General features: G+C 60.4%; 200 protein-coding genes, 1 tRNA gene and 3 pseudogenes (1 of these 204 cut by a window edge). 88 read left to right on the top strand and 116 right to left on the bottom strand.

All coding sequences use genetic code 11. From position 1 onward, the window contains the following. Positions 1–1,213 precede the first annotated feature (1,213 nt). Positions 1,214–2,299 (bottom strand): type I restriction endonuclease, encoded by a 1,086-nt coding sequence (locus HU806_RS01955; RefSeq protein WP_186609580.1) that lies wholly within the window; start codon positions 2,297–2,299, stop codon positions 1,214–1,216. A 433-nt stretch (positions 2,300–2,732) separates the two neighbouring features. Between HU806_RS01955 and HU806_RS01950 the strand changes: the two genes are divergently transcribed. Together HU806_RS01950 and HU806_RS01945 are read left to right on the top strand one after the other, a co-directional pair. After that, positions 2,733–3,089 carry a DUF3077 domain-containing protein gene (locus HU806_RS01950; RefSeq protein ID WP_186609577.1) on the top strand — a complete coding sequence of 119 codons (357 nt, stop codon included), beginning with the start codon at positions 2,733–2,735 and terminating at the stop codon, positions 3,087–3,089. 106 nt (positions 3,090–3,195) lie between these two features. Continuing rightward, complete coding sequence (locus HU806_RS01945; protein ID WP_186609575.1) at positions 3,196–3,672, top strand: bacteriocin immunity protein; 477 nt, start codon at positions 3,196–3,198, stop codon at positions 3,670–3,672. Positions 3,673–4,039: 367 nt separating this feature from the next. Here the strand turns inward: HU806_RS01945 and HU806_RS01940 are convergent, their stop codons facing one another. After that, the gene (locus HU806_RS01940) at positions 4,040–4,564 is read right to left on the bottom strand and encodes a DUF2867 domain-containing protein (RefSeq protein WP_186609573.1); all 525 of its coding nucleotides are present in this window, start codon (positions 4,562–4,564) and stop codon (positions 4,040–4,042) included. 246 nt (positions 4,565–4,810) lie between these two features. Between HU806_RS01940 and HU806_RS01935 the strand changes: the two genes are divergently transcribed. Beyond that, a complete protein-coding gene (locus HU806_RS01935) occupies positions 4,811–5,014 on the top strand; it encodes a hypothetical protein (RefSeq protein ID WP_186609571.1) in 204 nt (67 codons plus the stop codon). A 195-nt stretch (positions 5,015–5,209) separates the two neighbouring features. Here the strand turns inward: HU806_RS01935 and HU806_RS01930 are convergent, their stop codons facing one another. The 3 genes from HU806_RS01930 to HU806_RS01920 form a co-directional block, all read right to left on the bottom strand. After that, a complete protein-coding gene (locus tag HU806_RS01930; protein WP_186609569.1) occupies positions 5,210–5,386 on the bottom strand; it encodes a DUF3606 domain-containing protein in 177 nt (58 codons plus the stop codon). Between the two features lie 90 nt (positions 5,387–5,476). Continuing rightward, entirely contained in the window at positions 5,477–5,905 is a 429-nt protein-coding gene (locus tag HU806_RS01925; RefSeq protein ID WP_186609567.1) for a DUF2628 domain-containing protein, read from the bottom strand. Between the two features lie 286 nt (positions 5,906–6,191). After that, positions 6,192–6,389 (bottom strand): hypothetical protein, encoded by a 198-nt coding sequence (locus HU806_RS01920; protein WP_186609565.1) that lies wholly within the window; start codon positions 6,387–6,389, stop codon positions 6,192–6,194. A 340-nt stretch (positions 6,390–6,729) separates the two neighbouring features. Here HU806_RS01920 and HU806_RS01915 point away from each other — a divergent pair, with 340 nt between their 5' ends. Beyond that, entirely contained in the window at positions 6,730–7,233 is a 504-nt protein-coding gene (locus HU806_RS01915; protein WP_186609564.1) for an anti-virulence regulator CigR family protein, read from the top strand. A 47-nt stretch (positions 7,234–7,280) separates the two neighbouring features. Here the strand turns inward: HU806_RS01915 and HU806_RS01910 are convergent, their stop codons facing one another. Continuing rightward, positions 7,281–9,131 (bottom strand): sigma-54-dependent Fis family transcriptional regulator, encoded by a 1,851-nt coding sequence (locus HU806_RS01910; protein ID WP_186609561.1) that lies wholly within the window; start codon positions 9,129–9,131, stop codon positions 7,281–7,283. Positions 9,132–9,448: 317 nt separating this feature from the next. Here HU806_RS01910 and HU806_RS01905 point away from each other — a divergent pair, with 317 nt between their 5' ends. From HU806_RS01905 to HU806_RS01880, 6 genes are read left to right on the top strand one after another with little or no spacing between them, the layout of a single operon-like run. Beyond that, entirely contained in the window at positions 9,449–10,543 is a 1,095-nt protein-coding gene (locus tag HU806_RS01905; protein WP_186609559.1) for an ABC transporter ATP-binding protein, read from the top strand. Then, the gene (locus HU806_RS01900; protein WP_186609557.1) at positions 10,543–11,652 is read left to right on the top strand and encodes an ABC transporter ATP-binding protein; all 1,110 of its coding nucleotides are present in this window, start codon (positions 10,543–10,545) and stop codon (positions 11,650–11,652) included. Before HU806_RS01905 ends, HU806_RS01900 begins: the two co-directional genes overlap by 1 nt. Next, positions 11,649–12,515, top strand: a complete 867-nt coding sequence (locus HU806_RS01895; RefSeq protein WP_186609555.1) for a carbohydrate ABC transporter permease — start codon at positions 11,649–11,651, stop codon at positions 12,513–12,515. The genes HU806_RS01900 and HU806_RS01895 overlap by 4 nt, the downstream gene beginning before the upstream one ends. Before the next feature lie 10 nt (positions 12,516–12,525). Continuing rightward, on the top strand, positions 12,526–13,326 hold the full coding sequence (locus tag HU806_RS01890; RefSeq protein WP_186609553.1) for a carbohydrate ABC transporter permease: 801 nt from the start codon (positions 12,526–12,528) through the stop codon (positions 13,324–13,326). 10 nt (positions 13,327–13,336) lie between these two features. After that, the gene (locus tag HU806_RS01885; protein WP_025212861.1) at positions 13,337–13,609 is read left to right on the top strand and encodes a DUF2160 domain-containing protein; all 273 of its coding nucleotides are present in this window, start codon (positions 13,337–13,339) and stop codon (positions 13,607–13,609) included. Between the two features lie 50 nt (positions 13,610–13,659). Beyond that, positions 13,660–15,402 carry an ABC transporter substrate-binding protein gene (locus tag HU806_RS01880; RefSeq protein WP_186609551.1) on the top strand — a complete coding sequence of 581 codons (1,743 nt, stop codon included), beginning with the start codon at positions 13,660–13,662 and terminating at the stop codon, positions 15,400–15,402. A 66-nt stretch (positions 15,403–15,468) separates the two neighbouring features. Here the strand turns inward: HU806_RS01880 and HU806_RS01875 are convergent, their stop codons facing one another. The 4 genes from HU806_RS01875 to HU806_RS01860 all read right to left on the bottom strand — a co-directional run bounded on the left by HU806_RS01875 (position 15,469) and on the right by HU806_RS01860 (position 19,174). Beyond that, entirely contained in the window at positions 15,469–16,422 is a 954-nt protein-coding gene (locus HU806_RS01875) for a class I SAM-dependent methyltransferase (RefSeq protein WP_186609549.1), read from the bottom strand. Further along, positions 16,415–17,644 carry a YcaO-like family protein gene (locus HU806_RS01870; RefSeq protein ID WP_186609547.1) on the bottom strand — a complete coding sequence of 410 codons (1,230 nt, stop codon included), beginning with the start codon at positions 17,642–17,644 and terminating at the stop codon, positions 16,415–16,417. The genes HU806_RS01875 and HU806_RS01870 overlap by 8 nt, the downstream gene beginning before the upstream one ends. A gap of 66 nt (positions 17,645–17,710) precedes the next feature. Next, positions 17,711–17,854: a hypothetical protein gene (locus HU806_RS01865; protein ID WP_186609545.1), complete on the bottom strand. Its 144-nt coding sequence runs from the start codon at positions 17,852–17,854 to the stop codon at positions 17,711–17,713. 378 nt (positions 17,855–18,232) lie between these two features. After that, positions 18,233–19,174 carry an alpha/beta hydrolase gene (locus HU806_RS01860; protein ID WP_186609543.1) on the bottom strand — a complete coding sequence of 314 codons (942 nt, stop codon included), beginning with the start codon at positions 19,172–19,174 and terminating at the stop codon, positions 18,233–18,235. A gap of 187 nt (positions 19,175–19,361) precedes the next feature. Between HU806_RS01860 and HU806_RS01855 the strand changes: the two genes are divergently transcribed. Next, a complete protein-coding gene (locus HU806_RS01855) occupies positions 19,362–19,589 on the top strand; it encodes a hypothetical protein (protein ID WP_186609541.1) in 228 nt (75 codons plus the stop codon). Between the two features lie 114 nt (positions 19,590–19,703). Here HU806_RS01855 and HU806_RS01850 read toward each other — a convergent pair whose 3' ends face one another. The 17 genes from HU806_RS01850 to HU806_RS01770 all read right to left on the bottom strand — a co-directional run bounded on the left by HU806_RS01850 (position 19,704) and on the right by HU806_RS01770 (position 38,446). Further along, positions 19,704–20,495: a carbohydrate deacetylase gene (locus HU806_RS01850; RefSeq protein WP_186609539.1), complete on the bottom strand. Its 792-nt coding sequence runs from the start codon at positions 20,493–20,495 to the stop codon at positions 19,704–19,706. Further along, on the bottom strand, positions 20,467–21,645 hold the full coding sequence (locus HU806_RS01845; RefSeq protein ID WP_186609537.1) for a GNAT family N-acetyltransferase: 1,179 nt from the start codon (positions 21,643–21,645) through the stop codon (positions 20,467–20,469). Before HU806_RS01845 ends, HU806_RS01850 begins: the two co-directional genes overlap by 29 nt. After that, entirely contained in the window at positions 21,642–22,340 is a 699-nt protein-coding gene (locus tag HU806_RS01840; protein ID WP_186609535.1) for a GNAT family N-acetyltransferase, read from the bottom strand. The genes HU806_RS01845 and HU806_RS01840 overlap by 4 nt, the downstream gene beginning before the upstream one ends. Before the next feature lie 76 nt (positions 22,341–22,416). After that, entirely contained in the window at positions 22,417–23,106 is a 690-nt protein-coding gene (locus HU806_RS01835; RefSeq protein ID WP_186609533.1) for a GNAT family N-acetyltransferase, read from the bottom strand. Next, the gene (locus HU806_RS01830; RefSeq protein ID WP_238350092.1) at positions 23,103–25,121 is read right to left on the bottom strand and encodes a hypothetical protein; all 2,019 of its coding nucleotides are present in this window, start codon (positions 25,119–25,121) and stop codon (positions 23,103–23,105) included. Before HU806_RS01830 ends, HU806_RS01835 begins: the two co-directional genes overlap by 4 nt. After that, positions 25,118–26,422, bottom strand: a complete 1,305-nt coding sequence (locus tag HU806_RS01825; RefSeq protein ID WP_186609531.1) for an oligosaccharide flippase family protein — start codon at positions 26,420–26,422, stop codon at positions 25,118–25,120. The genes HU806_RS01830 and HU806_RS01825 overlap by 4 nt, the downstream gene beginning before the upstream one ends. Then, positions 26,419–27,423, bottom strand: a complete 1,005-nt coding sequence (locus HU806_RS01820; protein WP_186609529.1) for a polysaccharide deacetylase family protein — start codon at positions 27,421–27,423, stop codon at positions 26,419–26,421. The genes HU806_RS01825 and HU806_RS01820 overlap by 4 nt, the downstream gene beginning before the upstream one ends. A 12-nt stretch (positions 27,424–27,435) precedes the next feature. Beyond that, positions 27,436–28,572 (bottom strand): glycosyltransferase, encoded by a 1,137-nt coding sequence (locus HU806_RS01815; RefSeq protein ID WP_186609524.1) that lies wholly within the window; start codon positions 28,570–28,572, stop codon positions 27,436–27,438. Beyond that, complete coding sequence (locus HU806_RS01810) at positions 28,565–29,524, bottom strand: glycosyltransferase (RefSeq protein WP_186609523.1); 960 nt, start codon at positions 29,522–29,524, stop codon at positions 28,565–28,567. Before HU806_RS01810 ends, HU806_RS01815 begins: the two co-directional genes overlap by 8 nt. Continuing rightward, a complete protein-coding gene (locus HU806_RS01805) occupies positions 29,521–30,891 on the bottom strand; it encodes an O-antigen ligase family protein (RefSeq protein WP_186609522.1) in 1,371 nt (456 codons plus the stop codon). The genes HU806_RS01810 and HU806_RS01805 overlap by 4 nt, the downstream gene beginning before the upstream one ends. Further along, a complete protein-coding gene (locus HU806_RS01800; RefSeq protein ID WP_186609521.1) occupies positions 30,888–31,991 on the bottom strand; it encodes a glycosyltransferase family 4 protein in 1,104 nt (367 codons plus the stop codon). The genes HU806_RS01805 and HU806_RS01800 overlap by 4 nt, the downstream gene beginning before the upstream one ends. Then, positions 31,988–33,580 (bottom strand): GumC family protein, encoded by a 1,593-nt coding sequence (locus HU806_RS01795; RefSeq protein ID WP_186609519.1) that lies wholly within the window; start codon positions 33,578–33,580, stop codon positions 31,988–31,990. The genes HU806_RS01800 and HU806_RS01795 overlap by 4 nt, the downstream gene beginning before the upstream one ends. A 15-nt stretch (positions 33,581–33,595) precedes the next feature. Then, the gene (locus HU806_RS01790) at positions 33,596–34,621 is read right to left on the bottom strand and encodes a polysaccharide biosynthesis/export family protein (protein ID WP_186609518.1); all 1,026 of its coding nucleotides are present in this window, start codon (positions 34,619–34,621) and stop codon (positions 33,596–33,598) included. Between the two features lie 20 nt (positions 34,622–34,641). After that, positions 34,642–35,286, bottom strand: a complete 645-nt coding sequence (locus tag HU806_RS01785; protein WP_186609517.1) for a CpsD/CapB family tyrosine-protein kinase — start codon at positions 35,284–35,286, stop codon at positions 34,642–34,644. Next, positions 35,287–36,033, bottom strand: coding sequence for a sugar transferase (locus tag HU806_RS01780; RefSeq protein ID WP_186609516.1), 747 nt, complete (start codon positions 36,031–36,033; stop codon positions 35,287–35,289). Beyond that, complete coding sequence (locus HU806_RS01775; RefSeq protein WP_186609515.1) at positions 36,030–37,085, bottom strand: NAD-dependent epimerase; 1,056 nt, start codon at positions 37,083–37,085, stop codon at positions 36,030–36,032. The genes HU806_RS01780 and HU806_RS01775 overlap by 4 nt, the downstream gene beginning before the upstream one ends. Beyond that, positions 37,082–38,446, bottom strand: a complete 1,365-nt coding sequence (locus tag HU806_RS01770; protein WP_186609514.1) for a UDP-glucose dehydrogenase family protein — start codon at positions 38,444–38,446, stop codon at positions 37,082–37,084. Before HU806_RS01770 ends, HU806_RS01775 begins: the two co-directional genes overlap by 4 nt. Before the next feature lie 377 nt (positions 38,447–38,823). Here HU806_RS01770 and HU806_RS01765 point away from each other — a divergent pair, with 377 nt between their 5' ends. From HU806_RS01765 to HU806_RS01740, 6 genes are all read left to right on the top strand, one after another. Further along, the gene (locus HU806_RS01765; protein WP_186609513.1) at positions 38,824–40,518 is read left to right on the top strand and encodes a sulfatase-like hydrolase/transferase; all 1,695 of its coding nucleotides are present in this window, start codon (positions 38,824–38,826) and stop codon (positions 40,516–40,518) included. Between the two features lie 117 nt (positions 40,519–40,635). Beyond that, positions 40,636–41,304, top strand: a complete 669-nt coding sequence (locus tag HU806_RS01760) for an ABC transporter ATP-binding protein (protein WP_186609512.1) — start codon at positions 40,636–40,638, stop codon at positions 41,302–41,304. Continuing rightward, on the top strand, positions 41,301–43,772 hold the full coding sequence (locus HU806_RS01755) for an FtsX-like permease family protein (RefSeq protein ID WP_186609510.1): 2,472 nt from the start codon (positions 41,301–41,303) through the stop codon (positions 43,770–43,772). Before HU806_RS01760 ends, HU806_RS01755 begins: the two co-directional genes overlap by 4 nt. Next, positions 43,762–44,832, top strand: coding sequence for a lipocalin-like domain-containing protein (locus HU806_RS01750; protein ID WP_186609508.1), 1,071 nt, complete (start codon positions 43,762–43,764; stop codon positions 44,830–44,832). The genes HU806_RS01755 and HU806_RS01750 overlap by 11 nt, the downstream gene beginning before the upstream one ends. Before the next feature lie 65 nt (positions 44,833–44,897). After that, complete coding sequence (locus HU806_RS01745) at positions 44,898–45,140, top strand: hypothetical protein (protein WP_186609506.1); 243 nt, start codon at positions 44,898–44,900, stop codon at positions 45,138–45,140. Positions 45,141–45,170: 30 nt separating this feature from the next. Then, a complete protein-coding gene (locus tag HU806_RS01740; RefSeq protein ID WP_186609504.1) occupies positions 45,171–45,344 on the top strand; it encodes a hypothetical protein in 174 nt (57 codons plus the stop codon). A 176-nt stretch (positions 45,345–45,520) separates the two neighbouring features. Here HU806_RS01740 and HU806_RS01735 read toward each other — a convergent pair whose 3' ends face one another. From HU806_RS01735 to HU806_RS01710, 6 genes are all read right to left on the bottom strand, one after another. Next, positions 45,521–46,039, bottom strand: coding sequence for an Hcp family type VI secretion system effector (locus HU806_RS01735; RefSeq protein ID WP_186609502.1), 519 nt, complete (start codon positions 46,037–46,039; stop codon positions 45,521–45,523). 296 nt (positions 46,040–46,335) lie between these two features. Continuing rightward, a complete protein-coding gene (gene hglS / locus HU806_RS01730) occupies positions 46,336–47,712 on the bottom strand; it encodes a 2-oxoadipate dioxygenase/decarboxylase HglS (protein WP_186609500.1) in 1,377 nt (458 codons plus the stop codon). A gap of 88 nt (positions 47,713–47,800) precedes the next feature. Beyond that, positions 47,801–49,021, bottom strand: coding sequence for a glycolate oxidase subunit GlcF (glcF, locus tag HU806_RS01725; RefSeq protein WP_186609498.1), 1,221 nt, complete (start codon positions 49,019–49,021; stop codon positions 47,801–47,803). Beyond that, entirely contained in the window at positions 49,022–50,080 is a 1,059-nt protein-coding gene (gene glcE, locus HU806_RS01720; protein WP_186609496.1) for a glycolate oxidase subunit GlcE, read from the bottom strand. It lies immediately after the preceding gene. After that, positions 50,080–51,579 carry a glycolate oxidase subunit GlcD gene (gene glcD / locus HU806_RS01715; RefSeq protein ID WP_186609494.1) on the bottom strand — a complete coding sequence of 500 codons (1,500 nt, stop codon included), beginning with the start codon at positions 51,577–51,579 and terminating at the stop codon, positions 50,080–50,082. Before glcD ends, glcE begins: the two co-directional genes overlap by 1 nt. A gap of 31 nt (positions 51,580–51,610) precedes the next feature. Beyond that, positions 51,611–52,540: an alpha/beta fold hydrolase gene (locus HU806_RS01710; RefSeq protein ID WP_186609492.1), complete on the bottom strand. Its 930-nt coding sequence runs from the start codon at positions 52,538–52,540 to the stop codon at positions 51,611–51,613. Positions 52,541–52,835: 295 nt separating this feature from the next. On the opposite strand from HU806_RS01710, the gene HU806_RS01705 reads away from it, so the two are divergent. After that, positions 52,836–53,912 carry a diguanylate cyclase gene (locus HU806_RS01705; RefSeq protein WP_186609490.1) on the top strand — a complete coding sequence of 359 codons (1,077 nt, stop codon included), beginning with the start codon at positions 52,836–52,838 and terminating at the stop codon, positions 53,910–53,912. A 62-nt stretch (positions 53,913–53,974) separates the two neighbouring features. Next, positions 53,975–55,213, top strand: coding sequence for a M20/M25/M40 family metallo-hydrolase (locus HU806_RS01700; RefSeq protein ID WP_186609481.1), 1,239 nt, complete (start codon positions 53,975–53,977; stop codon positions 55,211–55,213). Positions 55,214–55,359: 146 nt separating this feature from the next. On the opposite strand, the pseudogene HU806_RS01695 reads toward HU806_RS01700, so the two are convergent. From HU806_RS01695 to xthA, 3 genes and pseudogenes are all read right to left on the bottom strand, one after another. Beyond that, positions 55,360–55,664, bottom strand: a pseudogene (locus tag HU806_RS01695) (DUF6124 family protein). Between the two features lie 423 nt (positions 55,665–56,087). Further along, a complete protein-coding gene (locus HU806_RS01690) occupies positions 56,088–57,422 on the bottom strand; it encodes a substrate-binding domain-containing protein (protein WP_186609479.1) in 1,335 nt (444 codons plus the stop codon). 85 nt (positions 57,423–57,507) lie between these two features. Beyond that, on the bottom strand, positions 57,508–58,320 hold the full coding sequence (gene xthA / locus HU806_RS01685; protein ID WP_186609477.1) for an exodeoxyribonuclease III: 813 nt from the start codon (positions 58,318–58,320) through the stop codon (positions 57,508–57,510). A 176-nt stretch (positions 58,321–58,496) separates the two neighbouring features. Between xthA and HU806_RS01680 the strand changes: the two genes are divergently transcribed. From HU806_RS01680 to HU806_RS01650, 7 genes are all read left to right on the top strand, one after another. Beyond that, positions 58,497–59,141, top strand: a complete 645-nt coding sequence (locus tag HU806_RS01680; protein WP_186609475.1) for a GNAT family N-acetyltransferase — start codon at positions 58,497–58,499, stop codon at positions 59,139–59,141. 65 nt (positions 59,142–59,206) lie between these two features. Continuing rightward, complete coding sequence (locus HU806_RS01675; RefSeq protein ID WP_186609473.1) at positions 59,207–60,934, top strand: autotransporter assembly complex protein TamA; 1,728 nt, start codon at positions 59,207–59,209, stop codon at positions 60,932–60,934. Beyond that, a complete protein-coding gene (locus HU806_RS01670) occupies positions 60,931–64,605 on the top strand; it encodes a translocation/assembly module TamB domain-containing protein (RefSeq protein ID WP_186609471.1) in 3,675 nt (1,224 codons plus the stop codon). The genes HU806_RS01675 and HU806_RS01670 overlap by 4 nt, the downstream gene beginning before the upstream one ends. A 170-nt stretch (positions 64,606–64,775) precedes the next feature. Next, on the top strand, positions 64,776–65,249 hold the full coding sequence (locus HU806_RS01665) for a MarR family winged helix-turn-helix transcriptional regulator (RefSeq protein ID WP_186609469.1): 474 nt from the start codon (positions 64,776–64,778) through the stop codon (positions 65,247–65,249). After that, positions 65,246–66,715 (top strand): efflux transporter outer membrane subunit, encoded by a 1,470-nt coding sequence (locus HU806_RS01660; RefSeq protein WP_186609467.1) that lies wholly within the window; start codon positions 65,246–65,248, stop codon positions 66,713–66,715. Before HU806_RS01665 ends, HU806_RS01660 begins: the two co-directional genes overlap by 4 nt. Before the next feature lie 15 nt (positions 66,716–66,730). Next, entirely contained in the window at positions 66,731–67,927 is a 1,197-nt protein-coding gene (locus HU806_RS01655; RefSeq protein ID WP_186609466.1) for a TolC family protein, read from the top strand. 236 nt (positions 67,928–68,163) lie between these two features. Next, the gene (locus HU806_RS01650; RefSeq protein ID WP_186609465.1) at positions 68,164–69,693 is read left to right on the top strand and encodes a DHA2 family efflux MFS transporter permease subunit; all 1,530 of its coding nucleotides are present in this window, start codon (positions 68,164–68,166) and stop codon (positions 69,691–69,693) included. A gap of 26 nt (positions 69,694–69,719) precedes the next feature. On the opposite strand, the gene HU806_RS01645 is transcribed toward HU806_RS01650, so the two are convergent. Then, positions 69,720–70,499, bottom strand: a complete 780-nt coding sequence (locus HU806_RS01645) for a UDP-2,3-diacylglucosamine diphosphatase (protein WP_186609464.1) — start codon at positions 70,497–70,499, stop codon at positions 69,720–69,722. After that, positions 70,496–70,999: a peptidylprolyl isomerase gene (locus HU806_RS01640; RefSeq protein ID WP_186609462.1), complete on the bottom strand. Its 504-nt coding sequence runs from the start codon at positions 70,997–70,999 to the stop codon at positions 70,496–70,498. Before HU806_RS01640 ends, HU806_RS01645 begins: the two co-directional genes overlap by 4 nt. A 248-nt stretch (positions 71,000–71,247) precedes the next feature. Between HU806_RS01640 and HU806_RS01635 the strand changes: the two genes are divergently transcribed. The 3 genes from HU806_RS01635 (at position 71,248) to HU806_RS01625 (ending at position 74,936) form a co-directional block, all read left to right on the top strand. Beyond that, positions 71,248–72,945 carry a glutamine--tRNA ligase/YqeY domain fusion protein gene (locus HU806_RS01635; protein ID WP_186609460.1) on the top strand — a complete coding sequence of 566 codons (1,698 nt, stop codon included), beginning with the start codon at positions 71,248–71,250 and terminating at the stop codon, positions 72,943–72,945. A 21-nt stretch (positions 72,946–72,966) separates the two neighbouring features. After that, positions 72,967–74,349 (top strand): cysteine--tRNA ligase, encoded by a 1,383-nt coding sequence (gene cysS, locus HU806_RS01630; protein WP_186609458.1) that lies wholly within the window; start codon positions 72,967–72,969, stop codon positions 74,347–74,349. 131 nt (positions 74,350–74,480) lie between these two features. After that, complete coding sequence (locus HU806_RS01625) at positions 74,481–74,936, top strand: DUF2214 family protein (protein ID WP_186609456.1); 456 nt, start codon at positions 74,481–74,483, stop codon at positions 74,934–74,936. Positions 74,937–75,131: 195 nt separating this feature from the next. Here HU806_RS01625 and csrA read toward each other — a convergent pair whose 3' ends face one another. Continuing rightward, the gene (csrA, locus tag HU806_RS01620; RefSeq protein ID WP_007938114.1) at positions 75,132–75,326 is read right to left on the bottom strand and encodes a carbon storage regulator CsrA; all 195 of its coding nucleotides are present in this window, start codon (positions 75,324–75,326) and stop codon (positions 75,132–75,134) included. Positions 75,327–75,573: 247 nt separating this feature from the next. On the opposite strand from csrA, the gene HU806_RS01615 reads away from it, so the two are divergent. Then, the gene (locus HU806_RS01615) at positions 75,574–75,939 is read left to right on the top strand and encodes an SPOR domain-containing protein (RefSeq protein WP_186609450.1); all 366 of its coding nucleotides are present in this window, start codon (positions 75,574–75,576) and stop codon (positions 75,937–75,939) included. A gap of 63 nt (positions 75,940–76,002) precedes the next feature. On the opposite strand, the gene HU806_RS01610 is transcribed toward HU806_RS01615, so the two are convergent. The 3 genes from HU806_RS01610 to HU806_RS01600 form a co-directional block, all read right to left on the bottom strand. Continuing rightward, positions 76,003–76,692: an endonuclease gene (locus tag HU806_RS01610; protein ID WP_186609449.1), complete on the bottom strand. Its 690-nt coding sequence runs from the start codon at positions 76,690–76,692 to the stop codon at positions 76,003–76,005. A gap of 5 nt (positions 76,693–76,697) precedes the next feature. Further along, positions 76,698–76,997: a DUF1654 domain-containing protein gene (locus HU806_RS01605; protein ID WP_186609445.1), complete on the bottom strand. Its 300-nt coding sequence runs from the start codon at positions 76,995–76,997 to the stop codon at positions 76,698–76,700. 166 nt (positions 76,998–77,163) lie between these two features. After that, positions 77,164–78,252 carry an asparaginase gene (locus HU806_RS01600; protein ID WP_186609444.1) on the bottom strand — a complete coding sequence of 363 codons (1,089 nt, stop codon included), beginning with the start codon at positions 78,250–78,252 and terminating at the stop codon, positions 77,164–77,166. A gap of 317 nt (positions 78,253–78,569) precedes the next feature. On the opposite strand from HU806_RS01600, the gene HU806_RS01595 reads away from it, so the two are divergent. From HU806_RS01595 to HU806_RS01560, 8 genes are all read left to right on the top strand, one after another. Then, positions 78,570–79,016, top strand: a complete 447-nt coding sequence (locus HU806_RS01595) for a hypothetical protein (RefSeq protein WP_186609627.1) — start codon at positions 78,570–78,572, stop codon at positions 79,014–79,016. 133 nt (positions 79,017–79,149) lie between these two features. Then, positions 79,150–80,109, top strand: a complete 960-nt coding sequence (locus HU806_RS01590; RefSeq protein ID WP_186609443.1) for a sugar ABC transporter substrate-binding protein — start codon at positions 79,150–79,152, stop codon at positions 80,107–80,109. A 55-nt stretch (positions 80,110–80,164) separates the two neighbouring features. Then, positions 80,165–81,718, top strand: a complete 1,554-nt coding sequence (locus HU806_RS01585; protein ID WP_186609442.1) for a sugar ABC transporter ATP-binding protein — start codon at positions 80,165–80,167, stop codon at positions 81,716–81,718. Then, on the top strand, positions 81,715–82,692 hold the full coding sequence (locus tag HU806_RS01580) for an ABC transporter permease (RefSeq protein WP_186609441.1): 978 nt from the start codon (positions 81,715–81,717) through the stop codon (positions 82,690–82,692). The genes HU806_RS01585 and HU806_RS01580 overlap by 4 nt, the downstream gene beginning before the upstream one ends. 3 nt (positions 82,693–82,695) lie before the next feature. After that, on the top strand, positions 82,696–83,715 hold the full coding sequence (locus HU806_RS01575; protein ID WP_186609440.1) for a LacI family DNA-binding transcriptional regulator: 1,020 nt from the start codon (positions 82,696–82,698) through the stop codon (positions 83,713–83,715). 23 nt (positions 83,716–83,738) lie between these two features. Next, positions 83,739–84,653: a ribokinase gene (rbsK, locus tag HU806_RS01570; protein ID WP_186609439.1), complete on the top strand. Its 915-nt coding sequence runs from the start codon at positions 83,739–83,741 to the stop codon at positions 84,651–84,653. Beyond that, the gene (gene rbsD, locus HU806_RS01565; protein ID WP_186609437.1) at positions 84,650–85,054 is read left to right on the top strand and encodes a D-ribose pyranase; all 405 of its coding nucleotides are present in this window, start codon (positions 84,650–84,652) and stop codon (positions 85,052–85,054) included. Before rbsK ends, rbsD begins: the two co-directional genes overlap by 4 nt. 30 nt (positions 85,055–85,084) lie before the next feature. Beyond that, on the top strand, positions 85,085–86,113 hold the full coding sequence (locus tag HU806_RS01560; protein WP_186609430.1) for a nucleoside hydrolase: 1,029 nt from the start codon (positions 85,085–85,087) through the stop codon (positions 86,111–86,113). A 28-nt stretch (positions 86,114–86,141) separates the two neighbouring features. Here HU806_RS01560 and HU806_RS01555 read toward each other — a convergent pair whose 3' ends face one another. Then, on the bottom strand, positions 86,142–86,339 hold the full coding sequence (locus tag HU806_RS01555; protein WP_186609428.1) for a hypothetical protein: 198 nt from the start codon (positions 86,337–86,339) through the stop codon (positions 86,142–86,144). 129 nt (positions 86,340–86,468) lie between these two features. Between HU806_RS01555 and HU806_RS01550 the strand changes: the two genes are divergently transcribed. Both HU806_RS01550 and HU806_RS01545 read left to right on the top strand, forming a co-directional pair. Continuing rightward, entirely contained in the window at positions 86,469–86,774 is a 306-nt protein-coding gene (locus tag HU806_RS01550) for a hypothetical protein (RefSeq protein WP_186609426.1), read from the top strand. A gap of 162 nt (positions 86,775–86,936) precedes the next feature. After that, entirely contained in the window at positions 86,937–87,251 is a 315-nt protein-coding gene (locus HU806_RS01545) for an I78 family peptidase inhibitor (RefSeq protein WP_186609424.1), read from the top strand. 64 nt (positions 87,252–87,315) lie between these two features. Here HU806_RS01545 and HU806_RS01540 read toward each other — a convergent pair whose 3' ends face one another. After that, positions 87,316–87,528 carry a cold-shock protein gene (locus HU806_RS01540; RefSeq protein WP_047229330.1) on the bottom strand — a complete coding sequence of 71 codons (213 nt, stop codon included), beginning with the start codon at positions 87,526–87,528 and terminating at the stop codon, positions 87,316–87,318. Between the two features lie 289 nt (positions 87,529–87,817). Continuing rightward, the gene (locus HU806_RS01535; protein ID WP_186609422.1) at positions 87,818–88,120 is read right to left on the bottom strand and encodes a hypothetical protein; all 303 of its coding nucleotides are present in this window, start codon (positions 88,118–88,120) and stop codon (positions 87,818–87,820) included. Positions 88,121–88,494: 374 nt separating this feature from the next. Here HU806_RS01535 and thrS point away from each other — a divergent pair, with 374 nt between their 5' ends. The 9 genes from thrS to HU806_RS01490 all read left to right on the top strand — a co-directional run bounded on the left by thrS (position 88,495) and on the right by HU806_RS01490 (position 95,960). Next, positions 88,495–90,417: a threonine--tRNA ligase gene (gene thrS / locus HU806_RS01530; RefSeq protein ID WP_186609420.1), complete on the top strand. Its 1,923-nt coding sequence runs from the start codon at positions 88,495–88,497 to the stop codon at positions 90,415–90,417. Then, positions 90,417–90,968: a translation initiation factor IF-3 gene (gene infC, locus HU806_RS01525; RefSeq protein ID WP_169432615.1), complete on the top strand. Its 552-nt coding sequence runs from the start codon at positions 90,417–90,419 to the stop codon at positions 90,966–90,968. Before thrS ends, infC begins: the two co-directional genes overlap by 1 nt. 60 nt (positions 90,969–91,028) lie before the next feature. Next, positions 91,029–91,223 carry a 50S ribosomal protein L35 gene (gene rpmI / locus HU806_RS01520; protein WP_002553160.1) on the top strand — a complete coding sequence of 65 codons (195 nt, stop codon included), beginning with the start codon at positions 91,029–91,031 and terminating at the stop codon, positions 91,221–91,223. Positions 91,224–91,253: 30 nt separating this feature from the next. Beyond that, complete coding sequence (gene rplT, locus HU806_RS01515; protein WP_002553161.1) at positions 91,254–91,610, top strand: 50S ribosomal protein L20; 357 nt, start codon at positions 91,254–91,256, stop codon at positions 91,608–91,610. Between the two features lie 109 nt (positions 91,611–91,719). Next, a complete protein-coding gene (gene pheS, locus HU806_RS01510) occupies positions 91,720–92,736 on the top strand; it encodes a phenylalanine--tRNA ligase subunit alpha (RefSeq protein ID WP_030142134.1) in 1,017 nt (338 codons plus the stop codon). A 35-nt stretch (positions 92,737–92,771) separates the two neighbouring features. Beyond that, positions 92,772–95,150 (top strand): phenylalanine--tRNA ligase subunit beta, encoded by a 2,379-nt coding sequence (gene pheT / locus HU806_RS01505; protein WP_186609418.1) that lies wholly within the window; start codon positions 92,772–92,774, stop codon positions 95,148–95,150. Between the two features lie 3 nt (positions 95,151–95,153). Next, complete coding sequence (gene ihfA / locus HU806_RS01500) at positions 95,154–95,456, top strand: integration host factor subunit alpha (protein ID WP_002553164.1); 303 nt, start codon at positions 95,154–95,156, stop codon at positions 95,454–95,456. Next, positions 95,437–95,793 carry a MerR family transcriptional regulator gene (locus HU806_RS01495; RefSeq protein WP_003179985.1) on the top strand — a complete coding sequence of 119 codons (357 nt, stop codon included), beginning with the start codon at positions 95,437–95,439 and terminating at the stop codon, positions 95,791–95,793. Before ihfA ends, HU806_RS01495 begins: the two co-directional genes overlap by 20 nt. Positions 95,794–95,883: 90 nt before the next feature. Then, a tRNA-Pro gene (locus tag HU806_RS01490) sits at positions 95,884–95,960 on the top strand. Between the two features lie 100 nt (positions 95,961–96,060). On the opposite strand, the gene HU806_RS01485 is transcribed toward HU806_RS01490, so the two are convergent. The 5 genes and pseudogenes from HU806_RS01485 to HU806_RS01470 form a co-directional block, all read right to left on the bottom strand. Next, positions 96,061–98,064: a DKNYY domain-containing protein gene (locus tag HU806_RS01485; RefSeq protein ID WP_186609416.1), complete on the bottom strand. Its 2,004-nt coding sequence runs from the start codon at positions 98,062–98,064 to the stop codon at positions 96,061–96,063. 95 nt (positions 98,065–98,159) lie between these two features. Next, positions 98,160–98,297 (bottom strand): annotated as a pseudogene (locus HU806_RS26415) (NAD(P)-dependent oxidoreductase); the annotation flags it as partial. Between the two features lie 15 nt (positions 98,298–98,312). After that, positions 98,313–99,140 carry an EamA family transporter gene (locus HU806_RS01480; protein ID WP_186609414.1) on the bottom strand — a complete coding sequence of 276 codons (828 nt, stop codon included), beginning with the start codon at positions 99,138–99,140 and terminating at the stop codon, positions 98,313–98,315. A gap of 75 nt (positions 99,141–99,215) precedes the next feature. Continuing rightward, a complete protein-coding gene (gene gcvA, locus HU806_RS01475) occupies positions 99,216–100,121 on the bottom strand; it encodes a transcriptional regulator GcvA (RefSeq protein WP_186609412.1) in 906 nt (301 codons plus the stop codon). Between the two features lie 139 nt (positions 100,122–100,260). Then, positions 100,261–101,052 carry an SDR family NAD(P)-dependent oxidoreductase gene (locus HU806_RS01470; protein WP_186609410.1) on the bottom strand — a complete coding sequence of 264 codons (792 nt, stop codon included), beginning with the start codon at positions 101,050–101,052 and terminating at the stop codon, positions 100,261–100,263. Between the two features lie 145 nt (positions 101,053–101,197). Here HU806_RS01470 and HU806_RS01465 point away from each other — a divergent pair, with 145 nt between their 5' ends. Then, positions 101,198–101,782 carry a TetR family transcriptional regulator gene (locus HU806_RS01465; protein WP_186609408.1) on the top strand — a complete coding sequence of 195 codons (585 nt, stop codon included), beginning with the start codon at positions 101,198–101,200 and terminating at the stop codon, positions 101,780–101,782. Positions 101,783–101,805: 23 nt separating this feature from the next. On the opposite strand, the gene HU806_RS26780 is transcribed toward HU806_RS01465, so the two are convergent. From HU806_RS26780 to choW, 7 genes are all read right to left on the bottom strand, one after another. Then, the gene (locus HU806_RS26780; RefSeq protein ID WP_442087941.1) at positions 101,806–101,892 is read right to left on the bottom strand and encodes a small membrane protein YohP; all 87 of its coding nucleotides are present in this window, start codon (positions 101,890–101,892) and stop codon (positions 101,806–101,808) included. 111 nt (positions 101,893–102,003) lie between these two features. Beyond that, entirely contained in the window at positions 102,004–102,267 is a 264-nt protein-coding gene (locus tag HU806_RS01460; RefSeq protein ID WP_186609406.1) for a hypothetical protein, read from the bottom strand. A 102-nt stretch (positions 102,268–102,369) separates the two neighbouring features. Next, positions 102,370–103,284, bottom strand: coding sequence for a LysR substrate-binding domain-containing protein (locus HU806_RS01455; protein WP_186609405.1), 915 nt, complete (start codon positions 103,282–103,284; stop codon positions 102,370–102,372). A gap of 85 nt (positions 103,285–103,369) precedes the next feature. Continuing rightward, a complete protein-coding gene (locus tag HU806_RS01450) occupies positions 103,370–104,506 on the bottom strand; it encodes an FAD-binding oxidoreductase (RefSeq protein WP_186609403.1) in 1,137 nt (378 codons plus the stop codon). 9 nt (positions 104,507–104,515) lie between these two features. Beyond that, positions 104,516–105,769, bottom strand: a complete 1,254-nt coding sequence (locus HU806_RS01445; protein ID WP_186609401.1) for an aromatic ring-hydroxylating oxygenase subunit alpha — start codon at positions 105,767–105,769, stop codon at positions 104,516–104,518. 76 nt (positions 105,770–105,845) lie between these two features. Beyond that, entirely contained in the window at positions 105,846–107,069 is a 1,224-nt protein-coding gene (choV, locus tag HU806_RS01440) for a choline ABC transporter ATP-binding protein (RefSeq protein ID WP_186609399.1), read from the bottom strand. Continuing rightward, on the bottom strand, positions 107,066–107,914 hold the full coding sequence (gene choW, locus HU806_RS01435; RefSeq protein WP_186609397.1) for a choline ABC transporter permease subunit: 849 nt from the start codon (positions 107,912–107,914) through the stop codon (positions 107,066–107,068). Before choW ends, choV begins: the two co-directional genes overlap by 4 nt. Before the next feature lie 220 nt (positions 107,915–108,134). Here choW and HU806_RS01430 point away from each other — a divergent pair, with 220 nt between their 5' ends. Both HU806_RS01430 and HU806_RS01425 read left to right on the top strand, forming a co-directional pair. After that, positions 108,135–108,839, top strand: a complete 705-nt coding sequence (locus HU806_RS01430) for a TetR/AcrR family transcriptional regulator (RefSeq protein ID WP_186609393.1) — start codon at positions 108,135–108,137, stop codon at positions 108,837–108,839. After that, positions 108,829–109,614, top strand: coding sequence for a pyrroline-5-carboxylate reductase family protein (locus tag HU806_RS01425; protein ID WP_186609392.1), 786 nt, complete (start codon positions 108,829–108,831; stop codon positions 109,612–109,614). The genes HU806_RS01430 and HU806_RS01425 overlap by 11 nt, the downstream gene beginning before the upstream one ends. Positions 109,615–109,679: 65 nt before the next feature. Here HU806_RS01425 and HU806_RS01420 read toward each other — a convergent pair whose 3' ends face one another. Further along, positions 109,680–111,716, bottom strand: coding sequence for an NADH:flavin oxidoreductase (locus tag HU806_RS01420; RefSeq protein ID WP_186609391.1), 2,037 nt, complete (start codon positions 111,714–111,716; stop codon positions 109,680–109,682). A gap of 200 nt (positions 111,717–111,916) precedes the next feature. On the opposite strand from HU806_RS01420, the gene HU806_RS01415 reads away from it, so the two are divergent. The 3 genes from HU806_RS01415 (at position 111,917) to HU806_RS01405 (ending at position 114,731) form a co-directional block, all read left to right on the top strand. After that, complete coding sequence (locus HU806_RS01415) at positions 111,917–112,666, top strand: electron transfer flavoprotein subunit beta/FixA family protein (RefSeq protein WP_186609390.1); 750 nt, start codon at positions 111,917–111,919, stop codon at positions 112,664–112,666. After that, the gene (locus tag HU806_RS01410) at positions 112,666–113,601 is read left to right on the top strand and encodes an electron transfer flavoprotein subunit alpha/FixB family protein (RefSeq protein ID WP_186609388.1); all 936 of its coding nucleotides are present in this window, start codon (positions 112,666–112,668) and stop codon (positions 113,599–113,601) included. The genes HU806_RS01415 and HU806_RS01410 overlap by 1 nt, the downstream gene beginning before the upstream one ends. A gap of 230 nt (positions 113,602–113,831) precedes the next feature. Beyond that, positions 113,832–114,731 (top strand): glycine betaine ABC transporter substrate-binding protein, encoded by a 900-nt coding sequence (locus tag HU806_RS01405; protein ID WP_186609386.1) that lies wholly within the window; start codon positions 113,832–113,834, stop codon positions 114,729–114,731. Positions 114,732–114,891: 160 nt separating this feature from the next. Here the strand turns inward: HU806_RS01405 and HU806_RS01400 are convergent, their stop codons facing one another. The 8 genes from HU806_RS01400 to proV form a co-directional block, all read right to left on the bottom strand. Further along, positions 114,892–115,845, bottom strand: coding sequence for a GlxA family transcriptional regulator (locus HU806_RS01400; protein WP_186609384.1), 954 nt, complete (start codon positions 115,843–115,845; stop codon positions 114,892–114,894). Further along, positions 115,842–117,203, bottom strand: a complete 1,362-nt coding sequence (gene dddP, locus HU806_RS01395) for a dimethylsulfonioproprionate lyase DddP (RefSeq protein ID WP_186609382.1) — start codon at positions 117,201–117,203, stop codon at positions 115,842–115,844. Before dddP ends, HU806_RS01400 begins: the two co-directional genes overlap by 4 nt. 99 nt (positions 117,204–117,302) lie before the next feature. Continuing rightward, positions 117,303–118,793: an aldehyde dehydrogenase gene (locus HU806_RS01390; RefSeq protein ID WP_186609380.1), complete on the bottom strand. Its 1,491-nt coding sequence runs from the start codon at positions 118,791–118,793 to the stop codon at positions 117,303–117,305. A gap of 1 nt (position 118,794) precedes the next feature. Next, complete coding sequence (locus tag HU806_RS01385; protein ID WP_186609378.1) at positions 118,795–119,697, bottom strand: dihydrodipicolinate synthase family protein; 903 nt, start codon at positions 119,695–119,697, stop codon at positions 118,795–118,797. Between the two features lie 141 nt (positions 119,698–119,838). After that, entirely contained in the window at positions 119,839–121,158 is a 1,320-nt protein-coding gene (locus HU806_RS01380) for an NAD(P)/FAD-dependent oxidoreductase (protein WP_186609376.1), read from the bottom strand. Positions 121,159–121,363: 205 nt separating this feature from the next. Then, the gene (gene proX / locus HU806_RS01375) at positions 121,364–122,392 is read right to left on the bottom strand and encodes a glycine betaine/L-proline ABC transporter substrate-binding protein ProX (RefSeq protein WP_186609374.1); all 1,029 of its coding nucleotides are present in this window, start codon (positions 122,390–122,392) and stop codon (positions 121,364–121,366) included. Between the two features lie 59 nt (positions 122,393–122,451). Beyond that, the gene (gene proW, locus HU806_RS01370; protein ID WP_186609372.1) at positions 122,452–123,405 is read right to left on the bottom strand and encodes a glycine betaine/L-proline ABC transporter permease ProW; all 954 of its coding nucleotides are present in this window, start codon (positions 123,403–123,405) and stop codon (positions 122,452–122,454) included. Between the two features lie 94 nt (positions 123,406–123,499). Then, positions 123,500–124,660 carry a glycine betaine/L-proline ABC transporter ATP-binding protein ProV gene (gene proV / locus HU806_RS01365; RefSeq protein WP_186609370.1) on the bottom strand — a complete coding sequence of 387 codons (1,161 nt, stop codon included), beginning with the start codon at positions 124,658–124,660 and terminating at the stop codon, positions 123,500–123,502. 333 nt (positions 124,661–124,993) lie between these two features. Between proV and HU806_RS01360 the strand changes: the two genes are divergently transcribed. From HU806_RS01360 to HU806_RS01350, 3 genes are all read left to right on the top strand, one after another. Further along, on the top strand, positions 124,994–125,962 hold the full coding sequence (locus HU806_RS01360; RefSeq protein ID WP_186609368.1) for a LysR family transcriptional regulator: 969 nt from the start codon (positions 124,994–124,996) through the stop codon (positions 125,960–125,962). Between the two features lie 263 nt (positions 125,963–126,225). Then, the gene (locus HU806_RS01355; protein WP_186609366.1) at positions 126,226–127,461 is read left to right on the top strand and encodes an aromatic ring-hydroxylating oxygenase subunit alpha; all 1,236 of its coding nucleotides are present in this window, start codon (positions 126,226–126,228) and stop codon (positions 127,459–127,461) included. A 145-nt stretch (positions 127,462–127,606) separates the two neighbouring features. After that, complete coding sequence (locus HU806_RS01350) at positions 127,607–128,494, top strand: DMT family transporter (RefSeq protein ID WP_186609364.1); 888 nt, start codon at positions 127,607–127,609, stop codon at positions 128,492–128,494. 49 nt (positions 128,495–128,543) lie between these two features. Here HU806_RS01350 and HU806_RS26775 read toward each other — a convergent pair whose 3' ends face one another. After that, the gene (locus HU806_RS26775; protein ID WP_527251131.1) at positions 128,544–129,311 is read right to left on the bottom strand and encodes a methyl-accepting chemotaxis protein; all 768 of its coding nucleotides are present in this window, start codon (positions 129,309–129,311) and stop codon (positions 128,544–128,546) included. A 93-nt stretch (positions 129,312–129,404) separates the two neighbouring features. Then, positions 129,405–130,487, bottom strand: a pseudogene (locus HU806_RS26770) (cache domain-containing protein); the annotation flags it as partial. Positions 130,488–130,752: 265 nt separating this feature from the next. Between HU806_RS26770 and HU806_RS01340 the strand changes: the two are divergent. Further along, positions 130,753–131,796 carry a GlxA family transcriptional regulator gene (locus HU806_RS01340; protein WP_186609361.1) on the top strand — a complete coding sequence of 348 codons (1,044 nt, stop codon included), beginning with the start codon at positions 130,753–130,755 and terminating at the stop codon, positions 131,794–131,796. 7 nt (positions 131,797–131,803) lie between these two features. Here HU806_RS01340 and HU806_RS01335 read toward each other — a convergent pair whose 3' ends face one another. From HU806_RS01335 to HU806_RS01325, 3 genes are all read right to left on the bottom strand, one after another. Then, entirely contained in the window at positions 131,804–132,010 is a 207-nt protein-coding gene (locus HU806_RS01335; RefSeq protein WP_186609360.1) for a hypothetical protein, read from the bottom strand. Between the two features lie 232 nt (positions 132,011–132,242). Then, positions 132,243–132,644 (bottom strand): hypothetical protein, encoded by a 402-nt coding sequence (locus HU806_RS01330; RefSeq protein WP_186609358.1) that lies wholly within the window; start codon positions 132,642–132,644, stop codon positions 132,243–132,245. Between the two features lie 143 nt (positions 132,645–132,787). Then, positions 132,788–133,993: a YbfB/YjiJ family MFS transporter gene (locus tag HU806_RS01325; RefSeq protein WP_186609356.1), complete on the bottom strand. Its 1,206-nt coding sequence runs from the start codon at positions 133,991–133,993 to the stop codon at positions 132,788–132,790. A gap of 112 nt (positions 133,994–134,105) precedes the next feature. Between HU806_RS01325 and HU806_RS01320 the strand changes: the two genes are divergently transcribed. Continuing rightward, on the top strand, positions 134,106–134,981 hold the full coding sequence (locus tag HU806_RS01320) for a LysR family transcriptional regulator (protein WP_186609354.1): 876 nt from the start codon (positions 134,106–134,108) through the stop codon (positions 134,979–134,981). A 64-nt stretch (positions 134,982–135,045) separates the two neighbouring features. On the opposite strand, the gene HU806_RS01315 is transcribed toward HU806_RS01320, so the two are convergent. Further along, entirely contained in the window at positions 135,046–135,768 is a 723-nt protein-coding gene (locus HU806_RS01315; RefSeq protein ID WP_186609352.1) for a pirin family protein, read from the bottom strand. Between the two features lie 235 nt (positions 135,769–136,003). Here HU806_RS01315 and HU806_RS01310 point away from each other — a divergent pair, with 235 nt between their 5' ends. After that, positions 136,004–136,954: a GlxA family transcriptional regulator gene (locus tag HU806_RS01310; RefSeq protein ID WP_186609350.1), complete on the top strand. Its 951-nt coding sequence runs from the start codon at positions 136,004–136,006 to the stop codon at positions 136,952–136,954. 183 nt (positions 136,955–137,137) lie between these two features. Continuing rightward, positions 137,138–138,628, top strand: coding sequence for an ATP-binding protein (locus HU806_RS01305; protein ID WP_186609348.1), 1,491 nt, complete (start codon positions 137,138–137,140; stop codon positions 138,626–138,628). Here HU806_RS01305 and HU806_RS01300 read toward each other — a convergent pair. Beyond that, positions 138,575–141,385, bottom strand: a complete 2,811-nt coding sequence (locus HU806_RS01300; RefSeq protein ID WP_186609346.1) for an ATP-binding protein — start codon at positions 141,383–141,385, stop codon at positions 138,575–138,577. The two genes, HU806_RS01305 and HU806_RS01300, sit on opposite strands and share 54 nt — an antisense overlap. A 350-nt stretch (positions 141,386–141,735) precedes the next feature. Between HU806_RS01300 and HU806_RS01295 the strand changes: the two genes are divergently transcribed. The 7 genes from HU806_RS01295 (at position 141,736) to HU806_RS01265 (ending at position 148,242) form a co-directional block, all read left to right on the top strand. After that, a complete protein-coding gene (locus HU806_RS01295) occupies positions 141,736–142,557 on the top strand; it encodes an alpha/beta fold hydrolase (protein WP_186609344.1) in 822 nt (273 codons plus the stop codon). A 60-nt stretch (positions 142,558–142,617) separates the two neighbouring features. Next, entirely contained in the window at positions 142,618–143,565 is a 948-nt protein-coding gene (locus HU806_RS01290) for a LysR substrate-binding domain-containing protein (RefSeq protein WP_186609342.1), read from the top strand. Beyond that, positions 143,562–143,975 (top strand): DoxX family protein, encoded by a 414-nt coding sequence (locus HU806_RS01285; protein ID WP_186609341.1) that lies wholly within the window; start codon positions 143,562–143,564, stop codon positions 143,973–143,975. The genes HU806_RS01290 and HU806_RS01285 overlap by 4 nt, the downstream gene beginning before the upstream one ends. After that, positions 143,968–144,606 (top strand): antibiotic biosynthesis monooxygenase, encoded by a 639-nt coding sequence (locus tag HU806_RS01280; RefSeq protein WP_186609340.1) that lies wholly within the window; start codon positions 143,968–143,970, stop codon positions 144,604–144,606. The genes HU806_RS01285 and HU806_RS01280 overlap by 8 nt, the downstream gene beginning before the upstream one ends. Before the next feature lie 118 nt (positions 144,607–144,724). After that, on the top strand, positions 144,725–146,563 hold the full coding sequence (locus HU806_RS01275) for an amidohydrolase (RefSeq protein ID WP_186609626.1): 1,839 nt from the start codon (positions 144,725–144,727) through the stop codon (positions 146,561–146,563). Between the two features lie 43 nt (positions 146,564–146,606). Then, complete coding sequence (gene ycaC, locus HU806_RS01270; protein ID WP_030141308.1) at positions 146,607–147,236, top strand: isochorismate family cysteine hydrolase YcaC; 630 nt, start codon at positions 146,607–146,609, stop codon at positions 147,234–147,236. A 127-nt stretch (positions 147,237–147,363) separates the two neighbouring features. Next, entirely contained in the window at positions 147,364–148,242 is an 879-nt protein-coding gene (locus HU806_RS01265) for a LysR family transcriptional regulator (protein ID WP_186609339.1), read from the top strand. 53 nt (positions 148,243–148,295) lie between these two features. Here HU806_RS01265 and HU806_RS01260 read toward each other — a convergent pair whose 3' ends face one another. The 14 genes from HU806_RS01260 to HU806_RS01195 all read right to left on the bottom strand — a co-directional run bounded on the left by HU806_RS01260 (position 148,296) and on the right by HU806_RS01195 (position 164,164). Further along, entirely contained in the window at positions 148,296–148,769 is a 474-nt protein-coding gene (locus HU806_RS01260) for a PA2171 family ribosome-binding persister protein (protein ID WP_186609338.1), read from the bottom strand. Between the two features lie 448 nt (positions 148,770–149,217). Further along, a complete protein-coding gene (gene nuoN / locus HU806_RS01255; RefSeq protein WP_186609337.1) occupies positions 149,218–150,681 on the bottom strand; it encodes an NADH-quinone oxidoreductase subunit NuoN in 1,464 nt (487 codons plus the stop codon). A 7-nt stretch (positions 150,682–150,688) separates the two neighbouring features. Beyond that, positions 150,689–152,221 (bottom strand): NADH-quinone oxidoreductase subunit M, encoded by a 1,533-nt coding sequence (gene nuoM / locus HU806_RS01250; RefSeq protein ID WP_186609335.1) that lies wholly within the window; start codon positions 152,219–152,221, stop codon positions 150,689–150,691. Positions 152,222–152,260: 39 nt separating this feature from the next. After that, the gene (gene nuoL / locus HU806_RS01245) at positions 152,261–154,114 is read right to left on the bottom strand and encodes an NADH-quinone oxidoreductase subunit L (protein WP_186609333.1); all 1,854 of its coding nucleotides are present in this window, start codon (positions 154,112–154,114) and stop codon (positions 152,261–152,263) included. Continuing rightward, on the bottom strand, positions 154,111–154,419 hold the full coding sequence (gene nuoK / locus HU806_RS01240; protein WP_003180046.1) for an NADH-quinone oxidoreductase subunit NuoK: 309 nt from the start codon (positions 154,417–154,419) through the stop codon (positions 154,111–154,113). The genes nuoL and nuoK overlap by 4 nt, the downstream gene beginning before the upstream one ends. Before the next feature lie 4 nt (positions 154,420–154,423). Beyond that, positions 154,424–154,924, bottom strand: a complete 501-nt coding sequence (gene nuoJ / locus HU806_RS01235; RefSeq protein ID WP_186609331.1) for an NADH-quinone oxidoreductase subunit J — start codon at positions 154,922–154,924, stop codon at positions 154,424–154,426. Between the two features lie 9 nt (positions 154,925–154,933). Next, entirely contained in the window at positions 154,934–155,482 is a 549-nt protein-coding gene (gene nuoI, locus HU806_RS01230; RefSeq protein WP_072392816.1) for an NADH-quinone oxidoreductase subunit NuoI, read from the bottom strand. Positions 155,483–155,493: 11 nt separating this feature from the next. Then, positions 155,494–156,501 (bottom strand): NADH-quinone oxidoreductase subunit NuoH, encoded by a 1,008-nt coding sequence (nuoH, locus tag HU806_RS01225; protein ID WP_186609329.1) that lies wholly within the window; start codon positions 156,499–156,501, stop codon positions 155,494–155,496. Beyond that, positions 156,498–159,212, bottom strand: a complete 2,715-nt coding sequence (gene nuoG / locus HU806_RS01220) for an NADH-quinone oxidoreductase subunit NuoG (RefSeq protein ID WP_186609327.1) — start codon at positions 159,210–159,212, stop codon at positions 156,498–156,500. The genes nuoH and nuoG overlap by 4 nt, the downstream gene beginning before the upstream one ends. Before the next feature lie 141 nt (positions 159,213–159,353). Next, complete coding sequence (gene nuoF / locus HU806_RS01215; RefSeq protein ID WP_186609325.1) at positions 159,354–160,712, bottom strand: NADH-quinone oxidoreductase subunit NuoF; 1,359 nt, start codon at positions 160,710–160,712, stop codon at positions 159,354–159,356. Continuing rightward, a complete protein-coding gene (nuoE, locus tag HU806_RS01210; RefSeq protein ID WP_018609201.1) occupies positions 160,709–161,206 on the bottom strand; it encodes an NADH-quinone oxidoreductase subunit NuoE in 498 nt (165 codons plus the stop codon). Before nuoE ends, nuoF begins: the two co-directional genes overlap by 4 nt. A gap of 2 nt (positions 161,207–161,208) precedes the next feature. Beyond that, complete coding sequence (gene nuoC / locus HU806_RS01205; RefSeq protein ID WP_186609324.1) at positions 161,209–162,993, bottom strand: NADH-quinone oxidoreductase subunit C/D; 1,785 nt, start codon at positions 162,991–162,993, stop codon at positions 161,209–161,211. 72 nt (positions 162,994–163,065) lie between these two features. Continuing rightward, positions 163,066–163,740: a NuoB/complex I 20 kDa subunit family protein gene (locus tag HU806_RS01200; protein WP_186609323.1), complete on the bottom strand. Its 675-nt coding sequence runs from the start codon at positions 163,738–163,740 to the stop codon at positions 163,066–163,068. Positions 163,741–163,750: 10 nt separating this feature from the next. Beyond that, on the bottom strand, positions 163,751–164,164 hold the full coding sequence (locus tag HU806_RS01195; protein WP_030141323.1) for an NADH-quinone oxidoreductase subunit A: 414 nt from the start codon (positions 164,162–164,164) through the stop codon (positions 163,751–163,753). A 1,388-nt stretch (positions 164,165–165,552) separates the two neighbouring features. Here HU806_RS01195 and HU806_RS01190 point away from each other — a divergent pair. Together HU806_RS01190 and leuS are read left to right on the top strand one after the other, a co-directional pair. Then, entirely contained in the window at positions 165,553–166,752 is a 1,200-nt protein-coding gene (locus HU806_RS01190) for an MFS transporter (RefSeq protein WP_186609322.1), read from the top strand. Between the two features lie 70 nt (positions 166,753–166,822). Further along, positions 166,823–169,402 carry a leucine--tRNA ligase gene (leuS, locus tag HU806_RS01185; protein ID WP_186609321.1) on the top strand — a complete coding sequence of 860 codons (2,580 nt, stop codon included), beginning with the start codon at positions 166,823–166,825 and terminating at the stop codon, positions 169,400–169,402. Positions 169,403–169,563: 161 nt separating this feature from the next. Here the strand turns inward: leuS and aceA are convergent, their stop codons facing one another. The 9 genes from aceA to HU806_RS01140 all read right to left on the bottom strand — a co-directional run bounded on the left by aceA (position 169,564) and on the right by HU806_RS01140 (position 180,435). Further along, positions 169,564–170,889 (bottom strand): isocitrate lyase, encoded by a 1,326-nt coding sequence (gene aceA / locus HU806_RS01180; RefSeq protein ID WP_186609315.1) that lies wholly within the window; start codon positions 170,887–170,889, stop codon positions 169,564–169,566. A gap of 457 nt (positions 170,890–171,346) precedes the next feature. Further along, positions 171,347–172,108 (bottom strand): secretin N-terminal domain-containing protein, encoded by a 762-nt coding sequence (locus HU806_RS01175; protein ID WP_186609313.1) that lies wholly within the window; start codon positions 172,106–172,108, stop codon positions 171,347–171,349. A 192-nt stretch (positions 172,109–172,300) separates the two neighbouring features. After that, complete coding sequence (locus HU806_RS01170; RefSeq protein ID WP_186609311.1) at positions 172,301–172,726, bottom strand: GNAT family N-acetyltransferase; 426 nt, start codon at positions 172,724–172,726, stop codon at positions 172,301–172,303. Further along, on the bottom strand, positions 172,719–173,885 hold the full coding sequence (locus HU806_RS01165) for a ribosomal protein uL16 3-hydroxylase (protein ID WP_186609309.1): 1,167 nt from the start codon (positions 173,883–173,885) through the stop codon (positions 172,719–172,721). Before HU806_RS01165 ends, HU806_RS01170 begins: the two co-directional genes overlap by 8 nt. An 84-nt stretch (positions 173,886–173,969) precedes the next feature. After that, positions 173,970–175,340, bottom strand: a complete 1,371-nt coding sequence (gene purB / locus HU806_RS01160) for an adenylosuccinate lyase (protein WP_186609306.1) — start codon at positions 175,338–175,340, stop codon at positions 173,970–173,972. Between the two features lie 124 nt (positions 175,341–175,464). Next, complete coding sequence (gene hflD, locus HU806_RS01155) at positions 175,465–176,088, bottom strand: high frequency lysogenization protein HflD (RefSeq protein ID WP_186609304.1); 624 nt, start codon at positions 176,086–176,088, stop codon at positions 175,465–175,467. Beyond that, positions 176,085–177,209 (bottom strand): tRNA 2-thiouridine(34) synthase MnmA, encoded by a 1,125-nt coding sequence (gene mnmA / locus HU806_RS01150; protein ID WP_186609302.1) that lies wholly within the window; start codon positions 177,207–177,209, stop codon positions 176,085–176,087. Before mnmA ends, hflD begins: the two co-directional genes overlap by 4 nt. A gap of 59 nt (positions 177,210–177,268) precedes the next feature. After that, entirely contained in the window at positions 177,269–177,715 is a 447-nt protein-coding gene (locus tag HU806_RS01145) for an NUDIX hydrolase (protein ID WP_186609300.1), read from the bottom strand. 494 nt (positions 177,716–178,209) lie between these two features. Next, positions 178,210–180,435 (bottom strand): NADP-dependent isocitrate dehydrogenase, encoded by a 2,226-nt coding sequence (locus HU806_RS01140; RefSeq protein WP_186609298.1) that lies wholly within the window; start codon positions 180,433–180,435, stop codon positions 178,210–178,212. A 481-nt stretch (positions 180,436–180,916) separates the two neighbouring features. Here HU806_RS01140 and icd point away from each other — a divergent pair, with 481 nt between their 5' ends. Then, on the top strand, positions 180,917–182,173 hold the full coding sequence (gene icd / locus HU806_RS01135; protein ID WP_186609296.1) for an NADP-dependent isocitrate dehydrogenase: 1,257 nt from the start codon (positions 180,917–180,919) through the stop codon (positions 182,171–182,173). Positions 182,174–182,248: 75 nt separating this feature from the next. Here icd and HU806_RS01130 read toward each other — a convergent pair whose 3' ends face one another. After that, on the bottom strand, positions 182,249–182,530 hold the full coding sequence (locus HU806_RS01130) for a cold shock domain-containing protein (RefSeq protein WP_186609625.1): 282 nt from the start codon (positions 182,528–182,530) through the stop codon (positions 182,249–182,251). Between the two features lie 240 nt (positions 182,531–182,770). Here HU806_RS01130 and clpS point away from each other — a divergent pair, with 240 nt between their 5' ends. Further along, positions 182,771–183,133: an ATP-dependent Clp protease adapter ClpS gene (clpS, locus tag HU806_RS01125; RefSeq protein ID WP_053157775.1), complete on the top strand. Its 363-nt coding sequence runs from the start codon at positions 182,771–182,773 to the stop codon at positions 183,131–183,133. Positions 183,134–183,162: 29 nt separating this feature from the next. Beyond that, positions 183,163–185,433 (top strand): ATP-dependent Clp protease ATP-binding subunit ClpA, encoded by a 2,271-nt coding sequence (gene clpA / locus HU806_RS01120; RefSeq protein ID WP_186609294.1) that lies wholly within the window; start codon positions 183,163–183,165, stop codon positions 185,431–185,433. A 211-nt stretch (positions 185,434–185,644) separates the two neighbouring features. On the opposite strand, the gene infA is transcribed toward clpA, so the two are convergent. From infA to trxB, 4 genes are all read right to left on the bottom strand, one after another. Beyond that, positions 185,645–185,863: a translation initiation factor IF-1 gene (gene infA / locus HU806_RS01115; RefSeq protein ID WP_002553999.1), complete on the bottom strand. Its 219-nt coding sequence runs from the start codon at positions 185,861–185,863 to the stop codon at positions 185,645–185,647. A 158-nt stretch (positions 185,864–186,021) separates the two neighbouring features. After that, positions 186,022–186,729 (bottom strand): arginyltransferase, encoded by a 708-nt coding sequence (locus HU806_RS01110; RefSeq protein ID WP_186609286.1) that lies wholly within the window; start codon positions 186,727–186,729, stop codon positions 186,022–186,024. Between the two features lie 57 nt (positions 186,730–186,786). Continuing rightward, positions 186,787–187,467, bottom strand: a complete 681-nt coding sequence (gene aat / locus HU806_RS01105) for a leucyl/phenylalanyl-tRNA--protein transferase (protein ID WP_186609284.1) — start codon at positions 187,465–187,467, stop codon at positions 186,787–186,789. A 72-nt stretch (positions 187,468–187,539) separates the two neighbouring features. Further along, a complete protein-coding gene (trxB, locus tag HU806_RS01100) occupies positions 187,540–188,499 on the bottom strand; it encodes a thioredoxin-disulfide reductase (protein WP_186609283.1) in 960 nt (319 codons plus the stop codon). Positions 188,500–188,817: 318 nt separating this feature from the next. Here trxB and HU806_RS01095 point away from each other — a divergent pair, with 318 nt between their 5' ends. From HU806_RS01095 to cysG, 6 genes are read left to right on the top strand one after another with little or no spacing between them, the layout of a single operon-like run. After that, entirely contained in the window at positions 188,818–191,223 is a 2,406-nt protein-coding gene (locus HU806_RS01095; protein WP_186609282.1) for a DNA translocase FtsK, read from the top strand. Positions 191,224–191,280: 57 nt separating this feature from the next. Further along, complete coding sequence (gene lolA, locus HU806_RS01090; protein WP_186609279.1) at positions 191,281–191,904, top strand: outer membrane lipoprotein periplasmic chaperone LolA; 624 nt, start codon at positions 191,281–191,283, stop codon at positions 191,902–191,904. Positions 191,905–191,933: 29 nt separating this feature from the next. Continuing rightward, positions 191,934–193,259: a replication-associated recombination protein A gene (locus HU806_RS01085; RefSeq protein ID WP_186609277.1), complete on the top strand. Its 1,326-nt coding sequence runs from the start codon at positions 191,934–191,936 to the stop codon at positions 193,257–193,259. Beyond that, complete coding sequence (crcB, locus tag HU806_RS01080) at positions 193,256–193,630, top strand: fluoride efflux transporter CrcB (RefSeq protein WP_018608522.1); 375 nt, start codon at positions 193,256–193,258, stop codon at positions 193,628–193,630. The genes HU806_RS01085 and crcB overlap by 4 nt, the downstream gene beginning before the upstream one ends. Before the next feature lie 15 nt (positions 193,631–193,645). Further along, positions 193,646–194,926: a serine--tRNA ligase gene (serS, locus tag HU806_RS01075; RefSeq protein WP_186609275.1), complete on the top strand. Its 1,281-nt coding sequence runs from the start codon at positions 193,646–193,648 to the stop codon at positions 194,924–194,926. After that, the gene (gene cysG, locus HU806_RS01070) at positions 194,927–196,321 is read left to right on the top strand and encodes a siroheme synthase CysG (RefSeq protein ID WP_186609273.1); all 1,395 of its coding nucleotides are present in this window, start codon (positions 194,927–194,929) and stop codon (positions 196,319–196,321) included. It begins immediately after the preceding gene. Between the two features lie 78 nt (positions 196,322–196,399). Here cysG and HU806_RS01065 read toward each other — a convergent pair whose 3' ends face one another. From HU806_RS01065 to HU806_RS01030, 8 genes are all read right to left on the bottom strand, one after another. Then, the gene (locus HU806_RS01065) at positions 196,400–197,386 is read right to left on the bottom strand and encodes a glutathione S-transferase family protein (protein WP_186609271.1); all 987 of its coding nucleotides are present in this window, start codon (positions 197,384–197,386) and stop codon (positions 196,400–196,402) included. 88 nt (positions 197,387–197,474) lie between these two features. Then, on the bottom strand, positions 197,475–198,476 hold the full coding sequence (locus tag HU806_RS01060) for a glycosyl transferase family protein (protein ID WP_186609269.1): 1,002 nt from the start codon (positions 198,474–198,476) through the stop codon (positions 197,475–197,477). After that, positions 198,473–198,808: a TusE/DsrC/DsvC family sulfur relay protein gene (locus HU806_RS01055; RefSeq protein WP_186609267.1), complete on the bottom strand. Its 336-nt coding sequence runs from the start codon at positions 198,806–198,808 to the stop codon at positions 198,473–198,475. The genes HU806_RS01060 and HU806_RS01055 overlap by 4 nt, the downstream gene beginning before the upstream one ends. After that, positions 198,805–199,098 (bottom strand): sulfurtransferase complex subunit TusB, encoded by a 294-nt coding sequence (tusB, locus tag HU806_RS01050; RefSeq protein ID WP_186609265.1) that lies wholly within the window; start codon positions 199,096–199,098, stop codon positions 198,805–198,807. Before tusB ends, HU806_RS01055 begins: the two co-directional genes overlap by 4 nt. Beyond that, entirely contained in the window at positions 199,098–199,460 is a 363-nt protein-coding gene (tusC, locus tag HU806_RS01045; protein ID WP_186609261.1) for a sulfurtransferase complex subunit TusC, read from the bottom strand. The genes tusB and tusC overlap by 1 nt, the downstream gene beginning before the upstream one ends. Beyond that, the gene (gene tusD / locus HU806_RS01040) at positions 199,460–199,852 is read right to left on the bottom strand and encodes a sulfurtransferase complex subunit TusD (protein WP_186609260.1); all 393 of its coding nucleotides are present in this window, start codon (positions 199,850–199,852) and stop codon (positions 199,460–199,462) included. Before tusD ends, tusC begins: the two co-directional genes overlap by 1 nt. A gap of 92 nt (positions 199,853–199,944) precedes the next feature. Then, entirely contained in the window at positions 199,945–200,280 is a 336-nt protein-coding gene (locus HU806_RS01035; RefSeq protein WP_186609259.1) for a DUF6388 family protein, read from the bottom strand. 2 nt (positions 200,281–200,282) lie between these two features. Next, positions 200,283–200,543, bottom strand: a complete 261-nt coding sequence (locus HU806_RS01030; protein WP_109755533.1) for a hypothetical protein — start codon at positions 200,541–200,543, stop codon at positions 200,283–200,285. A gap of 140 nt (positions 200,544–200,683) precedes the next feature. Between HU806_RS01030 and HU806_RS01025 the strand changes: the two genes are divergently transcribed. Continuing rightward, positions 200,684–201,034 (top strand): hypothetical protein, encoded by a 351-nt coding sequence (locus HU806_RS01025; protein WP_186609258.1) that lies wholly within the window; start codon positions 200,684–200,686, stop codon positions 201,032–201,034. Here HU806_RS01025 and HU806_RS01020 read toward each other — a convergent pair. Beyond that, positions 201,031–201,459: a GNAT family N-acetyltransferase gene (locus HU806_RS01020; RefSeq protein ID WP_186609256.1), complete on the bottom strand. Its 429-nt coding sequence runs from the start codon at positions 201,457–201,459 to the stop codon at positions 201,031–201,033. The two genes, HU806_RS01025 and HU806_RS01020, sit on opposite strands and share 4 nt — an antisense overlap. A gap of 161 nt (positions 201,460–201,620) precedes the next feature. On the opposite strand from HU806_RS01020, the gene ggt reads away from it, so the two are divergent. The 4 genes from ggt to HU806_RS01000 all read left to right on the top strand — a co-directional run bounded on the left by ggt (position 201,621) and on the right by HU806_RS01000 (position 205,964). Continuing rightward, positions 201,621–203,348 carry a gamma-glutamyltransferase gene (gene ggt, locus HU806_RS01015; RefSeq protein ID WP_186609254.1) on the top strand — a complete coding sequence of 576 codons (1,728 nt, stop codon included), beginning with the start codon at positions 201,621–201,623 and terminating at the stop codon, positions 203,346–203,348. Between the two features lie 18 nt (positions 203,349–203,366). After that, on the top strand, positions 203,367–203,900 hold the full coding sequence (locus HU806_RS01010) for a cysteine hydrolase family protein (RefSeq protein ID WP_186609252.1): 534 nt from the start codon (positions 203,367–203,369) through the stop codon (positions 203,898–203,900). Positions 203,901–204,077: 177 nt separating this feature from the next. Beyond that, positions 204,078–205,298 carry a helix-turn-helix domain-containing protein gene (locus HU806_RS01005; protein ID WP_186609250.1) on the top strand — a complete coding sequence of 407 codons (1,221 nt, stop codon included), beginning with the start codon at positions 204,078–204,080 and terminating at the stop codon, positions 205,296–205,298. A 33-nt stretch (positions 205,299–205,331) separates the two neighbouring features. Then, the gene (locus tag HU806_RS01000; protein WP_186609248.1) at positions 205,332–205,964 is read left to right on the top strand and encodes a Vgb family protein; all 633 of its coding nucleotides are present in this window, start codon (positions 205,332–205,334) and stop codon (positions 205,962–205,964) included. Positions 205,965–206,061: 97 nt separating this feature from the next. Here HU806_RS01000 and HU806_RS00995 read toward each other — a convergent pair whose 3' ends face one another. Together HU806_RS00995 and HU806_RS00990 are read right to left on the bottom strand one after the other, a co-directional pair. Next, positions 206,062–206,922: a CAP domain-containing protein gene (locus HU806_RS00995; RefSeq protein WP_186609246.1), complete on the bottom strand. Its 861-nt coding sequence runs from the start codon at positions 206,920–206,922 to the stop codon at positions 206,062–206,064. A 189-nt stretch (positions 206,923–207,111) separates the two neighbouring features. Further along, positions 207,112–208,074: an EamA family transporter gene (locus tag HU806_RS00990; RefSeq protein ID WP_186609244.1), complete on the bottom strand. Its 963-nt coding sequence runs from the start codon at positions 208,072–208,074 to the stop codon at positions 207,112–207,114. Positions 208,075–208,374: 300 nt separating this feature from the next. Here HU806_RS00990 and HU806_RS00985 point away from each other — a divergent pair, with 300 nt between their 5' ends. Beyond that, positions 208,375–209,505, top strand: a complete 1,131-nt coding sequence (locus HU806_RS00985; RefSeq protein WP_186609242.1) for a sensor histidine kinase — start codon at positions 208,375–208,377, stop codon at positions 209,503–209,505. 95 nt (positions 209,506–209,600) lie between these two features. Next, positions 209,601–210,689: an SMP-30/gluconolactonase/LRE family protein gene (locus HU806_RS00980; RefSeq protein WP_186609240.1), complete on the top strand. Its 1,089-nt coding sequence runs from the start codon at positions 209,601–209,603 to the stop codon at positions 210,687–210,689. A gap of 99 nt (positions 210,690–210,788) precedes the next feature. On the opposite strand, the gene HU806_RS00975 is transcribed toward HU806_RS00980, so the two are convergent. Further along, the gene (locus HU806_RS00975; protein ID WP_186609238.1) at positions 210,789–211,229 is read right to left on the bottom strand and encodes a hotdog fold domain-containing protein; all 441 of its coding nucleotides are present in this window, start codon (positions 211,227–211,229) and stop codon (positions 210,789–210,791) included. Positions 211,230–211,392: 163 nt separating this feature from the next. On the opposite strand from HU806_RS00975, the gene HU806_RS00970 reads away from it, so the two are divergent. Beyond that, positions 211,393–212,010, top strand: a complete 618-nt coding sequence (locus HU806_RS00970; RefSeq protein ID WP_186609236.1) for a TetR/AcrR family transcriptional regulator — start codon at positions 211,393–211,395, stop codon at positions 212,008–212,010. A 3-nt stretch (positions 212,011–212,013) separates the two neighbouring features. Here HU806_RS00970 and HU806_RS00965 read toward each other — a convergent pair whose 3' ends face one another. The 3 genes from HU806_RS00965 to HU806_RS00955 form a co-directional block, all read right to left on the bottom strand. Then, positions 212,014–212,397, bottom strand: a complete 384-nt coding sequence (locus HU806_RS00965) for a DUF1850 domain-containing protein (RefSeq protein WP_186609234.1) — start codon at positions 212,395–212,397, stop codon at positions 212,014–212,016. Further along, on the bottom strand, positions 212,394–214,421 hold the full coding sequence (locus HU806_RS00960; RefSeq protein ID WP_186609231.1) for a TRAP transporter permease: 2,028 nt from the start codon (positions 214,419–214,421) through the stop codon (positions 212,394–212,396). Before HU806_RS00960 ends, HU806_RS00965 begins: the two co-directional genes overlap by 4 nt. 79 nt (positions 214,422–214,500) lie before the next feature. Further along, positions 214,501–214,642: the 3' end of a TAXI family TRAP transporter solute-binding subunit gene (locus HU806_RS00955; protein ID WP_186609229.1), read on the bottom strand. Its footprint extends 809 nt past the window's final position; the window shows 142 of its 951 coding nt (coding positions 810–951); the start codon falls outside the window, past its right edge; the stop codon is at positions 214,501–214,503.

Here is a 214,642-nt window from a genome sequence, read left to right as displayed (position 1 = left end):
CAAACCCTGTTACTGAGGAGCCGGATGCGTGAATTGCGCACGTCCGGATCTGTGGGAGGCCGGCCCAGGTAACTGGCCGGTCGACCCGACTTTTTCTCCGCTGCGCTGACAGCTTCCATCGAATGGATTCGCTTGGATCAATTATCTGCCGGCCAAAAAATTAATCCGTCCCCTTTTTCTTTTCGCTGTTGCGGGCCAGGTCCCATAAGTTAGCGCTCTTTGGGTGATAACCTAAACATTCTGCTATCAAAGGTATTGGATCACGTTATGAAAAGCGGTGAGAGGACGCTCGGAGCTAGCCTCGCTAACAGAGTAGTGGTCCCCGCCGTTTGGTTATCGGGGCTTGTGACGATAGGACTCTTGTGGGGCATGATACGGTTTTCGCCCGATAAGCTTACAGTTGAAGGACGTCAGCTCTTTGTGGCTTCTGTTTCTATTTTTTGCATCGCCATAGGGTACTTGATACGGCGCAATAGACGAGCAAAAGCACTTGTAGCCTCCATCAACCTAAAAGAAGGCTTGAGCCTTGATGGTACTCAGCGGCTCGGCTATCCAAACCCCACATTTTTTGTTTTTGACCTTTCCAACAAGAAACTCGCTCAATGCCAAAGCGCCACCGGCGACTATCAAATTCGGGACTTCACGTGGGTAACAGGCTGGCAGTTTGAGTGGCAACGGATTGACAGCAGGGTATCGGGCGGCGTTCTTCAAATAGTCGAAGGGGCAGGCATGAGCGTTCCAGCCGACGAGCTTCGGCGTAGGTTCATAAGATTCTCACTGGTTTTAACGGTTGCCGATACAAGTCATCCTCCTTTCCGTTTTCCAATGAATCGGAGCGCAGCTGAAGGGTGGTGTAGCCGGTGCAATGTATTTTTCAAGTGCTAAACCCGACCCATCACACCAGAGGAAAATTACCTTTAGAAATCGCGGCAGCGCTGATGCTAACGAAATGAATATAGGCGCTTTCTGGTGCGAAAGTAGCTACTTAATCTCATTCATCCGCTGCGTCGGCAACTCATTTTCCCTAGCGTATCGCTCGACTTCGTACCGCTCGCCAATCGAGTGAAGCGCCCGCCTCGCAGATATCCAACGCTACCCAAGGATGAACTATCGGAAATGAGGACTGCCACGGTGTCCGATCCTAAATTAATCGTCGATGAAACTCGTATATTTCAGTCTTTGGGGTTTAGGCAAAAGGCCGGAATTTATTATTTCAGGCCTGCCCATGGTAATAGGTGATTGTCTCTTTTAAAGAGTCCGAAAACTCATAGATTTCATCGAGTGAATTAATGGGGTGTCGAGTTTCGTTTTTGTCTTTATCGAAAACACCTAAATATTTTTGGGTTCTATTGAAGTGGAGCCTGGCGATTGGCTTACGATTGTTGTCGTCCAATAAAATTCCAAAATAGCTCTGGGTGTCTCTGTGTGCGATTCGTTTCGAGTCGATCACTGTGCGCACTATCGCCTTTATGATATGGAAACCTTCCAGTTCTTCCATTGTAGTAAGGACTCTATCCTCAGGTGTATCATTTGTTTCAGGCTGGCTCTCGGATACAACCCGTTCGGCTGGCGTCAGTAGCGGAACGCCGCTGATTGCTGACTTCAAGCGATCGTTAATTTGATCGTTTAGGAACTGAGAGGCGGCTTTTTTAGTTAGAAGCGCGAACTGCTCTCTTACTTTTTGCGTGATCACACCTTCATAGATTCGAGAGGCGAAGAAACGCACAAAATCATCGTCAGGCTGGGTGAACTGGGAAGCCATTTCTTTTTTTATCTGCCCTACGTACTTCAATTCACCTGCTGCGTTAATAATTGACTCAACGTCAAATGCTGATTTAGTAAGCTTTTGCAGCTCTGGTACCACGTGTTCGTCGATGTCTAAAAGATCTATCTCCAAGAACGGTTTTTCGTCCATTTTATTGGGGGCGTCTAAATCAGTGAAAAATCTGTAAAATCTGCCGTTCGTTAAGATTGAGATTCTGGCGGTGGTGACATGGAAATATCTGAACAACTGGCTCGCATGGTTTATATTCAGTGATTCGCCAATTTTCTTGGTCTCAATAAGAATTTGAATTTGGCCATTTTTTAAGATTGCGTAATCAATTTTTTCGCCTTTTTTTGTACCAATGTCACATATGTATTCGGGCACGACTTCGGACGGATCGAAAACGTCATAGCCAAGCACTGTGTGAATGAATGGCATTACAAAAGCGTTTTTAGTTGCTTCCTCGGTTTGAATTGTTGACGCTAACTGGTTTACCTTCGCCGACATTGCGTTCAAGCGGTCTATAAATTCCATTTTTCAGCTCCGTGGCCATTTTCCCGAATGGGTCAATAGAGGCTTAACGCTATTACTTGTTAGGTTTACTCGATACTGGATTTTTGTCCATGCTGGATGTTCAAACAGTTCAAGTAATAGAAACAGCCAAGCACGGGAGAGAGCCAGGGCAACGCTGAGCGCTTCGATGCCATTCTCATCCGCCTTGCGTAGGAAACTTCTGAAAATTCCACCAAAAGCATTATTCTGACCCTTAGGCTCTCGCCGGAGGTTTTCTGTCGCGTTACGCTCTGAATGTCGTTGTACATTCAGCGGCCGGGCTTGGTAACGGATGCGGCAGCTCTTCGAATCAAGGGAGTTGAAAAATGCATATCGATAGATCGAGAAAACGGCGTCATCTGCTCCGCAGCTCTGCATCGCGGTCCCGCTGCATCTTACTCAGTGGAGATCGCAAATGATCGTACAGCCAGAAGCAAAAACTATCGGCTACACTCCATTCCATTATTGCTCCGATCGTCCGCTGTTCCGCATTAATGGCGGTGTCCCGTTAAATGAAGCGTTGCAACAAGCGCCAAACCTCTTGCATCTCGCTTACCGGCTCGCAGAAGACGCAACCTTTGAAAGAAAAACGGACCGTCATGGATGGGCCGCTCATTATTTAATGGAGATGAGTAAAGCTGTGGTCGATGTTGTAGTAAAGGACATGACGGCTAGAGCCGAGGAGTCAAAAAACCCAATAGCTAACAACACATCGAGACTACAATCGTTCCGATTCGTCGCGCGGAGGAAATGGGGTAGATCACGATTATGAGGCGGTTTGATAATAAATGAACTTAATCGTGATTTGTCCCCAGTTTCGCGAGTGATATTTGCAGTTATTCCGATTCAATGATCAACCCAAAGTAAGTTGAAGGTATATGGAACTACGTGCTGATTTAATGCCTCCAGTGTTGGATGAGTTGCTGGTGGCTCGATTGACAACACTCGCAGAAGAAATCGATTGTGGACATCCCGAGAAGTCTCTATGTCAGTTGGCTGCTTTTAATAAAGAGGCAATGACGGAATTTGAGTTTATAGACTTTCAAGGGATTTATGGCGGCCAGAGTCATGACGCGTGGGTTCGCAAGGTCTTAGTTAAACCGTATGGACGGCGTTTGGAAGATCTCGCGAAACAAGAGCTTATCGAACTTGCTCGAAGGGTGATGAACGGAGATGGACCTGACCATGCAATTGAGTTTTGGCTCAGTATGCTGGAGATAAACATTCCGAATGACCGGGTATCTGATTTGATTTTTTGGCCAGGTGAGTATTTTAACGATGTAAGTTACTCCGACGAACTATCCCCGGAGCAAGTGATAGAAATTGCGTTGGAAGATGGGCGGGCCTCTGAGTAGCCGCGGTTCACAGGCCCACTTCCAAGGCGGATGAAACCCCGCGCAGGGAGGGTTGCTGGGAATGGCGGTAAGCTCGGAACCAATGAATACTCCACAACAACTCGGTGGAGAAAAACAGGAACAGGACCACGATTGTGAAAAGGAGGACGGAGACAGACTACGATGATGAAACTGTCCGTGGTCTGTCCCCGGTGTTTCAACAAGTGCGGGTGGCCTTATCGCCGGATGAGAGCTTGCTCCGGTTCGGTGGCAGAGCCGTCGTAAACCGGTTGCTGTGGTTTGTATGTAAACCGCGCCAGACCTTTTTTGAGCGGCTCCGTCACCCAGCGGGACCAAGCCCCCTCGCACGGGTTTGTGGTGTCGCGGCTCAGGCCGCCAGAGGCCAACCGACGCGCGCTGCACGGAGGAGACTGGCCTTTACTACCAAGCGATGAAAGGGGGCAATAACGAAGATATAAGCCCGGCCTAGACGATTGTGGCAATGGACCACGGTTGAAAACACCAGTTGGCGACTGCCTTCTGGCTCTTCCTCTCCCGAACACAGGATCGATATCCGGAAGTCGAGGTGCTTGTCGTCCTCTCCCAACACGATTTCAGTCTGGTTCGTGCTGTAGACCTTGAAGACGCCAACCCGATTAGCAAGCGTTGCCAAATATCTGGCTGTCTTGAGACCAAGACATGCAGCGATAGTGTCCCGGACTTTCATGAGCCATCCGACCCAGGATGGCTGGTGGGAAAGGATGAATCGAGCTAGCAAATCCGGATTGTTAGAGGTACCCGCAGGAAGCCGAATCGCAAAGGCGTCCGCCAGGTTCACCGACTTGTAAAGGTGGGTGACGCCGGACCTCGAGGGGACTGGCACGGACATAATGAGTTCGAATTGTCGGGGCATCGGGGATCTCTCCTGAGTTCTAACTACTGATTAGACGACCTGCCATGTCACGTTTCTTGTTGCGATGGTTTGTCGTATAACGCTCCTTGTTGCCCTACAGGCGGGCCTGAAAACGCAACGGCCACCTTTGCTGGTGTTCGCAGCATATCAATCGGCTGCGGACCATGCACAGTCTGTATGAATTCAGTTCAGCCGCCGGTTTGCGTTGTCCGAGCGATGAAGCAATGCCCCAGGAAGGATCATTAAATGCCAAAGAAACAGCCCGACGAAAAACCGGCAGCGACGGCCGCCGAAATCGAGCGATCTATCCTGGCGCTCAACAAAATGGCTGAGCGCTTATGGGGGGATGGCCGGGAAGCCGAAGCGCAGGCACTTTTAAAGGCGCTGGATGCGTTGAACCGCGCCCTTGATCGCATAAGGATCGGGGAGAGCCGTAGAGTGCTTCACTGAAGCCCGCCTGCAGGCACAAACGCAAAGGCGCCGAGTCGAACAAGAAGACTTTGGATTCGGTTTGAACCTCGATCGGCTCGTTCACTTTCAAATCGGAACATGCGGCGACGTTCGCTGGAAGCGCTTTAAGCTGCGCGACCGAAAGATGTTTTACCGGACCACACAAAAGCCCCACGGGGACGTGGGGCTTATCGATTACTTTTTCAGTTGCCGGCGGACATCATCGGCTAACGGCCCAACGGCTTTCACCGCTGCCTTGAGCTCGTTTTCGGTTACGCCGAACTCTTTTGTCCAGTATTTCAGTTCCCAGTCTTCGGAGGTGCTGATGCGGCTCCGGTCTTGGGGCCCGCGATTGCTCAAGTCGTCAGCCATTGTCGAGTTCCTTTGAGAAGGCCTGGTAGTGCCAGGCGACTCTCAATGGACAATCAGGCTGGGCTGTTTGCGCAATTTTTATGGCCTATGTCAGAGGCGCATGCCTTTAAGCGGATTCCAGCCTTGCTCGCCTTTCACTTCTTTCAAGTAATAGGCGTAGTTGGTCATGAGCGCATACATCATCGACATGGCGATGTTCAGGCCCATGCTCAAAGGTCGAGGGAAATCCATGCCGACGATGGCGAAAATCACGCTCAATACGATGTTGATTGCCAGGAAAATACCCAACAGGGCCAGGTTTTTCTTCCACAGGCCCAGAACGAACAGGTAGATAGGCCCGAAGAAAAATGCAATGACGTTGGCATTGATCAGTATCTTCTTCTTGAAGCCTGGCAGCGTCTTGACGGCTTCCTTGTAGCGCGGGTCGTTTGGTGCGCCATAGGTGTCAAAGAAGGCAAAGCGTTCCTGCCATTTGGCGCTGTATTTGTCAGTGCCTTGTACTTGTTCAGTGCTGCTCATTTTTCCGTTCCTTGTGTTCCATGAAAAGTGGATTTCTTCCGAGAGTCCCACGCTTCTGTCTTTAGCCTTGAACCCGAAGCGTTGTGCTGCCCGCTTTATAAGCGTTCACGCACAGAAATACCGCACCGGTCGTTTAAATGGCTAGCTGATCTGTGATGGACATCACGATAGTCCGGCGCACGCAGGCAAGGAGTACAGAGGAAGGGGGCGGAAATGGAAAAGGGCAGGTTATCCTGTCGCCCGTTCAACAACGGGCGACAGGATCATCCAACACTCAGGTCAACACTCAGAGCATGGCCTCCGCAAAAACATGGTCTTGGGTCATCGTCAGAAAGTGCAGCGGCATGTCCTGCTTTGCTTGTGGACACAGGATTTCAAGACTGCCAACTACCTGGCTTTCTAGTGCGCTCAGCCGCATCGACTCCTCTTCCTTTAGTTTTGCCATTCTCGCGTGGTTCGCTGCGATTTCATTGAGAGTTGACACGGTACATCTCCAGTGGCTGACCAAGCATGAGAATTTGCTGCCGCGCCAGAAAGACGTCGTCCTGGAGCTGCTACGACGTTCCGGTGCAAACCTTGCGCCAGAGGCAGCGGCGTTATGCGGGCCTCTTTCCCCAAGCGACCAGCGGCATGAATCGATGGCTGTCGAGGCCGGCAACGTTTCAACTTTGCCTCAGAAATAAGTCACTGATAATACAAACCCATCCTTGGGCATGAAGTGCGTGGACGGTGCAGGCAAGCGACGCGCAGCGTGATATGGAACTAATATCACCGTGAGTCTCTATATCTTTACAGGGGACATCCCCTTTTTCGAGAGAACTGCCATGTTCAAATCGCGCTCGTTGATTGCTGCAATGACCTGTTTTGCCTTGGTCACAGGTCCTGGAATCGTTGTTGCGGACCCGGGTAACGGAAAGGGAAACGCTCAGTTCGATCAAGGTCAGGGGCAAGGAGGCAAGGGCGGGCAGGGCAACAAGGGGGGCCAAGGTAATGCCGGCAACAAGGGCAACCAGGGAGGCAAGGGCAACCAGGGTGGTGGCGGCGATTGGCATAACGGCCCGAGCGTCGACCGTGGTGGCATTCTTGGCGTGATTGGTGGCTATCGTGATTACTGGAGCCCTGGTCCGGCGCTGCCACCGGGCATCCAGAAGAACCTCGCTCGCGGCAAGCCGCTGCCACCGGGCATCGCCAAGAAGCTCGACGGACGTTTATTGGGACGTCTGCCGCACTATGACGGTTATGAGTGGCAACAGGTCGGCACGGACTTGATCCTGGTGGCGATTGCCAGCGGCATCATCTATGAAGTGCTCAACGGTGCGTTCGATTAACCCGGTGTTCCAACGAAATCGCAGCCTCTCCAGAGGCTGCTTTCGTATCAGCTCTCAAGCTGTCGCAGGCGTTTGTACAGCGTATTGCGGCTGACCCCCAGCCGTCGCGCCAGATGTGAGATGTTTCCGCCCACTGCTTGCAACTGACGGTTCAGGTCTTCGGCATCATTCAGGTCCACTGTCAGCGGCTCAGGCGTTTCTATCGGCTCCATTTCCAAATCGACAAAGAAATCGTCGGGCAGATGCTCCGGCCGGATCGGCTGTTCCTCGGCCATCGCCAGGGCCACTTGCAGCACGCTGCTGACTTGCCGCAGATTGCCCGGCCAGGGATGGCGTTCGAACAGGTCGAGGACTTCGCGGCTCAGGCCCGCCCATTGGGTCGGTTCGCGGTGATGTTCCCAGAGGCGTTTGAACAGTGCTTGCTTGTCGCTGCGCTCGCGCAGCGGTGGCAGTTCCAGGGTCAGGCCGCCGATGCGGTAGTACAAATCTTCGCGGAATCGTCCCAGTTGCACCTGTTCACGGAGCGAGCGGTTGGTGGCGGAAATGATGCGGATATCCACCGGGAACAGCTCGGCGCTGCCCACCGGTTGCACGCAACGCTCCTGCAATACCCGTAACAGGCGGGCTTGGGTCGGCAGCGGCATGTCGCCGATTTCATCGAGGAACAGCGTGCCGCGGTCGGCCTTGCGGATCAGGCCGATGCTGCCCTTCTGGTTGGCGCCGGTGAAGGCGCCTTTTTCATAACCGAACAATTCCGATTCCACCAGCTCGGCGGGTATGGCTGCGCAGTTCACCGCGATAAATGGCTGCTTGTTGCGCGAACTGGCCTGGTGCAAGGCTTTGACGAACACCTCCTTGCCGACTCCGGTTTCCCCGTGGATCAACAGCGGAATATCTTTTTCCAGCAAGCGCTCGGCTTGGCGCACGGCTTTTTCCACCCGGTTGTCGCCGAAGTGCAAGGTGTTCAGGCTGATGGTGGCATTGGCGGGCGCTGACCTGGGCGGGGGCGTCGGTTCGGCAAAGATGCGCGGTTTGACCGACACCTGTTTCGGACGCTTGAGAAGGCACTGGAATCGATTGCGTCCAGACGCCTGCAAGGCGAACGGCAGGCCGTCGGGCTGATTCAACAACTCCATCAGCGAGACCTTGAACAGGCTCTCGATGCTCACCCGCGACAAGCTGAGGCCCAGCAGATTATCCGCGCGACGATTGGCCGAGAGCACTTGACCGCTTTCATCGAAAATCAACAGCCCGGCCCACTGGCTGTCGAGGTTGTTCAGTCCAGTGTTGAAAGTCAGTTGGAAGTGTTCACCGCGAAACAGGTTGAGGATCAGCCGGTTCTCCACGGTCTGGCTCATCATCTTGACCATGCCCAGGGTGTGGGACGGCGGCAAGTAACTGTCGCTGGAGACGTCCAGCACCGCGATGACCTTGCGTTCGGCGTCGAAGATCGGCGCCGCGGAGCCGGTCATGAAGCGGTTGGCCTTGAGGAAGTGTTCATCGTGTTCGATGTGCACCGCCTGTTCGCAGGCCAATGCGGTGCCGATGGCGTTGGTGCCCGTGCAGCGTTCCATCCAGCTCGCCCCGGCGCTGAAGCCATGGGCCAGTTTCGGTTCGATGAACCGCTGGGTGCCCCAGGACGTCAGCACCTGGCCCTGATTGTCGGCCAGCATGATCAGGCAATTGGAATTGCTCAGGATGTTCTCGTAATACGGCAGGACTTCCTGGTGCGTGGTCTGCACCAGTGAATGCTGGCTTTCGAGTAATTGGGCAATGCCCTCGGCGGGCAATTGGTCGAACGCGGGCACGCTCTGGTGATTCAGGCCAAAGGCGCGGCAGCGGGACCAGGAGGCCTGGATGATGGCCTCGTGGGACAAGGCAGGAGCAGGTGCGGCCATGGGGCACTCTCGTAGGTGCGGTTTTTTATTGTTGTGGCAAGTCTCGCACAGACTCCTTGTGCTGGGGCAATCGCGCCTCCATCGACTGGAGGCCAGGCTAACCGAAAGCGTTCATTCAGTGTTGTTCAAAATTGTTCATTGTCAACCTGCTCATTGTTCAGTTGTTCATTCCTCATTGTTCACTTGTGTTCATCAGCGAATTGCATTTTCCGCTTAATAGAAACCTATCCTAATAAAATCATTAGCTTGCGATTTCTGGCACGGCTTTCGCTTTTGCACCTGGGTCGCTTGACTCCAAATAATAAAAAGGCCGAGCCATGTCATTAAAGCTTGAGCACATCTGTCGCACCGTCGAAGGCCAGACCTGGATCGACGATGCCAATCTGAGTTTCGAACCAGGATCCTTCAACGTCCTGCTGGGCCGCACGCTGTCCGGCAAGACCAGCCTCATGCGCCTGATGGCCGGGCTGGACAAACCCGACAGCGGCCGCATCCTGATGAACGGCGTCGACGTCACCAACCGCCCGGTGCGGTTGCGCAACGTGTCGATGGTCTACCAGCAGTTCATCAACTACCCGACCATGACCGTTTTCGAAAACATCGCCTCGCCGTTGCGCCAGGCTGGCGTGTCCGACGAGGTCATCCAGGGCAAGGTCCTGGAAACCGCAAAAATGCTGCGGATCGAAAAATTCCTCAAGCGTCATCCGCTGGAGCTGTCCGGCGGCCAGCAGCAACGCACGGCCATGGCCCGGGCGTTGGTGAAGGACGCTGAGCTGATCCTGTTCGACGAGCCGCTGGTGAACCTGGACTACAAGCTGCGCGAAGAGCTGCGCCAGGAAATGCGCGAGCTGTTCCAGGCCCGCCACACTATCGCCGTCTACGCCACCACCGAGCCTAACGAAGCGCTGGCCCTGGGCGGCACGACGACGATCCTGCATGAAGGTCGGGTGATCCAGAGTGGCAAGTCGTCCTCGGTGTATCACCAGCCGCAAACCGTGCTGGCCGCCGAGTTGTTTTCCGAACCGCCGATCAACCTCATGCCGGGACGTATCGCCGGCAATGAAGTCAGCTTCGCCAATTTCGTCCACTTCCCGTTGAACGTCGACTTGCGTCCGGTGGGCGAGGGTGAGTTCCGTTTCGGCGTGCGCCCCAGCCATATCTCCCTGGTGCCGAGTAACGACGACGACCTCGAACTGGCAGTGACCGTCGAAGTGGCCGAGATCAGCGGCTCGGAGACGTTCCTGCACGTGCGCAACGAACATTTCCTGCTCGTCCTGCATTTACCCGGCGTGCACGAATACGATGTCGACGCGCCGATCCGCATCTACATCCCGACCCACAAATTGTTTGTCTTCGACGCCCAGGGCAAGCTCGTCCAAGCCCCCGGGCAGCGCATTGCGAGGGTTGCCTGATGGCCGAAATTCGTTTGCAAAACCTCGCCCACAGCTACACCAGCACCCCGGCGGGCCCCGAAGACTACGCGATCCGCGAGATGAATCACATCTGGGAGCAGGGCGGCGCCTACGCGCTGCTCGGGCCTTCGGGCTGCGGCAAGTCGACCTTGCTCAACATCATCTCCGGTTTGCTCAGCCCTTCCGAAGGGCAGGTGATGTTCGACAGTAAAGTCGTCAACGACCTGACCCCGGAGCGCCGCAACATCGCCCAGGTGTTCCAGTTCCCAGTGGTGTACGACACCATGACAGTGTTCGATAACCTGGCGTTTCCGCTGCGCAACCAAGGCATGGCCGAAGCGCGGATCCACACCAAGGTGCAGGAGATCGCCGAGGTCCTCGACCTGCAGAACCTGCTGGACAAAAAGGCCCGCAACCTCACCGCCGATGAGAAACAGAAAGTCTCCATGGGCCGTGGGCTGGTGCGCGACGATGTGTCGGCGATCCTGTTCGACGAGCCGCTGACGGTGATCGACCCGCACCTGAAATGGAAACTGCGGCGCAAGCTCAAGCAGATCCACGAGCAGTTCAACATCACCATGGTCTACGTCACCCACGACCAGTTGGAAGCTTCGACGTTCGCCGACAAGATCGCGGTGATGTACGGCGGCCAGATCGTCCAGTTCGGCACGCCGCGGGATTTGTTCGAACGCCCGAGCCACACCTTTGTCGGCTATTTCATCGGCAGCCCTGGCATGAACCTGATCGAGGTCACGGCGCAGCCCGGCGGCGTCGGTTTTGCCTCGACCCACTTGCCCTTGTCGGAAACCTTGCAACGTCGGGTCGCCGAGGCTGAAGGCAAAAGCCTGAAAGTCGGCATTCGTCCGGAATTCATCCACGTCTGGGACGGCCCTTACGACGACGCGATGCGGGCTGACGTGGTGCATGTCGAAGACCTCGGCACCTACAAGATCCTGACCCTGAACCTCGACGGTGCGCCGCTGAAAGTGCGCCTGGCCGAAGACAAGCCGGTGCCGGAAGGTACGGCGTACATCAGTTTCCCGGCGCAATGGCTGATGGTCTATGCCGATGAATATCTGCTCGAACCCACTGGCGAGGTGCAGCCATGAACAAGGTGCAGAACAACAAGGCCTGGTGGCTGGTGCTGCCGGTATTCCTGCTGGTGGCCTTCAGTGCCGTGATCCCGATGATGACCGTGGTCAACTATTCGGTGCAGGACATCTTTGACCAGTCCAGCCGCTACTTCGTCGGCGCCGACTGGTACAGGCAGGTGCTGCTCGATCCACGCCTGCACGACTCGCTGCTGCGCCAGTTCATCTACTCGGCGTGCGTGTTGTTGATTGAAATCCCCCTGGGCATCGCTATCGCCCTGACCATGCCGACCAAGGGCAAATGGTCATCCCTGGTGTTGATCATCCTGGCGATTCCGCTGCTGATCCCGTGGAACGTGGTGGGCACCATCTGGCAGATTTTCGGCCGTGCCGACATCGGCCTGCTGGGCTCGACGCTCAACGCCATGGGCATCAAATACAACTATGCGGCCAACACCATGGACGCTTGGGTCACGGTGCTGGTGATGGACGTCTGGCACTGGACTTCACTGGTGGCGCTGTTGTGCTATTCGGGGTTGCGGGCGATTCCAGACGTCTACTATCAAGCGGCGCGGATCGATCGTGCATCCAGCTGGGCGGTGTTCCGCCACATTCAGTTGCCGAAGATGAAAAGCGTGCTGCTGATCGCCGTGATGCTGCGCTTCATGGACAGTTTCATGATCTACACCGAGCCGTTCGTACTCACCGGCGGCGGGCCGGGCAACGCCACGACGTTCCTCAGCCAGACCCTGACGCAAATGGCCATCGGCCAATTCGACCTGGGCCCGGCGGCGGCGTTTTCCCTGGTGTACTTCCTGATCATTCTGTTGGTGTCCTGGCTGTTCTACACCGCCATGACGCACTCCGACGCCAACCGTTGAGGCCCGCACCATGAGCAAAAGAAAGCTGATTCCGCTGTTGATCTACATCCTGTTCCTGCTGGTGCCCATCTACTGGCTGCTGAACATGTCGTTCAAGAGCAACACTGAGATCCTTGGCAGCCTGACCCTGTGGCCGCAGGATTTCACCTTCCACAACTACAAGGTGATTTTCACCGATCCGAGCTGGTACACCGGTTACCTCAACTCGCTGTACTACGTGAGTTTGAACACGGTGATTTCCCTGGCGGTCGCGCTGCCGGCAGCCTATGCGTTCTCGCGCTACCGCTTTCTCGGCGACAAGCATCTGTTCTTCTGGCTGCTGACCAACCGCATGGCGCCACCGGCGGTATTCCTGCTGCCGTTCTTCCAGCTGTACTCATCGATCGGGCTGTTCGACACCCACATCGCGGTGGCTTTGGCCCACTGCCTGTTCAACGTCCCGCTGGCGGTGTGGATCCTCGAAGGCTTCATGTCCGGAGTGCCAAAAGAAATTGACGAGACCGCCTACATTGACGGCTACAGTTTCCCCAAGTTCTTCACCAAGATCTTCATTCCGTTGATTGGCTCCGGCATCGGTGTCACGGCGTTTTTCTGCTTCATGTTTTCCTGGGTCGAGCTGTTGCTGGCCCGGACATTGACCTCGGTGAATGCCAAGCCGATCGCGGCGGTCATGACCCGCACGGTGTCGGCGTCCGGTATCGACTGGGGGGTGCTGGCGGCGGCGGGGGTGTTGACCATCCTGCCGGGCATGCTGGTGATCTGGTTCGTTCGCAACCACGTGGCCAAGGGCTTTGCCCTGGGCCGGGTCTGAGGAGTCGATGATGGAATGGATGAACTGGACCGCCCCGACGGCGGCATTCTTTGGGGTCATTGCCTTGCTGCTGGCGGGCATGACGACATGGGAATTGCGTTCGCCGAGTATCCCTCGGCGTGGTTTCCTGCCGATTGCCACGACCCGTGGCGATCGGTTGTTTATCGGTCTTCTCGGTAGCGCCTACCTGCACCTGCTGGTAATCGGCGTTACCGACTGGAGCATCTGGATAGCGTTCGCGTTGTCTTTGGTGTGGCTGTTGGCAGTGATGCGGTGGGGCTAATCGCGACAACGCGACGATCAGGCTCTTAAACCCAAACAGGAGAGGTCTCTATGTTCGATAAAAACAATAAGCTGCGACATAGCGTTTCATTGGCAGCCATGCTGGCACTCAGCGGGCTGAGCGCTTCGGCCTGGGCCGACGCCTATGAAGACGCCGCTAAAAAATGGATCGGCAGTGAATTCAAGCCGTCGACCCTGACAGCCGAGCAGCAGCTCGAAGAGCTGAAGTGGTTCATCAAGGCCGCCGAGCCGTTTCGCGGGATGAAAATCAACGTGGTGTCGGAAACCATCGCCACTCACGAATATGAATCCAAGGTGTTGGCCAAGGCCTTCAACGAAATCACCGGGATCCAGCTGACCCACGACCTGCTCCAGGAAGGCGATGTGGTGGAGAAGCTGCAGACCCAGATGCAGTCCGACAAGAATATCTATGACGGCTGGGTCAACGACTCGGACCTGATCGGCACGCACTTTCGCTATGGCAAGACCGAGTCGATCACTGACCTGATGGCCAACGAAGGCAAGAATTTCACCTCGCCGACCCTGGACCTCAAGGACTTCATCGGTATTTCCTTCACCACCGCGCCGGACGGCAAGGTCTATCAGCTGCCCGACCAGCAGTTCGCCAACCTGTACTGGTTCCGCGCCGACTGGTTCGAACGTGCGGACCTGAAGGCCAAGTTCAAGGAGAAATACGGCTACGAGTTGGGCGTACCGGTGAACTGGTCGGCCTATGAAGACATCGCCAAGTTCTTCTCCGAAGACGTCAAGGAGATCGACGGCAAGCGTGTCTATGGCCACATGGACTACGGCAAGAAAGACCCGTCCCTGGGCTGGCGCTTTACCGATGCCTGGTTCTCCATGGCCGGTGGCGGCGACAAGGGCTTGCCCAACGGTTTGCCGGTGGACGAGTGGGGCATTCGCGTCGAAGACTGCCACCCGGTCGGTTCCAGCGTGACCCGTGGCGGCGACACCAACGGCCCCGCGGCCGTGTTCGCCACCACCAAATACGTGGACTGGATGAAGAAGTACGCGCCACCGGAAGCGGCGGGCATGACTTTCTCCGAATCCGGACCGGTGCCGGCCCAGGGCAACATCGCCCAGCAGATTTTCTGGTACACCGCATTCACTGCCGACATGACCAAGCCGGGCCTGCCGGTGGTGAACGCCGATGGCACGCCGAAATGGCGCATGGCGCCTTCGCCGCGCGGTCCGTATTGGGAAGAGGGCATGAAGCTGGGTTATCAGGACGTGGGTTCGTGGACGTTCATGAAGTCCACGCCTGAGAAACAGAAACTCGCGGCCTGGCTCTATGCGCAGTTCGTGACCTCCAAGACTGTCTCGTTGAAGAAGACTATCGTCGGCCTGACGCCGATTCGTGAGTCGGACATCAACTCCCAGGCCCTGACCGACCTGGCGCCGAAACTCGGTGGCCTGGTGGAGTTCTACCGCAGCCCGGCCCGCGTGCAATGGACCCCGACCGGGACCAACGTGCCGGACTACCCACGCCTGGCGCAACTGTGGTGGAGCCACATCGCCGAAGCGGCCAGCGGCGAGAAGACTCCGCAACAGGCCCTCGATGGCCTGGCCAAGGATCAGGACGCGATCATGACCCGTCTGGAACGCTCCAAGGCCCAGGCCACTTGTGCGCCTAAGATGAACCCTGAGCGCGACGCGCAATACTGGTTCGACCAACCGGGCGCACCGAAGCCGAAACTGGCGAACGAGAAGCCTAAAGGTGAAACAGTGAGCTACACCGAGCTGTTGAAATCATGGGAGGCGGCCCGCAAGTAATGCTTCAAGCGTGACAAACGAACGGCATCGAAAGGTGCCGTTTTTTTTCGGGCGGCAAAGCCTGCATCATCTCGGGTCCTTCGTCAGGACGTAGAACTGGAAGAGCTGTCCAGTGACGCTACACGAGGCGAGACGGGAAACGAGCGTCAATGCGCATCGGCTGGCCAGGTAGTCCATCGCCGGCAGCACGGGTGTATGTCCGAACACGATAAGCCTGCCGCCGGGGACCAGTGTCTCCACCAATCGCGGCAGCAACTGTTCGGCTTCGGAACGGGTCATGACTTCTGCGTTGAGAAACCGAAGCACGAGTACATCGCAATAGACGCTGACGGGGTCGACGGCATCGGCTAGCCGAAAGTCAACCGAACATCCATAACGATTGCGGGCCGCTTCTATCATCGAGGGCGAACGATCCGAGCCGATGCAACGGCTGTCTGGCAGGGCAAGGGCCAGTTGGTGAATGAACGTGCCGGTGGAGCAGGCCGGGTCATGGATCACCGCGCCAGGTTTCAGCCAGGACCGCAGCAGCGTGCAGCAGTGGTGTCGAAAGTGTGCTTCACCCTCGTCGAGCTTACTGGCGAGACCTTCAGTGAACGCCCAATAGCCGGGAGGGCAGACGAACTCTCTCCCGTTGCGCCGAAGGGCGGGGAAAGGAAAGTAGATCTCACTGTCGGGGGCGCCCAGCGCATCAGCGAACGCGGCCACTTTGTCCGCCTGCCGAGTGGGCCGGTAATCGAGCACCAAGCCCTCATCACCCCAGTGCAGTTGGCCGAGCGGCCCGAGCAGCATCCAGGGTGCGAGCCGACTGTCCAAGCGCAGGCGCGTGTGTTCATCCCGTTGCAATGTCTTGCGGCCGACCCAGTCGCGTCCCCGGCAACGCAGGATGAAGATGTGGTTGAGCCCGACGCCCCTGGGTTCGACGAAGCGCGCCCATGATTCTGGCGCCACGGGTTCGGCCTGCAACACGTTTTCCAGCTCCAGTTCGCGCCGCAGACGCTGCCGCGTCATCGGTTCAGGCATCGGCCGTCGCTCCCGCCAGGGCGCGTTGTCGTCCGCGCGCCATGGGCACGACCACGTTGCCGCTGGAGACGATGTAGAAGCGCTCCAGCCCGGGCACCACGACATTGACCAGTGTCGTGCCTGCCTCGGAACGGTAAAGCGTCGAGCTGCCGACCATGTACCCATGTTGGTGAAGGTTATCGGCCAGTTGCCGGATCTGCTGATCCAATGGGCAGGCTCCGTCGACTGTCGGCAGCCGAATGATTTTTTGCGGCCGGGTGTCGAGTAGATGGCGTGGATCAAAGCGCATGCAGCGTCGCAAGCGGGCAAATCTGGCCAAGTGGCGCTCGGCCTTGGACAGTTGGTCGCGCAGCGGGGATTCGCTGGCGTTCAGGTGCAGTTGAACCAATTCGGTCAAGGCGCGCGACGCGGCGTGACGCGGGTCGAGCGAAGTGCCTGCGCCGAAAACGCCGACCAGCCCGTGGTCGGTGTCGGCAAAGGCCAGGCACGTGGTGGCCGAAAACTCTGTGCTGATGTCCAATAACACGATTGGCGCGTCGATCTCCGCCTGGGCATCGGCCCACAGTCTGCCTACAGCCTCTTCGGTGGGCAGGCGCTGGACGATGCGCAGGGGTGTGGCGTTCTGGTAATAAAAATGATCCAGCAGGAATATCGAGACCGCATCACGCTCCACGCACTCGTTGAGGCCGTGAAGTAGCGCTTCGTCACGGGTCGCGCCGATGGCGGTGCCGCTGTTGCTGGAATAGCGCCGTAGCGAACGGTAGTCGGTCGTATCGGTTGGCAGGGGGTCATTTGCATAAAGCGGCATCGTCAATGCGATGGGGTAGTGGAACGAGGTGCCGTCGGTGATGGCCGTGTAAGAGCGGCAGGCGATCCGACAGTCAGGCTGGTCCTGCAGGGTATTCAACAAGTCGTCTTTGCCGAATACGCCGCCGCTCAAGTCAGCGGTCGTCAACAGACTGAGGTCCGTGGCGAGGGCCGGGTCGCTCAAATAATGTTCCAGTGCTTCGTACAGCGCGCCGACGCGAGCCGATTCGGCGTATCCCTTGCCGCACCCCATGACTTTTGCCCGCGAGTTACCGACTTCAGCCTGGACCGAGACGACCCGGTTGCCCAGTGCGCGCAGGCTGCTTTGCAATCCCAGGGCCAGCAGCTCGGCTTCGATTTGTCGTGCTGCCTGAGCCAGGGACAGTTCGCGCTCTGGCGCGAGAGATGCGTCCATGTTTCGTCACTCCTGGTACGGGGTGGTACGGGGTGGTATGGGGGCACGGCGCGCCCCCACTTTTCATTACTCGGCGTCAAGCTCGGCTTGTTCTGTCGGGCTCAGTTGCAGGCCCTCCAGCAACTGCTCCGGGGCGAGAACATTCGGATTGTCTCGGTCGTTACACAGGTTAGACAGATCGCTAACAATCATGCTGGCGGAATAGCCCATGGGTTCAGTCCCTTTTTCTTAAGTTGATCGAAGGCAATTTGGAAGCGCCAATGCTGCGGCGCGGAGGAACGTTATGAAGCTCACGGAGCCAGGTCAAACATGACGATTTGTAAGCGGGGCCGGTGGCGATCATGACCAACGCATTCGCTTTCACTGTCGTGCTTGGAAGCCCTGATCCCATGAACTCGGGGCTGGGGCGAGGGCGATTCGGATAAGGATGTGAGACCTAGGCGCGTTCAAAGTGGGAAAAAGCGTAATGAGCGGCGAGGTATTTCCTAAAGCGCTGTGATCCATTATTTGAAGGATTGCGCTTGCCGGAATATCAGCGGGGGGGGGCTGATGCTTTTTCCTACAAGATTTTGAACGATCCAGCAGGTGTCAACCGGCCTTGGCCGGACTGGCGCCAGCGCGTCCTGCGACGGGCGACGCTGTGGTTTTCATCAATGTATCCAGTGCCTGCCGATAAGTCCGACCCGCCAGGCTCATGCTGTTGTTATGCGTGGCCCCCGGCACCAGCAACAAATGCTTGGGCTCGCGGGCGGCATTGAACAATTGCTCGCTGAAGCGAGGCGGTACATAGCGGTCGGCGGCGCCGTGGACCACCAGCAACGGCATGTTGATCTCGCTGATCTTGTCGATGGAGTCGAACTTCTGCGACAGCAACCAGCGCACCGGCAGGGAGGTGTCCGCCATCGCGGTGGCGACATCGCCCAAGGAGGTAAACGTGGACTCGATCACCAGGCCTCGGGCCGGCACGGCACTGCCATTTCTGGCCGCCGCCTGACCCAATTGCGCCGCGAGGTCGACCGCGACCGCGCCGCCCAGGGAGTGGCCGTAGATCAGCCGCAACGCCGGGTCCGGTTGCAGCACTTCGAGACGCTCCCAAGCGATTCGCGCATCCTCATAGACGCTGGCTTCCGACGGCAGGTTGCCCTGGCTCTTGCCGAAACCGCGGTAATCGATGGCCAGCACCGAATAGCCCAGCGCCCTCAGTTGCTGGATGCGAAACAACTGGCCTGTCAGGTTCCAGCGCACACCATGCAGATACAGGATGGCCGGGGCATTCTTGCGTTCGGCCGGCCACCACCAGCCATGGATGTTTTCCCCGGCCTTGAAGCTTTTCGGCTTGAGATCGAACTCCTGCACCCCGCTGGGGAGCCCGCTGAACCAGCTCGCCGTCCCCGGCTCGATGCGAAACACCAATTCACGCTCCTTGTGCTGCAACACGGCGCAGCCTACTGGCAGGCCGACGACCAGCGCAGCCATGAAAGACCAGGCCAGCCAACGTTGCTTGAGGCGAGAGAGAAAAGATGAAGACATCGACGCGATTCGCTACTTGGGGTAGAAGGTGCCTTATTAGCAGATTCTGCGTAACCGACGCAGTGATTTCGGACGGTTAGCCATCAGACTCTGGTTCCTTCGCCAGAAGGTGAATGCAATCCGATCGAACTCTCACCGTTTTGTCCCACTCGAAAATTCGACACTCATCCATATCGAGGACGATGCCATGACAACCGAGCATTCCAAAGAGCAGGCCCAACCCGGCAACAGTGCACCGGCCAAGGATGCCGCCGACGATCCGGTACCGGTGGTGGAGCGCGATGTCCACCATCCCGATGCGGCGACTGACAAAGTGGACAAGACCATTACGCCAAAATCGATCAAGAGCCATGAGCAGGACGCTGACAAATTGCAGGAAAAGGTCGGGGATGTGGAGAAAAAACTCGGCCGCTAAAGGGGGACGGTTATTCGTCACAAGTGCCCTTGGGCTTGTTTTGGAAACTGAGAGAAGTTGTGGGGAGCGAATAAATCCTCTCCCCACAAAGTAATGCCTTATGAGAGAGGAAAACTACGCATCCTCAAGCTGAACGAGCTCATACATCCGTTCAGCCTTGCCGTACCCCACCTTCGGTATCCCCGTCAGCCGCTGATGCAACACTTGGCTCAATGAGCAGCCGGGGGGCAGGTAGGTGTCGCCGAAATCCCCATCCAATTGAACCGGATGGACAATCACTTCGAGCAAACCATGCTCCGGTGGCGCGGCGTGAAACAAGTCCGCGGGGGTGCAGACAAAGTCCGCCGTCGCGCCGCATAAACGACGCAGGCGACGGTTGAGTAAGGTCTTGAAGATGCGCTTGGGGACATTCAGGTTTGCTCCGAGGTTGCGCGCCAGGCGAATGGGCACGCCTTGCCGCGCAGCGAAACGTGCCACCTGCTCTCCGATGGGCCAGATGTTGTGCACGTGCTGATGCGAGTCCAGGTGGCTTGGGCGCAATCCGTGATCCAGGCAGTGTTGCCATTGCGCCTGAAGTTCGTCCTCTATTGCCGCGAGGTCTTTGGCGCCCAGGCGCAGGCAATAGCGTGACAGGCTGAAGTTGAACTGGCCGTCCGCATCGCAGAACGCCGGACGCGACTTGATGGCCTGGCTCAGCGGCTGCCCGTGGCTGAGATTGAAATGCAGGCCGATGCGCCCTTTGAGCCAGGGCTTTTGGGACAGTACGCACGCCTGTTCGAAGCCCGGCGTATTGGCCATTATGGTGGCGGAACTGATTACGCCTGCTTCGAAGGCTCGAACGATTATCGTGTTCTCACTGACACAGAGTCCGAAGTCGTCAGCGTTGATGATTACTTGGCGGGGCATGGGGAATCTCCTTTTCCTTGGGGGTACAAGGTGAATTTGTTGCTGTGGTTTTTTGCGGAGGGTGTTTGCGAAGCCAGGGTTTAAGACTTTTCCAGAGTCGCAAGGCGAGCCCGAGGATCAGGCCATCGGGTTGCCAGGAATAAAAACTCCAGCGCCAATGCTCCAGTTGACCGGTCATGCGTTCGTGCAATTGATGACTGGAGTTATTGAGGCTGACCCGTGACGCATCGATCCACCGCCAGTTTTCGTCCAGCCCCCAACGAATCCACTCTTCGAGTAATACCCGGCCACTGCCCAGGTCGCCGTACTGCGGCAGGAAGGCGAGGTTGTAGTCATACAATCTGCCTTGATCCAACAGGCCGAGGCGATAACTGATGCACTCGCCGTTTAGCTCCAGCGTCACCACCCGCACCAGCCCTTGGGCGGCGAGAGCGGTGAAGGCGTGGTTCATCCACTGCCTGCGCCTGGGGTCGGCAAAGATCCCAACGCCTTCCTCGCCTTTCCAGCTGGCGGCCTCGACATCGGCAAAGGCTCGCAACAATTGCCCCATGCTGATGGCGTCTGGCGTTATCCGGCGGATCTCGGCGCCGCAAGCGGCGATCCGCTTGCGCGCCCGACGCAGCTTGTAGCGTGGATCGCCAGAGACTTCCTGATGGTCGCTGTCGCTGATCAAGTGCACCGGAACCCGGCAACTGAGGCGCCGCTCCCCGGTGGAACTCAGTGTCATCCAAGCGCTAAGGACGCTTTGCTCGCCGACCGGCTCCACCACTTCATTGAGTTGCAGCATCGCGTGGGGTATCTGCTGACGGATCTGCATCAGCGCCTTGCCCATGCCTTCGTCGTCCAGGCGCGCCAGCAGAGCGATGCGGTCGGCCAAGGGGTAACCCAAGTGGTGCAACACCCGGAATCGCAGCCCGCCAATACGCTCACGTCCCGAAACCAGGGGCAGGCATAGAGACAAGTCCTGGTCCTGCCAGCCCAGCAGCACATGCAATTGCTGATCGGGCAATAGGGCGAATTCAGCCGCTTGCAGCCAGGCCAGGGTGTTAAACGGTGTTGCGTCGGCCACCTGGGTTCGCAGCTGTTCATAAGCTGACACAGGAAAATCCGCCGCGCCCATGGAGCGACACCATTGGAACCGGATTGTCATGGACGCAAGGCCGCCGTAGCGGATGGAATGGGCTTGGCCGGTTTACGGAGGGAATCCAGTACGGAGCCGGTGTAGAAAGTGTCACGGAAAAACCGCCAACGACCGAACAAGCGATACATATGGGTGATCTTGCCGCTCTCCTGGTAGTCCATGCGTAGGTGTAGCTTGACGGATGCAATGTTGCTCAGCTCGAAGACGTCGACCACTTTGTTGAAACCCCGTGCGGCCATGATTTTCCAAAGTCCCAACTGCATGTCCACCGATAGCTGGGTTCCCCAGTAAGCACGGTACAGCTCACCGTTGAACTGGAAGTACTCACCCGTTTTGACCGGGAACCAGCAGCGAAAGAAGTGGCGGTCGAAATAGTCCCGTGTACTGCCCCAGATGAAAGCAACGACGTCGCCCTGGCCGTCCAGGCACATGAGCCCGGTGTGACCTTCGGCGGCCAGTTCGCGCATGGTCTCGACTTGATCGCCGAAGTACCTGGCAAAGGCACCGGCATTGCGCGTGGTAATAGGTTCCAAGCGCAACGGCGTATAGGGCCTGAGCTTGTGAGGCGGTATTGGGCTGACCAGATCACGTTCCGTCCATACCAGTTGCTCGTGGAAATACACGTAGTGTCTGCACAGCTGATTTATAACGGCGCGCAGACCTTTTTTCCGAATGCGATTACGCAGTTTTTGCAGAACGTTCATGGGGCCTCCTGGCGGGGCGGTTGGGGAAAGAACCCACCACGAGCTTGCTCGCGATGGGGGTAGTTCGCCATGGACATCAGGCCGTCGCAGTCGATGCAACCGGCTGGGTTGGTTTACGAAAGGCACCCAGTGCCGAGCCGCTGTAGAACGTGTCGCGGAAAATCCGCCAGCGACCGAACAGGCGAAACACGTGGGTGATCTTGCCGCGTTCCTGGAAGCCCATGCGCAGGTGCATCTTGATCGCCGGGGTGTTTTGCGAGTCGCAGACATCGACCATTGTGTCGCACCCTTTGTCCAACATGACTTTCCACATTTCCATTTGCATGTCCGCCGACATGCTGGAACCCCAATAGGCGCGGATCATCTCGCCACCGAACTGAAAGTATTCGCCAGGCTTGATTGGAAAGTTGCAGCGATAGAAATGGCGGTCGAAATAATCTCTTGTGCTGGCCCAGGCAAACCCCACGGTATCGCCCCGATCATCTAGGTACATCAAGCCTGTGTAGCCTTCGGTCGCCAACTCGCGCATGGTTTCGACGCGGTCGCCGAAGTGCCGGGCAAACGCATCGGCGTTGGCGATTGTGATGAACTCCAGGCGCATTGGTGGGTAGGGCTTGAGGTTATGTGGGGGGAGCGGAGTCCGTATGTCATGCTCCAGCCACACCAGTCTGGTGTGGGCAAATACGTAGCATCTGCATAGCTGCTTTAGAACGGCGCGCAGACCTTTTTTCTGGATGCGATCACGCAATGTTTGCAGAGCCTTCATGGTGCCTCCTGACGGGTGGCAGGGTTGGGGGAGAGGGGAGCTGTCCAACTGAGGGCGAAGACGGTTTCCCCTTGCAGGAGAAACCCGACCTGGCCGGCCTTGCAATCAAACGGGACGCTGTGGCTGCGGTTGTCCGGGCCGAAATACAGCAGGGTCATGCCAGGTTGAGGGCAGGCCGTGCCGTCGAGGCTGACCTGATGGGCTCGTGTGCTTTTGTTCACACCCAGCAGATTGCGTTGCTTGCCGGTGGCCATGGCCAGTACGTCGACTTCAAAAGCGTCGTTGTCCAGGCGCAGCACCTGGTCGAGCCAATGCTGTTGAATGAACTGCTGGGCCAGGCCCACGGGCTTGAGCTCGAAGCGCTGATTGTCCAGCACCCGCACCATGCCTTTGGGGTATTCAGGTTCGTCGGCGACCATGAACCAATTGAGCATGTCGAGCCAACCATCTGCGGAGGCGTTGATCACCACCGACGTCCACCACAGGGCGGCGTAATGGGTTTCCTGGTCGTAGGGGCTCAGGCTCGAGCCGCTGGACATGTTGGTCTGGTCCAACAGCAAAGCCTTGCGCGGCCGGCCCTGGCGATCCAATCCAACGAGGTTGGCAGCCTGACGGACGCTGTCGCGGTAGACCCGGGTCGCCAGCAGGTCGCGGATCATCCATTCATGCCAGGCCAGGGCGTCGATCTGGTCGTCGGACGTCGCGAGCAGGCGCCGTGCCCAGTCGATCCCGCGCTTGTCAGCCGCATTTTCGCTGAAGGGGCCGTTGGTGAAGCGGGAGCTGGCGGGTATGGCGATGCGGACACCGGCGCGTGCATTGGCGGGATCGGCGCGGACCTGGGCCGCCATGCTCTGGAACAGTTGCTGGAAACTGGCGAAGTCTGGGTAGTTCAGGTTTGGCTCATCGGCAAAACTCAGGTAGTGGATGCCGTTGTCGCCCGAAGCCCGGGTCGACATTAGCCAGGCTTGCAAACCCCTGAGACTGGTCCGGTCGGGCTGTAGATCCGCCCGGCGCTGTCTGCCGGCCAGCAGGGTGAGGTCTTGGCGGATACCGAAGCGGTCCCGGTACAAACGTCGGAAGGGATCTTCATGATTGCCCCTCGCCGCCATGACGTCGACGAGGCTGTAGAGGGTTGCCGCCTGGGGTTTTAGCGCATCGAGCACAGCGTAGCTGGAGGGCGGCAGTAACTCATAGGGCAGATAGATGCCCAGCTTGGGGGTCGTGCCGAGCGCCTCGTCGTACAACGTCAGATGGGTCTGCCCCGGATCCTGGCGCACCGGTTGCAGGTGCGCCGGGTCTTGGGCGAACAGGTTGGCCGTGCCGTCCAACCAGAACGCGGCCTTGCCGTTGCCTTGCACCTGCAGGCGCCAGGTTTGCTCGACGTTGGTAACGGGCAGCGCCACTTGATCGAATTGCCAATAGGCGCGGTACGGCTTGAGGTTCAACTGCACCTGTTTGCCATCGGCGACGCGCCGGGCTTGCAATGCGCGCACGCCGTTATGGAATTTGCCCGCCAGCACGGCCTGCTCGCCAGCGGCCACTTTGAAATACAACTCGTCGCCGTCGTGGACTTCGGCGCTGAAATGCACTTTGGCCGGCGCGAACAGGGCGTGGGTGCGCGCATCGTGTTCGACCGTATAGCGACGGAAACTGTAGCCGGGAATTTCCAGGCGATAACTGGCTGCACCCGGCAACAAGGGCCACTGCTGCTCGCCACGCACCTGAGCGGCCTCGATCAGGCGTTCACCGACGAGTTGCCCTTGGCCGTTGAGCAGGTACAAGTGTTCGGTGTTGGCCTCGGCCTGCCAGGCCGGCACCCAGCGCACGGTCACGCGATCCGCACGGTCGGTTTGCAGGTACAGGCTGCCGTCGCGGATACCGGTCCATTGCAGGGACGCGCCGTGGGCCAGGCAGGCCAGGCTGCATAAACCCACGCACAAGCCGGTTTTCCACCCGTGGACTGACCCCATCGCAAGCCTGCTCAGGATGGCGGTTTGACGGATAACCGCACTCATGCCGATTTCCCCAGGAGCATCTGACGCATCGGCAGCAGATCGCTTGGCAGGATGATCAACGTCTGCCACAGCGACACGCCGCTGAGACGGCAATACATCATCAGCATGGCAACGGTCACACCCAGATAGGCGATGGACGAAGCGGCGGCAGCGCCGACGATGCCATAGCGGGGAATGAGCACCAGATTGAGCGCCAGGTTCGCCAGCGCCCCGATGCCCATCAGCAGCGATACGCTGCCGGGACGATCCTTGCCTAGCAAGTCCAGGCGCAGGATGCTCGCATAGCACAGTCCAAACAGCCCCGGCAGCAAGGCCAGCAGGGCGGGATAAGCCGGTTGATAGACCGCGCCGAACAGCGTGACGATCAGCCATTCGCCCATCAACGCCATGCCCAGGCAGGCGCCGAGCATCACCGTCGCGGTCAGGCGCAAGGCCAGCGGGGTCAGGCGCTGCATGTCGCTGTCTTGTTGCAGCAGGCGTTTCATCAGCGGAGTGGTGACCGCTTCCGGCACGATCAGCAGCAGCTCGGCGGCGGCGCTGGCCATGGCGTAATGTCCCAACGCGGTGCTGCCCAACAGTGCACCGATGAAGAGGAAGTCCGAACGCAGCATCACTTGCTGGAACAGCAGATCCGGATGGCTGCGGGTGCCGTAGCGCAGCAGTTCGTTCTGGCTGGCGCGATCCCAGTGCAGGGCGAACGCGTGATCGCGGCGCAACCACATCCAACCGGCCAGCACCACCAGGCTCAGGCCTGCCAGCCAACTGATCAGCGCCGCTTCCAGCGCGGTGTCTTTCCACATCCAGAACAACGCCACGAACAGCAACAGCGGCGCCAGGGATTCCATCAGCCGCAAGGCATTGAACGCGCCCACGCCGCCCGAGGCATTGTGCAGGGTCAGCAGGCCGCTCTTGAGCACCGTCAACGGTACGGCCAACAACAGCAGCCATGCCAGCAGGCCCAACTGCGTGGTGATATCCAGTTCGCCGCCGAATTCGCGTACCAGCGCCACCACCAGCAACGTCAGCAACCCGGCCAGCAGGCAGCCGAAGACCAGCACCTGACTGAGCAGCAAACCCATCGACCGCTGCTGCGCGGCCTGGTAACCGACGGCACTGTTCAGCCCACCGCTGGTGGCGGCGCTGATCAGGTCCGGCAGGGTGCTGAGCAGCGCGAACAGCCCGCGTTCGCTGGGCCCGAGGATCCGCGCCAGCAGCACGTTGCGCAGCAGGCGCAGGCCGATCATCGCCAGGCGCGTGCCCATGCTCAGCGCCAAGTGCCTGAGGTAATGAGCGCGGCTCATGGACGGGCTCCTCGGCGAATGCGCCAGGCCAGCAATTCCGGGTGACAGGCATTGCGCTGGCTGACGCCGAAGCGCGGCAGGTTCAAAGGGTCGCCATCGTTGCGATACAGTCCGGCCTCGGTGCCCAGCGCGAACGGAAAACCGTGGGCCGCCACCTGCTCGCGCACGCGGGCGTCGTGATCGCCGTTGGGGTAGCAATACACCGGAAGGGGTTGGGCGCAGCCGTTTTCCAGGGCAGTCCAACTGCGGGTCAGTTCTTCGTGCAGGCGCTGGTCATCCAGCCCGGTCAGAATCGCATGACTGGCGCCATGGGGGCCGAAGCGCACCAGCCCGGAATCTTCGAGCATGCGCACTTGGGTCCAGTCCAGCGCCTGGGGTTGGGAGCCTTGTGGACAGGTGTCGGTCAGGTCGCTCAAAGTGCGAGGGTCGAGGCTCTTGAGGCTTTGCAGATAATGCAGCAACGCCAGGCTGCGGCGCTCGTCATCAATGTCATCGAGCAGCACCGGCAATGGCCGGCCGACGTGGTGCAAATGCTCGATCAAAGCGTGCCGCGCCACCTGCCCATGGCTGCCCCAGAGGGTTTCGCCGATGCTTTCCCACCAGAAGTGCTGGCGGCTGCCGACGAAATCGGTGGACAGGAAAATGCTCGCCGGGACCTGGTACTGGCGCAGCAGCGGAAAGGCGTTCATAGCGTTATCGCGCCAGCCGTCGTCAAACGTCAGCGCCACCCGTGGACGGTTCGGAACGCTTTCCGGGTCGGCCAGCAACAAGCTCATCAATGGCACGCATTCAAAATGCCGTTGCAGCCAGATCAACAAATGCTCGAACGCATCAGGTCCCACACACAGCTCGTTGCGATGGGGCAGCTCGGCGGCACGGTCGTTGTTCAGCACCCGATGCAACATCAGGATGACGCCGGCGCCACGCAACGGGTGGCGGCCCAGGGATGTGTTCAAGTACAGCCAGCCGCCGGTGCGCTTGAAGACGTGTTTGATCGACATCAGCCCTTCTCCTTAGCGATTCTGCTCGGGGTTCCATTGGCTGTACCGCTGGCCGCGCAGGAACTGCCACAGGCCGATGCACATGCCCGCCAGCGTGACCAGCACGAACGCAGCCAGGCGAAAGGGCCGGGGCAAGCGGTGCCCTGCGTCCATCAAGCCGATCAACGCCATCGCGTAGCCCAGCAGCTGCGCCACCAGGCTCAAGCGATAAAACCCATGCTGGCTCCACAGCCAGGCATTGCTCAGCAGCAGCGGCAGGAGCAACACCGGTGCCAGGCGGCGGATCAACTTGTGGCTAATCAGCCCAATGGCATACAACCCATGGCGCAGCGGGTTGAGCAGCTCCCGGCGCTGGGCCAGACTCTGCAACCCGCCGACGGTGACTCGCTGGCGGCGGCGAAACTGCTTGTCGGCTTCGTCCACGCCTTGATCGGTCACCCGGGCTCGTGGCGCATAAACGATGGACTTGCCGGCCATGGGCGCGCAGGTGCTGAGGAAAAAATCATCGTTGACTTGCGTCGGTATCGGTTGGAACAACGTCCGGCGCAGGGCCAACAGGGCGCCGTCGGCCGAGACCATGCAGCCGGTGCGACTTTCCACCTGGCGCAGCCAGCCTTCGTAATGGCGATACAGACTGTCCCCCAGACTCAGGCCTTTTCCGGGCACGGGAATCTCCATATGGCCGGCACAGGCGCCGACTTCCGGATCGCCCAGCGGCGCCAGCAGATGGCCGAGGGTGTCGGTAAACCATTGATTGTCGGCGTCGGTAAACACCAGGATTTCGCCGCGGCTATGGGCCACGCCCGTGTTGAGGGCGGCAGCCTTGCCCTGGCGCGGCAGGTCGAGCACGGTGATGCGCGGATCGATCACCTTGCGCGCGCAGGCCACCGTGTCGTCGGTGGAGCCGTCGCTGGCGAGGATGATTTGCAGCGAGCGCGCCGGAGAATCCTGGGCCAGCAACATGTGCAACTTTTCTTCGATGTGCCGCGCCTCGTTATGGGCGGCAATGATAATGCTGACGTCCATCGGCACTGACGTGGTGTAGCGTCGTATCGGAAACAACGGGGTCAGCAAGGTCAATAGCACGGGGTAGCCGAGGTAGGCGTACACCGGCAGCAACAGGCAAGACCAATAAATGAATTCAGCCACGGGCAGGTCTCCTGACATTCCATTGACATAGATTGAGCAGCAACGCGGCGCCGGTCAGGTGCAGGCGCATCCCATGCAGGATCCACAGTTGCAAGGCCAGGCGCGGGTCGCGTTGGCTCTGGCGCAGGCTGAGGGCCAAGGCCGGCAATGTGGCGATGAACAGCAACATCAGCCCCAGGCGCGCCTGGCCTTGGAGCAGGGCGACCAGCGCCAGGAAATCCAAACCCCAGGCGCCGAGGGACAGTGCGGGAAAGCGCAACAGGCGCAGGCTCGGTCCATGGCTGCGCAGCAACTGCCAGTGACTGCCCTGGCGCCACAGTTCCTTGCTCATCCATTCGCGCCAACTGCCTTCGTAGCCCCAGTGCAGGGCCACGCTTTCGTTGACCAACAGCAACTGCGCACCGACTTGGCGCAAGCGCAGGGAGAAATCCTTGTCTTCGCCGGTGCGCAGGGTTTCGTCGAAGCCTGCGACCTGATCGAACCAGGCGCGGCGCATCAGCAAGTTGGCGCTGGGCAGCCATTGCACCCGGTGCAAGGGGCGCGAACCGGGACGCTGGCTGCGGCGTTGCCAGGCTCGTGCGAACCACGGCGCGGGTGCGGGTGTGTCCAGATCCAGGCCCAGCACATCGCCCTGGCGGCCTTCCATTTCGACCAACAGCTTGAGCCAGTCGGCGGGCATTTCCATGTCGGCGTCGATGAACGCCAGCCAGTCACCGCTGGCGATCGCCGCGCCACGGTTGCGCAGGGCGCCGATGTGCACGCCGGGCACGATCAGCACCCGCGCGCCGAGTTCGTTGGCGATGCGCGGACCATGGTCGTCGGAGCCGTTGTCGACCACGATCAGCTCGCATTCCAGTTGCGCCTGGCATGCAGCTTCCCGCGCTGCCAGCAGCGTGCGGCCGATGTGCCGGGCCTCGTTGTACATCGGGATGACGATACTGACGCGGCTCATGAGCGAGCCTCCGCTGGCGCGGCCTGTTCGGCGTCGTAGCGCAACACGCTGGTCAAGGCGAGCATGATCCACAGCAACTTGTGATTCGGCGCGCTGAGGAACATCAGGAACAACGCCAGCGACAGGAAACTCATGCCCAGGTGCGTCAACAAGTCCGCTTGCGCCCAGTCCCGGCGCTGGAGCCAGAGTTGGCGCGCGCGCATCAGGTTGTAGAGGCCCAGGCCGATCATGCCGACAAACATCAACCCGCCTGGAACGCCGATCTCGCTGAAAATTTCCAGGTAAGTGTTATGCGCCCGGCGATACAGGTCGCCCAATTTGCGATTGGCCGAGAAGGCCTTGGCGTAGCCAGTGGGGGCGTAGTGCAGGGGAAACGTCCCGGGGCCCGAACCGAGTATCGGGTTCTCGCGGATCATCTGGCTGCCCACGAGAATGTACGAGGCGCGGCGGCCCAGGGATTCGTCCTTGTGAGCGCTGGCGCCGGCACTGAGGATGCTCAACGACTGGATGCGCGCCACGTAACCGGCGGGCATCACGGCGATGGTCGCCGGGACCAGGAGCGCCAGCCCGAGCATGGCGAACCCCAGGTGCCGAGGACGGATACGCGGCAATTGCGCCCGATAGTGATACAACCCGATCACCAGACTGAGCAACAGCACCACCAGTCCGGACCGCGACTCGGTCTTGGTCATACCACCGAGCAAGAGGATGAAACCACCTCCCCAGAACAACCGGTGCAACAGGTTCGGGCTGCGCAGTACCAGCCACAAGGCCAGCGGTACGGTGAACGCAATCAACAGCGCAAAGGCGTTGGGGTCTTCCAGCAGGCCGGAAGCGCGGCCCTTATCCTGGTATTTGGCCGAGAACATCGCGAGTACGCACGTGGTGGAGACGCTCACCGTCATCAGGCGGGCGAACAGGTCCAGGTTCAGTTCGCGACCGATCAGCAAGGTGATCACGAAAAGAATCAGCCCCACCGTCAGCTCTCGCAGATGGGTTAGGGACAAGTCCATGTTTTCTGAGATCAATAGGCTCAGGCCATACAGCATCATGAAGCCGATCAGGGGCTTCCAGATATTGCTGCGCAGGCGAGCCGCTGGAATCTGGTGCAAGGCCAGTTGCAACATCAGGATCAGGATCAGCGCCACGCCAAAAAACTTGCTGCCCGAAAACGCGTTGTCCTTGAACAGGCCTTCGAACGGTACCAACGCCGCTATGCCCAGCAAACCCCAGCCTGGCTTGCGGTACAACACGGCGACGCCGACCAGCCCCAGCACCGCACCCGGTGCGAGAAATGGATATGGACTGGCCAGTAATGCCAGGCACACCAGCCCCAGCAGACTGACGATCGAGAGCGGGACAATCATGGCTGCGCCTCCCGTGCCGTGCGGATGTAGAGCTGCGACCAGCGTTCGGCCAGCGTACGCAGGTCGTAGCGGTCGCTTTGGGTGTGGCGCGCGTTATCGGCCAGGATTCGCGCCAGGGGCGGTTCGCTGAACAGCGTTTCGATCTGCTGCGCCAGCTGCGCGCTGTCGGCCGGCGTGGCGAGCAGGCCGTTGTGGCGGTCCTGCAGGACGTCCGGAATGCCGCCGACGCCGAACGCCACCACCGGCACTCCGGCTTGCATGGCTTCGAGTAGGATCATCGGCGTGCCTTCGGTGCGTGAACTGATTACCAGCACATCGAGGCGGCTCCACCATTCATTCATGTCGGTCTGGTAACCGGGCAATTCGATGCGCGTGGGCAGCCCGGCCTCGGCGATGCGCTTGAGCAAGGGCTGGCGTTCCGGGCCGTCGCCGAGCATCACCGCGTGCAGCGAGGCATGGCGCTGGCACAGCGGGATCATGGCGTCGAGGAACAGGTCCGGACCTTTCTCGCTGCTCAAGCGACCGACATAGCCGACCCGCCAGCGCTGCCGGTCGTCGCGGTGGGGCAACGGCGTCGTGTTGGCTGGCAGGCCGTTGGGGATCACGTCGAGTTTTTCCGCCTTCACGCTGGCCTGGCGATGCAGTGCCGCGATGCTTTCGGCCACGCAAACCACGCGCTTGACCGGCGCGGTGCGGCACAGTTGCAGGCTCAGCCAGGTGTAAAAACGCTGCTTGGGACTGCGCGGCGTGAAGCCGTGCTGGGTAATCACCAGCGGCAGGCGCAGCAACGTGGCCGCGGCCCAGCCGAACAACAGGCCCTTGAAATTGTGCGTATTGATCAGCGGCCGCTCGGCGCGCCGTTGCCGCAGGTGCTGCAACAGCTCGCCCCAACTGGCGCAGTGGTGACAGTCGATCCCGGCCTGGCGAAACCGCGTGATCAAGGTCGGCGGCGCCGCCAGGAACAGCACCTGGTGCTGGCCCGGTGTCGCCACGCAATGATCGAGCAGCATTCGCTCGGCCCCATAGAAGCCACCGCTGCCGAGCAGATGAATGATCGACAGGGGAAGGCTGCGCTGGGACGGGCTGAGCGGCGCGTTCAATTTTTCACCCAATGGACAAGGCTGGGCAGGCTCCAGTTGCGATGCGGGTTGAGCTGCTCGGGCGATTGCTCGTTGATCACCAGCAACACCGGCAGGTCCAGTTGTTGGCCAATCTGCGCTGGATGCTTGAAGCGATGGTCGAAGAACTCACGCACATAGACCAGGGCGATCGCCAGCAGCAAGCCGCTGAACAGGCCGAATGCAATGATCAGCATCGGCTTGGGAAACGTTGCGGCGGTGGGTTCGAACGGCGGGCTCAATACCCGCGCGTTGGACAGGTCGTTGTCCAGCGAACGAGCGGTGCTGGCTTCGGCGAACCGTTGGGCATAGGTGGAGAAGGCCGCGTGCAGTGCGTTGATCTCGGTGTCCATCTGCCGCAGCTTGCTCTGGGTTTCCTGCAACTGGTGGATGCGCTCCTTGAAGTCGGCGATGCGCTCGACCTTTTGATTGATCACCGAACTGACCACCGCCAGGTCGGTAGTGCGTTCCTGGATACGGTTGCTCACCACTTTCAAAAATTGCTGGCGAGTGCGCATGATCTGCTCGCGAGCTAGCAGCATCGGTTCGCTACTGGGCTGGAAGATCGCCAGGTCGTTCATGTAGCGGCTGATCTGGAGGGTCAATTGCTCACCCATTTGCCTGATTTCCCGATCTTCGAAGGCAATGTTGTCCACGGTGGTGGTGAAGGTGAACGGGAAGGTGTAATCGTTGAATCGCGAACTGTTCGCCGCCGCCAGGCTGGTCTTGAGGTAATCCAGCCAGCGTTGGCCTTGCAACAGGCGGTCCTGGTACAGGTTCAGGGCCTGCTCTTCGGTGTTGATCGCATTCAAGCGAAAAGTGATTTCTTCCTTGGGATCGGAAGAGCCGACGCCTTCAAGCAGTGTCAGGCGGTTGCCCTCCAAGCCGTCAAGGCGGGTCTGGTACTGGACTTTTTTCTGCTCGTAGAACGTCTGGGGCAATTCGATCGATTGCAGGTCCTGCCGACCGGTGAGGTAGTTCTGCAGCAATTGCGCCACGAACCGGGTGCCCTGGGCCGGGTCGCCGAAGCTGTAGACGATCGAGATGACATTGGAGCCGGGCAGGGTCTCGATCTTCAGGTTTTCGATGGCCTCGTCGGTCAGCGTATCCAGCACGGTGTCGCGTACCGGATCGACCTCAAGCCCCAGGCCGTCGCGCAGCGGGTTGATCACGTATTCGCGCAATGGCTGGGTGACGTAGCGCTTGAGCGGTTCGCTCAGCCATTTGTTGAGGACGCCTGGGCTTGGGGTGTATTCGCCTTGGTCGCGCAGGGTCTTGATGGTTTCGCGAATCAACGCCGGCGAGCGCAGGATGTTGGTCTCGGTTTCCATGTCCGCCAAGGACGGTGGAACGAACGTCGCGCTTTCCTGGTTCAGCGAAGTCGTGGCGTCGCCTTGGGAGAGCTTTTTCGACTGGACGATCACTTGGGCGGTGATATCGAAGCTCTGCTTGAGCATCAACGGCAGCACCAGGGCGATCACGGCGAAAATCAGGAAGACGCGCTTCACCCACTGCTTGTTGGCGAAGAAGATCCTGAAGAACTCGTGCAGATAGTTTTCCTTGGGGTTCATGATCGGTCACCTGGGTCAGTTGCTATCGCTGCTTGAGTTGTCGAGGTCGTAGCCGAAGCTGACGCCAATGCCCTGGAAGAGCACCACGTCGGCCAGTTGCCGGGCCATTTCGCCGGCTTTGGCCAGGCCGGTCTTGGGCACGAACAGCATGTCTTCCGGTTGCAGGTAGGCGATCTGCGAAGCGTCTCCGCTCAGGGCCTTCTCCACGTCGTAGTGGCGGGCTTCAACCTGATTGCCGTTGCGGCGCATGATCACCACCGAGTCGAGCCTGGCCTTGACGTTCGTGCCACGGGCCAGGGTCAGTGCTTCAAGGACCGAGATCGGCCGGCGGATCGGGTAGGAACCAGGTTGCGCCACTTCGCCCAAGACGTAGATCTCGTTACCGGAGGTGGACTTGAGCAACACGTCCACAGTCATGTGGCCGGGCAGCTGGGCATAGCGCTCGTTGAGGAAGGTTTCCAATTGGGTGACGGTCATGCCTTGCAACGGCACGGCGCCGATTTCCGGGAAGCTGGCGTAGCCATCCCGGCCCACGATGATTTCCCGGCTCATGCCGGTGGCCGGGTGGGTCAAGGTGTTCCTGAGTGTCGTTTCGCCGGCCAGGGGGCTGGTCACCAATACGGTCAATTGGTTGCGATTGGGCTGGAACAGCATTTTCTGGTCATAGGCCCGCTGCACCGCCAGGCGCGCTTCGTCGGTGGTCAGGCCGGCGACCTTCACCGAGGTGTTGGCGCCCGGCAGTTCGATACTGCCGTCGGGCATCACCTGCTGCGTGCCGTTGAGCTGGCTGGCGGCGGTGAAGTTCAAGGCAATCTGGTCGCCTGGCTGCACGCGGTAAGCCTGGGAAGAGGTGGTGTCGATGTGAAAAATCACATCCAGCACGTCCTGGGGCCTCAGGGTCTGTTCGACCCTGGGCATGTCGGTGGCCTGGGCGTTCGCCGGCGCGGCCGTGAGAATCTGCACCGGCATCGAACGGGTATCGGTGGTGCTGGAGCAACCGGCAAGCGGCAGCAACAGCAGGACAAGCATTCTGGCGTTCATCTCGTCATCCTTTTGCAGGCTTACAGGTTGTTGTAGAGCCATTTGGGCATGAAGTACTTGCGGCGATTGAACACGCTGCCGACCACTTTCGCGCCGGCCTGGGCCAGTCGTTGTCGGGCGGCCTGGGCCACTTCCCAGCGGGTGTCCTCGCCGCGCACCACCAGCACCACGCCGTCCGCCTGGGTGCTGATGACCAGGGTGTCGGTGGCCGAATACACGGCGTCGGCGTCGATCACCACGAAGCGGTACTGCGTCGCCAGTTGCCTGAACAGCGGGCGCAGTCGCTCGGGTGTCAGGCGTTCGGCGTTGTGGCCCAGGCGGCCGTTGGGCAGCACGTCGAAGGGCAGGCTGGAAACCCGCACCACGCAGTCCTGCAACAGCGGCGGAGTAAGGCTGTTGAAGAGCAGGTCGCTGAAGCCGCGCTCTTTTTGCAGCGACAGTTGCTGGGTGAGGTTGCGCGGCGATTGGCTGGCGTCGACCAGCAGCACGCGCCCGCTGCTCATCTGCGCCAGCTGCGCGGCCAGTGCCATGGCGCTGGTGCTGGTGCCGGTGCCGGTATTGGCGGCTGTCAGAAGAAGGATCCGCAGATCCGGGTCGAGCACGGTCGAGGTCAGGTTGGTCTCGCTCGGGCTGGCTATGGTGAGGATATTCGTCGAACCGTCCATTTAACTCGCTCCGTGGCCGCTGAAGACTTTGAAGGGGGTGATCATCAGGATCTTCAAATCCAACAACAGGCTCTGCTCGGCGATATAGCTGAGGTCCAGTTCCACGCGCTGGTCGAAGTCGATATTGCTGCGCCCGGAGATCTGCCACAGGCCGGTGAGGCCGGGGTAGATGCTCAGGCGCACGAGATGGCTGTCCTTGTAACGGTAGGCGTTGAACGAGGTCGGCCGGGGACCCACCAGGCGCATGTCGCCGGTGACCACGTTGATCAGGTTCGGCAGTTCGTCGAGGCTGCTGCGTCGCAGGAACCGGCCAATAGGGGTAATGCGCGGGTCGTTATCGATCTTGAAGTCGATAGCATCGGCGCCGTGTTTGTTGAGGTGGCGCAGCGACTCTTTCAACGCCTCGGCGTCGGCGACCATGGTGCGGAACTTGTACATGCCGAAGACGCGACCGCGGTAACCGGTGCGTTTTTGCACGAACAGCACCGGCCCGGGGCTGGAAAACTTCACCAGCAATGCCAGGCCCAGCAACAGCGGGCACAGCAGCACCAGGATCGCCAATGCGCCCAGGCACGCCACCACGCGGTTGGTGCGCGAGACGGTCCAGGGCCGACCGCTGTCGCGACCGGTCAACCAGCCACGCCCTTGGCGATGGATGGCCGCGTCCAGGCGCCTGCGGTGCTCGGGGTCGACACGCTTGTCGCGTCCGGAGGCGCTGATAGGTATCTGTTGCTCATGTCGGGTCATAGACTCCTCCGCTGAAGTTCTGCCGCACCCAGCGTGCGGGCGGGTTGTGGGTAGTAATCGAGGAACCAGTCAACGAAGCGTCCGAGCCCGTCTTCGAGTTCGACGCAAGGCTGGAAACCGGTGGCTCGGGCCAGGTCGCTGGCATCGGCGCAGGTGTTGAGCACGTCCCCCGGCTGCAGGGGCAGCAGCTCGATCCGGGCGGCGCGACCCAGGTGCTTTTCCAACAGCGCCACGTAGCTGCGCAGCGCCACCGGGTGCTGCCCGCCGATGTTGTAGATGCGCCACGGCGCCAGGCTGCTGGCTGGGTCCGGTTGTTCGCGATCCCGGTGCACGGTCGGGTAGGGCGCGCGTTCGAGCAGCCGGGCGATGCTTTCGATGATGTCGTCGATGTAGGTGAAGTCGCGTTCGTGCTCGCCATGGTTGAACAGTTGCAGCACCTGTTCTTCGGCGATGGCTTTGGCGAACTGGATCGGCGACATGTCCGGCCGGCCCCAGGGACCGTACACGGTGAAAAAGCGCAGGCCGGTGCACGGGATGCCGAACAGGTGGCTGTAGCTGTGGGCCATCAGCTCATTGGCTTTTTTGGTCGCCGCGTACAGCGACAACGGATGATCCACGCCGTCCTGGACCGAATACGGCGTGCGCGGGTTGGCGCCGTACACCGAACTGGAGGAGGCGTAGATCAGGTGCTTGACCGGATGCCGGCGGCAACTTTCCAGAATGTTCAGGAACCCGGTGAGATTGCTGTCGATATAGGCGTGGGGGTTGTGCAGCGAATAGCGCACCCCAGCCTGGGCGGCGAGGTGAATCACCACGTCCGGGCGATGGGACTGGAACAACTCATCGATCACCGCCGCGTCGGTCAGGTCAATGCGCGCCAAGGGGAACTCGCCGGCCTGGGCTTTCACCCACGCCACGCGGTCGTGCTTGAGTTGCGGGTCGTAGTAGTCGTTGAAGTTGTCCAGGCCGCACACATCATGGCCGTCGCGCAGCAGTCGCAGCACGCAATGGGCGCCGATGAAACCGGCCGCGCCGGTCACCAGCACGTTCATGCCTGTGGCCCCTGGCCGAGCGTGCTGGGCACGGTGTGCCGCAAGCCGATGCCGCGATACAACAGCCCGGCGGCGGCCAGGTGTTCCGGGTTGTACAGGTTGCGGCCATCAATGATGACCCGCGCGCGTAGCTTGCTGGCCAGCAGGTCGAAATCCACCACGCGAAAATTCTTCCACTCGGTGCAGATCACCAGGGCATCGGCATCCTCCAGCGTGTCGTCGCGGGTGGCGCACAGGTTCAGGTCCTTGCGATAGCCATAGAGGCGCCGGCATTCGGACATGGCCTCCGGATCGTAGGCGTGGACGCGTGCGCCTTCGCGCCACAGCGCCTCCATCAGATAGCGGCTGGGAGCTTCGCGCATGTCATCGGTGTTGGGCTTGAAAGCCAGGCCCCAAATGGCAATGGATTTGCCGGCCAATCCGTCCGGGAACTGCTGGGTCAATTTTTCGAAAAGGATGTGTCGTTGACTGTCGTTCACATCGGTGACGCTGCGCAGCAGGCGCAGCGGCATACCGCTTTGCTCGGCGGTGTGCAGCAAGGCGCGCAGGTCCTTGGGAAAGCACGAGCCGCCGAAGCCGCAGCCCGGGTAGATGAAGTGATAACCGATGCGCGGATCGGAGCCGATGCCTTTGCGCACGGCCTCGATGTCGGCGCCCAGGTGTTCGGTGAGATTGGCCAGCTCGTTCATGAAACTGATGCGGGTGGCGAGCATGGCGTTGGCGGCGTACTTGGTCAGTTCCGCGCTGCGGTTGTCCATGAACATCAGTTTTTCGTGGTTGCGGCAGAACGGCGCGTAGAGCTCGCTCATCTGATCCCGTGCCAGCGGATCGGCGGTGCCGACGATGATCCGATCCGGACGCATGCAATCAGCGAGGGCGCTGCCTTCCTTGAGAAACTCGGGATTGGATACCACGCGCACGTTCAGCTGCTTCAGGCCTCGGCGAGCCAGCGCCTGGCGGGCGCATTCGGCGACTTTGTCGGCCGTCCCGACCGGCACGGTGGATTTGATGATCAAGGTGCGGTCGCTGTCCATGAAGTCGGCGATCTGCCGGGTCACTGCCAGCACATGGCTCAGGTCCGCCGAGCCGTCTTCATCGGCGGGGGTGCCGACGGCGATGAAAATCAGCTCGCCATGATTGACCGCATCGCTGGCTTGGCAACTGAACGACAATCGCCCGGCCTTGATGTTGTCTTCGAGCAGCCCGGACAGCCCCGGCTCGCTGATGGGCGGCACGGCTTGCTGCAGTTGCCGGATCTTGTTCGGGTCGATGTCGACGCACAGGACACGGTGTCCGACATCGGCTAGTGCCGCCGCCTGGATCAGCCCAACATACCCCGTACCAAATACGCTCACGTCCATTTTCGGCGCGCCTCGTAAACCGGTTTATGTAACTCGGATGAAACTGTTTAGAGGGGTATAGCGCAGCTTCAGAAAAGCGTGTCAGCAAAATGACAGTTGTCAGTGTTGGTAAACTCGACGGGTTAGGGCTTTTTGATATCAAGTTATTGACAAGCTTGGAAAAGCGCCGATTTTAAAGGGTTTTATCGGAGTATAAGTAAGCGATGAACGGTATTGATCCATAGATTTTCATATTTTAAGAGCGTCAAAGGTGTCACTTTTGGGCTAACTTTTTTTTGACGCTGCGACCGTTCATCCTCTTTCTTGCGCTTTGGAAACCCGCTGCTAGTGTGCAGAAAACAAACCACGTTCCACGCCGCGATTGCGCCGAGAAGGACATGACCCGATACCTCAAGGAACTGCTGCTGGTGCTGTACCTGTTCAGGGGGCATGACTATTACCTTGAGCGCCTGGCGGCCCTGGGTTTTGGCTTCGCGACGGTGCTTTTTGGGACAATGTTCGTTGCGCTGGTGCTCGCGCTATGGATGACCGCGTACATTCGCCAGGCATTGCTGCGGCATCTGTTTGCCTTGGTGATGTTTGCCTCGGCGGTGTTCTTTGAGGTGTACACCCGGGTCACCGACAGCTACCTGACCTATAGCCAGTTCGTGTCGTTGGTCTATTCGGGAGGGTTCATCGAGGAGGCGGCCTATCAATATCGCGACGTAATCATCAGCGCGGCGGCGGGCGGTTTGTTGCTGCTGTTGGGAATCGGCCTGAAGCCTCGGCATCGTTTGCCACTGCCCGGTTATGTACCGATCGCCGCACCCTTGCTTGGGGTGCTGTTGCTCAGCGGTGTGCTGTTCGCCAGGGCAGGCGAGGGCGCGCGCGGCCTGCCGGTGATGTACACGCCGTTGGCGTACCTGAACCTGTTTGTCTACGAAGCCTTGCACAACACCGTCGGGCCTCGGGAGCCGGTCAGCCTCGGCCGGCAACCCTCTTCGATCAACCACGATATCGTGCTGATCATCGACGAAAGCATCGGCGGCAATTACCTCGATATCAACACGCCGTCTGGTGTGCTCAGCGGGCTCAAGACGCCGCCGCCCGGCGTGGATATTTTCAATTATGGCTATGCGGCGTCCGTCGCCAATTGCAGCGCCGACACCAACGTTACCCTGCGTTATGGCGGCACGCGCGCCGACTATATGCGCATCAACAGCACCCAGCCGTCGATCTGGCAGTACGCCCGTCATGCCGGGTTGCGCACCGTCTATATCGATGCCCAGCGCACCGGTGGCAACTTGCAGAACCTGATGACCAAACTGGAAAAACAGGACATCGATGAGTTCGTCCAATTCGATGCGGCGCGAGTGCGTGATCGAGACATGGCGGCAGCCGCAAAACTGCTGGAGCTGCTGGGCAATGACCGGGCCGAACTGGTTATCGTGAACAAAGTCGGGGCGCATTTTCCGGTTCACGACAAATACCCAGATGACTTCATGAGCTATCGCCCGGCCTTGCCGCGCGGGCAATTTCAGGACGTGTCCGACACCGGCAGCCGGGAGGGTTTCAACGGTCAGCAGGATGACTGGTTGTTGTATCGCAATGCCTACCAGAACACTTTGCTGTGGAATGTCGGTGAGTTTTTTCGCCGGGTCCTCCAGGCAGATTTAAGCCATGCCGTGTTGATCTACACCTCCGACCACGGCCAGGACCTGCATGAGCGTGGCAACCCCGGGCTCAACACCCACTGCGGCGGTGACCCGGTGGACGAGGAAGGGCTGGTGCCGCTCGTAGTGATCCAGGGCAGCCAACTGCGCAGCCTGGATTGGCCCGGCGCCTTGGCGCAGAACAAGGATCACTCCAGTCACTACAATATTTTCCCGACGTTGCTGCGGCTGATGGGCTACGACTCGGCCGGCATCGTGGCACGTTACGGAAAACCGTTGGTCCAGCCGACCGAGGACGACTTCACTTTCAACTACCGCTTCAATGCGCGGTTGGGGGCCAAGCCTGCGTGGAAGCACATCGACCTGAGTAACATCGTTACACCGGGGCCAACGAAGGCTGAGGTGGCGGCGGGACGGTGATCGGCGGTTCCTGAGGCACGGCAGTCGCAACAGGTTTGCAGCTACATGTTTATGGAACTCTCGCCGTCGCTCAACCTCCGCTATCCTGACGCCTCTGTCGGTTTGCCGAGTATCTTCATGCTTGAGGTCCGTAACGTCTTCAAAAGCTACGCCACACCCCAAGGCTCCCTGCCGGTACTGCAAGGCGTCGACCTGACGCTGGCGCCCGGCAGCAGCCTGGCGCTGATGGGCGAATCAGGTAGCGGCAAAAGCACCTTGCTGCATTTGGTCGCCGGGCTGGACAAAGTGGATCGAGGCAGCATTCGCAGCGGCGAATATCGCCTCGATGGCATGAGCGAACATCAGTTGGCGAATTGGCGGCGTACGGAAATCGGCCTGGTGTTCCAGCAGTTCAACCTGATCAGCAGTTTGTCGGTGGAGGACAACCTCGCATTCCAGGCGCGTCTGTGCGGCCGTTTCGACGCCGACTGGCAAACGCATCTGGTGCAACGGCTCGGCCTTGCAGACCTGTTGCGGCGCTATCCCGAGCAGCTTTCCGGCGGGCAGCAGCAGCGGGTGGCCTTGGGGCGGGCGCTGGCCTCCCGACCGCCGTTGCTGCTGGCCGACGAACCCACCGGCAGCCTCGACGAAGCCACCAGCGACGAGGTGCTGCAACTGTTGCTGGAACTGCTGGACGGCACGCCCACCAGTCTATTGATGGTCACGCACAGCCAGCGGGTGGCGGCGCGCCTGGCCCATCGCGTGGTGTTGCAAGGCGGACGCCTGGCGCAGGTGGCCCAGGGGTGATGATTTTTCGCCAGACCCTCAAGGCCCTGCTCAGCCATTGGCGCCGGCATCCGGTGCAATTTTTCAGTGTGTTGACCGGGCTTTGGCTCGCCACCAGTCTGCTCACTGGCGTGCAGGCGCTGAACAGTCAGGCCCGCGACAGCTACGCCCGGGCCAGCCAGCTCATCGGCGGCGAACCCCAGGCCAGCCTCACCGCACCCGGCGGCGGTACGTTTACCCAACAATGGTTTATCGACCTGCGGCGACACGGCTGGCCGGTGTCGCCGGTGTTGCAGGCCCGAGTGACGCTCCAGGGCCATGAGGACCAGCGCTTGCAACTGATGGGCATCGACCCGGTGTCGCTGCCTCCCGGTACGGCAGTGGCGGGGCAGGCGCGCGAGATGAGCGAAGTGGTGGCGTTTTTCACCGACCCCGGTCGTACCTGGATCGCTGCGCAAACCTTGCAGGCGTTGGGGTTGAGCGAGGGCGAACGCCCGCGGACGGTCGAGGGGCAACTGCTGCCGCCGCTGCATGTGCAGGCGGACATGGCCCCGGGAATGCTGCTGATGGACATCGGTTATGCCCAACAAACCTTAGGGCTAACGGACCAATTATCCCGGTTGTTGCTGCCCGCCAAGTTCAACGCGGTCTTGCCTGAGGCGTTCAACGGGCGGTTGCAGTTCAAGCGCGCCGATGAAGAAAACAACCTGTCGCGCCTGACCGAAAGCTTTCACCTCAATCTCGACGCCCTCGGTTTCCTGTCGTTCGTGGTGGGGTTGTTCATCGTTCATGCCGCCATCGGCCTGGCCCTGGAGCAACGCCGCGGTCTGCTGCGAACCCTGCGCGCCTGTGGCGTCAGTGCCCGCATGCTGGTCACTGGACTGGCCTTCGAGCTGGGCATGCTGGCCTTGCTCGGCGGGATCGCCGGGGTGCTCAGTGGTTATTGGCTGGCGAGCCTGCTGTTGCCCGATGTCGCGGCCAGCCTGCGCGGTTTGTACGGCGCCGAAGTGGCCGGGCAATTGAGTCTCAGCCCAGGGTGGTGGCTCAGTGGCGTAGGCCTGGGCCTGTTCGGCGCGTTGCTGGCCGGCGCGGACAGTTTGTTGCGTGCGGCGCGCTTGCCCTTGTTGGCCCTGGCCAACCCCCAGGCCTGGCACCAGGCCCATGCCCGTTGGCTGCGGCGCCAGGGTTGGGTGGCAATGTTGGCGGTGCTGATTGCGCTTTCGGCGCTGACGTGGGGTAACAGCCTCGGCAGCGGTTTTGTCCTGATGACGGCTTTGTTGCTCGGCGCGGCGCTGGCGCTACCGGTGTTGCTCAATGGTGCGCTGAACCTTTTATTGCGCCGCAGCCGTTCGGTGCTGGGCCAATGGTTTCTTGCCGATTGCCGCCAACAGTTACCGACATTGAGCCTGGCGTTGATGGCGCTGCTGTTGGCGCTGGCGGCCAACATCGGCGCGGGCAGCATGACCTCGGGGTTCCGGCAGACCTTCAGCGACTGGCTCGAACAGCGCTTGAGCGCCGAGCTTTACATCAATCCGCAAACCCCGGCCCAGGCGGGCGAGCTGCACGCCTGGCTCAAGCAACAGTCCGTCGTTGGCGCGGTGCTGCCCAACTGGCAGGTCTCGATTCCTTTGCAGGGCTGGCCTACCGATGTGTATGGGGTGGTTGATCATCCGTCCTATCGCCAGCACTGGCCGTTGCTTGAATCGGCTGGCGACCAGCCTTGGTCGCAACTGGCCGGCGGCGACACGCTGATGCTCAGTGAACAGCTGGCCCGGCGCCTGAATGTGCGGGTCGGCGATGCGGTGACTTTGCCGACTCCGAAAGGGCCTTGGTCGCCGCGCGTCGTTGGGATCTACGCCGACTACGGCAACCCCAAGGGACATGTGCTGGTCAACGCCGAACACCTGTTGGCGCATTGGCCTGAACTGTCACCGAATCGTTTCAACCTGCGCGTCGAGCCCTCGGCGATCCCCTCGTTACTGGCGGCGTTGCAGGCCCGATTCCATCTGGACGGCAGTCACATTGTCGAACAGGCGCGGCTCAAGGGCTGGTCGACCCAGGTATTCGAACGCACCTTTGCCGCCACCGCCGCGCTGAACAGCCTGACCCTGGCGGTGGCCGGGGTGGCGCTGTTCATCAGCCTGCTGACCCAGAGCCAGAGCCGTCTCAGCCAGTTGGCGCCCCTCTGGGCGTTGGGCATAACGCGGCGGCAACTGATGCTGCTCAACCTCGGCCAGACCTGGCTGTTGGCATTGCTGACCTTGGTATTGGCCTTGCCTTTGGGCATCGCCCTGGCCTGGTGCCTGGACGCCGTCATCAACGTCCAGGCGTTTGGCTGGCGACTGCCCTTACGGATATTCCCGTTGCAACTGGTGCAACTGCTGGGCCTGGCCATGCTCGCCACGCTGCTGGCGTCGGCTTGGCCGTTGTATGCGCTGTACCGCACGCAACCGGCGGATTTGTTGAGGACCTTCGCTCATGAAAATTAGAGTCGGTCTGCTGTTGTTGGCGCTGCTCAGTGGCTGCGATGACTCTCAAACCACACAAAAAGGCTTCGCCGGGCTGGGGGACACGGCCATCGCCTACGCGCCGGTGGTGCCGGGGCGGGTCTTCAGTTTTCCGGCCGATCACGGCGTTCATGAGGGGTTTCGCATCGAGTGGTGGTACGTGACCGCCAACCTCAAGGACGCCCAGGGCCGGGACTTTGGCGTGCAATGGACACTGTTTCGCAGCGCCTTGGACGCCGCGCCCGCCGCCAGCGGCTGGCGCAACCAGACGATCTGGCTCGGTCATGCCGCGGTCACGTCCGCCACCGCGCATCACGTCGCCGAGCGCTACGCCCGGGGCGGAGTGGGGCAGGCCGGCGTGCAGGCGACGCCTTTCGATGCCTGGATCGACGACTGGCAGTTCAGCACGAAAGCCGCAGGGGGCGATCCGCTGGCGGACATGCAACTGAAGGCCGCTGATGCGCGCTTTCGCTACGACCTGCGGCTGACCTCAAGCCGCCCGCTGGTGTTACAGGGCGACCAGGGTTTCAGCCAGAAATCCGAGCAGGGCCAGGCTTCGTATTACTACAGCCAGCCGTTTTTCCAGGCCAGCGGCGAACTCGAAATCGACGGCCAGCGCTACACGGTCAGCGGCCCGGCCTGGCTTGACCGTGAGTGGAGCAGCCAGCCGCTGACGGCGAACCAGACCGGCTGGGACTGGTTTTCCCTGCACCTGGACACCGGCGAACACGTCATGCTCTACCGCATGCGGCACAAGGACGGTGCGCCATACCTCACGGGTACGTGGATTGACGCCCAAGGCCAGGCGACAACCCTCAACGCCGGTGAAATCAGCCTCACGCCACAAGACACCGTCGAGGTCGCGGGCCGTTCGATGCCGGTGCGCTGGTCCATCTGCATTTCCGGCAAACAGCTCGGCATCACCACTCGGGCCCTCAACCCCAACGCCTGGATGGACCTGCGCATTCCCTATTGGGAAGGACCGGTACGACTGAGCGGCAGCCATGGCGGTAGTGGCTATCTGGAAATGACTGGCTACTGACAATCGCCGGAACTCCCCGCGTAGCTCGCCCCTCATACCTTATGAATGCCTCGCGGGAGCCCGTCATGAGCGATGACCTCAAACCTCCGTCACTGGCCGACTGGCAGCGGCTGTTCGACGACAAGGCTTACTTTCAGCAGTCGCCGGATGCTCATTTCACCGAGCTGGTGCGCCTGGCCGATGATCTGTTCGGCCAAGGGGCGATTGATCTGGATCGCTGGCAAGACCTGAAGACCAAGGCCGAGGAACTCCACCAACGCTCGCCGGATGCCAACGTCGCGCAGGAAGTGGCAGACCCTGATGCCTGATTCCAAGGCTGACAACCCAAGGAGTTCACGATGAAGTCCAGCCCCGATCAAACGCAACACAACCCCGACGCCCCGGGCTTGCCCGGCGAAGTGGAACGTGACAACGACGCGCTGCGGCCCAACGACCCGGCCAAGCGCAAACAGCAGCAAAGTGACGCCGAAGCGCAGGAAACCGATGCGCAGAAAACGGCGCGGCGCGATTAAGTTTTTACAGTGAGCGAGTAAGCTGGCTCGCCACGTATTGTGAATAATTATTTAAGCGGAGCTCGGGGAAATACCGTGGAAGCTCCACTATCATTGTCCCCGTTCGCCCAGTGCCTGGCTCTTTACCAGCGCATGGAATGCCGAGGCCGTCGCACTGGGCGAACACCTTGCGCGACTTAGCCCGCGACTGGGGAACGCCAGTCATCGGAGCCTGAGGTGCCACTGACTTCGTGGGTCCAGGTGATCTTGCGGTAGGTGAAGTGGACGTCCTCCAAATGGGTGAAGTGGCTGTTGCCCGGATCCTGGCAATTGAGCATGTAGTCCTTCATGTCGACGATGATCGCGTCCTCCAGGGTGGTGGTGTAGTAGTGTTCCTGGGTGCCCGCCGCCGAGGTGCGGTACCACTGGATTTCAACCTTGGTCAGCCGCTCACCGCTGGTCAGGGCTGCGAGCAGCAGCGGCGAGGCTTTGTCGTAGACCTTGGTGATGACCAAAGGCTTGTGGATGCGCTGGCCGGTTGGCTGGCCGGACTGAGGGTCGCGGGGGATGGTGACCTGGTGCTGGAAACCCTGCACCATGACTTGGTCTTCATGGCCTTCCTGGTAGGTGTTACCCACCGAGTCGGCGGTAAATGCGCCGGCAGTGATCAGGCCTTGTTTGGTACCTTCGATGGACATGTAAGCGGGGGTAGCCAATGGATGCTCTCCTTCCTGGATAACTGAAGCCCGGGGCGCGAATCGCCTCTAGGTGGCTGAGCGTTATCAAGAGCTATGCCATTTATAAAAATATTAGAAAAATCAGTACCCTACGTGAATCTATGGATCAGGCATCAAGCCAGGACCAGGAAATACGCGTAACGGCCTGCGCCGTCCAGGACGATTCATTGCCCAGGCAGCACGGGGTGCCTTATTGCCTGGGCAAAACGGCAAAGTCCGAGGAGTTTTGATATCTCGGTGCGCAAGTTCCTACGCCTTCATCCTTCGGCCGTTTCCTACGCTTTCAAGGCAAGCAGGCATTCGTCGATGGAGCGCTGTTGCGTCTCGGCATACAACCCCAACTCGTCGATAGTTGCTTGTCCCAGCGCGGCTTCGAACGCGTGTCGATTGGATTGTCCGGCGTAGTGGCTCTGGGCTGTGTCACCCAGGTTCGACTGGAAGATGCCTGCGGCACTGACGGGCAGGAAGTCTTCGTAGACCAAGGGTTCGGCGCGCAGGTATCGCTGCTCCAGCAGGTGTTCCAGCGAGGCCGACTGTTCGATAGTGCCTTTGGCGGCGAGCCCCAGCGGCGTCACGAAATAGCGGAAGTAGGCCAGTGCCTGCCGGCGCAGGTCATCGTGGTTATCGGGGAACTGAATGAAATGCTCAGCCATCAGCGTGTTATAGCGTTCGGCATTGGCTTCGTTGGGAAACGCCCCGAGGGCATCGCGCGCAGCGTTCAGCAACTGGTCGTAGAGCGCGCGGCCCTTGGGGGTAAGGGCCGCGCCGCGTTGTTCGATCTCGCCAAAACGTGCGCTATGGCTGCCTTGGGACGCAGGCTGGTCGGTGAACGCGACGGGCTCCTCGAGCGCCTTGAAACTGGTCTGGCGCAGCAGGATCGGGCACTGGCGGCGGGGCGGTCCTTCGATCACGGCTTTGGGCGTGATGCCATGCACCGGCATCTGGTCCTGGACAATGTCGATGTCCAGGGTGCGTGGCGTCAGATGATTGATATGGGGCCCCTTGAACGCCACCACGTCGGCGATCAGGCGGTGCTGGGCGCTGAGCTGTCGATACTGTTCGGCGGTGACGGTGGCGCTGTGGTGCCAGCGAAAGGTTTCCAAGGCCTGTAGGACGAAGTCCTCAGTCTGGGGTTCGGTCAGGCCACCCTGGCGTTCGGCGAGGCCGATGAGCTCCAGGGCGCTTGGGGTGAAGATTTGCCGTTTAGCCAGCACCGACTCGGCAAAGGCTCGAAGTTCAGTGTTTTCGATCAGCTCCAGGCGCAACAGCGAGGTAAACACTCGGAAGGGGCTGATCTGCAGCGATGTTTCATGCACGGCGCGAAACGCTGTGGAATGCACCGGCACGCCGGCCGGCGTGAGGTCGTAGTAGCCCACCGGTTGCATGCCCATGACCGCGAATAGCCGGCCCAGCGTCGCCAGTTCGGCGGCGGTGCCGACGCGGATGGCGCCGTGGCGCTCCAGGTCCAGGCGCTGCAGTTCGCCGGTGTTGAGCAGATGTTCGGCCAGCGGCGGGTCGTTTGCCAGCACCTGGGCGTTGGTGTGTTCCACCAGGTTCATCAACGCGCCGTACAGCGGCACCTCGTCGCGGTACATGTCGGACATCGCCCTGGAGAAGCGTTGGCGGATCAAGTCGGGGCTGACGAAGCTCATCGTAAGAATTCCTGGCGAACGCTGTGGGAAAGTTGGACGAAAGATCGCAGCCTTCGTCAGCGCCGACAAACGAAGAATCTTCAGGACTTCATTCTGCCAGGGACTGATCCACCAGCTCGATCCAATGCCGCACGGGCGTGCGACCGGCGCTGTCGAGGTGACTCTGGCAGCCGACGTTGGCGGTGACGATCAGCTCCGGACGGCCGCTTTCCAGCGCGTTCAGGCGGTTGTCGCGCAGCTGTCGGGCCAGGGTCGGTTGGGTCAGCGAATAGGTGCCGGCCGAACCACAACACAAATGCCCGTCGGGCACCTCGGTAAGGTTGAACCCCAGCCGTGCGAGCAGGGTTTCAACGGTGCCGCCGAGTTTCTGCGCGTGCTGCAAGGTGCAGGGGCAATGGACGGCGATGCGCTGGCTCCTGGCGGCGCAGATTTCTTCCAGCGGTTCGCTGCCGAGCACTTGCACCAGGTCCAATGCCCGCTCGCTGACCTGTCGGGCTTTGGCAGCATAGGCGTGATCGTGTTCGAGCAAATGCCCGTAGTCCTTGATGAACGCCCCACAGCCGCTGGCGGTCTGGACGATCGCTTCGGCACCGTTTTGCAGGTGCGGCCACCAGGCGTCGATGTTGCGGCGGGCGCGGTCCAGTCCGGTTGATTGAGCGTCAAGGTGATAGTCCAGCGCGCCGCAGCAGCCGGCTTCTGCGCTGGGAATGACGCTGATGCCGAGGCGGTCCAGCACCCGTGCGGCGGCCGCGTTGGTATTGGGTGACAGGCCCGGTTGCACGCAGCCTTCGAGCATCAGCACGGCGCGAGCGTGTCGCACCGCCGGGCGTTCGCCATGCGCCGCTGTGCCCCGGGGCAACTTGGCAACCAGGTTTGCCGGCAACACCGGACGGAACACGGCGCCCAGGCGCAGCAGCGCCTTGAATCGCTCGGGGCTGCCGGCCAACCCCCGCAGGCCGAGGCGTAGTGCGCGTTGGCTGGGTGGACGAGGCACGGCCGCGTCGATCACGGCGCGGCCGATGTCCAGCAAGTTGTGGTAATCGACGCCGGACGGGCAGGTGGTTTCGCAGTTACGGCACGACAGGCAACGATCCAGGTGCAGTTGGGTGCTCGCGGTGGCAGGCTGGCCTTCGAGCACCTGCTTGATCAGGTAGATGCGTCCCCGCGGGCCGTCGAGTTCATCCCCGAGCAACTGATAGGTCGGGCAGGTGGCGTTGCAGAAACCGCAATGCACGCAACTGCGCAGGATCCGCTCGGCTTCTTCGGCGCGGGGCAGGCGCTTGCTTTCGTCACTGAACCGAGTCTGCATCTAGAACTCCGCGTACATCCGGCCAGGATTGAACAAACCCTGGGGATCGAGTTGTGCCTTGAGCTGACGGTGATAGCGCAACAGCGCCGGGGCCAGCGGCTGGAATGGCGTGTCGGTGGCACCTGGACAATAACAGGTGGCATGCCCGCCCAACTCTCGCGCCAATGTCTGTACCGTGTCGGCATCGGTTTTCAGCCAGCGCTGCGCACCCGCCCAATCGATCAGATGCGCGCCGGGCAGGGCGAGGGGGCCGATAGGGTTGGGCAACGACAGGCGCCACAGCGGCAAACCTTCATCGAAGAACGGCAGGCGATGTTCGTTCAGCGCTGTCCAGTATTGATCGTCAATGACTTCACCGCCCAGGCGCTGATGCGCCGCGCTGACCGAACCTTCGCCGCCCTCCAGGCGCACATTCAGACAACCATCCTCATGGCTGGCCGCGCTGAGGGGCAAAGGTTGTCGGCCCCACTCGGCGAGTTTTCCCAAGGCTTGGGCGCTGTCCATCTCCAGGCGAATGCTCAGGTGGTGGCGAGGTTTTGGCAGTACTTTCAGCGAGACTTCGGTGATCACGCCCAGGCAACCGAAACTGCCAGCCAGCAGGCGCGACAGGTCGTAGCCGGCGACGTTTTTCATCACCTCACCGCCAAAACGCAACAACGTGCCATGGCCGCTGATCAGGCGTGTGCCCAGCACATAGTCGCGCACCGAACCGGCCCAGGGGCGGCGCGGTCCCGACAGCCCGGCGGCGACCATGCCCCCCACCGTGGCTTCTTCGCCAAATGCCGGTGGTTCGCACGGCAGCCGTTGCCCGGCTGCGTCCAAGGCGGCGAGCAGTTCCCGCAACGGGGTCCCGGCCCGGGCGGTGACGACCAGTTCGGTGGGGTCATAGTCAACAATGCCGTGATGCACTCGGGTATCGAGCACTTCGCCAGCCACCTCGTGTCCCAGGAAAGCCTTGCTGTTCGAGCCCTGGATGCGCAGCGGCGTGGCATTGGAACGGGCGCGGTTGACCTGCTCCAAGAGCAGGTCGCTGGCGTCGCGGTCGGCTTCGCCGATCATCAGAAACGCTCCAGTTCAGGAAACGGCAACTGCCCGCCGTGGATGTGCATGGCGCCGAATTCAGCGCAGCGGTGCAGGGTGGGGATGTTCTTGCCAGGGTTGAGCAGGCCGAGGGGATCAAACGCCTCTTTCACCGCATGAAACAGGTTCAGTTCGTCGCTGTTGAACTGCGCGCACATCTGGTTGATTTTTTCCCGGCCGACGCCGTGCTCACCCGTGATGCTGCCGCCAACCTGGACGCACAGTTCGAGAATTTTTCCGCCGAGGGCTTCGGCGCGCTCCAGTTCGCCCGGCTGGTTGGCGTCGAAAAGAATCAACGGGTGCATATTGCCGTCGCCGGCATGGAAAACGTTGGCGACCCGCAAACCATACTCGACGCCAAGGCTGGCGATGCGCTGTAGCACTTCGGGCAGGGCGCGCCGGGGAATCGTACCGTCCATGCAGTAATAGTCCGGTGCCAGACGGCCCACCGCCGGAAATGCATTCTTGCGTCCGGCCCAGAACCGCAGGCGCTCGGCTTCGTCTCGAGCCTGGCGCACCTCGGTCGCCCCGGCCTGCTGCAGGACGTGGCGCACCCGTTCGCAATCGTCTTGGACATCGGCCTCGACCCCGTCCAGTTCGCACAGCAGGATCGCGTCGGCATCCACCGGGTAACCGGCATGGATGAAATCCTCGGCGGCGCGGATCGCCAGGTTGTCCATCATTTCGAGGCCGCCGGGAATAATGCCGGCGCCGATGATATCCGCCACCGCCCGCCCGGCCTTGTCCACCGAATCGAAACTGGCCATCAACACCTTGGCGACCTGGGGCCGGGGCAGCAACTTGACAGTCACCTCGGTGATGATTCCCAGCAGTCCTTCGGAACCGGTGAACAACGCCAGCAGGTCCAGGCCCGGCGAGTCCAGGGCTTCGCTGCCCAAGGTCAGGTGTTCGCCTTCGACGGTGAGGATTTCCAGCTTCAACAGGTTGTGCACCGTCAGGCCGTACTTCAGGCAATGCACGCCGCCGGCGTTTTCCGCGACATTGCCACCGATGGAACAGGCGATCTGCGACGAGGGATCCGGCGCGTAGTACAGGCCGAACGGTGCCGCCGCCTGGGAAATCGCCAGGTTGCGTACACCTGGCTGAAGTCGCGCGGTGCGGGCATCGGGGTCGATATGCAGGATCTGATTGAAGCGCGCCATCACCAGCAGCACACCGCTTTCCAGGGGCAGGGCGCCACCGGACAAACCGGTTCCGGCGCCTCGGGCGACCACCGGGACGTTTTGTCCGTGGCACACCTTGAGCAGGGCTTGTACTTGCTCGACTCGCCGTGGCAATACCACCAGCATCGGCGTGGCGCGATAGGCCGACAGTCCGTCGCATTCGTAGGGCCTGAGGTCTTCGTCGCGATGAAGGATTTCCAGGTCCGGGACCTGTGACTGCAAGGTGTGCAGCAGGGCCTGTTTGTCCACTTTGGGCAATGGGCCGTCGAGGTGTTCGTCGTAGAGGATGTTCATCAGGGTCGATTCCTCAGATCTTGCGTTGTGCTCACTGCCCAAATCCCTTCAGGAAATCCCGGTACAACGCCGCGGTTTTGCCCGGTCGTTCAACCATCGGCATGTGGCCGATCCCGTCCCAGATCTCCACGCGAAGGTCGGCAATGCCCTTGCTCCAGACCGGTACGCTGCTGACGTCGATCAGTCGGTCCTTGCGTCCCCAGAGCAACAACGACGGCGCGCGGATGTCGGCCAGGTGTGGCTCCATCGGCGGGCTGGCGCGAAGGTCGACGAAGATTTCCGCCAATTCCTCCCGGCGCTGTTCGTAACGCTGGGCGATCGCTGCCAACACCACGCTGGGTAACCAGGGGGGTGAGGCCATGGTCATGGCGTAGAACGGCGCGAAATCATCCCGCGAATAGACCAGGAACGGGTTGTGCCCCGCAGCCAGGTGACGCTCCATGTCGCTGGGCTCGGGAGCGGTGACGCCGGACGGATCGATCAACGCCAGGGTCAGCACCCGTTCCGGTGAAGTCGCCGCCAGCCATGCCGCGAGGTAGCCCCCCATGGAATTGCCGATCACGTGGACCTTGTCCAGGCCACAAGCGTCGAGCAGTTCGATCACCCGTCGGGCCTGGGTCGGGATGTCGTAGCCGCCGCCGGCCTTGAAGCCGGTTTCGCCATGGCCGGCCAGGTCGGGAATCACCACCCGGTATTGGCTGACAAAATGCCGGGCAAAGCGTAGCCAGAGATTCTTGTCGGCGCTGTAGCCGTGCAGCATCAAGATGCTGCCGGACGCTTCATAGGGACCACCCTGCCAGGTCGATACCGTCATTTCACTGATGGGCACGGTGATCTTGTGCAATCGATAGAGGCGTGCTTCCAGGGCCATGCCCAAGTCATACAGCACATGACCGATGCCTGGATACGTCAGCCAGCTCCAGGCGATAAACACGGCGAGGACTACCCACAACACCAGCATCTCTTGCCCTCCATGGGTCACGTTAGCGTTTGACCAGCCAGCCTCAGCGACCGATCGGCCTATATAAGTGAAGCTCAAACCTGGGATATAGCGACGACAGGGACGCGTCTGCTTTGATACCCGCTGTGTCGGCCAGTGAATTCCCTTTCTCATGTATAGCCAAAATCCGCGGCGAGCCACGTTCGCCCGTAAGAATAAATACCCCTTCATCCAGTGATGGCTATTTGACGTCGCCCTGATAGACTCCAGTCATCCCATCCCGGCGCCCCGGGAGTCCTGCTGTGCAGAGGCCTCTATGCAAAAAACGGGAAGAAAGGGACTCTCGCTGGCCAGGAGGCTTTATACGTCGCGCATCCTCGGCCTGGCGCTCGGGTTGTTGGTAGTGAGCGCCGCCATTTATCCCCTCGATCCGGCGCCTTGGGTTTGGGGCTTCATGCTGTTCAATGGCTTGCTCTGGCCACACGTGTCCTATCAATGGGCCCGCCGCTCGGCGGTTCCGTACCACGCCGAACACCGCAATCTGTTGATCGACGCCTTCCTTGGCGGCTTCTGGGTCGCCGCAATGCAATTCAATCCGCTGCCCACGGCTGTCACGCTGGCGATGATGGCGATGAACAATGTCGCCATCGGTGGCCTGCGTTTCCTGCTGGTCGGCGCCGCAGCCCAAGTGAGCGGCATCGCGCTGGGCGTCTTGATATTCCCGTTGGCCAGCGTGCCCATGACCAGCCCGGCGCAGCTCTACGCCTGTCTGCCGCTGCTGTGCCTTTATCCGCTGGCGCTGGGCTGGATCTGCTTTCGCCAGGCCCACACCCTGGGCCGGAAAAAGCGCGAACTACTGGCCCTGAGCCGTACCGACAGCCTGACCGGCTTGCTCAACCATGGCGCCTGGAAGGACCGCCTCAACGAAGAGTTCCAGCGGCACCTGCGTCATCCATCGGACGCGATCCACGGCGCGATTGCGCTGATCGACATCGATCATTTCAAAGCCATCAACGACACCTACGGCCACGGCGCCGGCGACGTGGTGCTGCGCCAGCTTGGCAAGTTGCTCAGGCAAAACCTGCGGGCCGATGACGTGATCGGGCGTTACGGGGGCGACGAGTTTTGCGTGATCCTGCCAGACCTGACCCTGCACAACGCCGTTCAGGCCATGGACGGTTTGCGCGAACGTTTTGCAACGCACGGCTACGATCAGGATCCGACGTTGAAAGTAAGCCTGAGTATTGGCCTGGCGGCGTTCAACCCGGCGTATGGCGACGCGACCGCGTGGCTCAATGACGCTGACCAGATGCTTTATGAGGCGAAGACGGGGGGGCGCAACCGGGTTGTCTGTCAGCGACATCGGCTGGTGTTGGAGGCGTCGGCGGTCTAGAGCCTTTGGATATTGTCGGGTAGGGTGCCAAATGACTTCCCCGATGAAACAAGGATGAACTCATGACCGTTACCGCTCTTCGCTCCCGTCTGGCCATCAATCTCGGCCTGAGCCTGGCCCTTGGCGCCTTGGCCCCCGCTGCCTTCGCCCAGCCCCATCAGCAAGTGCTGGCCGATGCCGAGCAGTACAAGGGCGAGGCCCTGAAACTGTTGGAACGGCTGGTCAATATCGACTCCGGTTCCGGCTATGTGCCGGGCCTGACCCAAGTCGGCGACATTGCGATCGATGAGTTGCAGAAGCTCGGCGCGACCATCGAAAAGGTGCCGAACTCGGATGGCACCCAGCATCTCCTGGCTACCTTCAAGGGCACCGGCAAGGCCAGGATCCTGCTGATGGCCCACATGGACACGGTGTTCAAGGAGGGCTCGGCCGCCGAACGCCCGTTCCATATCAAGGATGGCCGGGCCTACGGGCCGGGGGTGATGGACGACAAGGGCGGTATCGTCGCCGGGATTTATGCGTTGAAGGTGCTGAAGAACCTCGACTTCAAGAACTACGCGCAGATTACCTTTCTGCTCGACGCCAGCGAAGAGACCGGCTCGGACGTCGCCACCGACCTGATCAAGAAAACCGCCAAGGCCCATGATGTGACCCTCAATCTTGAGCCGGGTCGTCCGGCTGACGGCCTCGTGGTGTGGCGCAAGGGCAGCGCGACGGCGCTGGTGGAGGTCAAGGGCAAGGCGGCGCACGCCGGTGTCGCGCCGGAACTGGGGCGCAATGCGGCGATGGAAGCGGCACACCAGATTCTGCAACTGGGCAAGCTGGGCGATGCGGAAAAGAAGACCACCATCAACTTCACCGTGCTCAAGGCTGGCGACCGGACCAACGTGATTCCTGACCAGGCCACCGCCAAGGCCGACGTACGCGCAGCGGTACCGGAAGAATTCGACCGTATCGAAAAAGACCTGGCACGGGTTTCCAAGGACAAGCTGATCGCCGACACCGAAGTGACCACCAGCCTGCAACGCGGCTTGCCACCGATGCCGCAGACGGCCGAGTCGGACCGGTTGATGGCGATGGCGCAGGGTATTTATGGCGAACTGGGGCGCAAACTTACCGAGGAAGGCAGTGGCGGGGCGGCGGACGCCAGCCTTTCCGCCGGTGTGGGCACGCCGACGCTGGATGGCTTTGGCATCGTTGGCGGCAACATCCACACGCCGGAGGAATACGCCGAGGTCGAGAGCGTGGTGCCGCGGATCTATCTGTTGTCGCGGATGATCATGGAGTTGGCGGGGCGGTAGTACGCCATGACGCAGTTGCTTTCGTGGCGAGGAAGCTTGCTCCCGCTGGACTGCGCAGCAGGCCCAAGTTTCTGGTGTTGATCCAACATTCTTGGGGCGGCTGCGCCACCCAGCGGGAGCAAGCTCCCTCGCCACGAGGTAAGCGTTTATGCCGACGGGCGTGCTTCGACATTATCCAGCGCTCGATTCGCCAGCATTGCGCTCAGTTCGATCAGTTGCAGAATGCCCAGGGCGATGTGGCGCCTTGAACCATCCAGGTCGAACGCCAGTCGCTGACCATGGCGTTGGCCGAAGCGAGGGTTTCGCTGAGGTTGGCGAGCAGGGCTTCGGTGTCGACACCGTTGATGATGGTGAAGAGTGCGCTTGGATTGGCGCCCGGTGGGTTTGGGGTCGCTTTGAACATAGATGAACTCCTTGGTAATTGGAGCTGCAACCCTTTGCTACCAAACATTGGGTGGCGGCTATACGCAGGTTGGTAGACCGGGTACCAAGGCAAACCCAGCGCGCCATAAGGCGCCCCGCGCACAGCCGCCATAAAAAACATGCGGAGCTGTGCGCCTTAGTTTTACCCGGGCTACCAAACCCGATCGCTGATTCCTCAGCGACCGAGCAACAGTAAAGCCCGCCCTCAAGGCGCACAAGCCGGCGGATTCTGGCGTAGTTGTAGGCAATGGCGCAAGACACGGTAGTTCGGTCTTACGCGGTGGTTGGTGCGATAAACATCCAGGCTTTCGTGGCGAGGGAGCTTGCTCCCGCTGGACTGCGCAGCAGGCCCAAGTTTCTGGCCTTGACCCAAATTCTTGGGGCGGCTGCGCCACCCAGCGGGAGCAAGCTCCCTCGCCACAGGATTTGCGTTGCGCGCCTTGGACGGCGTTCAGTAAACCCAAACCTCCACCCGCCGATTGCGAACCCGTCCTTCGTCTTCATTGTTGGCCGCCACCGGCATCAACGCGCCGAACCCGCGGACCTCGCGCAACGCCACGCCATATTTGACCAGTTCCCGGCGCACTGCCATGGCGCGCAGTTTCGACAGCAGGTCCGCTCGCGCCGGATCGTCCTTGGCGTCGCCAAAACCGACCAGGGTCACGCGCCGGTCGGCTTTGCCGTGCTGCTTTATATAGTCGAGCACGCGCCCCAGGTCTTGATGGGCCTTGTTGTCCAGGCTGGCGCTGCCTTCTTCGAAGCGAAAATTCACGGTCAAACGTTGGGCATGTCGGCTCAAGGCCTGGTAGCCCTCCGGCATCAGCGCATTCGGGGTGACGGACATGGCGTGGACGGTCTGGGCAATGAAACCGTTGGCCGCGACGATGGCCTGGCCTTGTTCACTTTGGGTGAAATCGACCAGGGCCTCGGCCCATGGATTGGCTTGCAGCGGCGGCAGGAAAAAGAACAAACGCCGGGACAAGGGATAGTCCTCGGTGGCGATCAGGTTGTTCAGCGGCAACATGGGCTGGGAGTCGCCGTCGACAATCGCCAGAGGCTTGGCTTGGCGCACGTAGGGCAAACCGATGAAGCCGATGCCTTGCGGGTCTTGGCTGACAGCGTCCGACAACTGCTCACTGGATTCGAAGCGCTGGGCCGTAGGATCCAGCCTCTTTCCCTGTCGGCTAAGCACCAGCTCCTTGAAGGTGTCATAGGTGCCGGACTGCTCGTCCCGCGCATACAGATGAATCGGCCCGCCAACGGCGCCTACGGCTTCCCAGGTCTTCGCCTCGCCGCTGAAAATGCGCGCCAGTTGAAAGGTATCGAGCTGACGCAGCGGGTTCTGTGGATGCAGGATAATCGCCAGCCCGTCGATGGCGATGACCTGCTCGGCCGCCGGACTTTTCAGATCACCGAGGGCCACCAGGTCTTTCAGCTCGCTGTCCTTGATCGGCCTGGAAGAGGCCGCCAGGTCGGCGCTGGCCTGCTTGAGCGCAGCAAACCCGGTACTTGAGCCGTGGGCCGCAATGTCGATTTCCACGCGCCGGCCATCGGTGGTTTGCCCAACGATACGCTGCTCGTTGTCGCGGCCGGTTATTTCGGTACTGACCTTGAGCAGCCCTTGGGTTTCCATCAGCCCCTTGACCAGGGCCGGCCCCAGCGCCGCGCCGATGGTGTTGGAGCCCTGGAGGCGCAGGGCAGGGCCGCGTTCGGGAATGGGCAACTGATCGGCCCATGCCAGCAACGGCAGCCAGAGTCCCATGAAAAACACAACGTGCAGCCGCATGCCGGCACCTTCTGAGGCGAGGGAAGTGCCGGAAGATTAAGTCAGTCAGATGACTGAAACATGACAGGGTTGCGACGCACCCGGCTCAGCTCAACTGCAACCAGATCGGCGCATGGTCCGAGGGTTTTTCCATGCCCCGCAGTTCGTAGTCCACGCCAGCATCCTGGACCCGTGGCAGCAAGCCCTGGGAGGCCAGGATCAAGTCGATGCGCAGGCCGCGCTTAGGCTCGTCCTCGAAGCCGCGGCTGCGATAGTCGAACCAGCTGAAGCGGTCGGTGACGTCCGGGTTCAGGTGACGAAAACTGTCCACCAGGCCCCAGTTCTTCAGGCGGGCCATCCATTCGCGCTCTTCAGGCAGGAAGCTGCATTTGCCGGTCTTCAGCCAGCGCTTCATGTTGTCCGGGCCGATGCCGATGTCGCAGTCTTCCGGTGAAATGTTCACATCGCCCATCACCACCAGCGGCTGGTCGTTACTGAAGCGCGTTTCCAGCAGTTGCTGCAGATCGTTGTAGAAGCGCTCCTTGGCCGGGAATTTGGTGGGATGGTCGCGGCTTTCGCCTTGTGGGAAGTAACCGTTCATGATGGTCACCGGCACGCCGTTGGCATCGGCGAACGAGCCCCAGATGAACCGCCGCTGGGCGTCTTCGTCGTCGCCTTCGAAGCCTTTGTGCATGGCCAGCGGCGCCTGGCGCGAGAGCAGGGCGACGCCGTAGTGACCTTTTTGCCCGTGGTAATGCACGTGGTATCCCAGCGCCTGCACCTCGGCCAGGGGAAACTGTTCGTCGTGGACTTTGGTTTCCTGCAACCCGATCACGTCCGGCTGGTGTTTGTCGATCAGTGCCGCCAGCTGATGTGGGCGGGCGCGCAGGCCGTTGATGTTGAAGGAGACGATCTTCATGGTCGGCTGTCCTGGCAAAACTGCGATGCTAGCTGACATGTGGGAGCGGAGCCAGCGTGGCGGTAGGACAAATGCGCTGCTAATGTCCTTGGCTTGTAGGAACGATCGCAACCCTATCGGGTTCGTACTCAATAAGAGCTGGGCCTCACCGAGCCCCGCCCCGGAGATCCAACGCCATGCCTGACACCGCCACCGCTGATATTCACATGCTCGACAGCGGCTATTCCCGCGAAGCGCGTTCCTTGCTGTACCAGGCCTATCGCCATGAGCCGACCTTCAGCTACCTGTTCGAGTCCGAACGTCCCGGTTACGAACAGCGGGTAAGGGCGACCGTGCGTGAGCTGGTCAAACAGCATTTCCTCCAGGATCTGCCGGCGATCGGCCTGTTGGTGAACGACCGCCTGATCGGCATCGCGTTGATTGCCCCGCCGCAGCGGCGCCTGGGCATTACCGAAAGTTGGGCCTGGCGCCTGCGCATGGTCTTGAGCACGGGGTTTCGCTGCACTCGGCGTTACCTGGAATATCACGCGGCGGTGCTGGCTTGCCTGCCGTCGGACTCGGTTCATGTCTTGCCGCTGCTGGGGGTTCATCCGCAGTTCCAAGGCAAACACTACGGCGAACAGTTGCTCGAGGCGGTTCATAACTGGTGCGCGGTGGACGAGCATTCCCAAGGCGTGGTGCTGGACACCGGCAACCCCCGTTACCTGGAATTTTATAAACGCCAGGGTTATGAAGAAATCGGCGAAGTGGCGGTAGGACCGATCCGCGAGCATGTGTTCTTTCATGCCAACCCGCAGATTCTGCAGAGCGCGACGGCTTAATCGGACGAACTTTTGGGAATCGTCCGGCTCTATCAGGCTCCCCACCTCGTGTTAGCATCCGCGCCATGAATTTCCCAGGACGAATGACCAGTGGCGCGCTCTTGCTGTCACTCAGCTGCGCGACGCTGGCCCAAAGTGAATTGGACGTACGGGTCAAACCGTCCAATGACGCACTCAAGGCCAACATAGAAGGTTATATCGGTGGCCTGGGCGATCGTGACGAAGATGCATTGCTGCGTTTCAGTCGCGGCGCCGAGGAGCAGGCGCGCAAAGCGGCCCAGGCGCTGGGCTACTACCAACCGCAAATCGACAGCGAAGTGCAGGCTGGCAAGGCCCCGCGCCTGATCCTCACCATCGACCCCGGCGAACCGGTGCATCTGCGCAACGTCACGATCCGCATCGACGGCCCGGCGGCGTCCCTCAAGGCTTTTCGCGTGCCCGACAACGCAGGCCTCAAGTCGGGCGCGGTGCTCAATCACGGACGCTATGAAGACGCCAAGCGGACGATCCAGAACCAGGCTTCGCGGTATGGTTTTTTCAGTGGGCGATTCGTCAGCCAGGCATTGCGCGTGGACCCACAAGCCGGCGTCGCCGATATCGAACTGATCTATGACAGCGGCCCGCGTTATGCCCTCGGCCCGGTCAGCTTCGAGGGCGACACGCCGTTCGATGAAGACCTGCTGCGGCGCATGGTACCGTTCAAGGCCGGCGCGCCGTACGATTCCGAACTCATTGCCGAACTCAACCAGGCGCTGCAATCGAGCGGTTATTTCGAGGGCGTGCGCGTGGACGCGGCGCCCACCGCCGCCACCGACAATGTGATCCCGGTGGCGGTCAAGCTCGAGACTCGCAAGCCGCGGACCATGGGGCTCGGCCTGGGCTTTTCCACCGACGTCGGCCCTCGGGCCAAGGCCAACTGGACGCGGCACTGGGTCAATCCCCAGGGCCACAGCTACGGCTGGGAAGCGGAAGTGTCGGCGCCCCGGCAGAATGTCGGGCTGTGGTATGACGTGCCGCTGGACCCGCCGCTGACCGACAAGCTGCGCTACGCCGGTGGCTATCAGTATGAAGAATTGTCCGGCACCGACACCCTCAGCAAATTACTGACCGTGGGGCCGGAATGGCACAGCAAGTTGCCCAGCGGTTGGCAGCGGGTGGTGTCGCTCAAGTGGCAGCGCGAGGAATATCGCCTTGGCGACGATTCGGGCCTGAGCACGCTGCTGATGCCAGGCGTCAGCTATTCGTACCTGCGCAGTGATAACCGCATCGACCCCCATAACGGCTACCGCCTGCAATTCGACACCAAGGTCGCCAAGGAAGGGCTGGGCTCGGACAATAACCTTTTGTATGGCACCGCCATGGTCAAGGGCCTGACCACCGTGTTCGACAAGCACCGCCTGCTGGCGCGGGCCCAGATCGGCGGCAGCGCCACCAATGGCTACAAGTCCATTCCGCCGTCGCTGCGCTTTTTCGCCGGTGGCGATCAGAGCGTGCGGGGCTACGACTACCAGAGCCTGTCGCCGGAAAACTCCGAGGGTGACCGCATCGGTGGCCGCTACATGGTGGCGGGCAGCCTCGAGTATCAGTATTCCGTTGCGGAAAAATGGCGGGTGGCAACGTTTGTCGACCAGGGCAACTCTTTTAACAGTCTCGATCTGCCCAGCCTCAAGACCGGCGTGGGCATTGGCGTGCGCTGGGTGTCACCGGTCGGCCCGATCCGCCTCGACCTGGCCCATGCGCTGGACGACGACGGCGGCATTCGATTGCACTTTTCCATGGGGCCTGAGCTGTGAAGCGTGGGTTGAAGATAACGCTGCTGGCACTCGCCGGGTTGCTCGCGACGGTCGTACTGGCCGTGGGCATCCTGCTCGGCACGGCGTTCGGCAGTCGTTGGGCTATCGGCCTCGTACCGGGGCTGACGGTGGAGAATTTCCAGGGGCGACTGGGCGGGCAGTGGAGCGCCGACCATGTACTGTGGCAGCAGGACGCCAGCTGGGTAGAGCTGGATCGGCCGGTTTTGGCCTGGTCGCCGTTGTGCCTGCTGCGCATGACGTTGTGTATCGAACAACTCAAGGCCGAGCGGATTGCCTTGCAATTGCCGGCCTCCGCCGATGAGCCGAGCGCAGGTCCGATCAGCTTGCCGGACCTGGACTTGCCGTTGGCGATCGAGCTGGGCGACGTGCAGATTGGCAGTGTGACGTTCAACGGCAGCGAACAGCTCAAGGGCCTGAAACTGGCGGCTCATTGGACCGCCGAGGGCTTGCAGATCGATTCGCTGCAATTGCAGCGTGACGAACTGAGCCTGAATCTGTCCGGCCTGTTGCAACCGCGCGGTGATTGGCCGTTGAGCGCTGCTGGCCGGTTGAACCTGCCGGCACCGGGCGCGGCGCCGTGGTCGCTGGAGCTGAAAGTCAATGGCGATCTGCTCAAGACCCTCGACCTCAGCGCCGACAGCCTTGGCTATCTGCAAGGCCATCTGGCCGGCGAACTGCAACCACTGGCGGACAACCTGCCGGCGAAGGTGCGCATCACCGCCGACGGGTTCAAGGCCAGCGCCGAGCTGCCGGATACGCTGGTGCTCAATCAGTTGGAGCTGACCGGCGAAGGCGATCTGAAAAAGGGCTACCAACTATTCGGCAAGGCAACCCTATCTGCCGAGAAGGGGCCGGTGGCATTGCTGCTGCAAGGCAAGGTGGACGCCAACGGCGCGCAGATTGCCGGTCTCGATCTCGACGCCGGCGACCAGCAAAGCGTCAAGCTCTCCGGGCAATTGGATTGGCGCGAAGGCCTGAGCGCCGATGCGAAAGTCGCCTGGCTGGATTTCCCCTGGCATCGCCTCTATCCGCTGATCGACGAGCCGCAAGTCACGTTGCGTCGTTTCAACGGTGAAGTTTCCTACACCGACGGCCAATACCTGGGCAATTTCCAGGCAGCGCTGGACGGGCCCGCCGGGGCGTTCAACCTGAGCAGTCCGTTCAGCGGCAACCTGGCGCAAATCCATTTGCCGCAGCTCGAGCTCGACGCGGGGCAGGGCAAAGCCGAAGGGCATCTGAACCTGCAGTTTGCCGACGGCATCGCCTGGGACGCCGCGTTGCAATTGTCATCCTTCAATCCGGCGTATTGGCTCGCGGAGCTGCCTGGCACCTTGGCCGGACCTCTACGCAGCCAGGGCTCGATCAAAGACGATGCCCTCAGCCTGGACGCCAACCTGGACCTGAAGGGAAAGCTGCGCGGCCAACCGGCGCTGTTCCAGGCCACGGCGGCAGGGGCCGGCGAACAATGGAAGCTCAGTGCGCTGGATATCCGCCTGGGCGATAACCGCATCAACGGCAGCGCCAACCTGGAACAGAAACTGACCGGCCAGATCGATATCAAACTCTCGCGGCTGGCCCAACTCTGGCCGCGATTGCGCGGCCAGGTCATGGGGCGTCTCGACTTGGCGGGGACCCTCAAGGCCCCGCAAGGCAAGCTCGGCGTACAAGGCACCCAACTGGCATTCCAGGACAATCATCTGCAAAACCTGAAGGTGGACGCGACGCTCGACAACACCCAGCGGGGCAAAGTCGATCTCAAGGCCAGCGGCATTCGGGCCGGTGAAACGTCGCTGGGGGTCTTGACGGTCAGCGGACAAGGCGACATCAAACAGCAAAAACTCAACCTGGATCTACAAGGGCCGCAGCTTGAAACCACCTTGGCCCTGGATGGCGCGCTCGACCAAGGCAACTGGCGTGGACGCCTGTCCAGTGGCGACATACAGGCGGGCGGCCAAGCCTGGCGCTTGCAGGCTCCGGCCAAGCTGGAACGTTTGGCCAACGGAACGCTGAACTTCGGCGCCCATTGCTGGCGTTCCGGCCAGGCCAGCTTGTGTGGCGAAGACCAGCGGCTGATGCCGGAGCCGAAGCTGCGCTATCACCTCAAGCAGTTCCCGATCGAAAGCCTGGCCCAGTGGCTACCCAAGGACTTTGCCTGGCAAGGGCGGCTCAACGCCGATCTGCAACTGGACCTGCCGGCCAGCGGCCCGAACGGTCGCGTCCTGGTAGATGCCAGTGGCGGTACCTTACGGATTCGAGACAAAGAACAGTGGCTGGATTTCCCGTACCAGACCCTGACGCTGAACAGTCGCCTGACTCCCACGCGCATCGATACGGACCTGGTTTTTGCCGGGGCGAGGCTCGGCGAATTGACGCTCCAGGCGCGGATCAACCCGTTGCCGGCCAATAAACCCTTGAGCGGTTCGTTTCGACTGAGCGGCCTGGATCTGTCGGTCGCCCGGCCATTCGTGCCGATGGTGGAAACCCTGACCGGTCACCTGAACGGCAGCGGCACCCTATCTGGCGGATTGCTCGCACCGCAGGTCAACGGCAGTTTGCTGCTCAGCGACGGCGAAGTGTCCGGCCCGGAACTGCCGATCAGCCTCGAAGCCCTGCAACTGCGCGCGATGATCGCCGGCGAAACGGTCAGGCTCGACGGCGGCTGGAAAAGTGGCAAGAGCGGGCAGGGCAGCTTGACGGGCACTATTGGCTGGGGCGAAGCCTTGTCCATGGACCTGGCCCTCAAGGGCTCGCAACTGCCGGTCACCGTCGAACCTTACGCGGTGCTCGATGTGGCGCCGGACCTGAACATCACGATGCAAGGCGAGCGACTTTCGATTGCCGGCAAGGTCTTGGTGCCCAAGGGCGACATCACCATCCGCGAACTGCCGCCATCCACCGTCAAGGTCTCGGATGACACGATTATCGTCGGCCGCCAGACCGAAGAGGGCAAGGCACCGATCGCCATGGCGATGGACATCGACGTGATCGTCGGCCAGGAAAAGCTCGCCTTCTCGGGCTTCGGCCTGACAGCCAACGTAAAGGGCCAGGTGCACATCGGCGACAACATGGACACCCGTGGCGAACTCTGGCTCAACGACGGTCGCTATCGAGCCTATGGGCAACGGTTGACGGTGCGCCGGGCGCGCTTGTTGTTCGCCGGACCGATCGACCAGCCCTACCTTGACATCGAGGCGATTCGCCAGACCGATGACGTGATTGCCGGCATTCGCTTGAGCGGCAGCGCCGAGCAGCCGACCACGCAGATCTTCTCGGAGCCGGCCATGAGCCAGGAGCAAGCGCTGTCCTATCTGGTACTGGGCCGACCCTTGAGCACCACGGGCGAGGACAACAACATGCTTGCCCAGGCGGCGTTGGGCCTGGGCTTGATGGGCAGCTCCGGCGTGACCACCAGCCTGGCGAACAACCTTGGGATCGAGGATTTCCAACTCGACACCCAAGGCAGCGGCAACGAAACCAGCGTGGTCGCCAGTGGCAACCTGTCGGAAAAACTCAGCCTGCGCTACGGCGTCGGGGTGTTTGAACCTGCCAATACGATTGCCCTGCGCTACAAGCTGAGCAAGAAGGTCTACCTCGAGGCCGCCAGCGGCGTCGCCAGTTCGCTGGATATCTTCTACAAACGCGATTTCTGAAGCCTTCCCGCAAGAATTTCCTGAGGTGCTCGCTACCACGGATGCGTTCGCGTTCGTGGGGCTATGTATAGGTAGCTAACTATTTGTTTGACATTTGCTGCCTAAGCAGTAATATCTCGACATACATTCACTGCCTAGGCAGCTAACCGTCTTCAAATAACGGTATCCAGATGAAGCATTTCACCCCAGACGAATTCCACAATTGCCATCTCGGCATGCTCCTCGGTCGCGCCGCGTTGCTCAAGGACCGGATCATCGACACCCACATGGAGCCCGTCGGCATCACCGCCGCGCAGTTCAAGGTGTTGATCATCATGGCCCAGCACGGCATCGATACGCCGGTCGAGCTGTGCCGGTACCTGTCGTTGGACAGTGGCTCGATGACCCGGATGCTCGATCGCCTGGAGCAGAAGGGCTTCCTGGTCCGGCAGCGCTCGGCAGAGGATCGTCGCCAAGTCCGGCTGGTGTTGACCGACGCCGGCCAGGCCCTCGCCGATCGCCTGCCGTTTATCGGTGCCGACGCCATGAATCAATTGGCCTGCGCCATCAGCCGCGAGGAGCTGCAAACCCTCGAAGACATCCTCAAGAAAATACTGCTCGCCGCCGGTGATCCCATCACCGTCCTGCGATTGGGGGAAAAATGAAACGTCATACCTTGCGTGCTCGCTTGGGCCTGGTGCTGCTGGCCATGAGCCTCGCCGGTTGCGCCAGCTACAGCGGCCTGAAAACCGAAGGGGTGAGCCTTGAGGCCAAGAGCCTCCAGGCCGGCCAATCGCTGACGGGCGTCACTTTGTCGCCGGCCTCGTGGCCGAAAAACGATTGGTGGAAAAGCCTCGGCGACCCACAACTCGACGGCCTGATCCGTGAAGCACTGCGCGACAGCCCGGACATGCAGATCGCCAGCGCTCGGGCCCACCAGGCCAGCGCCGCCGCTTATGCCGCCAACGCCGCGCGCATGCCGACCCTGGATGCCAGCGGCAGTGTCAGCCGTTCGCGCCTGGCCCGTGACCAAGATCCGCAAGGGCAGGGCGGGGCCTACAGCACCCTGCGTTCGCTGAGCGTGGATTTCAATTACGACTTCGATCTCTGGGGCGGCCAGCGGTCTGCCTGGGAAGCTGCCCTCGGCCAGGCCCGCGCCGCCGAAATCGACCGCCAGGCCGCGCAACTGACCCTGGCCGCCGACGTGGCCCGTGCCTACAGCGACTTGGGCCAGGCCCACATCATTTATGACTTGGCCAACGAAGACCTCAAGCGCACGCGGCAGATGCTCGACCTGGGCAAGCGTCGTCTGAGCGCCGGGATCGACAGCGAATACCAGTTCCAGCAGACCGAAAGCCTGGAAGCCAGCGCTGACGCAACATTGATCGACGCGGAAAAACGCCTGCAAAGCGCGAAAATCGCCTTGGCCGTGTTGCTGGGCAAAGGGCCTGATCGCGGCAACGAAATCGCCCGGCCCAACGTCCTGCAAGCCAGTGCGGTGGCCTTGCCGTCGAACCTGCCGGCCGAGTTGCTGGGCCGCCGTCCGGACCTGATCGCGGCGCGCTGGCGGGTCGAGGCGGCAAGCAAGAACATCGAGGCCGGCAAGACCAACTTCTACCCCAACCTCAACCTGAGCGCGGCGGCGGGTGTGCAATCGTTGCTGGGCGACGCGATGTTCGGCTCGGCCAGCCGTTTTTTCAACGTGGCGCCGACCGTGTCGCTGCCGATTTTTGACGGCGGACGCCTGCGAGCGGACCTCGATGCCCGGGACGCCGACTACGACCTCGCGGTGGCGCAATACAACAAGAGCCTGGTGTCGGCTCTCGGCGATGTCAGCGACACCATCAACCAGTTGCGCGATATCGGGCGACAGATCGGTGCCCAGCAACATGCCGTCGACATCGCCCAGAACTCTTACGACACCGTGGTCCAGCGCTACGGCTCAGGCATCGGCAATTACCTGGACGTGTTGAGCATCGAGCAGCAATTGCTCCAGGCCCAGCGCCAACTGGCGACCCTCAATGCCGAGCAGATCGATTTGTCGATCCAACTGATGCAGGCCCTGGGCGGTGGTTTCGAGACCCAAACCGTGGCCTCGGCCACACCGGCCACCACCGCGCCGACCCACTGATTCGAGGTACTTGTCATGGCAACTGCCGAAACTACTCAAGAAACTCAACAGGACAGCGGCAACCCGCGCAAGCGCAAGGTGATGCTGCTGGGCCTGGCCCTGATTGTCATTCTCGCCGGCGTAGGTGTCTGGGCTTGGCACGAATTGTATGGGCGCTGGAACGAAAGCACCGACGATGCCTACGTCAACGGCAACGTCGTGGAAATCACCCCCCAAATCACTGGCACGGTGGTGAGCATTGGCGCCGATGACGGTGACCTGGTGCGTGAGGGCCAGGTGTTGGTGCAATTCGATCCGAACGATGCCGAAGTCGGGCTGCAAAGTGCCCAGGCCAACCTCGCCCGCACCGTGCGCCAAGTGCGCGGCTTGTACAGCAACGTCGATGGCATGAAGGCGCAGGTGCATGCGCAAGAGGCCGAAGTGCAGAAGGCCCAGGAGAACTACAACCGGCGCCGGAACCTGGCGGCCGGCGGGGCGATCTCCCAGGAAGAACTGTCCCACGCCCGGGACGACCTGACCTCGGCGCAGAACGCCCTGGCCAATGCCCGGCAACAACTCAAGACCACCAGCGCCCTGGTGGACGATACCGTGGTGTCGTCCCATCCCGACGTGCAAGCCGCCGCCGCGCAATTGCGCCAGGCTTTCCTGACCAATGCCCGTAGTACCTTGATCGCACCGGTGACCGGTTATGTCGCCAAGCGCACCGTGCAACTGGGCCAACGGGTGCAACCGGGCACGGCGTTGATGGCGGTGATCCCGCTGGATCAGTTGTGGATCGACGCCAACTTCAAGGAAACCCAACTGCGCGACATGCGCATCGGCCAGCCGGTGGACATCGAAGCCGACCTCTACGGCAGTGATGTGAAGTTCAGCGGCACGGTCGACAGTCTTGGCGCCGGGACCGGCAGTGCGTTTGCCCTGTTGCCGGCGCAGAACGCCACCGGTAACTGGATCAAGATCGTCCAACGGGTGCCGGTGCGCATTCATATCAATGCCGAGGAGCTGGCCAAGCATCCGCTGCGGGTCGGTCTGTCGACGCTGGTCAACGTCAACTTGCACGACCAGAGCGGCCCGGTATTGGCCCAGCAGCCGCCGCAGAAAGCTTCGTTCAGCACCCAGGTCTATGACCGACAGCTGGCTGATGCCGACGCGATGATCACGCGCCTGATCCACGAAAACAGCGCCGCGGCGAGCAAGACCGCGCAGCGCTAACACAGCGCTGCGCAACCCTGTGGCGAGGGAGCTTGCTCCCGCTCGGCTGCGAAGCAGTCGTAAACCGGCGGGTGCGGTGTGTCTGATGCTACGCGTTCTACCGATGTTGGGGCCGCTTCGCGACCCAGCGGGAGCAAGCGCCCTCGCCACGTGTTTGTCGCAGGCCGTAAGGATAGCGTCGCGGTCCTGGCGGGCTTGCTTCGGTTTCACTACCTCCGTTTCATAGGATTTTCGCAATGAGCAATAACGCGTCCTTCACGCCGCCCAGCCTGTTGCTCAGCACCATCGGGTTGTCGCTGGCGACGTTCATGCAAGTGCTCGACACGACCATCGCCAACGTCGCCTTGCCGACCATTTCCGGAAACCTGGGCGTCAGTTCGGAGCAGGGCACTTGGGTCATTACTTCGTTCGCGGTAAGCAACGCCATTGCGCTGCCGCTCACGGGCTGGCTGAGCCGCCGGTTCGGCGAGGTGAAACTGTTTTTGTGGGCGACGATGCTGTTCGTCCTCGCCTCGTTCCTGTGCGGAATCTCTACCTCGATGCCCGAGTTGATCGGCTTTCGCGTGGTCCAGGGGCTGGTAGCCGGCCCCTTGTATCCGATGACCCAGACCTTGCTGATTGCCGTGTACCCGCCGGCCAGGCGTGGCATGGCCCTGGCGCTGCTGGCGATGGTCACGGTAGTCGCGCCGATTGCCGGGCCGATCCTTGGTGGTTGGATCACCGACAGTTACAGCTGGCCGTGGATTTTCTTCATTAACGTGCCTATCGGGATTTTCGCGGTGCTGGTGGTGCGCCAGCAGCTCAAGGCGCGGCCGGTGGTGACCAGTCGCCAGCCGATGGACTATGTCGGCTTGATGACGTTGATCATCGGTGTCGGTGCATTGCAGGTAATCCTCGACAAGGGCAACGACCTGGATTGGTTCGAGTCGAATTTCATCATTGTTGGCGCGCTGATTTCGGTCATCGCCCTGGCTGTGTTTGTCATCTGGGAAATGACCGACCGCCATCCGGTGGTGAATCTGCGGCTGTTCGCTTATCGCAATTTTCGTATCGGCACCATCGTGCTGGTGGGTGGTTACGCCGGTTTCTTCGGCATCAACCTGATCCTGCCGCAATGGTTGCAGACCCAGATGGGCTATACCGCCACCTGGGCCGGCCTGGCGGTGGCGCCAATCGGCATCCTGCCGGTCCTGATGTCGCCCTTTGTCGGCAAGTATGCGCACAAGTTTGACCTGCGGCTGTTGGCCGGGCTGGCGTTCCTGGCGATTGGCCTGAGTTGCTTCATGCGCGCCGGGTTCACCAACGAAGTGGATTTCCAGCACATCGCCTTGGTGCAGTTGTTCATGGGCATCGGTGTGGCGTTGTTCTTCATGCCGACCCTGAGCATCCTCATGTCGGACCTGCCGCCCCACCAGATTGCCGATGGCGCGGGACTGGCGACATTCCTGCGGACCCTCGGTGGCAGTTTCGCCGCGTCGCTGACGACTTGGATCTGGATTCGCCGGGCCGACCAGCACCATGCCTACCTGAGCGAAAGCATCAGTACCTTCGAGCCGGCTACGCGCGAGACGATCAACCAGCTCGGCGGGGCGAGCACGCCGGTCTACGCCCAACTCGAGCAGATCCTCAACAGCCAGGCGTACATGCTCTCCACCGTGGATTACTTCACGCTGCTGGGGTGGGCGTTCATGGGGTTGATCCTGCTGGTGTGGCTGGCGAAGCCGCCGTTCGCGGCGAAGGCCGGGCCTGCCGCCAGCGGCCATTGAAACTGAATGGACGGCCCCGCAAGGGACTACTTGTGGCTGGGGGTGTGACTGGGGATTGGGTCAGGTGCCGGCAGTTGTGGCGGCGGGGCAAAACCGAACGGCGCCAACGCGAACCCTTGTTCATCGACCTGCAACGCCCAGCCTTGCTTGTCCCAATCTCCCAATACGATGCGCCGGGCGGCCTGTTCGCCCAGTTGCAGCTTGTGGATGGCGGGGCGGTGGGTGTGGCCGTGGATCAACGTCTTCACGCCGTATTGCTGCATGATCCGCGGGACCTCTTCGGGCGTGACGTCGACGATGTCGTTGGCTTTCATGCGTGTTTGCGTGCGGCTTTCGCTGCGCAACTTGCGCGCCAGTTTCTGGCGGCTGCCCAGTGGCAGGTGACGCAGGATGAACAGCGTAAGCGGGCTGCGCAGCCAGCGCCGCAGCTTCATATAGCCGACGTCACGGGTGCAGAGGCTGTCGCCATGCATCAACAACACCGACTCGCCGTTGAACTGCACGACACTCGGGTCCTTGAGCAGGGTGCAGCCGGCCGCTTTGCAGAAAGCCTGTCCGAGCATGAAGTCACGGTTGCCGTGCATCAGGAAAATGGCCGTGCCGCTGTCGCTCAATTCGCGCAGGGCCTGGCAGATGGAACGCTGGAACGGCGTCATGGCATCGTCGCCGATCCAGGCTTCAAAAAAATCGCCCAGAATGTACAACGCTTGCGCCGAGCGGGCGCGTGTGGCGAGTAGATCCAGAAACGCCCGGGTGATGTCCGGGCGCTCCTCTTCCAGATGCAAATCTGAAATCAGTAGGATCACTCAACGATCTCGGCTTTCTCGATGATCACGTCTTCTGCCGGGACGTCCTGGTGGCCGGCCTTGGAAGTGGTGGATACGCCTTTGATCTTGTCGACCACGTCGGTGCCTTCGATCACTTCACCGAATACTGCGTAGCCCCAGCCCTGTACGGTCTTGCCGCTGTGGTTCAGGAAGCTGTTGTCGGCGACGTTGATGAAGAACTGCGCGGAGGCCGAATGCGGCTCCATGGTACGGGCCATGGCAACACTGTACTTTTTGTTCGGCAGGCCGTTGTCGGCTTCGTTCTGGATGCTCGGGCGCTTGTCTTTCTTTTCCTTCATGCCTGGCTCGAAACCGCCGCCCTGGATCATGAAGTTGCCGATGACGCGGTGGAACACGGTGTTTTCGTAGTGGCCGGCGTTGACGTATTCGATGAAGTTGGCCACGGTCAGCGGCGCTTTCTCGGCGTTCAGTTGCAGAATGATGTCGCCGAAGTTGGTGGTCAGTTTGACTTTGCTCATGGTCGGTACTCTTTCAAGGAATTCGTGGGTTCGGGGCGCAAACGCCCGCAACCGGTCTGGCTGCAATCGGCCAGGTTGGGCAGTTTAGCGTGCCGGGCACGAATTTCGAGGCTGTTTTTCATCTGGCCGTCGATTAAATTCAATCCTTTGCCGGCCTGGCCTGTCAGGTGCTTGACAGCATCGGCTATGATACGGGCTTTGATTTATCAGGCCGCACCCGGCCGCGCACTTGTACGTTCAAGGATCCTATGAGCAAGCCCACTGTCGACCCTACCTCGAATTCCAAGACCGGCCCGGCCGTGCCGGTCAACTTCCTGCGCCCGATCGTCCAGGCGGACCTGGATTCGGGTAAGCACACGCAGATCGTCACTCGCTTCCCGCCGGAGCCCAACGGCTACCTGCACATCGGCCATGCCAAATCCATCTGCGTGAACTTCGGCCTGGCCGAGGAATTTGGCGGCGTCACGCACCTGCGCTTCGACGACACCAACCCGGCCAAGGAAGACCAGGAATATATCGACGCGATCAAGAGCGACGTCCAGTGGCTGGGTTTCCAATGGGCCGGCGAAGTGCGCTACGCCTCGCAGTATTTTGACCAGTTGCACGATTGGGCGGTCGAGCTGATCAAGTCCGGCGACGCCTACGTGTGCGACCTGACGCCGGAGCAGGCCAAGGAATATCGCGGCAGCCTGACCGAACCGGGCAAGAACAGCCCGTTCCGTGATCGCAGCGTGGAAGAGAACCTGGACCTGTTCGCCCGCATGCGCGCTGGCGAGTTCACAGACGGCGCCCGTGTGCTGCGCGCCAAGATCGACATGGCTTCGCCGAACATGAACCTGCGCGACCCGATCATGTACCGCATCCGCCATGCCCATCACCACCAGACCGGTGACAAATGGTGCATCTACCCGAACTATGACTTCACCCACGGTCAGTCGGACGCCATCGAAGGCATCACCCATTCGATCTGCACCCTGGAATTTGAAAGCCATCGGCCCCTGTACGAGTGGTTCCTGGAGAAGCTGCCGGTGCCGGCCAATCCGCGCCAATACGAATTCAGCCGCCTGAACCTGAACTACACCATCACCAGCAAGCGCAAGCTCAAGCAGTTGGTGGACGAAAAGCACGTCAGCGGCTGGGACGATCCACGCATGTCGACACTGTCGGGTTTCCGCCGTCGTGGCTACACGCCGAAGTCGATCCGCAATTTCTGCGAGATGATCGGCACCAACCGTTCCGACGGCGTGGTGGATTTCGGCATGCTTGAGTTCAGCATCCGTGACGACCTGGACCACAGCGCCCCGCGCGCCATGTGCGTGCTGCGACCGCTGAAAGTCTTCATCACCAATTACCCGGAAGACCAGGTCGAGAACCTCGAACTGCCGTGCCACCCGAAAGAAGACATGGGCGTGCGCGTCCTGCCGTTCGCCCGGGAAATCTACATCGACCGTGAAGACTTCATGGAAGAGCCGCCGAAAGGCTACAAGCGCCTGGAGCCTGCTGGCGAAGTGCGCCTGCGCGGCAGCTACGTGATCCGCGCCGACGAGGCCATCAAGGACGCCGACGGCAACATCGTCGAGCTGCGCTGCTCGTACGATCCTGAAACCCTGGGCAAGAACCCGGAAGGTCGCAAGGTCAAGGGCGTGATCCACTGGGTGCCGGCTGCCGCCAGCGTCGAATGCGAAGTGCGCCTTTACGATCGCCTGTTCCGTTCGCCGAACCCGGAGAAGGCCGAGGACAGCGCCAGTTTCCTGGACAACATCAACCCTGACTCCCTGCAAGTCCTCACAGGTTGTCGTGCCGAGCCGTCGTTGGGCAACGCACTGCCGGAAGACCGTTTCCAGTTCGAGCGCGAAGGTTACTTCTGCGCGGATATCAAGGACTCGAAACCCGGTGCTCCGGTGTTCAACCGTACCGTGACCTTGCGCGACTCCTGGGGTCAGTGATCAAGTCTTAAGGGAAACCCTGTGCTTACGATCTACAACACGCTCACCAAGAGCAAAGAAGTCTTCAAGCCGCTGGATGGCAACAAGGTCCGCATGTACGTTTGCGGCATGACCGTCTACGACTACTGCCACATCGGCCACGGTCGCAGCATGGTCGCCTTCGACCTGGTGACCCGCTGGTTGCGTTTCAGTGGTTATGACCTGACCTACGTACGCAACATCACCGACATCGAAGACAAGATCATCAACCGTGCTCGTGAAAACGGCGAGCCTTACGATGCGCTGACCGAGCGCATGATCAAGGCCATGCACGAGGACGAGGCGCGCCTCAATATCCTCAAGCCGGACCTGGAACCGCGGGCCACGGATCACATTCCGGGCATGCTGGCGATGATCCAGACCCTGATCGACAAGGGTTATGCCTATGCACCGGGTAATGGCGACGTGTACTACCGCGTCGCCAAGTTCATGGGCTATGGCAAGTTGTCGCGCAAGAAGATCGAAGACCTGCGCATCGGCGCGCGGATCGAAGTCGATGAGTCGAAGGAAGACCCGCTGGACTTCGTGCTGTGGAAGGGCGCCAAGCCGGGCGAGCCAAGCTGGGATTCGCCGTGGGGCGCCGGGCGTCCGGGCTGGCACATCGAATGCTCGGTGATGTCCACCTGCTGCCTGGGCGAGACCTTCGACATTCATGGCGGCGGCAGCGACCTGGAATTCCCGCACCACGAAAACGAGATTGCCCAGAGTGAAGCAGCGACTGGCAAGACCTACGCCAACGCGTGGATGCATTGCGGCATGATCCGGATCAATGGCGAGAAGATGTCCAAGTCCTTGAACAACTTCTTTACCATCCGCGACGTGCTCGACAAGTACCACCCGGAAGTCGTGCGTTACCTGCTGGTGTCCAGCCACTATCGCAGCGCAATCAACTACTCGGAAGACAACCTCAAGGACGCCAAGGGCGCCCTGGAGCGTTTCTATCATGCGTTGAAGGGCTTGCCCGCGGTGGCGCCTGCTGGTGGCGAAGCGTTCGTGGCGCGGTTTACCGAAGTGATGAACGACGACTTCGGCACGCCGGAAGCGTGCGCAGTGCTGTTCGAAATGGTGCGTGAGATCAATCGCCTGCGCGAGAGCGATCTCGACGCGGCGGCGGGCCTCGCAGCGCGTCTGAAGGAATTGGCCAGCGTACTCGGTGTGTTGCAGCTCGAAGCCGACGATTTCCTCCAGGCCGGTGCCGAAGGCCGCGTCGACGCCGCCGAAGTCGAGGCGCTGATCCAGGCACGCCTGGCTGCGCGGACGAACAAGGACTGGGCCGAATCCGACCGCATCCGCGACCAGCTCACCGCTATGGGCGTGGTGCTGGAAGACGGGAAGGGCGGGACGACCTGGCGATTGGCGGACTGATCCCCTACGCAATAAGAAGATGGGAGCGAGCCAGTTCGCTCCCATCTTTTTTGCTTCCAACGCTGGAAAACAGCGCTTTATAAGCTAGTACTGTCTGGTCGATTCGACATTCTCTCTGGCAGGAAACGCCCATGCTTGCTCATTGGTCTCTCGCAGCAATTCATCTGTTGGCGCTCGCTCTCGGGTTCTGGGCAGTGCTGACGCGTGGAACGGCGCTGCGACGCCTGGCAGATGGCGTGGACGCGGTTCGAAATGTCCTGGTAGCGGATAATGTGTGGGGGTTGTCAGCGTTGGTGCTGCTGGTGACGGGTGGGATGCGTGCGTTCGGCGGGTACGAAAAAGGCTCGGACTATTACCTGCATCAACCGCTGTTTCACCTGAAGATGACTTTGTTTGTGTTGATCCTGTTGCTTGAGATCGCGCCGGTGATCACCTTGATCAAATGGCGGATAGCGCTGGGCAAGGGGGCGGCGATCGATCCGTCCAGGGCAGGCCGCTTTGCACGGATCAGCCACCTGGAAGCGCTGCTGCTGGTCTTGATGGTCGTGGCGGCCACGGGGATGGCCCGTGGCGTGAGCTTGGGCTGACCGGCACAAACGCCTGCTTCATCGCCATTAAAACGAAACGTCTGACAGCCATGCTGTGAGGCATGCCAGTAGTATCGGTTTTCAAGGTGAACGGGTATCACGGGCGGGAATGGGCAGGGTGAGGCTCGGTCGGCCTGAATCTTTAGCCAGCCATTGCGGCGATGCAAACGGGCTGGCTGCGGACTGCGGCAAGGCTCAGGGCGTTTGCGGCTTGTCAGGGGCGGTGAGGCCGGCCTGGATGCGCTGATAAATTTCCTCGCGATGCACCGCCACGTCTTTCGGGGCGTTGATGCCGATCCGGACTTGTTGGCCACTTACGCCCAGAATGGTGATCGTGATGTCGTCACCAATGTTTATGCTTTCACCGACTTTGCGGGTGAGTATCAGCATGGTGTTCTCCTTGATTGCTTTATAGGGCACCTGATTCAGACAGTGCAGATGTCGGTACTGCTTATAGATTAGTGCTAAGTGTCACAATGTGGGTGCCTCTTTCTGACGTGCAGATACAGCATTAATTCCCAGGGTGCGACTATACAGAGACGCCGGACAGGATTCTCGTGTTTTGCGCACTGTTTGGGGCGTTATTGGCGAGTGTGGGTGCTAAAATCCCCTCTTCATGTCTTCCGGGGGAATCGTTGTGCGTAAATTGGCTTGGGTAATCGCGGTATTGGCGCTGGCGGGATGTGGAGAGGGGCGCGACGTCGAAGCCCCCAAGCCGAAACCGGCGGCAACCTCCACCCCGTCAGCCGCTGCCGCGCCGCAGTGGGCTGTCGAGGTTCGAGGCGAAACCCCCCAGGCCGTGAGCGACCTCACCGGATGGTTGATCGAGCATAGCTTCATGTCCACGGTCGTCAGGGAGGATGGCAAGGACCGGGTCCTGGTTGGACCGTTCAGCTCCAAGGCTGAAGCCGAAGCGAAGCAGGAGCAAGTCACTGCCGCCTTGGTGCGCGCGAAGAAGCGCAACATCGAGGCCTTGGTTGTGGATTTTCCGCCAGCACAATAACCAGGCGGATAAACAAAAGGCCCCGGATGCATGGCGTCCGGGGCCTTTTGACTGGTGGCTTGGTCAACCGCAGGTTTTCATATCCACCGGGCCGACAAACTCATTCCCGCGTCCCATGACACACGCCACGCTCTGGTTGCGCTGGCGTTCCCAGGCCTGCACGGGATAGGTCTTGTCCCAGGCTTCGTACAGCCGCCGATCCTGTTTGGAGAGGCGTAGGCCGTACTGTTTACTCATGTAGAAATACGTCCTGGCAATCATCCCTCGAATCGAAGGGCGGGGCATGACCTTCTTGGCCTTGAAATCCACCTGGGTCAGGCATGAGCCATATTGGCCTTTTTGCACCGGCAGCCAGCCAAAGCTGAAGTTGCTGCGATCGCCATTGACCTCGCCGATGCTTGGAACCAGGTTGTGAAGATCAGCCTCGGCCCGTTGATAGACCGGGTCGTAGCGGGTGCAATGCTTGCGTCCGCCCTGTTGCCAGCATTGGCGTTGATGGCCGATCTGCCAGGCCGGGACGATGTGCTCCCACTCGATGCGTGCGGCGCGCTTCGCGTTTTTACGCGGTACATAACCGCAAGCCGAGAGGTTCACGCGGTTACCGGTGTATTTGCAGCCACAATAAAACTCGGTGGATTGTGGCGCATAAAGTTTCCAGGCGACTTTCTTCGCTTCGTTGAAAGTGCGGGGAGCTCCGGCATGTGCGCCCACGGCGACGAACATGAGCAATAAAGCAAAACAGCGAACACTCATCGGGCTCAATCTTCCTTCGGCACAACCCAGAAAACCTGCACACCACCGTCGTCGCGGTAGGCGAGGGTGACGTTGTCGTTCTCGTCGATTTCTTCCAGCAAGCGTTCCCATTCATCTACCGGCTCGTCGGGAAGGCGGAAGATCAGCGCGGCCTTGGCTTTTTGTGCGGTAGGCGAATTGATGATTTTCGAGACCCGCAAGCCGAGGCGTGTATAGGAATCCAAGGGAGTAGTTGCAGCGGAGGGCGTGGCCACAGGATGATCCTTATTAAGCTGTACGTGCGTACAGTATTTAACTGTAGGCATTTACGCAACTGCTTAAAATTCAAGAAAATCGTCTGACAGCACTTTTCGGATTTTGGTGTAGGAGAACTACATTTTTTTAGTGAGCCAAGTGGGAGCAGGTGCCACCTGCTCGTAGGAATCAGGTGGCGAAGAGAGGCCCGACCGGAATCGGTCGGGCGGGGGATGATCAATATTCCCAGAACATCCGCTGCAATTCCTTGCTGTCCTGGGTCTTGGTCAGGGCGACCATCGCCAAGATGCGCGCCTTCTGAGGGTTCAGGTCGTGAGCCACGACCCAGTCGTACTTGTCGTCAGGTTGTTCGGCGTTGCGCAGTACGAACCCACCGGCATTGACGTGGGACGAACGAATGATCTGCACGCCGTCCTTGCGCAGGGCCTGCAGGGAAGGCACTACGCGCGAAGACACCGAACCGTTGCCGGTGCCGGCGTGAATGATCGCCTTGGCGCCGGATTGAGCCAGGGCCTTGTAGGCCGTGTCGCTGACGTTGCCGTAGGAATAGGCGATTTCCACGTCCGGCAGACTCTTGATGGTCTTGATGTCGAATTCCGAGTCCATGGTGTGACGTTTGGCGGGCAGGCGGAACCAGTAGGACTTGCCTTCCACCACCATGCCGAGTGGACCCCAAGGGCTCTTGAAGGCTTCAGTCTTGATGTTGATCATTTTGCTGACATCGCGGCCCGACTGGATTTCATCGTTCATCGTCACCAGGACACCCTTGCCGCGGGCCTCCTTGCTGCTGGCGACGGCCACGGCATTGTAGAGATTGAGCATGCCGTCCGCCGACATTGCCGTGCCGGGACGCATCGAACCGACGACGATAATCGGTTTGTCAGTTTTTTCCACCAGGTTCAGGAAGTACGCGGTTTCTTCCAGTGTGTCGGTGCCATGGGTGATGACAATGCCATCGACGTCCTCGCTGTCGGCCAGTTCGGCTACGCGCCGACCCAGTTGCAGCAGGTTTTCGTTGGTAATGCTTTCCGAGGCGATTTGCATTACTTGTTCGCCGCGGACATTGGCCAGCTGGCTGAGCTCCGGTACGCCAGCGATCAGTTTTTCAATGCCGACCTTGGCTGCCTGATACGTGGCGCTGTTGGCCGAGCTGGCACCGGCGCCGGCAATGGTACCGCCAGTGGCGAGGATGACGACATTGGCGAGCTTTTGCTCAGTCTGGGTTTCTTTCGCCTGGACGGCGTTGGGCAGTAACAGCAGAAGGGCCAAGGCGCCCGGAACGAAAGTCTTTAAGGCAGATGTCATTATTCTTCTCTCTAGTCATGATGGATTTCTAGATGCTTCGGCAGACCTGAATGCCGGGAGCCCAACTGCCAGAGCATGATCCGTACCAGCGCGGCCATAGCGTGTGAACTGCTCTTAAGCACCTGATATTTATAACGATGCGTATTGGACGAGGCGCCTGCGTAAAAAGCCGGTGGACGGGTTTCCGAATATTCAGCGCGTTTATCGTTCGGTTACCCGAAGAGGAGTTGTCTGAAGGAAAGAGATTTGTTTGTCGCGCTAAAGAAAATGCCCCTGCGGACGATCTTCCTTGTAGGAATTCATTCATGGAGCGACACATGTCCTTTTCAATCGGCTTCCCAAATGCCGCAGCTCTCACCATTGGCGGCAAGTCCGCGAGCACGTTGAAAGCTTTGAGCGAGGCGAGCGCCGATGCCGCCGACAAGGCCCTTGGCGAAACTGAAGAGCCTGGCAAAGTCCGCGCGAACCTGGCTACCGAAGCCGAAAGCAAGACCGAAAAAAGCGCCAGCACCCAAAGCGTCGCGACACAAATGCTGCTCAAGCGTATGCAGGAACTTCAGCAACAACTGCGTGAACAACAGCAACAATTGGCTGCTGCGCAGGCGCGCGCGTATTCGACGCCTGAAGCCAAAACTACCGCTATCATGGCTATTCAGGGGCAGATCGCCGATACCACCGGCGCGCTGCAGCAGGTGACCGGCAGCCTGATCAAAGAATTGGCGAAGGAGTCCAGTTCCGGGGCGCTGGTCAATACCACCGCCTGACGCCCGACGTTCCGGCCCCAACCGGGACGTTGACAAAACCGCGATGCTTTACCATAGTTCATTCCACGCAAACGTTTGCGCGGTTGTCGTGCGACGATTTTGCTCACAATAATCATAAAATCGGAGTGAACCCATGAAGCTGCCATTCGCTGGACGCCTTCTCGCCGTCGCCATGCTCGCGGCCGCATCCGCAGCGCTGCCTTTCTCCTCGGCGCTCGCCCAGACCCCTGAAAAACCCAAGGTCGCCTTGGTCATGAAATCCCTGGCCAACGAGTTCTTCCTGACCATGGAAGACGGTGCCAAGGCATACCAGAAGGAACACTCCGCCGATTTCGAGCTGATCTCCAACGGGATCAAGGATGAAACCGACACCGCGAACCAGATTCGCATCGTCGAGCAGATGATCGTATCCAAGGTCGATGCGTTGATTATTGCGCCCGCCGACTCCAAGGCCATGGTGCCGGTGATCAAGAAAGCCGTCGACGCCGGCATCACCGTGATCAACATCGATAACCAACTCGATCCGGCAGTGGTCAAGAGCAAGAACATCACTGTGCCGTTCGTAGGCCCGGACAACCGCAAGGGCGCTCGTCTGGTCGGTGAGTACCTGGCCAAGCAGCTCAAGGCCGGTGACGAAGTGGGCATTATCGAAGGCGTGTCGACCACCACCAACGCCCAGGCGCGTACCGCAGGCTTCAAGGATGCGATGGAAGCGGCCCAGGTGAAGGTCGTTTCCCTGCAATCCGGCGACTGGGAAATCAACAAAGGCAACCAGGTTGCCGCGTCGATGCTCAGCGAATACCCGAACATCAAGGCACTGCTGGCCGGTAACGACAGCATGGCGGTCGGTGCGGTATCGGCCGTGCGCGCGGCGGGCAAGGCGGGCAAGGTGCAGGTGGTCGGCTACGACAACATCAATGCCATCAAGCCGATGCTCAAGGACGGTCGCGTTCTCGCGACGGCCGACCAGTTCGCCGCCAAGCAGGCGGTGTTCGGCATCGAAACAGCGCTGAAGATGCTCAAGGGCGAAAAAGTCGACAGCGGCACCAACGGCGTTATCGAAACTCCGGTCGAGCTGGTGACCAAGCCGTAATCCTGGCGACACAACGGCGCTCGCCCGTCCGGGCGGGCGCATTGGAGAGTTTGTTATGTCCGTTCGCGATCCGAACGCTGTCCTTTGCGTCAGCGGCATCGGCAAGACCTATGCGCAGCCGGTACTGAGCGATATCAGCCTGAGCTTGATGCGCGGCGAAGTGCTGGCGCTGACAGGCGAAAATGGCGCTGGTAAAAGTACCTTGTCCAAGATCATCGGCGGGCTGGTCACGCCGACCACCGGGCAGATGCAATTCCAGGGGCAGGACTACCGTCCCGGCAGCCGGGCCCAGGCCGAATCGCTGGGCGTGCGCATGGTGATGCAGGAACTCAACCTGCTGCCGACCCTTTCCGTGGCCGAGAACCTGTTCCTCGACAATCTGCCCAGCCACGGCGGCTGGATCAGCCGCAAGCAATTGCGCGCGGCGGCAGTCGAGGCCATGGCGCAAGTCGGGCTCGATGCAATCGACCCCGATACGTTGGTCGGTGAGCTGGGAATCGGTCACCAGCAGATGGTCGAGATCGCCCGCAACCTGATCGGCGACTGCCACGTGCTGATCCTCGACGAGCCGACCGCCATGCTGACGGCCCGTGAAGTCGAGATGCTGTTCGAGCAGATCTTGCGCCTGCAGGCCCGGGGCGTATCGATCATCTATATTTCCCATCGCCTTGAAGAGCTGGCGCGGGTGGCCCAGCGCATTGCGGTATTGCGCGACGGCAACCTGGTCTGCGTCGAGCCGATGGCCAACTACAACAGCGAGCAGTTGGTGACGCTGATGGTCGGCCGGGAGCTGGGCGAGCACATCGACCTGGGCCCGCGCCAGATTGGCGCACCGGCGCTGACCGTCGCGGGCTTGACCCGTTCCGACAAGGTTCGTGATGTGTCCTTCGAGGTTCGCAGCGGCGAAATCTTTGGCATTTCCGGGCTTATCGGGGCAGGGCGCACCGAGCTTTTGCGGCTGATCTTCGGCGCCGACGCGGCGGATAGCGGCACCGTGGCGCTGGGTTCGCCGGCCAAGGTCGTCAGCATTCGTTCGCCGGCCGATGCGGTGGCTCACGGCATTGCGCTGATCACCGAGGACCGCAAGGGTGAAGGCCTGTTGTTGACCCAATCCATTGCGGCGAATATCGCTCTTGGCAACATGCCGGAAATCTCCAGCGCCGGCCTGGTCAATGGCAGCGCGGAACTGGCGTTGGCGCAGCGGCAGATCGATGCCATGCGCATCCGCAGCTCCAGTCCGACTCAATTGGTCTGCGAGCTGTCAGGCGGCAACCAACAGAAAGTCGTGATCGGCCGCTGGCTCGAACGCGATTGCTCGGTGTTGTTGTTCGACGAGCCGACCCGCGGCATCGACGTTGGTGCCAAATTCGACATTTATGCGCTGCTGGGTGAGTTGACTCGCCAGGGCAAGGCGTTGGTCGTGGTGTCCAGTGACTTGCGCGAACTGATGCTGATCTGTGACCGGATCGGCGTACTGTCTGCCGGCCGCCTCATCGATACCTTCGAGCGTGACAGCTGGACCCAGGATGATTTGCTTGCCGCCGCGTTCGCCGGCTACCAAAAACGTGATGCGTTGCTCAACGAAGCAGCGCCTAGGGAACTCTCATGAAAACCGCACCTGCCATCGGCAAATCCAATGGCAACTTCTTTGGCCTGGGGACTTACCTGGGCCTGGCCGGTGCCTTGCTGGCCATGATCGCGCTGTTCTCGGTCCTGAGCAGCCATTTCCTGTCCTATGACACTTTCAGCACCCTCGCCAACCAGATCCCGGACTTGATGGTACTGGCGGTCGGCATGACGTTTATCCTGATCATTGGCGGCATCGACTTGTCGGTGGGCTCGGTGTTGGCGCTCGCGGCATCGACCGTCAGTGTTGCGATCCTCGGCTGGGGTTGGAGCGTCTGGCCGTCGGCCTTGCTCGGCATGGCCGTTGCGGCCTTGGCGGGTACGGTCACCGGTTCGATTACCGTGGCATGGCGCATCCCGTCGTTCATCGTTTCGCTGGGGGTGCTGGAAATGGCCCGTGGCCTGGCGTACCAGATGACCGGCTCGCGCACCGCCTATATCGGCGACTCTTTTGCCTGGCTGTCCAATCCGATCGCCTTTGGTATTTCACCGTCGTTCATCATTGCCTTGCTGGTGATCTTCATTGCCCAGGCGGTGCTGACGCGCACCGTGTTCGGTCGCTACCTGATCGGCATCGGTACCAATGAAGAAGCCGTGCGCCTGGCTGGCATCAATCCGAAACCCTACAAGATCCTGGTGTTCAGCCTGATGGGGCTGTTGGCCGGACTCGCGGCGTTGTTCCAGATTTCGCGCCTGGAAGCGGCGGATCCGAACGCGGGCTCAGGGCTTGAGTTGCAAGTGATTGCCGCCGTGGTCATTGGCGGGACCAGCCTGATGGGTGGCCGGGGTTCGGTCATCAGCACCTTCTTTGGTGTGTTGATTATCTCGGTGCTGGCGGCTGGCCTGGCCCAGATCGGTGCCACCGAGCCGACCAAGCGCATCATCACCGGCGCAGTAATCGTGGTGGCGGTGGTGCTCGATACGTACCGCAGCCAGCGCGCCAGTCGGCGGGCTTGAGCCATGGCAACCATCAAGGATGTGGCGGCACTCGCGGGGATCTCCTACACGACCGTTTCTCACGTAGTGAACAAGACGCGGCCGGTCAGTGACGAGGTGCGGCGCAAGGTCGAGGCGGCGATCGAGCGGTTGGACTACGTGCCGAGTGCCGTGGCGCGCTCGCTCAAGGCCAAGACCACGGCAACCATCGGTCTGCTGGTACCCAATAGCCTCAACCCGTACTTTGCCGAGCTGGCCCGAGGAATCGAGGACTACTGCGAGCGCAATGGCTATTGCGTGATCCTGTGCAACTCCGATGACAATCCGGACAAGCAGCGCAGCTATCTGCGGGTGCTGCTGGAAAAGCGTATCGATGGACTTATCGTGGCCTCGGCCGGAGGTGATGTCGGCCTCGCCGAGGGGCTGGCCAACGTGCGCACGCCCATGGTGATCGTCGACCGTGGGCTCGATGGCGTCGACGCCGACCTGGTGCGCATCGATCATGAGTACGGCGCGTACCTGGCGACCCGGCACCTGCTGGAGCTGGGGCATCGCGATATTGCCTTTATCGGCGGCCCGGCGGATACCAGCGTGGCGCAAATGCGCCTGGCGGGTTACTGCCGTGCGCTGAAAGAGGCCGGGATCGAGTTGCCTGTCGAACGCATGCTCGAAAGCGATTTCACCAGCACCGGTGGCTACCGTGCCGCGGCCCAGTTGCTTGAACACCGGCCGCCCAGCGCGATCTTCGCGGCCAACGACATGATCGGCATCGGTGCGCTGCGTGCCGCCGCCGAGCGTAATGTGCGGGTGCCCAGCGAACTGTCGATCATCGGCTTCGATGACATCCAGATGAGCCGTTATGTCTACCCGGCGCTGACAACGGTGGGGCAGTCGATTCTGCAGCTCGGCGAGATGGCGGCCGAAGTGCTGCTGCTGCGTATCGCGACACCGAGCCTTGCCACCGACCAGCGGATCGTCACACCTAGCATTGTCTTGCGAGAGTCGACTGCACCGTTGTCCGGTACATTCGCCCAATACCGCTGAATCGAATTGATGAGTAATGATGTATGCCAGCAAAAGTAGTAGTGATAGGCAGCCTGAACATGGACCTGGTGACCCGGGCGCCGCGTCTGCCTCGTGGTGGTGAAACGCTGATCGGAGAATCGTTTTCTACGATTCCGGGTGGCAAGGGCGCCAACCAGGCGGTGGCCGCCGCGCGCCTGGGGGCGCAAGTGTCCATGGTCGGTTGCGTGGGCGTTGATGCCTATGGCGAGCAATTGCGCGGCGCGCTGTTGGCCGAAGGTATTGATTGCCAGGCAGTCCGCGTGGTGGAAGGCTCCAGCGGTGTTGCGTTGATCGTGGTCGATGACAACAGCCAGAATGCGATTGTTATCGTCGCCGGTGCCAACGGTGCGCTTACCACCGAAGTCCTGGACAGTGTCGATGAAGTGTTGCAGCGCGCCGACGTGATCATCTGCCAGCTTGAAGTGCCGGATGCCACGGTAGGCCACGCCCTCAAGCGCGCCCGTGAGTTGGGCAGAATCGTCATCCTCAACCCCGCGCCGGCTTCCCATACATTGCCGGCCGACTGGTACGCCTGCGTCGATTACCTGATTCCCAACGAAAGCGAGGCAGCGGTGCTGAGCGGATTAGCGGTGGATTCCCTGGAAACCGCCGAAGCCGCCGCGACACAATTGATCGCCGCTGGCGCCCGCAAGGTGATCGTGACCCTGGGCGCCCAAGGATTGATGTTTGCCAATGGCACGAGCTTCGAACACTTCCCCGCACCGCGGGTCAAGGCGGTCGATACCACGGCGGCCGGCGATACGTTTGTCGGTGGGTTCGCGGCTGCCTTGGCCAGTGGCAAGAATGAGATCGAGGCCATTCGTTTCGGCCAGGTCGCCGCTGCGTTGTCGGTCACACGCGCCGGCGCGCAACCCTCCATCCCTTTACTGCAGGAAGTACAGGCGTTCGAATCATGAAAAAGACTCCGTTGCTGAACATCGCCCTGTCGCGACTGATCGCCTCCCTCGGTCATGGCGACAAGGTAGTCATCGGTGACGCCGGCCTGCCCGTGCCGCCAGGGGTCGAATTGATCGACCTGGCACTGACCCATGGCGTCCCAGACTTCGTCAGTACCTTGAAAGTGGTGCTCAGCGAGATGCAGGTCGAAAGCCATGTACTGGCTGAGGAGATCCTTGATAAACAACCGCCGGCCCTGGCCACGCTGGAGGCGCTGCATGCCGAAGGCGCGTTGGGCGCACGGGAACTGGTTCGCCACGAGCAGTTCAAGATCCTTAGCCGACAGGCGCGAGCGATTATTCGCACGGGAGAATGTTCTCCGTACTGCAACGTGGTGCTGATCGCCGGCGTCACGTTCTAAGTTTCATCCACCCTGCACAAGGAGTGCGCCATGCACCGCTATGCTCAGAAAATGCATCAACTGTTGCGGAGTCTGCTGCTTTTGTCATTGATCACGGCTACAAGCGCCCAGGCGGCGGAAAAAATCGATCTGATCATTGACACCGATCCTGGTGCCGACGACGTCGTTGCGTTGTTGTTTGCCTTGGCGTCCCCCGAAGAGCTGCATATCCGCGCCCTGACCACCGTGGCGGGCAACGTGCGGCTGGACAAGACTTCCCGCAACGCACGCCTGGCCCGGGAATGGGCGGGGCGCGAGGACGTACCGGTCTATGCTGGCGCGCCCAAGCCGATGATGCGCACACCCATCTATGCGGAAAACATCCATGGGAAGGAAGGCCTGTCCGGTGTGACCGTGCATGAGCCGAAGAAGGGACTGGCCCAGGGCAACGCCGTCAATTACCTGATTGATACCCTCAAGGCCGCCAAGCCGCACAGCATCACCATCGCCATGCTCGGTCCGCAAACGAACCTGGCCCTGGCGTTGATCCAGGAGCCGGACATCGTCCAGGGCATCAAGGAAGTGGTGATCATGGGCGGTGCGCATTTCAATGGCGGCAACATCACCCCGGTGGCCGAATTCAATCTGTACGCCGATCCCCAGGCGGCGGAAGTGGTCGCCAACAGTGGCCTGAAGCTGACCTATCTGCCGTTGGACGTGACCCACAAGATACTCACCAGTGAGGCGCGCCTGAAGCAGATCGCCGCGCTGAACAACAACGCCAGCAAGTTGGTCGGCGATATCCTCAACGAGTACGTGAAGGGCGACATGGAGCACTACGGCATGACAGGCGGGCCGGTGCATGACGCGACGGTGATTGCCTACCTGCTGAGGCCGCAATTGTTTACCGGCCGCTCGGTCAACCTGGTGGTGGACAGCCGCGAAGGTCCGACTTTCGGGCAGACCGTGGTCGACTGGTATGACGGCTTGAAGGCACCCAAGAATGCTTTCTGGGTGAAGGAGGGCGATGCCCAGGGTTTCTTCGACTTGTTGACCGAGCGACTGGCGCGTCTCAAGTAGCCTATTTGCAGCGAGCCCGCAGTTGGCCTTAGTCAACCGCTTCGATGACGCTCGGGTAGCGCTCGAAGGCCTGCCGGATGAAGTTCTGGGCTCCTTGCGTGCCCAACTCCTTAACCAGCAGCTCGATGCCGATGATCGCCAACTCTTCCGGGCTGCCCGGGCTGTATGAACTGTGGCCCTGCGCCCATTTGGCATTGATGGTGGCTTCGATGCTGACGGTGCTCATGTCGGGGCTCGCAGGTTGTGAGGTCTGTAGGCTGAGTTAACCATTTTTGCGTCGGGTTGGGCAGTGCGACTTAGGCATCAGGAGGGCGCTGTGCGACACTTGTCTTTTGATTTTTCCGGGAGCCCAGCCGTGCAGATCGACCTGAACGACCCTGGTGGGCTGACAATTGAAGCGGTTCGGCAATTGTTGGCTTCAGCCAGTGACGACGAGCACACCCAGCTACGTGTGACCAAGGGTGGAATCGCCTATCTTTCATCGGGCGTCGTGGGTGGCGCCGACATCGACGGGTTGCTGTTTCGGCTGGAAACCTGGGCGAAGGGGTCCGGATATGTCGGAAGGGTCGCGGCCAGCGATGAGGTCTGGGTCACGCAGATCTACAACGCACTTAAGGAAAACTGGCCGAAGCCACCCTTCGATTACATCGACATCTACTGAGCGCATTCATATTCAGTCACGATTGAGTCATGAACAGAACAGGGGGCTCAGGCAAACTGCCGGTTTTGCGAGTGAGGGCATGATGATGGCCTTGGTGTTGAAACCAAGTTTCGTCTGGGTTGTCGCACGCTCTCTGGTTAATTCATCCAAATAGGAGGCTTCATGCCTTGGAAGCTTGCGTCATTGAGTACTTTGCTGGCCGCTGCGCTCTTGAGCGGTTGCAGCAGCACCTCTGAGTCGACCCCTGAGCCTGTGGCGTCCGACACCGGCGATAGCCGCTGTGAAGCAAAGGCCGCCGAGTTCGCAATCGGCAAGCAGGCTTCGCCCCAATTGCTGGAGCAGGCACGGTCCCGTGCAGGCGCGCAGTATGCGCGTATCCTCAAGCCCAACGACATGGTCACGCTTGAGTACCGCTCCGATCGCTTGAACCTTAATACCGATGCCGGCCTGGTGGTCAATCGAGTGAGCTGCGGCTGACGGTTTTCGATAGGCCATAAAAAACCCCGTCACATGGACGGGGTTTTTTTAGCGCACCGAGAAGTTACTCTGGGCGAACTTGTGCAGCTTGCATACCCTTTTGGCCTTTCTCAGCCACGAACGAAACGGTCTGGCCTTCTTTCAGGCTTTTGAAACCGTCGCTTTCGATAGCTTTGAAGTGTACGAACAGGTCGTCACCGCCACCTGTAGGAGTGATGAAGCCGAAGCCTTTTTCATCGTTGAACCATTTAACGGTGCCGGTTTGGCGATTAGACATGGTGTATCTCCAAGAAACATATATTTTCAGTGTACTGTGCTGCTCAGGCCAACTGGGCACACCGGGGTATCATAGTCGAAATGTTCGATTTGGGAGCCCCCCGCAGGCGCTGTTTGCCAATCAGTCGTGTTTTCTTTACCACCTGAACTGCCTGAAAGGCCCGGTTTCAAAGGCTTTCAGCCGAACGTAAAGACGATAAAAAAAGCTGTAGAACCTGTAGAAATCGTAGAAAAAGGTGGTTATTCAACCCTTTTTATCGATGCCGAGCCGAGTTCAAGCGCTTGTTTTCTCATTTTTTCGCGGGGGGGTTGGCCTTGCATTTGGCGATCTGGCCGAGCGCTTTCTGCTGCAATTCGGGGCTGGCCTTATTGTCCATCAGCGCCTGGATATCGCTTGCCGGGTAGGATTTGATCGCGTCTGCGCCACAGGCACAGTGGGATTTGGCAGCCGCTGCGCCGATCTGCGGGGTCGCCGCTTGAGTGCACTGGGCCATGTATTTTTCGCGCTCGCCCTTGGGCCACTCGGCATGGGCGGTCAATGGAAGCAGCAGGGCGAAGGGGGCGACGACTGCCAGTAGTGTGTTCAGACGCATGCGAAGATGCTCCTTTAGGGTCGGTGTCTTGTTATCTGAGGCGTTGCGAGCGTTTCGGTTCAGCACTTTGGCATAAAAACAGCCAGTTTACGCCCGCTTCAATCCGGACGCGGCGATGACCGTTCATCTGTGCTAGCATGCCGGGCTCGGGTATTTTTCAGGCTCCGCAGGACAACAGGTCCCGGTGGCGGTAAATGTTCGATTAACCCTGATTTGAATCCCAGTCACTCTGGTTCGGTTTTCCCGGTTGGCCGCAAGGCTCCTGCCGCTGTAAGGCAGGCGTTCGTCATTGAATGGCCTGGACTGGATCTTGTACTGGCTCATCCCAACCCACGTGACCTTTGGTAGGGGTCACCACTAGGAGAGGAGGCGCCATGCCAACTATTACTCTTCCCGACGGCAGTCAACGTTCGTTCGATCATCCGGTTTCCGTAGCCGAAGTCGCCGCATCCATCGGCGCGGGCCTGGCCAAGGCCACCCTGGCCGGCAAGGTCAACGGCAAACTGGTCGACGCCAGCGACGTCATCGACAGCGATGCCACGCTGCAAATCATTACGCCCAAGGATGCAGAGGGGCTGGAGATCATTCGCCACTCTTGCGCGCACCTGGTCGGTCATGCGGTCAAGCAGCTGTACCCGAGCGCGAAGATGGTCATCGGGCCGGTCATCGATGAAGGCTTCTATTACGACATCGCCTTCGAGCGTCCTTTTACCCCGGACGACATGGCCGCCATCGAACAGCGCATGCAACAGCTGATCGAGAAAGATTACGACGTCATCAAGAAAGTCACCCCGCGCGCCGAAGTCATCGAAGTCTTCAAGGCCCGTGGCGAGGACTACAAGTTGCGTCTGGTGGAAGACATGCCGGACGAGCAGGCCATGGGCCTGTACTACCATGAAGAATACGTCGACATGTGCCGCGGCCCGCACGTGCCGAACACGCGTTTCCTGAAATCCTTCAAGCTGACCAAGCTGTCCGGCGCCTACTGGCGTGGCGACGCAAAGAACGAGCAGTTGCAGCGTGTATATGGCACTGCGTGGGCGGACAAGAAGCAATTGGCGGCCTACATCCAGCGTATCGAGGAAGCCGAAAAACGCGACCACCGCAAGATCGGCAAGCGCCTGGGCCTGTTCCATACCCAGGAAGAGTCCCCGGGCATGGTGTTCTGGCACCCGAACGGCTGGACCCTGTACCAGGTGCTCGAGCAGTACATGCGCCAGGTCCAGCGCGAGAACGGCTATCTGGAAATCAAGACGCCGCAAGTGGTCGACCGCAGCCTGTGGGAAAAATCCGGGCACTGGGCCAACTACGCCGACAACATGTTCACCACTCAGTCGGAGAACCGCGACTACGCCATCAAGCCGATGAACTGCCCTTGCCACGTGCAGGTGTTCAACCAGGGCTTGAAGAGCTACCGCGAGCTGCCGATGCGCCTGGCCGAGTTCGGTGCCTGCCACCGCAACGAGCCGTCGGGTGCGCTGCACGGCATCATGCGCGTGCGTGCATTTACCCAGGACGATGCGCACATCTTCTGCACTGAAGAGCAGATGCAGGCCGAATCCGCCGCCTTCATCAAGCTGACCATGGATGTTTATCGCGACTTCGGCTTCACCGAAGTGGAGATGAAGCTGTCCACTCGTCCGGAAAAGCGCGTTGGCTCCGACGAGCTGTGGGATCGCGCCGAAGCGGCCCTGGCCGCCGCCCTCGACAGCGCGGGCCTTGCGTACGATCTGCAACCGGGCGAAGGGGCTTTCTACGGTCCGAAGATTGAATTCTCGCTGAAAGATTGCCTTGGTCGCGTCTGGCAGTGTGGTACCCTGCAGCTCGATTTTAACCTGCCGATCCGTCTGGGCGCCGAATACGTGTCCGAAGACAACAGCCGCAAGCACCCGGTCATGCTTCACCGCGCGATTCTCGGTTCCTTCGAGCGTTTCGTCGGGATCCTGATCGAACACTACGAGGGTGCGTTCCCCGCGTGGCTGGCGCCGACCCAGGCAGTGATCATGAATATCACTGATAAACAGGCAGATTTTGCCGCTGAAGTCGAAAAAACTCTCAACCAAAGCGGATTTCGTGCCAAGTCCGACTTGAGAAATGAAAAGATCGGCTTTAAAATCCGCGAGCATACTTTGCTCAAGGTTCCCTTTCTCTTGGTTATCGGAGATCGGGAGGTCGAGATGCAGACTGTCGCTGTGCGTACTCGTGAAGGTGCTGACCTGGGCTCGATGCCCGTCGCCGAATTCGCTGAGTTTCTCGCGCAAGCGGTTTCCCGGCGTGGTCGCCCAGATTCGGAGTAATTATTATTAAGCGTGAAATGAGACAAGATAAACGAGCTGCACCGAAAGCCCCGATCAACGAGAATATCTCGGCACGCGAGGTTCGGTTAATTGGCGCTGATGGCGAGCAGATTGGCATCGTCTCGATTGATGAAGCGCTTCGTATTGCTGAAGAAGCCAAGCTTGATCTGGTGGAAATTTCCGCAGACGCAGTCCCACCTGTTTGCCGGGTGATGGACTACGGCAAGTCGATCTTCGAAAAGAAGAAGCAGATTGCAGCGGCAAAGAAAAACCAGAAGCAGATTCAGGTAAAAGAAATCAAGTTTCGTCCAGGGACGGAGGAAGGGGATTACCAGGTAAAACTGCGCAACCTGGTACGTTTCCTGAGTGACGGGGACAGGGCCAAGGTATCCTTGCGATTCCGCGGCCGTGAGATGGCCCACCAGGAGCTGGGGATGGAACTCCTCAAGCGGGTTGAACAAGACCTGCTCGAGTACGGTTCGGTCGAACAGCATCCTAAGATGGAAGGACGCCAGCTGATCATGGTCATCGCCCCGAAAAAGAAGAAGTAATCAACAGGGCACGGCAGGCCTTGCGATTATGTTTATCAACTGAATGCGGAGTATCCGAACATGCCAAAGATGAAGACCAAAAGTGGTGCTGCTAAGCGGTTTCTGAAAACTGCTAACGGTATCAAGCACAAGCACGCTTTCAAGAGCCACATCCTGACCAAAATGTCGACCAAGCGTAAGCGTCAACTGCGCGGTAGCAGCTTGCTGCATCCGTCTGACGTGGCAAAAGTCGAGCGCATGCTGCGCCTTCGTTAATTTTTGGATCAAGAATAGAGGAAGTAACTCATGGCTCGTGTAAAGCGTGGCGTCATTGCCCGTAAGCGTCACAAAAAAATTCTGAAACTTGCTAAAGGCTACTACGGCGCGCGTTCCCGCGTATTCCGTGTTGCCAAGCAAGCGGTAATCAAGGCAGGCCAATACGCCTACCGTGACCGTCGTCAGAAAAAACGTCAGTTCCGCGCTCTGTGGATCGCTCGTATCAACGCTGGTGCTCGTGTTAACGGTCTGTCCTACAGCCGTTTCATCGCTGGCCTGAAAAAAGCGTCCATCGAGATCGACCGTAAGGTTCTGGCTGATCTGGCAGTGAACGAAAAAGCGGCGTTTGCTGCGATTGTCGAGAAAGCTAAAGCCACCTTGGCTTAAGTACCCCCGGCAGTCACCCGGGCTCACCTCTGTGGGTCCAGGTGTCAAACGTCATAAATAGGGGAAGAGCCTTAAAGCTCTTCCCCTATTTTGTATCTGGAGTCTGTACATGGAAAACCTGGACGCGCTGGTCGCTCAAGCACTAGAGGCTGTGCAAAGCGCTGAAGATATCAATGCCCTGGAGCAAATCCGGGTTCACTACCTTGGCAAGAAAGGCGAGTTGACTCAGGTGATGAAGACCCTGGGGAACCTGCCGGCCGAAGAGCGTCCGCAGGTCGGTGCGCTGATCAACGTCGCCAAGGAACGTGTCACAGAGGTCCTCAATGCACGCAAGGCGCTGTTCGAGGAGGCCGGTCTGGCCGCCAAGCTCGCCGCCGAATCCATTGACGTGACCCTGCCTGGCCGTGGCCAGACTTCCGGTGGGCTGCATCCGGTTACCCGGACCCTGGAACGCATCGAGCAATTCTTCACCCACATTGGCTACGGCATCGCCGAAGGCCCCGAGGTTGAAGACGATTATCACAACTTCGAAGCGCTCAACATCCCAGGCCATCACCCGGCCCGGTCGATGCATGACACCTTCTATTTCAATGCGAACATGCTGTTGCGCACCCATACCTCGCCGGTACAGGTCCGCACCATGGAATCGCAGCAGCCGCCGATCCGCATCGTCTGCCCAGGCCGTGTGTACCGTAGCGACTCCGATATCACCCACTCGCCGATGTTCCACCAGGTCGAAGGCCTGCTGGTTGATCGCGACATCAATTTTGCTGACCTGAAAGGCACCATCGAGGAATTCTTGCGGGTGTTCTTCGAGAAAGAGCTGGCCGTGCGTTTCCGCCCTTCGTACTTCCCGTTCACCGAGCCATCGGCGGAAGTCGACATGGAATGTGTGATGTGCAGCGGCAAAGGCTGTCGCGTCTGTAAACAGACCGGCTGGCTGGAAGTCATGGGTTGCGGCATGGTTCACCCGAACGTGCTGCGCATGTCCGGGATCGATCCGGAAGAATTCTCCGGCTTTGCCTTCGGCATGGGCGTCGAGCGCCTGGCCATGCTGCGTTACGGTGTGAATGACTTGCGCCTGTTCTTCGACAACGACTTGCGATTCCTTGCGCAATTTCGCTAGGTCGCAACCCGTAACGAATCTATTAGGAGAGCAGGATGAAATTCAGTGAACAGTGGCTGCGCGGCTGGGTAAGCCCGCAGGTAAGCCAGGACGAGCTGGTTGCTCGCCTGTCGATGGCCGGTCTTGAGGTCGATAGCGTGACGTCGGCCGCCGGTGCATTCAGCGGTGTGGTCGTGGGCGAGGTGCTGGGCACCGAGCAGCACCCTGACGCTGACAAGCTGCGGGTTTGCCAGGTCAGCAATGGCGCGCAAACGTTCCAGGTAGTTTGTGGTGCGCCAAACGTGCGCCCCGGCTTGAAAATTCCGTTCGCCATGATCGGTGCCGAACTGCCGGGCGACTTCAAGATCAAGAAAGCCAAGCTGCGCGGCGTCGAGTCCAACGGCATGTTGTGCTCCCAGGCTGAACTGCAGGTTGGCGAAGGCAACGATGGTTTGATGGAGCTTCCGGCCGATGCGCCGGTTGGCCAGGACATCCGCCAATACCTGGGCCTGGACGATGCAAGCATCGAGGTCGACCTGACGCCGAACCGTGGCGACTGCCTGTCCCTCGCCGGTCTGGCGCGCGAAGTGGGTGCCTTGTATGACGCACCGGTAACCCGCCCTGCGGTCGCGGTCGTTCCGGCGGTGCATGATGAAGTGCGCCCGGTTGAAGTTCTCGCGCCAGCCGCATGCCCCCGTTACCTGGGTCGTGTGATCCGTAACGTCGACCTGTCCAAGCCGACGCCGCTGTGGATGGTCGAACGCCTGCGACGCTCCGACGTACGCAGCATCGACGCGGCTGTCGACATCACCAACTACGTGATGCTCGAACTGGGCCAGCCGCTGCACGCGTTCGACCTGGCTGAAATCAACGGCGGCATCCGCGTGCGCATGGCTGACGAAGGCGAGAAGCTGGTACTGCTCGACGGCCAGGAAGTGACCCTGCGCAGCGACACACTGGTGATTGCCGACCACACCCGCGCCCTGGCGATTGCCGGCGTGATGGGTGGCGAGCACAGCGGCGTCTCCACGACCACCCGCGACGTATTCCTTGAAAGCGCGTTCTTCGACCAGATCGCCGTTGCTGGCAAGGCTCGCTCGTACGGCCTGCACACCGATGCCTCACACCGTTACGAGCGTGGCGTGGACTGGCAGCTCGCCCGTGAAGCCATGGAGCGCGCCACTGGCCTGCTGCTGGAAATCACCGGTGGCGAAGCCGGCCCGATCATCGAGACCGTCAGCGAACAGCACCTGCCCAAGATTGCACCGGTCACCCTGCGTGCCCAGCGCATCACCCAGATGCTGGGCATGGCAATGGATCCGGCTGAAGTCGAGCGCCTGCTCAGCGCCCTGGGCCTGACCATCCGCGCGGACGGGGAAGGGCAGTGGCGCGTCGAAGTGCCAAGTCACCGTTTCGATATCAGCCTGGAAGTCGACCTGATCGAGGAGCTGGCTCGCCTATACGGCTACAATCGCCTGCCGGTGCGCTATCCGCAAGCCCGCTTGGCCCCGCAAGCCAAGGCCGAAGCCCGTAGCGACCTGCCGGAGCTGCGTCGCCTGCTGGTGGCCCGTGGGTATCAGGAAGCGATCACCTACAGCTTCATCGATCCACGCCAGTTCGAGCTGTTCAATCCGGGTGTCGCGCCGTTGCTGTTGGCGAACCCGATTTCCAACGACATGGCGGCTATGCGCTCATCCCTTTGGCCAGGCCTGGTCAAGTCGCTGCAGCACAACCTGAATCGTCAGCAGGATCGCGTACGCCTGTTCGAAAGCGGCCTGCGCTTCGTTGGTCAGCTGGACGGCCTGAAGCAAGAATCGATGCTCGCCGGTGTGGTCTGTGGCAGCCGCCTGCCGGAAGGCTGGGCGCAAGGCCGCGACGTCGTGGACTTCTTCGACATCAAGGCCGACGTGGAAGCAGTGCTGGGCTTCGCCGGTGCGCTCGACGCGTTCACTTTCGTACCGGGCAAGCACCCGGCGCTGCATCCGGGACAGACCGCGCGTATCGAGCGGGACGGGCGTGAAGTCGGCTTCGTCGGTGCGATTCACCCTGAACTGTCAAAAACCTTGGGCCTGGATCGTCCGGTCTTTGTTTTCGAGCTGGTCCTGGCTGAAGTCGCCCAAGGAAAAATGCCGAAGTTCCAAGAGTTATCGCGCTTTCCTGAAGTGCGCCGTGACCTGGCCCTGGTGGCTGATGTTGGTGTCGCGTCCAGCGCTGTATTGGCGGTAATTCGTGAAAATGCAGGCGAATGGCTGACGGACCTCAGGCTATTTGACGTGTATCAGGGTAAAGGTATTGATCCGCATAGAAAAAGCCTAGCAGTCGGCTTGACCTGGCAGCATCCATCGCGCACTCTTAATGACGATGAGGTGAATACCGCAACGCAGAATATCCTCACCTCGCTCGAACACAGGTTGAACGCCACGTTAAGGAAGTGACGTATGGGGGCTCTGACGAAAGCTGAGATGGCGGAACGTCTGTATGAGGAGTTGGGCCTGAATAAACGGGAGGCCAAAGAATTGGTCGAACTGTTTTTCGAAGAAATCAGGCACGCTCTCGAGGACAACGAGCAGGTCAAATTGTCCGGATTCGGCAATTTTGACCTTCGGGACAAACGCCAGCGGCCTGGCCGCAATCCGAAAACGGGAGAAGAAATCCCGATCACGGCTCGCCGTGTGGTCACCTTTCGTCCAGGGCAGAAGTTGAAGGCCCGAGTTGAGGCTTATGCTGGAACCAAGTCATAACGACGAGCTACCCGTCATCCCGGGCAAACGCTACTTCACCATCGGTGAAGTCAGCGAGCTGTGTGCGGTAAAACCGCACGTGCTGCGCTATTGGGAGCAGGAGTTTCCTCAACTCAACCCGGTCAAGCGCCGCGGAAACCGCCGGTATTATCAGCGACAAGACGTACTGATGATCCGGCAGATCCGCGCGCTGCTATATGACCAGGGATTCACCATCGGCGGCGCACGCCTGCGCCTCTCCGGTGATGAGGCCAAAGACGATACAACCCAGTACAAACAAATGATCCGCCAGATGATCGCCGAGCTCGAAGATGTGCTGGTGGTGCTCAAGAAATAAATTTCTGCTTTTAAATACTTCCAGTTTTCAAAAGCTTGCGATATATTCCTGAGCGTTCCGTTGAGAAGCGGAACAAGATTCACGCCTAGTCGGGGCGTAGCGCAGTCCGGTAGCGCACTAGCATGGGGTGCTAGGGGTCGAGTGTTCGAATCACTCCGTCCCGACCATATTATTCAATGACTTAGGCCAATGTTCACAGCATTGGCCTTTTTCATGTGCGTGGCTTTTGCGGGACAGTTCATTTCATAGTTAAGCCTGCATTGGTCACTACCCCAGAGTTTCCCGATACTGCGCTTCATCAACCTCGGTCAAGGTCGCATAGCCATCGTAATGGTAGAGTCGATGCCTGTCCCGGGCATAGCGCTCAGTCAGGAATTGGAAGGTGGTCAGGTCGATACGCTTGGTGCTCAGTGGGCGTCGGTGGCAGAACAACTTGCGCGTGCCCAGTTGCAGGAAGTCGGGATGCGGTACGCGGACTTCATCAGGATCGAATGCCACGTCCAGCGGCTTGCCTTCCGAGAGGATCAGATCAGGGCCGACGGCATAGGTACCTAGAAAGCGCGTATCGCAAGGACGTAGCTTTTTCTTCGCCTCGCCGTAGTAATACACCAAGTCCCGGTCCTTGGCCCAACCGTGCCCGCAGGACTCGAAAGTGGCAACTTGCGCCTTACGAATCGGTTCGGGAGGATGATAGAAAACACGGTGGCAGAACACGGTTTTCCCATCCGTCAGGTAGGGGCCACCAAATGAGCGGAAGTGCTCCACCGGTTCCTGGGAAAACCGTTCGGGCACTTCCGTTTGCGCGTTATGGAACGGGATCAGATACAAGCCCTGGGCATCGCCGCACAGGTGGGTGTCGAGCAATTTGAAACTTGCCGCGTCCAGTCCGTTGATAACGCGCCCGTGGAAATGGACCTGGCGGCCCCGTTCAAAACCGAGGCCGATGGTCTCTAGCGGCAGCGTTTCTGCCTGTATTTGTGGTTCTTCAGGCTGCGCCTGCAAGCGGTGCCACCAGTAACCTTTCAGCTGCGGATGGGCTTCGAAGTAGGGTGCCCATTCCTGCTGCATCGCTGCATCGATGATTCCCCCAGAGCCCAGCGGGCCGTGCTTGTCACCCGCCAGCACGGGCGAGTAATCCCGATCATTGCGACAGAGCTGGGTCACGACAAAGCTTTCCACGTCGACGTCCAGGCGTTTCTGGTGCCGGTAGACGTGCCGGTGATCATGGTAATAATCGAACCCCAAGTGTCGAAAACTCGGGCCATGGGCGTCACGCAAGCGTGTGCCGGCGGCGTAGACGTGCAGGTCGTCCACGGCAAAATACTCATCCTCGTATTCTCTGGCGCTGACCACGCGACCGTACTCATCGTACGTTGGCTGGCAGCACTTGAGCGGGTGGAAATCGCCAACGTAGCGAATGCTCTTGCCGGTCAGGTAATAGGCTCGGTGCCGGTCCTTGGCGTAGCGTTCGTTGAGCACAGTGAAGGTTGCCAGGTCGGCATTGTCGATGCGGTAGAAGTATTCATAGGAAATGCTCGAGCCTTGCTGCGCTTGGACGATGATCGATTGTCCATCGGTTCCCCAGCGCTGAGCGAGCATCCGAAAGTTGCCAGGGTTTCTGATTGGCAGCGGCGTGCCGTCTTTCTGGTGCAGGGGTTTGTAACCCTTGTAGACCTGATCGTCGATCACTCGATAGGACGCGTGATTGCAATACCGCACCCGCGTCGTGGCGCTGGCGATGAACTGCCCCTGCAGAAAGATATTCACCCCGTCGCTGAACAGGGCGGAAGCTGACGTCACCGAGGCTGGCGACGATGCCAACAGGGCCAGGCTTTCGGGGCGTGCCCCTGGGATTTGGGTGATCGCGTACTCGCCGAACCAATAGGCGCCGGTTTCGTCACGCCAGTACTGGTAGCCGAGGTTTTCCAGGCCCTTGTCGAACCGAAACGCCAAGGCTTGGAGCGCGTGGTAGCCGTGGCGTTCCCGGTAGGCTGGAAGCAGGTAGTAATCGCGCAGCGCATTGCGCAAGACCCAACGGTTGCGGCGGTGCCGCCAGGTCGGCTGGCCGGCCCGCAAGGGCGAGGGTGGATAATGTCCATCACTGGCGCATCGCGCCAACTCGCCGGGGTTTGCGCCTTCAGGGTTGAGCATGATGTACACATCGGGCACTTGCCCGTCGCCCAGCAGCACGCCGTCCATGAACGCGAAGCTTTGGTGCCATTCAAGATCCAGCAGCTCCCAGTCAGCGAAGGGTGCCTCGATGCCTGTCATATCGTTGGGGCCTGAACGCCGTAAGTATTGGCTCGAGAACTAACATTTTTGCGGCGATCTCGCCAGCTTGGCCGTCCATTCATTTGCCGCCCGTCCGCATAGTCGACATATTCATTGGGGCTGCCGAGGCGCGCCGATGCCGAAGAGATGTTGATCACCACGCCGCCCGGACCGTTGTGCCGATAGGACATGCGCTTCACCGCCTGCTGGGCGCAGAGAGTCGGGCCAATGGAAGGCAGTTGGCTGTATCAGCCGATGATGAGGATGCCGCTGGCGATCACGGCGCACGCCAGGAGGCGTCGGGTGGTGAGTGTCTCGCCGAGGAACAGGTAGCCGATCAATGCTGCGAACAGCACGCTGGTTTCGCGCAACGCCGATACCGCGCCCAAGGGCGCTGCGTTCATGGCGTAGATGACGATTCCATAGGCCAGCAAAGAAACCAGCCCGCCAGCCAGGGCGGTCAACATGCCGGGCCGGACGGAGAATAAGCTGCGAGCGTCGCGCAGACCGATGTACACCACAGGCATCAGCACGCCCCACAACGCGCACATCCATACGGTGTAGGAGAGCGGCGCGCCGGAAAGCCTGGCGCCAATACCGTCGGTGACGCTGTAGGCTGCAATGAAGTAGCCAGTCCCGAGCGCATAGGGAAGGCTGGGAACCGACAGTTTGCGCCCCCTGAAAGCCAGCGAGATGATCCCGCCTGACACCAGTGCGATACCGAATAACGTACCAGGGGCGATGGTTTCTCCGGCGAAGATGGCGGCGCCCAGAGTGATCAACACCGGTGACGATCCACGGGATATCGGATAGACCTGCCCCAGGTCGCCGACCCGATAGCTGCGCACCAGAAACAGGTTGTAGCCGACGTGCAGCAGCGCCGAAAGCAGCGCATAGCCCCAGCTGGCGGGCGCCGGTGGCTGCATGAACGCCGCGGCAACGACACTGGCGATGGCGACAGCGATGCACATCATCGTCATCGACCATAGGCGATCTGCGCCACCGCGCAGCAGTGCATTCCAGCTGGCATGCAGGAGTGCGGCGAAAAGAACCAGGAGAACGATGTGGATAGGCATGCACCGATGTTATGCAAACCAGCGCCCGGCCTACAGCGAAGTCTCCTCATTGCTTCATGAATGGATGTTCATGCCTTACTCATAAGAGCGTTGGACTTTCAGTGCCTCACTCATCAACCACTGGCGAAAACTGACGATGTGTGGCTGCGATTCGATGCCTTTTGGACAAACGAAATAGTAGGCAAGCGGTGAGGGGAACGGCACATCGAACAGCCGCACCAGACGGCCATCGCTGATTTCAGTTTGAACATGCCCGCTGCGCACCAAGGCAACGCCCTGGCCGAGCAAGGCTGCCTCGACCGTCATGTTGGTGTCGCCAAACCTGACGCTTTCCTTGAGCGGCAAAAATTCCAGCCCGACCTTTTCGAACCAAGCCTCCCATTTCGGCACGAGCTCGGCACCGTCTCGGGTCAGCAGCGGGTAATGCAACAATTCGGCAGGACTGCGCGGTGTCCCGAAGCGCTGCAGCAGATCGGGGCTCGCCACCGGAAACACCTGCTCGCCGAACAGGTATTGCGAGAAGAGCCCGGGGTAACGGCCCTTGCCGAGCCGGATCGCGACGTCGGCCTGTGCGTTGGAGAAATGGATGATCTTGTCCGTGGTGTCCAGCGAAACCAATAGCTCAGGATGCTGGCGGGAAAGATTCGGCAAACGCGGCAGCAGCCATTTCAGAGCGAAGGAATACGTGGTGCTGACTTCGAGTCGGACCCGACCTTTTTGCTCGCGCAGATCGGCCAGGGACGCCTCAAGACTCATGAAGAACTCCCGAACGATGGGCGCCAGCGTAGCCCCCGCCGCCGTGAGGCTTAATGATTTGCCACGCTCGAACAACTGCAATCCCCAAAGCGCTTCCAGATGCTTGAGCTGGTGACTCACGGCGCTTTGGGTAACGTGCAGCTCGTCGGCGGCAGCGGTAAAGGTCGCGTGCCGGGTGGCTGCTTCAAAGGCACGCAATGTAGCGGTTGGCGGCAGATCTCTCATGTGTACGGTGTCCCGGCGCTGCGTCAGAGATGCGCATCATGAGCGCGAGCTCATGATAGTGCATCCTGTCTTCAGCTGTGGATGGGCAGGGACAATCTGTTGTCATGGAAAGCGCATTGTTCACGTCGTAGCCATTCGATTAACGAATAAAGCCCCGATACCGCTCGGCCACCGTCGACTGCTTGATTTGCGCCAACAACCCTTGCCGCGCAGCCTGCAAGGCGTCCCATTGAGCGCCGTCCTGCAATGGCGGGATGGTCACTGGTTCGCGGCGATCGAATCCGACCAATGCGGCATCGACCAGGTCGCCGACTTCCATGATTTCGCTGAGGGTGTTGATGTCGATGCCCGCGCGGTCCCAGATTTCGGTACGGGTGGCGGCGGGTAGAACGGCTTGTACGTAGACACCCTTGGGCGAAAGCTCCAGGCTGAGCCCTTGGGAGAGAAACAGCACGAATGCCTTGGTCGCACCGTAGACCGTCATGCCGAACTCCGGCGCCAGGCCGACCACTGAGCCGATGTTGACGATCGCGCCGTCGCCGGCGTGCGCCAAGCGTGGGGCGATGGCGCTGGCCAGTCGAACCAATGCGGTGGTGTTGAGCGAAACGAGGTGCGCGACGCTGTCGGTGGTCTGTTCGATGAAACTGCCGGATTGGGCGGCTCCAGCGTTGTTGATCAGGATCCCGATGCTGGCGTCGTCACGCAGGCGCGCCTCGACGGTGTGCAGATCGCCGGTTTGGGTCAGGTCGGCCTGGAGCACATCGACATTGACGCTGTGTTCGTTGCGCAGCGCGGTCGCCAAGGCTTGCAGTCGCGTGTTGTCGCGGGCAACCAGCACCAGGTTGTGCCCGCGTTGCGCGAAGCGCTTGGCATAGACAGCACCGATACCGGTGGAAGCGCCGGTGATGAGAACGGTTGTGGGAGTGGTCATGAGGTGAGTCTCTTCAAGGGTTCGAGGACAGCGTTGCGTTGGTGCCTTAGGATGATGATCAGAATCTAAGCTGTCAATGAATATGATTACGACCGGCATCTATGTATGATGCAGGCATGATTCGAACGGCTACGAGGTAACAAACATGAGAGTGACCAAGGCCCAGGCCCAGGCAAACCGGGAGCACATCGTCGAGACGGCTTCGGTGTTGTTTCGCGAGCGTGGCTTTGACGGTATAGGTGTGGCGGATCTGATGGCTGCCGCCGGCTTCACCCATGGCGGTTTCTACAAACATTTCGGTTCGAAAACCGACCTGATGGCTGAAGCGGCCGCGAACAGCCTTTCGCGATCGCTGGCAGGCGCTGGCGAGATGGATGTGGCTGAGTTCTTCCAGATGTATGTCTCCAAGGAGCACCGTGATGCGCGGGGCAATGGTTGCACCCTGGCGGCGTTGTGCGGTGATGCGGCGCGTCAATCCGACGGGTTGAAGGCCACGTTCGCCAGCGGCGTGGAAAGCACCCTGGCTGCACTTGAAGAAAAGCACGACGCCGGGCCGCAAGCGGCCGACGGAGAAGGGCGGGCGGACATGATCAGTCTTCTCGCACAGGCCGTCGGCGCGCTGATGCTGTCGCGAGCCTGCCCGGACGACGCTCCGTTGGCAAATGAAATACTCGAGGTCTGCCGTGCCCGCATCCTGGCGTCCTTGCCAATGTCAGAAGACAAGCGGTAGGGCCAATGCCTACCGCAGTCCAATCAGAAGATGAACTTGAACAGGGCGATGACCACGATCAGGCCGATCAGAAAGATGATCCCAACGGTACCACCAAGAAACTTCAACATAAGAACGCTCTCATCAGATGGGCTTGATCTTCTAGACCCCTGGCGAGCGTGCTCGGTTCGGTAAATTTTCTGGCGTCAATCGCTACGAAGATGTGAGAGGGAAGGCGCCGTTCAGTGAAGCGCCAGGGACCTCGGAACAGAGACATGTTCGAATTTTGATATGGTCTTGATCCAATAGCGCCGATATTCGGTCTTGTCCGGCGCCGGTGGTTTATAGCTTGACCAGGGATGCTCCGCCTTCAAGCGGGCCCGATAAGCCTCCCATTCTTTCTGCTCGGCCACTTCCCTGGCTTTGTTTCTGTCATCGAACCAACCCAGGACATAGGGCTCGCCCTGCTCCGAGCCGTTCGCTATCAGCAGATAAATTTCAGTCATTACGATCCCCATCGTCATCCAGCCACCCAGCTCACTGGGGTCTTGTCATGGGTATCGGCCGCCGGTGCTGGTTTTTGAGGTTAATTGATCGGCGCAGACGGCTCAGGTGTCATCCGCCTGGGCCAGGTGCGCTATCAGCCATTCGCGGAAGCGATTGACACTCTGTCGGTTCGGCGTCCGGCCCTGGGGTTCCAGCAAGCAGAATTGTGCGTCGGTGCGCAGGATGGCGTGCGTCGGCCGCACGAGGTTGCCGGTTTGCAAATGGTTGCTGAGCAGCCCCGACCAGGCCAGGGCGATCCCTTGGCCTGCCAGCGCCGACTGGATCAGCATCGAATAGCTGTTGATGTTGATGCGCCGCCGAGGTTCTGGCGCTTGATGGCCGAGGCGTCGGAACCATTCCTTCCAGCCAATCCAGTCCCGATGCTGGTCTTCCAGCCACAGCCAGGTGCATCCGCTCAATTGTTCCAGCGTCTCAATCCTTGGGTGTTGCGCTAAATAGGCGGGGCTGCACACCGGGAAAATCTCTTCATTGAACAACGGCGTGACTTTCATGTTTTTAGGCGGCGTGCTGCAGTAATAGAGCGCCAGATCACAATCGAGTCGGGAAAAGTCTTGCACTTGGTCGGTCGCGATAATGCGCAGATCGATCTCCTCGTTCTGGCGCTGGAACTCCGTTACCAGCGGCACCAGCCACAGCGAAGCCATTGCCGTGCTGGTGACAACGGTCACTTGCTGCGCGCCTTGCCAGTGCCGGATTCCCGCGGTGGCGTGGGCGATCTGTTGCAGCGTGTCGCGGATACTCTCGTAGTATTGGCCGCCCGAAGCGGTGAGGTTGATTTCACGTGTCGAGCGGGTGAAAAGCGCCGTGCCCAGATAATCCTCGAGCAAGCGTATCTGGCGGCTGATGGCGCCCTGGGTGACGTTCAGTTCACGGGCCGCCATGGTGAAACTCAGGTGTCGCGCGGCGGCTTCGAACGCCACCAGGCTGTTGAGAGGCGGCAAGGGTTGCAGTTTCATCAGGTGGTCACTGCCTTATGAGTCAAGCGCACGCCGATTGTGCTGAAGCCCGTCTGCGCAAGCTACCTCTTGATGATGCAACAAGCTAAAGATCGATGACCAAGTCGGACGTAGGCTTGCTGCAGCACAGCAAGCGTAGGCCCTTGTCGATTTCCCGTTGCCGGATCCCGCCATTGTGGTTCATCTCGACCGTACCCTCCAGCAGGGCAGTCTTGCAGGTGCCGCAAACGCCCTGGCTGCAGGAGGAAGGCACAATCGCGCCGGCTTTTTTGGCCGCGGCCAGCACGGTCTGATTGCCCGGCATGCTGAAGGTCCTGCCGGAACGCGACAGGGTTACCGAGAACGTTGGTTGTGACGCAATTGAAGCGGCCTGCGCTATCGACGGTTCATCGTTCAGCGTAGCAATGTCGAAGCTTTCCTGATGGTAGTGATCGAAATCGAACGCTGCTTCGCTGAGCACAGATCTGACCGCGTCCATGTACCCTCGAGGCCCGCAGGTAAAGACTTCGCGCATCTTGAAATCGGGCACCTGCTGGTTCAACAAAGACAAATCGAGTCGACCTACAGGCTGTTGCCAGTTAACCATGTCGCCGAGTTCTTCGCATATGTTGATAACCCGCAACCCCGGCATGTTGGCCTGCATTCGCGTCAGTTCCCCGTGGAAGATGATGTCGGTCGGGGTACGGGCGCTGTGCACAAAAACGATATCGAGGTTGCCGGCCATGTCGCAGGCGGCCCGTGTCATCGACATCAAAGGGGTCACGCCGGAGCCTGCGGACAGGTACAACAATTTGGCCGCGGGATGGCCAACCGGCGTGAAGCTACCGGCCGGACCGGATGCGCGCAGGCTGTCTCCCGGTTTTAGCTGGTCGTGCAGCCAGTTCGAGACTGTTCCGCCGGGCACGCGCTTGACGGTAATCGAGAAGGCGAACGGGCGGGTGGGAGAGGATGACAAGGTGTAGCAACGGGCGATGGTCTGCCCGCCAATGACTGGCGAGACCGTGATGAATTGACCGGGCTCGAAACTCAATGCGCTGAAATCCGCACATCGAAAGATGAAAGTCTTTACGTCATGGGTTTCTTGTCGGACGGCGCAACATTGCAAGGTTTTCTGTTGCGCGCTGTTCCACTGCGCGCCGGACGTCGCCCAGGTCGCGGGGTCGGTGAAGCGCTGGACCGCATGGCTTTGCTCAGGGCGCGTCAGGGTTTCGTAGATCGTCATGTTCATTCCTCACACGCCATGGGCGGCCAGACGCGCCGCGTACCAGCGGGAAAACTGCTCGACATAGGTTTCCGTGAAGGCCGAGAACGGTCCTGGCGTGTAGGCGGGGTCCTGGGTTCCGCTGTGGGTGATGCCAACGAGACTGGCATCCTGGAGGTTTGTCGCGGCCCAGACTTCGATCAGTTTATCCAACTGATAGTCCACGCCCTCGATCGCGTCGGCATGCACCAGCCACTTGGTGCGCACCAGGGTTTTGTCGGGCGCCAGCGGGATGATGTAGGACACGACGGCATGGTCGCTCATGATGTGCGTCCAGGAATTGTGCGTCCACAGATGCATGTCGCCCAGGTCGCGGCGGGTGAGGTCACCCAGCAACCGGGAGCACGCCACGCGAGTATCGAGAGTCTGGGATTCGCCGTTGCCCGCGATGGCCAATCGTTGCGAGCGGAACTGCGTGATCGCGTCCTCGCCCAGGTGTTCGACGGCCTCACAGAGATAGCCTTGGTCTTCCCAGTCTTGCTTGGTATCGGCATTGCGCTGGTGATATTCCTGGAGCGCCAGGAGTGAATCCTCCCCCAGCCCATCGGTGCAAAAACCGAAGTCTTCGGGCAGGAAGGATGCAGTCAGTTCAGGATGGGTGGCGGCGCAGTGGTAACACTCGCGATTGTTCTCGATCACCAGTTTCCAGTTGCCGTTCTCGATGATCTCCGATTCGTAGGCAATTTTCGAACGGGTAAGGTCGTATTGAGCGAAGCGCGGTGTCATGACCTGGTCCAGGTACAGGATGTCTTCTGGCGGCTCGTCATTCAGGCAAACGAAGACATGGGTACCGACCACGCGGGTATGGACAGGGATCAGGCTTTTGCAGCCCGGGTCGAAGTCCTTGCCCATGTGCGCGGCATGTTTCAGGGTGCCATCCAGGTCGTAGCTCCATTGATGGTACGGGCAGACCAGCATGCCCACCGTCGACTTGCCGACCTGTTTCAGCCGCGCTCCCCGATGCCGGCAGACATTTCGGAATGCCTGCACATGTTCGTCGTCATCGCGTACCAGGATGATCGAGGACTTGCCAATGTCGATGGTCGAGACATCACCGGGTTCAGCGATGTCGCTGGTGACGCCCACCAGGATCCAATGCCGGGTGAAAAAGATATCGACGTCGGTTTCAAAAATGTCCTGCCGTCCGAATAGACCGCCAGGCATGCCGTGGCCCGGGTGGCGGTCGGCCAGAAGTTCACGATGGGTTTTCAGGGTGGGGTTCATCGTCGTTCTCACTCAAACCTGATGGTCGGTTGTTCGGAAAAAACAGTGCTGCGAAAGCCGGTTCGACATTGTTTGTTCAAGCCACTGAAGGCTCTTGTAGCGGCTCGGATAAAACCGCTCGCGACAGGTCATGTCCGAGCAGCGCGCGATACAGTTCGCCGTCGCCCAAGACCCCCACGACCCGCTGTTTTTCATCGAGTACGATCAGTGGATGGCCACTTTCATAGCGAATCCGAAGGGCGTCGCGCATGCTGATATCCGGCGGTACCGATGTGACTCGGCGGTGCAGGGGCTCGCATCCCTTGGTGCCATTGCAATGCTGCACTGGCACAGCCGTGGCCCCGCGGCGGATGCTGGCCAAGCGTTGGGACGGGTCGAGGATCATCCAGAGGTTTTGCACGGTATCCAGGCAATATTCACCGCGGGCAAGCACGCACTGGCCCAACGGCGTCATCAAGCTTTTCGCACACAGCACATTCAATGGATTGGTGTGGGCGACGAAGTTGCGCACGTAGTCATCGGCCGGGTTCAGCACGATCTCTTCGGGCTGGCTGTACTGGATAATCTTGCCATCCTTCATGATCGCGATACGTGTCCCCAGCTTGAGTGCCTCATCCAGGTCATGGCTGACGAATACGATGGTCTTGTGCAACTTGCGCTGCAGGTCGAGCAACTCGTCCTGCAGGCCTTGGCGTATCAGCGGGTCGAGGGCGGAGAAGGGCTCGTCCATCAACAGGATATCGGCATCCATCGCCAGGGCTCGGGCCAGGCCGACCCGCTGTTGCATGCCGCCTGAAAGCTCCTCCGGCTTTTTGTTGCGCCACTGGGTCAGGCCCACCAGCTCGAGTTTCTCATCCACCAGCTTGCGCCGTTCCTGCTCAGGACGACCCTGCATCTCCAGGCCGAAACCGATGTTTTCGCGCACCGTCAACCAGGGCATCAAGGCAAACTTCTGGAACACCATGGCGATGCGTTGGGTGCGCATCATCTTCAGTTCGGCCGCAGTGCAGGCGGCGAGGTTGATCTGCGTGCCTTGATGCTCGACGAACAACTTGCCGCGGCTGACCGTGTTCAGGCCATTGATGCAGCGCAGCAGGCTCGATTTGCCGGAGCCTGAGAGCCCCATCAGCACGCAGATTTCACCTTTGTTAATAGCCAGGTTGGCCTTTTCCACGCCGACGATCAGGCCGGTCTTGTGCAGGATGTCCGGGCGGGAAAAGCCTTGGTCGAGCAGATCCAGCGCGGGCTTGGGGCGATTGGCGAAGATGACGTCGACGTCTTCAAAACGAATGATGCTCATGCGTCACCTCTCTTCACGCTTTCGCGCTGTTTGCAGATGCGATCGAGGGTGATGGCCAGCAGCACGATAGCCAGGCCTGCTTCGAAACCCATGGCGATATCGGCGGTGTTCAGCGCGTTGACGACTGGTTTGCCAAGGCCATCGGCACCGACCAGTGCGGCGATCACCACCATGGACAGCGACAACATGATGCATTGGGTGATGCCGGCGGCGATGCTTGGCATCGCATGGGGCAGTTCGATGCGGGCCAGCAGTTGGCGGCGTGAGCAACCGAAGGCCTTGCCGGCGTCCATCAACTCGTTCGGGACGTCGCAAATCCCCAGGTAGGTCAGGCGGATTGGCGCGGCGATGGCGAAGACCACCGTGGAGATCAACCCTGGAACCACGCCGAGGCCGAACAGGGTCAGCGTCGGGATCAGGTAGACGAACGTGGGCACGGTCTGCATCAGGTCGAGAATCGGCCGCAGGGCTGCGTAGAACCAGGGACGGTGCGCCGCGACGATGCCCAGCGGCACGCCGATGATGACGCACATCAGCGTGGCGAAGGTCACCTGGGCGAGGGTCTCCATGGTTTCTTGCCAGTAACCCAGATTGAGGATCAACAAAAACGAGAGGACGACGAAGAGCGTCAGGCTGACCTTGCGTTGGATGCCGAAGGCGAGCAAGCCGAATAGCCCGATCAGCGCCAGCGGGTTGAACCAGAGCAGGGCGCTGGTAAACACCGTGATGACTCCGGACAGCGCCAGCGAGATAGCATCGAATACGCTGGCGCCATGCTGGGTCAGCCAATCGACATATCGGGCGATGTACTCACCCAGGGGAAGTTTTTCTTGTGGAATCCACATAGGCCGGCTCGTTATTGTTTGGATGTGCCTGGAGCGAATACTTATCCAGGCGTGCCACGCCGACAAACCATTTAAAGTCACCGAGTCATGAGTTTTTCTCATTAATGGATTGAGGGCGCAGGCGGGAGAATTAGCGATGAGTCAAGCAACTGTACTCAGGTGTACATTCAGGAGGCATCCGAGTACATTCGTCGAAGGTTTTTTCACAAGGTGACGCAGGATGCCCCAGGTAGGGAAGGCACGTGGCAAGGCCCAGGACGCAGGTTGGCGAGGGTCGCCCGAAGGGTGGCTGGAAGCGGCCTACGAGGCTTTGAAAGAATCCGGCATCGACGCGGTCAGGGTCATGCCATTGGCCAAGCGCCTGGGTTTGTCACGCACCAGTTTCTATTGGTTTTTCGAAGACCGCGAACAGCTGCTCGCGGCCTTGCTGTCGCGCTGGCGGGAAACCAATACGGGTGGCTTGATCCGGCAAAGCGAAAGCTATGCCGAGAGCATTTCCGAAGCGATCCTGAATGTCTTCGAATGCTGGCTCAATCCCCAACTGTTCGACTCGCAGTTCGAATTCGCCGTGCGCAGTTGGGCGCTTCAGTCCGCTGAAGTGGCTCGAGAGGTCGCGGTGGTGGACGAGCAGCGAATGAGCGCCCTGGCGAACATGTTCAAGCGCTTTGGCTACGACAGCCAGGGCGCCGACGCACGGGCCCGAACAATCTACCTGACGCAGATCGGCTACATCACCATGAACACCACTGAGCTGATCACGGTGCGTTTCCAGCGCATTCCCCATTACGTCAGTATTTTTACCGGCAAGGTTCCCAAGCAACGTGAGCTGGACCGGTTCTACGGCAAATTCGGCTATGCCGAAAAGGAGCCGGGAGTCTTTGTTCCTTTGGCGGACACGTTCGAAGGAAACACCGATGATCAATGAGACCCTGGGAATCATTGGCGGAACCGGCTGGTTGGGCGGTGCGATTGCCAAGGCGACCTTGGCGAAGGGGCTGGTGCCGGCGGGAAACCTGATGATCTCCAATCGCTCGGGAAACCACCCGTTGGCGCAACAAGGCGCTCGCCTGGTCACGGACAATCAGGACCTGGTGGATCGCAGCGACGTCGTGATCATCGCGGTGCGCCCTGAGCATTTCGCCAGTCTGGGCATCGATGCGACGGGCAAAACACTGATCTCGTTGATGGCCGGAATCACGGTGCAGTCGATTACTGCACAGACCTCGGCTTCAGCAGTCGTACGGGCGATGCCCAACGCGGCGGTGGAGATCGGCCAGTCGTTTACGCCTTGGTATTGTTCGGGCGGGGTCGAGGCGACAACGAAAAGCCTTGTGCAGCGATTGTTCGAATGCGTGGGTACGGCAGCTGAGGTTCAGGAGGAGGACTTCATTGATTACTTGTCCGCACTCTCGGGCACCGGTCCGGCCTTTCCGGCCTTGCTGATGACCGCGTTGGCCAATCAGGCGACGGCAGCCGGCATCCCTGGCGACATCGCACAGCTCGCCGCGAAAAATGTCGTAATCAACAACAGTCAATTGCTGGCGAGCCGCGACGCCCAGCAAATGATCGACGCTTTGGTCGCCTACCGTGGTGTAACGGCCGCGGCCTTGCTGGCGATGACCGAGGGGCATTTTGAGGAGCAGGTCGCAAGGGCGTTGCAGGCAGGTGCCAGCGTGGCTCGCAAGGGGCTTCAAGCCTGATAAAACGAAGCCCTTCACCAGCGCATAAAAAAATGCCCCTGATCCCTGGGATCAAGGGCGCGACTTCAAATGTCTTTCACCAGCCGCAACGCATCGTAGATCGCCGCATGGGTATTGCGCGCCGACACCGCGTCGCCGATCCGGAACAACTGGAAACGGCCTTCGGGGTTGGTCACGATATTCTGGGTTTTCCCGGCAATCAGATCGTGTTGTTCGACCGCACCGTTGTTGCTCGAATGCGGGCGCAATTCGAAATACAGGTCGTCCAGGGGCAGGGTGCCGTGGTTGACCACCACCTGATCGACCACGCGCTGCTTGTGCACCTGCCCGTAGTCGCTGCCGAAATTGACCACCAGGCGACCGTCGCGTTTCTCCACGGAGTCAACCCGATAGGTGACAGTGAAAGTGACGTCCAGGTCCTGCAGGCTGCGCATGTACGGCACCAGGTTCATCGCCATCACCTCCGGCGCAAATGACCGGTCTGGCGTGACGATTTCCAGTTTTGCGCCGCTGTTGGCAATCACTTCCGCCGCTTGCAGCGCCGCATGGTCACCCGCGTCGTCGAAAATCAGCACGTTCTGGCCAGGCTTGATGTCGCCGGAAATGATGTCCCAGGTCGACACCACCAGTTCGTTGCCGTGCTTGAGCACCTCGGTGTGGGGTAGGCCGCCCGTGGCGACGATCACCACGTCAGGTTCCTCGGCCATGACCGTGTCGGCTTCGGCCCAGGTGTTGAACTGGAATTTCACGCCCAACCGTTCGCATTGCGTCATGCGCCAGTCGATGATGCTGATCATCTCGCGCCGCCGCTCGCTCTGCGCGGTCAAGCGGATCTGCCCACCTGGTTGATCCGCGACTTCGAACACCGTGACCTGGTGGCCACGTTCGCCGGCCACCCGTGCCGCCTCCAGGCCCGCCGGGCCGGTGCCGATCACCACCACCTTGCGCTTGACCGCTGCCTTGGGGATGTCGTGGGGCATGGTGGTTTCGCGCCCGGTGGCGGCGTTGTGGATGCAATACGCGGCGCCGCCCTGGTAGATGCGGTCAAGGCAGTAATTGGCGCCCACGCATGGGCGGATTTCCTCTTCACGTTTTTCGATGATCTTGCGCACGATGTGCGGGTCGGTCATGTGCGCGCGGGTCATGCCGATCATGTCGACCTTGCCGGAGGCGATGGCGTGCCGCGCCGTGGCAACGTCCGGAATCTTGGCCGCATGGAATGTCGGGAAGCCCGTAGCGGAGCGAATCTCGCCGGCGAAATCCAGGTGCGGCGAGTTGCGCATGCCTTGGATCGGAATCACGTCGGTGAGGCCGGCATCGGTATCGATGTGCCCGCGAACGACGTTGAGGAAGTCCACCAGGCCGCTGTCCTTGAGCATGTGGGAAATCTGCAGGCCGTCGCTGGCGCCAAAGCCGCCGGGCAGGTCTTCGTCACCGGTGTAGCGCACCCCGAGCAGGAAATCCTCACCGCAGCGCTGGCGGATACCGCGCAACACCTCGAAGGTGAAGCGCATGCGGTTTTCCAGCGAACCACCGTAAGGGCCATCCAGATCGTTGGTCAGTGGCGACCAGAATTGATCCATGAGGTGTCCGTACGCCTGCAGTTCCAAGCCATCGAGACCGGCGGCCTTCATGCGTTCGGCGGCGTCCACGTAATCCTTGACGATCCGATCGATGTCCCAGTCTTCCATCTTTTTCGGAAAGGCCCGGTGAGACGCTTCGCGGCGATGGGACGGCGAGACGACCGGCAGCCAGTCAGCCTTGTCCCAGCGGGTGCGCCTGCCCAGGTGGGTCAGTTGGATCATCACCGCCGCGCCGTGTTCGTGGCATTCGTCGGTGAGGTCCTTCATCCATTTGACCACTTCGTCCTTGTACGCCAGCACGTTGTTGAACACCGGCGGGCTGTCCCGTGAAACCGCAGCGGAGCCCGCGGTCATGGTCAGCGCAACGCCGGCTTTCGCCCGTTCGACGTGATAAGCGCGGTACAGATCCTTAGGCATCCCGTCGACTGGGTATGCCGGCTCATGGGACGTGGTCATGATCCGATTCTTGAGGGTCAGGTGCTTGATCTTGTAGGGCTGCAGGAGAGGATCGCTGGACATGGTGTTGCTCCGGGAACAAAACATCAGGCTTGGTTTTGACATAACGGTAGATTGAATGTTCATGTGTGTCAACGATTGAGACACAGGTGTACATTTTTCTTGCGTGGCGGAAAAACCAGGATTACCATCCAGTCGAAACAGGGGTGCTCCAGGTCGTCCAGCCGGTCACCCCAGGCATACATCCAGAGTGCGAGGCGGCCATGAAAGTGCTCGTTGCGGTAAAGCGTGCCATCGACCCGAATGTGAAAGTCCGGGTGAAAGCTGACGGTTCAGACGTCGAGCTCAATGGCGTGAAGATGGCCTTGAACCCGTTCTGCGAGATCGCGGTGGAAGAGGCGATTCGCCTCAAGGAGAAAGGGCTGGCATCCGAAGTGGTTGTGGTCTCGGTGGGCACTTCAGCCGCCCAGGAACAACTGCGCACGGCATTGGCACTCGGTGCGGACCGGGCGCTGCTGGTGGAGACGAATGCGCCACTCGAGCCACTCAACGTCGCCAAGTACCTGAGCAAAGTGATCGATCAGCAAAAGCCGCAACTGATCCTGTTCGGCAAACAGGCCATCGACCAGGAGAACAACCAGGTCGGGCAAATGGTCGCGCAGTTGATCGGCAGCGGTCAGGCCACTTACGCCTCTGCAATCAATCTGGTCGACGGGCAATGGATCGTCGAACGTGAAGTCGACGGTGGCAGCCAGGTGGTCGCGCTTGAAATGCCGGCCGTGGTGACTTGCGACTTGCGCCTGAACCAGCCGCGCTACGCGTCGTTGCCGAACATCATGAAAGCCAAGAAAAAACCGCTTGAAGTCATTGCCGCCGACACCTTGGGCGCGAGCGTGAAGGAACACGCTCGATTATTAGGGGTTGTCCCGCCTGCGGTGCGCAAAGCGGGAATCAACGTCAGTTCGGTGGCCGAGCTGGTGGATAAACTGAAGAACGTTGCGGGGGTGATTTGATGCGCACATTGGTGATCGCCGAGCACAGTGCAGGTCAATTGACGGCAGGTACATGGAGTGCCGTGACCGCCGCCATTGCGCTGGGTGCCGAGACGGATTTGCTGGTGATGGGCGGGGCGGATGCGGCGACGGTAGCGCAACAGGCAGCATTGGCCCAGGGCCTGGACCGGGTGCTGCTCGCACAAGGGACGATGTTCGAAAACGCCCTGGCGGAAAATGTCCAACCGCTGATGACTTCGCTGGTGGCCGAGGGGTATACGCACGTCGTTGCCGACGCCAGCAGCATGGGGCGCAATCTGCTGCCGAGGGTCGCGGCCAGCCTGGATGTCGGCATGCTGTCCGACGTCACCTACATCGTTTCGGCGGACACCTTCCAGCGTCCCATTTACGCCGGCAATGCGATCGCCACGGTCCAGTCCCTTGATCCGATCAAGTTGCTGACGGTTCGCGCTTCGGCGTTCGCCCAGGCCTTATCCCGTGAGCATCCCTGTGAAGTGCTGGCGGTGGAGGGCGGGCAAAGTGCAAGCAACGTGCGCTTCGTCAGTGAACAACTGACCGTCAGCGAAAGGCCCGACCTGGCGAGCGCCCGCGTCGTCGTGTCCGGTGGCCGCGGCATGCAGAGCAAAGAGAATTTCGCCCTGATCGAACGCGTGGCCGACAAGCTCGGCGGCGCCGTAGGGGCCTCCCGGGCTGCTGTGGATTCGGGGTTTGCGCCCAACGATTTGCAGGTTGGGCAGACCGGCAAAATCGTCGCGCCAGAGCTTTATATCGCCGCTGGTATCAGCGGGGCCATTCAGCATCTGGCGGGCATGAGTGGTTCAAAGGTCATCGTCGCGATCAACCAGGACGCTGAGGCGCCGATTGCGCAAGTGGCGGATTACATGCTGGTGGCGGACTTGTTCGAAGCACTGCCGGCGCTCGAAAAGGCATTGTGAATTCAAGACGTTAAACGACGAACCCGTGGCGAGGGAGCAAGCTCCCTCGCCACGGGTTTATCGACAACCTTGAAAGATTCAACCCGCCAACGGGCGGAGGAGGGTAGGCCACACTCGATAGCCGTGATTTTCATAATTAGAACTTACCCATGGCCGTGCGCGGTCGCGATGGGAAATGAATGCTTCTACTGCCCTGCCAATAACTATTAATACAGTCTGCGGAGATGCACATGATGACGTTATCCAATAAAACTTTTATCGGCTGGTTTGCGGGCCTTGCATTGGCCTGTGGCAGTCTGATCGCCCACGCCGAGGAACCCACGCCCATTCGTATCGGTTGGGTGAATTGGTCGGATACGGAAATAGCGGTAAAGCTGGCCGATACAGCATTGCGCGACCACTTGAAGCAACCGGTCAAATTGGTGCTCGCCGATATTGGCATTCAGTTCCAGGCCTTGGCCAACGGCAATATCGACCTGATCCCGATGGTTTGGCTGCCGAGCACTCACAAGTCGTTTTATGACAAGTACAAGGACAAACTCGAAGACCTCGGCGTGCTGTATGAAGGTCGGATCGGCATGGCGGTGCCTACGTCCATTCCTACCAGCGAGATCGCCAGTGTCGAAGACCTCAACAAACCTGAAGTGCGGGAAAAACTCGGCGGCAAGATCCTTACCTCGGAAGTGGGCAATGGTCAGTACAAACTGACGGAAAAGGCCATCAAGGAATACAAGCTCGAAGGCTACAAGATGGTCGCCTCTTCAGAGTCCGGCATGTTGAGCGAGCTGGATCGCAACCTCAAGCGTGACAAGTGGTCGTTGGTCAACGCCTGGAGCCCGCACTGGATGTTCGCCAAATGGCCGTTGCGCTATCTGGATGATCCCAAGCAGATATTCGGTGGCGCCGAGCAGATTCACGCCGTCGCCCGCAAAGGCTTCAGCGCCGAGCATCCCGATGTCGCCCGGTTCTTCGCCAACTTCAAGATCCCCAAGGCCGACCTTGAGAAGTTGATGGCGAGCGCCCGTGACAGTTCGGCAGACAAGGTCGTTGCCGAGTACTACGCCGCCAACAAGCCTCGTTTCGAAGCGATGTTCGGCAGCCAGACGGCTTCTGCGACACCGGCCCGGTGATGGCCGCTGTCCGATAGTTGTGTTGCCATCCGATGCCCTTGGTGAAGGGCATCGGATGCATCGAACGAATATGCCTTGGCAGTCGCAAACGGGGGAAATCGGTAGCCTTCGTGCAACAGGCGAGATTGCGCCGTGAAGCCTGGCGCCTCATCGGCCGACGCTATATTTCGTAACGACTTTCCTTTGAGGGCGGACAACCGAAGAGCGTGCTGTAGCACTTGCTGAAGTGAGGGGTGGAGACGAAACCGCAGGCAATGGCGACGTCAGTGACGGTCAACCTGGAGTTCTGCAGCAGGCGCCGTGCTTCGGTCAGCCGAAGTTCCAGATAGTACCGTTGGGGAGACATATTGATTTGTTTTCGAAACAGACGTTGGATCTGGCGCTTGGAAAGTTGAACGCATTGGGCGAGCAGATCCAGGCCCAGTGGTTCTTCAAGATTACACTCCATCAATGCAATGACTTCTCGCAGGGATGCACTGACTTTGCGGTCCAGCACCTTTGCCGAGGTACGGAATCGAGATTCATGGTCCAGCAGGTCAAACACCGCATCCGCGACTTTCTGGTCGAGGGCAGCGTAAAGCCACTTCATCATGATCTGAAACGCGCCGGCAGGGTTTGATGCCGTGAATCGGTCCCTGTCGAACACTACTGTATCGAGCGTCACGGTGGTCTTCGGCGAACACTCTGACAGGGCCATTCGTTGTTCGGCATGAATAGCGCATCGGTAACCATCCAGCAGTCCGGCCTTGCCCAAGTACCAGGCGCCGTTCCATAACCCGCCGAGCGCAATGGGCAGGTTCGCCAGCTTGGTCAGCAGCGTTACCAGCCCACCGGGAAGTACCCTCGGCGTGCGTAGCCCGCCGCAGACAATCATCAAGTCCAGCGCCGCGATCCTGATGTCGGTCAACGGTGTGTCCGGCCTGATGGGGATTGCCAGGTCGCTGATCACTTCAGAGTCGTTGCGACTGAAGGTATGGATTCTTATCGAGCCGGGCTGAATCAGGTTGGCGGTGACCAGCACGTCCAGGCAATGAGTGAAACAGGTCAGGGAAAAGTTATCGAGCAGCAGGAATCCCACGCTCGATGTTTTCTGGGGCTCAATCATCGGGTTCATGACGTGTGCTTCGTATCCCGCAGGAAACTCTCATCGAAAGGGTAGTGGGTGAGTAACTCATAACCGGTCTGGGTCACCAGCAATTGGTTCTCCAGTTTGATGCCATCCCGTCCGCCCACCTCGCCCACGTACGCCTCTACGCACAGGGTCATGCCCGGCTGCAGTTCGCCCTCGTATCCGTAGGATTCCAAATCCTCTGGGTAGCGAATGCTCGGGTATTCATCACACAGGCCGACGCCGTGATAAAGCACGCCATAGCGTTGGGCCCGGCACGGTTCGGGCAGCCGGTGCGCCTTGGCGGTCAGCTCGGTGAAGCGTACGCCCGGCTTGATCAACTCGGTGTTATGGACGATATGGTCATGGGCGATCCGGTACAGGCGCTTCTGTTCGGCCGTAGGTTCCAGTCCCCCACAGATCCAGCTGCGGGACATGTCCACGCACATGCCGTAGGTGCCGATCAGATCCGTGTCGAAGGACAGCAGGTCGCCGTCGCTCAACACCCGTGGGCCAGACTCCTGGAACCAGGGGTTGGTGCGAGGACCGGAACTGAGGATGCGCGTCTCGATCCATTCGCCTCCGCGGCGGATATTGCCGGAGTGCAAAGCGGCCCAGACATCGTTTTCGGTCGCGCCGGCACGCATTGCCCGGTGCATTTCGGCCACTGCGGCTTCGCACGAAGCCACTGCGCAGCGCATCGCCTTGATTTCATCAGGGCCCTTGATCATGCGCGCGAACTCGGTGACTTCCTGGCCGCTGCAAAGCTCGATCGCCAGGGCATCCAATGCGCGCACGCCGGCGACTTCGATTCGATCGACCGCAAGCCGGCGGTTGGCTCCGGCGTGTTGGCGCAGCAACTCGTCGATTTGCGCGGCGAAATGCCTGGCATGCCGATCCGTGTGCTCACCGGTCTCGAAAAAGAAAAACGATGCGCCGCTGCGCAACTCGGTAACCAGTGGCAGGTGGGCGGAAAGGTGATCGCAGCCATGGAAATCCCACAAAACAACATGCCCGCTGGCGGCGACGAAGCATGCCCGTGCGGGGTTATGCGTCGTCCACAGCTGCATGTTGGTGGTATCGGTCGCGTAGCGGATATTCAGTGGGTCGAATAACAGAATGCCGCCCAGGTCACGGGCGACCAATTGATCCACGATCCGTTGCAATCGGTACGTACGCAAGGTAGGTAAATGGGGCGGCTCCAGGCCCAAGCTCTCCCACTCGGAAAAAGCCAGGGGAGTGGGGCCGATTTCGACACGGTCGTTGTCATTGACGGAGCCGTCTTTTTTTAATGCGGTCGCGCGCTGCCTGGCGGGGTCGATGCGCCGTGCATTGGCTGGAACTGGAAAAGGTGAAGTGGTCATGGTGGGATCCATACGCTTGGACACCTAAGCCGATCACCGCTTGCGTGGAGCGGTGACCGGTGTGCTGAACGCTGTCAGTACTGCCCGTGCTCGATCAGGTTACGAAGCATCGATCCAGATAGTTTTCAGCTCGGTGTACTGATCGTGGGCCCAGACGGATTTGTCGCGTCCGCCAAAGCCAGACTCCTTGTAGCCGCCGAACGGCGTGGAGGCGTCGCCCTCACCGAAACAGTTGACCGTGACCACGCCCGCGCGAATCTCCCGCGACAGGCGCAAGGCGTTACGCAGGCTGCCGGTATAGGCGGATGCCGCCAGGCCGTAGACCGTGTCATTGGCAAGCTCGATGGCTTCGTCGATCGTGCTGAAGCTGGTCACGCTGAGTACCGGCCCGAAGATCTCCTCGATAAACAGGCGACTGTCACGTTCGACGCCGTCGATGATCGTTGGCTGTACGAACACGCCGGACTCGGTCTCGCCACCTTGCATCACATTGAGTTTCTGCTCGGCGGCGTATTCCAGATAAGAACGGACTTTGTCGAAATGGGTTTTGCTGATCATGGCGCCGAGGCGATTTTCGGGATCCAGCGGGTCACCCATTTTCCAATCGCGCAGATGCTTGCCGATCAGTTGCAGCAGCTCATCCTTGACGTCTTGATGGACGATCAGCCGTGAGGAGGCCGAGCAGTTCTCGCCCATGTTCCAGAACGCGCCGGCCGTCACATACTGGGCAACCTGATCCAGGTCTTCGCAGTCATTCATTACCACGGCGGGGTTTTTACCCCCCAGTTCCAGCACGACGCGCTTGAGGTTCGACTCGGACGCGTATTTGAGGAACAACCGGCCCGTGTCGGTAGAACCGGTGAAGCTGACCATCGCCACATCCATGTGCCGACCGATTGGCTCGCCCGCCTCCCGGCCGCCGCCAGGGGTGATGTTGAATACGCCTGGCGGAATACCGGCCTGATGGGCCAGCTCGGCAACACGCAGCGCCGTCAGGGTGGTTTCCTTGGCCGGTTTGACCACGATGGAACAGCCGGCGGCCAAGGACGGACCAATCTTCCAGGCCAGCATCAACAGTGGGAAATTCCACGGCAGGACCAGGCCGACGACACCGATCGCTTCGCGCACCACCAAGGTGACCGCACCGTGACCGGTCGGCGCGGTGCTGTCGTATACCTTGTCGATCAACTCCGCATGCCAGCGCAGGGTATGGATCGTGTCGGGCACATCGACGTTCTGGCATTCGCTGACCGGCTTGCCGCTGTCCAGGCTTTCCAGCACGGCGAGCTCGTGGGCGTTGTCTTCCAGTAACTGGGCGAAACGCAGGAGCACCTGCTTGCGTGCGCCGGGCGAGAGCTTGTGCCAGCGACCATCCTCGAAGGCTTGCTTGGCAGCCGCCACGGCAACATCGACGTCACGGCTATCGCACGCCGCGATCTCTGCAAGCTGTTCACCGGTGGCCGGGTTCGTCGTGATGAAAGTTTTGCCAGAGAGGGCATCACGGAACTCGCCGTTGATGAACGCCTGGGTAGGAAACTGCAACTGGGCGGCGATGGCCGCGTACTGTTCTTTGCTCAGTAAATCAGCCATTTCAGGCACCTCCAGTTATCTGCGCGATGTTGCGCTTGAGCTCGGTGACGACGCCTTGCAGCGCCTGCTTTTCCTCAAGGTCCAGGCCGTGCAGGGGGGCGCGCAGGCCACCGGTGCGCAAGCCGTTCAGTTCACACCCGTACTTGATGGACTGGACAAACTTTCCGCCTTCCAGAAAGTCCATCAGCGGCATCATCGCCGCCATGATGCGGCGGCCTTTGTCGAAGTCTTTCTCGACCACGCAGGCCTCATACAGCGCGACGTGCTCGCGGGGGATGAAATTGGAACCGGCACACACCCAACTGCGGGCGCCCCAGGCGAAAAACTCCAGGGCTTGATCGTCCCAGCCGCAAGACAGGGCGATGTGCGGGTATTTGCAGGCCAAACGGTGCATCTGGGCCATGTCACCGGAGCTTTCCTTGATGGCGACGATGTTTTGCACATCGCGGACTTCATCAAGGAATTCCTCGCCCATGCTCACGCTCATGCGGCCTGGATAGTTGTAAAGCATGATGGGGAGGCCGGCGGCGCGGTCCACCGCCTTGACATGCAGGGCGATCTCTTTTTGCGTCGGCAGTGCATAGGGTGGCGAGCCAACCAACAACGCATCGGCCTTGATGGCCTTCGCCGCTTCGGCGTAGGCGACCGAGTCTTCAGTGCGGATGGCGCCGGTACCGACGATCAACGGCAGACGACCGCGCAGGACGTCCTTGGCCTGGGCGGCCAGGTCGAAACGCTCCTGAGCGGTGTGGGCATAATATTCGCCGGTTGAGCCGCCGATTATGATGCCGTGCACCCTGGAGTCGACCAGATACTCCAGGACTTCGGCGAAGGCGGTCTTATCGATACTGCCGTCAGAGGTCAGCGGCGTAACGGCCGGTGTGTAAATGCCTTCGAATTTCATTGATCTCGCTCCAGTTAGTGTCACTGCCTATCAAGCGGCGCCAGCTCGATAGAGCCAGCGCAGCCAATTTTTAAACCAAGGGAGGCCGCGTGTTGAAAGTCGAATGAACGACTTCAAGTTCTTCAAGTTTGTCGGGCCGGATCAACTTTCTTTACCCGCTCGGTATTGCCCCCAGCGCAAACTTATATTGACGCCTGCTGAAACCAGCGGTGCGGGTGGGTTAGGGCAGGGGCCGGGTGATTTCAAGACGAAATCAATGAGCTCGGAGTGTTCTCCAGCCAGCCAATCAGCCAATAGTTTGCCGGTCGCCGTCCCGCGGGTAACACCTAGTCCGTTGCAGCACAGTGCCCCATAGACGTTAGGTGAAAGTTCGCCGAAATACCCCATATGGTTCCGTGAAAGAGCCAGTGCGCCGCCCCAGGTATATTCGAAGTTCATGTCAGGCAGCATGGGAAAGCGCTGCTCGAAAGATGCCTGGTGCCGGGCGACAAAACGTTTCAAGTATTTTGAATCGCTGCGGCCGTCCGGGTTAAAACTGAAACTATTACGGATCAAAAGACGGTTATCCGGTGTGCGACGTACCGTGGTACCGAATGGATCCGCAGGAATGACACCCCAATAAGGCCGGCCACCGAGGCGAGCTTGTTCTTGCTCGGTCATGGGGCGGGTCAGGCTGGCATAGGTGAACACCGGTAGCATGCGGCCCTTCAGGAATCCGAAACTCATGCCAAAGGCATTATTGGTCAGGATCAGTTTGTCGGCGGTGATTGAACCCGCGGCGTGCTTGAGTACCGTCTTGGTGCCGTATTCCACATGGGTGATCGCAGTGTTTTCATATAAGGTCACGTTACTGGGGAGGCTGTCGGCCAAGCCTTTGACCAGCGCCGAGGGCTGAAGCAAAGACGTCCCCGGCGTAAATAACGCTTTGCGGTAGAAATGCGTGCCGATATGTTCGGGCAGTTCGCTGGCCTCGATCATCTGGTAGGGCTGATCGAGTTTATCGAGTCCGCGGCGGTAGGCCTCCAGGACGGCGATGCCTCGTGGTTCAACGGCGGCCTGGTATTTGCCGCAATGTTTCATTTGGCAATCGATGCCGTGGCGTTCAACCAACTCTTTTAAATAACCCAAACCACTGAGATTAAGTTTCAGCGTTGTTTTGGCCGTGGCGATATCGCCAATGTAATCCTCAGCGGCGATGTCATGTGGCAGGTCGATAGCGAACCCGGCATTACGACCGGAAGTTCCAAAGCCCACTTCCTGGGCGTCGATCAACACGATCTGATCGTCGGGGAAGTGAGTGGCGAGTTGACGGGCGGCGGCAAGCCCTGTGAAGCCGGCACCGACAATGGCCCAACGGGCGCTGCCATGGCCTTGATGGGCGGGCCTGATCTGGCGCCCCTTGCTCAAGTGATACCACCCGCAAGATTGATCATCGGCAGGTAACGAAGAGACTTTCAACATTTCAAGATCCTGTTCATTCAACCGATCCGACGCCAGTCATGCAAAAAAGGGTGCTCGATAACTTCACGTGAGCTGAGTATCCAACGGACGTAAGTGTTAAGACTTTGCAGTTCAGTTAACGCTGTTGTGAGGCGAAGTGCTGCTACTAACGCAATGTTATTAAAGGACGGGGCAGTCATCGACGTGCCCCACCTCGATAGGCTTATTATTTGCTGGCTTGTGTCGCCGCTGCGCGTGCTGTTTGCAACCATGCATCAAACTGCTGGCGATGGGCGGCTACCCATTCCTTGGCATGACGGCGGATATCCGCAGGTTTTTTCTCGCCCTGTTGCATTTTCAAGTTCTGGGCACTTTCGTCGGCCGTGGTAATTTGCATTACCGAAAGGAACTTCAAGGCCGCCGGATTTTTCTCGGCGAAGTCTTTGCTCAGCACGGCCTCGACTTTATCTACCGCAAAGCCGAGATTCTTGCCCTTGTACAGGGTGTCGACAGTATTGTTGCCATCAGGCAAGTCGGTATTCGGTACTTCCAGCCATACCACGTCCTTGTCTTCGACCAAAACAGTGGCGATCCACTGTGGGACCCAAGTGAAGTAGAGAATCGGCTGCCCTTCCTTATAACGAGTGATGGTGTCCGCCATCAGTGCGAAATAAGAACCCTGGTTGACGTTTATCGATTTTTCGAGGCCATAAGCCTTCATGTGATGAGCGATAACCAGCTCGCAGCCCCAGCCGGGATTGCATCCCGTCATGTCTGCCTTGCCGTCGCCGTTGGTGTCGAACAGTTTGGCGATTTCGGGTTTTTTCAGGTCGGTGATGTATTTGATGCCATGGGCGTCAGCAGTCTTTTTGTCGATCAAATAACCTTGGAGTACGCCGGGCATGATGTCGCCCGCCTTGACCATGGTCTTGTCGCCCCCGGCCTGCTGGTAGAACTTATCGTGCAACTTGTCCCATAAGTGCACCGTAAAGTCCGCATCACCGCTACCCAGCGCCATCATCATGACGCCGTACTCGGTCTCCTTGGGTTCCTGCACCTTGTAACCCAACTCTCGAAGACCTTCCATCGCCACTTCACCGCGGAATCGTTCCTCAGCGATAGAAGGGAAGATGGGGGTGATCTTTACACCGTCGCCCGGTTGGTTGGCCGAGGCGTTCGCGCACAGGGACGTAGCCATAATGGCGAGGGTTGTAGCGCAATTGAGAATGCTGCGGGAAAGCTTGAATTCAGACATTGTCGCGTACCTTTTTTGGGTTTTTATCTTTCAAGTGCGGCAGATCTAACAGGAAGTTTTTAAGCGGCCTTGCTTCGCCCCGCAGGCTGTCGCGCGCCGAACAGGCGCAGCAGAAGACCTACGGGACCGGTGTGATACCAGCGCAGGCTTGGGTCGGCTCCGGTGCGCGCGCCCATGGCTTGGGTCAAGCGGTCAAGGAAGATGGCAAGCAGCACCAAGCCAGTCCCGCCGACCGTGGCCAAGCCCATGTCCAGGCGGCCGATGCCGCGCAGGACCATCTGGCCAAGGCCGCCCACCGAGATCATCGACGCAATGACCACCATCGATAGCGAGAGCATCAGGGTCTGGTTGAGTCCCGCCATGATGGTGGGGGTCGCCAGCGGCAACTGGACGCGGGTCAGCATCTGCCGAGGCGTGCAGCCAAACGCGCGGGCCGCTTCTATCTTGTCTTCCGGGACCTGGCGGATGCCCAGGTTCGTCAGGCGCACCAGAGGGGGGAGGGCGAAGACAATGGTCACCAGGATGCCCGGCACGTTGCCGATGCCGAACAGCATGACGACAGGGACCAGATAAACGAACGCCGGCAATGTCTGCATGGCATCGAGTACGGGCCGCAAGATCCTTTCCAGGTTGTCGCTACGGGCGCAGAGAATACCCAGGGGTATACCCAGCAAGGCGCAAAAGAATACTGAAGTCAGTACCAGCGCCAGCGTGGTCATCGACTCGGACCAGACACCGATAAGGCCCAGCAGCGTGAGCGTCACAAAACACAGCAGAGCCATGCGTTTACCGGCTAGCTGCCATCCCAGCAAGGAAGACAGAATGATCCCGATGCTGGGTGGGATGCTCTGCAACGTGTATTCGACGCCGTTCAGTACTTGGTCAATCGGCCAGCGGATGGCGCGGAACACATCGCGAAAGTTGTGCACCAGAAAATTCAGGGTGCTTTCCACCCAGTCACCCAATGGAATAGTGAGGACTTGAAACGGGTCGAGAAAACTGAACTCGGACATCAGGGCTTACCTCTTCATCATCACCGCAGCGGCGTTATGAAGGCCGCAGGTACTTCAGGTCAGGGACGCGCCAGCGTAGAAGGGCGCGCCTGTATTAATGGCGGCTCAGCGTTTGCAGTAACTCGCTTTTTGATAGCGTTCCGGTGAGGGCGCCCGAACGGTCGAGTACAGGGACCGGATAGGGCAGGTTGGCTGCGATTTCCAGTACTTCGTGCAGGGGGGTATCGGTAAATACGGGATGCTGTTGATGCTGGGTGTAATGCGTGCTGCCACCTACGCCGCCGGTATCGATATCCACGACCCCGAGCAGTTGCCCGCCTTCATCGATCAAGTAACCAAACGGTAGGCCGGCCTTGAACTGTGGCGCTTGGCCGTTCAGCTTGCGGACCCATTCGGGATCGAGCCTGGCCACGTCGCCTGCCTTGAGAATCCGCGAGCTGTCGAAGCCTTTGAAGAAGGTGCGGACATAATCATTGGCCGGTTGACTGATCAACTCTTGAGGAGTGCCGATCTGTACCACCTGGCCGCCCTCCATGATCGCGATGCGATGACCGATGCGAACGGCTTCCTCGATGTCGTGGGAAATGAAGATGATGGTTCGCTTCTGCTCGGCTTGCAGGCGAATGAGTTCTCCCTGCATCTCGCTGCGGATAAGCGGGTCCAGGGCGGAAAAGGCTTCGTCCATCAGCAGGATGGTCGGGTCGTTGGCCAGCGCACGGGCCAGGCCTACCCGCTGCTGCATACCACCGGAAAGTTGATGCGGATAACTGTGCTCCTGTCCGGCAAGGCCGACTTGACTGAGGGCTTCCCTGGCGCGGCTATGGCGTTCCTTTTCACCAATGCCGGAAATTTCCAGCCCAAAGGCGGTGTTTTCCAGGACGCTCATGTGCGGCATCAAGGCAAAGGATTGAAACACCATGCCCATCTCTTTGCGGCGGACATCCAGAAGGGCTTTATCAGCCAGCCCGGTAATTTCGCGGCCGTTCAGATAAATGCTGCCTGAAGTAGGCTCGATAAGACGGTTGAACAGTCGCACCATCGTCGACTTTCCAGAACCTGAGAGCCCCATGATCACAAAGATTTCGCCACGCTTGACCGCGAAACTGGCGTCGAAAACACCAATCACCTGGCCGGTTTTCTCAAAGACTTCTTTTTTGCTTGCTCCGGCGGCGAGCATTTTCATCGCCGTTTCAGGTTGTGCGCCAAATATTTTAAAAACGTTCTTAACAGAAATGATTTCGTCTGGACTCGTCATTGCGTCCCTCCTTTGCGTATAACGCTACACGCGCACGAAATCGAATTGAATTCGAGCGTTGGTAATTTAGGCGGGCAGTAATAAAGGATAGATCGGCGCATGACATGTACCTGTTTTTTATTGTTTGCCCTTGGGCTCGGGCTTTTTTTCAATCTATAAGTATCCTGATTTTAAATCCAACAACATTTACAGGGCTTTATGGATAACCTAACGTTATCGAGATCCGCCGAAACGACCGCCTTGGCCCAATCACGACGCTTTGGTTTGGCCTGGGCTAGGCTATTGGGTTACGCTCCGGCGCTTTCGCGGATGATAGGAGGATGAGGGCTTACCATGCTCAGCAGACACGTAGACCCCGATACATTGCTGCTTAGAATGCCTTCCCTTCGGGCTGTCAGAGCATTTGTCGCCGCCGCTAAATATGAAAGCTTCACACGGGCAGCGGAGGCGCTGTGCGTATCGCAAGCCGCGATCAGTCGGCAAATACGAGAGCTTGAGGACTCGTTGGGCGCCCAGCTGTTCATGCGTGCCGGGCGCACGGTAGAACTAACTGCCGAAGGAAAGATCTTTTTCGAAGCGGCGCAACTGTCGTTCGTTAATATTGCCCAGGCGGCTGAAAGGATTCGTACCGCGCCGACGCAGAAACATATCCTGACGGTTTGTTGCTCACCCGCATTCTCTGCATTGTGGCTATCGGAACATCTTCCAGAGTTTCGGGCGACGAATCCGGATATTGAGTTCAACCTGATCACGACGCAGAACTTTGTGAATATGGAGCCCGGCATAGAACCGGACATCATCATCTCGAAGATTAGCAAGGTGGGGGATGGGTATAAGAGTTATCAGTTGTGCCACGATATTATCTATCCCGTGTGCTCTCCAACGTTTTTGGATATGCATCCCGAACTGACCTCGCTTGAAGGGGTGCGTGATTCTTCGCTACTCAATCTAAGTCCCTATGGTCGGTCGGGCGTGGCTGAGCATGTGGACTGGGGGGTGTGGTTGGCTTTTCTGAACGTCGATATCGATGAGCGTCCCGCCGACTGCCCGCCTATTTTTCATGCCAATGATTACAACCTGATCATGAGCATGGTCTTGACCCATCAGGGCGTCGCACTGGGCTGGAACCAGCTTGTCGGGGCCATGGTCGAGAGAGGACAGCTTGTTCGCCCCGTCGAGCATCAGGTGACGCTTCGAAACAGTCTGCATTACGTGGCCTGCAATGAAAGGACCGAATACGAAGATGCCTGTCGGCGAGTGCGGGACTGGATTCTTTCGAAATTTTCCAGGTGGAGCGTATGAGTATTTAAGTCTTCTCGGTCGGTGGCGATTGTAAGCAACGTAGTGTCTGGATTCGGTGGGTCATAACGCTAAGTTATCAGTTGAGCGACGAAAATGTAGTTTTGCCGACTGGGCAGGCTGTCGTACCCTTAGTGTTAAACATGGCTAAAACATGCGTGTTAAACGGCTGCGTTGGAGGTTCTCCGCGCAGTATCCGTTGGCCATGGCAGCGTTTTCTGGGCGTACTTGCAATTAACCGTCAGGTTGATGTGCAGAGGATAATAATGAATATCAAAGCATCCGTGATCGACCTGATTCAAAAGCGTAAGGCGCGCCACGCGCTTCCCCGCGAATTGTATATTGAGCCTGAGGTTTTTCGTCAGGACCTTGAGCAAATCTGGCACAAGGATTGGATTTTTGCCGGGCATACCTTTGAACTTGAAAAAACCGGGCAATACTTGACACTGCAGATTGGAGACTACCCAGTCTTGATCATCAGGGATAAGAGCGGCCAGGTCCGGGCTTTTCATAATGCTTGTCGTCATCGAGGCTCAAAAGTTTGTGAGCACGCCCAAGGTAAAGTTGCCAAGCTGGTTTGCCCTTATCATAAGTGGACTTTCGAACTGGACGGCAGTCTTTTGTTTGCCGGTAATATGGGAGTCGATTTCGACAGGACGCAATACAACCTGAAACCTGTTCATTGTGAAATTGTTCATACGTACATTTATGTCTGTGTCGCTGACGAGGCGCCCGACTTCGAAAGTTTCAGGAGCTCTGTAAGTCCTTTCATAGCTCCGCATTTCCTGGATAACTGCAAGGTGGCTTTCGAGTCAAACCTCATAGAAAAGGGTAACTGGAAACTCGTGTTTGAAAACAACCGCGAGTGTTTCCACTGTGACGGTACGCATCCCGAGTTGATGAACTCTTTTGTCGAGAACCTTTCGGTGGCAGGCGTCGGGGGCGAAGATGATCCCGAACTGACTGCGCACTGGAATCGCTGCGAAGTCGCCGGTATGCCCAGCAAGTTGGTCATGGACCCGAATGGCCGTTTTCGTATGACACGCATTCCACTGTCCGCAGGCGCCGTGAGTTACACCATGGACGGTAAACCTGCTGTGGCGGGACGCTTGGATAAAAGCGGCGAGCCGGATATTGGCGCCTTGCTCTACTTCAACTACCCGTCCACCTGGAATCACTTTCTCGGCGATCACGCCTTGAGCTTCCGGGTACTCCCGATTGGCCCCGGCGAAACGCTTGTGACGACCAAATGGCTTGTACCCAATACCGCCGTTGAAGGTGTTGACTACGAAATTGATCGGCTGACGAAGGTTTGGCTTGCCACCAACGATCAAGACCGTCGTTTGGTAGAAGGCACGCAGGCCGGTGTGACCTCGCCGACTTACGAGCCGGGACCTTTTTCGGACATTGCGGAAAATGGTGTGTGCCAGTTTGATGACTGGTACTGCGAAACCATGCTGGCGCGCCTCCAGACCCAAATCCCACTTAAATCGGTGGGTTGATTTCCCGGCGACCGAGATTCCGGTCGCGCTGGAGTCTGACCTCGCCTGACGATGGCGCCTGGGCTTACGATCAGGCGAATGGCGTGTCGGGCGTGAATGATGCCCGTCGTCACGAAGCCGCAGTCTCCTCGAAATGGAATGGTCTATGAGCAGTCAGTTGGACACCGCGGCACGTGCTTACGATGCCCCCAGGCCTGGGCTTGGCATCATCTTGTGTTTGTTGTCCATGCTGATCTTCGCGGGCCAGGACGGCGTAACTAAAGTGCTGGTCAAAGACCTGCCGGTCGCGCAGCTGGTCATGGTGCGTTATTGGGTGTTCCTGGCATTTGCGGTGGGCTATAGCGTCTATCAGGGCACTCTGCGCACAGCCTGTCGAAGCCGTCACCCTTACCTGCAGATCATTCGTGCGCTGATCGGGGTGGGTGAAATCGCGTTGTTTGGCCTGGGGCTGCGCTACCTTGGGTTGGCTGAGATGCATGCGCTGTATGCGGTGTTTCCCTTGATGACCTTGGCGCTGGCCGGCGCGTTGCTGGGCGAATTCATTGGCGTGCGTCGATGGATTGCCGCTGCCACAGGCTTCATGGGAACGTTGATTATCCTTCGACCCGGTAGCGGAGTTTTCGAACTGGCGGCACTGATCCCTTTGGTGGCGGCCCTGGGGTTCGCGCTGTTCAACGTACTGACACGCCGTATCAGCCGGGACGATTCGTTCGCGACGAACCTGCTTTACATGGGCTCAATCGGCGCCTTCATCATGACGGTGTCGGGCCTTCCAGGATGGGTGGCTCCGACATCGATGCAATGGGGCCTTATCGCGGTGCTTGCCACCACCGGTGTCGTGGCCCAGCTGCTGCTTATCCAAGCGCTCAGATACGCAACGGCCGCGACGCTGCAACCGTTCAATTACACGCTACTGGTGTTTGCCACGTTGATCGGCTTGTTCGTGTTCGGCGAACTCCCGGATACCTGGACCATCGTAGGGGCGTGCACGGTGATTGCCGCTGGTCTGTACGCGATCCGGGCGAAAGGGTAATGCGCAGGATTGATCGGGGCTTGAGCCGTCCTTGGCTCAGCGATGTCGATTAGAACTTGAAGCGCCCAACCAAGCCCTTGAGCTGCCCGGAAATATCGGTCAAGCGCCCCGAACCGGTCTGTGCCGTATGGGCGAACTCCTCGACCAGCTGCGCGTCGGAATGGATCTGCGCGATGTGCCGGTTGATGTCTTCGGCCACTTGGTGCTGTTCTTCCGCGGCCGTGGCGATCTGGGTGTTCTGGTCGCGAATCGAGTCCACCGACGTGCGGATCTTGTCGAAGCTGTCGCGGGCCTGCTGGATGCGTTCGACGCTGGTTTGTGACACTTGCAGACTGTTCTGCATCTGTTGGGTCACTTCCTGAGTGCGCCGCGCGAGGTTGCCGAGCAGGCTGTCGATCTCGCCGGTGGAGTCGGCGGTACGCCGCGCCAGGGCGCGCACTTCGTCGGCCACCACGGCAAAGCCGCGACCCTGATCGCCTGCACGCGCCGCCTCGATGGCCGCGTTGAGGGCCAGCAGGTTGGTCTGCTCGGCGATCGAGCGAATAGTGTCGAGGATGGTATTGATATTCTTGCTGTCCTGTTCCAGCGCCTGCATGGTCTGGGTCGACTTCTGCAGGTCCTCACTCAGTTTCAATACGCTGCCGGTGGCTTCGCCAATGTGATGCTGGCCGTCGTGCACGTCGCGGTAGCCGGTGTCCGCGCTGACGGCGGCCTGGCTGCAAGAGCGGGCCACTTCGTTGGCGGTGGCGACCATTTCGTTGAACGCGGTGCTTACCAACTCCACGGCCTGGCGCTGGCGCCCGGCGGCATCGTTCATGTTCTGGGCGACGTGGCTGGTATCGGCTGCGGCAGTTTGCAGGTCGGAAGAGGCGCTGCCGATGCGCTGCATCAGTTGCGCGATCATGCCCAGGAACTGGTTGAACCAACCCGCCAGGGTGGCTGTTTCGTCCTTGCCCTGCACCGATAGTTTGCGGGTGAGGTCACCTTCACCTTCGGCGATTTCCTGCAGGCCATTGGCAACACCGCGAATCGGCCGCACGATCACGCTGGCGAAGCTGGCGCCGACGATGGCGAAGACCACGGCCAGCGCGGCGGCGATGGCTGCGATCAACCAGGTCAGGCTCGAGGCCTCGGCCATCACTTCGTCGCGCTTGATCAGGCCGATGAAGCGCCAGCCCAGGCTTTTGGAAGTGACGATGTTGGCCATGTAAGGCACGCCATCGATCTCGATCTCGGTGGCGCCATCGCTGCTCTTTGCCAGCGCGGCGTAATTGGGACCGAGATCGGCCAGCGGCTTGAAGTTATGCTTGGCCTCGGCGGGGTCGACCAGCACGTTGCCGCTGGCTTCCACCAGCATCAGGTAGCCGCTGTCGCCCAGCTTGATGTTCTTGACCAGTTCGGTGAGTTGCTTGAGCGATACGTCGAGGCCGACCACGCCGACCAGTTTGCCGCTGGCGTCGGCGACGGTGTGCACGATGCCGATCAACGACACGTCGTCCGGCGCCCAATAATAGGCATCGGTCTTCACGGTGGTGCCAGGCGCCGCAATGGCTGCCTTGTACCAAGGGCGCGCGCGCGGGTCGTAATTGGAGATCTTCGGATCATCCGGCCAACTGGCGTAGCCGCCGTCCGCCAGGCCCAGGGACAGGTAGGCGGTGGTTGGATGGCTCTTGGCGAACTGGTCGAAAATCTCCAGCAGTTGTTTGTTGTTTTCGGTCAGCGGGATTTGCGCGGCGTCAGCGCCTGAGTAGTTCTTCAGGTCCTTGGTCGCGACGATCCGCGGGTCCTTGGCGAAGAATTCGACGTTCTGCATGATGCCGTCGAAGAACTGCTTCATGCCGTTGTCGATCTGGCGGATTTCGCGGCCGCTGCTGTCCAGGAAGTTGGCTTGTGCCGCGTCGCGCAGGTTCAACACCACGAGCACCGCCACCAGGATAACCGGGAGACAGGCAATGGTCGCGAACGCCCATGTCAGCTTCTGTTTGATATTCATGACTTCTCCCGCAGGTATTTATCGGTATTGGAACGGCGGAAACATTAGCGAGCGTTGCGAACTTGGAAGGAAAAGCGCCCATGCCTACTCTCACGCTATCGACCAATGTCGTATTCCCTTGAGGTTGCCACCTGTCGGAGGTCGTTAACGCTGACAGTGATGTCGCGCAGGCGATGGTTGCCTTTGCGGTTAATCGGGAAGATGGCTTGGCTCGGGCAATCCGCCCGGGTCCGGTCCAGATCGCCTTCCTGTCTCACGAGGCCCCATGCCCAGCGCATTCGAAAGCGTACTCAAGAACAAGAACATGGCCTATCGTCCTCAAGGGACTGCGCCTATCGAACAAGCGCCGGTGCGCGTCGCGTTTGTGCTGATGGACAATTTTTCCATGATGTCCTTTACCGGCGCGGTCGACGCATTGGTCACCGCCAACCTGATGAGCGACATGCCGCTTTATGAAGTGCTGACGGCGGGCGCTTCGGGCGGGCAGGTGACGAGTGACCTGGGCATCGTCATCTCTGCCGACATCGAACTGGCTCAGTTACCCGATAACCTCGATGTGCTGATTGTTGCCGGGGGCTTTCGCGTGAAGTTGCAAGGCACGCCGCTGTTGCGGCGCAAGTTGCGCGCCCATGCAACGTCCGGCGCCATAGTGGGTGGGTTGTGGAACGGCGTGTTTTTTGTGGCAGAGGCGAACCTGCTCGACGGTTTCGAATGCGCGGTCCATCCGGAAAGTCGGGCGACCATGGCCGAGATGTTCCCCCATGTGAAAGTCACCAGCCGCGCCTATGTGGTCGACCGCGAGCGGGTCAGTTGCGCGGGCGCCAACAGTTCGCTGCGCATGATGCTCCAGCTGATCCGTCGCACGGGCGGGGAGGCGCTGGTGGGGGCGATCGAGGAGATTCTTCGTTGCGACGAATCAGGCGATGACGCCACGGACCTGCCGCCGATCTTCGTCGAGACGGATCCGACGCTGCCGGAAAGTCTCAAGCTGGCGTTGGAGCTGATGTGGCAGAACGTCGAGGAACCGTTGACGATCGATGAGCTGGCGGCTTGCGTCAAGGTTTCGAAGCGCCAGCTGGAGCGGCGGTTCTGCCGGTTCCTCGGTGCGACGCCAACCCGCTATTACCTGGAGCTGCGCCTGACTCGGGCGCGCCAGCTCATCCAGCAAACCAATCGATCGGTCACCGAGATCGCCGTCGCAACGGGCTTCGTCAGCTCGCCGCATTTCCAACGACGCTTCCGGGACTTTTTTGGCGTTCCGCCCGGCAGCTACCGCACGGCATTCGGGCGAAAGCAAGTGTCGCAGTGAGCAACCTTCAGGCCGCGCGCGTCTTCTGAACGACGTACAACGCGATACAGCCTGTGGCACACAGCCAGATGATCGAGCCGCAGGCGGCCGCTATCAAGGAAAAATCAGAATCCAATTCGAGCATCCCTGGTACGGCGTAGGCGAACCAAAGGAGGGAGATCAAAACGTAGGCCAGCGACGACATCAGGAGTTCGAATATCTTTTTAGCGTGCATCAAAGTTCCCCGCCCGCCGACAAGGGCAGGTGTTTCAGGCTATCTGTCAGGTTGGCTTTTTTTCTGTCTGGGCAGAAATAAAAGAGGTCTCAAGTCGTTGATGGCGCATCGCTGCAAGGCTTGCCGATCAACTAAGCAGACATTCCATGTCAGAGAGCTTGCAGGAAACTTCGCTCTGTAATGACATCCGCACATGTGCGAATGGCGACGCCGCAGGCTAGTGGCGTCGGGTTCAGCTTTTATCGTCCGACAGTTTTTCCGCCGGCAATTCTTCCGTCTGTGTGGCAGTCAGTGGTGTGGCTTTGCAGAGTATTTTCCCCACTTCATCAGCGATCGAACCCTCGACGATGCGCCCTTGCATCTGATCGAATTCGGCTTTTTCCAAACCTTCGAGGCTGTTGTACATGCCCATATGGCGGACGTTTCTATCGGTGCAATCGAGTTCCAGCTTGGTGTAATTGGTGAAATAGGCACCGGATCTTTTTACCGTCGCCTGGACAGCCGTCCCGCTTTCAACAAACGAGACGATGGCGTACTCGGCATTTGAGTCATCGTAGATGTATTGAATTTTTTGTACGTCTGCATTCGCTTGGCATACTGCGAAAGCAATGCCCATCGAAATAACCATTTTCATTTCTGTTCTTCCGTGAAATGAGCTGTACTCAAACGCTGATGGCCAAGTGCAATCATTTTGCTTGGCTTGTGACAGCGAGTCAATATGGCAGTGTAATGACAGAATCCTGGCCGTTGGTCGGACAGCGTCAGTGCCTCGGAACTTTAAGCCTTCACCGTTGACCCCGCAACACGGGGAACGAAATCAAGTAACAAGGCGACGACAATCGCGCCGGCGGCAATCAGGAAAAGCAACGTGTGCTGCCCTCCGGTGGCGTTGAACAGCGCCGAATAAATGAATCCGGCGACCGCCTGGAACGTGGCGAATGAAACGGTAGCACGGCCCCAGGCGACTTGCTGGAGGTGGTGGTTTGGTACCAGTTCGTGCACTCGAGCCAGGGCCAACGGCACGATGCCGGGGGGAAATGAACCGATCAGCATCGCTAATATCGCCAACGCCAGGAACGTTTGCGAGATCGCCAGCAGGCCAAGCGCTGTCGCCTGGACGGCCAGCACTAGCCGAATACTCTTGCGTGCGCCCAGATGGTCTGCGAGATAACCATAGCTCACCGGGCCAATAATCGCGCCGACACCGTACATCACCCAGACCAGCGCGCCGACATGAGCGCCGGCCCCGAGGCCGCGCGCCACGTAGTCCACCAGGAACACCATCGCCGGCACCAGCCCGGCCGCCATGAAAGCGTATTGGGCGAACAACTGATAAACGGCGCGAGGCGTTGGTTCGTCCGGCGTGGCACGTATCTCGCCGGCTGCCGCCGGGTGCAGGTCGTGCGGCCAGCCGAACCAGCTCAGCCCGGTCAGTACCAGCGACAGTGCGCCGAGCCCCAGCCAGGTGGCCTGCAGACCCGAGCTCAACAGCAACGGCACAATCGTCCCGGAGCCGGCGATGCCCAGCCCGATCCCAAGGAAAATCGCGCCACTGGCAAGGCCTCTGCGCGCCGCTGGCACGTGGGGCAGCACGGTCGCCGCCACCAGCACCATGATCGCGCCGCCGGCAATCCCCGAGAGCAGCCGCCAGGCGAAATACCACGTCACCGATACCGCAAAGGCACAGGCGAAAAACGCCGCCGTCACGACCAACATCATCAGCCGCAGGGCATTCTTGTTGCTCAGCCGGCGCGCCATGGGCCGGCCGAGCAGGGCGCCGATCAGGTAGCCCACCAGATTGGCCGCTCCCAGGTAGACGACATCGCTGGCGCTGAACCAACGTGCCTCGATCAATGACGGAATCAGCGGGGTATAAGCGAAGCGCGCCAGGCCGATGCTGACGAGACTGGCGCAAAGGCCGGCGAAAATCGACAACCACATGCCTGTCGGTGGGACATCGAACGCCGCGGATAATGTACGCATGGGAGCAATCCTTTGAAGAGGTTTATAGCGCCCAGAATATCGTTTATCGTCGCGGCGTTTGTGCAGCGATTACACGGCATTGCGATGCATATTTGCATCATGGGGAAGGCGGATGAATTGGGATGATGCGCGAGTGTTTCTTGCGGTTTGTCGAGAGTCGACGCTGCGTGGTGCAGCACGGGTGTTGGGCGTGGACCAGGCGACCGTGGGGCGGCGCGTCGCGGCGTTGGAAAAGTCCCTGAGCGCTGCGCTGTTCCTACGTACCCCGGATGGTTATGCGCTGACGCCGATGGGCGAAGCGGCGCTCAAGTCGGTGGAGAAGATGGAACAATCGGCGTTGGAGCTGGAGCGCCGGGTACAAGGGCTGGACGACCGTCTTATCGGCACCGTGCGCATCGCCACGACCGATTCGCTGGCGATCGATTTCCTGATCCCGGCCATGTCCCGCTTGCATCGACGCCATCCCGACGTGCGTGTGCAATTGGATGCAGCGACGCAGATCATCAGCCTGGTCAAGCGTGAAGCGGACGTTGCCGTGCGCAACACCCGGCCAGACAATCCGGACCTGATCGCCCGGCGGATCGCGCGTTGGCCGGTCGGGCTGTTCGCTTCACGCGATTATGTCGACGCCCATGGAGAGCCCGCGCCTGGCAGCGCATTCGAAGGTCATGACCTGGTGGTCTATCAGCCGTACTTGCAAGGCAACAAGGATTTCACCTTGGTTGCTGAACCGGTCAGCCGTGGGCGAATTGTCGCCAGCCTGAGTTCAAGCCTGCTGGTGCGTCGGTCCATTGCGGCGGGTATGGGTGTGGGAGAAATCCCGGTGTACATGGGTGAGCGCGAGGGGTTGCTGAGGCTGTGGCCGGAGCGCACGCGGCCGCTGCCTTACGAGGTCTGGTTGGTCACGCATGCGGACTTGCGCCACACGGCGCGGGTGAGGGCGGTGATCGATGAGATTGTCGCGGCGTTTGCGCTGGAGAACGAGTGAGGCGATGAATCCTGTGGGCGCGAGCGGCTCCCACAGGTTCATCGATAGCGTCACGGCGTGTGCCTCATGGCATTTGCGGAAGTTCCTGTGGGCGCAGGTCAAACACCAGCACCTCGGCGTCGTCGCCGTTGGCCAGCGTCAACACCTGCTCATTGCGCACTCGTACGCCATCGCCTTCTTGCAACGCCATGCCATTGAGCTCGACGCTGCCTCGGGCTACGTGCACATAGGCGTAGCGATCAGAGGCCAACGTCAGTGTGGCGCTTTGCTTGCCATCGAACAGGCCGGCATAAACCCGTGCGTCCTGACGAACATGCAGCGAACCTTCAGCGCCGTCGGGGGAGATGATCAACTGCAGGCGGCCGCGTTTCTGTTCGGTACTGAAATGTTCCTGCTGATAGCGCGGCGTGGCACCCACGACATTGGGCACGATCCAGATTTGCAGGAAGTGCACCGGTTCGTCGGCGCTGTGATTGAACTCACTGTGGGCCACGCCACTGCCGGCGCTCATCAGTTGCACATCGCCCGGACGAATGACCGAGCCTGTCCCCAAGGTGTCCTTGTGCTCCAGCGCGCCTTCGAGCACATAGGAGAAAATTTCCATGTCCCGATGCGGGTGTTGGCCGAAGCCTTTGGCCGCGGCGACGCGGTCGTCGTTGATGACCAGCAGGTCGGAAAAACCCTGTTGGTTGATGTCGCGGTAGTTGGCGAACGAAAAGGTGTGGAATGAAGTCAGCCAGCCGTGACGGGCGATACCGCGTTCAGTCGCTTTGCGAAGGGTCAGCATGAGGATTCTCCTGGTTTCAATGGGCGGTGGCCGTGGCCGTTCGCCGGGTACAGAAGAAGGTTAATGGTTATCCGGCGGTTCAATAAGCGGCTGAATGGCGAAATACTGTCCGTTCTGAGTGGACAATCTCGCCGACAGTGCTTCGCTTCGTCATAATGCCCACCAATGTCCCATGGGCCCCCTGTGGCCCGGTGTCAGCTGACAGCAATGTCCTCTCGATTTTGGCGTCTTATCCATGAAAACCGTTGCGATGGTGCTATTCCCCGATTTCCTGCTGCTCGACATGGCCGGGCCTCTCGAAGTGTTTTCCATCGCCAATCGTTTTCTCGGGCCGGATCAACGCTATCAGTTGCTGACCCTGGGCACCGAGCGAGGCCCGCTGCGGGCCTCCAATGGTGTGACGGTCCAGGCTGACATCCATATCGACCAGGCTTGGGCTGCCTACGACATATTGTTGGTGCCGGGCGGCCCTGGCGCCTACAACGATCGGCATCCAGGTTTGCATACCTGGTTGCGGGCCTCGGCCCAACGGGCCACTCGCTACGGTTCGATCTGTACCGGCGCCTTTGTGCTCGGTGAAGCGGGCCTGCTGGACGGGCACCGCGTCACCACCCATTGGCACTACACCGAGCGGCTGATCCAGCGCTTCCCCAAGGCGTTGGTCGAGACTGACAAGATCTTTTTGCAAGACCGGCGCCTGATCACGTCGGGCGGCGTCACCGCCGGCATCGATATGGCCTTGTCCATCGTCGCCCAGGATCATGGGCGCAAAGCCGCGCTGGATATTGCCAAGGTATTGCTGGTGGTGATGCAGCGTCAGGGCGGGCAGGCGCAGTTCAGTCCGTCGGTAGCGGTGATCGCGACCCAGGATTCGCCGGTGACGCGCGTACAGAACTACGTGATGGAGCATCTGGAAGAACCCTTCACCGTCGAACGCATGGCGGCCCTGGCGGCCATGAGCGCTCGGCATTTTGCCCGGGTATTCGTCCGGGAAGTCAAGATGACGCCCATGGAGTTCCTGCAGGGCGCGCGTATCGATCGGGCGCGGCAGTTGCTTGAATCCACCGACTTGCCACTCAAGACCGTGGCCTTTCGCAGCGGGTTCGGCAGTGTCCGGCACATGCGCCTGCTGTTCAGTGAAAAACTCGGCCTGACCCCGGTCCAGTACCGACAGCAGTTCAGTTGAGCCTGCGGTGTCCGTCCTGGGCACCGTCATGTCCGTGATCGGTCCTGTGCCAGCATTGTCCTCTCGCCGATGGCTGCCAAGATAACGGCGAACCCTCTGGAAAGGATGCGCAAGAGCCAGGGCAGACGTGTGCGCTGTTGCACAACGATCTGCCTGGACCGGTCATCTGGCGCAGGATCGCTTATGAACAGTTTGGTCAAACCCTGCACCGAGTCGACGGTGTGCTTCGGTCCGTTTGTCTTCCATCGCCAGCAGCGACTGGTTACCCGCGACGCAAGTCCCCTGGCGCTGGGCGGTCGCGCGCTGGACATTCTGCAAGTGTTGGTAGCGCACGCCGGCGCCTTCGTCAGCAAGCAAACGCTGATTGCCCGCGTCTGGCCCGACAGCGTGGTTGAAGACATCAATCTGCGGGTGCATATCGCGGCGCTGCGGCGAGCGTTCGGCGAGGGCCGTGACGGCCAACGCTACATCCTCAATCACCCCCGCCAGGGCTACTGCTTTGCCGTGCCGCTGGCGTTGGAGTCAGTTGCGCAGTCACCCGCCACGCCGCCGTCCGCGCGGCACAATCTGCCCGCGCGGCTGAGTCCGGTGATCGGTCGCGACAAAGTCCTGGGCCGCTTGCTGGTCGAAGTGCCGCGCCAGCCGTTGACCACCGTCGTCGGCCCGGGTGGTGTCGGCAAGACCACCGTGGTGCTGCGCACAGCAGAGCTGTTGCTGGAGCACTTTGCCGATGGCGCCTGGTTCATTGATATGGCTGCCATCAACGACCCGGTGCAGGTCCCGATTCGGATTGCCCAAGCCCTTGGCCTGGCCGGCGGCGCCTTGGCCCAGCGACTGCAACCCTGTCGGATGTTGCTGGTGCTCGATGGTTGCGAACACCTGGTCGGCGCCTGCCGGGAACTGGCCGTGACGCTGCGGGCAGCGGCGCCGGGCGTATCGCTGCTCTTGAGCAGCCGCGAAGTCCTTGGTCTCGCTGACGAAAATGTCGTGCAGTTGCCCGGCCTGGCGGCGGCATCGTCCCGCGAGCCTGGGCATCAGATACTGGCCTGTCCGGCGGTGCAGTTGTTGATCGATCGAGTCGGCGCCCGCCAGCAGGATTTCAAGCCGAGTGAGCGTGACCTGATCCCCCTGGCGCGGATCTGTCGGCGTCTGGACGGGTTGCCGCTGGCGCTGGAATTGGCAGCGGCGCAAGTGGATGTGCTGGGCGTGGCTGGGGTTCTCGAGCAGTTGAACCACGGTCTGTCGCTGCTGAGCCATGGGCGTCGCACCGCCGAGGCGCGTCACCGAAGCCTGGAAGCGGCCCTGGATTGGAGTTTCGAACGCTTGAGTGACGATGAACGAACGGTTTTCCAACGCCTCGCGGTGTTCGAAGCGCCGTTCACGCTCAAGGCGATGATGGCCGTAGCCAGTTGCGTGGAAGTGGAAACCGGTCGATTGCCCTGGCTGTTGTCACGTCTGGTCGCCCAGTCGCTGGTGACGGTCGAGCAACCTGCCGAAGGGGCCCGTTACCATCTGCTGCGCACCACCCGCGCCTATGCCTTGGAAAAACTGCGCGACAGTGGGCAATGGCAGCTCGTGCATCGACGCTACGCGCTGCAACAAGCGTGGCAGACGCGCCGGTCACGACCCGAGGCGCCGGGCCAGCGACTGGAGCAGCGCGTCGGTTTCTTTTAGATCGGGCGTGTCGAAGCCTTCGGTGAAGCGCCGATAGACGCGGGCGAGCACCTCCTCGGCGGCTTCGTCCTGGCCTTGGCGCTGCCACAGTCGGGCCAGCGATAGGGCGCTGCGCAATTCCCAGGCGAGCGCGCCTTGACGCCTGGCCACGTCCAGCGCGGCCAGCAGCAGCGCTTCGGCCTGGCTTTCGACAGGCGGGTCGTCCCGCGCCAGCAAGACGTGAGCGGTCGCCCGCAGGATCTCCGCCGAGCACCAGCCTGCGGCGCCGCTGTGGGCGCGCTCGATCTGCTGCGGGCTGGCGGCCTCTGGTCGCAGCGTCACGACGATGTCCTCGATCAGGCTGGTGGTGGTCGGGTACGTCGCCAGGGGCGCGCCGTCAAGTGCGCGTTCGTAATGGCAGGCCCAGTCATGGAACAGCATCACCGAATGCTTCCTGGCCTGGCACTTCAAGAGATCGAGCCGTTCTCGGGCGATCAGGTGATCGCCAGCGTAATGGGCGATCACGCAACCGGCTGTCGCCAGGGTGTAGCAGATCGAGGTTCCATGGTTGATCTGCAAGGCGATTTGCAGCGCCAGGTCGGCGGTGCGCCGGGCTTTTTCGGCGAATCCTTGCAGCCAGAGAATGCGCGCCAGGATGGTCAGCGCCGCCACGCTCTGTTCGTATTGCACGCCGAAACCGTGGGTGAAGCGGCTCAGGTGGCCGTTTTGGGCCAGGCGCTGGATAACCTGCTCGGCGTGGTGCCGCGCCGCGCCCTGATCGCCGCTGAAATGCAACGCCAGCACCCGCAACCGTTGGGTGCTCAAGGACAGGACCGGATCGCCCGGCAGCCCCAGCCGGTCGAAGGCCAGCCATTGTTCCAGGGCCTCCTGGTAGCGGCCGCGGCTGAGGTTTACCGTCATTTGGCCCGACACTGCCCGCAGCTCGCCGGGTAAATCGTGGCATTGCCAGGCCAATTGCCGGGCCGTGACGAACGCCTCGACGGTGGCAGGTGTGCCGCCCTCGGTGTGGTAGTTGAAACTGGCGTGGGCCAGCTCCAGGGCGAGGGTCAATTTCGGGCACGGCGAGGGACCGGCCCTGAGCAATTGCCGAGCCTTGCTGACGTACAGCCCATGCTCTCTGAGCAGCGACAGCTCTTGCCAGAGGGGCAGTGTGCGGGCGGTCAGGCGGATCGCCACGCTGTGGGAACCGTGCGGGCCCAGCCCTCGGTCCAGCGCGGCGCGAATGTCGTCGCGGTAGGTCGCGTAGCGTTCGATCCAAAGCCGCGTGGGCGTGGTGTCCCAATCTTTCTCGGCCTGCTCCATGAGCGTCAGGCAGCGCTCGGCGTGGCGCTCCTGGCTGGCGGCGAGTTCGCCTGCGTCGATCAACTTTTCCAGGGCATAGCTGCGGGTGGTGTCCGGCAGGCGATAACGCACTTCTTCGTCGCCGATCTCGACGTTCAGCAGGGATTTGGCGACCAACTGACTGACCGACACCAGTACCTGGCTGGGCGCGACATGCTGGCCAACGATGACCGCCGCGGCCGAGGCGAGATTGAAACTGCCCATGAACACGGCCAAGCGTCGCAAACAGGTCTGCTCGCAAGTGGTCAACAGCGCGAAGCTCCAATCCAGCGTGGCGCGCAGCGTCTGCTGGCGCGGTGCGCTGGCGTGAATGTCATGGTCGAGCAGGGCGATGTTGTCTTGCAATTGCCGGCAAAGCTCTTGCAGTCCAAAGCGCCCCACCTGGGCCGCGGCAAGTTCGATCGCCAGGGGAATGCCATCCAGCCGCTGGCAGATGTCCACCACCATCGGCACTTCATGATCGGTCAGCTCGAAATCGTCCTGGCTGGCCATCGCCCGCTCGGCGAACAGTTGCAGCGCCGGGTAAGCCAAGGCTGGATAACCTTCAATGGCCATGCCCCGTGGCGGCAGCGCCAGTGAATCGAGGCGTTGCACGTGTTCGCCTTCGGCGCGCAGGCCTTCGCGGCTGGTGGCCAGGATATGCAAATGCGGTGCGCCACGCAGCAAGGTCTCGCAGAGCAGGGCAACGGCGTCGATCAGGTGTTCGCAGGTGTCGATCACCAGCAACAAGTGGCGCTCCTTGAGCGGCCGGATGACGGTCTCAAGCGGCTCGCCGTCTTGCAGCGATAGATCGAGCAAGGCGCAAAGGTTGGGCGCGATCATGGCCGGGTCGTTGAGCGAGGCCAGGTCCAGCAGATAAGTGCCGTCCCGGTAATGGCCAATCAGCCGCTCGGCAACCCGCAGGGCGACGGTGGTCTTGCCGATGCCACCACTGCCAACCAGGGTGATGAAGCGTTTTCGCGGCAACTGCGCCACCAGCGCCTCGACCATGCCTTGACGGCCGATCATGCGGGTGCGGCGCGGCGGCAGATTGCGCGCCAGCGAAGGGTGCGGGATACGCGCCAGTTGTTCGGGCGATTCGAACGTCACCGGCGCGACAAAACTGTAGCCGCGCTGCGCCACGGTGACGATGTAGCGCTGGCCGGCCTGCCCATCGCCCAAGGCCTTGCGCAGTGCCGCCACGTGAACCCGCAGATTGGTGTCTTCCACCACGCTCTTGGGCCAGACACGAGCGATCAGTTGCTGCTTGCTCACCACTTGGCCGGCGTGTTCGAGCAGCACCAACAGAATCTCCACCGCCCGCCGACCCAGGCGCAACGGTTGCCCGCGCTCCAGCACCAGACGCTGGCGCGGATGGACCCGGTACGGGCCGAAATGCAGCGTCTGTTCGACGGGCAGGCTGAGGTAATGGCTCATGGTGTGCTCAATTGTTCTGTTCCCCTGGTCATGGGCTGTACCTGAGCATATTCCTCAGGTTTTGCGCCCAGCGCAACGGTGGGTAGCTTCCATGGACCGATGGGCAAACGCCGATTCCCGTGGCGAGGGAGCTTGCTCCCGCTGGGTCGCGAAGCGGCCCCAAAAGCCCGTTTCCCCATAAATCTGGCACACCGAGGTGACAGTTCCGGGGCTGCTACGCAGCCCAGCGGGAGCAAGCTCTCTCGCCACAAAAGCGCATCGATCGGGAAAAAATTAACAACGTTTAACTCACGCGCAAGACGCCCCTGGCCGGACCATTGAATGATCCACCCACCTCAAGGAGTCATGTCATGAGCACGTTCATCACCCGCGACGGCACGCAGATCTACTACAAGGACTGGGGCAGTGGCCAACCGGTGGTCTTCAGTCACGGCTGGCCGTTGAACTCCGACAGTTGGGAGGCGCAGATGATGTTCCTGGCCTCCAATGGCTATCGGGTGATCGCCCATGACCGTCGGGGCCACGGACGTTCCAGCCAGCCCTGGGACGGCAATGACATGGACACCTACGCCGATGACCTGGCCGAACTGATCGAGCGCCTGGATTTGAAGAACGCCGTGCTGCTCGGTTTCTCCACTGGCGGTGGCGAAGTGGCGCGCTACATCGGTCGTCACGGCGCCGCCCGTGTCGCCAAGCTCGGCCTGATCTCAGCGGTGACGCCGTTGATGCTCAAGACCCCGGCCAACCCCGGCGGCTTGCCCATCGAGGTGTTCGACGGCTTCCGCCAGGCCTCACTGGCCGATCGTTCCCAGCTATACAAGGATGTGGCCAGCGCGTTTTTCGGTGCCAACCGTCCGGGCGCCAAAGTCTCCCAGGGCATGATCGACTGGTTCTGGATGCAGGGCATGCTCGCCGGCCACAAGAACACCTACGACTGCATCAAGGCGTTCTCGGAAACCGACCTTTGCGAAGACCTGCGCAACATCGACGTGCCGACCCTGGTGGTGCATGGCGATGACGACCAGGTGGTGCCGATCGAAACCGCCGGCATCGCGGCCGCCAAGCTGCTCAAACACTCGCAATTGCTGGTCTACCCAGGCGCGCCCCACGGCCTGACCGACACCCACAAGGACCGCTTGAACGCGGACCTGCTGGCGTTCATCCAGGGCTGAGGCGTACCGGCGCAGGCCTGCGCCTGCGCCGGTATTCGGCATTCAACAGGAACGACACCCATGAACCGCAACGATTTACGCCGCCTCGACATGAACCTGCTGGTGATCTTCGAGGCGCTGATGTTCGAGAAGAACCTGACCCGCGTCGCCGAAAAGCTGTTCATGGGCCAGCCGGCGGTGAGCGCGGCGCTGGGGCGACTGCGGGATCTGTTCGATGACCCGCTGTTGATCCGTCATGGCCGCGGCATGGAGCCCACGCCGCGAGCCCTGGCGATCCTGCAGGAGCTGCAACCGGCCATGGACACGATTTCCGGCGCGGTCAGCCGGGCCAAGGCGTTCGACCCGTCCACCAGTTGCGACGTGTTTCGCATCGGTCTGTCCGACGATGCCGAATTCGGCCTGTTCCCGCCCTTGTTGAGCCAACTGCGCGAAGAAGCCCCAGGCATCATCGTGGTGGTGCGGCGGGCCAATTTCCTGCTGATGTCGTCGCTGCTGGCCAGCGGCGAAATCAGCGTCGGCGTCAGCTACACCACCGACCTGCCGGCCAATGCCAAGCGCAAGAAACTGCGGGACATTCCCTGCAAGGTCTTGCGCGGCGACAAGCGTCCGGAGCCGCTGACGCTGGATGAATACTGTTCGCGTCCCCACGCCATGGTTTCGTTCTCGGGCGACCTGAGCGGCAACATCGACCTGGACCTGGCGCGCATCGGCCGGGCCCGTAAAGTCGTGCTGGCGGTGCCGCAATTCAGCGGCTTGCGCGCGTTGCTGGCCGGCACCGAGCTGATCGCCACCGTGCCGGACTACGCCGCCTGCGCGTTGGTGGAAGGCTGCGCCCTGCGCGCCGAAGACCCGCCGTTCGAGATCAATGCCGCCGAGTTGTCGATGGTCTGGAGCGGTGTGCATGACAACGACCCTGCCGAGCGCTGGCTGCGCTCGCGCATCGCCACGCATATGTCCCAACCGCTGCCGGCAGCCGCCTCGACGGATCCGGCCGGAGCGCACCGATGAACACTTTTGACGAACGCCGCATGCAGGACCTGGGCTTGCTGTTCCTGCGCCTGAGTGGCGCGCTGTTTCTGCTGTGGGTCCATGGCCTGCCAAAGCTTTTGAACTACAGCGCCGAGCTGAGCCGCATCGAAGACCCGTTCCACCTTGGCGCCGCGCCGACACTGATATTGGCGATCTTTGCCGAAGTGCTCTGCCCGTTGCTGATCATGGCCGGCGTGCTGGTGCGCCTGGCGTGCCTGCCCATTCTGTTTCTGCTGGCGGTTGCGCTGCTGCTCGTGCACCCGCAGTGGAGCCTGGAAGAAGGGCAGTTCGGCTGGCTGCTGTTGATTGTCTTTACCAGCGTCTTCATCGCCGGCCCTGGTGGCCTGGCGATCAACACGCGTTTTGCTGGAGTGCTTCGCCATGCCTGAATCTCAAACCATCAAATCCACCGCACCGGACGCGATACCCGGTTTCGACGAAATCGTCACTCTGGTAGTCAAGCACCGGATCAAGGCTGGCCAGGACGGTGCCTATGAAGCCTGGTTGCGGCGCATCGTCAGTGTCGCCGGTCAGTGGCCCGGGCATTTGGGCGTGGACGTGGTCCGGGGCAAGCAGGACGGGTTGTCCTTGTTTACCTGCGTGCTGCGTTTCTGCTCCACGGACGCCATGCAGCGCTGGCTCGATTCCTCCGAGCGACGTGAGCTGGTGGAAGAGGCCGCGCCGCTCTTGGCCGATGGCGACCAGACCGAAGTTGCGCCGCACAAGGAGTTCTGGTTCGCCCCGCTGGCCGATGCCTCGATGCCGCCGCCGCGCTGGAAGCAATCGGTGGTGACGCTGCTGGTCATCCTGCCGCACACCTTGCTGGTGCCGTTGCTCTGGGGCCCGCTGCTGCAACTCAACGCGTTCCTGTCCAACTACGTGGTCGCGACGTTCCTGATCACCGTGACCATCGTGCTCTCGGTGGTGTACGTGTGCATGCCGCTGGCGACGCGCTTGTTCGCGCCGTGGCTGGAAGCGTCCATGACCCACGAGCATCTGGAGCCCGACCATGGCCAATAAAGACGACCCGACCGATCCGCTGCGCCGCCAATTACTGGCAGCCGGATCCTTGCTCAGCGCGGCAGCGGCTTTCTGGCCACGCCTGTCTCTTTCATCTTCCCATTCAGAAGGAAATCCGATGAACGCCGATCTGATTCTGTTCAATGGCCAGTTCCATACCGTCGACCGCGAGAAACCTCGCGCCAGTGCGGTTGCCATCAGCCAGGGGCGCTTCGTCGCCGTGGGCACCGACGCCGAGGCCATGGCCTTGCGCGGCAGCGGCACCCAGGTCATCGACCTCAAGGGCCGCACCGTCATTCCCGGGCTCAACGACTCGCACTTGCATTTGATCCGGGGCGGCTTGAACTACAACCTGGAGCTGCGTTGGGAAGGCGTGCCATCCCTGGCCGACGCCTTGCGCATGCTCAAGGACCAGGCCGATCGCACGCCGACGCCGCAATGGGTACGGGTGGTGGGGGGCTGGAACGAATTCCAATTCGCCGAAAAGCGCATGCCGACCCTGGAAGAACTCAATCAGGCGGCGCCCGATACGCCAGTGTTCGTCTTGCACCTGTATGACCGCGCCTTGCTCAATCGTGCCGCGCTGCGCGTCGCCGGTTACACCCGCGACACGCCGAACCCGCCCGGCGGCGAGATCGTTCGTGATGCCAACGGGAATCCGACCGGCATGCTGGTGGCGCGGCCCAACGCGATGATCCTGTACTCGACGCTGGCGAAAGGGCCGAAGTTGCCGCTGGAATATCAGGTCAACTCCACTCGCCAGTTCATGCGTGAACTCAACCGCCTGGGCCTGACCAGCGCCATCGACGCCGGCGGCGGTTACCAGAACTACCCGGACGACTACGAGGTCATCGAGCAATTGGCCCGCGAGCAGCAGTTGACGGTGCGCATCGCCTACAACCTGTTCACCCAAAAGCCCAAGGAAGAACTCACCGACTTCAAGAACTGGACCGGCAGCGTCAAGCTGCACCAGGGCGATGACTTCCTGCGGCACAACGGCGCCGGTGAAATGCTGGTGTTCTCGGCGGCGGATTTCGAGGACTTCCTGGAGCCGCGCCCGGACTTGCCGCCAGGCATGGAGCAGGACCTGGAGCCGGTGGTCCGCCATCTGGTCGAGCAACGCTGGCCGTTCCGCCTGCACGCCACGTATGACGAATCCATCAGCCGCATGCTCGATGTGTTCGAGAAGGTCAACCGCGACATTCCGTTCAACGGCCTGCCTTGGTTCTTCGACCACGCCGAGACCATCACGCCGAAGAACATCGAGCGCGTCCGTGCACTGGGCGGCGGCATTGCGATCCAGGATCGCATGGCCTTCCAGGGCGAATATTTTGTCGACCGCTACGGCGCCAAGGCCGCCGAAGCCACGCCGCCGATCAAGCGCATGCTCGCCGAAGGCGTACCAGTGGGCGCCGGCACCGACGCCACCCGCGTATCGAGCTACAACCCGTGGACCTCGCTGTATTGGATGGTCAGCGGCCGCACGGTTGGCGGCCTGTCGTTGCATGAGGAAGGCCTGCCGCGCCTTACCGCGCTGGAACTGTTCACCCACGGTAGCGCCTGGTTCTCGTCGGAGCAGGGCAAGAAGGGCCAGATCAAAGTCGGCCAACTGGCGGACCTGGCGGCCCTGAGCGCGGATTTCTTCAGCGTCGAGGAAGAAGCCATCAAGTGGATCGAATCGGTGCTGACCGTGGTGGACGGCAAGGTGGTCTACGCCGCCGGCGACTTCGAAAAACTCGGCCCGGCCAGCGTCCCGGTGCTGCCGGACTGGTCGCCGGTGGTCAAGGTTCCGGGCCACTGGCGCCCGAGCTCTCCATTGCAGGCGCAAGTCCACCAGTGCAGCGGCCCGTGCAAGGTGCATTCCCATAGCCACGAACGGGCGCGTTTGTCGAACGTGCCGGTCAGCGACTTCCAGGGTTTCTGGGGCGCGTTTGGCTGTTCGTGCTTTGCGTTCTGATTGACACACCCATTTCTCTACATCCATCCAAAGGAGTCATCTCATGAGCAACGTTCCCGCTTACAACCGTCTGAACAAGGACGACGCGGTGGTCCTGCTGGTCGATCACCAGACTGGTCTGATTTCCCTGGTCCAGGATTTTTCGCCCAACGAGTTCAAGAACAACGTATTGGCGCTGGCTGACCTGGCGAAGTTCTTCGGCCTGCCGACCATCCTGACCACCAGCTTCGAACAAGGCCCCAACGGCCCGATCGTGCCGGAGCTCAAGGAAATGTTCCCGGACGCGCCGTACATTCCGCGTCCAGGCCAGATCAATGCGTGGGACAACGAAGACTTCGTCAAGGCAATCAAGGCCACCGGCCGCAAGCAACTGATCATCGCCGGCGTCGTGACCGATGTCTGCGTGGCATTCCCGACCTTGTCGGCACTGGCCGAAGGTTTCGACGTATTTGTCGTCACTGATGCCTCGGGCACCTTCAACGAAACCGTGCAGCAAGCCGCCTGGGTGCGCATGACCGCTGCTGGTGCGCAGATGATGAACTGGTTCTCGGTGGCGTGTGAGCTGCATCGCGACTGGCGCAACGACATCGAAGGCCTGGGCAACCTGTTGTCCCAGCGCATTCCCAACTACCGCAACCTGATGAACAGCTACTCGGCGCTGACCGCCAAGTAAGTTGTCGACTGGCTGAACGATGCCCGCCAATGTGCGGGCATTTTTCTTTCAGGCCGACAACCGCAGGTTTTGTATTTGGTTTGAAATCTCCCTATAAAGGCTGTGACTGTCCACCCCTGGAATGACAATGAACCCCTTCGAAGAAATGCGCATCTTTGCCCAGGTCATGGAGTCCGGCAGTTTCACTGCGGCGGCGGACAAGCTTGGGCTGTCCAAGCAGTTCGTCAGTCGCAAGCTCATGGAGCTGGAGCAGCGCCTCGGGGTGCGCCTGCTCAATCGCTCGACGCGGCGGCTGGACGTCACGCCCTTGGGCCAGCGCTATTACGAGGCCGCTTTGCGCTTGCTCAATGAAGTCGAGCAAGTGGAGCAGGGCATCAGCGGCCAGACCAGCGAGCCGCGCGGGACCATTCGGCTCAGCGCGCCGTTGTCCTTCGCCGTGGCGCACTTGGGTAGCCTGCTGCCGCTGTTTTTGCAGCGCTATCGGGATGTCAGCGTCGAAGTCGACCTGAGCGACCGTTCGGTGGACCTGTTGGGCGAGGGCTACGACCTTGCACTGCGGATCGGTGTGCTGGAGGATTCGACTTTGATTGCCCGGCGTATCGCGACCGTCGAGCGGGTGTACTGCGCCAGCCCGGCATATCTGGCGCAGCGCGGAACGCCGACGCACCCTGAAGACCTACGCCATCACGACTGCTTGCCCTACGGTCACAGCCGTCAGGTGCAATGGCGATTCGAAAGCGCTGCAAAACCGATGGCGTTGGAAGTAGCGGGGCGGATGCGGGCCAATAACGGCGACTTGCTCAGGGATGCGGCCATCGCCGGAATGGGCATCACCTACCTGCCCACGTTCATCCTCGCCGACGCGCTGAAGGATGGCCGTCTGGTCAAGGTGCTGGAGGGTTTCGAAACCGAGCCGTTGGCGCTGTCGGCGGTGTATCCGCAACATCGCCAGGCGTCGCGCCCGGTGCAGGCGTTGGTTGAGTTCCTGCGCGAGCAGATGCAATAAAGGCGTAGACGCATTCAGCCGTCCTGGGACGGCTGAAGCTTAAAGGCGCTTGATCAAGCGGCCAGGTTGGCGCTGAACTCTTTCTTGTACTGGGCTTTCACGGCTTCCATCTGATTGCCCAGTTCATCGAGCTTGGCCTTGCCGAGGATTTTCCTGGCTTTAGGGAACATCTCGGTTTCTTCTTCCTCGATGTGATGCTCAAGCAGCTCCTTGACCACTTTCACGCGGCCGGCGAACTCAGGTTGGGAAGGGTCGGTGTTTTTCAGGTCGGGCAGCACCAGGGAATCGACGGTACGGTGCTCTTCCTTGGCTTCGTAATACATCTCGGCTTCATCCTTGCCACCTTCCTGCTTGAAGGCCGGATAAAGGATTTCTTCTTCCAGGCGGGTATGGATGGACACTTCCATCTCCAGCTTGGCCAACAGTTCGGTGCGTTTCTTGATGGCGCGGTCGGTTGATTCGCTCAACTGGGACAGGATGCCCTTCACGCGTTCATGGTCGGCTTTCAACAGGTCGATGGCGTTCATGTGTTGCTCCTCGGTCATTCACGGATGCGGGCCGGCTTCGAGCGCCGACGCCACGTAACAAGGACAGGTGCATCCACCGTGCCAGCCGAGTCGCTTGATAAAACTCTTTGTAATCAATGACTTGAATTATCGAGACTTTTCAGCATCGTGCAGGCTGCATGAGGCCCGCTGAAAATGCCTTGCACTTTGCGCTGCCGAGGGCGCTGGTGGCGAAAAATTAATCAAACCTAATAACAATCTCGGAAAACCACCAAACCGTGGCGAGGGAGCTTGCTCCCGCTCGGCTGCGCAGCAGTCGTAAAAATCTGCCTGACCTGACGCGGCAAAGCGATGGGGCTGCTGCGCAACCCAGCGGGAGCAAGCTCCCTCGCCTCGGTTTCAAATCCAGCTCAAAAAAAATGCCCGCATCTCACGATACGGGCATTTGTCAGCGATGACGCTCAGGCAATCAACCCGTCAACCCAGCCTGCTGGACCAGCGTCAGCAACGGCTGCGGGTACACGCCGAGGAAGAACGCCAACACGGCGATGGCCAGCAGCATCACGCCGCCTGCCTTTTGTTCCCAGTGCAGCTCGGCATCGTGGCGACGCAGGTTCGGTTCCATCAGGTACAGGGTGACCATCACGCGCAGGTAGTAGAACACGCCGATGGCACTGCCCAGCACCAGGGAGCCGACCAGCCACCATTGGTGGGCCTCGACGCCGGTGGCGATGATGTAGAACTTGCCGATGAAGCCGGCGGTCAGCGGGATGCCGGCCAGGGACAGCATCATCACCGTCAGCACGGCGGTCAGGTACGGACGGCGCCAGAACAGGCCGCGGTATTCGTACAGTGCGTCGGCGTCGCGGCCGTTGTACGGCGAGGACATCAGGGTGATCACGCCGAAGGCGCCAAGGCTGGTGATCACGTAGGTCACCAGGTAGACGCCGATGGCTTCCACGGCCAGGCCTTTGCTGGCGATCAGGGCGATCAGCAGGTAGCCGAAGTGGGCGATGGACGAGTAACCCAACAGACGCTTGAGGTTGCTCTGGGTCAGCGCCAGCAGGTTACCGAACAGGATCGACGCGATGGCGATGATGGTCAGCACGTTGCTCAGCACACCGCTGCTGGCCACTGGCGAGATCTGGAACAGACGCACCATGACCGCGAACACCGCCACTTTCGACGCGGTGGCGAGGAACGCCGCCACCGGCGCCGGGGCGCCTTCGTAGACGTCCGGGGTCCAGAGGTGGAAGGGCACCAGCGACAGTTTGAACGCCAGGCCGATCAGCATCATGCCCAGGCCCAGTTGTGCGATCGGGCTCGGCAGGCCGGTGGCCGCCAGGGCCTGGCCGATGCCGACGAAGCTCAGGGTACCGGCTTCGGCGTAGAGCAGGGCCATGCCGAACAACAGGAACGCGGAACCGGCCGCCGACAGCACCATGTACTTGATGCCGGCTTCCAGGGAACGCTTGTTGAAAAAGGCATAGGCCACCAGGCCATAGACCGGCACCGACAGCAGCTCCAGGCCAATGAACAGGCTGGCCAGGTGCTGCGCGCTGACCAGGACCAGGCCACCGGCGGCGGCCATCAGGATCAGCAGGTACAGTTCTTCGCGGTTGCCCGGGTAACCCGAGCCGCCATCACCCAGGTAGGCGTGGGCGAGGGTGACGCAGGCGAGGGTGGCGACCAGGATCAGCGCCATGTACAGGCAGGCGAAGCTGTCGATCTGGATCAGCGGCGTGACCGCCAGTGGCGCAACTTTCAGGGCCGGCAGAATCGACAGCAGGGCCAGGTTCAGCCCCGCCACCGACAGCAGGAAGGTTTGTGCGTGATTGCGCCGCCAGGCGATCGCCAGCATCACCACGATGATCGTGGCGCTGGTGATCAACAGCGGCGCAAGCGCGATAAAGTGTTGAATCGTGAATTCCATAGCGCTCTTACCGGGCCGAAGCGAGTTGAGAGAAGGCGGTGCCGAGCCACTGCTGCACGCCATGCATCGTGGCGGCGGAAGTGTCGAGGAACGGCTGCGGATAGACGCCGAGGTAAACCAGCAGCACCGCAAGGCCGAGCACCATGATCAGTTCGCGACCGTCCATGCCACGCAGCACTTCGTCCGACTTGGCCGGACCGAAGTAGGCGCGGTGGATCATGATCAACGAGTAGACCGAACCGAACACCAGGCCGGACGTGGCAATCGCGGTGATCCATGGGGCGCTGACGAACGAGCCGATCAGGATCAGGAACTCGCCGACGAAGTTGCCGGTGCCCGGCAGGCCCAGGGAAGCGGCCGCGAAGAACAGGCTGATGGCCGGCAGGTAGGCGATGCGCGACCAGATGCCGCCCATTTCACGCATGTCCCGGGTGTGCAGGCGCTCGTACAACTGACCGCTGAGGATAAACAGCGCCGCCGCCGACAGGCCGTGGGCGAGCATCTGGATCACCGCGCCTTGCAGGGCCAGTTGGCTGCCGGAGTAGATCCCGATCAGCACGAAGCCCATGTGCGAGACGCTGGAGAAGGCGATCAGGCGCTTGATGTCGCTCTGGGCAAACGCCAGGAACGCACCGTAGAAAATCCCGATCAGGCCCAGCGTCATGGCAATCGGCGCGAACTCGGCCGAGGCATTCGGGAACAGCGGCAGGGCGAAACGCAGCAGACCGTAGGCCGCCGTCTTCAACAGAATACCGGCCAGGTCCACGGAACCCGCGGTCGGCGCCTGGGCGTGGGCGTCCGGCAGCCAGGAGTGGAACGGCACCACCGGCAGCTTCACCGCGAAGGCGATGAAGAAGCCCAGCATCAGCACGTACTCGGTGGTGCGCGACATCTGCACTTTCAACAGATCGGCGTAGTTGAAGGTAATCACGCCGGTATTGTTGAAGTTCACCAGCACCAGGCCAAGGATCGCCACCAACATGATCAGGCCGGAAGCCTGGGTGAAGATGAAGAACTTGGTCGCCGCGTAGATCCGGGTTTTCTTGCCGTCCGAAGAACTGTGACCCCAGAGCGCGATGAGGAAGTACATCGGCACCAGCATCATTTCCCAGAAGAAGAAGAACATGAACAGGTCCAGCGCCAGGAACACGCCGACGACACCGCCCAGGATCCACATCAGGTTCAGGTGGAAGAAACCGACGTGGCGCTGAATCTCTTTCCAGGAGCAGAGTACCGAGAGGATACCCAGCAGGCCGGTCAGCAGGATCATCAGCAGCGACAGGCCGTCGAGAGCCAGGTGCACGCTGATGCCGAAACGGTCGATCCAGGCGTGCTTGAACTCAAGCGCCCAGGTCGGATCGGCGCCAGGGGCCGGTGCAAATGAATAGTCGCCGGTCGCCCACAGCCAGAGGCCGAGCGCGAGTTCCAGGGACATGGTCAGCAGCGCAATCCAGCGCGGGAGGGTGGAGCTGGAACGCTCCGCCATCCAGCACAGCAGGCCGCCGATGAAGGGGATCAGGATTAGCCAGGGCAGAATCATGACGGGCTCGTTTCCTTTCGCAAGTTCGCAAGGTTCATATCAGACCGCTACCAGCACGATGGCGCCGATAACCAGCACAGCGCCAGCCGCCATGGAAGCCGCATACCAACGCAGTTGACCGGTCTCGGTACGGCTCAGGGCAGTGTGGCCGCCCTTGGCCATGCGCGGGATCAGGCCAATGGTCTGGTCGAGCGGGTCTTTGCGCAGAATGTGGCTGATCGCAAGGTATGGCTTGACGAACAGTTTGTCGTAGATCCAATCGAAGCCCCAGGCAGCGAACCACCAGGCCGAAAGGAAACGCCCGATGCCGCTGTTGGCGATCGCGGTGACGAAGCGGCGCTTGCCGAGGAACAGCAGGGCAGCCAGCAGGATACCGGCCAGGGCGATGGCGCCCGAGGCGATTTCCAGGCTGTGCTTGGCTTCGCCGCCGGCATGGCCGACGCTTTGCGGCAGCACATCGGCCAGCGGTGGGGTGATCAGGGCGCCGACGAAGGTCGACAGCACGATCAGCACCGACAGCGGCAGCCAATGGGCGACGCCGTGGCCGGCGTGGGCTTCGGTCTTGGCTTCACCGTGGAATGCGATGAAGATCAGGCGGAAGGTGTACAGCGAGGTCATGAACGCACCTACCAGGCCCGCATAGAGCAGACCCTGGTTACCGCTGGCGAACGCTTCCCAGAGGATTTCGTCCTTGGAGTAGAAACCGGCGGTGACCAGTGGCAGGGCCGCCAGGGCCGCGCCGCCAACGATGAAGCTGGCGTAGGCCAACGGCAGTTTTTTCCACAGGCCACCCATCTTGAAGATGTTCTGCTCGTGGTGGCAGGCAACGATCACCGCACCGGAGGCAAGGAACAGCAGGGCCTTGAAGAAGGCGTGGGTCATCAGGTGGAAGATCGCGCCTTCCCAGGCACCGACGCCCAGGGCCAGGAACATGTAGCCGATCTGGCTCATGGTCGAATAGGCGAGGATGCGCTTGATGTCGGTTTGCACCAGGGCGGCAAAACCGGCCAGTACCAGGGTCACGCCACCGACGACGCCGACCAGGTGCAGGATGTCCGGCGCCAGGGCGAACAGGCCATGGGTACGGGCGATCAGGTAGACACCCGCGGTGACCATGGTTGCGGCGTGGATCAATGCCGAAACCGGGGTCGGACCGGCCATCGCGTCCGCCAGCCAGGTCTGCAGCGGCAGTTGCGCGGATTTACCGACGGCGCCGCCCAACAGCATCAGGGTCGCCAGGACGATCCAGAAGTCGCCGGCCTTGAAGTGCTCCGGCGCACGCACCAGCAGTTCCTGGATGTTCAGCGTACCCAGTTGCTGGAACAGGATGAACAGGCCGATGGCCATGAACACGTCACCGATCCGGGTCACGATGAAGGCCTTGAGCGCGGCGTTACCGTTGTTGCGGTTGCTGTAGTAGAAACCGATCAACAGGTACGAGCACAGGCCCACGCCTTCCCAGCCGAAGTACAGGAACAACAGGTTATCGCCGAGCACCAGGAACAGCATGCTGGCGATGAACAGGTTGGTGTAGGCGAAGAAACGCGAATAACCGGCTTCACCACGCATGTACCAGGAAGCGAACAGGTGGATCAGGAAACCCACGCCGACCACCACGCCGAGCATGGTCACCGACAGGCCGTCCAGGTACAGGGCGAAGTTCGGCGTAAAGCCTTCCACCGCCATCCACTGCCACAGCACCTGCACGTACGCGCCACCTTCCGGCGGGGCGACGTTGAATTGCCAGATCACGTAGGCCGTGACGAGCGCTGACAGGCCGATGGAACCCACGCCAACCAGCGCCGAAAGGTTTTCCGACCAGCGTCCACGGGAGAACGACAGCAGCAGGAAACCGACAAGAGGAAATATGAAAGTCAGGAAGAGAAGGTTCATCCGCGCATCTCGCTGGCAGCGTCAATATCGAGAGTGTGGAAGCGGCGATACAGCTGCAACAGGATCGCCAGGCCGATACTGGCCTCGGCGGCTGCCAGGCTGATCACCAGGATGAACATGATCTGTCCATCCGGTTGCGCCCAGCGAGCGCCCGCGACAATGAACGCCAGGGCGGAGGCATTCATCATGACCTCCAGGCTCATCAGCACGAACAGAATGTTGCGGCGGACCATCAGGCCGACCAGACCGAGACAGAACAGGATGCCGGCAACCGCCAGACCATGCTCGAGAGGGATAGCAGGCATGTAATTACTCCTTCGCCTCGTTACGGCCCAAATGGAACGCCGTGACGACTGCGGCAAGCAGCAGCATCGAGGCGAGTTCGACCACCAGCAGGTACGGACCGAACAGGCTGATGCCCACGGCCTTGGCGTCTACGGTGGTGTGGCCGATGGCCTGGCCGCTCTGGTGGGCGAACAGCACATACAGCAGTTCACCCAGCAGCAGGGCGGCGAGAATCACCGGTCCTGCCCAGATGCCGGGCTTGAGCCAGGCGCGTTCCTGCTGGATTGCCGCAGGGCCGAGGTTGAGCATCATCACCACGAACACGAACAGCACCATGATGGCGCCGGCGTAGGCGATCACTTCCAGGGCACCGGCAAACGGTGCACCGAGGGCGAAGAAAGTCATGGCCACGGCGATCAGCGAAATGATCAGGTAGAGCAGGGCGTGCACGGGGTTGGTGTTGGTGACCACACGAAGTGTGGAGACCACCGCGATACCCGATGCGAAATAGAAAGCGAATTCCATCTTTCTTCCTTAAGGCAGCAAGCTCTTCACGTTGATCGGTTCGGCTTCGTTCTGCGCGGCGCCTTTCGGCTTACCGGCAATGGCCATACCTGCAACACGATAGAAGTTGTAATCAGGGTTTTTACCGGGACCGGAAATCAGCAAGTCTTCTTTCTCGTACACCAGGTCCTGACGCTTGAAGTCGGCCATTTCGAAATCCGGCGTGAGCTGGATCGCGGTGGTCGGGCATGCTTCCTCGCACAACCCGCAGAAAATGCAGCGCGAGAAGTTGATACGGAAGAAGTCCGGGTACCAGCGACCGTCTTCGGTCTCGGCTTTCTGCAGCGAGATGCAACCGACCGGGCACGCCACGGCGCACAGGTTGCAGGCCACGCAGCGCTCTTCGCCGTCGGGGTCGCGGGTCAGGACAATGCGCCCGCGATAACGCGGCGCCAGGTAGACCGCTTCTTCCGGGTATTGCAGGGTGTCGCGTTTGCGAAAGCCATGGCCGAAGATCATGACCAGGCTTCGCAGTTGGGTACCGGTACCCTTAACGATGTCGCCAATATATTTGAACATGGGTCAAATCCTCACTGAACCGCGGCCGCGGGCGCGTTCATCAAAACGATCGCAGCGGTCACCAGCATGTTGATCAGGGTCAGCGGCAGGCAGAACTTCCAGCTGAAGTCCATCACCTGGTCGTACCGTGGGCGCGGGATCGAGGCGCGCAGCAGGACGAACAGCATGATGAAGAACGCGGTCTTCAGGGCGAACCAGACGAAGGACAGTTGCGGCAGGATGCCGAACGGACCGTGCCAGCCACCGAAGAACAGCGTCACCAGCAATGCCGAGATCAGGATGATGCCGATGTACTCGCCAACGAAGAACATGCCCCATTTCATGCCGGCATATTCAATGTGGTAACCGTCGGCCAGTTCCTGTTCCGCTTCCGGCTGGTCGAAGGGGTGACGGTGAGTCACGGCCACGCCCGCGATGAAGAAGGTACAGAAGCCGAAGAACTGCGGAATGATGAACCACAGGTTCTGGGCCTGGTACTCGACGATGTCGCGCATGTTGAACGAGCCGGCCTGGATCACGATGCCCATCAGCGACAGGCCCATGAACACTTCATACGACACGGTCTGGGCCGAGGCCCGCAGGCTGCCGAGCAGGGCGAACTTGTTGTTGCTCGACCAACCGGCGAACAACACCGCATACACCGACAGGCCAGCCATGGCGAAGAAGAACAGCAGGCCGATGTTCAGGTCCGCCACGCCCCAGGTCGGAGTGATCGGGATGACCGCGAAAGCGATCAGCAAGGCGCTCATGGCCACGACCGGTGCCAGGGTGAAGATCACCTTGTCGGCAAACGGCGGGGTCCAGTCTTCCTTGAAGAACATCTTGATCATGTCGGCGGCGATCTGGAACATGCCGAACGGGCCGACGCGGTTAGGACCGTAGCGGTCCTGCCACCAGCCCAGCAGGCGACGTTCGACGAAGCTCAGCAACGCGCCGCAGACCACCACGGCCAGCAGGATCACGATGGCCTTGAGGACCGTCAGGATCACCGCGATCACTTCAGGGGTGAACCAGCTCATTGCGCTGCCTCCTGCAGACCGTCGACGGTTTTACCGAAAATCGCCGGTGGAATACCCGCCAGGCCGGCCGGCAGTGCCACCAGGCCGGCGCCCAGTTCTTCATTGATGCGCAGCGGCAGACGCAGGGTCTGGCCGGCCACGTTCAGGCTCAGCAGGGCGCCGTCATTGACGCCCAGGCGATCGGCTTCGGACTTGGCCAACGACACGTAGGCCGCCGGGATGCGCTCCTTGACCGGCTCGGCCTTGGAAGAGTTTTCTTCGCTGCCGAACAGGTGATGGAACGGCACGACCTGCCAGGTGCCCGGTGCCGGGTTGAAGGCGCGCGGCACGCTGGCGAACCAGCCGAGGCCATCGCCCTGGGTTTCGATCAGGCGGGTGCCCGGATCACCAGCGCGCAGGTGACCACCGACTTCGTCCTGGAACTTGTTCCAGGCTTGCGGCGAGTTCCAGCCCGGCGACCAGGCGAACGGCACTTGCGAGCGCGGTTCGGCGGAGCCCGAGTAACCTTCCATGGAGAAGGCGAACGCGGTGTCCTTGTCTTGGGAAGTACGCGGTTCGTGGACGCTGATATTGGCGCGCATCGCGGTGCGGCCGGAGTAGCGCAGCGGTTCGCGGGCCAGTTTCAACCCCTTGATGCGGAACGCGGCGGACGGCGCGGCGTCGACGATGCGGTTCAGCTGCGGGCTGCTCGAGGCAACGGCCGCGGTGACGTGGTCCAGCTGCGTCCAGTCGATCGGCTGGTCCAGCAGGGTGGCGCGCAGGGCGTGCAGCCAGCGCCAGCCTTCGTGGACCAGGATGCTGGCGTCCAGGTAAGTCGGGTCGAACACCTGGAAGAAGCGCTGGGCGCGACCTTCCTGGCTGACCAGCGTACCGTCGCCTTCGGCGAAGCTCGCCGCCGGCAGCACCAGGTCGGCGCGGTCGGTGGTGGCGGTCTTCTGATGGTCGGCGACGATTACAACCTTGGCGGCGTTCAACGCGGCATCGACCTTGGCCTTGTCAGTGCGGGTGAACAAGTCGTTCTCCAGCACGACGATGGCGTCGGCGTTGCCGTCGATCACGGTTTGCAGGGCTGCATCGACCGATTCGCCACCGAGCATGGCCAGGCCGAGGCTGTTGGCTTCCGGCACGATCAGGCTGATGGAACCATTCTTCTCGCGCAATTTCAGCGCCTTGGCGATGTTGGCCGCGGCTTCGATCAGTGCCTTGGAACCCAGGGAGGTGCCGGCGATGATCAGCGGACGCTTGGCGGCCAGCAGGGCGTCGGCGATGCGTTGGGCAAGGGCGGCGGCTTCGCTGTCCAGGCCGTCGACGGCCGGGGCGCTCGCGTCCAGGGCGTGGGCCACGGCAAAACCGATGCGCGCCAGGTCGTCCGGAGCGGCGTGGACACATTCTTCGGCCACGTCGTCGAGCTTGGTTTCAGCGAGGCTGGCGATGAACAACGGGTTCAGCGCGTCCTGGCCGATGTTCTTCACGGCGGCGTCGAGCCACGGCTGCACGCGCATCGCGTCGGCCATGTCCTCGGCCTTGCCCTTGGCCGACTGGCGCAGGGACAGGGCCATGCGGGCGGCGGTCTGGGTCAGGTCTTCGCCAAGGACGAACACCGCGTCGTGGTCTTCGATGTCGCGCATCGTCGGCACGGGCAGCGGGCTGTCCTTGAGCACTTGCAGCACCAGGCGAATACGTTCCAGCTCGCCGGCTTCGATGCCGCTGTAGAAGTGCTCGGCGCCAACCAGCTCACGCAGGGCGTAGTTGCTTTCCAGGCTGGCGCGAGGCGAGCCGATGCCGACGATGTTGCGTCCGCGCAGCAGCTCGGCGGCCTTGTCCAGGGCTTCGTCCAGGCTCAGCTTGGCGCCGTTTGCCAGCAGAGGCTGGCGCGGGCGGTCCTTGCGGTTGACGTAGCCATAGCCGAAACGGCCACGGTCGCACAGGAAGTACTGGTTCACCGAACCGTTGAAGCGGTTTTCGATGCGACGCAGTTCACCGTAGCGCTCGCCCGGGGAAATGTTGCAACCGCTGGAGCAGCCGTGGCAGATGCTCGGCGAGAACTGCATGTCCCACTTGCGGTTGTAGCGCTCGGAGTGGGTCTTGTCGGTGAACACACCGGTCGGGCAGACCTCGGTGAGGTTGCCGGAGAACTCGCTTTCCAGGGTGCCCTCTTCAACTCGACCGAAGTACACGTTGTCGTGGGCGCCGAACACACCGAGGTCGGTGCCGCCGGCGTAGTCCTTGTAGAAACGCACGCAACGGTAGCAGGCGATGCAGCGGTTCATTTCGTGGGAAATGAACGGGCCGAGGTCCTGGTTCTGGTGGGTGCGCTTGGTGAAGCGATAACGGCGCTCGTTGTGGCCGGTCATCACGGTCATGTCTTGCAGGTGGCAATGGCCGCCTTCTTCACAGACCGGGCAGTCGTGAGGGTGGTTGGTCATCAGCCATTCGACGACGCTGGCGCGAAACACTTTCGCTTCTTCGTCGTCGATGGAGATCCAGCTGCCGTCGGTGGCGGGGGTCATGCAGGACATGACGATCCGACCACGCTTGTCGTTTTCGTCGGTGTACTGCTTGACCGCGCACTGGCGACAAGCGCCAACGCTGCCAAGGGCGGGGTGCCAGCAGAAATAAGGAATGTCGAGGCCCAGCGACAGACACGCCTGTAACAGGTTGTCTGCGCCATCGACTTCGAGCTCTTTGCCGTCTACGTGGATAGTGGCCATGGTTCAAAGTTCTTCGTTGGCCCGGTGTCAGCGGGCGTGGCTAATGGAATCTTGTTATTCGTCCGAATCCAAACAGCCTGGGTAAAAGGCGTCATCGGACGAAAGGCGCAGGGCACGGACCCTGCGCCTTTTAAAGCGTCGTTACGCGCCGGCCAGGGTCGGCGTGACCACCTGATTGAGGTCGCCCGCGCGGGTGGGCGCGATGCCGGCCTCGAATTCAGGGCGGAAGTATTTGATTGCGCTGCCCAACGGCTCCACGGCTCCCGGTGCGTGAGCACAGAAGGTCTTGCCTGGGCCGAGGAAACCCACCAGGCCCAGCAAGGTCTCGATGTCGCCGGGCTGGCCTTCGCCGTTCTCGATGGCCATCAGCAGCTTGACGCTCCAGGGCAGGCCGTCGCGGCAAGGCGTACAGAAACCGCAGGATTCACGGGAGAAAAACTGCTCCATGTTGCGCAGCAGCGAGACCATGTTGACGCTGTCGTCCACCGCCATGGCCAGGCCGGTACCCATCCGGGTGCCGACCTTGGCGATGCCGCCGGCGTACATTTGGGCGTCAAGGTGTTCCGGCAACAGGAAACCGGTGCCGGCGCCGCCGGGCTGCCAGCACTTGAGCGTGTAGCCGTCGCGCATGCCGCCGGCGTAGTCCTCGAACAACTCGCGACCGGTAACGCCGAATGGCAATTCCCATAGGCCAGGGTTCTTGACCTTGCCGGAGAAGCCCATGAGCTTGGTGCCCATGTCTTCACTGCCGTCGCGGGCCAGGGATTTGTACCAGTCCACGCCGTCGGCGATGATCGCCGGCACGTTGCACAGGGTCTCGACGTTGTTCACGCAGGTCGGCTTGCCCCACACGCCGACGGCGGCAGGGAACGGCGGCTTGGAGCGTGGATTGGCGCGGCGGCCTTCCAGGGAGTTGATCAGCGCGGTTTCTTCACCGCAGATGTAGCGCCCGGCACCGGTGTGGACGAACAGTTCGAAATCGAAGCCCGAGCCCAGGATGTTCTTGCCCAGCAGGCCCGCGGCCTTGGCTTCTTCCACCGCACGGTTCAGGTGTTTGGCGGCGGTGGTGTACTCGCCGCGCAGGAAGATGTAGCCACGGTAGGTCTTCAGCGCACGGGCGCTGATCAGCATGCCTTCGATCAGCAGATGGGGCAGTTGCTCCATCAGCATGCGGTCTTTCCAGGTGTTGGGTTCCATTTCATCCGCGTTGCACAGCAGGTAACGGATGTTGATGGATTCGTCCTTGGGCATCAGGCCCCACTTCACCCCGGTGGGGAAGCCCGCGCCGCCACGGCCCTTGAGGCCGGCGTCCTTGACGGTCTGGACGATGTCGTCGGCGGCCATGTCGGCGAACGCCTTGCGCGCGGCGGCATAGCCGTTCTTGGCCTGGTATTCGTCCAGCCACACCGCTTCGCCGTCGTCACGCAGACGCCAGGTCAGGGGATGGGTTTCGGCCGAACGCTGGATGCGGTTGGCGGGCCCGAAGGAAGTCAGGGTCATACGTAGCCCTCCAGCAGTTTGGCGACGCCGTCAGGCTGGACGTCACCGAAGGTGTCGTCATCGATCATCAGCGCCGGTGCCTTGTCGCAGTTGCCCAGGCAGCACACCGGCAGCAGCGTGAAGCGGCCGTCGGCGGTGGTCTGGCCCAGGCCGATGCCCAGCTTGCCCTGGATTTCGCTGACCACCGATTCGTGGCCGCCGATGTAGCAGACCATGCTGTCGCAGACGCGAATGATGTGCCGGCCTACTGGCTGGCGGAAAATCTGGCTATAGAAAGTGGCCACGCCTTCGACGTCGCTGGCCGGGATGCCGAGGATCTCGCCGATGGCGTAGAGCGCGCCATCAGGCACCCAGCCACGTTCCTTCTGGACGATCTTCAGGGCTTCGATCGACGCCGCGCGCGGGTCTTCGTAGTGATGCAGCTCGTGCTCGATGGCCGAGCGCTCGGTTTCGCTCAGGGCGAAACGGTCAGTCTGGATAAGCGTGCTGTTCATGCTTAGCGGTCCACGTCGGCCATAACGAAATCGATACTACCCAGGTACGCAATCATGTCCGCGACCATGCTGCCTTTGATCACCGAAGGGATCTGCTGCAGGTGTGGGAAGCTTGGGGTGCGAATCCGGGTGCGGTAGCTCATGGTGCCGCCATCGCTCGTCAGGTAATAACTGTTGATGCCCTTGGTCGCTTCGATCATCTGGAAGGATTCGTTGGCCGGCATGACCGGGCCCCACGAAACCTGCAGGAAGTGCGTGATCAGGGTCTCGATGTGTTGCAGCGTGCGCTCTTTGGGCGGCGGCGTGGTCAGCGGGTGATCCGCCTTGTACGGGCCTTCCGGCATGTTGCGCATGCACTGCTCGATGATCTTGACGCTCTGGCGCATCTCCTCGACGCGAACCAGGCAGCGGTCGTAGGCATCGCCGCTGGACGCCAGCGGTACTTCGAATTCGAAGTTCTCGTAGCCGGAGTACGGACGCGCCTTGCGCAGGTCGAAGTCCAGGCCGGTGGCGCGCAGGCTCGGGCCGGTGACGCCCCATTCCAGTGCTTCCTTGGTGTTGTACGCGGCGACGCCGACGGTACGACCCTTGAGGATACTGTTCTGCAAGGCAGCCTTGGTGTATTCGTCCAGGCGCTTGGGCATCCACTCGACGAAGTCCTTGACCAGCTTTTCCCAGCCACGCGGCAGGTCGTGGGCAACACCACCGATGCGGTACCAGGCCGGGTGCAGGCGGAAACCGGTAATGGCTTCGATCACGGTGTAGGCTTTCTGGCGGTCGGTGAAGGTGAAGAACACCGGCGTCATGGCGCCCACGTCCTGGATGTAGGTCCCCAGGAACAGCAGGTGGCTGGTGATGCGGAAGAACTCGGCCATCATGATGCGAATCACGTTGACCCGGTCCGGCACCGTGATGCCCGCCAGTTTTTCCACCGACAGGACGTACGGCAGGTTGTTCATCACGCCGCCGAGGTAGTCGATGCGGTCGGTGTACGGAATATAGCTGTGCCAGGACTGGCGCTCGCCCATCTTCTCGGCGCCACGGTGGTGGTAGCCGATGTCCGGGACGCAATCGACGATCTCTTCGCCGTCCAGTTGCAGGATGATACGGAATGCACCGTGGGCCGAAGGGTGGTTCGGGCCCAGGTTGAGGAACATGTAGTCCTCGTTGGCGCCGGAACGTTTCATGCCCCAGTCTTCAGGCTTGAAGCGCGCGGATTCTTCCTCGAGCTGCTGCTTGGCCAGGGTCAGGCTGTACGGGTCGAACTCGGTGGCCCGGGCCGGGAAGTCCTTGCGCAACGGGTGACCTTCCCAGGTCGGCGGCATCATGATGCGGGTCAGGTGCGGGTGGCCCAGGAAGTCGATGCCGAACATGTCCCAGACTTCGCGCTCATACCAGTTGGCGTTCGGCCAGATGCCGGTCACGGTCGGTACGCTGAGGTCGCTCTCGGACAAGGCGACTTTGATCATCACGTCACTATTACGCTCCACCGACAGCAGGTGGTAGAACACGGTGAAGTCGACGCCGCCCGGCAACCCTTGGCGCTTGGTGCGCAGGCGCTCGTCCACGCCGTGCAGGTCATAGAGCATGACGTACGGCTTGGGCAGGTTACGCAGGAATGTCAGGACTTCGATGAGTTTGGCGCGGGCAACCCAAAGCACCGGCATGCCGGTGCGGGTGGCCTGGGCGGTGAACGCCTCGGCGCCAAAGCGGTTGTTCAGTTCGACGACCACATCCTGGTCGTCTGCCTTGTAAGGCGGGATGTACAGAGCACTGCCTGTAGTCATGGTTATTTATCGCTTTCGGTCAACGTAAAGAATGAAGCCAGGTTCTCGTTTCTTCTACAGAACAGAGCTGGATCAGACTTCGTCGGGGCTGCGCAGGTTGGTGACTGCGATTCGCTGTTCGCGGCGCTGTTCCTTTTGCGACGGCATGTCGGCGCGGTAGACGCCTTGATCACCGACGACCCAGGACAGTGGGCGACGCTCCTGGCCGATGGATTCCTGCAGCAGCATCAAGCCTTGCAGGAACGCTTCGGGGCGGGGCGGGCAGCCGGGCACATAGACATCCACCGGGAGGAATTTATCGACTCCCTGGACCACGGAATAAATGTCGTACATGCCGCCGGAGTTGGCACAGGCGCCCATGGAAATGACCCACTTGGGTTCCAGCATCTGCTCGTACAGGCGTTGGATGATGGGGGCCATTTTCAAGAACGGCGTACCGGCGATAACCATGAAATCCGCCTGGCGCGGCGATGCCCGGATCACCTCGGCGCCAAAGCGCGCGATGTCGTGGGGCGCCGTGAAGGCGGTGGTCATTTCCACGTAGCAGCACGAAAGGCCGAAGTTGTACGGCCACAGGGAGTTCTTGCGACCCCAGTTGACCGTGCTGTTCAGCACGTCTTCGAGCTTGCCCATGAAGATGTTCTTGTGGACTTGATCTTCTAACGGATCGGAAACGGTTTCCCGCTTGCCGATCGGATACTGCTCGTTAGGAGCATCGGGGTCGATCCTGGTGAGATTGTATTGCATTGCCAAAGCCTCATTGTTTCAGCTTCGCCTGCCGCTTGCGCCGAGCTTCCGGAGCCCAATCAAGAGCCCCCACCCGGTAAAGGTAGACAAGACCTGCCAACAGAATTGCTATGAAAACGAGAGCTTCGACGAATCCGGTCCAGCCGCTTTCGCGGACGGACACAGACCATGCAAAGAGAAAAAGGGCTTCGATATCGAAGATCACGAACAGCATCGCGACCAGATAGAATTTGGCTGAGAGCCGCAAGCGGGCGCCACCGGTAGGCAGCATGCCGGACTCGAACGGTTCATTCTTGCTGCGGCCCCAGGCTTTTGACCCGAGCAGGCTCGACACGCCGAGCATGAAGGCACACAGGCCGACGACGCCCAGAAGGAAAATGGCAAAGCCCCAGTTGTGGGCCATGAGTCCTGTCGCTTCGGGCATGCTGGAAATCCTTAACAGAGAGCAAAGGTCTCTGAGCTTGAAAAGAAATAACGCAGTGACGATATGTCGCAGCAATCAATCGCGGTGATTTTATGGCTAAACACCGGGCAAGTAAAATTCCAATGGCGAAATTATTTATTGGAATAAGGACATAGCGCGCCTCCGTGACCTCGCAGCCCCGGCCCAGTGGGGATTGGCTGTTAAATTCTCGATAGAATTTCTTATCGGATGTAACAATGATGATGATTCTCAAATGATAATTGTTATTGTTTGTGGTGGTATTCCTGTCGGATCTTGATGTTGTAACTGAGAACCTGCTTTGTCTCGTCGCAACTACTGCTGTCGGCGGCGGCCGTTTTACTCCTTTTCAGACTGCCCGATACTGCGTTCGATCAATTTTTTGTCGGAGCGCATCGACGAAATGTGGTGTGGCGCTCTGGCTGCCGGCTCCGTAGCAGGGCCGCTCCTGTGGGAGTCAAGCTCGCTTGCGATGTCACAGATGCGGTCCCGAGGCAGACAGCATTGTCGTTCGACGCAGGTGAGTCAGGCTCCCACAGGTGCGGACTTGCTTCTATAGCGTAGGTTGCTTCAGCGAAACCGCATGGAGAAACGAGGTGGCTTTCTTTGGCTGGCTCTGCAGTGCCTTATTTGTGCTTGTCCCCCGGGTGACCCATGTCTCCGGCTGGCTATGGCAACCATAGCTCAGCCACAAAGCCGCAGGACCTTTGAATCGTAAAGACTCGGCGCATGGCATGGAGTCATCCCGTTTCTGGTGCTTCCCGTCATTCGGTTGAGATCAGTGCTTGGCGCCGGGCCATTCAAGGCAAGGTCGGTAGCACTTGCGGTGTCTTCAACTTGGCCCGAGTGCAGATTAGATAAATCAAAAATAAAAGTGCGGTTTCGATGCTGCGGTTATGGCTTTCTATAAACATTGAGTGCGGAATAATACGTTGGTGGTAATTGTAAGTAATTTCCTACGGAGCGTTGCGTTTTGTATGCCGGAGTGTTCCTAGGCTGTACGTTTTACGGGATTTTTGGGTTGATTGTTGGCGGAGGGGTGGGCGAGGCTAATGCTCGAACGTATAAAGTATTTTTATCTGGCTTTCCATTTCAAAATGTGTTGTTTTCGACAGCGAAACAAATTTTTTGCTGCTGGAAGATCAGCGTGACGGTCGTCTCGCGAAGGCTTTCGCCAAGGCAAATATTCGCATATGCGATTGCTCAAAATATCCTCACAGTTTCGGATTGCTTGAAAACATTTTGCGCGTGGTCGTTCCGGCGCCTTCTGATCTCCAGGCATTTAAAATGGCGATAATGCAGGGAGTCGGTGATCAGGAACGCAGGATTGATGGAAAGGAAACCCTTCGGTAGTGAGATCTTTGGTAATAATGACCAATTTGAACAGCAACATGCGCAATGTGGTGGTGCTTCGATTGCTGTTCGTCATGGCGAATGCTTTGGGCCCTTTTGCGGCGTTATTTTTACAGCGTCATTACCATTTCGATAGTTCCGAGGTCGCGGTGGTAATAACACTGATGTCGGTATTTTTTCTTGTCGGAAACTTGTTTGGAGGCGTATTGGTCAAGCATTATTCGTTCAGAATATTGTTGGCAAGTTCATCTTTTTGTTCGTTTGTATGCTTGCTGGGCGCGATGTTGCTTGGGGCGCCGGTTGCATCCGTTGCAACGGTTTTGCTGTTCATGTTCTTTGCAGGGCTGGTTACCCCCGTGTTCAGTCTGTTGACCTCTTTGGCGGCTAACGATAGCAACCGCATCGTTTTTTTTGGGTATCTGCATCTTGCCAGCAATCTGGGGGGAGCCCTGCTATTTGTCATTGGCGGATACTTGCTGGGGCTGGGCAGCGTTTACCTCATTGTTTTTGCTACGCTTGTGAGTCTGTTATGTCTTGCCTCAAGTGTCGCTCTTCGGCTTCCGACAAATCACCATAGCGCTAATGCAACAGTGGAATCCTCGAAGGGGTTGATAGTTAACCTGCCGAGGATTGTGGTACTGGCAGGGGCCATGTTTTTTGCGCTGGCGGTACTGGATGCGCAGCGTGAGTACCACTTGCCTTTATGGCTTACGGAGCTAACGGCAGGTGAGGCAGCGAGCCTGTTCGGTGCGGTAGGTATCGTCAACGCGTTGCTGGTGATATTGCTGACGCAGCCATTAATCGCATTAACATCGCGTTTAGGGCCACTCACAAATTTCGCGCTTGCTGCGATTTTTTACAGTATTGGCTTTGGCGCCTATGCCATCTTCGAACATACGGTCCTGATTCTTTTGTTTGTATTTTTTTGGACACTGGGCGAAATTCTGAGTGTGACCTATATCACTGCCCTCATTTCACAGAAGGTTTCTTTGACTTCCCAAGCTGCGCTTTTTTCGTTTGTGCCGGTTGTGCTGGCTGGCGCGCGAATAGTATCTGTCGGGCTTGGGGCCTCGCTGATTGCGGGTGTTGGTTTTAAATTGAGTTGGGCGTTTTATGGCGGACTGGGTATCGTATTAGGAGCAATCTTTTTTTGGATTGGCGCTCGATCAAAGAAATTATCGCGACGTAGCGGGGCAGAAGCTAAAGGTACAGTCTGAAATACGCTTCCAAATCCTTAGAAGAAAACGGGCCATTTCGAACGTTAAGATTGAAAATTGAGGACTATCTATGCGATCAGAATACGATGCGGCCTGGGTTGAACGCGCTGCGCAAGCCTGTTGGCGTAATACCGATACATTTAAGACCGTCGAAGACGATCATCGACCGAAGTTCTATGCCTGCTCCATGTTGCCTTATCCATCGGGAAAGCTGCACATGGGGCATGTACGCAACTATACGATCAACGACATGTTGGCGCGTCATTTGCGGATGAAAGGTTTCAATGTGTTGATGCCGATGGGTTGGGATGCCTTTGGATTGCCGGCGGAAAACGCGGCGATGAAGTCCGGCGTTTCACCCGCGCAGTGGACACAACTGAACATTGCCGACATGAGGTCGCAAATGCAGCCGCTGGGATTTGCCTTCGATTGGTCGCGGGAGGTCTCCACTTGTGATCCGCAGTATTACAAGTGGAGCCAGTGGTTTTTCCTCCAGTTGCTGGAAAAAGGTGTTGTCTATAAACAAACCCAAACCGTGAATTGGGACCCGGTCGATCGAACGGTTCTGGCCAACGAACAGGTGATCGACGGTCGGGGATGGCGTTCGGGGGCAGTCGTTGAAAAGCGCGAGATCCCTGGGTATTACCTACGCATTACTCAGTATGCCGAGGAGTTGCTCGGCGCGATCGACACATTGGATGGCTGGCCGGACAGGGTGCGCGCCATGCAGCGCAACTGGATCGGCAAGACGACGGGTGTGCGCCTGGCATTTTCCCACCAGATACGAGACGTTGCCGGGCGACTGATCGAAGGAGGTGAGTTGTGGGTGTTCACGACGCGAGTCGACACGCTGATGGGGGTGACGTTCTGCGCCATCTCCCCTGAGCATGTCCTAGCTAAGCGAGCCCTGGAGCTCAACCCCGATCTTGAACCATTGATGACGGCGTGTCGGAACAAGGATTTTGACGAGGCGCTTGGCAAATTGGGTGTCCCTTGCGGTTTCAAGGTTGAGCATCCGTTGAGCGGGGAGCCTATCGAGTTATGGATAACCAACTATGTACTCGATGAATATGGTGAGGGTGCGCTGATGGGGGTGCCCGCCCACGATGAGCGTGATTTCGAATTCGCTCGGCAATATGATTTGCCCGTTCGCCAAGTCATCGCCCATGAAGGCGATGTTTACGATCCGCGTAACTGGTCCGATAGCTACGCTCGTTGTGAGGGCCGCGTGGTGAATTCAGGCATATACGATGGGCTATCCGTCGCTCAGGCGGCCCGGGCCATAACCACTGCATTGGTGGAATGTGGGAAAGGTGAGCAACGGACTACTTGGCGCCTGCGCGATTGGGGAATCTCTCGACAGCGGTATTGGGGGACCCCCATTCCGATCATCCACTGCAAGCTATGTGGTGACGTTCCGGTGCCTTATTCGGACTTGCCGGTCGTACTTCCTGATGATTGCATCCCGGACGGCAGTGGGAACCCGCTACTTACCCATGACGGGTTTCGCCACGTAGCCTGTCCGTCTTGCTTGGCTCCTGCACTGCGTGAAACCGACACCATGGATACCTTCGTCGATTCAAGTTGGTATTTCATGCGCTATTGCGATCCAGACAATCACGCGTCCATGGTCGGGCCTGGCAGTCGCTATTGGATGCCGATCGATCAGTACATCGGCGGCATCGAACATGCTGTGCTGCACCTGCTCTATGCCCGGTTCTGGACCCGGGCGATGCGTGACGAAGGCTTGGTCGACTTCAGTGAGCCGTTCAAGAGTCTCTTCACCCAAGGAATGCTGCTCCGCGAAAGTTACTCCCGGAAAAAGGCCGACGGCAGCCGCCAATGGTTCTACCCCGCGCAAGTCGCTGTCGAATATGACCACAAGGGCCGCCCGATCAAGGCGATATCGCTGGAGGATGGTTTGCCAGTCGATATAGGCGGTGCGGAAAAAATGTCCAAATCCAAGAACAATGTTGTCGAGCCAAAGGAGATTATCGCCAAGTTCGGGGCCGACACTGCTCGACTGTTCACGATTTTTGCCGGTCCGCCTGACCAGGACACGGTATGGAGTGACAGCGGCGTGGAGGGCGCCTATCGTTTTTTGAGCCGGCTCTGGCGCTTCGCCCACGATTGCGGAGCTCGGTTTGACGCGAGCGATCAGCTTGGGGAGTCTGCCGAGTCGAAACGTGTGCGGCATGAGGTTCATTGTCTGTTGCAGCAGATCAACAGGGACTTCGAGCGGCTGCAATACAACACCGTTGTCTCGGGCGCGATGAAAATCCTCAAGGTGCTCGAGGGTGCCAAGACCGCGAATCCGACAATTGTTCGTGAGGGTATGGCTATCCTATTGCAGGTTTTGTATCCGGTAACACCGCACGTTTCTCACGTTTTGTGGGGGGAGTTGGGTTATGCGGGCGTTATCCATGACAGTTCATGGCCAATGCCGGACGGGGACGCGCTGACGCAGGACGAAGTAAAGATGATCGTGCAAGTCAACGGAAAGGTGCGCGGCGAGATCATGATCGAATCCGATGCCGACCATGAGGCGATACGGCTACGGGTATCGTCCGATGCGCTATTACACAAGCGTCTGGAGGGGGCTGTCAGGATGGTTGTGGTGCCGAACCGCCTGGTGAATTTTATAGTCTGAGGTCCTGCAAGCTGTCAGTGCAGGAAAAGGCGGATATCGGAATTGCGGGTTCCGCAATTTCCCAAACAATAGAAAAAAAGCCCCGAACCAGTCGGGGCTTCAAATCATCGGCTTTGCGGTTAGCTTTTATTCGGTCCGCAAGGGCCGTTTACACGTTTTGATCAGTGGAACTGTTCTTCTTCGGTCGAACCGGTCAGTGCGGTCACCGACGAGGTGCCGCCCTGGATCACGGTGGTCATGTCGTCGAAGTAGCCGGTGCCGACTTCCTGCTGGTGGGCCACGAAGGTGTAGCCTTTGGCGGCGTCAGCGAACTCCTGCTCTTGCAGTTTCACGTAGGCAGTCATGTCGTTGCGGGCGTAGTCGTGCGCCAGGTTGAACATGCTGTGCCACATGTTGTGAATGCCGGCCAGGGTGATGAACTGGTGTTTGTAGCCCATGGCGGACAGTTCGCGCTGGAACTTGGCGATGGTCGCGTCGTCCAGGTTTTTCTTCCAGTTGAAGGAAGGCGAGCAGTTGTACGACAGCAGTTGGTCCGGGTATTCCTTCTTGATCGCTTCGGCGAAGCGACGGGCTTCGTCCAGGTCCGGCTTGGCGGTTTCGCACCAGATCAGGTCGGCGTACGGGGCGTAGGCCAGGCCGCGGGCGATGGCTTGGTCAAGACCAGCGCGCACTTTGTAGAAGCCTTCCTGGGTACGTTCGCCAGTCACGAATGGCTGGTCGTACGGGTCGCAATCGGAGGTCAGCAGGTCGGCCGCGTTAGCGTCGGTACGCGCCAGAATGATGGTCGGCGTGCCGGCAACGTCGGCAGCCAGACGGGCAGCGGTCAGCTTCTGCACGGCTTCCTGGGTTGGCACCAATACTTTGCCGCCCATGTGGCCGCATTTTTTCACCGAGGCCAGTTGGTCTTCGAAGTGAACGCCGGCGGCGCCTGCCTCGATCATGCTTTTCATCAGCTCGTAGGCGTTCAGTACGCCGCCGAAACCGGCTTCAGCGTCAGCCACGATCGGCGCGAAGTAGTCGATGTAGCCTGCGTCGCCTGGGTTCTTGCCGGCTTTCCACTGGATCTGGTCGGCGCGGCGGAACGAGTTGTTGATGCGCTTGACCACGGTTGGAACCGAGTCCACCGGGTACAGCGACTGGTCGGGGTACATGGATTCGGCGGAGTTGTTGTCCGCCGCCACTTGCCAGCCCGACAGGTAGATCGCCTGGATGCCGGCCTTGACTTGCTGCACAGCCTGGCCGCCGGTCAGGGCGCCCATGCAGTTGACGAAATCTTTCTCGGGACGGAAGGCTGGCTTGGCGCCCTGGGTGACCAGGTTCCACAGCTTCTCGGCGCCCATCTTCGCAAAGGTGTGCTCAGGTTGAACCGAACCACGCAGGCGGACGACGTCAGCAGCGGAATAATTGCGCTTCACGCCTTTCCAGCGCGGGTTTTCAGCCCAGTCTTTTTCAAGGGCTGCAATTTGCTGTTCGCGTGTCAGTGCCATGGAGATAAACCTCGTCGCATAGGTCTGGGGTGGAAAATTCCTGCTCCTGCCGACCAGGGAGTTGGCGTACAAGTCGGTTCAGGTGGGGAGGCGACGGGATGAACGATGGGCTCGAGGGGAAAGTGAGCAGGTAGAGGCGAACTGCGGGCGCATTCGGGCGTCGTGGGCCTTGATACGAACTCAGAGTGATGCCGGGTTACCTAGTTACGCTTCCGTCCCTCGGGACAACTTCGTTCCAGTCGCAACCTCGTCAAACACACCTTGTGGGCGGTACAGACACGAATCGGCTCGCAGGGTAGTTGCAAGCGTCGACCCGAAGGCCCTTGCCAGGGCCCCTGATTAGCGGGAGCGAGGCCATCATGCCTTCGGTTTTTTGGCTCGTCAAACGTTTTGTAGTGCTTTTTTTCAGGCACTACATCTTTGGTCTAATACGACTCATCAGTCAGTTTTTGGTGCTTTAGTTCAGGGTATCGACCTTGACCCGCAAAATCATGTCATCCCGGCCTTGGGTCGAGTAGCTGCGGGTCAGGCCCTGTTTATCGGCTTGCGTCTGGCGATTCACGCCGGCCAGGGTGATCCATTCGCCCAGGCGACCGCTGACGGTTGTGTCGGTACTTTGCACGTTCACTACATCGGGACGTTCCTGGCTCATGCGGTCACGGTTGGTACTGATGTTCAGATGAACGGTCTCGCCAGTGACGCTGGCTGTCACATAAAAACCTTGGGTGACGTTGCGGTATTCGGTCTGGCTTTGCATGCGGCCGTAGCTGTCGGTCTGGTTGCTGGTGAACGGCACGCTCTGGCCCACCTGGATCAACGCCGGCTGGCCTTCGCTGGCCTGGATCTGTTGCACGCCACCGTCACGGCTGGCCGTGCTGCGGTTGATGATGCGGGTCTGGCTCGGGGCGGCGCCGTTGATGGAATAGCCCTGGTCGCCCTGCAGGTTGTTTTCGTTGGTATCGACGGTGATCAGCAAGCGCTTGGGGGCGGTGTCCAGTTGGGCCAGGAATTGCCGAAGCTCGGCAATCTTGCCGGGCTCAGCGTTGACGATCAACTGGTTGCCATAGGCGCTGACCTGACCGTCCTTGCCGATGAAATTCTGCGCCACCGGCAGCAGGTCCGCGCTGGTTCGGTAGTTCAGCGGCACGATTTCGGTGGCGGCCATGACTGACAGGCTGCAACCGAGCAGCAAGGTGGTCAGCAGGGTACGTAGGGACATGTCCATTTCTCCGCGAGACAAAGGCTAGATATTGCCAGTTTGTCGGCCCCGGATGGGGCAAGTTGAATGGTAGACGGCAAAACGCCCCGGCATCGGTGGATGGCGGGGCGTTTTGGGCGTTGCAGGATGCTTTTGTGGTGAGGGAGCAAGCTCCCTCGCCACAGGGTATTGTGTTGCTGCTTCCAGCGGTGTTCAGGTTGAATGACGCACCATGTCCACATGTGGAATCCCGGCTTCGAGGAATTCCTCGCTGACCACCGCGAACCCCAGTCGCTCATAGAACGGCGTGGCATGCACCTGCGCGCTGAGCATCTGTTGCTGGAGGCCGCGTTTCTCGGCCTCGGCAATCACCGCGTGCATCAGCGCATCGCCCACCTTCAGGCCGCGCCAATCCTTGAGGACCGAAACGCGACCGATGTGGCCGTCGACCAGAAGGCGTGCGGTGCCGATGGGAAAGTCGCCCTCGTAGGCCAGGAAATGCACCGCTTCCTGGTCATCCGAATCCCACTCAAGCTCCGGTGGCACGGATTGCTCGGCAATGAACACCGTTTCACGAATGCGCCGGATCTCGGCGTTATCCTTTTGCCAGTCTGCGACACGAACGTGAATTTTATTCATCGGCGAACCCCAGGCTGCCTTGTTTGACCAATTCGCAGATCAGGCCGCGACCGTCTTCATCGGCCAGCCATGGCCCGAGGTTCTCGATGTGCAGCGCCTCGGCGGCGCAAATCATCTTCAACAGGTCACGCAGCTTGCCCGGTAGGTAACGGCTTTGGCCGCTGGCGAACAACAGCAGGTCATCATCGACTTCCGACCAGGCGAGGCGGGCGCTCGGGTTGCGGATGATCACCGCGCCCTGTTCCAGGCCGGCCAGCAGGTCGTCTTCTTCCATTTCTGGACCGACCACCAGTTCCGGGTAGCGCGGCTCGGTCATGAACTGGCCGAACCAGGTCAGCAACAGGCGTTCGTCGCTCATGTGCTCGGCCAGCAGGCCCTTCAGTCGGTCGAGGGCGTCGTGCTGGATCTGATGCGGATCGGCGACAGGTCGCGCATCGGCGTCGGTGTAGCGCTCTTCGTCAGGCAGGAACTGGCTGAGGAAGTCGGTGAAGTGTGTCAGTACCTCGGCCGCGCTGGGCGCGCGGAAACCCACCGAGTAGGTCATGCAATCATCCACGGCGACGCCGCAATGGGCCAGGCGAGGTGGCAGGTAGAGCATGTCGCCCGGTTCCAGCACCCACTCGTCGGTGGCTTCGAAATCGGCGAGGATGCGCAAGTCCGCGTGCGGCAGCAGCGGGCTCTCGGAGTCGCACATCTGGCCGATTTTCCAGTTGCGCTTGCCATGGCCTTGCAGCAGGAACACGTCGTAGTTGTCGAAATGCGGGCCTACGCCGCCACCGGGGGCGGCGAAGCTGATCATCACGTCATCGATGCGCCAGCTCGGCAGGAAGCGGAAATGTTCAAGCAGCTCGCTGACTTCCGGGACGAACTGATCGACAGCCTGTACCAGCAGGGTCCACTCGCGCTCCGGCAGCTTGCTGAATTCGTCCTCGGCAAATGGGCCGCGACGCAGCTCCCACGGGCGTTCGCCGTGCTCGATCACCAGGCGCGACTCGATCTCTTCTTCAAGCGCCAGGCCAGCCAACTCGTCGGCGTCGATCGGGCTTTCGAAGTCGGGGATGGCTTGGCGGATCAGCAGCGGTTTCTTTTGCCAGTAGTCGCGCAGGAACTCCCGTGCCGTGATGCCGCCCAGGAGTTGCAGTGGAATATCAGGATTCATGTGTAACCTATTGAAAAAATATACTTTTCAGACGCGAATAAAAACGCCCGGCGCGGCCGGGCGTCTCAAAGATGAAGCGGTGTCTCAGATGCGCTTGGCTTGTGCCGCTGCGTTGCCGATGTAACTGGCCGGTGTCAGCTTCTTCAGCTCAGCCTTGGCCTCGGCAGGCATGTCCAGGCCATCGATGAAAGTCTGCAGCGCTTCAGGGCTGATGCCCTTGCCACGGGTCAGTTCCTTGAGCTTTTCATACGGGTTTTCGATGTTGTAGCGACGCATCACGGTCTGGATCGGCTCGGCCAGGACTTCCCAGCAGGCGTCCAGGTCGGCGGCGATTTTCTGCTCGTTCAGTTCCAGCTTGCTGATGCCCTTGAGGCTGGCCTCGTAGGCGATGACGCTGTGGGCAAAACCCACGCCCAGGTTGCGCAGCACGGTGGAGTCGGTCAGGTCGCGCTGCCAGCGGGAAATCGGCAGCTTGCTCGCCAGGTGCTGGAACAGCGCGTTGGCAATGCCCAGGTTGCCTTCGGAGTTTTCGAAGTCGATCGGGTTGACCTTATGCGGCATGGTCGAGGAACCGATTTCGCCGGCAATGGTGCGCTGCTTGAAGTAACCCAGGGAGATGTAGCCCCAGATATCACGGTCGAAGTCGATCAGGATGGTGTTGAAACGGGCGATCGCATCGAACAGCTCGGCGATGTAGTCGTGCGGCTCGATCTGTGTTGTGTACGGGTTGAAGCTCAGGCCCAGTTCGTCTTCGATGAAGGCGCGGGCGTTGGCTTCCCAGTCGATGTCCGGGTAGGCCGAGAGGTGGGCGTTGTAGTTGCCCACGGCACCGTTGATCTTGCCCAGCAATGGCACGGCGGCAACCTGGGCGATCTGGCGCTCCAGGCGGTAAACCACATTCGCCAGTTCCTTGCCCAGGGTGGTCGGCGAAGCCGGTTGACCGTGGGTGCGCGAGAGCATCGGCACGTCGGCGAAGCGGATCGCCAGCTCGCGGATGGCCTGGGCGGTCTGGCGCATCAGTGGCAGCAGCACGTCGTCACGACCTTCGCGCAGCATCAGCGCGTGGGACAGGTTGTTGATGTCCTCGCTGGTGCAGGCAAAGTGAATGAACTCGCTGACGTTGGCCAGCTCCGGCAGCTTGGCGGCCTGCTCCTTGAGCAGGTATTCAATGGCCTTGACGTCGTGGTTGGTGGTGCGCTCGATCTCTTTGACGCGCTCGGCGTGCTCCAGCGCGAAATTGTCGGCCAGGGTGTTCAATACTGCGTTGGCTTCGGCGGAAAAGGCCGGGACTTCGCCAATGCCGGGGTGGGCGGCCAGGCGCTGGAGCCAGCGCACTTCAACCAGGACGCGGGCACGGATCAGGCCGTACTCGCTGAAAATCGGGCGCAGGGCCTGGGTTTTGCCGGCGTAGCGGCCGTCTACAGGGGAAACCGCAGTGAGCGAAGAGAGCTGCATGGGGTGTTCTCGGACAGTCGGGCAACGAAATGGGGCGCGTATCATACATGAAAACCAGCGCCGGTCCGTCGCCAACTGACCGGCGTGTTACGCGTAATAAGCTAAAAAAACAGGTTGAGGCGACTTATTCGTTGCGCATCAACGGGTAAAGCTCTTTCAACAATTTGCGACGGCTGATCACCAGTTGCCAGCGATGACCACCGAGTTGTCGCCATAGCCGCGCCGAGCGAATCCCGGCCAACAGCAGGGCGCGGATTTTCGAGGCGTTGTTCGGTTGCTGCAGGTTGCGCATGTCGCCATGGACCTGGATGCGCTGGCGCAAGGTGCTCAGGGTGTCCTGGTACAGCGCACCGCAGGCGGCGATGACGTTTTCGTGGGACGGCCCGAAGTGCTCGACCTGGGACTGGATCTGCGGCAGGCGCTTGCCAATGGTTTCGAGCAAATCGTCGCGCTTGGCCAGCTGGCGTTCCAGGCCCAGCATCGACAGGGCGTAGCGTAGCGGTTCGCGTTGCAGGGTGCTGGGGTCGCGCTCCAGGGCGCCGATCAAGGCGCGATAGCCTTCGCGCAGGTTCAGGTCGTCGCCGCCGTAGACTTCCAGCGTGTCCTTGGGGTCGCGCACCAGCAGGCTGCCGAGCATGCAGCCCAGGCCGGCTTCGGTGGCCTGGCCGGTCTTGGCGATCCGGTCCACCAGCACGGCGGCGAGGAATACGCCGCCCAGCGCTGTCAGTTGCTCCTGGGTCTGCGTCATGCCTTGTTGCTCCAAGGCTCTGCGACTTCGATCACGCCGCCGCCCAGGCAGATGTCGCCGTCATAGAACACCACGGACTGGCCGGGTGTGACCGCGCGCTGCGGATCATCGAACGTGGCGCGATAACCGCTGGCGGTTTTTTCCAGGGTGCAGGGCTGGTCGCTTTGGCGGTAGCGAACCTTGGCCGTCAGGCGACGCGGCTCGCTGAGGTCGATCGGGTTGACCCAATAGATGTCGGAGGCGAGCAGGGCGCGGGAGAACAGCCACGGATGGTCGTTGCCCTGGCCGACGATCAGCTCGTTGTGCTCCAGGTCCTTGACCAGCACGTACCACGGCTCTTCGCCGGCATCTTTCAGTCCGCCGATGCCCAGGCCCTGGCGCTGGCCGATGGTGTGGTACATCAAGCCATGGTGGCGACCGATGACTTCGCCTTCGGTCGTCTTGATCTCGCCCGGCTGGGCTGGCAGGTATTGCTTGAGAAAATCGCTGAAGCGACGCTCGCCGATGAAGCAGATCCCGGTGGAGTCCTTCTTCTTGGCGGTGGCGAGCTGGTGTTTCTCGGCGATTGCGCGCACTTCGGGTTTTTCCAGTTCACCCACCGGAAACAGGGTCTTGGCGATCTGCTCACCGCCGACGGCATGCAGGAAGTAGCTCTGGTCCTTGTTCGGGTCCAGGCCCTTGAGCAGTTCGGTACGGCCGTCGATGTCGCGACGGCGCACGTAGTGGCCGGTGGCGATCAGGTCGGCACCGAGCATCATGGCGTAATCGAGGAACGCCTTGAACTTGATTTCGCGGTTGCAGAGGATGTCCGGGTTCGGCGTGCGCCCAGCCTTGTATTCGGCCAGGAAATGCTCGAACACGTTGTCCCAGTATTCGGCGGCGAAGTTGGCGGTGTGCAGCTTGATGCCGATCTTGTCGCATACGGCCTGGGCGTCTGCGAGGTCGTCCATGGCGGTGCAGTATTCGGTTCCGTCGTCTTCTTCCCAGTTCTTCATGAACAGGCCTTCCACCTCATAACCCTGCTCGATCAGCAGAAGGGCGGAAACGGAAGAGTCCACGCCGCCGGACATGCCGACGATGACGCGCTGCTTGGGGGTATTCGAAGAGGCTGGATCACGCATAGGAATTCAATGTGTGTCTTGAAAAAGGACGCGATTCTATCAGGCCCGGGCGCGCAAGGCTAAAGAGAAGGGCGGATCAGTGACAGGCTGTGACGGTGGCCGGCCAGAAAATCGTCGATACAGCGGATAATCAGCTCGCTGCGCCAGTGGTCGCGTTGTTCGAGCAGTTCGTCGCGGGTCAACCAATGGGCGCCGAGGATGCCGTCGTCCAGTTGGTATTCGGGATGGTGTTTCAGGGCCTTGGCGGCGAAGCAGACCCGTTGGTAAGTCACGCCGTTGCTCGGGGCGGTGTAGAGGTAGATGCCGGTGACGCTGGTGGGTTCGACGTCCCAGCCGGTTTCTTCGAGGGTTTCGCGTATGGCGGCTTCGATCAGGGTTTCGTTGGGATCCAGGTGGCCGGCGGGCTGGTTGAGCACCGCGCGGCCGCCCTTGGATTCTTCCACCATCAGGAAGCGGCCGTTGTCCTCGACGATGGTGGCGACGGTGATGTGGGGGTGCCAGTTCATAAGACTCCTTTATTTCTCAGATTGGGATGTGGGCTGCTGTGGGGGAGGCGCGATGATGGGTTGGGTGCTGGCCTTGATTGAGTACATATCCATTGCTGCGGTAACGGCTGCTTGGGGTTCCGCTCTTACAGCGGGTCACTTTTTTCAGACGCCAAAAAAGTAACCAAAAAGGCTTTGCCCCACCACTCGGTGCCTCGCCTAGGCTCGGCATGCCCTCACTCCGGCATTGCTCCGTGGGCCGCCGCGAAGGGCCATCCATGGCCCAGCGCGGCTAACCCGGCATCCATGCCGGGTTGCCCACTGCACAATGCCTGCGTTCGGCCATCGTGGTTAACGGGGCGCCCCAGATCAAGATCAAAATCAAAAGCGGCTTGAGGGCTTCCCCTCAACCATAGAATCTCCCACAGGGGGAGTAGGTTGTCAGGGGGAAATGGGGGGGGCCAGAAACACAAACCCCGGCACAAGGCCGGGGTTCGTGGTGCTTCCTTACAACCTTACACCAGCGCAGCAATCGCCGCGTTGAAGGTGGTGCTTGGGCGCATGGCCTTGCTGGTCAGCTCGGGGTTGGCGAAGTAGTAGCCGCCGATGTCCACTGGCTTGCCCTGGACGGCGTTGAGCTCGGCAACGATTGTTTCTTCGTTGTCGGTCAGGGTCCTGGCCAGGGTCGTGAACTGAGCCTTGAGGGCTGTGTCGTCATCCTGGGCCGCCAATGCCTGGGCCCAGAACAGGGTCAGGTAGAAGTGGCTGCCGCGGTTGTCGATGCCGCCGACCTTGCGCGAAGGCGACTTGTTGCGGTCCAGGAACTCGCCAGTCGCCTGGTCGAGGGTCTTGGCCAGCACCAGCGCTTTCGGGTTGTTGTAGGTCACGCCCAGGTGTTCCAGGGAAGCGGCCAGGGCCAGGAACTCGCCCAGGGAATCCCAGCGCAGGAAGTTTTCTTCCAGCAGTTGCTGAACGTGCTTGGGTGCCGAACCGCCGGCGCCGGTTTCGAACAGGCCGCCACCGTTCATCAGCGGCACGATCGATAGCATCTTGGCGCTGGTGCCCAGTTCCATGATCGGGAACAGGTCGGTCAGGTAATCGCGCAGCACGTTACCGGTCACCGAAATGGTGTCCTTGCCTTCGCGGGTGCGGGCCAGGGTGAATTTCATCGCGTCGACTGGCGACATGATGCGGATGTCCAGGCCGGAGGTGTCGTGATCCTTCAGGTAAGCCTGGACCTTCTCGATCATCACGCCGTCGTGGGCGCGCATCGGGTCCAGCCAGAAGATCGCCGGGGTGCTGCTGGCGCGGGCACGGTTGACGGCCAGCTTGACCCAATCCTGGATCGGCGCGTCCTTGGTCTGGCACATGCGGAAGATGTCGCCAGCTTCGACGTTCTGCTCCAGCACGGTGCGACCGTTGTTGTCCGAGACACGGACCACACCGTCAGCCTTGATCTGGAAAGTCTTGTCGTGGGAGCCGTACTCTTCGGCTTTCTTGGCCATCAGGCCGACGTTCGGCACGCTGCCCATGGTGGTTGGGTCGAAGGCGCCGTGTTGCTTGCAGTCTTCGATCACCGCCTGGTAGATGGTGGCGTAGCAGCGATCCGGGATCACGGCCTTGGTGTCGTGCAACTGGCCGTCGGTGCCCCACATCTTGCCGGAGTCACGGATCATGGCCGGCATCGAGGCGTCGACGATAACGTCGCTCGGCACGTGCAGGTTGGTGATGCCTTTGTCGGAGTTGACCATCGCCAGCGCCGGACGAACGGCATAGACCGCCTGGATGTCGGCTTCGATCTGCGCCTGCTGCTCGGCCGGCAGGGCCTTGATGCGGGCGTACAGGTCGCCGATGCCGTTGTTCAGGTTGAAGCCGATCTGCTCCAGCACCTGGGCGTGCTTGGCCAGCGCGTCCTTGTAGTACTCGGCGACGATCTGGCCGAACATGATCGGGTCGGAGACCTTCATCATGGTGGCTTTGAGGTGAACCGACAGCAGGACGCCTTTTTGCTTGGCGTCTTCGATTTCAGCGGCGATGAAGTTGCGCAGGGCGTTTTTGCCCATGACTGCGCAATCGAGGATCTCACCGGCTTGTACGGTGGTCTTTTCCTTCAGGACGGTGGCAGTGCCGTCCTTGGCGATCAGCTCGATTTTTACGCTGCCCGCGGCGTCGATCAGGGCGGCTTTTTCGCTGCCGTAGAAATCACCGGTGCTCATGTGGGCCACGTGGGACTTGGAGTCGGCAGCCCAGGCGCCCATCTTGTGCGGGTGCTTGCGTGCGTAGTTCTTGACCGACAGCGGCGCACGGCGGTCGGAGTTGCCTTCGCGCAGGACCGGGTTCACGGCGCTGCCCTTGACCTTGTCGTAGCGGGCGCGGACTTCTTTCTCGGCGTCGGTGCCCACGGTTTCCGGGTAGTCCGGCAGCGCATAGCCCTGGGCCTGCAATTCCTTGATCGCGGCCTGCAGTTGCGGCACCGAGGCGCTGATGTTCGGCAGCTTGATGATGTTGGCTTCAGGCGTGACGGCCAGGTCGCCCAGTTCGGCGAGGTGGTCGGCTACGGCTTTGTCACCCAGTTGCTCGGGGAAGCTGGCCAGGATGCGCCCTGCGAGGGAGATATCGCGGGTTTCCACGGCGATATCGGCCGAAGCGGTAAAGGCTTCGACGATCGGCAGCAGCGAATAGGTGGCGAGGGCAGGCGCTTCGTCGGTGAAGGTATAGATGATCTTCGAGCGGGTGGGCATATTCGGATTAACTCTCTTCTTTGCTAAAGCATGCGCAGAAACTCGAGGGGCGCCGGGTAAGCGCGTTCGTTCAAAGTCATCCGTGAGCCGAATGTCGAGGTTTCTTCGCGGTGATGTTGGGTGCATCAGTCGAGCGTCAAGCGGTTGGGCCGCGGTAACGGACCGGCTTTCAAGCTGGCGGAAAGTCTCGTGATAGAGCCATCAGCCGTCGTGACCCTGTGGTCAGCGGCGGCATTATACATAGGTAGCTGGCGATCTGCCGACGGTTCATAGACTTCCGTACACGTCCATTGGTCTAAACGTCGCAGGTCGCAGGGCTGGGCTATGCTCAAGTTTGGCGCTTTTCCCTTGGTTTTCAGGCTTGTACGCGGCGAAGTCGATTAATTTGCCCGGCATGGGCCGAACGTAGGGTTTGCGTGCCGATACAACTGGGGTACGCTCGAACGCAGCCAGATGTTCAATCCAAGCAATGGAGTTCAGCATGGGGTATCAAAAGATTCAGGTTCCGGCCGTCGGTGACAAAATCACCGTCAATGCAGACCATTCTCTTAATGTTCCCGACAACCCGATCATCCCCTTCATCGAAGGCGATGGCATTGGCGTTGATATCAGTCCGGTGATGATCAAGGTCGTCGACGCAGCGGTTGAGAAGGCTTATGGCGGCAAGCGCAAGATTTCCTGGATGGAAGTCTACGCGGGTGAAAAAGCTACCCAGGTCTACGACCAGGACACCTGGCTCCCCCAGGAAACCCTGGACGCGGTCAAAGACTATGTGGTTTCCATCAAGGGTCCGCTGACCACCCCGGTTGGTGGTGGTATCCGCTCGCTGAACGTAGCGCTGCGCCAGCAATTGGACCTGTATGTCTGCCTGCGCCCGGTGCGCTGGTTCGAAGGCGTGCCCAGCCCGGTCAAGAAGCCTGGCGACGTGGACATGACCATCTTCCGCGAGAACTCCGAAGACATTTATGCCGGCATCGAATGGAAAGCCGGTTCGGCCGAGGCCACCAAGGTCATCAAATTCCTGAAAGAAGAAATGGGCGTCACCAAGATCCGCTTCGACGAAGATTGCGGTATTGGTGTCAAGCCGGTTTCCAAGCAGGGCACCAAGCGCCTGGCGCGCAAAGCCTTGCAATATGTTGTCGACAATGACCGCGATTCGCTGACCATCGTGCATAAAGGCAACATCATGAAGTTCACCGAAGGTGCCTTCAAGGAGTGGGCCTACGAAGTAGCGGCCGAGGAGTTCGGCGCCACCCTGCTCGACGGCGGGCCGTGGATGCAGTTCAAGAACCCGCGGACCGGCAAGAATGTCATCGTCAAGGACGCCATCGCCGATGCGATGTTGCAGCAGATCCTGCTGCGTCCGGCCGAATACGACGTGATCGCGACCCTGAACCTGAACGGTGACTACCTATCCGACGCCCTGGCGGCGGAAGTGGGCGGCATCGGCATCGCACCAGGCGCCAACCTGTCCGACACCGTGGCGATGTTCGAAGCCACCCACGGCACCGCGCCCAAGTATGCAGGCAAGGACCAGGTCAACCCGGGTTCGCTGATCCTGTCGGCGGAGATGATGCTGCGCCACATGGGCTGGACCGAAGCAGCCGACTTGATCATCAAGGGCACCAACGGCGCGATTTCGGCCAAGACCGTGACCTATGACTTCGAACGCTTGATGGACGGCGCCAAGCTGGTGTCGTCTTCTGGCTTCGGCGATGCGCTGATTTCGCACATGTAAGCGCGTCCAGGCCAAAAGAGAATGCCCGGTTCGAGTGATCGAACCGGGCATTTTTCGTGGCGTTGGGGCAGGGCTTCAGTGGTTTTCAGTGACGCGGGTCCGGACGACTACCGGGGCGGCATCGGTCTGCACGACGACCGGGACAATGGCAATGGCGTGCACGCCCCTGGGGCCCTGGATTTTATCGAATGTCACGGCTTGCCCGGCCTTCAAGGTTTTATAGCCGTCCATCTGGATCGCCGAAAAATGTGCAAAGAGGTCTTCGGCTTGTTGATTTTCTTCGAGTCGTATGTCTTCGTTGATGAAACCATAGCCCTTGGCATTGTTGAACCATTTGACCTTTCCCTTGAATCGCATCCCGGTGCCCGACATACCAATTTCCCTCTGCAACACACCCCGGCAACGGAGTATCATCCTGATCATCCGCCGTCGATCAATGGAAATCGGATTGACTTCGCGGACCTTTTTAACCCACGGTGGGCTCTATTGGTTGTAACACCGATTTCCCGATAGTCAAGGTGATCGGGCAGTAGCGGTTGAAATCGCCTGCAAGTGGCCCCATCACTGTATTCGCTAACTAAACGAACCTTTCTTTCCATGCATGCAATCAGCCAGATTCGACTAACATTCAATCAGGATCGCCCGGATCAACATGACGACGATTCCGCAGGCATTGCTGTTCAGGAAGCAAAGCCTGCGTTACAGGCGCCACCGATGTACAAGGTGGTTTTGTTCAACGATGACTACACACCGATGGATTTCGTCGTCGAAGTGCTCGAGGTGTTTTTTAACCTGAATCGCGAGCTGGCGACCAAGGTCATGCTGGCCGTCCATACAGAGGGACGGGCAGTATGTGGAGTGTTTACCCGCGACATCGCCGAGACGAAGGCCATGCAGGTCAACCAGTACGCCCGGGAAAGCCAGCATCCGCTACTCTGTGAAATCGAGAAGGACGGTTAACGCCGACCACTTGGGTATGAGGTGAAGCTATGTTAAACCGCGAGCTCGAAGTCACCCTCAATCTTGCCTTCAAGGAGGCTCGTTCGAAGCGTCATGAATTCATGACCGTCGAGCACCTGCTGCTGGCCCTATTGGATAACGAGGCTGCCGCCACCGTTTTGCGTGCCTGCGGCGCAAACCTCGATAAACTCAAGCATGATTTGCAGGAGTTCATCGACTCCACCACGCCATTGATCCCTGTCCACGATGAGGATCGCGAAACCCAGCCAACCCTGGGCTTCCAGCGTGTCCTGCAACGTGCTGTCTTTCATGTACAGAGCTCGGGCAAGCGTGAAGTGACCGGAGCCAACGTGCTGGTCGCGATTTTCAGCGAACAGGAAAGCCAGGCGGTTTTCCTGCTCAAGCAGCAGAGCGTTGCACGTATCGATGTCGTCAACTACATCGCCCATGGCATTTCCAAAGTGCCGGGGCATGGCGATCATTCCGAGGGTGAGCAGGATATGCAGGACGACGAGGGCGGTGAGTCTTCTTCTTCGGGCAATCCACTGGATGCCTATGCCAGCAACCTGAACGAACTGGCGCGCCAGGGGCGTATCGACCCGCTGGTCGGGCGCGAGTCGGAAGTCGAGCGTGTAGCGCAGATCCTGGCTCGGCGTCGCAAGAACAACCCGCTGCTGGTGGGCGAGGCGGGCGTCGGCAAGACCGCGATCGCCGAAGGCCTGGCCAAGCGTATCGTCGACAATCAGGTGCCGGACCTGCTCGCCAATAGCGTGGTGTATTCCCTCGACCTCGGCGCCTTGCTGGCCGGTACCAAATACCGCGGGGACTTCGAGAAGCGCTTCAAGGCGTTGCTCGGCGAGCTGAAGAAGCGTCCCCAGGCGATCCTGTTCATTGACGAGATCCACACCATTATCGGTGCCGGGGCGGCGTCGGGTGGCGTGATGGATGCCTCCAATCTGCTCAAGCCGTTGCTGTCGTCGGGCGATATCCGCTGCATCGGCTCGACCACGTTCCAGGAGTTCCGCGGGATCTTCGAGAAGGACCGTGCCCTGGCGCGGCGCTTCCAGAAGGTCGATGTGTCGGAGCCGTCGGTGGAAGACACCATCGGTATCCTGCGCGGGCTCAAGGGCCGCTTCGAGCTGCATCACGGCATCGAATACAGCGATGAAGCCTTGCGCGCCGCCGCCGAACTGGCCTCGCGCTACATCAATGACCGGCATATGCCGGACAAGGCCATCGATGTAATCGACGAGGCGGGCGCCTACCAGCGGCTGCAACCGGTGGAAAATCGGGTCAAACGCATTGAAGTGCCGCAAGTCGAGGACATCGTTGCGAAAATCGCGCGGATTCCGCCAAAGCATGTCACCAGTTCCGACAAGGAATTGCTGCGTAACCTGGAGCGCGACCTGAAGTTGACGGTGTTCGGCCAGGATGCGGCCATCGACTCGCTGTCGACCGCCATCAAGCTGTCCCGCGCCGGTCTCAAGTCGCCGGACAAACCGGTGGGTTCGTTCCTGTTCGCCGGTCCTACCGGTGTCGGCAAGACCGAGGCGGCGCGGCAATTGGCCAAGGCGATGGGCATCGAGCTGGTGCGTTTCGACATGTCCGAGTACATGGAGCGTCATACCGTCTCGCGTCTGATCGGTGCGCCTCCAGGTTATGTCGGTTTCGACCAGGGCGGCTTGCTGACCGAGGCGATTACCAAGCAACCGCACTGCGTGCTGTTGCTCGATGAGATCGAGAAGGCGCATCCGGAAGTCTTCAACTTGCTCCTGCAAGTCATGGATCACGGTACGCTGACCGATAACAACGGGCGCAAGGCGGATTTCCGCAACGTGATCATCATCATGACCACGAATGCCGGTGCCGAGACCGCGGCGCGTGCTTCGATCGGTTTCACCCATCAGGACCACTCGTCCGATGCGATGGAAGTGATCAAGAAGAGCTTCACGCCTGAATTCCGCAACCGCCTGGACACCATTATCCAGTTCGGTCGCCTCAGTCATGAAGTCATCAAGAGTGTCGTGGACAAGTTCCTTACCGAACTTCAGGCGCAGCTCGAAGACAAGCGTGTGTTGCTGGAGGTTACCGATGCGGCGCGCAGTTGGCTGGCAGAAGGTGGCTACGACGTGACGATGGGCGCGCGGCCGATGGCTCGCCTGATCCAGGACAAGATCAAACGTCCGCTGGCCGAGGAAATCCTCTTCGGCGAACTGGCCGAGCATGGCGGTGTGGTCCACATCGACATCAAGGACGGCGAGCTGACGTTCGACTTCGAAACCACGGCCGAAATGGCCTGATCGTTACATGCACCAAAGCAAAAGGCGCCGAAAGGCGCCTTTTTGCTGTGTGTTGGGATCGTTCCCACGCTCCGCGTGGGAGCGCCTCAACGGACGCTCCGCGTTCGGCTTTTGGGACGCAGAGCGTCCCTGGCTGCATTCCCACGCGGAGCGTGGGAACGATCCAAAAACAAAAACGCCCGACATCAGCCGGGCGTTTTGTATTGACTTGTTAGCGAGCGCGGTAAGTGATGCGCCCTTTGCTCAAGTCATAGGGCGTCAGCTCGACGCGCACTTTGTCACCGGTAAGAATACGAATGTAGTTCTTGCGCATCTTGCCGGAGATATGCGCGGTTACGACGTGCCCATTTTCCAACTCCACACGAAACATGGTGTTGGGCAGGGTGTCGACGACAGTGCCTTCCATTTCGAAGCTGTCTTCTTTCGACATGCAGTAAAGCCCTCGGTATCCAGTGAATGGCCCGGTGCAACTGCGCCAGGCAAAAGCGGCGTGCATTGTGCCCGAAAAAGGGGGGGCAAGCCAAGGGGTTCTTGGGAGGTTCATCAATGGGGCTGGCGCCGGGATCGGGCAATAACCTGCGAGCTGCCTTAGTTCAAGACAACCCACCGCTGGTTGATCAGCAATTCAATGGGCCGATATTGGGTCTTGTAGTTCATTTTTTTGCAGTTCTTGATCCAGTAGCCCAGGTAGACCGCTTCCAGGCCCAGGCGCCGGCATTCGTTGATTTGCCAAAGGATCGCGTAGCGCCCGAGGCTGCGTTTTTCTTCGTCGGGCTCATAAAAGGTGTACACCGCCGACAGCCCGTTGGGCAGCAGGTCGGTGACGGCGATGGCCATCAGCTTGCCTTCGAGGCGAAACTCATAGAACCGCGAAAACGGCAGGTCGCGTACCAGGAAAGTCGAGAATTGGTCCCGGCTGGGTGGGTACATGTCGCCGTCGGCGTGGCGCTGTTCAATGTAACGCTGGTACAGGTCGAAGTATTCCTCGCTGAACTGTGGCTTGGCGGGCCGAACCTGCAGGTCGGCGTTGCGCTTGAAAATGCGCTTCTGCTGGCGATTGGGCGTGAATCGAGCCACGGGGATGCGCGCGGGAACGCACGCGTTGCAATGCTGGCAATGGGGCCGGTAGAGATGATCGCCACTGCGACGAAAACCCATCTCCGACAAGTCTGCGTAGACATGCACATCCATGGGCTGGCTAGGGTCGAGGAACAGCGTCGTGGCCTGCTCCTCAGGCAGATAACTGCAGGAGTGGGGTTGAGTGGCATAGAACTTCAAGCGCGCCAACTCAGTCATGATCGACCCTCGGAAATAAACTTCAATTGAAGTGTAAGCCAGGAGCGCGAATATCGCTCAGCAAACCCAGGAGGCACGGTTGGGCTGGTCCAGATGGGCCTCCAAGTAACCGGCGAACGCAGTGCGCGGGATCGATCGGGCCCCCAGGCTGTGCAGGTGCTCGGTGGGCATCTGGCAGTCGATCAGCACGAAACCCGCTTCCTTGAGGTGTTGGACCAGGGTTGCGAAGCCGAATTTCGACGCATTGTCGGCCTGGCTGAACATGGACTCGCCAAAAAACAGTTGCCCCATCGCCAGCCCATACAGGCCGCCCACCAGTGTCCCTTGATCCCAGACTTCGACCGAATGGGCGAAGCCACGTCGATGCAGTTCCAGATAAGCGGTCTGCATCGCATCGGTGATCCAGGTGCCGTCTGCATAATCGCGAGGTGCGGCGCACGCCTTGATGACAGCAGCGAAATCCCGGTCGAACGTCACTTCATAGCGTTGCTTGCGCAACAGCTTGTGCAGGCTGCGCGAGACGTGCAGTTCGTCGGGAAACAGCACGGTACGCGGGTCCGGCGACCACCAAAGGATCGGCTGGCCTTCCGAGAACCAGGGAAAGCAGCCATGGCGATAGGCCTGGATCAGCCGGTCGGCGGAAAGGTCGCCGCCGGCAGCCAGCAGGCCGTTGGGGTCGCGCATGGCCTTTTCCAATGGCGGGAAATCGAATGTGTTGCGTTGTAACCAAGTGAGCATCGTTATCCGGGCGTGCAGAAGGGGAGGGTGGCCGGGCCCCGAAGGATCGGTGCCCGCCCTAAAGGTTAACCGTCAAACGGCTGGGATGTCATCGAGATACTTCTCTGCATCCAGTGCGGCCATGCAACCGGCGCCGGCCGACGTAATGGCTTGTCGATAGACATGATCGGCCACGTCGCCGGCGGCGAAAACGCCTTCGATGTCGGTGGCGGTGGCATTGCCCTCGCTGCCGCCGCGTACGATCAGGTAGCCGTCGCGCATCTTCAACTGGCCCTGGAACAGGTCGGTATTGGGTTTATGCCCGATGGCAATGAACACCCCGGCCAAGGACAGCGTGCTGGTTTCGCCCGTCTCGCTGTGCCGCAGGCGCGCGCCGGTCACGCCGCTGGCGTCACCCAGCACTTCGTCCAGGTTCTGGTTCCAGTGCAGCCGGATATTGCCGTTGGCGGCTTTTTCGAAGAGTTTGTCCTGGAGTATTTTTTCCGAGCGCAGCTTGTCCCGTCGATGAACCAAATGCACTTCCTTGGCGATATTGGACAGGTACAAGGCTTCTTCCACTGCGGTATTGCCGCCGCCGATCACCGCCACTACCTGGTTCTTATAGAAGAAACCATCGCAGGTCGCGCAGGCTGAAACGCCTTTGCCGGCGAAGGTTTCCTCCGAGGGCAGCCCGAGGTATTGAGCCGAGGCGCCGGTGGCGATAATCAGCGCGTCGCAGGTGTAGGTGCCGCTGTCGCCGACCAGTTCGAACGGACGCTGTTGCAACTTGGCGGTGTGGATATGGTCGTAGACGATCTGCGTGTCGAAGCGCTCGGCGTGCCGTTGCATGCGCTCCATCAGCACCGGTCCGGTCAGGCCTTCGACGTCGCCAGGCCAGTTATCGACTTCAACCGTGGTCGTGAGCTGGCCACCGGCCTGCATGCCGGTAATGACGACGGGTTTGAGGTTGGCACGGGCGGCGTAGACAGCCGCGCTGTACCCGGCAGGGCCGGAACCGAGAATAATCAGGCGTGAATGCTTCGCTTCGCTCATAAAAACACCTCATAAGCCTTTGTCACAAAAGAGAATGCATGCTCAAATTGGCGCCCATCAACCCCTGTTTCTGGCTATGCTGTCGCCGAGCGTACGAGCAATGCCTCGGGCGTGACAAACCCGTACAATGCTTGAGTTTTGAACGCAGGAGCGGCAAAAGATCAAATCTTCGGCAACACCTGCGGTTTTCCGCACGCATGTCACAGTGGTAAAAGTAGTACCGGTTGTGCACGTTCACTTTTTTACCTGCTCGTCATGGGCAGTTTTTTATAGTCATTCAACAGATGGACGCGCCATTGGCGCAGGAAAAGAAGCGTTTTGAAGAAATCCACCGCAGCACCCAAGACAGTCGTTCCGCTCTGGCGCCAACAATTGCACTACCGGCTCAAGGAAGGTGCGTTGATCGCCATCGGTGCCTTGTGCCTGTTCCTGATGATGGCCTTGCTCACCTACGGCAAGGACGATCCGGGCTGGAGCCATAACAGCAAGATTGAAGACGTGCAGAATTTCGGCGGTCCGGCCGGTTCCTACAGCGCCGACATCCTGTTTATGGTGCTGGGCTATTTCGCCTACATTTTCCCGCTGCTGCTGGCGATCAAGACCTACCAGATTTTTCGCCAGCGCCATGAACCATGGCAGTGGAGCGGCTGGCTGTTCTCCTGGCGCCTGATCGGCCTGGTGTTCCTCGTGCTGTCGGGGGCCGCGCTGGCCCATATCCATTTCCATGCACCCACCGGCTTGCCGGCTGGGGCGGGCGGCGCGCTAGGGGAAAGCCTCGGCGACCTGGCCAGGAATGCCCTGAATATCCAAGGCAGTACCTTGCTCTTTATCGCCCTGTTCCTGTTCGGCCTGACGGTGTTCACCGACCTGTCGTGGTTCAAGGTCATGGACGTCACCGGCAAGATCACCCTCGACCTGATCGAGTTGATCCAGGGCGTGCTGAACCGCTGGTGGGCGGCGCGCAACGAGCGCAAGCAACTGGTGGCGCAACTGCGCGAGGTCGACGACCGGGTCCACGACGTGGTGGCCCCGACGACGCCGGACAAACGCGAGCAGGCCAAGGTCAAGGAACGCCTGATCGAACGCGAGCAGGCCCTGAGCAAACACATGTCCGAGCGAGAAAAGCAGGTGCCGCCGGTCATTACCATGGCCCCGACCAAGCCGCCCGAGCAAAGCAAGCGCGTGCAGAAGGAAAAACAGGCGCCGCTGTTCGTCGACAGCGCGGTGGAAGGCACCTTGCCGCCGATCTCGATCCTGGACCCTGCCGAGAAGAAGCAACTCAATTATTCCCCCGAATCCCTGGCCGCCGTTGGGCACCTGCTGGAAATCAAGCTCAAGGAGTTCGGAGTCGAGGTCTCGGTGGATTCGATCCATCCAGGCCCGGTGATTACCCGTTACGAAATCCAGCCGGCCGCCGGCGTGAAGGTCAGCCGCATCGCCAACCTCGCGAAGGACTTGGCGCGGTCCTTGGCCGTGACCAGTGTGCGGGTGGTGGAAGTGATTCCAGGCAAGACCACCGTGGGCATCGAGATTCCCAACGAAGACCGCCAGATCGTGCGCTTCTCCGAGGTGCTGTCGACTCCTGAGTATGACAACCACAAGTCGCCGGTCACCCTGGCCCTGGGCCACGACATCGGCGGCAAGCCGGTCATCACCGACTTGGCGAAAATGCCTCACCTGCTGGTGGCCGGTACCACCGGTTCCGGTAAGTCGGTGGGCGTGAACGCGATGATCCTGTCGATCCTGTTCAAGTCTGGCCCGGAAGACGCCAAGCTGATCATGATTGACCCGAAAATGCTTGAGTTGTCGATCTACGAAGGCATTCCGCACCTGCTTTGCCCAGTGGTCACCGACATGAAGGACGCGGCCAATGCCCTGCGCTGGAGCGTTGCCGAGATGGAGCGCCGCTACAAGCTGATGGCGAAGATGGGCGTGCGTAACCTGTCGGGCTTCAATGCCAAGGTCAAGGAGGCCGAAGAGGCCGGTACGCCGCTGACCGATCCGCTGTACAACCGCGAAAGCATCCACGACGAAGCGCCGCTGCTGCACAAATTGCCGACCATCGTGGTGGTGGTGGATGAATTCGCCGACATGATGATGATTGTCGGCAAGAAGGTCGAAGAGCTGATCGCCCGTATCGCCCAGAAGGCCCGTGCGGCCGGTATCCACTTGATCCTCGCGACCCAGCGGCCATCGGTGGATGTGATCACCGGTCTGATCAAGGCCAACATTCCAACGCGCATGGCATTCCAGGTGTCGAGCAAGATCGACTCACGGACGATCATCGACCAGGGCGGCGCCGAACAGCTGCTCGGCCACGGCGACATGCTCTACATGCCGCCCGGTACCAGCCTGCCGATTCGGGTCCACGGCGCGTTCGTCTCCGATGACGAAGTGCACCGCGTGGTAGAGGCCTGGAAGCTGCGCGGCGCGCCGGAATACAACGACGACATCCTCAACGGTGTCGAAGAAGCCGGCAGCGGTTTTGAAGGCAGCAGCGGTGGCGGCGACGACGACGCCGAAACCGATGCGCTCTATGACGAAGCGGTACAGTTCGTCCTGGAAAGCCGCCGGGCTTCGATTTCCGCCGTACAGCGCAAGCTGAAGATTGGCTACAACCGCGCCGCACGCATGATCGAAGCCATGGAAATGGCCGGGGTCGTGACGGCGATGAACACCAACGGTTCGCGCGAAGTACTGGCGCCGGGCCCAATGCGCGACTAACGACCCGGGCGGCCTGCTGAAGCGTCGCTCGAACCCCACGAATTCATGAGGATTCCCATGCGCCTGATTCGCATGTTGCTGTTGCCCGTACTGGCCCTGTCTACTTTTTCGGCTCACGCCGGCGAGAAGGACGTGGCCCGCCTGACCCAGTTATTGGGCGGCTCCCAGACCCTGACCGCGCGCTTCTCGCAATTGACCCTCGATGGCAGTGGCACTCAATTGCAGGAAACAGCGGGTGACATGGCCTTGCAGCGTCCGGGCCTGTTCTACTGGCACACCGACGCGCCTGCCGAACAGCTGATGGTGTCGGATGGCAAGAAAGTCTCCCTGTGGGACCCGGACCTGGAACAGGTGACCATCAAGACCCTCGACCAGCGCCTGACCCAGACGCCGGCGCTGCTGCTCTCCGGTGACATCTCCGAGATCAGCCAGAGCTTCGACATCACCTCCAAGGAGGCGGGTGGCGTGATTGATTTCACCCTCAAGCCCAAGACCAAGGACAGCCTGTTCGACAGCCTGCGCCTGTCGTTCCGCAACGGCCTGGTCAACGACATGCAACTGATTGACAGCGTTGGCCAGCGCACCAACATCCTGTTTACCGGTGTCAAGGCCAACGAGCCGATTGCCGCGTCCAAGTTCAAGTTCGACATCCCCAAGGGTGCCGACGTGATCCAGGAATAACCCTACGCCTGGAGGTTGCATAAGCAGTGATGGACCTGTTTCGAAGCGCCCCGATCGCCCAGCCATTGGCCGCCCGCCTGCGGGCGACCAACCTGGATGAGTACGTCGGTCAGGAGCATGTGCTCGCCCGGGGCAAGCCCCTGCGTGAGGCCCTGGAGCAGGGGGCCTTGCACTCGATGATCTTCTGGGGGCCGCCGGGGGTGGGCAAGACCACCCTGGCGCGGTTGCTCGCGGAAGTCTCGGACGCGCATTTCGAAACGGTGTCGGCGGTGCTGGCCGGGGTCAAGGAAATCCGTCAGGCGGTGGAAGTCGCCAAGCAGCAGGCCGGCCAATACGGCAAGCGCACCATCCTGTTTGTCGATGAAGTGCATCGCTTCAACAAGTCCCAGCAGGACGCCTTCCTGCCCTACGTCGAAGACGGCACGCTGATTTTCATCGGCGCGACCACCGAAAACCCCTCCTTCGAACTCAACAACGCCTTGCTGTCCCGGGCGCGGGTCTATGTCCTCAAGAGCCTCGACGAAGCGGCGATGCGCAAGCTGGTGCATCGAGCGTTGACCGAAGAGCGCGGCCTGGGCAAGCGTCAGCTCAGCCTCAGCGATGAAGGCTTCCAGATCCTGTTCTGCGCCGCCGACGGCGATGGCCGGCGCCTGCTCAATTTATTGGAAAACGCCTCGGACCTCGCCGAAGACAACAGCGAGATCGACGTCGAGCTGCTGCAAAACCTGCTGGGCGATACCCGACGCCGTTTCGACAAGGGCGGCGAGGCGTTTTATGACCAGATTTCGGCGCTGCACAAATCGATACGCGGCTCCAACCCCGACGCCGCTCTTTATTGGTTCGCGCGGATGATCGACGGCGGTTGCGATCCGCTGTACCTGGCCCGACGCGTGGTGCGCATGGCCAGCGAAGACATCGGCAATGCCGACCCGCGAGCCTTGAGCCTGTGCCTGGCGGCCTGGGACGTACAGGAACGGCTCGGCAGCCCGGAAGGCGAACTCGCCGTGGCCCAGGCCATTACCTACCTGGCTTGCGCGCCGAAAAGCAATGCCGTCTATATGGGCTTCAAGGCGGCGATGCGCAGCGCCACCGAACACGGTTCCCTCGAAGTCCCGTTGCACCTGCGCAACGCGCCGACCAAGCTCATGAAGCAACTGGGCTATGGCGAAGAATATCGTTACGCCCACGATGAGCCCGACGCCTACGCCGCGGGCGAAGACTATTTTCCCGAAGAACTCGAGCCCCAATCGTTCTATCAACCGGTTCCCCGTGGCCTGGAATTGAAGATCGGCGAGAAGCTCAATCATTTGGCACAGCTGGACCGACTGAGTCCACGGCAGCGGAGAAAACCTTGATCCCCTTGATTCTTGCGGTCTCTGCCGGTGGAGTCGCCGGCACGCTGTTGCGTTTCGCCACGGGCAACTGGATCAATGCAAATTGGCCACGGCACTTCTATACCGCGACGCTGGCCGTTAATATCGTGGGCTGTCTGCTGATCGGCGTTCTTTACGGCCTTTTTTTGATTCGTCCCGAGGTGCCCATCGAGGTGCGCGCGGGGTTGATGGTCGGCTTTCTTGGCGGCCTGACGACTTTTTCATCCTTCTCACTGGATACGGTGCGCCTGCTGGAAAGCGGGCAGGTGCCGCTGGCCCTGGGCTACGCGGCCATCAGCGTGTTCGGCGGGCTGCTCGCCACCTGGGCCGGCCTGTCCTTGACCAAACTTTGATAACGAGAGACCGACATGCTCGATTCCAAACTGTTACGTAGCAACCTCCAGGACGTAGCGGACCGCCTGGCATCCCGCGGCTTTGCCCTGGACGTCGCGCGCATCGAAGCGCTGGAAGAACAGCGCAAGACCGTCCAGACCCGCACCGAAGCCCTGCAGGCTGAACGTAACGCGCGCTCCAAATCCATCGGCCAGGCCAAGCAGCGCGGTGAAGACATCGCGCCGTTGATGGCCGACGTCGAGCGCATGGCGGGTGAATTGAGTGCCGGCAAGGTGGAACTGGATGCGATCCAGACCGAATTGGATTCGATCCTGTTGGGCATCCCGAACCTGCCTCACGAATCGGTGCCGGTCGGCGAAGACGAAGACGGCAACGTCGAAGTGCGCCGTTGGGGCACGCCGAAAGTCTTCGATTTCACGGTGCAGGACCACGTTGCCCTGGGCGAGAAGTTCGGCTGGCTCGACTTCGAAACCGCCGCCAAGCTGTCGGGTGCGCGTTTTGCACTGCTGCGCGGGCCGATTGCTCGCCTGCATCGGGCATTGGCGCAGTTCATGATCAACCTGCACGTCACCGAACACGGCTACGAAGAAGCCTACACGCCATACCTGGTCCAGGCCCCGGCGCTGCAAGGCACCGGCCAGTTGCCAAAGTTCGAGGAAGACCTGTTCAAGATCAGCCGCGACGGCGAGGCCGACCTGTACCTGATCCCGACCGCCGAAGTGTCGCTGACCAACATCGTCGCCGGCGAGATCGTCGATGCCAAGCAACTGCCGATCAAGTTCGTCGCCCACACGCCGTGCTTCCGTAGCGAAGCCGGTGCGTCGGGCCGCGACACCCGCGGGATGATCCGCCAGCACCAGTTCGACAAGGTCGAGATGGTCCAGGTCGTCGAGCCGTCGAAATCCATGGAAGCCCTGGAAAGCCTGACCGCCAACGCCGAAAAGGTCCTGCAATTGCTGGAACTGCCGTATCGCACCCTGGCGCTGTGCACCGGCGACATGGGCTTCAGCGCGGTCAAGACCTACGATCTGGAAGTGTGGATCCCGAGCCAGGACAAATACCGCGAGATTTCGTCGTGCTCCAATTGCGGCGACTTCCAGGCCCGCCGCATGCAGGCGCGTTTCCGCAACCCGGAAACCGGCAAGCCGGAACTGGTCCACACCCTCAATGGCTCCGGCCTGGCGGTGGGTCGTACCCTGGTGGCGGTGCTGGAGAACTACCAGCAGGCCGACGGTTCGATCCGTGTGCCCGAGGTGTTGAAACCCTACATGGGCGGTATCGAGGTCATAGGCTAAATGGACTATTTGCCACTGTTCCACAACCTGCGTGGCAGCCGCGTGCTGGTGGTTGGCGGCGGGGAGATTGCCTTGCGCAAGTCCCGCTTGCTGGCTGATGCCGGCGCGTTGCTGCGGGTGGTCGCACCCGACATCGAGCCGCAGTTGCGGGAGCTGGTCAGTGGCAGCGGCGGTGAATGCATCCTGCGCGGTTACGTGGAAGCGGACCTGGACGGCTGCGGCCTGGTCATCGCCGCCACCGATGATGAGCCGCTCAACGCCCAGGTCTCGGCCGATGCTCACAAGCGTTGCGTGCCGGTCAACGTGGTGGACGCACCGGCGCTGTGCAGCGTGATCTTCCCGGCGATCGTCGACCGTTCGCCCTTGGTCATCGCGGTGTCCAGCGGTGGCGATGCACCGGTGTTGGCGAGGCTGATCCGCGCCAAGCTGGAGACCTGGATTCCATCGACCTACGGGCAGCTAGCGGGGCTGGCGGCGCGTTTTCGCAACCAGGTCAAAGGCTTGTTTCCCGATGTGCAGCAGCGTCGGGCTTTCTGGGAAGAAGTGTTCCAAGGTCCTATTGCCGATCGTCAATTAGCGGGGCAGGGTGCCGAGGCCGAGCGCCTGCTGCGGGAGAAGATCGACGGCCAGGCGCCAAACGCGGCGGGCGAAGTCTATCTGGTGGGAGCCGGGCCGGGCGATCCGGACCTGCTGACCTTTCGCGCCTTGCGCCTGATGCAGCAGGCGGACGTCGTGCTTTACGACCGCCTGGTAGCCCCGGCGATCCTTGAGCTGTGCCGACGCGACGCCGAACGCATCTACGTCGGCAAGCGCCGTTCCGAACACGCCGTGCCCCAGGACCAAATCAACCAGCAATTGGTTGATTTGGCCCGGCAAGGCAAGCGTGTGGTTCGGTTGAAGGGTGGCGACCCTTTCATCTTCGGCCGCGGCGGCGAAGAAATCGAGGAACTGGCGGCCCACGGCATTCCGTTCCAGGTTGTCCCAGGTATCACCGCCGCCAGCGGTTGCGCGGCCTACGCCGGGATCCCGCTGACCCATCGCGACTATGCGCAGTCGGTGCGTTTCATCACTGGCCATCTCAAGGACGGCACCAGCGACTTGCCGTGGGCAGACCTGGTCTCCCCGGCGCAGACCTTGGTGTTCTACATGGGGTTGGTGGGGCTGCCAGTCATTTGCGAGGAGCTGATCAAGCACGGTCGCGCGGCGGACACGCCGGCAGCGCTGATCCAGCAAGGCACGACGTCAAACCAGCGGGTCTTCACCGGCACCCTGGCGGATTTGCCACGCTTGGTGGCCGAGCATGAAGTCCATGCGCCGACGCTGGTGATTGTCGGGGAAGTGGTGCAACTGCGCGAGAAACTGGCATGGTTTGAAGGGGCTCAAGGGCAGGTCTGAAAGTCGGTTGATCGTTCCCATTTGATCGTTCCCACGCTCCGCGTGGGAACGCCGCCTGGGACGCTCCGCGTTCCGTTCTCAATGTCCGATCCCGCGCCAAATACCTTTCCCACTCAACCGTTCCCGATCATGGGCAACCGTGAAATCCTGCTCCGGCCCCTTTGGCACGATTCCATTGGGGTTGATGGTCTTGTGGCTGCGGTAGTAATGACCTTGGATATGCGTGAAATCCACGGTTTCGGCGATCCCAGGCCACTGGTACAGCTCCCGCAGCCAGTTCGACAGGTTCGGGTAGTCGGCAATGCGTCGCAGGTTGCATTTGAAGTGGCCGAAGTACACCGCGTCAAAACGGATCATCGTCGTGAACAAACGGATATCCGCTTCAGTCAGGTATTCGCCGGTCAGGTAGCGGCGGGTTTCAAGCAGCGCTTCCAATCGATCCAGTTCGACAAAGAGTTGGTCGAAGGCTTCTTCGTAAGCGGCCTGGGTGGTCGCGAACCCGGCGCGGTAGACGCCGTTGTTCACCGCCGGGTAGATCCGCTCGTTCAATCCATCGATTTCCCGGCGCAGATGCTCGGGATAAAGGTCCAGGTCGTTGCCGGTGAGGTCGTCGAAAGCGCTGTTGAACATGCGGATGATTTCCGCTGATTCGTTGTTGACGATGCGCTGTTGCTGCTTGTCCCACAGGGCCGGAACGGTGACGCGACCGGTGTAGTCCGGCGTGTCGGCGGTATAACGCTGATGAAGAAATTGCAGATGGTCGAGTTTGTCGCCGGTGGAGCCGTGAGCCTCGTCGAAGGTCCAGCCGTTTTCCAGCATCAGGTAGCTGACCACCGAGACATCGATCAGGTCTTCAAGGCCTTTGAGCTTGCGAAAGATCAGCGTGCGATGCGCCCAAGGGCAGGCGAGGGACACATACAAGTGATAGCGCCCGGCTTCGGCGGCAAAACCGTTCTTGCCGTCAGCGGTGATCCAATGACGGCGTTGCGCCTGCTCACGTTGGAAACTTCCGTCTTTGCTTTCGTACCACTGGTCTTGCCAGTGGCCCTCGACCAACAAACCCATCTCGATGTCCTCGCTCAATACTGTTTGGAGACGAGTCTATTCCGATAGGTTCGGACAAAAAGCGCAAAGGTTGGGAGTTGATGATCGACTAAATCGATCTATCCCGCGCATCCCAATACTGCCGGGCGCGGTCGAAAGCCGCTTCGCGAGTCAGCCCAAGGCCGCGCAAGGCCAAGGCCATGGTGGCGATCAGCGCAAGTTGCGGGTAGCTGTCCTCGACGTCACCGCGCCAGATCGCTTTCAAATGCTCGGGGTCGAGGGTCTCCGGCTTGACGTGACGCTGCTCGGCCAGTCGCGGCCATTCTTCATCCCAACTGGCGCCGCCGGTGGTGCCGTACAAATGACTGTCGGCGTCCGGGTTGATTTCTATCTCGCCGCCGTCGCCCTTGATCACGATGGCGGTATCACCGAGTAATCCGCTGGCATCGCGATGCACAGCCTGGTAGCCGGGATGGAAAATGCTCTGCAGGCCGCAACGGGCACCCAGCGGGTTGAGGATTCGCGCCAGGGAGTGAATCGGCGAGCGCAGGCCCAGGGTGTTGCGCAGGTCGATCATCCGTTGCATTTGCGGGGCCCAGTCCACCAGCGGCATGAAGGCCAGGCCACCGTTGTCCAGCGCCGTGCCGACCTGCTGCCAATCGCGGCACAACGCAATATTCAAGAAGCCGAGCAGCTGTTCGGTGTAGAGCCGGCCCGCGGTGTGGGCGCCACCGCCGTGCATGAAGATCCGTACGCCGTTCTGCCCAAGGCATTTGGCCGCCAGTAGGTACCAGGGCAGGTGGCGCTTCTTGCCGGCATAGGTCGGCCAGTCGAGGTCGACCGCCAAGGCCGGGACCACCAGGCGTTGGCGCAGGGCTTCGGTGAAGCCGGCCATTTCCTCGGCGCTCTCTTCCTTGTGCCGCAACAGCATCAGGAACGCGCCCAGCTGGGTCTCTTCGACTTGCTCATCGAGCACCATGCCCATGGCTTCACGGGCTTCTTCGCGGGTCAGGTTGCGAGCACCGCGCTTGCCTTTGCCAAGGATGCGCACAAATTGGGCGAACGGGTGTTCGGCCGGGGTCTCGAGGGTCAGCGCTGGAAAGTCGGTCATAAGCAATTCGTCGGTTTGGGCAGGCCCGCCAGCTTGGCGGCGAGTTTGGCGGGAGTGCCTTTGAACAATCGATTCAGGTGCAGACTGTTGCCCTTGTCCACGCCGAGTTTCAGCGCGGTGTACTTGATAAGCGGTCGAGTCGCGGGGGAAAGCTGGAATTCATCATAGAAGGCCCGCAGCAATTCGAGGACTTCCCAGTGCTCGGGACCCAGCTCGATGCCTTCGGCGGCGGCCAGGGCGGTGGCGACGTCGGCCGACCAATCGCGACGGTCGGCAAGGTAGCCGTCCTTGTCCAGCGCGAGGGTGCGCTCGCCCACGGTCAACGCATTCATAGCCAACTGTTGACCTTGTCATGCTGGATCGACAGCTCGACAAAGGCCGGGTAGTCGATGGCTTCGGCCCAGTCAGGAACGGGCAGGGCACGGGCCTGGACGTCTTCCGCGAGGACGAACACCTTGCGGCTGCCGGACTGCAACGTCTCAAACGGCACGGTGCCAGGCTGCAGCGCATACGTCGCGTCGCCGCACAGCAGCAGCGCATCCTGGTTTCCTAGCACTCGCAGGCAGCTGGCGAGGCGGTTATCGCCGAAGGGCGAATGAGACAACACATGCAAAGTCGACATCAGAGGGTGATCACCTGGTCGTATCGGTCAATGAGCGCGGCGATGTCCACTGCGCCCAGTACGCTCAAATCGGCCAGCGCCAGGGCTTCGGTGGCAACGCCGCGTTCGGCGGCGCTGTCGGCACAGATAAACAGGTCTTCGACGCCAAACATCGGCAATGCCTGCAAGTTGGCACTCAGGTCCTTTTGCTGGACAGCCTTGGCGTCCTGGCGGGCGATGAGCTGGAACACGCCATCATCGAGAAACAGCAGGCCGATGGGCAGGTCGAATGCGCCGCCGGCCAGCACAATGTCCAGCGCTTCCCGGGCGCCAGGGCCGGACCATGGCGCCTGACGGCTGATCAGCAATAAAGATTTGGCCATCACACGCCTCCAAAACAGATCAAGCGGTCGGCGTCCTGGATTGCATCGTGCAACTGGCCCAGCCCGGACAAGGTCCAGGGCGCCTCGACGCTGGCCGCCGAACGCTGGTAGCGCTGGGCCTCCTCGTTATTGAGCACGCCACGTCGCAGCGCCGCCGCGATGCACACGACGCCATCCAATTGGTTGTCGCTGACGAAGGCTTGCCATTGCCGGGGCAGGTCTTGCTCATCCTGGGGGGTGACGATGCTGTTGGCGGCGTTATAGACGCCGTCCTGGTAGAAAAACAGCCGCACGATCTCATGCCCACCGGCCAGCGCGGCCTGTGCAAACAGCAAGGCACGGCGCGAGGAGGGCGCATGGGCGGCGGAAAACAGCGCGATGGCGAACTTCATTACGGACCCGATCTGTAGAACTGCGGCCATGATAAAGCTTTATGGGCGGTGGGGCGATTATGAGGTTTCAATGCGAACTCACAAGAACCTGTTCAGCTTGGGGACTTGAGGCCATTCAGTTCGCAATACTCCGCCCATTCCATCCCCGCCATCTCCGCCACTTCCCGGTGCACTTCCAGGCGCTGGGCCTGGTATTCCTGGGGCGAGGCAGCGGTGAGCTGCAAGGTCAACTCCCAGGCAAACAGGTCCAGGCGCTCGGCCTCGGCTTCGAACGCTTCATGCAGTCGCTCGGCGCGGTATTGCGCCGCCGTCTCGCCCTTGACCTGAGCCAGCAGCGGGTTGAGGTTGTCGAGCTCGACGCGCAGCTCGGGACGCTGGTCGAGAAAGATTTCCAGGGCTCGTTCGTGTTGCTGTTCGGTTGCCGCCATGATCACTCCTTCGGGGATGAAGACTGCTTCTTGCTGGCCTTGGCTGCCGCCGCCAGGCATTCGAGGGCGAACTGTTCGGTGTAGGTCATCTGGATCGGCGTGGTTTCGCCCTTGACGGTGCGTTCGCCATCGAGAATGTAGCGGATGCGCTTGTCGGTGACGCCGATTCGCTTGGCGATCCAAGAGGGTGTCTGGCCGATCTGGCTGATCAGTTTGTCGGCGTATTCGGCGGTGGGTTTGTAGAATTCGGCGTTGGGTGTCATGGAATATCCGCGATAGCTGGGGGCAATGGCGCGACAGGTTGCGCGATTCGTGGGCCGCTGTCGCGGGTAAATTTGATTAAAGCCGCCCGAACGCTCGGGTGGCAGTGCTACAGTCCTTTTTTTTTAAATGAGTGAACGCAATGCGAATGCTAACGGTGGCGATGGCCGCAACCCTGCTGGCCGGCTGTGCAGGTTCGGCGATGGAGCAGGCCCGGACCCAAGCTCCCTACAAGACGCTGGCCTCGGACAAGCCTGAGCTGAACGTCGCCCAATGCGTGAAATTTGCCTGGGAAGACGAAGCGGTGTTCGGGGTCGATGCCGGTGCCTACCTGCAGCCGGGCAAGAAAGGCGGCTCGACGGTCTACACCCGTTCGGCCGAATCGTTTGTCGATTTGCAGGCCAGCGCCACGGGCACGGCATTGAACTACTACGCCAAGCAGGACGATTTCGTCGCCAAGCGCCGGTTGGCGGCGCTGGCGACGTGTCTCTAGTCGACGGCCAGGCGCTTCTGGAGGAAGAAGCGCTGATGCCCAGGCGGGTAATCGTCAATCTGGCCGCACTCGGTAAAGCCGTGTTTGCGGTAGAAATCCGGCGCCTGGAAATCAAAGGTGTCGAGCCAGATACCCACGCAATTCTTCTCTTTGGCCAGCGCCTCGGCCATCTGCATCAGCCCTGAGCCCGTGCCTTGGCCCCGGGCCTGTTCCGGCACCACCAGCAATTCGATATAGAGCCAACGAAAGAACACCCGGCCATACAGCCCGCCGACGATTTCGTCGTGCTCGTCCCGCACCAACCAGGCGACAAGTTCCGGGGCGCTTCCGCCGGTCTGGGCGGTGTTATAGGCCCGTAGCGGAGCGAGGATGGCCTGGCGTTCCGCGTCGGTGGGGGCGTCCGTGCGTTCGATTCGCAGCGTCATCGGCGATGTCCTTGTTCAATAAAAACCAGCGCACGAGCCTATCTCAAAGGGTACTTTGCCGTCACCCGGTCGTCGGTGGCCAGGCACATTCGGTAAACCGAGCCATACTGCCTAATGCTTTTGAAGCGATCCCGACCCTAAGAACAAGAAGAGACCGACTCATGAAGTTCGAATCCCTGGCCCGGACCCTCATCGCCACTTCACTCACCCTCAGCTGTTTCCATGTGCACGCCGCGTCCCAAGCCCCGGTTGCCGCCGAGAACGGCATGGTGGTGACGGCCCAGCATCTGGCGACTCACGTCGGCGTCGACGTGCTCAAGAACGGTGGTAACGCCGTGGATGCGGCGGTGGCGGTGGGCTATGCGCTGGCGGTGGTCTATCCCGCGGCGGGTAACCTGGGCGGGGGCGGTTTCATGACCCTGCAAATGGCCGATGGCCGCAAGACCTTCCTCGATTTCCGCGAAAAAGCCCCGCTGGCCGCCACGGCTGACATGTACCTGGACAAGGACGGCAACGTCGTCCCCGAACTCAGCACCCGCGGCCACTTGGCGGTAGGGGTGCCTGGCACCGTGTCCGGCATGGAGCTGGCGTTGAAGAAATACGGCAGCAAACCCCGCGCCGAACTGATCGCCCCGGCGATCAAGTTTGCCGAGGAAGGTTTCGTCCTGGAACAGGGCGATGTCGACCTGTTGGAAACCGCCACCGAGGTGTTCAAGAAAGACATGCGCGATTCCGGCGCGATCTTCCTGCACAACGGCGAGCCGATGCAGGCCGGACAGAAACTGGTGCAGAAAGACCTCGCCAAAACCCTGCGGGAAATTTCTACCAAGGGCGGCGACGGCTTTTACAAAGGTTGGGTGGCCGACGCTCTGGTGACTTCCAGCCAAGCCAACAAGGGCATCATCACCCAGGCCGACCTCGACAAGTACAAGACCCGAGAGCTGGCGCCGGTGGAATGCGATTATCGCGGCTACCACATCATTTCCGCGCCACCGCCCAGTTCCGGCGGCGTGGTGCTGTGCCAGATCATGAACATCCTCGATGGCTACCCGATGAAAGACCTGGGGTTCCATTCGGCCCAAGGCATGCACTACCAGATCGAAGCCATGCGTCACGCCTACGTCGACCGCAACAGTTACCTCGGCGACCCGGACTTCGTGCAAAACCCCATTGATCATCTGCTGGACAAGAACTACGCGGCAAAGCTGCGGGCCGCGATCGAGCCGCAGAAAGCCGGCGACTCCAACAAGATCAAACCCGGCGTGGCGCCCCACGAGGGCAGCAACACCACTCACTATTCGATCGTCGACCAGTGGGGCAACGCCGTTTCCGTCACGTACACCCTCAACGACTGGTTCGGTGCCGGCGTGATGGCGAGCAAGACCGGGGTGATCCTCAACGATGAAATGGACGACTTCACCGCCAAGGTCGGCGTGCCCAACATGTACGGCCTGGTGCAGGGTGAGGCAAACGCCATCGCGCCGGGCAAGGCACCGCTGTCGTCCATGAGCCCGACCATCGTCACCAAGGACGGCAAGACCGTAATGGTCGTCGGTACGCCCGGCGGCAGCCGCATAATCACCGCCACCTTACTGACCATCCTCAACGTGATCGACTACGGCATGAACCTGCAGGAAGCGGTGGATGCGCCGCGATTCCATCAACAATGGATGCCGGAAGAAACCAACCTGGAGACCTTCGCCGCCAGCCCCGATACGCTCAAGCTGCTGGAAAGCTGGGGCCACAAGTTTGCCGGCCCGCAGGACCCCAACCACATTGCTGCGATCCTGGTGGGCGCGCCGTCGCTGGGTGGCAAGCCCGTGGGCAAGAATCGCTTCTACGGCGCCAACGACCCACGCCGCAATACCGGCCTGTCGTTGGGCTACTGACCGTTCGCAGAGGGACACATGAACACCGCATTGCTGATCATCGACGTCCAGGAAGGGCTGTGTGCCGGCGAAGAAGAATGCTTCGACAGACCACGCCTGATCCGGACCATCAACGACCTCAGTGCCAGGGCTCGGGCCGTCGGCTTGCCGGTAATCCTGGTCCAGCATGAAGAGCTGGAGGGATCGCTGGCCTACGGTTCCGCTCCCTGGCAGTTGGCTGATGGCCTGGCTACCGGGGCGGACGACCTGCGGGTGCGCAAGACCACAGCGGACGCGTTCTACCAGACCGATCTGCTGGCCCTGTTACAGGCCCGGGGCATTGATCGGGTGGTGATTTGCGGGCTGCAAACCGACCACTGCATCAATGCCACCGTACGTCAGGCTCATACGTTGGGGTATGAGGTTGTCTTGGCCGCCGACGCTCATTCCACGGTAGCCAACGGCAGCCTGCCGGCCGAGCAGATCATTGCCGATCACAATCAGCAACTGGGACGGCTGAGCAGTGCGGTCTCGCGGATCGATGTGATATCGGCGGCCAGGATCCGCCTGTAGCCGATATCCACTTGGGTCTGGGCCGGCAGGGTAGTTCAGGATGCGGGCAGGCTTGTGTGGCGAGGGAGCTTGCTCCCGCTCGAGCGCGAAGCGGTCGCAAAATTTTCGGGGCGCTGCGCACCCCAGCGGGAGCAAGCTCCCTCGCCACAAAGGCCAGTGCCACAAAGACCATCGTTTATGGATCACCAAATCAACGCAGCAGCACAAGCATTGGCGGCGGGGGACCCGGTCGCCGCGCTCAACCGCGTCGCGCTGCGCAATGATGCCGCGGCTCTCGCGCTGCGTGGCATTGCCATGGCGCAGTTGGGCGATCTGGCCAACGCCAGGGCCCTGATGCGTCGTGCAACGGCTGCCTTTGGGCCCAAGGAAGCCGTGGCCCGGGCAAGGTGCGTGGTCGCCGAAGGCGAAATTGCCTTGGCGTCCCGCGACCTGACGTGGCCGGCGAAGCGCCTCGACGCCGCGCGGGCGGTGCTCGAAGCCCATGGCGACCGGGTGAACGTCGGGCACGCCCATGCAATCGAGGTCCGCCGGCTGTTGTTGCTCGGTCGACTCGATGAGGCCGAGCGCAGGCTCGCTGATCTGGATCTGTCGTGCCTGCCTTGGGCATCACGGGCAACCTGTGAGCTAGTGGCTGCGGGCATTGCCATGCGCCGGCTAAAAACGCAAACCGCCCGTGCCGCTCTCGAGAGGGCTGGGCAAGCGGCACGGCAAGCGGGCATTGGTGCGCTGACCGCAGAGATTGAAAGTGCCTGGCAAATCCTCCAAACGCCTGCGGCGCGCCTGATTGCCCGAGGCGAAGAACGCTTGCTCATCCTGGAGGAGGTTCAAGCGATGCTGGACAGCGCGGCGTTGGTGGTGGACGCGTGTCGGTACGGAGTCAATGGCGCGGGTATGCAGGTCTCCCTTTCACGGCGCCCGGTGTTGTTTGCCTTGGCGCGAGGGTTAGCCCAAGCCTGGCCCGGCGACGTGTCGAGGGAAGCACTCATGGCCCAGGCCTTTGGCTTGAAACTGACGGACGAGTCCCATCGCGCCCGGCTGCGGGTCGAGATGGGACGGTTGCGGACGGCGCTTCGCCCGATGGCTGAGGTGCTCGCAACGAAGCGCGGCTTTACCTTGGCGCCGCATCATGGCGACGAGGTCGTGGTGCTGGCGCGCGTTGTCGAAGAACCCCACGGCGCAGTGCTGGCACTGCTCGCGGACGGTGAAGCGTGGTCGAGTTCGGCCTTGGCATTGGTTCTGGACATCAGCCAGCGCAGCGTCCAGCGGGCCTTGGAAACCCTGGCCGCTGGCGGCAAGGCGCAATCGATTGGCCGCGCCAGGGCTCGTCGCTGGACCGCGCCGCCGATGCCTGGATTCGCGACGGTATTGTTACTCACCGCGTTGCCAGCCGATCGTTAGGATGCAGTCACACCCACCGACGAGGCGAACGAGATGAAACAGTCAAAAGCACAAATCCTGCGTGAATACGGTCCTTTTCCCGGCGTCGATTGCGTGCACGGCGTAAGCCATGATGGCGAGCGCGTCTGGTTTGCTTCGGGCGAGAAGCTGCACGCCCTGGATCCCGCCAGTGGCGAGACCGTGCATTCGCTGGATGTCCCAGCCAATGCAGGCACCGCGTTCGACGGTGAACATCTGTTCCAGATCGCTGGCGACAGCATCCGCAAGATCGACCCGCGCACCGGCCAGGTACTGGCGACGATTCCGGCCCCCAACAGCGGTGACGATTCAGGACTGGCGTGGGCCGAAGGGTCGCTCTGGGTCGGCCAGTACAAGGCGCGCAAGATCCTGCAGATCGACCCGGCCGACGGGAAGATCCTGCGCACCATAGAATCCAACCGCTTCGTCACGGGCGTGACTTGGGTCGATGGAGAACTTTGGCACGGCACTTGGGAGAACGATGAGAGCGACTTGCGGCGCATCGATCCGCAGACCGCGCAAGTGCTCGAAAGCGTGACCATGCCGCCGGGGACCGGCGTGTCGGGGCTGGAATCCGACGGGGCAGAGCGATTTTTCTGTGGCGGGGGTGGCAGTGGCAAGGTGAGGGCGGTGCGTCGCCCGGCGTGAGAATGGCTGATTTGTCGTAGACCCCCTGTGGCGAGGGAGCTTGCTCCCGCTGGACTGCGCAGCGGTCCCAAAAAACTGGCAGCCGCTGCGCATCGGCTTACGGCGCGCCAAACACCATCGTCCAATACACCCCCGCATCGCTGCGCGAGTTGCTGGCGGAAGCTGCGCCGACCTGGGTGAACATCGGGCTCATCAGGTTGGCGCAGTGGCCGGGGCTGGCGAGCCAGTCGTGCATGGCCTGGCTCGGCGAGCGTTGCCCCGCAGCGATGTTCTCGCCGAGTTTGCGTCCGCGAAAGCCGGCGCTCTTGGCCCGCTCAGAGGTGGAGCGCCCATCGGGGTCGCGGTGGGCGAAATAATTGTTGCGGGCCATCGACCGGCTGTGACCTTGGGCCGCTGTGCCCAGCGCGGCATTCCAGCTCAGCGGCCGCGCCGCGGCAAAACGCTGGCGACCACACATCCGCGGCTTGGCCCTGGCGGCATTGACCTGGGCCAGCAGCGTCTTGTCCGCCGAAACCGCGTCGCTCGTCGGTGCACCGCCCATGGGCTGCGCCAATACCACTCGCCATTCATCGCCGACCCGATTGACGCCGACGTCGGCGTACTGGTTGTCCAGCAGCGCCGCGCAGTGTTCATCCGCCAACATTTCGAAGGCTTCTTCGGCGTCCCGCGCGTTGGTCAGGCGAATGCTGCGCACGGTCCTGGCCTGATAGCCGGATTCCTGCAAGGTTTCGCGCAAGCCGCCACGAAAGCCGATTGGCAAGGCCAGGCTGGCGCGCAACACCAGGGGTTGCGCCGCGCGTATTGTTCGCCATTCACATCGGTGAGGCTGGCTGCGGTAGTCGTTGATGGCGTTCACCAACTGTCCCTCGCCCCGGGCATGAGCCAGGCTGGTGAGCAAAGGAAACAGGAGCGTGAGGCACAGCGAGGCGAAACGGCGAGTGCGAACAGGGTGGCGCATGGTGCGAACGGCTCAAAAAGGGGAGTTGCTTTAGCGCCAGGCTTGGCGCCGATCAGCCCGCGAACGCGTCGTTCGGGGCTGGGGTAGGACTGTGGGTTCTGGAACTAGTTTCCGGGGAGGGAATTTTCTGTAAGCAAGCACAGAACCTTGTGGCGAGGGTGCGCATCCAGTTCAACGGGGGGAGTCAATTCAATCGCGAGCAGCCACGACCGCCTTGGCCCGCTCAACCTTGCGCCAGGTCAGCAACACAATGCCCGCCACCACGATCGCGCCGCCGAGGACTTGGCCCGGATTGAGCATTTGGTCCAGCACCAGCCAGCCGATCAGCAAGGTTGCCAGCGGTTCGATGTTCATCACCGGGGCGTTACGTGGCATGTCCAGGCGCGGTACGCAAATGAACAATACGATGAACCCCGTGCCGTAAAGCACCACCAGGGTGGCCAGGGCGAACCAGCCGGTGCTGGTGGCTGGCAGGTCGAGCCCGCCAGGCAGTGCGCCGGTCAGCCCTGCGAGGTTGACGCTACTGAACACGATGAAAATCGTCAGCAGGCTGCGCACCGAACCGCGGACTTGGGACAACTTGTGGTCGGTGATCCACAACGCGCAAGCGAAGACGCACGCGGCGCAGAACGCCAGGCCAACGCCCAACAGCCACTGCGGGCCGACGTCGGCCTGGGACGACAACCGCGCCGGCACTTCCAGGACGAACACCAGGCCGATCAGGATCATGCCCATCAAGGCCGCCGTGCGGGCGGTAGGGCGTGGACCACCGAGCGCCCAGGTCAGCAGCGCCAACAGGATCGGGAACAGGTTGCCCACCAACAGGGCCAGCGCCACCGGCACCCGGGCGACGGCCGAGTACAGGCACAGACTCTGGGCCGCGATCAACAGCCCGAGGACTAATTGCCAGCGCCAGGCACCAGCCGGCAGGCGCAGGCTTTGACGTTGCCACAAGACCATCGCCGCCAGCACCAGCAACGTCCCTCCCGAGCGCAGCAGGATCGCCAACAACACGCCGGCACCGTCATCGAAGGCCGCCCGCGCGGCGACATGGTTGCCAGCGAAGGCACACCCCATGCAGAGCAGAATGAGCACGGCGATATGGCGCGGAAATGGAGCAGGGGCATCGGATGCAGCGATGGAGCGGGTCATGGCAGGAATCTCAAAGGCAGTCCGCCGAAGCAGCGAGGCCTCGGAAGGTTCTATTTTTAGTTATAGGTTGTCGTACAACTCGAGAGTGTTTGTACCGGATCAAGCAGACAGAGACAAGCCTCGGTTTCCAGGGTTATCACAGTCCGCGTGGCGAGGGAGCTTGCTCCCGTTCGGCTGCGAAGCAGTCGTCGCCTTTCGAGTCCAGACGTTGGCGTACATTCAGCGCCGATTTGCTGTAAAACAACTGACCGCTGCGTTGTTTCCGGCACCGGTCCTTTTGACCTTCTCGCGGAGCAACCCATGCGCCTGGCTGATTTCATCGTCGACAACATAGAACCGATCCTTCAGGCCTGGGAGGATTTCGCCAGGACGATCACGCCGGCGTCGATTGGCATGGATTCGGTGGCGCTGCGCGACCATGCCGAGCAGATGCTGCGAACCATTGCTGTTGACCTGCGCACCAAGCAGACTCCCGAAGAGCAGATCGCCAAATCCCTGGGCGACGCTCCGGCGGCAGAGGCCGAAACCGCCGCTGAAACCCACGCGGTGATCCGCCAGTCGTCCGGGTTCACCGTCGAACAGATGGTTTCGGAATACCGTGCGCTGCGCACCAGTGTGCTGATGCTCTGGATGCCCCATGCCCAACTGGACCAAGCGAAGGCGATGGCGGATGTGATCCGCTTCAACGAAGCCGTGGACCAAGCGTTGGCGGAATCGGTCGTCAGTTATTCAGGGGCGGTGGACGCGGCGCGCAACCTGTTCCTCGGGATTCTTGGGCATGATCTGCGCAGCCCGTTGGGGGCTATCTTGCTGGGTTCCGAAGTGCTCCTGCGCGCGGGCGACCTGCCGGCCAAGGCGACCAAGATATCGTCGCGCATCTACACCAGCGTCAAGCGGGCCAACAAGATTGTTGGCGACCTGCTGGATTTCACGCGCACCCAGTTGGGTGCTGGCATACCGGTGCAGCGCTTCAAGGGTGACCTGGTGGCGGCATGCGAAGGCATGGTGGAGGAAGCGCGCGCTTATCATCCGGAAAGCACCATCAACTTCGAGGCCCCCGGTGCGCTCGAAGGGCTGTTCGACCCGTCGCGGATGGAGCAGGTGTTTTCCAACCTGATCGGCAACGCGGTCCAGCATGGCGCAGCGGGCGCACCGATCACTGTTTCGTTGAGCTGCGAAGGGGATGAAGCCGTTATCGCGATCAACAACCAGGGCAAGCCTATCGAGAAGGACGCCATCGACAGCATTTTCAATCCATTGGTCCGGCAACTGCGCAGCGGCGATATGCAATACGGCCCCACGGCGGGCTTGGGGCTGGGCCTTTACATCGCCTCGGCGATCGTGTCGGCGCACCAGGGTACGATCGAAGTCCGTTCGCAGGCGCGCGGGGGCACTACGTTCACCGTTCGGATTCCTCTTCACTCGGAATGAAGAAGGCAGATGAACGCAAGATATTTACTTGTACGATGTCTTATTACGAGCTAAAACTGACGTTCCCGTCCAATAATAATTAACGGAGACGTACGATGGATGCTTCGCAACCTGCAACCGCCGATCAAGGGCGCCGGATTTTCCTGAAAAAATCCCTGGTGGTCTCGGCCGCCGCCGCGACGCTAGGACAGTTGCCCGGGCTCGCCCAGGCCGAGCCGCTGAGCCAGCGTTATCCCGACCCACTGGTCAACATTCTCGACCCCAGCTTCATGGACCTGCGCATCTTCAACGCCAGCGTGGAAAAACTCGCCACCGGCCTGCGCTGGGCGGAAGGGCCGGTGTGGATCGGCGATGGTCGCTACTTGCTGGTCAGTGACATCCCCAACAACCGCATCATGCGTTGGGACGAGGTCACCGGTGGGCTGTCGGTGTATCGCGAGAACTCGAACTTCTCCAACGGCATGTGCCGTGATCGCCAGGGCAGGCTGCTGGTCTGTGAAGGCTCGACCACCTCAAGCGAGGGGCGGCGCATCACCCGCACCGAACACAATGGGACCCTCACCGTGTTGGCCGACAGTTTCGACGGCAAGCCGTTGAATTCGCCCAATGACATCGTCTGCAAACGGGATGGCTCGGTCTGGTTTACCGACCCACCGTTCCAGACCGGCAACAACTATGAAGGGCACAAGGTCACCCCGGTTCAGCCTCACGCGGTGTACCGCATCGACGGCGAAACCGGCAAGCTCAGCCGGGTGATCGACGACTTGGCCGGGCCCAACGGCCTATGCTTCTCCCCGGATGAAAAAACTCTTTACGTGGTCGAAGGCCGGGCCAAGCCGAACCGCCTGGTCTGGGCGATCACGGTCAAGGACGACGGCACCCTGGGCGAGCGTCGCAAGCATATCGAAGGGTTGGACTACGCGGCCATCGACGGGATCAAGTGCGACGAGGGCGGTAACCTCTGGTGCGGTTGGGGCGGTAATGGCGACCCCAAGGCCGATCTGGAAAAACTCGACGGCGTGCGGGTCTTCAACCCTGAAGGCAAGGCCATCGGACACATCTCATTACCGGAGCGCTGCCCCAATGTCTGCTTTGGCGGACGGGAAGGCAACCGGCTGTTCATGGCCGGAAGCCACTCCTTGTATTCGTTGTTCGTGAACACCCGGGGCGCGACGTTCGCCTGATTTGTACGGCTGCCACTAAACCGTGGTGAGGGAGCTTGCTCACGCTCGACCGGGCTGGCGCTCCAGTGCGTAGCAATCGCAAAGCAAGCTCCCCAACCTTCACGCCAACTTCACGTTCATGGTGATCTGCGCCGTGAACACCTTTTTGCCGTCGACGTCATGGATATCCACCGGCACGATCTTGTCGCCTTCCGTTGCCCAGTCCAGGGCGTCGCCATCCGCTACCGCCGTCACGTCGCTCTTGGCTTTGGCCAGGTACTGCACGGTCATGCCTTTAGGAATCCAGCGGGCGCCCGCCGGAATGGACACGTTGGTCATCATGCCGGCGGCCAGCTCGGCGGCGTTGCACATGGCGATGGCATGGACGGTGCCCAGGTGGTTGGTGATTTCCTTGCAAAACGGCACCTGCACCGTTGCCGCGCCCGGGCGAAGCGCCGTGACCAGCGGGTTGATCGTCGAAAAGTAGGGCGCCATCTGGCAGGCCATTTTGCTGAATGCATCGGGACCTGCGCTGTTGAACATGCCGAGAACCTGATTCATGTGAAGCCTCGCTGACAAGAGAATTTACGGAATGATGTTCCGTTACAGAATAATATTCTGTAACGGAACGGTATTCTGTTGGCGGCGAATCTGTCAAGCTGCGCACCATTCGTCACAGGCGGAACGTCTGCCTGATCTTCCAACGAACCGGTTTATGCCAAGCATGCAAACAGCAGATCTACTCGAACGCGCCTTCCCCGGCAGAAGGGCCGAACTCAAGCGCGACATCTTCAGAAAGGCCTTGGCGCTGTTCAACGAGCAGGGCATCGAGGCAACCACCATTGAAATGATCCGCAACGAATGCCAGACCAGCGTCGGCGCCATCTATCATCATTTCGGCAACAAGGAAGGCTTGGTGGCGGCGCTGTTTTTCACCGCGATGGAAGACCAGATGCGTCTGCGCGAGCACTGCCTGGCCGAGGCGACGACCGCCGAGCAGGGCGTGCAAGCGCTGATCTACAGCTATGTCGATTGGGTTGACGGCCAACCCGAATGGGCGCGTTTCCAGTATCACGCCCGTTTTGCGGTGACCAAGGGACCGTTCAAGGATGAACTTGCCAACCGCAACACCACACGCAACCGCCAGCTCTGGCAGTGGCTGAGCACAGCGCAGCAGGGCGAGGCGCTCCAGCGTTACCCCGCCGAGCTGATGTTCTCGTTGATCATTGGCGCGTCGGAAAGTTACTGCCGGGCCTGGCTGTCCGGGCGTGTGCCCACCAGTCCCAAGGTCCACCGGGAATTGCTGGCGCAAGCGGCGTGGCGGTCGATCGTCGGCCCTTAGGGACTACAACGTGCAGCTCCAGAGTTCCACCGCCGGTTGTTCGGTGCTTGGCGCTCCCAACCAATGACTCATCGGCTGGCAACGGCCGGCGTAACAGAGTTGGTAATCCCCGGCCTGGGGCGTGCGTCCCAGCTTCAACGGTTGCAGCGGCGGCAATTGGCGATGGAAGCGCCAACTGCCGTTTTCCAGCCGGGCGCCCTCAGGAATATCCATGCCGGCACCGTTGCCCTTGATCCTGGCCTCGCCCAGCACCAGGCCCGCTTCGGTGACGCGATAGTCCTCCTCCCAGCGAACCTTTTCGATGGTGTGATTCCATGCCAGCGTAAAGTCGCTCACGTGCATTTGGGCCCAGACCGCCCCGGACAGGCCCAGGCACAAGCCAATCACGCCAACGCCCGCCCGGCGCGGCGCGCGCGCCAAAGGTGCTGGACGATCAACAATGCACCCAGGACAAAGCCGATTTCATCGGTCAGCGGCAGCGCCACCACCAGCAGGGCTCCGGCGGCGAAACACATCAGCCGTTCCCAAATGGGCATCTTCTGTTGCAGGTAACCGGTGGAGGCCATGCCCCACAGGCCGACGGCGAGCAGCGTCTTGACCAACATGTAGGCGGTCATCCACAGGTTGTCGCCTTGCAGCATTAACGCTGGGTTGTAGACCGTCATGAATGGAATGACGAAGCCGGCGAGGGCGATACGCACCGCCCAGAAGCTGATCTTCAGGCCACTTTCCCTGGCGATGGGTGCGGCGGCGAAACAGGCAAGGGCCACCGGCGGCGTCAGGTCGGCGAGGATGCCGAAGTAGAACACGAACATGTGCGACACGATCAGCGGCACGCCCAGCTCCAGCAGGGCGGGCGCGGCAATCGAACTGGTGATGATGTAGTTGGGAATGGTCGGGATGCCCATGCCCAGTACCAGGCAGGTGAGCATGGTCAGGATCAGCGAGAGCAGCAGGTTGTCCTTGCCGATGGCCAGGATGTAACCGGCGAAGGTGGACGCTACGCCAGTCAGGGAAACCACCGCGATGATGCTGCCGACCAGGGCACAGGCGATCCCCACCGGGACTGCGTGACGGGCGCCGTCGACCAAGGCATGCAAGCAGATGGTCAGGGTTTCCCGGGTGCCTTGCATGAACCAGCAAGCCACCACCAGCGCTGCGATGACCGCAAAGACAATGCCGATGCCCAACTGGAAGAACCCGACGCAAAAAATTCCCAGCGCGATCCAGAATGCGCAGCGCAGGGCATAGTTGGAGACTTTGAGAATGATCGCCGAGCCGAGGATCACGATTGCCGTCAATGCCAGCCCGACCATGCCGGAAAACAATGGCGTGCGTCCGGAAAAGAGCAGGTAGACCAGCACCGCCAGGGGGATCAGCAAATACCAGTTTTCCTTGACCGCGCCCCAGGCGCTGGGGCATTGGTCCTTGGGCAGGCCCTTGAGGTCGGAGCGCTTGGCTTCCAGGTGCACCATCCAGAACACCGAGCCGAAGTACAGGCACGCGGGTATCAGGGCCGCCTTGGCAATCTCCACGAACGGCACGTTGATGGTCTCGGCCATGATGAACGCCACCGCGCCCATCACCGGCGGCATGATCTGGCTGCCCATGCTGGACGTCGCTTCCACACCGCCGGCGAACGCAGCCTTGTAGCCGAAGCGCTTCATCAGCGGAATGGTGAACTGCCCGGTGGTCACGACGTTGGCGATGCCCGAGCCGGTGATGGTGCCCATCAATGCCGACGACACCACGGCGACCTTCGCCGGACCACCGAGTTTGTGGCCGAACAGGCCCATGGAGAAATCGGTGAACAGCTTGATCATCCCGGCCTTTTCCAAGAAGGCGCCGAACAGGATGAACAGGAAAATATAAGTGGCCGATACATACGTTGGCGTGCCGTACAGCCCTTCGGTGCCGAACGCCAATTGGTTGATGATCTGGTCAACCCCATACCCGCGGTGGGCCAGGTCGCCCGGCAGGTATTCGCCAAACAGGCCATAGGCCAGGAAGAGGCCGCAGATGATCGGCAGCGCGATGCCCATCACCCGCCGCGCCGCTTCGAACACCAGCACGATCAGGATAATGCCGATCACCATATCGGCCGTCGTCAGGTCGCCGGAGCGCTGGATCAGGTCCGCCTCGAACACCCATTGATAGAGCGCCGTCGCCACGCCCGCCAGGCTCAAAGCCCAGGCCAGCGGCTGCCAGGGCCGTTGCTTGCCATAGGCCGGGTAGCTGAGGAATACCACCCACAACAAAAAGCCTATATGCACGGCCCGCAAAACGATGCTCGACACTGGGGAAAATGCCGCGGTGATGATTTGAAACACGGAAAACAGCAATGCCACATAGAACAGCGTCTTGGGCCAATCCCGCGGGTCCGTGGCGATGCCGTGCTGGTCTTCACTCATGAGGTGCCTGCCTGTTGTCTGTAGCCGGTGCGAAACACGACACGGCAACGGCGGCCAGCGCCGTTGCCGCCCCAAGGGACTACAGCGCGCCCACTTCCTTGTAGTAACGTTCGGCGCCAGGGTGCAGGGCTATCGGCAGGTTCTTCGCGGCGTTTTTCAGGGAAATGTCCTTCGCCGCCGAATGGGACGTGCCCAGGCGATTGAGGTTCTCGAACAGCAGC

Origin of the sequence: Pseudomonas sp. SWRI154 (assembly GCF_014268645.1) — a bacterium.
GTDB classification, from domain to species: domain Bacteria; phylum Pseudomonadota; class Gammaproteobacteria; order Pseudomonadales; family Pseudomonadaceae; genus Aquipseudomonas; species Aquipseudomonas marvdashtae.
Note: the sequence above shows the minus strand (reverse complement) of the source record. Positions and strands in the feature narration are given on the sequence as shown.

Bases quoted from the DNA above. Each gene is read 5' to 3' on its own strand.
- HU806_RS01955 (WP_186609580.1), bottom strand. From the start codon at position 2,299: ATGGAATTTATAGACCGCTTGAACGCAATGTCGGCGAAGGTAAACCAG.
- HU806_RS01950 (WP_186609577.1), top strand. From the start codon at position 2,733: ATGATCGTACAGCCAGAAGCAAAAACTATCGGCTACACTCCATTCCAT.
- HU806_RS01945 (WP_186609575.1), top strand. From the start codon at position 3,196: ATGGAACTACGTGCTGATTTAATGCCTCCAGTGTTGGATGAGTTGCTG.
- HU806_RS01940 (WP_186609573.1), bottom strand. From the start codon at position 4,564: ATGCCCCGACAATTCGAACTCATTATGTCCGTGCCAGTCCCCTCGAGG.
- HU806_RS01935 (WP_186609571.1), top strand. From the start codon at position 4,811: ATGCCAAAGAAACAGCCCGACGAAAAACCGGCAGCGACGGCCGCCGAA.
- HU806_RS01930 (WP_186609569.1), bottom strand. From the start codon at position 5,386: ATGGCTGACGACTTGAGCAATCGCGGGCCCCAAGACCGGAGCCGCATC.
- HU806_RS01925 (WP_186609567.1), bottom strand. From the start codon at position 5,905: ATGAGCAGCACTGAACAAGTACAAGGCACTGACAAATACAGCGCCAAA.
- HU806_RS01915 (WP_186609564.1), top strand. From the start codon at position 6,730: ATGTTCAAATCGCGCTCGTTGATTGCTGCAATGACCTGTTTTGCCTTG.
- HU806_RS01910 (WP_186609561.1), bottom strand. From the start codon at position 9,131: ATGGCCGCACCTGCTCCTGCCTTGTCCCACGAGGCCATCATCCAGGCC.
- HU806_RS01905 (WP_186609559.1), top strand. From the start codon at position 9,449: ATGTCATTAAAGCTTGAGCACATCTGTCGCACCGTCGAAGGCCAGACC.
- HU806_RS01900 (WP_186609557.1), top strand. From the start codon at position 10,543: ATGGCCGAAATTCGTTTGCAAAACCTCGCCCACAGCTACACCAGCACC.
- HU806_RS01895 (WP_186609555.1), top strand. From the start codon at position 11,649: ATGAACAAGGTGCAGAACAACAAGGCCTGGTGGCTGGTGCTGCCGGTA.
- HU806_RS01890 (WP_186609553.1), top strand. From the start codon at position 12,526: ATGAGCAAAAGAAAGCTGATTCCGCTGTTGATCTACATCCTGTTCCTG.
- HU806_RS01885 (WP_025212861.1), top strand. From the start codon at position 13,337: ATGGAATGGATGAACTGGACCGCCCCGACGGCGGCATTCTTTGGGGTC.
- HU806_RS01880 (WP_186609551.1), top strand. From the start codon at position 13,660: ATGTTCGATAAAAACAATAAGCTGCGACATAGCGTTTCATTGGCAGCC.
- HU806_RS01875 (WP_186609549.1), bottom strand. From the start codon at position 16,422: ATGCCTGAACCGATGACGCGGCAGCGTCTGCGGCGCGAACTGGAGCTG.
- HU806_RS01870 (WP_186609547.1), bottom strand. From the start codon at position 17,644: ATGGACGCATCTCTCGCGCCAGAGCGCGAACTGTCCCTGGCTCAGGCA.
- HU806_RS01865 (WP_186609545.1), bottom strand. From the start codon at position 17,854: ATGGGCTATTCCGCCAGCATGATTGTTAGCGATCTGTCTAACCTGTGT.
- HU806_RS01860 (WP_186609543.1), bottom strand. From the start codon at position 19,174: ATGTCTTCATCTTTTCTCTCTCGCCTCAAGCAACGTTGGCTGGCCTGG.
- HU806_RS01855 (WP_186609541.1), top strand. From the start codon at position 19,362: ATGACAACCGAGCATTCCAAAGAGCAGGCCCAACCCGGCAACAGTGCA.
- HU806_RS01850 (WP_186609539.1), bottom strand. From the start codon at position 20,495: ATGCCCCGCCAAGTAATCATCAACGCTGACGACTTCGGACTCTGTGTC.
- HU806_RS01845 (WP_186609537.1), bottom strand. From the start codon at position 21,645: ATGACAATCCGGTTCCAATGGTGTCGCTCCATGGGCGCGGCGGATTTT.
- HU806_RS01840 (WP_186609535.1), bottom strand. From the start codon at position 22,340: ATGAACGTTCTGCAAAAACTGCGTAATCGCATTCGGAAAAAAGGTCTG.
- HU806_RS01835 (WP_186609533.1), bottom strand. From the start codon at position 23,106: ATGAAGGCTCTGCAAACATTGCGTGATCGCATCCAGAAAAAAGGTCTG.
- HU806_RS01830 (WP_238350092.1), bottom strand. From the start codon at position 25,121: ATGAGTGCGGTTATCCGTCAAACCGCCATCCTGAGCAGGCTTGCGATG.
- HU806_RS01825 (WP_186609531.1), bottom strand. From the start codon at position 26,422: ATGAGCCGCGCTCATTACCTCAGGCACTTGGCGCTGAGCATGGGCACG.
- HU806_RS01820 (WP_186609529.1), bottom strand. From the start codon at position 27,423: ATGTCGATCAAACACGTCTTCAAGCGCACCGGCGGCTGGCTGTACTTG.
- HU806_RS01810 (WP_186609523.1), bottom strand. From the start codon at position 29,524: ATGAGCCGCGTCAGTATCGTCATCCCGATGTACAACGAGGCCCGGCAC.
- HU806_RS01805 (WP_186609522.1), bottom strand. From the start codon at position 30,891: ATGATTGTCCCGCTCTCGATCGTCAGTCTGCTGGGGCTGGTGTGCCTG.
- HU806_RS01795 (WP_186609519.1), bottom strand. From the start codon at position 33,580: ATGAACCCCAAGGAAAACTATCTGCACGAGTTCTTCAGGATCTTCTTC.
- HU806_RS01790 (WP_186609518.1), bottom strand. From the start codon at position 34,621: ATGAACGCCAGAATGCTTGTCCTGCTGTTGCTGCCGCTTGCCGGTTGC.
- HU806_RS01785 (WP_186609517.1), bottom strand. From the start codon at position 35,286: ATGGACGGTTCGACGAATATCCTCACCATAGCCAGCCCGAGCGAGACC.
- HU806_RS01780 (WP_186609516.1), bottom strand. From the start codon at position 36,033: ATGACCCGACATGAGCAACAGATACCTATCAGCGCCTCCGGACGCGAC.
- HU806_RS01775 (WP_186609515.1), bottom strand. From the start codon at position 37,085: ATGAACGTGCTGGTGACCGGCGCGGCCGGTTTCATCGGCGCCCATTGC.
- HU806_RS01770 (WP_186609514.1), bottom strand. From the start codon at position 38,446: ATGGACGTGAGCGTATTTGGTACGGGGTATGTTGGGCTGATCCAGGCG.
- HU806_RS01765 (WP_186609513.1), top strand. From the start codon at position 38,824: ATGACCCGATACCTCAAGGAACTGCTGCTGGTGCTGTACCTGTTCAGG.
- HU806_RS01760 (WP_186609512.1), top strand. From the start codon at position 40,636: ATGCTTGAGGTCCGTAACGTCTTCAAAAGCTACGCCACACCCCAAGGC.
- HU806_RS01750 (WP_186609508.1), top strand. From the start codon at position 43,762: ATGAAAATTAGAGTCGGTCTGCTGTTGTTGGCGCTGCTCAGTGGCTGC.
- HU806_RS01745 (WP_186609506.1), top strand. From the start codon at position 44,898: ATGAGCGATGACCTCAAACCTCCGTCACTGGCCGACTGGCAGCGGCTG.
- HU806_RS01740 (WP_186609504.1), top strand. From the start codon at position 45,171: ATGAAGTCCAGCCCCGATCAAACGCAACACAACCCCGACGCCCCGGGC.
- hglS (WP_186609500.1), bottom strand. From the start codon at position 47,712: ATGAGCTTCGTCAGCCCCGACTTGATCCGCCAACGCTTCTCCAGGGCG.
- glcF (WP_186609498.1), bottom strand. From the start codon at position 49,021: ATGCAGACTCGGTTCAGTGACGAAAGCAAGCGCCTGCCCCGCGCCGAA.
- glcE (WP_186609496.1), bottom strand. From the start codon at position 50,080: ATGATCGGCGAAGCCGACCGCGACGCCAGCGACCTGCTCTTGGAGCAG.
- glcD (WP_186609494.1), bottom strand. From the start codon at position 51,579: ATGAACATCCTCTACGACGAACACCTCGACGGCCCATTGCCCAAAGTG.
- HU806_RS01710 (WP_186609492.1), bottom strand. From the start codon at position 52,540: ATGCTGGTGTTGTGGGTAGTCCTCGCCGTGTTTATCGCCTGGAGCTGG.
- HU806_RS01705 (WP_186609490.1), top strand. From the start codon at position 52,836: ATGCAAAAAACGGGAAGAAAGGGACTCTCGCTGGCCAGGAGGCTTTAT.
- HU806_RS01700 (WP_186609481.1), top strand. From the start codon at position 53,975: ATGACCGTTACCGCTCTTCGCTCCCGTCTGGCCATCAATCTCGGCCTG.
- HU806_RS01690 (WP_186609479.1), bottom strand. From the start codon at position 57,422: ATGCGGCTGCACGTTGTGTTTTTCATGGGACTCTGGCTGCCGTTGCTG.
- xthA (WP_186609477.1), bottom strand. From the start codon at position 58,320: ATGAAGATCGTCTCCTTCAACATCAACGGCCTGCGCGCCCGCCCACAT.
- HU806_RS01680 (WP_186609475.1), top strand. From the start codon at position 58,497: ATGCCTGACACCGCCACCGCTGATATTCACATGCTCGACAGCGGCTAT.
- HU806_RS01675 (WP_186609473.1), top strand. From the start codon at position 59,207: ATGAATTTCCCAGGACGAATGACCAGTGGCGCGCTCTTGCTGTCACTC.
- HU806_RS01665 (WP_186609469.1), top strand. From the start codon at position 64,776: ATGAAGCATTTCACCCCAGACGAATTCCACAATTGCCATCTCGGCATG.
- HU806_RS01660 (WP_186609467.1), top strand. From the start codon at position 65,246: ATGAAACGTCATACCTTGCGTGCTCGCTTGGGCCTGGTGCTGCTGGCC.
- HU806_RS01655 (WP_186609466.1), top strand. From the start codon at position 66,731: ATGGCAACTGCCGAAACTACTCAAGAAACTCAACAGGACAGCGGCAAC.
- HU806_RS01650 (WP_186609465.1), top strand. From the start codon at position 68,164: ATGAGCAATAACGCGTCCTTCACGCCGCCCAGCCTGTTGCTCAGCACC.
- HU806_RS01640 (WP_186609462.1), bottom strand. From the start codon at position 70,999: ATGAGCAAAGTCAAACTGACCACCAACTTCGGCGACATCATTCTGCAA.
- HU806_RS01635 (WP_186609460.1), top strand. From the start codon at position 71,248: ATGAGCAAGCCCACTGTCGACCCTACCTCGAATTCCAAGACCGGCCCG.
- HU806_RS01625 (WP_186609456.1), top strand. From the start codon at position 74,481: ATGCTTGCTCATTGGTCTCTCGCAGCAATTCATCTGTTGGCGCTCGCT.
- csrA (WP_007938114.1), bottom strand. From the start codon at position 75,326: ATGCTGATACTCACCCGCAAAGTCGGTGAAAGCATAAACATTGGTGAC.
- HU806_RS01610 (WP_186609449.1), bottom strand. From the start codon at position 76,692: ATGAGTGTTCGCTGTTTTGCTTTATTGCTCATGTTCGTCGCCGTGGGC.
- HU806_RS01605 (WP_186609445.1), bottom strand. From the start codon at position 76,997: ATGCCTACAGTTAAATACTGTACGCACGTACAGCTTAATAAGGATCAT.
- HU806_RS01600 (WP_186609444.1), bottom strand. From the start codon at position 78,252: ATGACATCTGCCTTAAAGACTTTCGTTCCGGGCGCCTTGGCCCTTCTG.
- HU806_RS01595 (WP_186609627.1), top strand. From the start codon at position 78,570: ATGTCCTTTTCAATCGGCTTCCCAAATGCCGCAGCTCTCACCATTGGC.
- HU806_RS01590 (WP_186609443.1), top strand. From the start codon at position 79,150: ATGAAGCTGCCATTCGCTGGACGCCTTCTCGCCGTCGCCATGCTCGCG.
- HU806_RS01585 (WP_186609442.1), top strand. From the start codon at position 80,165: ATGTCCGTTCGCGATCCGAACGCTGTCCTTTGCGTCAGCGGCATCGGC.
- HU806_RS01580 (WP_186609441.1), top strand. From the start codon at position 81,715: ATGAAAACCGCACCTGCCATCGGCAAATCCAATGGCAACTTCTTTGGC.
- HU806_RS01575 (WP_186609440.1), top strand. From the start codon at position 82,696: ATGGCAACCATCAAGGATGTGGCGGCACTCGCGGGGATCTCCTACACG.
- rbsK (WP_186609439.1), top strand. From the start codon at position 83,739: ATGCCAGCAAAAGTAGTAGTGATAGGCAGCCTGAACATGGACCTGGTG.
- rbsD (WP_186609437.1), top strand. From the start codon at position 84,650: ATGAAAAAGACTCCGTTGCTGAACATCGCCCTGTCGCGACTGATCGCC.
- HU806_RS01560 (WP_186609430.1), top strand. From the start codon at position 85,085: ATGCACCGCTATGCTCAGAAAATGCATCAACTGTTGCGGAGTCTGCTG.
- HU806_RS01555 (WP_186609428.1), bottom strand. From the start codon at position 86,339: ATGAGCACCGTCAGCATCGAAGCCACCATCAATGCCAAATGGGCGCAG.
- HU806_RS01545 (WP_186609424.1), top strand. From the start codon at position 86,937: ATGCCTTGGAAGCTTGCGTCATTGAGTACTTTGCTGGCCGCTGCGCTC.
- HU806_RS01540 (WP_047229330.1), bottom strand. From the start codon at position 87,528: ATGTCTAATCGCCAAACCGGCACCGTTAAATGGTTCAACGATGAAAAA.
- HU806_RS01535 (WP_186609422.1), bottom strand. From the start codon at position 88,120: ATGCGTCTGAACACACTACTGGCAGTCGTCGCCCCCTTCGCCCTGCTG.
- thrS (WP_186609420.1), top strand. From the start codon at position 88,495: ATGCCAACTATTACTCTTCCCGACGGCAGTCAACGTTCGTTCGATCAT.
- rpmI (WP_002553160.1), top strand. From the start codon at position 91,029: ATGCCAAAGATGAAGACCAAAAGTGGTGCTGCTAAGCGGTTTCTGAAA.
- rplT (WP_002553161.1), top strand. From the start codon at position 91,254: ATGGCTCGTGTAAAGCGTGGCGTCATTGCCCGTAAGCGTCACAAAAAA.
- pheS (WP_030142134.1), top strand. From the start codon at position 91,720: ATGGAAAACCTGGACGCGCTGGTCGCTCAAGCACTAGAGGCTGTGCAA.
- pheT (WP_186609418.1), top strand. From the start codon at position 92,772: ATGAAATTCAGTGAACAGTGGCTGCGCGGCTGGGTAAGCCCGCAGGTA.
- ihfA (WP_002553164.1), top strand. From the start codon at position 95,154: ATGGGGGCTCTGACGAAAGCTGAGATGGCGGAACGTCTGTATGAGGAG.
- HU806_RS01495 (WP_003179985.1), top strand. From the start codon at position 95,437: ATGCTGGAACCAAGTCATAACGACGAGCTACCCGTCATCCCGGGCAAA.
- HU806_RS01485 (WP_186609416.1), bottom strand. From the start codon at position 98,064: ATGACAGGCATCGAGGCACCCTTCGCTGACTGGGAGCTGCTGGATCTT.
- HU806_RS01480 (WP_186609414.1), bottom strand. From the start codon at position 99,140: ATGCCTATCCACATCGTTCTCCTGGTTCTTTTCGCCGCACTCCTGCAT.
- gcvA (WP_186609412.1), bottom strand. From the start codon at position 100,121: ATGAGAGATCTGCCGCCAACCGCTACATTGCGTGCCTTTGAAGCAGCC.
- HU806_RS01470 (WP_186609410.1), bottom strand. From the start codon at position 101,052: ATGACCACTCCCACAACCGTTCTCATCACCGGCGCTTCCACCGGTATC.
- HU806_RS01465 (WP_186609408.1), top strand. From the start codon at position 101,198: ATGAGAGTGACCAAGGCCCAGGCCCAGGCAAACCGGGAGCACATCGTC.
- HU806_RS26780 (WP_442087941.1), bottom strand. From the start codon at position 101,892: ATGTTGAAGTTTCTTGGTGGTACCGTTGGGATCATCTTTCTGATCGGC.
- HU806_RS01460 (WP_186609406.1), bottom strand. From the start codon at position 102,267: ATGACTGAAATTTATCTGCTGATAGCGAACGGCTCGGAGCAGGGCGAG.
- HU806_RS01455 (WP_186609405.1), bottom strand. From the start codon at position 103,284: ATGAAACTGCAACCCTTGCCGCCTCTCAACAGCCTGGTGGCGTTCGAA.
- HU806_RS01450 (WP_186609403.1), bottom strand. From the start codon at position 104,506: ATGACGATCTACGAAACCCTGACGCGCCCTGAGCAAAGCCATGCGGTC.
- HU806_RS01445 (WP_186609401.1), bottom strand. From the start codon at position 105,769: ATGAACCCCACCCTGAAAACCCATCGTGAACTTCTGGCCGACCGCCAC.
- choV (WP_186609399.1), bottom strand. From the start codon at position 107,069: ATGAGCATCATTCGTTTTGAAGACGTCGACGTCATCTTCGCCAATCGC.
- choW (WP_186609397.1), bottom strand. From the start codon at position 107,914: ATGTGGATTCCACAAGAAAAACTTCCCCTGGGTGAGTACATCGCCCGA.
- HU806_RS01430 (WP_186609393.1), top strand. From the start codon at position 108,135: ATGCCCCAGGTAGGGAAGGCACGTGGCAAGGCCCAGGACGCAGGTTGG.
- HU806_RS01425 (WP_186609392.1), top strand. From the start codon at position 108,829: ATGATCAATGAGACCCTGGGAATCATTGGCGGAACCGGCTGGTTGGGC.
- HU806_RS01420 (WP_186609391.1), bottom strand. From the start codon at position 111,716: ATGTCCAGCGATCCTCTCCTGCAGCCCTACAAGATCAAGCACCTGACC.
- HU806_RS01415 (WP_186609390.1), top strand. From the start codon at position 111,917: ATGAAAGTGCTCGTTGCGGTAAAGCGTGCCATCGACCCGAATGTGAAA.
- HU806_RS01410 (WP_186609388.1), top strand. From the start codon at position 112,666: ATGCGCACATTGGTGATCGCCGAGCACAGTGCAGGTCAATTGACGGCA.
- HU806_RS01405 (WP_186609386.1), top strand. From the start codon at position 113,832: ATGATGACGTTATCCAATAAAACTTTTATCGGCTGGTTTGCGGGCCTT.
- HU806_RS01400 (WP_186609384.1), bottom strand. From the start codon at position 115,845: ATGAACCCGATGATTGAGCCCCAGAAAACATCGAGCGTGGGATTCCTG.
- dddP (WP_186609382.1), bottom strand. From the start codon at position 117,203: ATGACCACTTCACCTTTTCCAGTTCCAGCCAATGCACGGCGCATCGAC.
- HU806_RS01390 (WP_186609380.1), bottom strand. From the start codon at position 118,793: ATGGCTGATTTACTGAGCAAAGAACAGTACGCGGCCATCGCCGCCCAG.
- HU806_RS01385 (WP_186609378.1), bottom strand. From the start codon at position 119,697: ATGAAATTCGAAGGCATTTACACACCGGCCGTTACGCCGCTGACCTCT.
- HU806_RS01380 (WP_186609376.1), bottom strand. From the start codon at position 121,158: ATGTTGAAAGTCTCTTCGTTACCTGCCGATGATCAATCTTGCGGGTGG.
- proX (WP_186609374.1), bottom strand. From the start codon at position 122,392: ATGTCTGAATTCAAGCTTTCCCGCAGCATTCTCAATTGCGCTACAACC.
- proW (WP_186609372.1), bottom strand. From the start codon at position 123,405: ATGTCCGAGTTCAGTTTTCTCGACCCGTTTCAAGTCCTCACTATTCCA.
- proV (WP_186609370.1), bottom strand. From the start codon at position 124,660: ATGACGAGTCCAGACGAAATCATTTCTGTTAAGAACGTTTTTAAAATA.
- HU806_RS01360 (WP_186609368.1), top strand. From the start codon at position 124,994: ATGCTCAGCAGACACGTAGACCCCGATACATTGCTGCTTAGAATGCCT.
- HU806_RS01355 (WP_186609366.1), top strand. From the start codon at position 126,226: ATGAATATCAAAGCATCCGTGATCGACCTGATTCAAAAGCGTAAGGCG.
- HU806_RS01350 (WP_186609364.1), top strand. From the start codon at position 127,607: ATGAGCAGTCAGTTGGACACCGCGGCACGTGCTTACGATGCCCCCAGG.
- HU806_RS26775 (WP_527251131.1), bottom strand. From the start codon at position 129,311: ATGAACGATGCCGCCGGGCGCCAGCGCCAGGCCGTGGAGTTGGTAAGC.
- HU806_RS01340 (WP_186609361.1), top strand. From the start codon at position 130,753: ATGCCCAGCGCATTCGAAAGCGTACTCAAGAACAAGAACATGGCCTAT.
- HU806_RS01335 (WP_186609360.1), bottom strand. From the start codon at position 132,010: ATGCACGCTAAAAAGATATTCGAACTCCTGATGTCGTCGCTGGCCTAC.
- HU806_RS01330 (WP_186609358.1), bottom strand. From the start codon at position 132,644: ATGAAAATGGTTATTTCGATGGGCATTGCTTTCGCAGTATGCCAAGCG.
- HU806_RS01325 (WP_186609356.1), bottom strand. From the start codon at position 133,993: ATGCGTACATTATCCGCGGCGTTCGATGTCCCACCGACAGGCATGTGG.
- HU806_RS01320 (WP_186609354.1), top strand. From the start codon at position 134,106: ATGAATTGGGATGATGCGCGAGTGTTTCTTGCGGTTTGTCGAGAGTCG.
- HU806_RS01315 (WP_186609352.1), bottom strand. From the start codon at position 135,768: ATGCTGACCCTTCGCAAAGCGACTGAACGCGGTATCGCCCGTCACGGC.
- HU806_RS01310 (WP_186609350.1), top strand. From the start codon at position 136,004: ATGAAAACCGTTGCGATGGTGCTATTCCCCGATTTCCTGCTGCTCGAC.
- HU806_RS01305 (WP_186609348.1), top strand. From the start codon at position 137,138: ATGAACAGTTTGGTCAAACCCTGCACCGAGTCGACGGTGTGCTTCGGT.
- HU806_RS01300 (WP_186609346.1), bottom strand. From the start codon at position 141,385: ATGAGCCATTACCTCAGCCTGCCCGTCGAACAGACGCTGCATTTCGGC.
- HU806_RS01295 (WP_186609344.1), top strand. From the start codon at position 141,736: ATGAGCACGTTCATCACCCGCGACGGCACGCAGATCTACTACAAGGAC.
- HU806_RS01290 (WP_186609342.1), top strand. From the start codon at position 142,618: ATGAACCGCAACGATTTACGCCGCCTCGACATGAACCTGCTGGTGATC.
- HU806_RS01285 (WP_186609341.1), top strand. From the start codon at position 143,562: ATGAACACTTTTGACGAACGCCGCATGCAGGACCTGGGCTTGCTGTTC.
- HU806_RS01280 (WP_186609340.1), top strand. From the start codon at position 143,968: ATGCCTGAATCTCAAACCATCAAATCCACCGCACCGGACGCGATACCC.
- HU806_RS01275 (WP_186609626.1), top strand. From the start codon at position 144,725: ATGAACGCCGATCTGATTCTGTTCAATGGCCAGTTCCATACCGTCGAC.
- ycaC (WP_030141308.1), top strand. From the start codon at position 146,607: ATGAGCAACGTTCCCGCTTACAACCGTCTGAACAAGGACGACGCGGTG.
- HU806_RS01265 (WP_186609339.1), top strand. From the start codon at position 147,364: ATGAACCCCTTCGAAGAAATGCGCATCTTTGCCCAGGTCATGGAGTCC.
- HU806_RS01260 (WP_186609338.1), bottom strand. From the start codon at position 148,769: ATGAACGCCATCGACCTGTTGAAAGCCGACCATGAACGCGTGAAGGGC.
- nuoN (WP_186609337.1), bottom strand. From the start codon at position 150,681: ATGGAATTCACGATTCAACACTTTATCGCGCTTGCGCCGCTGTTGATC.
- nuoM (WP_186609335.1), bottom strand. From the start codon at position 152,221: ATGATTCTGCCCTGGCTAATCCTGATCCCCTTCATCGGCGGCCTGCTG.
- nuoL (WP_186609333.1), bottom strand. From the start codon at position 154,114: ATGAACCTTCTCTTCCTGACTTTCATATTTCCTCTTGTCGGTTTCCTG.
- nuoK (WP_003180046.1), bottom strand. From the start codon at position 154,419: ATGCCTGCTATCCCTCTCGAGCATGGTCTGGCGGTTGCCGGCATCCTG.
- nuoJ (WP_186609331.1), bottom strand. From the start codon at position 154,924: ATGGAATTCGCTTTCTATTTCGCATCGGGTATCGCGGTGGTCTCCACA.
- nuoI (WP_072392816.1), bottom strand. From the start codon at position 155,482: ATGTTCAAATATATTGGCGACATCGTTAAGGGTACCGGTACCCAACTG.
- nuoH (WP_186609329.1), bottom strand. From the start codon at position 156,501: ATGAGCTGGTTCACCCCTGAAGTGATCGCGGTGATCCTGACGGTCCTC.
- nuoG (WP_186609327.1), bottom strand. From the start codon at position 159,212: ATGGCCACTATCCACGTAGACGGCAAAGAGCTCGAAGTCGATGGCGCA.
- nuoF (WP_186609325.1), bottom strand. From the start codon at position 160,712: ATGACCCTGACTTCCTTCGGGCCCGCCAACCGCATCCAGCGTTCGGCC.
- nuoE (WP_018609201.1), bottom strand. From the start codon at position 161,206: ATGAACAGCACGCTTATCCAGACTGACCGTTTCGCCCTGAGCGAAACC.
- nuoC (WP_186609324.1), bottom strand. From the start codon at position 162,993: ATGACTACAGGCAGTGCTCTGTACATCCCGCCTTACAAGGCAGACGAC.
- HU806_RS01200 (WP_186609323.1), bottom strand. From the start codon at position 163,740: ATGCAATACAATCTCACCAGGATCGACCCCGATGCTCCTAACGAGCAG.
- HU806_RS01195 (WP_030141323.1), bottom strand. From the start codon at position 164,164: ATGCCCGAAGCGACAGGACTCATGGCCCACAACTGGGGCTTTGCCATT.
- HU806_RS01190 (WP_186609322.1), top strand. From the start codon at position 165,553: ATGACCAATTTGAACAGCAACATGCGCAATGTGGTGGTGCTTCGATTG.
- leuS (WP_186609321.1), top strand. From the start codon at position 166,823: ATGCGATCAGAATACGATGCGGCCTGGGTTGAACGCGCTGCGCAAGCC.
- aceA (WP_186609315.1), bottom strand. From the start codon at position 170,889: ATGGCACTGACACGCGAACAGCAAATTGCAGCCCTTGAAAAAGACTGG.
- HU806_RS01175 (WP_186609313.1), bottom strand. From the start codon at position 172,108: ATGTCCCTACGTACCCTGCTGACCACCTTGCTGCTCGGTTGCAGCCTG.
- HU806_RS01170 (WP_186609311.1), bottom strand. From the start codon at position 172,726: ATGAATAAAATTCACGTTCGTGTCGCAGACTGGCAAAAGGATAACGCC.
- HU806_RS01165 (WP_186609309.1), bottom strand. From the start codon at position 173,885: ATGAATCCTGATATTCCACTGCAACTCCTGGGCGGCATCACGGCACGG.
- purB (WP_186609306.1), bottom strand. From the start codon at position 175,340: ATGCAGCTCTCTTCGCTCACTGCGGTTTCCCCTGTAGACGGCCGCTAC.
- hflD (WP_186609304.1), bottom strand. From the start codon at position 176,088: ATGACGCAGACCCAGGAGCAACTGACAGCGCTGGGCGGCGTATTCCTC.
- mnmA (WP_186609302.1), bottom strand. From the start codon at position 177,209: ATGCGTGATCCAGCCTCTTCGAATACCCCCAAGCAGCGCGTCATCGTC.
- HU806_RS01145 (WP_186609300.1), bottom strand. From the start codon at position 177,715: ATGAACTGGCACCCCCACATCACCGTCGCCACCATCGTCGAGGACAAC.
- HU806_RS01140 (WP_186609298.1), bottom strand. From the start codon at position 180,435: ATGCCCACCCGCTCGAAGATCATCTATACCTTCACCGACGAAGCGCCT.
- icd (WP_186609296.1), top strand. From the start codon at position 180,917: ATGGGGTATCAAAAGATTCAGGTTCCGGCCGTCGGTGACAAAATCACC.
- HU806_RS01130 (WP_186609625.1), bottom strand. From the start codon at position 182,530: ATGCGATTCAAGGGAAAGGTCAAATGGTTCAACAATGCCAAGGGCTAT.
- clpS (WP_053157775.1), top strand. From the start codon at position 182,771: ATGCATGCAATCAGCCAGATTCGACTAACATTCAATCAGGATCGCCCG.
- clpA (WP_186609294.1), top strand. From the start codon at position 183,163: ATGTTAAACCGCGAGCTCGAAGTCACCCTCAATCTTGCCTTCAAGGAG.
- infA (WP_002553999.1), bottom strand. From the start codon at position 185,863: ATGTCGAAAGAAGACAGCTTCGAAATGGAAGGCACTGTCGTCGACACC.
- HU806_RS01110 (WP_186609286.1), bottom strand. From the start codon at position 186,729: ATGACTGAGTTGGCGCGCTTGAAGTTCTATGCCACTCAACCCCACTCC.
- aat (WP_186609284.1), bottom strand. From the start codon at position 187,467: ATGCTCACTTGGTTACAACGCAACACATTCGATTTCCCGCCATTGGAA.
- trxB (WP_186609283.1), bottom strand. From the start codon at position 188,499: ATGAGCGAAGCGAAGCATTCACGCCTGATTATTCTCGGTTCCGGCCCT.
- lolA (WP_186609279.1), top strand. From the start codon at position 191,281: ATGCGCCTGATTCGCATGTTGCTGTTGCCCGTACTGGCCCTGTCTACT.
- HU806_RS01085 (WP_186609277.1), top strand. From the start codon at position 191,934: ATGGACCTGTTTCGAAGCGCCCCGATCGCCCAGCCATTGGCCGCCCGC.
- serS (WP_186609275.1), top strand. From the start codon at position 193,646: ATGCTCGATTCCAAACTGTTACGTAGCAACCTCCAGGACGTAGCGGAC.
- cysG (WP_186609273.1), top strand. From the start codon at position 194,927: ATGGACTATTTGCCACTGTTCCACAACCTGCGTGGCAGCCGCGTGCTG.
- HU806_RS01065 (WP_186609271.1), bottom strand. From the start codon at position 197,386: ATGGGTTTGTTGGTCGAGGGCCACTGGCAAGACCAGTGGTACGAAAGC.
- HU806_RS01060 (WP_186609269.1), bottom strand. From the start codon at position 198,476: ATGACCGACTTTCCAGCGCTGACCCTCGAGACCCCGGCCGAACACCCG.
- HU806_RS01055 (WP_186609267.1), bottom strand. From the start codon at position 198,808: ATGAATGCGTTGACCGTGGGCGAGCGCACCCTCGCGCTGGACAAGGAC.
- tusB (WP_186609265.1), bottom strand. From the start codon at position 199,098: ATGTCGACTTTGCATGTGTTGTCTCATTCGCCCTTCGGCGATAACCGC.
- tusC (WP_186609261.1), bottom strand. From the start codon at position 199,460: ATGGCCAAATCTTTATTGCTGATCAGCCGTCAGGCGCCATGGTCCGGC.
- tusD (WP_186609260.1), bottom strand. From the start codon at position 199,852: ATGAAGTTCGCCATCGCGCTGTTTTCCGCCGCCCATGCGCCCTCCTCG.
- HU806_RS01035 (WP_186609259.1), bottom strand. From the start codon at position 200,280: ATGGCGGCAACCGAACAGCAACACGAACGAGCCCTGGAAATCTTTCTC.
- HU806_RS01030 (WP_109755533.1), bottom strand. From the start codon at position 200,543: ATGACACCCAACGCCGAATTCTACAAACCCACCGCCGAATACGCCGAC.
- HU806_RS01025 (WP_186609258.1), top strand. From the start codon at position 200,684: ATGCGAATGCTAACGGTGGCGATGGCCGCAACCCTGCTGGCCGGCTGT.
- HU806_RS01020 (WP_186609256.1), bottom strand. From the start codon at position 201,459: ATGACGCTGCGAATCGAACGCACGGACGCCCCCACCGACGCGGAACGC.
- ggt (WP_186609254.1), top strand. From the start codon at position 201,621: ATGAAGTTCGAATCCCTGGCCCGGACCCTCATCGCCACTTCACTCACC.
- HU806_RS01010 (WP_186609252.1), top strand. From the start codon at position 203,367: ATGAACACCGCATTGCTGATCATCGACGTCCAGGAAGGGCTGTGTGCC.
- HU806_RS01005 (WP_186609250.1), top strand. From the start codon at position 204,078: ATGGATCACCAAATCAACGCAGCAGCACAAGCATTGGCGGCGGGGGAC.
- HU806_RS01000 (WP_186609248.1), top strand. From the start codon at position 205,332: ATGAAACAGTCAAAAGCACAAATCCTGCGTGAATACGGTCCTTTTCCC.
- HU806_RS00995 (WP_186609246.1), bottom strand. From the start codon at position 206,922: ATGCGCCACCCTGTTCGCACTCGCCGTTTCGCCTCGCTGTGCCTCACG.
- HU806_RS00990 (WP_186609244.1), bottom strand. From the start codon at position 208,074: ATGACCCGCTCCATCGCTGCATCCGATGCCCCTGCTCCATTTCCGCGC.
- HU806_RS00985 (WP_186609242.1), top strand. From the start codon at position 208,375: ATGCGCCTGGCTGATTTCATCGTCGACAACATAGAACCGATCCTTCAG.
- HU806_RS00980 (WP_186609240.1), top strand. From the start codon at position 209,601: ATGGATGCTTCGCAACCTGCAACCGCCGATCAAGGGCGCCGGATTTTC.
- HU806_RS00975 (WP_186609238.1), bottom strand. From the start codon at position 211,229: ATGAATCAGGTTCTCGGCATGTTCAACAGCGCAGGTCCCGATGCATTC.
- HU806_RS00970 (WP_186609236.1), top strand. From the start codon at position 211,393: ATGCAAACAGCAGATCTACTCGAACGCGCCTTCCCCGGCAGAAGGGCC.
- HU806_RS00960 (WP_186609231.1), bottom strand. From the start codon at position 214,421: ATGAGTGAAGACCAGCACGGCATCGCCACGGACCCGCGGGATTGGCCC.